Annotated in this window: 181 protein-coding genes and 1 riboswitch; of the genes, 117 read left to right on the top strand and 64 right to left on the bottom strand. The window is 71.1% G+C overall.

Features of this window, described 5'->3' with window-relative positions; translation table 11 throughout:
• Positions 1–88: 88 nt before the first annotated feature.
• On the top strand, positions 89–781 hold the full coding sequence (locus ACFVSU_RS10140; RefSeq protein WP_387141825.1) for a VIT1/CCC1 transporter family protein: 693 nt from the start codon (positions 89–91) through the stop codon (positions 779–781).
• A 102-nt stretch (positions 782–883) separates the two neighbouring features.
• On the opposite strand, the gene ACFVSU_RS10135 is transcribed toward ACFVSU_RS10140, so the two are convergent.
• Entirely contained in the window at positions 884–1519 is a 636-nt protein-coding gene (locus tag ACFVSU_RS10135; protein WP_387141822.1) for a metal-dependent transcriptional regulator, read from the bottom strand.
• A 24-nt stretch (positions 1520–1543) separates the two neighbouring features.
• Positions 1544–2917, bottom strand: coding sequence for an Nramp family divalent metal transporter (locus ACFVSU_RS10130; RefSeq protein ID WP_387141819.1), 1374 nt, complete (start codon positions 2915–2917; stop codon positions 1544–1546).
• Between the two features lie 254 nt (positions 2918–3171).
• Here ACFVSU_RS10130 and ACFVSU_RS10125 point away from each other — a divergent pair, with 254 nt between their 5' ends.
• Positions 3172–3315 (top strand): hypothetical protein, encoded by a 144-nt coding sequence (locus tag ACFVSU_RS10125; protein ID WP_387141816.1) that lies wholly within the window; start codon positions 3172–3174, stop codon positions 3313–3315.
• 44 nt (positions 3316–3359) lie between these two features.
• A complete protein-coding gene (locus ACFVSU_RS10120) occupies positions 3360–4028 on the top strand; it encodes a TrmH family RNA methyltransferase (protein WP_387141813.1) in 669 nt (222 codons plus the stop codon).
• Positions 4029–4050: 22 nt separating this feature from the next.
• Here ACFVSU_RS10120 and ACFVSU_RS10115 read toward each other — a convergent pair whose 3' ends face one another.
• From ACFVSU_RS10115 to ACFVSU_RS10105, 3 genes are all read right to left on the bottom strand, one after another.
• A complete protein-coding gene (locus ACFVSU_RS10115; protein WP_387141810.1) occupies positions 4051–5262 on the bottom strand; it encodes an NAD(P)/FAD-dependent oxidoreductase in 1212 nt (403 codons plus the stop codon).
• Positions 5259–6320: a semialdehyde dehydrogenase gene (locus tag ACFVSU_RS10110; protein WP_387141807.1), complete on the bottom strand. Its 1062-nt coding sequence runs from the start codon at positions 6318–6320 to the stop codon at positions 5259–5261. The genes ACFVSU_RS10115 and ACFVSU_RS10110 overlap by 4 nt, the downstream gene beginning before the upstream one ends.
• A gap of 91 nt (positions 6321–6411) precedes the next feature.
• Positions 6412–7731 (bottom strand): MATE family efflux transporter, encoded by a 1320-nt coding sequence (locus tag ACFVSU_RS10105; RefSeq protein ID WP_387141804.1) that lies wholly within the window; start codon positions 7729–7731, stop codon positions 6412–6414.
• Positions 7732–7949: 218 nt separating this feature from the next.
• On the opposite strand from ACFVSU_RS10105, the gene ACFVSU_RS10100 reads away from it, so the two are divergent.
• The 3 genes from ACFVSU_RS10100 (at position 7950) to ACFVSU_RS10090 (ending at position 12089) form a co-directional block, all read left to right on the top strand.
• Complete coding sequence (locus ACFVSU_RS10100; RefSeq protein WP_387141801.1) at positions 7950–9914, top strand: M13 family metallopeptidase; 1965 nt, start codon at positions 7950–7952, stop codon at positions 9912–9914.
• A 64-nt stretch (positions 9915–9978) separates the two neighbouring features.
• The gene (locus ACFVSU_RS10095) at positions 9979–10890 is read left to right on the top strand and encodes a serine hydrolase (protein ID WP_378904830.1); all 912 of its coding nucleotides are present in this window, start codon (positions 9979–9981) and stop codon (positions 10888–10890) included.
• Between the two features lie 86 nt (positions 10891–10976).
• A complete protein-coding gene (locus ACFVSU_RS10090) occupies positions 10977–12089 on the top strand; it encodes a 5-methyltetrahydropteroyltriglutamate--homocysteine S-methyltransferase (protein WP_310243758.1) in 1113 nt (370 codons plus the stop codon).
• 46 nt (positions 12090–12135) lie between these two features.
• Here ACFVSU_RS10090 and ACFVSU_RS10085 read toward each other — a convergent pair whose 3' ends face one another.
• Genes ACFVSU_RS10085 through ACFVSU_RS10070 form a run of 4 tightly spaced genes read right to left on the bottom strand, consistent with a single transcriptional unit; the run spans position 12136 to position 15681 of the window.
• Positions 12136–13101, bottom strand: a complete 966-nt coding sequence (locus ACFVSU_RS10085) for a VOC family protein (protein ID WP_387141795.1) — start codon at positions 13099–13101, stop codon at positions 12136–12138.
• Positions 13102–13123: 22 nt separating this feature from the next.
• Positions 13124–14203, bottom strand: a complete 1080-nt coding sequence (locus ACFVSU_RS10080; protein WP_387141793.1) for a 4-oxalomesaconate tautomerase — start codon at positions 14201–14203, stop codon at positions 13124–13126.
• Entirely contained in the window at positions 14190–14906 is a 717-nt protein-coding gene (locus tag ACFVSU_RS10075; RefSeq protein ID WP_387143469.1) for a 4-carboxy-4-hydroxy-2-oxoadipate aldolase/oxaloacetate decarboxylase, read from the bottom strand. Before ACFVSU_RS10075 ends, ACFVSU_RS10080 begins: the two co-directional genes overlap by 14 nt.
• 16 nt (positions 14907–14922) lie before the next feature.
• Positions 14923–15681 (bottom strand): PIG-L deacetylase family protein, encoded by a 759-nt coding sequence (locus tag ACFVSU_RS10070; RefSeq protein WP_387141790.1) that lies wholly within the window; start codon positions 15679–15681, stop codon positions 14923–14925.
• Positions 15682–15831: 150 nt separating this feature from the next.
• On the opposite strand from ACFVSU_RS10070, the gene ACFVSU_RS10065 reads away from it, so the two are divergent.
• Positions 15832–17241, top strand: a complete 1410-nt coding sequence (locus tag ACFVSU_RS10065) for an aminomethyl transferase family protein (RefSeq protein ID WP_387141787.1) — start codon at positions 15832–15834, stop codon at positions 17239–17241.
• 212 nt (positions 17242–17453) lie between these two features.
• Here ACFVSU_RS10065 and ACFVSU_RS10060 read toward each other — a convergent pair whose 3' ends face one another.
• The 5 genes from ACFVSU_RS10060 to ACFVSU_RS10040 form a co-directional block, all read right to left on the bottom strand.
• Entirely contained in the window at positions 17454–18233 is a 780-nt protein-coding gene (locus ACFVSU_RS10060) for a DUF1932 domain-containing protein (RefSeq protein WP_387141784.1), read from the bottom strand.
• Positions 18234–18243: 10 nt separating this feature from the next.
• Entirely contained in the window at positions 18244–19140 is an 897-nt protein-coding gene (locus ACFVSU_RS10055; RefSeq protein ID WP_387141781.1) for an IclR family transcriptional regulator, read from the bottom strand.
• 104 nt (positions 19141–19244) lie between these two features.
• A complete protein-coding gene (locus ACFVSU_RS10050; protein ID WP_387141778.1) occupies positions 19245–21455 on the bottom strand; it encodes a hypothetical protein in 2211 nt (736 codons plus the stop codon).
• A 132-nt stretch (positions 21456–21587) separates the two neighbouring features.
• A complete protein-coding gene (locus tag ACFVSU_RS10045) occupies positions 21588–22367 on the bottom strand; it encodes an IclR family transcriptional regulator (RefSeq protein ID WP_387141775.1) in 780 nt (259 codons plus the stop codon).
• Positions 22368–22493: 126 nt separating this feature from the next.
• A complete protein-coding gene (locus ACFVSU_RS10040; protein WP_387141772.1) occupies positions 22494–23885 on the bottom strand; it encodes an aminomethyl transferase family protein in 1392 nt (463 codons plus the stop codon).
• 261 nt (positions 23886–24146) lie between these two features.
• Between ACFVSU_RS10040 and ACFVSU_RS10035 the strand changes: the two genes are divergently transcribed.
• Genes ACFVSU_RS10035 through ACFVSU_RS10015 form a run of 5 tightly spaced genes read left to right on the top strand, consistent with a single transcriptional unit; the run spans position 24147 to position 28892 of the window.
• Positions 24147–24926: an ABC transporter ATP-binding protein gene (locus ACFVSU_RS10035; RefSeq protein WP_387141769.1), complete on the top strand. Its 780-nt coding sequence runs from the start codon at positions 24147–24149 to the stop codon at positions 24924–24926.
• On the top strand, positions 24913–25623 hold the full coding sequence (locus ACFVSU_RS10030) for an ABC transporter ATP-binding protein (RefSeq protein WP_387141766.1): 711 nt from the start codon (positions 24913–24915) through the stop codon (positions 25621–25623). The genes ACFVSU_RS10035 and ACFVSU_RS10030 overlap by 14 nt, the downstream gene beginning before the upstream one ends.
• Before the next feature lie 2 nt (positions 25624–25625).
• A complete protein-coding gene (locus ACFVSU_RS10025; protein ID WP_310286436.1) occupies positions 25626–26507 on the top strand; it encodes a branched-chain amino acid ABC transporter permease in 882 nt (293 codons plus the stop codon).
• Positions 26507–27601, top strand: a complete 1095-nt coding sequence (locus ACFVSU_RS10020; protein ID WP_387141762.1) for a branched-chain amino acid ABC transporter permease — start codon at positions 26507–26509, stop codon at positions 27599–27601. Before ACFVSU_RS10025 ends, ACFVSU_RS10020 begins: the two co-directional genes overlap by 1 nt.
• A 22-nt stretch (positions 27602–27623) precedes the next feature.
• A complete protein-coding gene (locus ACFVSU_RS10015; protein ID WP_387141760.1) occupies positions 27624–28892 on the top strand; it encodes an ABC transporter substrate-binding protein in 1269 nt (422 codons plus the stop codon).
• Between the two features lie 151 nt (positions 28893–29043).
• Here the strand turns inward: ACFVSU_RS10015 and ACFVSU_RS10010 are convergent, their stop codons facing one another.
• Entirely contained in the window at positions 29044–29703 is a 660-nt protein-coding gene (locus ACFVSU_RS10010) for a GntR family transcriptional regulator (protein WP_375870462.1), read from the bottom strand.
• 222 nt (positions 29704–29925) lie between these two features.
• On the opposite strand from ACFVSU_RS10010, the gene ACFVSU_RS10005 reads away from it, so the two are divergent.
• The 3 genes from ACFVSU_RS10005 (at position 29926) to ACFVSU_RS09995 (ending at position 34806) form a co-directional block, all read left to right on the top strand.
• A complete protein-coding gene (locus tag ACFVSU_RS10005; RefSeq protein ID WP_387141756.1) occupies positions 29926–31407 on the top strand; it encodes an aldehyde dehydrogenase family protein in 1482 nt (493 codons plus the stop codon).
• Between the two features lie 46 nt (positions 31408–31453).
• Positions 31454–32338, top strand: coding sequence for a PaaX family transcriptional regulator C-terminal domain-containing protein (locus tag ACFVSU_RS10000; RefSeq protein ID WP_387141753.1), 885 nt, complete (start codon positions 31454–31456; stop codon positions 32336–32338).
• A 95-nt stretch (positions 32339–32433) separates the two neighbouring features.
• Positions 32434–34806, top strand: a complete 2373-nt coding sequence (locus tag ACFVSU_RS09995) for a DUF6351 family protein (protein WP_387141747.1) — start codon at positions 32434–32436, stop codon at positions 34804–34806.
• A gap of 94 nt (positions 34807–34900) precedes the next feature.
• Here ACFVSU_RS09995 and ACFVSU_RS09990 read toward each other — a convergent pair whose 3' ends face one another.
• From ACFVSU_RS09990 to ACFVSU_RS09975, 4 genes are all read right to left on the bottom strand, one after another.
• Positions 34901–35482, bottom strand: a complete 582-nt coding sequence (locus ACFVSU_RS09990; RefSeq protein WP_387141744.1) for a PadR family transcriptional regulator — start codon at positions 35480–35482, stop codon at positions 34901–34903.
• Positions 35483–35614: 132 nt separating this feature from the next.
• Entirely contained in the window at positions 35615–37021 is a 1407-nt protein-coding gene (locus tag ACFVSU_RS09985; RefSeq protein ID WP_387141741.1) for an aminomethyl transferase family protein, read from the bottom strand.
• A 69-nt stretch (positions 37022–37090) separates the two neighbouring features.
• On the bottom strand, positions 37091–37966 hold the full coding sequence (gene purU / locus ACFVSU_RS09980) for a formyltetrahydrofolate deformylase (RefSeq protein ID WP_387141738.1): 876 nt from the start codon (positions 37964–37966) through the stop codon (positions 37091–37093).
• Positions 37963–38784: a methylenetetrahydrofolate reductase gene (locus ACFVSU_RS09975; protein WP_387143466.1), complete on the bottom strand. Its 822-nt coding sequence runs from the start codon at positions 38782–38784 to the stop codon at positions 37963–37965. The genes purU (ACFVSU_RS09980) and ACFVSU_RS09975 overlap by 4 nt, the downstream gene beginning before the upstream one ends.
• Positions 38785–39178: 394 nt before the next feature.
• On the opposite strand from ACFVSU_RS09975, the gene ACFVSU_RS09970 reads away from it, so the two are divergent.
• The 5 genes from ACFVSU_RS09970 (at position 39179) to ACFVSU_RS09950 (ending at position 43562) form a co-directional block, all read left to right on the top strand.
• Entirely contained in the window at positions 39179–40171 is a 993-nt protein-coding gene (locus ACFVSU_RS09970) for an ABC transporter substrate-binding protein (protein ID WP_387141735.1), read from the top strand.
• Between the two features lie 92 nt (positions 40172–40263).
• Complete coding sequence (locus ACFVSU_RS09965) at positions 40264–41103, top strand: ABC transporter permease (RefSeq protein WP_387141732.1); 840 nt, start codon at positions 40264–40266, stop codon at positions 41101–41103.
• Positions 41100–41924, top strand: a complete 825-nt coding sequence (locus ACFVSU_RS09960; RefSeq protein ID WP_387141729.1) for an ABC transporter permease — start codon at positions 41100–41102, stop codon at positions 41922–41924. The genes ACFVSU_RS09965 and ACFVSU_RS09960 overlap by 4 nt, the downstream gene beginning before the upstream one ends.
• Positions 41917–42738 carry an ABC transporter ATP-binding protein gene (locus ACFVSU_RS09955; protein ID WP_387141726.1) on the top strand — a complete coding sequence of 274 codons (822 nt, stop codon included), beginning with the start codon at positions 41917–41919 and terminating at the stop codon, positions 42736–42738. The genes ACFVSU_RS09960 and ACFVSU_RS09955 overlap by 8 nt, the downstream gene beginning before the upstream one ends.
• Positions 42735–43562: a PaaX family transcriptional regulator C-terminal domain-containing protein gene (locus ACFVSU_RS09950; protein WP_387141723.1), complete on the top strand. Its 828-nt coding sequence runs from the start codon at positions 42735–42737 to the stop codon at positions 43560–43562. Before ACFVSU_RS09955 ends, ACFVSU_RS09950 begins: the two co-directional genes overlap by 4 nt.
• Before the next feature lie 241 nt (positions 43563–43803).
• Here the strand turns inward: ACFVSU_RS09950 and ACFVSU_RS09945 are convergent, their stop codons facing one another.
• From ACFVSU_RS09945 to ACFVSU_RS09920, 6 genes are all read right to left on the bottom strand, one after another.
• Positions 43804–44265, bottom strand: coding sequence for a DUF3237 domain-containing protein (locus tag ACFVSU_RS09945; RefSeq protein WP_387141720.1), 462 nt, complete (start codon positions 44263–44265; stop codon positions 43804–43806).
• A complete protein-coding gene (locus tag ACFVSU_RS09940) occupies positions 44262–45785 on the bottom strand; it encodes a long-chain fatty acid--CoA ligase (RefSeq protein WP_387141717.1) in 1524 nt (507 codons plus the stop codon). Before ACFVSU_RS09940 ends, ACFVSU_RS09945 begins: the two co-directional genes overlap by 4 nt.
• Before the next feature lie 45 nt (positions 45786–45830).
• Complete coding sequence (locus ACFVSU_RS09935; protein WP_387141714.1) at positions 45831–46283, bottom strand: MaoC family dehydratase; 453 nt, start codon at positions 46281–46283, stop codon at positions 45831–45833.
• A 20-nt stretch (positions 46284–46303) separates the two neighbouring features.
• Positions 46304–47494 (bottom strand): acyl-CoA dehydrogenase family protein, encoded by a 1191-nt coding sequence (locus ACFVSU_RS09930; protein ID WP_387141710.1) that lies wholly within the window; start codon positions 47492–47494, stop codon positions 46304–46306.
• Position 47495: 1 nt separating this feature from the next.
• Entirely contained in the window at positions 47496–48383 is an 888-nt protein-coding gene (locus ACFVSU_RS09925; protein ID WP_387141707.1) for an amidohydrolase family protein, read from the bottom strand.
• A gap of 77 nt (positions 48384–48460) precedes the next feature.
• Positions 48461–49390, bottom strand: a complete 930-nt coding sequence (locus ACFVSU_RS09920) for an SDR family NAD(P)-dependent oxidoreductase (RefSeq protein WP_387141704.1) — start codon at positions 49388–49390, stop codon at positions 48461–48463.
• A gap of 93 nt (positions 49391–49483) precedes the next feature.
• Here ACFVSU_RS09920 and ACFVSU_RS09915 point away from each other — a divergent pair, with 93 nt between their 5' ends.
• Complete coding sequence (locus tag ACFVSU_RS09915; RefSeq protein WP_387141701.1) at positions 49484–49948, top strand: MarR family winged helix-turn-helix transcriptional regulator; 465 nt, start codon at positions 49484–49486, stop codon at positions 49946–49948.
• 99 nt (positions 49949–50047) lie between these two features.
• On the opposite strand, the gene ACFVSU_RS09910 is transcribed toward ACFVSU_RS09915, so the two are convergent.
• From ACFVSU_RS09910 to ACFVSU_RS09900, 3 genes are all read right to left on the bottom strand, one after another.
• Complete coding sequence (locus tag ACFVSU_RS09910) at positions 50048–51274, bottom strand: MFS transporter (RefSeq protein WP_387141698.1); 1227 nt, start codon at positions 51272–51274, stop codon at positions 50048–50050.
• Positions 51275–51357: 83 nt separating this feature from the next.
• The gene (locus ACFVSU_RS09905) at positions 51358–52542 is read right to left on the bottom strand and encodes a 4-hydroxybenzoate 3-monooxygenase (protein WP_387141695.1); all 1185 of its coding nucleotides are present in this window, start codon (positions 52540–52542) and stop codon (positions 51358–51360) included.
• A gap of 204 nt (positions 52543–52746) precedes the next feature.
• Positions 52747–53499: an IclR family transcriptional regulator gene (locus ACFVSU_RS09900; protein WP_387141692.1), complete on the bottom strand. Its 753-nt coding sequence runs from the start codon at positions 53497–53499 to the stop codon at positions 52747–52749.
• Between the two features lie 51 nt (positions 53500–53550).
• Between ACFVSU_RS09900 and ACFVSU_RS09895 the strand changes: the two genes are divergently transcribed.
• The 10 genes from ACFVSU_RS09895 (at position 53551) to ACFVSU_RS09850 (ending at position 62375) form a co-directional block, all read left to right on the top strand.
• Complete coding sequence (locus ACFVSU_RS09895; protein ID WP_387141689.1) at positions 53551–54309, top strand: IclR family transcriptional regulator; 759 nt, start codon at positions 53551–53553, stop codon at positions 54307–54309.
• 117 nt (positions 54310–54426) lie between these two features.
• Positions 54427–55296, top strand: a complete 870-nt coding sequence (gene pcaH / locus ACFVSU_RS09890) for a protocatechuate 3,4-dioxygenase subunit beta (RefSeq protein ID WP_387141686.1) — start codon at positions 54427–54429, stop codon at positions 55294–55296.
• Positions 55296–55871 carry a protocatechuate 3,4-dioxygenase subunit alpha gene (gene pcaG / locus ACFVSU_RS09885; RefSeq protein ID WP_387141683.1) on the top strand — a complete coding sequence of 192 codons (576 nt, stop codon included), beginning with the start codon at positions 55296–55298 and terminating at the stop codon, positions 55869–55871. The genes pcaH and pcaG overlap by 1 nt, the downstream gene beginning before the upstream one ends.
• Positions 55861–57261, top strand: coding sequence for a lyase family protein (locus tag ACFVSU_RS09880; protein WP_387141680.1), 1401 nt, complete (start codon positions 55861–55863; stop codon positions 57259–57261). Before pcaG ends, ACFVSU_RS09880 begins: the two co-directional genes overlap by 11 nt.
• A complete protein-coding gene (locus ACFVSU_RS09875) occupies positions 57258–58055 on the top strand; it encodes an alpha/beta fold hydrolase (protein WP_387141677.1) in 798 nt (265 codons plus the stop codon). Before ACFVSU_RS09880 ends, ACFVSU_RS09875 begins: the two co-directional genes overlap by 4 nt.
• Complete coding sequence (gene pcaC / locus ACFVSU_RS09870; protein ID WP_387141674.1) at positions 58052–58453, top strand: 4-carboxymuconolactone decarboxylase; 402 nt, start codon at positions 58052–58054, stop codon at positions 58451–58453. Before ACFVSU_RS09875 ends, pcaC begins: the two co-directional genes overlap by 4 nt.
• Positions 58454–58748: 295 nt before the next feature.
• Positions 58749–59519 (top strand): 3-oxoacid CoA-transferase subunit A, encoded by a 771-nt coding sequence (locus ACFVSU_RS09865; protein ID WP_387141671.1) that lies wholly within the window; start codon positions 58749–58751, stop codon positions 59517–59519.
• Positions 59516–60262, top strand: coding sequence for a 3-oxoacid CoA-transferase subunit B (locus ACFVSU_RS09860; protein ID WP_387141668.1), 747 nt, complete (start codon positions 59516–59518; stop codon positions 60260–60262). The genes ACFVSU_RS09865 and ACFVSU_RS09860 overlap by 4 nt, the downstream gene beginning before the upstream one ends.
• Position 60263: 1 nt before the next feature.
• Positions 60264–61436, top strand: coding sequence for a thiolase family protein (locus ACFVSU_RS09855; protein ID WP_387141665.1), 1173 nt, complete (start codon positions 60264–60266; stop codon positions 61434–61436).
• Between the two features lie 135 nt (positions 61437–61571).
• Positions 61572–62375 (top strand): IclR family transcriptional regulator C-terminal domain-containing protein, encoded by an 804-nt coding sequence (locus ACFVSU_RS09850; protein ID WP_387141662.1) that lies wholly within the window; start codon positions 61572–61574, stop codon positions 62373–62375.
• A 33-nt stretch (positions 62376–62408) separates the two neighbouring features.
• Here ACFVSU_RS09850 and purU (ACFVSU_RS09845) read toward each other — a convergent pair whose 3' ends face one another.
• Positions 62409–63284, bottom strand: a complete 876-nt coding sequence (purU, locus tag ACFVSU_RS09845) for a formyltetrahydrofolate deformylase (protein WP_387141659.1) — start codon at positions 63282–63284, stop codon at positions 62409–62411.
• A gap of 98 nt (positions 63285–63382) precedes the next feature.
• Between purU (ACFVSU_RS09845) and ACFVSU_RS09840 the strand changes: the two genes are divergently transcribed.
• Positions 63383–64387, top strand: a complete 1005-nt coding sequence (locus ACFVSU_RS09840) for an acyl-CoA thioesterase (RefSeq protein ID WP_387141655.1) — start codon at positions 63383–63385, stop codon at positions 64385–64387.
• 21 nt (positions 64388–64408) lie between these two features.
• Here the strand turns inward: ACFVSU_RS09840 and ACFVSU_RS09835 are convergent, their stop codons facing one another.
• Positions 64409–64783 (bottom strand): MerR family transcriptional regulator, encoded by a 375-nt coding sequence (locus ACFVSU_RS09835; protein ID WP_045298636.1) that lies wholly within the window; start codon positions 64781–64783, stop codon positions 64409–64411.
• 78 nt (positions 64784–64861) lie between these two features.
• Here ACFVSU_RS09835 and ACFVSU_RS09830 point away from each other — a divergent pair, with 78 nt between their 5' ends.
• Positions 64862–66073 carry an MFS transporter gene (locus ACFVSU_RS09830; RefSeq protein ID WP_387141651.1) on the top strand — a complete coding sequence of 404 codons (1212 nt, stop codon included), beginning with the start codon at positions 64862–64864 and terminating at the stop codon, positions 66071–66073.
• A gap of 22 nt (positions 66074–66095) precedes the next feature.
• Here ACFVSU_RS09830 and ACFVSU_RS09825 read toward each other — a convergent pair whose 3' ends face one another.
• On the bottom strand, positions 66096–67049 hold the full coding sequence (locus tag ACFVSU_RS09825) for a LysR family transcriptional regulator (protein WP_045298634.1): 954 nt from the start codon (positions 67047–67049) through the stop codon (positions 66096–66098).
• Positions 67050–67263: 214 nt separating this feature from the next.
• Here ACFVSU_RS09825 and ACFVSU_RS09820 point away from each other — a divergent pair, with 214 nt between their 5' ends.
• Genes ACFVSU_RS09820 through ACFVSU_RS09790 form a run of 7 tightly spaced genes read left to right on the top strand, consistent with a single transcriptional unit; the run spans position 67264 to position 75966 of the window.
• The gene (locus tag ACFVSU_RS09820; RefSeq protein ID WP_387141647.1) at positions 67264–68565 is read left to right on the top strand and encodes a DUF6379 domain-containing protein; all 1302 of its coding nucleotides are present in this window, start codon (positions 67264–67266) and stop codon (positions 68563–68565) included.
• A 26-nt stretch (positions 68566–68591) separates the two neighbouring features.
• Positions 68592–70073: a DUF6379 domain-containing protein gene (locus tag ACFVSU_RS09815; RefSeq protein WP_387141645.1), complete on the top strand. Its 1482-nt coding sequence runs from the start codon at positions 68592–68594 to the stop codon at positions 70071–70073.
• A complete protein-coding gene (locus tag ACFVSU_RS09810) occupies positions 70066–70974 on the top strand; it encodes an alpha/beta hydrolase (protein ID WP_387141643.1) in 909 nt (302 codons plus the stop codon). Before ACFVSU_RS09815 ends, ACFVSU_RS09810 begins: the two co-directional genes overlap by 8 nt.
• Positions 70971–72599, top strand: a complete 1629-nt coding sequence (locus ACFVSU_RS09805; protein WP_387141640.1) for a DUF5597 domain-containing protein — start codon at positions 70971–70973, stop codon at positions 72597–72599. The genes ACFVSU_RS09810 and ACFVSU_RS09805 overlap by 4 nt, the downstream gene beginning before the upstream one ends.
• Before the next feature lie 7 nt (positions 72600–72606).
• Positions 72607–73524 (top strand): nucleoside hydrolase, encoded by a 918-nt coding sequence (locus ACFVSU_RS09800; protein WP_387141638.1) that lies wholly within the window; start codon positions 72607–72609, stop codon positions 73522–73524.
• Complete coding sequence (locus tag ACFVSU_RS09795) at positions 73521–74507, top strand: NAD-dependent epimerase/dehydratase family protein (RefSeq protein WP_387141635.1); 987 nt, start codon at positions 73521–73523, stop codon at positions 74505–74507. The genes ACFVSU_RS09800 and ACFVSU_RS09795 overlap by 4 nt, the downstream gene beginning before the upstream one ends.
• Positions 74500–75966, top strand: coding sequence for a family 43 glycosylhydrolase (locus ACFVSU_RS09790; protein ID WP_387141632.1), 1467 nt, complete (start codon positions 74500–74502; stop codon positions 75964–75966). Before ACFVSU_RS09795 ends, ACFVSU_RS09790 begins: the two co-directional genes overlap by 8 nt.
• Before the next feature lies 1 nt (position 75967).
• On the opposite strand, the gene ACFVSU_RS09785 is transcribed toward ACFVSU_RS09790, so the two are convergent.
• From ACFVSU_RS09785 to ACFVSU_RS09775, 3 genes are all read right to left on the bottom strand, one after another.
• A complete protein-coding gene (locus ACFVSU_RS09785) occupies positions 75968–78136 on the bottom strand; it encodes a glycoside hydrolase family 3 N-terminal domain-containing protein (protein WP_387141629.1) in 2169 nt (722 codons plus the stop codon).
• A 123-nt stretch (positions 78137–78259) separates the two neighbouring features.
• Positions 78260–79555: an ABC transporter substrate-binding protein gene (locus tag ACFVSU_RS09780; RefSeq protein WP_387141626.1), complete on the bottom strand. Its 1296-nt coding sequence runs from the start codon at positions 79553–79555 to the stop codon at positions 78260–78262.
• Positions 79556–79704: 149 nt separating this feature from the next.
• A complete protein-coding gene (locus tag ACFVSU_RS09775) occupies positions 79705–82911 on the bottom strand; it encodes a glycosyl hydrolase (protein WP_387141623.1) in 3207 nt (1068 codons plus the stop codon).
• Positions 82912–83065: 154 nt separating this feature from the next.
• On the opposite strand from ACFVSU_RS09775, the gene ACFVSU_RS09770 reads away from it, so the two are divergent.
• The 13 genes from ACFVSU_RS09770 (at position 83066) to ACFVSU_RS09710 (ending at position 94628) form a co-directional block, all read left to right on the top strand.
• Positions 83066–84028 (top strand): carbohydrate ABC transporter permease, encoded by a 963-nt coding sequence (locus ACFVSU_RS09770; RefSeq protein WP_376011491.1) that lies wholly within the window; start codon positions 83066–83068, stop codon positions 84026–84028.
• A 1-nt stretch (position 84029) separates the two neighbouring features.
• Positions 84030–84866, top strand: coding sequence for a carbohydrate ABC transporter permease (locus ACFVSU_RS09765; RefSeq protein WP_376011494.1), 837 nt, complete (start codon positions 84030–84032; stop codon positions 84864–84866).
• A 12-nt stretch (positions 84867–84878) separates the two neighbouring features.
• On the top strand, positions 84879–85253 hold the full coding sequence (locus ACFVSU_RS09760; protein ID WP_387141619.1) for a nuclear transport factor 2 family protein: 375 nt from the start codon (positions 84879–84881) through the stop codon (positions 85251–85253).
• 37 nt (positions 85254–85290) lie between these two features.
• A complete protein-coding gene (locus ACFVSU_RS09755; RefSeq protein ID WP_387141617.1) occupies positions 85291–86085 on the top strand; it encodes a TIM barrel protein in 795 nt (264 codons plus the stop codon).
• Positions 86082–87605 (top strand): GMC oxidoreductase, encoded by a 1524-nt coding sequence (locus tag ACFVSU_RS09750; RefSeq protein WP_387141614.1) that lies wholly within the window; start codon positions 86082–86084, stop codon positions 87603–87605. Before ACFVSU_RS09755 ends, ACFVSU_RS09750 begins: the two co-directional genes overlap by 4 nt.
• 106 nt (positions 87606–87711) lie before the next feature.
• The gene (locus ACFVSU_RS09745; protein ID WP_387141611.1) at positions 87712–88116 is read left to right on the top strand and encodes a DUF6379 domain-containing protein; all 405 of its coding nucleotides are present in this window, start codon (positions 87712–87714) and stop codon (positions 88114–88116) included.
• Positions 88113–89219, top strand: coding sequence for a sugar phosphate isomerase/epimerase family protein (locus ACFVSU_RS09740; protein ID WP_387141608.1), 1107 nt, complete (start codon positions 88113–88115; stop codon positions 89217–89219). Before ACFVSU_RS09745 ends, ACFVSU_RS09740 begins: the two co-directional genes overlap by 4 nt.
• Positions 89216–90250 (top strand): sugar phosphate isomerase/epimerase family protein, encoded by a 1035-nt coding sequence (locus tag ACFVSU_RS09735; protein ID WP_387141605.1) that lies wholly within the window; start codon positions 89216–89218, stop codon positions 90248–90250. The genes ACFVSU_RS09740 and ACFVSU_RS09735 overlap by 4 nt, the downstream gene beginning before the upstream one ends.
• Positions 90251–90268: 18 nt before the next feature.
• Positions 90269–91051, top strand: a complete 783-nt coding sequence (locus ACFVSU_RS09730) for a nuclear transport factor 2 family protein (protein ID WP_387141603.1) — start codon at positions 90269–90271, stop codon at positions 91049–91051.
• An 8-nt stretch (positions 91052–91059) separates the two neighbouring features.
• A complete protein-coding gene (locus tag ACFVSU_RS09725) occupies positions 91060–91476 on the top strand; it encodes a DUF6379 domain-containing protein (protein WP_387141601.1) in 417 nt (138 codons plus the stop codon).
• Entirely contained in the window at positions 91473–92669 is a 1197-nt protein-coding gene (locus ACFVSU_RS09720) for a Gfo/Idh/MocA family protein (RefSeq protein ID WP_387141598.1), read from the top strand. Before ACFVSU_RS09725 ends, ACFVSU_RS09720 begins: the two co-directional genes overlap by 4 nt.
• 2 nt (positions 92670–92671) lie before the next feature.
• Positions 92672–93679 carry a sugar phosphate isomerase/epimerase family protein gene (locus ACFVSU_RS09715; protein WP_387141595.1) on the top strand — a complete coding sequence of 336 codons (1008 nt, stop codon included), beginning with the start codon at positions 92672–92674 and terminating at the stop codon, positions 93677–93679.
• A 79-nt stretch (positions 93680–93758) separates the two neighbouring features.
• Positions 93759–94628, top strand: a complete 870-nt coding sequence (locus ACFVSU_RS09710) for a ThuA domain-containing protein (RefSeq protein ID WP_376011523.1) — start codon at positions 93759–93761, stop codon at positions 94626–94628.
• A 67-nt stretch (positions 94629–94695) separates the two neighbouring features.
• On the opposite strand, the gene ACFVSU_RS09705 is transcribed toward ACFVSU_RS09710, so the two are convergent.
• Together ACFVSU_RS09705 and ACFVSU_RS09700 are read right to left on the bottom strand one after the other, a co-directional pair.
• On the bottom strand, positions 94696–96135 hold the full coding sequence (locus ACFVSU_RS09705; RefSeq protein WP_387141592.1) for a hypothetical protein: 1440 nt from the start codon (positions 96133–96135) through the stop codon (positions 94696–94698).
• 103 nt (positions 96136–96238) lie between these two features.
• On the bottom strand, positions 96239–97516 hold the full coding sequence (locus tag ACFVSU_RS09700; protein ID WP_387141589.1) for an ROK family protein: 1278 nt from the start codon (positions 97514–97516) through the stop codon (positions 96239–96241).
• 105 nt (positions 97517–97621) lie between these two features.
• Here ACFVSU_RS09700 and ACFVSU_RS09695 point away from each other — a divergent pair, with 105 nt between their 5' ends.
• The 11 genes from ACFVSU_RS09695 to ACFVSU_RS09645 all read left to right on the top strand — a co-directional run bounded on the left by ACFVSU_RS09695 (position 97622) and on the right by ACFVSU_RS09645 (position 109459).
• Entirely contained in the window at positions 97622–98653 is a 1032-nt protein-coding gene (locus ACFVSU_RS09695; protein ID WP_387141586.1) for a Gfo/Idh/MocA family oxidoreductase, read from the top strand.
• Positions 98650–99426 carry a hypothetical protein gene (locus ACFVSU_RS09690; RefSeq protein ID WP_387141583.1) on the top strand — a complete coding sequence of 259 codons (777 nt, stop codon included), beginning with the start codon at positions 98650–98652 and terminating at the stop codon, positions 99424–99426. Before ACFVSU_RS09695 ends, ACFVSU_RS09690 begins: the two co-directional genes overlap by 4 nt.
• 106 nt (positions 99427–99532) lie before the next feature.
• A complete protein-coding gene (locus tag ACFVSU_RS09685; protein WP_045298584.1) occupies positions 99533–100552 on the top strand; it encodes a VOC family protein in 1020 nt (339 codons plus the stop codon).
• A 74-nt stretch (positions 100553–100626) separates the two neighbouring features.
• Positions 100627–101598, top strand: coding sequence for a fumarylacetoacetate hydrolase family protein (locus tag ACFVSU_RS09680; protein WP_387141579.1), 972 nt, complete (start codon positions 100627–100629; stop codon positions 101596–101598).
• Complete coding sequence (locus ACFVSU_RS09675) at positions 101595–102611, top strand: cyclase family protein (RefSeq protein ID WP_387141576.1); 1017 nt, start codon at positions 101595–101597, stop codon at positions 102609–102611. The genes ACFVSU_RS09680 and ACFVSU_RS09675 overlap by 4 nt, the downstream gene beginning before the upstream one ends.
• Before the next feature lie 34 nt (positions 102612–102645).
• Positions 102646–103779, top strand: coding sequence for an FAD-dependent monooxygenase (locus ACFVSU_RS09670; RefSeq protein ID WP_387141572.1), 1134 nt, complete (start codon positions 102646–102648; stop codon positions 103777–103779).
• Positions 103776–104780: an amidohydrolase family protein gene (locus tag ACFVSU_RS09665; RefSeq protein ID WP_387141569.1), complete on the top strand. Its 1005-nt coding sequence runs from the start codon at positions 103776–103778 to the stop codon at positions 104778–104780. The genes ACFVSU_RS09670 and ACFVSU_RS09665 overlap by 4 nt, the downstream gene beginning before the upstream one ends.
• The gene (locus ACFVSU_RS09660) at positions 104777–105766 is read left to right on the top strand and encodes a fumarylacetoacetate hydrolase family protein (RefSeq protein ID WP_387141566.1); all 990 of its coding nucleotides are present in this window, start codon (positions 104777–104779) and stop codon (positions 105764–105766) included. Before ACFVSU_RS09665 ends, ACFVSU_RS09660 begins: the two co-directional genes overlap by 4 nt.
• Positions 105767–105906: 140 nt before the next feature.
• Entirely contained in the window at positions 105907–107400 is a 1494-nt protein-coding gene (locus ACFVSU_RS09655; protein WP_387141563.1) for an MFS transporter, read from the top strand.
• Positions 107401–107417: 17 nt separating this feature from the next.
• A complete protein-coding gene (locus ACFVSU_RS09650) occupies positions 107418–109013 on the top strand; it encodes a GMC oxidoreductase (RefSeq protein WP_387141560.1) in 1596 nt (531 codons plus the stop codon).
• Complete coding sequence (locus tag ACFVSU_RS09645) at positions 109010–109459, top strand: nuclear transport factor 2 family protein (protein ID WP_387141557.1); 450 nt, start codon at positions 109010–109012, stop codon at positions 109457–109459. The genes ACFVSU_RS09650 and ACFVSU_RS09645 overlap by 4 nt, the downstream gene beginning before the upstream one ends.
• A gap of 143 nt (positions 109460–109602) precedes the next feature.
• On the opposite strand, the gene ACFVSU_RS09640 is transcribed toward ACFVSU_RS09645, so the two are convergent.
• Positions 109603–110370: an SDR family NAD(P)-dependent oxidoreductase gene (locus ACFVSU_RS09640; RefSeq protein ID WP_387141554.1), complete on the bottom strand. Its 768-nt coding sequence runs from the start codon at positions 110368–110370 to the stop codon at positions 109603–109605.
• A gap of 107 nt (positions 110371–110477) precedes the next feature.
• Between ACFVSU_RS09640 and ACFVSU_RS09635 the strand changes: the two genes are divergently transcribed.
• Positions 110478–111260 (top strand): SDR family NAD(P)-dependent oxidoreductase, encoded by a 783-nt coding sequence (locus ACFVSU_RS09635; RefSeq protein WP_387141552.1) that lies wholly within the window; start codon positions 110478–110480, stop codon positions 111258–111260.
• 3 nt (positions 111261–111263) lie between these two features.
• Here ACFVSU_RS09635 and ACFVSU_RS09630 read toward each other — a convergent pair whose 3' ends face one another.
• Positions 111264–112508 (bottom strand): family 1 glycosylhydrolase, encoded by a 1245-nt coding sequence (locus ACFVSU_RS09630; RefSeq protein WP_387141549.1) that lies wholly within the window; start codon positions 112506–112508, stop codon positions 111264–111266.
• Positions 112509–112742: 234 nt separating this feature from the next.
• Between ACFVSU_RS09630 and ACFVSU_RS09625 the strand changes: the two genes are divergently transcribed.
• From ACFVSU_RS09625 to ACFVSU_RS09610, 4 genes are read left to right on the top strand one after another with little or no spacing between them, the layout of a single operon-like run.
• Positions 112743–114308: an ABC transporter substrate-binding protein gene (locus tag ACFVSU_RS09625; protein ID WP_387141546.1), complete on the top strand. Its 1566-nt coding sequence runs from the start codon at positions 112743–112745 to the stop codon at positions 114306–114308.
• A 57-nt stretch (positions 114309–114365) separates the two neighbouring features.
• Positions 114366–115307, top strand: a complete 942-nt coding sequence (locus ACFVSU_RS09620) for an ABC transporter permease (protein WP_387141544.1) — start codon at positions 114366–114368, stop codon at positions 115305–115307.
• The gene (locus ACFVSU_RS09615; protein WP_387141541.1) at positions 115304–117475 is read left to right on the top strand and encodes a dipeptide/oligopeptide/nickel ABC transporter permease/ATP-binding protein; all 2172 of its coding nucleotides are present in this window, start codon (positions 115304–115306) and stop codon (positions 117473–117475) included. The genes ACFVSU_RS09620 and ACFVSU_RS09615 overlap by 4 nt, the downstream gene beginning before the upstream one ends.
• Positions 117472–118341 (top strand): ATP-binding cassette domain-containing protein, encoded by an 870-nt coding sequence (locus ACFVSU_RS09610; RefSeq protein ID WP_387141538.1) that lies wholly within the window; start codon positions 117472–117474, stop codon positions 118339–118341. The genes ACFVSU_RS09615 and ACFVSU_RS09610 overlap by 4 nt, the downstream gene beginning before the upstream one ends.
• A gap of 8 nt (positions 118342–118349) precedes the next feature.
• Here ACFVSU_RS09610 and ACFVSU_RS09605 read toward each other — a convergent pair whose 3' ends face one another.
• On the bottom strand, positions 118350–119261 hold the full coding sequence (locus ACFVSU_RS09605) for a LysR family transcriptional regulator (RefSeq protein ID WP_387141535.1): 912 nt from the start codon (positions 119259–119261) through the stop codon (positions 118350–118352).
• A gap of 155 nt (positions 119262–119416) precedes the next feature.
• Here ACFVSU_RS09605 and ACFVSU_RS09600 point away from each other — a divergent pair, with 155 nt between their 5' ends.
• The 5 genes from ACFVSU_RS09600 to ACFVSU_RS09580 are packed head-to-tail and all read left to right on the top strand — an operon-like array spanning position 119417 to position 124864.
• The gene (locus ACFVSU_RS09600; RefSeq protein ID WP_387141533.1) at positions 119417–119962 is read left to right on the top strand and encodes a quercetin 2,3-dioxygenase; all 546 of its coding nucleotides are present in this window, start codon (positions 119417–119419) and stop codon (positions 119960–119962) included.
• Positions 119963–119970: 8 nt separating this feature from the next.
• Complete coding sequence (locus ACFVSU_RS09595; RefSeq protein WP_387141530.1) at positions 119971–120753, top strand: alpha/beta hydrolase fold domain-containing protein; 783 nt, start codon at positions 119971–119973, stop codon at positions 120751–120753.
• A gap of 1 nt (position 120754) precedes the next feature.
• Positions 120755–121708 (top strand): nucleoside hydrolase, encoded by a 954-nt coding sequence (locus tag ACFVSU_RS09590; RefSeq protein ID WP_387141527.1) that lies wholly within the window; start codon positions 120755–120757, stop codon positions 121706–121708.
• Complete coding sequence (locus ACFVSU_RS09585) at positions 121705–123936, top strand: family 78 glycoside hydrolase catalytic domain (RefSeq protein ID WP_387141524.1); 2232 nt, start codon at positions 121705–121707, stop codon at positions 123934–123936. The genes ACFVSU_RS09590 and ACFVSU_RS09585 overlap by 4 nt, the downstream gene beginning before the upstream one ends.
• A gap of 13 nt (positions 123937–123949) precedes the next feature.
• Complete coding sequence (locus ACFVSU_RS09580) at positions 123950–124864, top strand: alpha/beta hydrolase fold domain-containing protein (RefSeq protein ID WP_387141521.1); 915 nt, start codon at positions 123950–123952, stop codon at positions 124862–124864.
• Positions 124865–124871: 7 nt separating this feature from the next.
• Here ACFVSU_RS09580 and ACFVSU_RS09575 read toward each other — a convergent pair whose 3' ends face one another.
• Together ACFVSU_RS09575 and ACFVSU_RS09570 are read right to left on the bottom strand one after the other, a co-directional pair.
• A complete protein-coding gene (locus tag ACFVSU_RS09575; RefSeq protein ID WP_387141518.1) occupies positions 124872–125681 on the bottom strand; it encodes an IclR family transcriptional regulator in 810 nt (269 codons plus the stop codon).
• 39 nt (positions 125682–125720) lie between these two features.
• A complete protein-coding gene (locus tag ACFVSU_RS09570) occupies positions 125721–126278 on the bottom strand; it encodes a carboxymuconolactone decarboxylase family protein (protein ID WP_387141515.1) in 558 nt (185 codons plus the stop codon).
• Between the two features lie 92 nt (positions 126279–126370).
• Here ACFVSU_RS09570 and ACFVSU_RS09565 point away from each other — a divergent pair, with 92 nt between their 5' ends.
• Genes ACFVSU_RS09565 through ACFVSU_RS09545 form a run of 5 tightly spaced genes read left to right on the top strand, consistent with a single transcriptional unit; the run spans position 126371 to position 132483 of the window.
• Complete coding sequence (locus tag ACFVSU_RS09565) at positions 126371–127153, top strand: SDR family NAD(P)-dependent oxidoreductase (protein ID WP_387141512.1); 783 nt, start codon at positions 126371–126373, stop codon at positions 127151–127153.
• Positions 127154–127178: 25 nt separating this feature from the next.
• Positions 127179–127964, top strand: coding sequence for an SDR family NAD(P)-dependent oxidoreductase (locus ACFVSU_RS09560; RefSeq protein ID WP_387141509.1), 786 nt, complete (start codon positions 127179–127181; stop codon positions 127962–127964).
• Between the two features lie 52 nt (positions 127965–128016).
• A complete protein-coding gene (locus ACFVSU_RS09555) occupies positions 128017–128892 on the top strand; it encodes a fumarylacetoacetate hydrolase family protein (protein WP_387141506.1) in 876 nt (291 codons plus the stop codon).
• Positions 128889–129740 carry a fumarylacetoacetate hydrolase family protein gene (locus ACFVSU_RS09550; RefSeq protein ID WP_387141503.1) on the top strand — a complete coding sequence of 284 codons (852 nt, stop codon included), beginning with the start codon at positions 128889–128891 and terminating at the stop codon, positions 129738–129740. The genes ACFVSU_RS09555 and ACFVSU_RS09550 overlap by 4 nt, the downstream gene beginning before the upstream one ends.
• A 13-nt stretch (positions 129741–129753) precedes the next feature.
• On the top strand, positions 129754–132483 hold the full coding sequence (locus tag ACFVSU_RS09545; protein WP_387141500.1) for a family 78 glycoside hydrolase catalytic domain: 2730 nt from the start codon (positions 129754–129756) through the stop codon (positions 132481–132483).
• Here the strand turns inward: ACFVSU_RS09545 and ACFVSU_RS09540 are convergent.
• Positions 132446–134065: a peptide MFS transporter gene (locus ACFVSU_RS09540; RefSeq protein ID WP_387141497.1), complete on the bottom strand. Its 1620-nt coding sequence runs from the start codon at positions 134063–134065 to the stop codon at positions 132446–132448. The two genes, ACFVSU_RS09545 and ACFVSU_RS09540, sit on opposite strands and share 38 nt — an antisense overlap.
• Positions 134066–134178: 113 nt before the next feature.
• On the opposite strand from ACFVSU_RS09540, the gene ACFVSU_RS09535 reads away from it, so the two are divergent.
• A complete protein-coding gene (locus ACFVSU_RS09535; protein ID WP_387141494.1) occupies positions 134179–135432 on the top strand; it encodes an FAD-dependent oxidoreductase in 1254 nt (417 codons plus the stop codon).
• 156 nt (positions 135433–135588) lie between these two features.
• Here the strand turns inward: ACFVSU_RS09535 and ACFVSU_RS09530 are convergent, their stop codons facing one another.
• Positions 135589–136989 (bottom strand): MFS transporter, encoded by a 1401-nt coding sequence (locus ACFVSU_RS09530; RefSeq protein ID WP_387141491.1) that lies wholly within the window; start codon positions 136987–136989, stop codon positions 135589–135591.
• 79 nt (positions 136990–137068) lie between these two features.
• Here ACFVSU_RS09530 and ACFVSU_RS09525 point away from each other — a divergent pair, with 79 nt between their 5' ends.
• The 5 genes from ACFVSU_RS09525 (at position 137069) to ACFVSU_RS09505 (ending at position 141228) form a co-directional block, all read left to right on the top strand.
• Positions 137069–137782 carry a GNAT family N-acetyltransferase gene (locus ACFVSU_RS09525; RefSeq protein ID WP_387141488.1) on the top strand — a complete coding sequence of 238 codons (714 nt, stop codon included), beginning with the start codon at positions 137069–137071 and terminating at the stop codon, positions 137780–137782.
• A 92-nt stretch (positions 137783–137874) separates the two neighbouring features.
• Complete coding sequence (locus tag ACFVSU_RS09520; protein ID WP_387141485.1) at positions 137875–138792, top strand: cyclase family protein; 918 nt, start codon at positions 137875–137877, stop codon at positions 138790–138792.
• Positions 138793–139004: 212 nt separating this feature from the next.
• Positions 139005–139169, top strand: coding sequence for a hypothetical protein (locus tag ACFVSU_RS09515; RefSeq protein ID WP_387141482.1), 165 nt, complete (start codon positions 139005–139007; stop codon positions 139167–139169).
• Between the two features lie 39 nt (positions 139170–139208).
• On the top strand, positions 139209–140342 hold the full coding sequence (menC, locus tag ACFVSU_RS09510) for an o-succinylbenzoate synthase (RefSeq protein WP_387141480.1): 1134 nt from the start codon (positions 139209–139211) through the stop codon (positions 140340–140342).
• Between the two features lie 4 nt (positions 140343–140346).
• Positions 140347–141228, top strand: a complete 882-nt coding sequence (locus ACFVSU_RS09505; RefSeq protein ID WP_387141477.1) for a hypothetical protein — start codon at positions 140347–140349, stop codon at positions 141226–141228.
• A 72-nt stretch (positions 141229–141300) separates the two neighbouring features.
• Here ACFVSU_RS09505 and ACFVSU_RS09500 read toward each other — a convergent pair whose 3' ends face one another.
• Positions 141301–147612, bottom strand: a complete 6312-nt coding sequence (locus ACFVSU_RS09500; RefSeq protein ID WP_387143463.1) for a fibronectin type III domain-containing protein — start codon at positions 147610–147612, stop codon at positions 141301–141303.
• A 386-nt stretch (positions 147613–147998) separates the two neighbouring features.
• Here ACFVSU_RS09500 and ACFVSU_RS09495 point away from each other — a divergent pair, with 386 nt between their 5' ends.
• On the top strand, positions 147999–149357 hold the full coding sequence (locus ACFVSU_RS09495) for an alpha-hydroxy-acid oxidizing protein (protein ID WP_387141475.1): 1359 nt from the start codon (positions 147999–148001) through the stop codon (positions 149355–149357).
• Between the two features lie 9 nt (positions 149358–149366).
• On the opposite strand, the gene ACFVSU_RS09490 is transcribed toward ACFVSU_RS09495, so the two are convergent.
• A complete protein-coding gene (locus ACFVSU_RS09490; RefSeq protein ID WP_387141472.1) occupies positions 149367–150005 on the bottom strand; it encodes a hypothetical protein in 639 nt (212 codons plus the stop codon).
• 100 nt (positions 150006–150105) lie between these two features.
• Between ACFVSU_RS09490 and ACFVSU_RS09485 the strand changes: the two genes are divergently transcribed.
• From ACFVSU_RS09485 to ACFVSU_RS09465, 5 genes are all read left to right on the top strand, one after another.
• Positions 150106–151965 (top strand): substrate-binding domain-containing protein, encoded by a 1860-nt coding sequence (locus ACFVSU_RS09485; protein WP_387141470.1) that lies wholly within the window; start codon positions 150106–150108, stop codon positions 151963–151965.
• A gap of 10 nt (positions 151966–151975) precedes the next feature.
• A complete protein-coding gene (locus tag ACFVSU_RS09480) occupies positions 151976–153007 on the top strand; it encodes a hypothetical protein (protein ID WP_387141467.1) in 1032 nt (343 codons plus the stop codon).
• Complete coding sequence (locus ACFVSU_RS09475) at positions 153000–153668, top strand: hypothetical protein (protein ID WP_387141464.1); 669 nt, start codon at positions 153000–153002, stop codon at positions 153666–153668. Before ACFVSU_RS09480 ends, ACFVSU_RS09475 begins: the two co-directional genes overlap by 8 nt.
• Before the next feature lie 69 nt (positions 153669–153737).
• Positions 153738–155123, top strand: a complete 1386-nt coding sequence (locus ACFVSU_RS09470) for a glycine--tRNA ligase (RefSeq protein ID WP_387141461.1) — start codon at positions 153738–153740, stop codon at positions 155121–155123.
• Between the two features lie 216 nt (positions 155124–155339).
• Positions 155340–156122 carry an SDR family NAD(P)-dependent oxidoreductase gene (locus ACFVSU_RS09465; protein WP_387141458.1) on the top strand — a complete coding sequence of 261 codons (783 nt, stop codon included), beginning with the start codon at positions 155340–155342 and terminating at the stop codon, positions 156120–156122.
• A gap of 67 nt (positions 156123–156189) precedes the next feature.
• Here ACFVSU_RS09465 and ACFVSU_RS09460 read toward each other — a convergent pair whose 3' ends face one another.
• Entirely contained in the window at positions 156190–157704 is a 1515-nt protein-coding gene (locus ACFVSU_RS09460) for a flotillin family protein (RefSeq protein WP_387141455.1), read from the bottom strand.
• Positions 157705–157765: 61 nt separating this feature from the next.
• The gene (locus ACFVSU_RS09455) at positions 157766–158233 is read right to left on the bottom strand and encodes an NfeD family protein (protein ID WP_310243591.1); all 468 of its coding nucleotides are present in this window, start codon (positions 158231–158233) and stop codon (positions 157766–157768) included.
• A gap of 231 nt (positions 158234–158464) precedes the next feature.
• On the opposite strand from ACFVSU_RS09455, the gene ACFVSU_RS09450 reads away from it, so the two are divergent.
• The 4 genes from ACFVSU_RS09450 (at position 158465) to ACFVSU_RS09435 (ending at position 162754) form a co-directional block, all read left to right on the top strand.
• On the top strand, positions 158465–159481 hold the full coding sequence (locus tag ACFVSU_RS09450) for an ATP-binding cassette domain-containing protein (RefSeq protein ID WP_387141451.1): 1017 nt from the start codon (positions 158465–158467) through the stop codon (positions 159479–159481).
• A complete protein-coding gene (locus ACFVSU_RS09445; RefSeq protein ID WP_387141448.1) occupies positions 159478–160299 on the top strand; it encodes an ABC transporter permease in 822 nt (273 codons plus the stop codon). Before ACFVSU_RS09450 ends, ACFVSU_RS09445 begins: the two co-directional genes overlap by 4 nt.
• 108 nt (positions 160300–160407) lie before the next feature.
• Positions 160408–160866, top strand: coding sequence for a GNAT family N-acetyltransferase (locus ACFVSU_RS09440; RefSeq protein ID WP_387141445.1), 459 nt, complete (start codon positions 160408–160410; stop codon positions 160864–160866).
• Positions 160867–161233: 367 nt separating this feature from the next.
• Complete coding sequence (locus ACFVSU_RS09435) at positions 161234–162754, top strand: DUF222 domain-containing protein (protein WP_387141442.1); 1521 nt, start codon at positions 161234–161236, stop codon at positions 162752–162754.
• Between the two features lie 17 nt (positions 162755–162771).
• On the opposite strand, the gene ACFVSU_RS09430 is transcribed toward ACFVSU_RS09435, so the two are convergent.
• Genes ACFVSU_RS09430 through ACFVSU_RS09420 form a run of 3 tightly spaced genes read right to left on the bottom strand, consistent with a single transcriptional unit; the run spans position 162772 to position 166830 of the window.
• Positions 162772–165756 carry an ATP-binding protein gene (locus ACFVSU_RS09430; RefSeq protein ID WP_387141439.1) on the bottom strand — a complete coding sequence of 995 codons (2985 nt, stop codon included), beginning with the start codon at positions 165754–165756 and terminating at the stop codon, positions 162772–162774.
• A 53-nt stretch (positions 165757–165809) separates the two neighbouring features.
• The gene (locus ACFVSU_RS09425; RefSeq protein WP_387141436.1) at positions 165810–166232 is read right to left on the bottom strand and encodes a DUF1801 domain-containing protein; all 423 of its coding nucleotides are present in this window, start codon (positions 166230–166232) and stop codon (positions 165810–165812) included.
• Positions 166233–166245: 13 nt separating this feature from the next.
• Complete coding sequence (locus ACFVSU_RS09420) at positions 166246–166830, bottom strand: HhH-GPD-type base excision DNA repair protein (RefSeq protein WP_387141433.1); 585 nt, start codon at positions 166828–166830, stop codon at positions 166246–166248.
• A 62-nt stretch (positions 166831–166892) separates the two neighbouring features.
• On the opposite strand from ACFVSU_RS09420, the gene ACFVSU_RS09415 reads away from it, so the two are divergent.
• The 7 genes from ACFVSU_RS09415 to ACFVSU_RS09385 all read left to right on the top strand — a co-directional run bounded on the left by ACFVSU_RS09415 (position 166893) and on the right by ACFVSU_RS09385 (position 172389).
• Positions 166893–168434, top strand: a complete 1542-nt coding sequence (locus tag ACFVSU_RS09415) for a protoporphyrinogen/coproporphyrinogen oxidase (RefSeq protein WP_387141430.1) — start codon at positions 166893–166895, stop codon at positions 168432–168434.
• Positions 168435–168532: 98 nt separating this feature from the next.
• Complete coding sequence (locus tag ACFVSU_RS09410) at positions 168533–168922, top strand: hypothetical protein (RefSeq protein WP_387141427.1); 390 nt, start codon at positions 168533–168535, stop codon at positions 168920–168922.
• Between the two features lie 4 nt (positions 168923–168926).
• On the top strand, positions 168927–169328 hold the full coding sequence (locus ACFVSU_RS09405; RefSeq protein WP_310286232.1) for a phage holin family protein: 402 nt from the start codon (positions 168927–168929) through the stop codon (positions 169326–169328).
• Positions 169318–169617: a hypothetical protein gene (locus ACFVSU_RS09400; RefSeq protein ID WP_310286231.1), complete on the top strand. Its 300-nt coding sequence runs from the start codon at positions 169318–169320 to the stop codon at positions 169615–169617. The genes ACFVSU_RS09405 and ACFVSU_RS09400 overlap by 11 nt, the downstream gene beginning before the upstream one ends.
• A 186-nt stretch (positions 169618–169803) precedes the next feature.
• Positions 169804–170652, top strand: coding sequence for a uroporphyrinogen-III synthase (locus ACFVSU_RS09395; RefSeq protein WP_387141422.1), 849 nt, complete (start codon positions 169804–169806; stop codon positions 170650–170652).
• A gap of 7 nt (positions 170653–170659) precedes the next feature.
• Positions 170660–171643, top strand: coding sequence for a 2-phospho-L-lactate transferase (gene cofD, locus ACFVSU_RS09390; RefSeq protein WP_387141418.1), 984 nt, complete (start codon positions 170660–170662; stop codon positions 171641–171643).
• A 2-nt stretch (positions 171644–171645) separates the two neighbouring features.
• Entirely contained in the window at positions 171646–172389 is a 744-nt protein-coding gene (locus ACFVSU_RS09385) for a sulfite exporter TauE/SafE family protein (protein ID WP_387141415.1), read from the top strand.
• Positions 172390–172399: 10 nt separating this feature from the next.
• Here the strand turns inward: ACFVSU_RS09385 and ACFVSU_RS09380 are convergent, their stop codons facing one another.
• The 5 genes from ACFVSU_RS09380 to cofG are packed head-to-tail and all read right to left on the bottom strand — an operon-like array spanning position 172400 to position 178417.
• The gene (locus ACFVSU_RS09380) at positions 172400–172831 is read right to left on the bottom strand and encodes a cupin domain-containing protein (protein WP_387141412.1); all 432 of its coding nucleotides are present in this window, start codon (positions 172829–172831) and stop codon (positions 172400–172402) included.
• Positions 172832–172840: 9 nt separating this feature from the next.
• A complete protein-coding gene (gene cofC / locus ACFVSU_RS09375) occupies positions 172841–173518 on the bottom strand; it encodes a 2-phospho-L-lactate guanylyltransferase (protein ID WP_387141409.1) in 678 nt (225 codons plus the stop codon).
• Positions 173515–174525: a glucose-6-phosphate dehydrogenase (coenzyme-F420) gene (gene fgd / locus ACFVSU_RS09370; protein WP_387141406.1), complete on the bottom strand. Its 1011-nt coding sequence runs from the start codon at positions 174523–174525 to the stop codon at positions 173515–173517. Before fgd ends, cofC begins: the two co-directional genes overlap by 4 nt.
• Positions 174522–175991 (bottom strand): flavin-containing monooxygenase, encoded by a 1470-nt coding sequence (locus ACFVSU_RS09365; protein WP_387141403.1) that lies wholly within the window; start codon positions 175989–175991, stop codon positions 174522–174524. The genes fgd and ACFVSU_RS09365 overlap by 4 nt, the downstream gene beginning before the upstream one ends.
• Entirely contained in the window at positions 175988–178417 is a 2430-nt protein-coding gene (gene cofG, locus ACFVSU_RS09360; protein WP_387141400.1) for a 7,8-didemethyl-8-hydroxy-5-deazariboflavin synthase CofG, read from the bottom strand. Before cofG ends, ACFVSU_RS09365 begins: the two co-directional genes overlap by 4 nt.
• 103 nt (positions 178418–178520) lie before the next feature.
• On the opposite strand from cofG, the gene ACFVSU_RS09355 reads away from it, so the two are divergent.
• Positions 178521–178985, top strand: coding sequence for a hypothetical protein (locus ACFVSU_RS09355; RefSeq protein WP_310286216.1), 465 nt, complete (start codon positions 178521–178523; stop codon positions 178983–178985).
• 15 nt (positions 178986–179000) lie between these two features.
• On the opposite strand, the gene ACFVSU_RS09350 is transcribed toward ACFVSU_RS09355, so the two are convergent.
• Both ACFVSU_RS09350 and ACFVSU_RS09345 read right to left on the bottom strand, forming a co-directional pair.
• A complete protein-coding gene (locus tag ACFVSU_RS09350) occupies positions 179001–179819 on the bottom strand; it encodes an ABC transporter permease (protein ID WP_387141397.1) in 819 nt (272 codons plus the stop codon).
• Positions 179816–181696: an ABC transporter ATP-binding protein gene (locus ACFVSU_RS09345; protein ID WP_387141394.1), complete on the bottom strand. Its 1881-nt coding sequence runs from the start codon at positions 181694–181696 to the stop codon at positions 179816–179818. The genes ACFVSU_RS09350 and ACFVSU_RS09345 overlap by 4 nt, the downstream gene beginning before the upstream one ends.
• A gap of 149 nt (positions 181697–181845) precedes the next feature.
• Between ACFVSU_RS09345 and ACFVSU_RS09340 the strand changes: the two genes are divergently transcribed.
• From ACFVSU_RS09340 to ACFVSU_RS09325, 4 genes are all read left to right on the top strand, one after another.
• Positions 181846–182919, top strand: a complete 1074-nt coding sequence (locus tag ACFVSU_RS09340) for an enoyl-CoA hydratase/isomerase family protein (RefSeq protein WP_387141391.1) — start codon at positions 181846–181848, stop codon at positions 182917–182919.
• 27 nt (positions 182920–182946) lie between these two features.
• Positions 182947–183801: an LssY C-terminal domain-containing protein gene (locus ACFVSU_RS09335; RefSeq protein WP_387141388.1), complete on the top strand. Its 855-nt coding sequence runs from the start codon at positions 182947–182949 to the stop codon at positions 183799–183801.
• Positions 183798–184337 carry a hypothetical protein gene (locus ACFVSU_RS09330; RefSeq protein ID WP_387141385.1) on the top strand — a complete coding sequence of 180 codons (540 nt, stop codon included), beginning with the start codon at positions 183798–183800 and terminating at the stop codon, positions 184335–184337. Before ACFVSU_RS09335 ends, ACFVSU_RS09330 begins: the two co-directional genes overlap by 4 nt.
• Positions 184338–184404: 67 nt before the next feature.
• The gene (locus ACFVSU_RS09325) at positions 184405–185331 is read left to right on the top strand and encodes a DnaJ domain-containing protein (protein WP_387141382.1); all 927 of its coding nucleotides are present in this window, start codon (positions 184405–184407) and stop codon (positions 185329–185331) included.
• 135 nt (positions 185332–185466) lie between these two features.
• Here the strand turns inward: ACFVSU_RS09325 and ACFVSU_RS09320 are convergent, their stop codons facing one another.
• Entirely contained in the window at positions 185467–186144 is a 678-nt protein-coding gene (locus ACFVSU_RS09320; protein ID WP_375870577.1) for a FadR/GntR family transcriptional regulator, read from the bottom strand.
• Between the two features lie 75 nt (positions 186145–186219).
• On the opposite strand from ACFVSU_RS09320, the gene ACFVSU_RS09315 reads away from it, so the two are divergent.
• Complete coding sequence (locus ACFVSU_RS09315; protein ID WP_387141379.1) at positions 186220–187068, top strand: amidohydrolase family protein; 849 nt, start codon at positions 186220–186222, stop codon at positions 187066–187068.
• Positions 187069–187264: 196 nt separating this feature from the next.
• Here ACFVSU_RS09315 and ACFVSU_RS09310 read toward each other — a convergent pair whose 3' ends face one another.
• Both ACFVSU_RS09310 and ACFVSU_RS09305 read right to left on the bottom strand, forming a co-directional pair.
• Positions 187265–188026 carry an SDR family NAD(P)-dependent oxidoreductase gene (locus ACFVSU_RS09310; protein ID WP_387141376.1) on the bottom strand — a complete coding sequence of 254 codons (762 nt, stop codon included), beginning with the start codon at positions 188024–188026 and terminating at the stop codon, positions 187265–187267.
• The gene (locus tag ACFVSU_RS09305; RefSeq protein WP_387141373.1) at positions 188023–188883 is read right to left on the bottom strand and encodes a fumarylacetoacetate hydrolase family protein; all 861 of its coding nucleotides are present in this window, start codon (positions 188881–188883) and stop codon (positions 188023–188025) included. Before ACFVSU_RS09305 ends, ACFVSU_RS09310 begins: the two co-directional genes overlap by 4 nt.
• A gap of 143 nt (positions 188884–189026) precedes the next feature.
• On the opposite strand from ACFVSU_RS09305, the gene ACFVSU_RS09300 reads away from it, so the two are divergent.
• Both ACFVSU_RS09300 and ACFVSU_RS09295 read left to right on the top strand, forming a co-directional pair.
• Positions 189027–191330 carry an aldo/keto reductase gene (locus ACFVSU_RS09300; RefSeq protein ID WP_387141370.1) on the top strand — a complete coding sequence of 768 codons (2304 nt, stop codon included), beginning with the start codon at positions 189027–189029 and terminating at the stop codon, positions 191328–191330.
• Between the two features lie 13 nt (positions 191331–191343).
• On the top strand, positions 191344–191757 hold the full coding sequence (locus tag ACFVSU_RS09295; RefSeq protein WP_387141367.1) for an RbsD/FucU family protein: 414 nt from the start codon (positions 191344–191346) through the stop codon (positions 191755–191757).
• A gap of 18 nt (positions 191758–191775) precedes the next feature.
• On the opposite strand, the gene ACFVSU_RS09290 is transcribed toward ACFVSU_RS09295, so the two are convergent.
• Positions 191776–193425, bottom strand: a complete 1650-nt coding sequence (locus tag ACFVSU_RS09290; protein WP_387141364.1) for a D-alanyl-D-alanine carboxypeptidase family protein — start codon at positions 193423–193425, stop codon at positions 191776–191778.
• 37 nt (positions 193426–193462) lie between these two features.
• A riboswitch (TPP riboswitch) is annotated at positions 193463–193572 on the top strand.
• On the opposite strand from ACFVSU_RS09290, the gene ACFVSU_RS09285 reads away from it, so the two are divergent.
• From ACFVSU_RS09285 to ACFVSU_RS09275, 3 genes are all read left to right on the top strand, one after another.
• Positions 193565–194209, top strand: a complete 645-nt coding sequence (locus ACFVSU_RS09285; RefSeq protein WP_375870585.1) for an ECF transporter S component — start codon at positions 193565–193567, stop codon at positions 194207–194209. Its footprint overlaps the riboswitch before it by 8 nt.
• A gap of 1 nt (position 194210) precedes the next feature.
• Complete coding sequence (locus ACFVSU_RS09280) at positions 194211–195686, top strand: ABC transporter ATP-binding protein (protein ID WP_387141361.1); 1476 nt, start codon at positions 194211–194213, stop codon at positions 195684–195686.
• Entirely contained in the window at positions 195683–196483 is an 801-nt protein-coding gene (locus ACFVSU_RS09275) for an energy-coupling factor transporter transmembrane component T family protein (RefSeq protein ID WP_387141358.1), read from the top strand. The genes ACFVSU_RS09280 and ACFVSU_RS09275 overlap by 4 nt, the downstream gene beginning before the upstream one ends.
• A gap of 12 nt (positions 196484–196495) precedes the next feature.
• On the opposite strand, the gene ACFVSU_RS09270 is transcribed toward ACFVSU_RS09275, so the two are convergent.
• Genes ACFVSU_RS09270 through ACFVSU_RS09260 form a run of 3 tightly spaced genes read right to left on the bottom strand, consistent with a single transcriptional unit; the run spans position 196496 to position 198094 of the window.
• Positions 196496–197002 carry an SRPBCC domain-containing protein gene (locus tag ACFVSU_RS09270; RefSeq protein WP_387141355.1) on the bottom strand — a complete coding sequence of 169 codons (507 nt, stop codon included), beginning with the start codon at positions 197000–197002 and terminating at the stop codon, positions 196496–196498.
• Entirely contained in the window at positions 196999–197724 is a 726-nt protein-coding gene (locus ACFVSU_RS09265; RefSeq protein WP_387141352.1) for a phosphotransferase, read from the bottom strand. The genes ACFVSU_RS09270 and ACFVSU_RS09265 overlap by 4 nt, the downstream gene beginning before the upstream one ends.
• A 19-nt stretch (positions 197725–197743) precedes the next feature.
• Positions 197744–198094: a DUF488 domain-containing protein gene (locus tag ACFVSU_RS09260; protein WP_387141349.1), complete on the bottom strand. Its 351-nt coding sequence runs from the start codon at positions 198092–198094 to the stop codon at positions 197744–197746.
• A gap of 56 nt (positions 198095–198150) precedes the next feature.
• Between ACFVSU_RS09260 and ACFVSU_RS09255 the strand changes: the two genes are divergently transcribed.
• The 4 genes from ACFVSU_RS09255 (at position 198151) to ACFVSU_RS09240 (ending at position 201199) form a co-directional block, all read left to right on the top strand.
• Positions 198151–198666 carry a hypothetical protein gene (locus ACFVSU_RS09255; RefSeq protein WP_387141346.1) on the top strand — a complete coding sequence of 172 codons (516 nt, stop codon included), beginning with the start codon at positions 198151–198153 and terminating at the stop codon, positions 198664–198666.
• A gap of 121 nt (positions 198667–198787) precedes the next feature.
• Complete coding sequence (locus tag ACFVSU_RS09250; protein WP_387141343.1) at positions 198788–199549, top strand: SDR family NAD(P)-dependent oxidoreductase; 762 nt, start codon at positions 198788–198790, stop codon at positions 199547–199549.
• Positions 199550–199558: 9 nt separating this feature from the next.
• Positions 199559–200335 (top strand): enoyl-CoA hydratase/isomerase family protein, encoded by a 777-nt coding sequence (locus ACFVSU_RS09245; protein ID WP_387141340.1) that lies wholly within the window; start codon positions 199559–199561, stop codon positions 200333–200335.
• Positions 200336–200359: 24 nt separating this feature from the next.
• Entirely contained in the window at positions 200360–201199 is an 840-nt protein-coding gene (locus ACFVSU_RS09240; RefSeq protein WP_387141337.1) for an SDR family oxidoreductase, read from the top strand.
• The last annotated feature ends 91 nt before the right edge of the window (positions 201200–201290 follow it).

The raw sequence follows: 201290 nt of genomic DNA, 5'->3' as shown, positions 1-201290 counted from the left end.
CTCCCCGGCGTGTCGTCGTGAATCTCCGATTCTGTGTCGGGACACGGATGCCGCGACCCCGGCTGTCAGACTGACCGCGGGAGGTCGCATGGCCGAGGTCGCCCCGTCGCTGTGGTCGCACTTCGTCGCGCGCGTGCGCGAGACCTCGTGGGCGATCGACGCGAACGACGGGATCATCGCGACCGCGGGTCTGCTTCAGGGTTTCGCGGGTGCCGGTGCCGGCGACCGCCTGCTGCTGTTCACCGCGATCGCCGCGATGATCGCCGGCGGACTGAGCGCCGGCGGCGCGAAGTGGGCCGAGGTCGCGGCAGAGCGCGAGTCCGAGCTCGAGATCGCCGCGCGGGAGCAGGAGGAGCTCCAGCGGGACCCGGCGGGGGAGCTCGCGACGCTCGCGGCCCACTGGGAGTCGCGCGGGCTCGCGCCTGACCTCGCGCTCGAGGTCGCGCAGCAGCTCACGGCGCGCGACGCGCTCGGCGCCCAGCTCGACGCGGAGCATGGGCTCGAGGAGATCACGCACCGCTCGGCGCCCTGGTGGGCCGGGCTCGAGACCGCCATCGCCTTCATGATCGGCGCGGCGATCCCCGTGCTCATCACCTACTACGCCCCCGTCGCGATCGAGACGTGGGCGATCATCGTCGCGGTCGTCGTGTCGCTCGCGCTGACGTCGCTGGTGGCGGCGGGCGTCGGCCGCCTGTCGGCGCTGCGCATGCTGATCCGCAGCCTCGCGGTCGGCCTCGGCACGATGGGCGTCAGCTACCTCGCAGGTGTGATCTTCTTTTGACCGGCCCCCGCCCGGTCCGGAGTCCTCCCGAGTCGCCACGACACGCCGTGGGCCGGGTTCGCCACCCGGCGTGTTGTGGCGACTCGAGGAAGGGGAAGCGCCTCAGGCGCTGAGCCAGACGGCGTCGCCCGCGGCGTCGGGAAGAGACACCGACGCGGTGCCGATGCGGAGGGCCGCAGCATCCGTCACCGTCACGGTCGTGCCGACGGCCACGCCGGCCGACTCGACGGCCCGGAGCAGTTCGGGGTCACGGTCGCTCACACGGAGCACCCGGCCCACGTGTCCGACGGGCGCTGCGGCGAGCAGCACGAAGGGTTCGCGGTGCACGTGGCCCGCGGCATCCGGGATCGCATCGCCGTGCGGGTCGAAGCGCGGGCGCCCGAGCCGCTCGTCGATGCCCTCGAGCAGCCGGTCGCTGATCGCGTGCTCGAGCACCTCGGCCTCGTCGTGCACCTCGTCCCACGCGTAGCCGAACTCGCTGACGAGCCACGTCTCGATCAGCCGGTGCCGGCGGATGATCGCCGCCGCGCGGCGCTCGCCCTCCTCCGACAGCGCGATCGGACCGTACGGGCGATGCGTGACGAGACCCTGGGCGGCGAGCTTCTGCACCATCTCGGTGACGCTCGACGGCGCGAGGCCGAGCTCGCCGGCCAGCTGCGACGGCGTGATGCGGTCGTCCTGCCACTCGGTGTGGTGGTAGATCGTCTTCAGGTAGTCGTCGATCGCAGGGGAGGCCACGGTTTCAGGGTACCGGGCGGCCTTTCACGCGCCCGTCAGCACCAGGTACAGCAGCACGCCGTTGAGGGCGATGAGGAACACGGATGCTGCGATCCCCGCGATCGTCGTCCACACCCGGTTGCGGTACCCGCCGAGCACCTCGCGGTTCGCGGTGAGCGCGACCAGGGGGATGAGCGCGAACGGGATGCCGAACGACAGCACCACCTGGCTCAGCACGAGGGCGACCGTCGGGTCGAAGCCGATCGCGAGGATCGCGAGTGCCGGGATCAGCGTGACCAGCCGGCGGGCGAGCAGCGGCACGCGGATGTGCAGGAGGCCGTGCATGATCTCGGCGCCGGCGTACGCGCCGACCGACGTGCTGGCGAGGCCGCTGGCGAGCAGTCCCACCGCGAACAGCGTCGCGACGAGCGGCCCGAGCCCCGCGTACAGTGCGGCGTACGCGCCCTCGAGCGAGTCGGTGCCGGGGACGCCGGCCAGATTCGCCGCCGCGAGCAGCAGGATGCAGAGGTTCACCGTGCCCGCGATGAGCATCGCGATCGTGACGTCCCACTTCGTCGCGCGCAGCAGGCGGGGGGTGGGGATGCCGCGCAGCTCGGCCAGCGTCGGGTCTGCCGGGGCGCCGATCGGGGCGTCGGCAGCGCGGGAGCCGCGCGGCATCAGTCGGTCGCCGCCGAGGGCCGCGCCGGCCGTCGCCGGTGTCGGGGCGAAGCGGTCACGGGCCAGGGCGCTGTGCGCGTAGATGGCGTGCGGCATGATCGTGGCGCCGAGGATCGAGGCCGCCAGCAGCACCGAGTCGGTGCCCTCGAAGCGGGGCACGAGGCCTGCCACCACGCTCGCGCCGTCGGGCGGGGCGACGAACACGCCGAACGAGAAGCCGATCGCGATGATGGCGAGCAGGCCGATCACGACGAACTCGAACGTGCGCGGACCCCGCCGCGACTGGATGAGCAGGAGCGCGATCGACACCGCGCCGGTGATCGCGCCACCCCACAGCAGCGGGACGCCGAACAGGAGGTTGAGCGCGACGGCGCCGCCGATCACCTCGGCGATGTCGGTCGCCATCGCGACGAGCTCGGCCTGCAGCCAGTACGCGCGGCGGCCCCAGCGGTTGCCGATGCGGCGGCCGAGGGTCTCGGGCAGGCTGCGGCCGGTGACGATGCCGAGCTTGGCCGACAGGTACTGGATGAGCCAGGCCATCACGTTGCCGAGCACCACGACCCACACCAGCAGGTACCCGTACCGGGCGCCCGCCGTCATGTTGCTCGCGACGTTGCCGGGGTCGAGGTACGCGACCCCCGCGACGAGCGCCGGGCCGATCAGCCACGCGAGGCGCGGCATCGACAGGCGCCGGCTCGGGAGCGGCGTCGGGGCGCTGACGTCCTCGGCAGTTTTCGGCATACCGAAAACGTACCTTGTTTTCGGTATGCCGAAAAGAGCGCGGTCGCGCCGTCGGTCGGCGAGACAAGGGAACTCGGCTGAGACCGGGGACGCGGTCCTGGGTCTCGGCGAGAATCCTCTGTTTCGAGGTGGGGCAGCCGTGGTGCGCAGCCGGACGGCTGTCGGCACGTCCGTGACGGCCTGTCAACCCCCAGTCGCTCCGGGGCGATCGGCGATATGCCTGACTCGACATATCCCGAGAGCAGGCGGTACAGATGACGACGAAGTTGGTCGCGGCGATCCATCGCGCGATGGAAGGCCTGCGGGAGCGCCGGGGCTCGCGCCCGAGCCACCGCGCGTGGCGGGCGTCGCTCGCGGACACGCGCCGCAGCCAGTGGCATCAGACGCCGCACCCCTGATCGCCCGATCGCCGGGTGCGCGTCGCGGCGGATAGCCTGGGCCGGTGAACCCGCCCGACCCGAGCGCCGCCGAGCCCGCCGAGCCCGCCGAGCCGACGCTGCCGGTCGGCGTGGGGCCGTGGCCTGGGGGTCCGGACGCGTGGCCCGACGACCCGCGCTACGACCGCGAGCTGCTCGCGAACGGCGACGCCCGCAACGTCGTCGACCCCTACCGGTACTGGACGATGGACGCCATCGTCGCCGACCTCGACACGCGCCGCCACGCGTTCCACGTCGCGATCGAGAACTGGCAGCACGACATGAACATCGGCTCGATCGTGCGCAGCGCCAACGCGTTCCTCGCCGCCGAGGTGCACATCATCGGCAAGCGCCGCTGGAACCGCCGCGGAGCCATGGTGACCGACCGCTACCAGCACGTGCGTCATCACGAGACCGTCGAGTCGTTCACCGCGTGGGCGGATGCCGCGTCCCTGCCCGTCATCGCGATCGACAACGTCGAGGGCTCGCTGCCCCTGCCGGCCGCCGATCTGCCCGAGGCGTGCGTGCTGCTGTTCGGCCAGGAAGGACCCGGGCTGTCGCCGGAGGCGCTGGCGGCAGCATCCGGAACCGTCCAGATCGAGCAGTACGGCTCGACCCGCTCGATCAACGCGAGCGCCGCCGCGGCCGTCGTCATGTACGAGTGGTGCCGCCGCTGGGCGTCCACCGGTCGTTGAGCGAGCTTGCGAGTCGGAACGGTCAGGCGGGAGACGTCGTCAGCCCGGTGACAGGCTGAGGCGCATTCGAAGCGGCGCGCCGACGCGGCGCGAGCGCGAAGCGCGAGAGGTCCGCCACGACGCCCGCTGCCCGCGAACGCGACGGCATGAAGCGGAGGAAGAATCCGAGGCGCAGGATCCACGCGAGGGTCCCGGTGAACGGCACCCCGTAGAGCTCCGAGATGCCGTGGCCGAAGCCGAACGAGGCCGCGCGTCCGAGCCCGCGGTAGGTGAAGCGCCCTGCCGTCCGTCCGCGCAGTCGCCCTGCGATCGCGCGGCCGATGTGGTCGCCGCCCTTCATAGCCCACAGTGCGTTGGCGGGCACGGGCTCGCCCGTGACCGGATGCTCGACCCGCGCGCCGTCGCCCGCCGCCCACACGCCGTACCGGACCGCGAGCGTCGGCTGCGTGCGCAGGCGACCGCGTTCGTCGCGCCAGGGGTCGAGCCCGGGGATGCGCACGGGACGCTGGCCGGTCGTGGCGACGACCGTCGCCGTCGCGAGCGACGTGCCGTCGGAGAGCTGCGCCGCGGTCGGCGTGACCTCGGTGAGCCGAACGCCGGTCACCACCCGCACCCCGAGCCGTTCGAGTTCCCGCGCGGCGCGGGCCGCCAGTCGTGGCTGATCGGACCACTCGCCGACGAGGTGAGCGCGGGAGTGCACGAGGGTGACGGGGTGTCCGCGATCGGCGATGGCCGCCGCGAGCTCGGCGCCCGCGATCCCGCCGCCGGCGACGACGACCGGCGATCCGGGCACAGTCGCGAGATGGTCCGCGAGGTCGGCGATCTCGTCCGGGCCGCGCAGCGCGTAGCCGTGCTCGGCGAGCCCGGGGACCTCGGCGACCGGCTCCCTCGCTCCGGTGCCGACGACGAGGTGGTCGTAGGTCAGCGTCTCGACGTCGCCGTCGTCGTGGCGTCGGTACGACAACGACCGGCCCGCGGCGTCGATGCGCACCGCGCGACCCTCGATGATGCGCGCGAGCGGCATCGCCTCGGCCAGCGGCGTGGCCACGCGGTCGCGGTCGATCATCCCCGCCAGCAGCTCGCCGGTGAAGCCGTGGAAGCGGTGCGCCGTGTCGGCCGAGATGACCACGATCTCGAGGTCGCCTCGCCGCAGTCGCCGCCCGGCCCGGCGCGCGAGGGTCGCGTAGGTGTGGAGGGTGACATAGCCCCCGCCCAGCAGCACCACGCGGGTCATGCGATCACCTTCGTGCGTCGCTCGAGCACCACCGGTGCGCCGAAGCTCGTCGGGGCGGCCATGCGGAAGCCGAGGTGTGCGAGGTCGGCAGCCCGAGCGCGGATGTCGTCGATCTGCTCGAGGGTGGGGTTGCCGATCGAGAAGTGTCCGCGATGGCCGGTGAGGGCGAGGATCGCCGTCTCGGCGAAGCAGGCGTAGGAGCGGCCGTCGGGCAGCCCGATCTCGCCGCCCGTGAGCCGCAGGCTCGGGATCGAGACGATGCCGCCATCGACGACGAGCACGTCGGGCCGCGCAGTGGCGAGGGCGGGCGACGTGTTGCGCGGCTGGGTCGCGTCGAGCACGACCGCGCCGGGTGCGAGGTGGTCGGGGCCGAGGATCGTGTCGGCCGAGGCCGTGAGGAGCACGACCAGGTCGGCGCCCTGGACGGCATCGATCGACAGCGCGACCGTCACGTCGACGTCGCCGGCGACCGACGCCGCGAGCGCCTCCAGGCGCGGTGCGGTGCGGGCGATCAGCGTCAGCCGTGCCTCGGCGGGGTCGCGGGCGAGCAGCGTGGTGACCGCGCTGCCCACGCTGCCGCTTGCGCCCACGATCGCGATGTGCGGACGTGTGACACGCGCCGAGACGTGGGGGAGCAGCATCCGGATCTGGTCCTCTACGATCGCCGCCGTGAACGCGTTGCCGTTCGTCACCCCGATGTCGGAGCGTCCGCGCAGGGTGGCTCCGCCGGCCGTCACCGTCGCGGTCAGCGCGCCGAGTCCCACGACGTCTGCGCCGAGTGCCGCGGCACGGTCGACCGCGCGGGTCACGCGCCGCCGGCCGCCCTCGATGTCGGAGAGCAGATGGCGCGCGCCGAAGGGGACCAGCACGACGTGACCGACGCGCTCGCCGCCGATCTGCGCGCCGGCCATCGTGATCGGCGGCAGCGGCAGGCGCCGCAGGGCGGCGTCGTAGACGGACTCCGGCACCAGTCTCAGCGGCCGCCATGCGCGAGCGAGGTCCTCGCGCAGACGCGCACGAGGGTGGACGGTGAACGCGAATGTTCCGGTGCCGGACACGGGAGGCTCCTTCCGGCGGCCGCGGATGGACGCCATGTGACTCAGGAGCCGTCGGCGGCGGGGGTGATACCTCGGTGCGCGGAACCTGTCGTCAGGCCTCGACGGACAGCCAGGCCGAACCGCGCACGCGCCAGCCGAGGGTGGCGAGCCGGGCGAGCATGTAGACGCCGAAGAACGCGACGGCGAGCCACGCGAGCCCGGCCGCCCCGACGGGATGCAGCCACGCGACGAGCGCGAGCGCGGGGACGAAGGGCACGAGGTTCAGCACCCCGACGATCGCGAGGTACTTCGCGTCCCCGGCGCCGATGAGCACGCCGTCGAGCACGAACACGACTCCGCACACCGGCTGGGCGATCGCGAGCACGATGAGCGCGGGCTGGACGAGGGTCGCGATGCCGGCGTCGCCGGTGAAGGCCAGCCCGATGACGCCCGACAGCGCCCCGATGATCGCACCCGTGATCACGCCGAACCACGCGCCCCACGCGACGGTGCGGCCGAGCACGCGGCGGACGAGAGGCCTGTCTTCGGCACCGAGGCCCTTGCCGATGAGCGCCTGCGCGGCGATCGCGAGCGCGTCGAGCGCGAAGGCGGCCGTCGAGAAGATCGTGAAGGCGACCTGCCAGCCGGCGAGCTCGACCGTGCCGAGCCCGGTCGCGACGGCGACCGTCGCCAGCAGCGCGAACCGCAGCGACACGGTGCGCAGGAACAGCCAGCCGCCGGAACGTGCGGAGCCGCGCACCCCCTCGCGCTGAGGGCGGATGGATGCCTCGTGCCGCCGCGCGAGCCGTCCGACGACGACCGCGTACGCGGCGACCATGCCCCACTGCGCGACGACGGTGCCGATCGCGGAGCCCGCGATGCCCCACCCGAAGCCGTAGATGAAGAGCCAGTTGAGCAGGGCGTTCGCGGCGAAGCCGAGTCCGGCGATCCACAGTGGCGTGACGGTGTCCTGCATGCCGCGGAGGAGACCGGTCGCGGCGAACACGACGAGCATCGCGGGAAGGCCCCACATCGAGATGCCGAGGTAGATCTCGGCTTGCTGGGCGACCTCGGGCGTCGCGCCGAACAGGCCGACGAGCAGCGGCGTCGCGACGTAGCCGACGAGCGCGAGCACCGCTCCGATGCCGAGCGCGAGCCAGATGCCGTCGATGCCGACCGACACCGCACGGGACGGGTCGCCGGCGCCGAACCGGCGCGCGACGGCGGGCGTCGTCGAGTAGGCGAGGAACACCATGAGCCCGACGATCGTCTGCAGCACGGCGGACGCGATGCCGAGCCCCGCGAGCGGCTCGACGCCGAGATGGCCGACGAGTGCCGAGTCGACGATCAGGAACAGCGGCTCGGCGATCAGGGCGCCGAGCGCCGGCACCGCGAGCCGCAGGATGTCGCGGTTCAGAGTGTCGGTCGTCACCCCAGAAGCCTAGGACCGGGCGCCGACGCCGGGGCGCAGCATCCATCGCTCCTCAGATGAGGAAGAGAGCCGAGACGCGGGCCGATCCCCGCTGTCGCATCCGCAGCTCGGCAACGCTCCTCAACTGAGGATCAGGATGCTTCATCACAATGTCGTCACGAGCGGCGATCCGGCCGCTCCCGAGAGTTGTCCAGGCTTCGGGCGACTACCCTGGACGCATGACCGATGCCCCCCGCTCCGGTCTCGCGCTCGAGGAACTCAGCGCCGAGATCCGCCCCCAGGACGACCTGTTCCGCCACGTCAACGGAAGCTGGCTCGACCGGACCGAGATCCCGGAGGACAAGGCACGGTGGGGCTCGTTCCACCTCATCGCGGAGCAGGCCGAGAAGGACGTGCACGCGATCATCGAGGAGTCGCAGCAGGCCGAGCCCGGCACCGAGGCCCGCAAGATCGGCGACCTCTACACGAGCTTCATGGACACCGAGCGCATCGAGGCGCAGGGCGCCGCGCCCCTCGCGGACTCGCTGGCCCGCGTCGAGGCGATCGAAGACATCCCCGGTTTCCTGCGCACGATCGGCGAGTTCGAGCGCGACGGCATCGCCGCGCTGATCCACCTCTACTTCGAGCCGGATCCGGGCAACCCCGAGCGCTACGTCCCGTTCTTCATCCAGGGCGGCCTGTCGCTCCCGGACGAGAGCTACTACCGCCTCGACAACTTCCAGGAGACGCGCATCGCGTTCCGCACCCACGTGCAGCGCATCCTCGAGCTCGCGGGCGTGGCCGAGGCCGAGGCATCCGCAGATCGCATCGTCGCGATCGAGACGGAACTCGCCACCCACCACTGGGACAACGTCTCGAGCCGCGACGCGGTCAAGACGTACAACCTCAAGACGTGGGACGAGGTCCAGGAGCTCGTCGGCGTCGACCTGACGCCGTGGCGCGAGGGCGCGGCCCCCGACCACGCCGACGCGTTCGCCGAGATCAACGTCTACCAGCCGAGCTTCTTCGAGGGCCTCGGCGCCCTGCTCGTCGAGGACCGTCTCGAGGACTGGAAGGCGTGGCTGCGCTTCGCCGTCGTGCACTCCGGCGCCCCGTTCCTGTCGGAGGAGTTCGTCGCCGAGAACTTCGGGTTCTACGGCACGCAACTGACGGGCGTCCCGGTCAACCGCGAGCGCTGGAAGCGCGGCGTCAGCCTCACCGAGGCCGCCATGGGCGAGGCCATCGGCCGTGTCTACGTCGAGCGCCACTTCCCGCCCGCCGCCAAGGAGGCGATGGACGAGCTGGTGGCCAACCTCATCGAGGCGTACCGCCAGTCGATCGCCGAGCTCGAGTGGATGAGCCCCGAGACCCGTGAGCGCGCGCTCGCGAAGCTCGACGCGTTCACCCCGAAGATCGGGTACCCGGTGAAGTGGAAGGACTACTCCACCCTCGAGATCGCGAGCGACGACCTCATCGGCAACGTCCGCCGCGCCCACGTGTGGGAGCACGACCGCCAGCTCGCCAAGGTGGGCCAGCCGATCGACCGCGACGAGTGGTTCATGACGCCGCAGACCGTCAACGCGTACTACAACCCGCTGATGAACGAGATCGTGTTCCCGGCGGCGATCCTGCAGTACCCGTTCTTCGACGTCGAGCGCGACGCAGCCGCCAACTACGGCGGCATCGGCGCGGTCATCGGCCACGAGATCGGCCACGGCTTCGACGACCAGGGCAGCCGCTTCGACGGCGACGGGTCGCTGCGCGACTGGTGGACCGACGACGACCGCGCCGCCTTCGAGGAGCGCACCAAGAACCTCATCGCCCAGTACGACGCCCTCGTGCCGCAGGGGCTCGCCGACGACAACAACGTCAACGGCGCGCTCACCATCGGCGAGAACATCGGCGACCTGGGCGGACTTGGCATCGCGATCAAGGCCTACGCCCTGTCGCTGGGCGATGCCGAAGCCCCGGAGCTCGACGGCTTCACGGGCATCCAGCGACTGCTGCTGAGCTGGGGACAGATCTGGCAGCAGAAGGGACGGGATGCTGAGACCATCCGTCTGCTCACGATCGACCCGCACTCGCCCAACGAGTTCCGGTGCAACCAGATCGTGCGCAACATCGACGCGTTCTACGATGCGTTCGGTGTGACCGAGTCGGATGCTCTCTGGCTCGACGAGGATCAGCGCGTCACCATCTGGTGACGGCCGGGCCGCGTGCGGCCCGATCACCCCGCAACAACGTCAAGGGGAGGGAAACTCCGTGGGCATGGAGCCCAGAAAGGATGCCGAGTCGCTGCGGGGGGCGCGACGGAGCACCGGTCGGCGGCTGCCGAAGAGGGCAGCGGCCGGTCGTCGTTCGTTCACGTCGACGCTGAAGGCGCTCGACGATCTCGCCGCATCCGGGGCCAAGATCTCGGTGCGCATCACCGACCTCGACCGCGGGACGTCCGTCCTGTCGGGCGACGACTTCGTGACGCTGCCCGTCGCCGGGCTCGGCGTCGTGCCGCTGCTCATCGAGGTCGCCGCCGCGTTCGAGTCGGGGCGCCTCGAGCCGCTCGAGATCATCGATCGCGCGCACATCGAGCCCGTCGGGGTCGGGGGAGTGTGGCAGCACCTCAAGGCGCCCGCACTGCCGCTCGTCGACCTCGCCGTGCTCACCGCCTCGACCGGCGACGCGCTCGCCGCCAACGCGCTGCTGCGCCGAGTGGGCCTGCCCGCCGTGCGCGCCCGCATCGAGGATCTCGGGCTCGCCCGCTCGGCGCTGCTCGACCGGTTCCGCGACGAGCGCGGGCCCGATGACGCCCCGCACTTCGCCCTCGGCTCCGCGCGCGAGCTCGCCGAGGTGTTCGCGGCGCTGGTGAACTCGCAGGTCGTCTCGCCGAGCGTGAGCGCCCAGGTGGCGGAGTGGCTGAGCCTCAACCACGACCTGTCGCTCGTGGCATCCGCCACCGGACTCGACCCGTTCTCGCACGAGAACGACGAGCACGGGCTGCTCTTCATCAACAAGACCGGCCGGGATGCGGGCATCCGTGTCGAGGCCGGCGTGCTGGCGGGCCCCCGCGCGGGAGTGTCGTACGCGCTCATCGTGTGCTTCGACGACCTGTCGATCTCGCACCGCCTGCGCGCGCACGAGGCGTTCCGCATCCTGGGGACCGACCTGATGGAGTACGTGTTCTGACCCGCGCCGTCTCACGGGGTGGGCGGTGATGACGCCGGGTGACGGGAGAGTACCTATGGCGGAAGGCATCCGGTACGCTCGCGAGGGTGTCAACACCGCCGTTCCGCGCCGACATCGTCGGCAGCTTCCTCCGTCCCGCTGAGCTCGCCGAGGCCCGTCGCCGGTTCGCCTCCGGCCAGATCGACGCCGATGCGCTGCGCGTCGCAGAGGAGACGGCGATCGCCGAGCTCGTCGTGCGCGAGGCCGATGCCGGCCTGAAGCTCGCGACGGACGGCGAGTTCCGCCGCTCGTGGTGGCACTTCGACTTCTTCGGCCTGCTCGACGGCGTCGAGATCGTCGAGCTCGACCACGGCATCCAGTTCCAGGGCGTGCAGACCAAGCCGCGCGGCATCGAGATCTCGGGCAAGATCGGCTTCAGCGACACGCACCCGTTCCTCGACCACTTCCGCTCGCTCAAGAGCCTGCTCGAGCGCACCACCGGCGCGGTGCCGAAGTTCAGCATCCCGGCACCCACCGTGCTCGACTTCCGCCTCGAGCCGGGGCACCTCGAGGGCTCGGGCTATGACGGCCGCGACGACATCGTCGACGACCTCGTGCAGGCGTACCGTGACGCCGTCGCCGCGTTCTACGACGCCGGTGCCCGCTACCTGCAGTTCGACGACACCGCATGGGCGTACCTCTGCTCCGAGGTCGAGCTCGAGAAGGCGCGCGAGCGCGGTATCGAGACCGACGGCATCGCCGAGCGCTACTCCGGCATCCTGAACCGCATCCTCGACGGCAAGCCCGACGACCTCACGATCACCACGCACGTGTGCCGCGGCAACTTCCGCTCGACGTGGATCTCGTCGGGCGGGTACGAGCCGGTCGCCGAGCAGCTGCTCGGCAACACCGCGTACGACGGCTACTTCCTCGAGTACGACAGCGAGCGCGCCGGCGGCTTCGAGCCGCTGCGGTTCCTGCCGGAGGGCGACAAGACGGTCGTGCTCGGGCTCATCACGTCGAAGAGCGGCGAGCTGGAGAACGTGGATGCTGTGAAGCACCGCATCGACGAGGCTGCGGCGTTCGCTCCGCTCGAGCAGCTGGCCCTGAGCCCCCAGTGCGGCTTCGCCTCGACCGAGGAGGGCAACGTCCTCACCGAGGACGAGCAGTGGGCCAAGGTGCGCGAGGTCGTCGACATCGCCGCCGACGTCTGGCGCTGACCCGTCGCTCCCAAACCCGAGGGAGCCACCCTGGGTGCGGCCGCGCTCAGTGGGCGGGGGACTCCACCACGGGGGTGCCGTGGGTGTGGAAGGTCTCGATCGTCTTCATGCCCCAGGCCTGGCCCTTGCGGCGCTCGGCCTCGGTCCACTCCACGACGGGCTGGTCGGGGTCCAGCAGCAGGCGGGCGCCCGCGTTCGCGAACTCGATGCGGTTGCCGCCGGGCTCCCAGACGTAGAGGAAGAACGTCTGGTTGATCGCGTGCTTGTGGGGCCCCGACTCGATGTGGATGCCGTTCTCGAGGAAGATGTCGGCGGCCTTGAGGATGTCTTCCCGCGTGTCGGGGGCGAACGCGATGTGGTGCAGGCGGTTGCCGTGCTTGGTCCAGTCGTCGGAGTAGACGACGTCGTACGACTTCAGTGAGAAGTGGAACCACCACGCCGCGAACTTGCCGGTGTCGAGCCGGATGCGCTCGGACTCGCGCATGCCGAGGGCGTCGCGGAGGAACGCGCCGTTCGCCTCGACGTCCTTCGCGAGGTAGTTGATGTGGTCGAGGCGGCGCGCGTTGACGCCCCGGCCGGGGAAGCGGGAGGCCTGGTTCTTCAGCGCCGGCCGGTCGTCGTCGCCGGCCTGGTAGCGCTCGGCCTCGTAGAAGATCGACATCGCGTGACCGTCGGGGTCGGTGAACTCGTACGTCGGTCCGCAGCCGACGTCGCCGTCGGTCCACCCGACGCCGAGCCCGGCCGCCTCGATCGCGGCGGCGCGCCGCTCCAGCGCCTGCGGAGACGATGCCCGGAACGACGTGCGACCCACGCCCGCAGCATCCGATGCCGTCAGCTTGATCGTGTAGAGCTGGTACTCGTCCCACGTGCGCAGGTACACGGAGTCGCCGTCCTCCGCGACGACGCGCATCGCCAGCAGGTCCTCGAAGAACCAGCGGCTCTCGGCGGGGGTGGGCGTCAGCAGCTCGACGTGGGCGAGGTGGGCGACGTCGAACGACGTGTCGGCGGTCATGGGGCGTCCTCTCTGACGGGTTTCACCGGCGCGGCCTCGGAAAGACCGTGCCGTCGAAGAGCTTGCGGGCGGTGCGCAGCGAGAAGGAGGTCGCGCGCCAGGTGCCGGCATCGTCCTGTGTGACGCGCACGCGCGACGGGAAGGTGCCGCTGGGGTGCTCGATCGCGGTGTCCTCCTCGCCGAGGGGGCCCGCGATCTCGTGCCCCACCGCGCCGGGGATCCGGAGGGCGGCGGCGACGGATGCTGCCATCAGCACGCCGATCGCCGTGTGCACGCGCGCCGGGATGAAGGCGCGGGTCGAGATCGCGCCGCCCGCCCGCGGCGGCGAGAGCAGGATCATCTTCGGCACCGTCTGCGCCGTCACGTCGCCGAGGCCCATGAGCGGACCGGCGGCGAGCCGCACCCGCTCGACCCGCGCGGCGAGGTCGGCATCGGCCTCGAGCGCCGTGGGCGACTCGGAGCCGTCGACGCCGAGGTCGGCCGCGCGCAGGAGCACGACCGGCATGCCGTTGTCGATGAGGGTCGCGGTGACGCCGTCCAGGTCGTCGGCGGGATGGCCGGTCGGGAGAAGGGGCTTGTCGTCGTCGCCCCCGACCTCGAGCTCGATGGCGGATGCCGTGCCCGGGACGCCGTCGATGGCGGCATCGCCGTCGTAGTCGGGGCGGCCGTCGGCCGTGGTGAAGACCGCGGTCGCGGTGTCCCCGGTGTTGAGGAGCCGGATGCGCACCGTGGTGCGGGCACCCGTCGCCGCGACGAGGCCGCGCTCGACGGCGAACGGACCGATGCCGGCGAGCAGGTTGCCGCACGTCTGCGCGTCGGCCACCGTCGCCGTGTCGACGCCGACCTGAAGGAACAGGTAGTCGACGTCGATGCCCTCGGCGCCCGACGTCGAGACGACCGCGACCTTGCTGGTGAGCGGATGCGCGCCGCCGATGCCGTCGATCTGGCGGGGGTCGGGCGAGCCCATGATCCGCAGCAGCAGATCGTCCCGCGGCCCAGGATCGGACGGCAGGTCGGAAGCGAGGAAGTACGCGCCCTTCGACGTGCCCCCGCGCATGAGCATGCAGCGGACGCCGTCGCGCACCGGGTCAGGCGCGCTCATGGTCGCGCGCCTCGTATTCAGCCTGCGTGACGTACTCGATGCCGAGCTCGGCGAGGAGGGGACGAAGGCCCTTGCGGTCGAGGCTCAGTTCAGCGCCGGCCCCGTAGGCTTCGCGGTCAGCGGCCTCCTTCGCGACGCGGGCGTCGGCGGCCGACAGGACGTCGGCGGCGCGCTCGCGCGGCACGACGACCACGCCGTCGTCGTCGGCGATGACCACATCGCCCGGCCGCACCGTCGCACCGGCGACGACGATCGGCACGTTGACAGAGCCGGGTGTCGCCTTGACGGTGCCTTGTGCGTGTACCGCGCTCGACCACACCGGGAAGCCCATCTCGCGCAGGTCTGCGGTGTCGCGGACGCCGGTCGTGGTGACGAGTCCCCGCACACCCCGGGCTGTGAGGGCCGTGGCGAAGAGATCGCCGAACGCCCCGTCGCTCGAGGGCGAGGTCGTGGCGACCACCAGCAGGTCCCCGTCGCGGCACTGCTCGATGGCGGCGTGGATCATGAGGTTGTCGCCGGGGTGGCTCAGCACCGTGACGGCGGTTCCGGCGATGCGCACGTCGTGCTGGATGGGACGGATGCCGGGACCCACGAGTCCCGTGCGGCCCATCGCCTCGTGCACCGTCGCGACGCCGTGGGATCCGAGCGCGCGGGTGGTCGCAGCATCCGTCCTCGCGATGTCGGTGACGATGACGGGCTTCATCACGGACGTACCCCGCTCACGACAGCACCGAGGTGACCTGCGGGAAGTGCCGCATGTAGGCCTCGCCCATGGTCTCGTGGTGAAGGCCGAGGTTCGGGCCCGCGTTGCGCTTGAGCTGCACTCCGCGGCGGACCGCGAGGTCGGTGTAGTACGACCACATGTGCTTCTGAGCGGGCAGGCACTCCATCGCGGCGCGCTTGCGCCCGAACGCCTCGGTGATGTCGAGGAGCACGTCGGGGGTGAAGTCGCACTGCTCGGGCTGGTGCGGCTCGAAGAAGAACACCGGCGGGGCGCCGATGATGTCGTCCTTGCCGGGGTAGCTGCCGTCCGAGTTCGCGACGCCGATCGCCTGTGCGAGCACGCGCGCCTCGAGCGCCATGCGCGCCGCCGCCGGGTGGTCGCCGTTGTAGGGATCGCGAAGGGTGTGCGTGAGCACGACGGTGGGCTGCACCCGCCGGTACAGATCGACCAGGCGCGAGACGGCGTCGCGCGACTCGACCAGGGGGTAGTCCCCGAGGTCGAGGAACTCGATCTCTGCACCGAGAGCGGATGCTGCGGCCTCGGCCTCGTCGCGCCGGATGCGCTTGATCTCGTTCAGCGACTTGCCGTTCAACCACTGGCTCGCCGACTCGCCGCGCTCGCCGTACGACAGGCACGCGACCACCGCGCGCTCGCCGCGGAGGGCGGCGGCCGCGATCGCTCCGCCCGCCCGCCACACGAAGTCGCCCGCGTGGGCGCTCACGACGAGGAGGGTGTCGACGGCGGTGTCTGTCATGGGGCCAGCGAACCATACCCGTGGCGAAATGGTCAACAAATTGTCTACAATCGTGGCGACCAAATACCTCTGGACGTAGGTATAGCCGCCACGTAGCATCGCGGTCAGGTCACCCGGAACGAACCACTGGACGAGGAAGTCGAGACAGGCATGGCGAGCAATCTGCAGCAGCTGATGGACGAACGGGGGAGCGTCGTCGAGATGCTCCGCAACTCTCAGCTGGGCACGTACATCTACCCGGTGGTTCCGGCCGAGTTCACCAACTGGCGGCGCGAGCAGAAGGCGTGGCGCGAGACTGCGGTGCTCTACGACCAGACCCACCACATGGTGAATTTCTTCATGACGGGTCCCGATGCGCTCAAGCTCCTGTCGGACACCGGCATCAACTCGTTCGCGAACTTCCCGGTGAACACGGCGAAGCAGTTCGTGCCGACCTCGTCGACGGGCGGCGTGATCGGCGACGGCATCCTCTTCCACCTCTCGGAGGACGAGTACGTCTACGTCGGCCGCGCGCCCGGGGCGAACTGGCTGCAGTTCCACGCCGAGACCGGTGGCTACGACGTCGAGACCCGCTACGACGACCGTTCGCCGTCGCGTCCCTACGGCGAGGCCGTCACGCGCGAGTTCTACCGCTTCCAGATCCAGGGCCCGAACGCGTGGCCCATCATCGAGAAGCTCGCCGGCCACGAGGTCGAGCAGGTGCGGTTCTTCCACATGGGCGAGCTCGAGATCGCGGGTCAGCGGGTGCGCACGCTCCGCCACGGCATGGCCGGAGCGCCGGGCCTCGAGATCTGGGGCCCGTACTCCGAGCACGGGCGCATCCGCGACGCGGTGCTCGAGGCGGGCCGCGAGTTCGGCCTCGAGCCGTGCGGCTCGCGCGCGTACTCGTCGAACACGCTCGAGTCGGGCTGGATCCCCTCGCCGCTGCCCGCGATCTACACCGGCGGCGACATCGAGCGCCGCTACCGCGAGTGGCTGCCGGCGAACAGCTACGAGGCCATCAACGCGCTCGCCGGCTCGTTCGTGTCGGACGACATCGAGGATTACTACCTCAACCCGTGGGACCTCGGCTACGGCTCGTTCGTGAAGTTCGACCACGACTTCATCGGCCGCGAGGCCCTCGAGCAGGTCGACCCCGAGGCACAGCGCAAGAAGGTCACCCTCGCGTGGAACGACGAGGACCTCAGCAAGCTGCTCACGAGCGTGATCGACCGCGAAGGTCCCGGGTACCAGTTCTTCGATCTGCCGAACGCGAACTACGGCTCGTCGAACTACGACGCCGTGATCGACGCCGACGGCGACACCGTCGGCCTGTCGCTGTTCACAGGCGTCACCGCGAACGAGAAGCGCGGCCTGTCGCTCGCGACCGTCGACCGCGACGTGCCGATCGGCGCCGAGGTGCGCGTGGTGTGGGGCGAGCCCGACGGCGGCTCGCGCAAGACCACCGTCGAGCCGCACGAGCAGCTCGCAGTGCGCGCCGTGGTCAGCCCGGTGCCGTACGCCGTGACCGCCCGCCAGGAGTACCACGGCGGCTGGCGCACCGCCGCCGCGGTGGTGTAGCGCAGGCGGCGGCGCCCATTCGGGGGCCGCAACACGCGGGGCTCGCACGTCGATTCCGCGTGTTGCGCCACCTGAAGCCGCAGGCCGGCGTGCATTCGCGCGGGCTTGAGGGCGCAGCATCCATTCGGGTGTCGAGACACGCGGGGTGCGCGCGTCGATTCCGTGTGTTGCGCCACCTGAAGCCCCAGATGGCGGCACCTTCGTGGACGGGCTCAGTCGTGGTCGCGCTCGGCGACGAGCCGCTCGAACCAGGCGAGGGTCGCGCGGGTCATGTCGGCGGGCTGGCCCGACGCCTCGAGCGCGGCGAGGGCCGCGCGCACTTCGTGCTCGCGGCGCACCGCGTGCGTGGTCGAGCCGTCGACGAGGCGGTCGATCAGGGCCGCGCCGTCGGGGCCGAGCTCCTGGGCCATCTGCGCGCGCAGCCAGTCCTCGGCGCCCACGGCGCGCGACGCGCCGAGCCCCTCGAGCACGAGCGCTGCGAGGCCCTTCATGAACACGCTCCGCAGCAGCCGCAGGCGGGCCGCCTCGCCGGCGTCGCCGTCGACCACGTCCACCGGCACTTCGAATGGACCGACCCGGGCGGCGAACTCGCGGGCTCCGGGTCCGCTCGCGAGCAGCGGCGTGCGGTGGCCCGCGCGCACCACGGGCGCCAGCACCGCGACGTCGGCCATCGCGAGCCCGCGGTCGGCCGCGAGTCGCGCGATGCGCTGCTTGAGCTCGGGTGCGGCGGTGTTGAGGTCGGCGTAGACGGCACCCGCGGCCACGTGGGGAAGGGCGTCACGGGCGACGGATGCTGCGGCATGCCCGGTCACGAGGCTCAGGGCGACGTCGGCCCCGGCGAGGGCGTCGGCGAGGGTCGCGAACTGCGGGACGTCGGGGTCGCCGAGGTCGTGTGCGGGGTCGAAGCCGCGCACCTCCGCTCCGGCGTGCGCGAGGCCGTGCGCGTAGCGGCGCCCGGCTTCGCCGAGGCCGAGGACCGCGATCGTCGTCATGCTGCAGACCCTAGGGCACCGGCGCGGGGCCGAGGGCGGGGAGCTCGCCCGAGCCGCGTGGGTCGGCGTCGAGGCTCTCGAGGTATTCGAGCGAGCGCCGCGACCCGCTCACGAGCGAGCGGATGCCGTGGGTCCGCTCATCGACGTCCGGCCGGTACGCGACGGCGAGGTCGCGCGCGATCCCGGCGGCCGCGCGGCGCAGCAGCTCGGCGTACGCGTGCGTCGGGCCGCCGTCGTTGGGCAGGACGACGCCGATCGCCGCGTACACCGTGCCGCCGGGTCCGGTGACGGGTACGGCGATCCCGCGCGATTCGGGATGGATGTGCCCCTCGGTGACGGCGTAGCCCTCCTCCCGCACCCGGCGCAGCACCGCGCGGAGCTCGGGGCCGGTGCGGATGGTGTGGTCGGTGTATCTCCGCAGGCCGCCGGCGATGACGTCGGCGACGAGCGCCGCATCGGCGTGGGCCAGCAGCACCAGCCCGCTCGACGAGGCGTGCAGCGGGATGCGGCCCCCGATCAGCGTCGCGTTGACGACGGCGTCGCGGGTCGACATCCGATCGATGAAGAGCACGTCCCGCCCGCTCAGCACACCCAGCTGCGCGTGCTGCCGCACCCGCTCGTGCACGGCGCCCAGCCACGGCCGGGCGATCTCGCGCAGCCCCACCGCACCGGGCGTCCGGCTCGCGAACTCCCACAGTCGCACTCCCAGGCGGTAGGTGCGATCCGGCAGGCGCTCGAGCAGCCCCTCGTGCTCGAGCTCGGCGATGAGGCGGTGCGCGCTTGACGGGGGAATGCCCGATGCGTCCGCGATCTCCGTCAGGGTGAGGAACGGATGCCACGCATCGAAGCTCTCGAGCACGCGCAGGTGCCGGTGAAGCACCGACTCTCCGGCCGATCCTCGTGCCACAGCATCCTCCTCGACGACGCGGCCATGCTAACCCGCGCCGGAACCCTGTCGGACCGTGCAGAGGGGGAGGCCGGCCCGCGCCGACCTCCCCCTCCGCCGGTGTGTCAGCTCGCGGCCGCGAGCGCCGCGATCGCCTTCACGACGTTCGAATCGGCGGGCAGGCCGGACTTGCGGGAGGCGTTGTCGAGCTGCGCCACGACGGCCCGGCTCGCCGCCGAGCCGGCGGCGAGCTTCTCGGCCTGAGCCAGGTGCTTGCGCACCTCGCTCAGCGCCTTGCCCGCGAGGGTGCCGTCACGCTCGGCCTGGTCCACGTGCCGGAGCACGACCTCGATGCTCGGACCGGGGAGCACGTCGAACAGCGTCTTCGCGATCTCGCGGTTCTCAGCCTGTCGCGCGGCGGTGTTCGGGTTCGTGCTGGCGGTGACGCCGAAGAGCGGCCAGTTCAGCGGATCCATCGCCCAGGACACCTGGTTGAGGTGGCTGTACGGGGCGTCGAGCGCCCCGAAGAGCAGGCCCTCGCCGCCGGCGAACGCCCCGCCCTTGCCGAGCCCGGCCGGCAGGCCCTGCGCGGTCGAGATCGGGGTGCCCTTGGTCCACTGCGACACCCAGTACAGGTACTCGGTGAGGCGGTCCCAGCCGGCGTCGGCGATGGTCACCTCGAAGGCTCCGGTGCTCCCAGTGACGGTGTACCAGTCGAGCGGGAGCCCGGCCCAGGCCGCCGCGCGGTTCGCGTCCTGCTGACGCAGGAACGTGTCGAGCGCCGCCTTCGCCTGCTCCGGCGTGGTCACCGAGGACACGTCGGCCAGCGTCGGCCGGTAGGACTTGTTCTCGTTCACCGTGAGCTCGAGCGAGGTCTCCATCATGTCGAGGAGGGTCCGCTTGACGTGGTCGGGGGTGAGCCCGAGTTCGTACGTGTAGTCGTCGCCCTTCTGCGCGAGGACCGCGGCGCTCAGGTACTGCCACTCCGCCAGGGCCGCGGGGTTGTTGCGCCCGCTCGTGATCCCGGTCTCGGCGGCGTACACGCCGTCACGGATCTTCTGGCGTGTGGGGTTGTACATCCACTCCGCGAGGTGGTCCGCCCGGAAGGAGTCGATGATGGGTGCGCTCGAGAACGTCGCGAAGACGTCGTCGCCGACGGCCGGGTCATCCGCGTACGCGCCGCCCGTCTGCGAGAGGCCGAGCGCGCCGATCTGCGCGAGCGAGTCGTAGTAGTCGGAGCTGTTGCCCCCGGCGGCCACCGCCGTGGTGAGACCGCCGCCACCGCTCATGCCCGTGATGATCACGCGCTCCGGGTCGCCGGGAAGGCTGCCGTAGACCTGGTTGTACTTGACGAACCGGATCGCCGCCTTGGTGTCGGTCATCGTGGCCGGCGAGTGTCCCTGGTACTGGCCGTCGACCGGAGCGTCGTTCATGCTGCGGGCGCCGTACGACACCATGATCATGCCCTGGTCGAGCACCTCGCCGATGACGTTGGGGTTGTTGTTCCCGCCGCCCTGGACGGTGTTGAACGCCAGGTTGCCCGTGGTGTACGCAGCGCCGGGGACCACGGTCGAGATGAAGTTGTTCGACGTCCATCCGCCGTTGTTCGTGCGGAAGTAGGTCGGGCTGTCCGGCCGGACGTTCTGCGGCACGTAGATGCTGACCTTCTGCTTCGGGCTGTTCGGCGTCGCGGCGTACCAGCCCCAGTAGTGCGTCACCGTGAACGGCTGACCGTTCAGCGTGACCGTGATCGTCCTCTTGCCGGTGTCGGACGATGCCGAGACGGCACCGGCGGCGCTCTCGGTGATCGACCCGCCCTCGTAGGTGCTGACGTCCCACCAGCCGGTGGCGGGGTCGACGTCGGCGGGGACCGACGGCCCGGCCTCGGCGAGGATCTGCCGCATCCATGCGTGCGCCTCGGCCGTGTTGACGTTCTCGGAGTGCGGGAGATTCATCACGAGGGTGAAGTTGAAGTCGTCGATCTTGCCGGCGGACTTCAGGTTCTCGAGGTTGGCGTAGAGGATCGCCTCGGGCGCGAGCGTCACGCCGTCGTCGGGCACGCCGTTGCGCACGTACCAGTAGTCCGCCGGGTCGGCCCCGGTCTGGTCCGTGCCGCGTGCCACGTCGGCGAGGTAGACGTTCGGCGTCGCCATCTTGCCCTGCTGTTCGAGAAGGGCGTAGGTGTCGGAGGCGGCGTACTGCGCCCATGCGTCCAGCACGAAGGGCTTGAGGAAGACGTTCTCTTCCGGCTCGGTCGCAGCGGTGGCACCCGTCGCCGTCGATGCGACGAGCGCGGCAGCGGCCACGGTCGCGACCGCGTATCTCATCCTGCGCATTTGCTACTCCTCATTGAGTGGGGATCGGCGACGATCTGGGATTGTCGCCACCTTTGGCGTCAATCTAGGACCGGGCTTGTGGCGGCATCCCGCAGATTCGCACCCAGTGAGAAAGTCCGCTCCCCGCGGGTGTCAGCGGTCGAATCGCTCGCTGAGCAGGGCGTGCAGCTGGTGGGCGGATGCCGCCACCATCGCGCTCAGCTCGCGCTCGCGGAATCGATGGACCTCGGTGACGACCCCGATCGCGGCGGCGGGAAGGTGCGCCACCCGGTCGAAGGCGACCGCGACCGAGGCGGTTCCGAGGCTCATCTCCTCGCGGGTGACCGCGTAGCCGCGAGCCCGTGATCGCTCGAGATCACGGACCAGCTCACTGCCCGTCGTCAGCGAGAACCGGGTCTCCGGTGCGAGCCCGCCGCGGATGTAGTCGGCGAGCCAGTCGGCGTCCTGAGCGGCGAGCAGCGCCTTGCCGACCCCGGTCGTGTGCAGCGGGAACGCCCCGCCGATCCGGGTGAGCGTGGGTGACGACGACACGCCCACGGCGCGGGCGATGTAGAGCGCCCGCCCCGTCTGCGGGGTGCGGCCGTCGAGCACAGCCAGCTGGATGTTCTCGCCCGTCGCCTCGTACAGCCGGAGCATCAGCGGAAGCGCGGCCTCCCGCAGCTCGAGCAGCACCGGGCTCAGCTCTCCGACCTTCCAGAGCCGCAGCCCGACTGCGTACCGCTGGGGATGCACCTTGTCGACGAAGCCCGCCGTGAGCAGCTTCGCGAGCAGCCGGTGCACGGACGACACCGCGAGCCCCGTCCGCTGCGCGATCTCGGCCGCCGAGAGGATCGGCTCGTCGGCCGTGAAGCACTCGAGCAGCTCGAGCGCCCGCTCGAACACCCCGTCACGGCCGACCGGTCTGTCGGTCACGCTCCGCCCCCTCTCGGCGGGATGGCGGGGCGTCAGCCGAGCGAGGTGGCCCCGGTGTAAGGGACCGTACGAAGTCGGGCCGGGATTGTCAACGATTTTGGTGCAAGGATGCCGCGTCCCGGCGCGTCAGGATGCGTTCTGGCGATACACCGTCCGGGCGTAGTCGTGGTACGGCGCGGGGGCGACCGTCGCGCGGATGCGCACCTGGCGGTGATCGGCGTCGACGCCGTCCTTGCGCGAGATCGGGTCCTCGCCCCACACCACTTCGACCTCTTCGCCGTCGCGGATGCCGGCGTCCAGGGTCGCGAGCGACATGTAGAGCTGGTCGTACGCCACGTACCCGGCATCCGTCGAGATCCCCACGCGCTCGCCGTCCTTCAGGATCTCGTCCATCTGGTAGAGCCCGTACCGCGCCTTCGGGAAGTCCAGGTACTTGGCGGGCGTGCCGGGCTCGAGCTGCGAGCGCACGACCGCGGCGACGTCGTCGGCGTTCCAGATCAGTGTGACCTTGCGGCGGCGCTGGTTCTCGGCGTGCTTCTCGAGCGCCTCGCGCCCGTGGAAGTCGTGGTCGAACCGCACCGAGCGGCCGAGGCCGATGTCGAACGGCGTCATGTAGAAGTCGTGGATGTCGGTCGAGTACAGCGAGCCGCCCACCGAGCCGATGCGCGCCGCCGGCAGCCACTCGCGGTACTCGGCGAAGTCGTCGTCGAAGACGGCGGGGAACGGCGTCGGCACCCAGCCGGACTCGAGCGGCGACGACGAGTACGCCTTGGCCCCGACTCGGCGGATGCCGTACTCCTCGCCCGCCTCCATCAGCGCCTCGAGCACGACCTCGCTGTCCTCCCACGGGCCGTAGAACTCGAACCCGGGCTGCCCGGCCATGCCGTGGCGCAGCGCCTTGACCGGCCGGCCGGCGATCCCGACGTCGCCGATGTGGAAGAACTTGATCTCCGGCACCGGTCCGCCGAACACCTTCTCCATCACGAGATCGGCGTGCGGTCCCTGCAGCTCGTAGCGGTAGAACGTCGGCGGCCCCTGACGCATGTGCGAGTTGGCCTCGAGCCGGTAGCGCACGTCCTTGCCGAGCGCCTCCGCCTTCTCGATGTTGAAGCGCACCCAGTCGATGAGGATGTGGTGCCCGATGAGCACCAGGCCCTCAGGACCCTCGGAGTTGTAGAAGAGGATGCCGTCGCCGATGAGGTAGCCGTCCTGGTTGACCGAGATGAGCTGCTTGGCGACCCCTGGCCGGAACGTCGCGAACGTGTTCGGCGAGATCGAGCTCAGCAGCGGGATGAGGTCGGCGCCGTCGAGGAACAGCTGCGTCATGTGGTGCGACTGGTCCATGAGCGCCACTGACGTGTTCCATGCCCGCTGCTCGTCGCGCCAGTTCGTGAACTCCGGCGCCACCGGGAACGTGAACGCGGGCCAGTTCTGGTTGCGCAGCAGCTCCACGGGGCTGCCGGCGCGGTCGATCGCCTGGGCGAGCGACTCGGTCTGGGTGTCCGTCATCGTGGTCATCGTCGACCCTCCTTCGGGGTTGGGGAAGCTGCGGTCAGCGTAAGAGCGCTCCGGACCGCCTCGACAGGGTGATTCCGTTGAATGGAAACGGATGCTGCACTCCTGCGCGCCGGGGGGACAGCATCGTGTCGAAGATCACGGTCGCGGAACTTCGCACCAAAATCGTTGACAATCTCGCCGCGAATCCGTAGTTTCCCAAGCACGGGGAGGACTCGGCTCCTCGAACGACCACGACCACGCGATGATGCGAAAGGTGGGGCCATGGGCGCTCGGCTCGCAGTCCGCGACGTGAGCCTGCAGTTCGGCGGCGTCAAGGTGCTCGAGGACGTGACCTTCACCGTCGAGCCCGGCCAGATCTTCGGCCTCGTCGGTCCGAACGGCGCCGGCAAGACCTCGCTCTTCAACTGCGTGAGCGGCCACTACCGCCCGAGCGCCGGCTCGATCACGATCGACGACGACGAGGTGCTCGGCTCTCCGCCCGCGACCCTCGCGCGGCACGGCCTCGCGCGCACGTTCCAGCACCCCGCCCTGCAGCTGCGCGAGACCGTGCTCGAGAACGTGCTGCTCGGCGCGCACAGCCGACTGCCGGGCGGACCGGCGGAATGGTCGCTGCGCCTGCCCCGCACCACCCGCTCCGAGAAGGCGCTCCGGCAGGAGGCGCTCGACCTCCTCGAGGGCCACGGCCTCGGCTGGGCCGCGCGCACGCGGGCCGACGAGCTGTCGCACGGACTGCACAAGGGCGTCGAGCTGTGCCGCGCCCTGCTCATGAAGCCGCGGCTGCTGCTGCTCGACGAGCCGGCGGCGGGACTCCCGCACTCGGAGGTCGAGCAGCTCATCGAGACCGTGCGGCGCGTCCGCGACGACGACATCACCGTCGTCATCGTCGAGCACAACATGGGCCTCATCTCCGCCCTCACCGACCGCGTCGTCGTGCTCGATCATGGCCGCAAGCTGATGGAGGGCTCGGCCGCCGACGCGCAGTCCGACCCGCGCGTGGTCGAGGCGTACCTCGGAAAGGACGCGGTCGATGACGCTGCTTGAGCTCGCCGACGTGCGCGCGTTCTACGGTCGGGTGCAGGTGCTCGAGGGGGTCTCGCTCACGGTTCCCGACGGCGGTGCCGTCGGCATCCTGGGCGCGAACGGCGCCGGCAAGACCACGACGCTGCGCGCGGTGTCGGGCACCGTTCGCTCGACCGGCACGATCCGGTTCGACGGCAAGGACCTCAAGGGCCTGCGGCCCGACCAGGTCGCCGCGCTCGGGATCGCGCACGTGCCGGAAGGGCGCGGCACGCTGTCCGATCTCACGGTGCGCGAGAACCTCCGCGTGGGCGCGTATCGCCGCAAGGACGCCAAGGCGATCCGGGCCGACGTCGACTACTGCCTCGAGCTGTTCCCGCAGCTCAAGGACCGCATCCGCTCGAACGGGTCGGCGCTGTCGGGTGGCGAGCAGCAGATGCTCGCCATCGCCCGGGCGATCATGGCCCGGCCGCGCCTCCTGCTGCTGGACGAGGCATCCCTCGGTCTCGCACCGGGCACCGCCAAGACCGTCTACCAGGCGATCGGGCGCCTGCGCGCGGAGTCGGGCATCGCGATGCTCGTCGTCGAGCAGAACGCCAACCTCGCCTTCACCCTCGTCGACAGCGCGACCGTGCTGGAGACGGGCCGCAATGTCCTGACCGGCTCGACCGCGGAGCTCAAGGGCATGGACGAGATCCGCCGCGCGTACCTGGGAGGCTGACGGTGGGCACCTTCATCCAGCTCGTGATCGACGGCCTCTCGACCGGATCGATCTACGCCGCGCTCGCGCTCGCGATCGTGCTCGTCAATCAGGCGACCGGACTCATCAACTTCGCGCAGGGCGGCATGGCGGTGCTGTCGGCGTACATCGCGTGGGCCCTCAACGGCTTCGGCGTGCCGATCGTGCTGGCGATCCTCGGTGCGATCGTGGCGTCGTTCTTCCTGGGCGCGCTCATCGAGCGCTACCTCATCCGCCGGTTCGAGCGCGGCGACCCCGACACCGCCGTCGTCGTGACGATCGGCCTGCTGACCTTCATCACCGGCCTGTGCGCCTGGATCTGGACGTACAACAACCGGCTCTTCCCGTCGCTGTTCCCCCTGGAGACGATCAAGATCGGGGGAGCGGTCATCAGCGTCCGCTCGCTCGGCACGATCATCGTCATCGTCGTGATCATGCTGCTGCTGCAGGCGCTGTTCCTCGGCACCAAGCTCGGGCTGGCGCTGCGGGCGGTCGCGATCAATCCCGGCTCGGCCGCGTTCTCGGGCATCAACGTCGGTCGCAACCTCATGGTCGGCTGGGGCCTCGCCGCGGTGCTGGGCGCCGTCGCCGGCGTGCTCGTCGCGCCGCAGCTGACCCTCACCCCCGGGATGATGGACGGCGCCCTCGTCTATGCGCTCGCCGCCTGCATCCTCGGCGGCCTCTCGAGCCCGATCGGCGTCGTCGTCGCGGCGTGGCTCATCGGCGTGCTCGAGAACCTGGCCGCCGTGTACGTCCCCTTCATCGGGCACGACCTCAAGATCGCGGTGCCCTTCATCCTCATCTTCGTCGTGCTCATCGTGCGGCCACAGGGCCTGTTCGGCCGGAAAGCGGTGGTGCGCGTCTGATGCCTTCGACCGCGGAGTTCTGGACGCGCCCCTGGGTGAAGTGGGCGGGGGTCGGCCTCGTCGTCGTGCTGCTCGTCGTCGGGCCGCTGATCCTCCCCGAGTTCGCCAACCAGACGATCGCGCGCATCGGCGTCTTCGCCGTCGCCGTGCTCGGCCTCAACGTCGTGATGGGCTACACCGGCCAGGTGTCGCTCGGCCAGATCTTCTTCGTCGGCGTCGGCGCGTATGTCACGGCGTACGGCGTCAACCAGGACTGGAACATCGTCCTCGTGTTCGTGCTCGCGTGCATCGTGCCGGCCGTGTTCGGGCTCCTCGTCGCGCTCGCCGCGGCGCGCCTCGGCGGCCTCGCGATCGCGATGGTGACGATCGCGCTCCCGCTCGTGGGCCTGCCGCTCGCGAAGCGGCTGTCGGAGTTCACCGGCGGATCCCAGGGCACCTCGGCCCGTTTCTCGAGCGCGCCGGAGTGGACCGGCCTCTACGACGACCAGTGGCAGCTGTACATCGTGATCCTCATCGGGGGCATCACGTTCCTGCTGACGCGCAATCTCGTGCGGGGCAAGTACGGTCGCGCCTTCGCCATCGTGAAGGGCAACGAGGCGGTCGCCGCATCCATGGGCGTCTCGCCCTACCGCTACAAGGTGCTGGCGTTCACGATCGCCTCGCTCATCGGAGGCGTGAGCGGCTTCCTCTATATGGTCGTGATCCAGTACACGTCGCCCGAGACGCTGCACTTCGGCCACTCGATCGAGCTGCTCGCCGCGATGGTCATCGGCGGTGCCGGCAGCATCATCGGCTCGCTCCTCGGCGGTGTCTGGTACGTGCTGCTGCCGCAGATCACGAACCTCATCGACCCCAACATCACCGCCATGCTCCAGGGCGCGATCCTCCTGGTGGTGCTCTTCATCCTCCCCGGCGGCCTGGTGTCGCTGCCGCGGCTGTGGCGGCGCCGGCGCCGCGATGACGGCGCCCCACGAGGCGGCGCGACCGGGCCTTCCGGACGGACGGATGCTGCAGCATCCGTCTCCGCCAAGACCGCCGCCGCAGACACCGCGGCCGTCACGGACCCACCCCCACCTTCACCGACGCAGTCATAACCCACACAGAGAGGCAGGACCCATGAGCACGAACCGCAGGAAGTTGCGCGTCGCCTCGGTCGTCGCCGGGATCGGCATCGTCGCCGTCCTCGCCGCCGGCTGCTCTCGCGGCGGCGGCACGCCCAACGAGACCGGCGACGGAGCGGCGCAGGCGAGCCCCGGCATCACCGACACCTCGATCACACTCGGCATCACGACCCCGCTGTCGGGGCCCACGGCCGGGCCCGGCACGTGCACGGTCGCCGGCATCACGGCCTACTTCGGCGCCAAGAACGCCGACGGCGGCGTCGAGTTCGGCGACGGCAAGACCCGCAAGGTCGAGATCACGGCGCTCGACGACGAGTACGACCCGCAGAAGGCCAAGGCGAACTACGACCAGCTGAAGAGCAGCGTCTTCGCGATGACCGCCGGCCTCGGCACGCCGACCAACCGCGCGTGGCGCGAGGCGGCGATCGCCGACGAGGTGCCGCAGGCGCTGATCATGTCGGGCGACCCGATCTTCAGCGACCAGCAGGAGAGCCCGTGGTCGCTCGGCTTCGTGCCGATCTACCAGAACGAGGGCGAGGCCTTCGGCAAGCTGCTGGCGAGCTCGAGCGACGACCACACGGTCGCGATCCTCTCGCAGAACGACGACTACGGCGAGGGCTACGTCGAGGGCTTCAAGAAGGGCATCGAGGGCGCCGACAACATCGAGATCGTCAAGGAGCTCACGTACGAGGCCACCGACACCTCGGTCGACGCGCAGCTGACCGAGCTCGCCGGCTCGGGCGCCGACGTGTTCTTCAACGCCATGTCGATCACGCCGCTCGTCATCTCGTCGCTGCAGAAGACGCAGGAGCTCGGCTGGCTGCCCAGCTGGTTCCTCCCGTCGAACACATCGAGCCCGTCGGCCATCCTCGAGCCCGGTGGGGCGGCGGCGTTCCCCGGCGTATACACGGTGGCGTTCGCGCAAGCCGCGGCCGCCCCGACCTTCGCCGAGAGCGAGGACGGCGGCGCGTTCCTCAGCGCACTGAAGGAGTACGCGAACTACTCCGACGTGCCCGCGTTCCCGCACTGCGTGTGGTCGTACCAGGTCGGCGCGACGCTGGAGCAGGTCTTCGCGAAGATGACCGAGCCGACGCGCGACGACTTCATGACGCAGCTGCGCAGCATCAAGGACTACGTGGCGCCCCTCATGCTCGAGGGCTCCAGCGTCGACACGACCGAGGACGGCCAGCCCGCCGTCTCGACCGTGCAGGTGCAGAAGTACAACGGCAAGGGCTACGCCCCGGCCGAGTCCTGGGGTCAGTGACCTGAGCCCTCCGAGGGGGCGGGCGGAGGCATCCGTCCGCCCCCTTCGGGTGCCGAGAAACCGCGTTCGCGCTCAGGAACCACGCCTGCCGTGGTGTCTCGGCGCGTTCGTGGTTTCTCGTGTGCGCTGGTGCGCTGAGCGCGGATGGGGCTCACTCCATGCCGTGGAGGACCTCGACGATGCCCGACAGGTGCGCGCGGGTCGCGGCCTCGGCGGCATCGGGGTCCTTCGCGAGGATCGCGTCGATGATCGCGATGTGCTCCGGCGCCGACGTCGCGGCGCGCCCCGGGTGGAAGGCGAGCCGGAACTGGTGCCGCGCGGACTGCGCGCGCAGGCGCTCGAGCAGCTGGGTCGCCGTGCCGTGGTGGCTGAGGTCGCGGATGCGGCGGTCGAGCTCCTGGTTGAGGCGCGAGTACGCCATGAGGTCGCCCGATCCGATCGCGGCCTCGATGTCGGCGCGCAGCGCCCGGAGCTCGTCGGCGTCGGCGGGGGAGAGGTTCTCGGCGGCCTTGCGCGCGCAGAGGGTCTCGAGGCCGATGCGCACCTCGACGATCTCGATCGCCTCGTCGACCGTGATCGCCCGCACCCGTGCGCCGCGGTTGGGCAGGCGCTCGACGAGCCCTTCGCCGGCGAGGTTCAGCAGCGCCGTGCGCACGGAGGCCCGCGAAGCGCCGTAGCGCTCGCTGAGATCGGCCTCGATGAGACGCTGATGCGGTGCGAACTGCGCGTCGAGGATCGCCTCGCGGATCACCTGCGTCAGGTCGGGACGCTCGATCGTCTCGTCGTCGCTCAGCACTGCAGCATCCGTCATCTCGGCCAACCTCCTTCGGCGCCTTCGTCCGTGCACTGACACTATCTCGCGCGAAGCCGTTCAACGCGAAGAATCTCATACGAAATTCGCGCGAAAATCGTCGACAATCTTGATTCACGCGCATGGGAGAGGCACGCTGGGAGAGGTGTCGATCCGCGCCGACCCGAGGCGGATCCACGTTGGGCAACACGGAGAGGTGGGCGTTCCATGGGCGAGACGGCGATGGGGACTTCGGTCCGGACGGGCCTGTTCATCGGAGGTGAGGAGCGGTTCACCGAGGACGTGCTGACGATCCCCGATCCCGGCAAGCCGGGTGCGGTCGTGGGTGAGGCGGCGGCCGCGACGGAGTCGGATGTGAAGGATGCCGTCGCCGCGGCGAAGGCGGCATTCCCGGCGTGGGCGGCGCTCACGCCTCAGGAGCGCGCGGCCGCGATGGCCGAGGCGATCGCCGGGATCGCCGACGACCGCGACGAGGACGCCGCTGTCCTGTCACAGGAGAACGGCAAGATCCGCATGGAGGCGTGGATCGACGCGCTCGTGTTCGAGATCCGCTGGAACCTCGCGCTCATGCTCGCCGACGAGGTCGACGCGTCCAAGACGCTGCCGCCGATCCCCGGGGCGATCCCGGTGTCGACCGACGTCACGTACCAGCCGCTCGGCGTCGTGACCGTGATCGTGCCCTTCAACTGGCCGATCGCGATCCTCGGTGCCGCGCTGCCGCACGCCCTGCTGGCCGGCAACACCGCGATCGTGAAGCCGCCGCCCTCGGCGCCGCTGGCGACGACCCGCGTGGTGCAGCGCGTGGCCGAGAAGCTGCCGCCCGGCGTGCTCAACATCGTGACCGGGCGCGACCAGGACATGGCCGGTCTCATCCAGAGCCCCGACATCGCCAAGGTCTGCTTCACCGGATCGGTCAACGGCGGCAAGCGGATCATGGAGATGGCGTCGAAGACCCTGACCCGCGTCACCCTCGAACTGGGCGGCAACGATGCGGCGGTGTTCCTCGACGACGCGATCCTCGACGACGCCCACCTCGACCGCCTGTACGCGGCGATCTACGACACGACGGGCCAGATCTGCATGAACGCCAAGCGCGTCTTCGTGCACCGGTCGCGTGCCGACGAGCTCGTCGCGGGGCTGTCCGCCCGCCTCGAGGCGGCGAAGCTCGGCTACGGCCTCGACGAGGGCACCACGATGGGGCCGCTGCACCAGCCGGCGCAGAAGGCGTTCGTCGACGAGATCATCCAGGAGGCGAAGGATGCCGGCGCCGACGTCCGCGAGTTCGGCGACCTCCCCGGTGGCGACCTGGCCGGCGGCAACTTCGTCCGACCCGCGATCGTCGTCGACCCGTCGCTCGAGCTGCGCGTGGTGACGCAGGAGCAGTTCGGCCCGGTGATCCCGATCATCCCGTTCGACGACGAGGCCGAGGCCGTGCGCCTCGCCAACGACACATGGGGCGGCCTGTGCGGCTCGGTGTGGACGGCGTCGCCCGACGCGGCGCAGCGCGTCGGCTCGCAGCTGGAGTGCGGCTACGTGTGGGTGAACGACCACGGCGCGACCCGCCTCGACCTGCGCGCCCCGTTCGGCGGCATGAAGCAGTCGGGCTTCGGCCGCGAGCAGGGCATCGAGGGCGTCCGCGCCTTCCAGGACACCCGCTCGATCGCGACCCTCGACCCGGAGGTGCTCGCCTCGATGGCCCACTGACCCGCCGCGACGTCATCCCATCGGCGCCGGTGGGATGATGTCACGCATGACTCTCGCCGAGGACGGTGCCGGCTCGCCCGAGTTCCGCCGGGTATCGCCCGTTCGACAAGTGCTCACCGTCTTCGGCGACTACTGGTGGGGCGTCGAGCCGGCGCTCCCGACGGGGGCGCTGCTGACAGCCCTCACCGACCTCGGCCTCAAAGAGCCGGCGGCGCGCGCGACGCTCTCGCGCATGGTGCGCGGCGAGCTGCTGGAGGCCGAGCGCGCGGGCCGGCGGACCACTCATCGCCTGGCGCCTCGAGCCTTGGCGGTCGTCGATGAGGAGGCCGCCTGGCTGGAGTCGTTCGGACTGGTCGAGCCGGCGTGGGACGGGCTGTGGACCGTGCTCGCGTTCTCGATCCCGGAGTCCGAGCGGTCCTCTCGTCATCTCGCGCGTTCCCGGCTCCGCTGGCTCGGGTTCGCACCGTTGTACGACGGCGTATGGGTCTCGCCGCGTGACCGCGCCGCCGCGGCGATGTCCGAACTGCGCGACCTGGGCGTGAGCGATGTCACGGTCATGCGGGCGACCCTGGAGACGACGGTGGCCGGGGGAGCGCAGTCGGCGTGGAACCTCGATGACATCGCGGCCGAGTACCGACGGTTCGCCGCGGCGATAGGGTCGCCGCCTCCGGACGGGCCCGTCGTGGCGTTCGCCGAGCGCATGCGCCTCATGCTCGGCTGGCAGTCCTTCCGACTCCTCGACACCGGCATGCCGGCCGAACTGGTGCCGGCCGACTGGCCCCGCGTGGCGACCCGGCACGCGTGGGCGCAGCGATACAACGAACTCGGAGATGCGGCAGAAGACCGCTTCCGTGCTGTCGTCGCGGAGATCGACGCCGGGCTCGTCGAGCTCGTGACGCGGCGAAGGATGCCTGTGGAGGCTAATACTTAATCTTTCGTTGACGAGCGTCACGACTACTTCTACTCTGTCGCGTAGGAGGCAGCGCCGATGCTGCCGCCGTGACAACGACGTCGACGGAGGTTGCAATGAAGAGATCCAGAACAGGGCCGCTCGCGATGGGGGTGCTCGCCTCGGCGGGTCTGATCCTCGCCGGCTTGTCCCTGCCGACCGCGGTCAACGCCGCTCAGCCGGTCACGATCCAGATCGAATCGGGTCGCGCGGACAGCGTCTCGGGCGGCGACGCGCTGGTCTCGGTGGCCGGCGCTCGTGATGACTTCCGCGTCGTCTCCGCCGGCGTCGACGTGACCGAGGCATTCCATCCGGTCGACGGGCGCCTGATCGGGCTGGTCGAAGGCCTCCCGCTGGGCGTCAGCGAGATCCAGGTGACCAAGAAGAACGGTCAGGTGCAGGCGGCGCTCGAGGTCGAGAATCACCCCATCACGGGTCCGGTGTTCTCCGGGCCGCAGCATCCGATGTACTGCACGGCTTCCGGGTCGGCGTGGAATCTCGGTCCTGTGGACGAGGACTGCCACGTCGCCTCCACCTCGGTGACCTATCGCTACCGCACGACGGCCGGGCAGTTCGCGAACTACCCGACCGACGGGTCCACCCCGGCGAACCTGGCGACGACGACCGTCGACGGCACCTCGGTCCCGTACATCGTGCGCATCGAGCGCGGCACCATCAACCGCGGCGTGTACGAGACCGCCGTTCTCCACGTGCCGGGCGCCCCCGAGCCGGCGCCGTGGACGACCACCCCCGGCTGGAACGGCAAGCTCGTCTACACCTTCGGCGGTGCGTGCGGCGTCGGCTACTGGCAGGGCACCAGCACCGGCGGAGTGCAGAACGACCTCTTCCTCAGCCGCGGGTACGCCGTCGCATCCGCGACGTTCAACGTCTACGCGCAGAACTGCAACGACGTCACCAGCGCCGAGACCGCGATGATGGTCAAGGAGCACGTGGTCGAGCAGCTCGGCCCCATCGACTACACGATCGGCTCCGGCGGATCGGCGGGCACGATGCAGCAGCTGCTGCTGGCCAACAACTACCCGGGCATCCTCGACGGCCTCCTCGGCGAGATCGGCTACCCGGATGAGCGGTCGACGACGATCGGCGGCCACGACTGCCGCGGCCTGACCAACTACTGGAACTCGCCCACAGGCGCCGGCTGGACCAACGCCCAGAAGATCGCGGTCACGGGACACGCGGTTCCCGGCACGTGCAACGGCTTCACGCTGTTCGACGGCGTCGACGACCCGAACCGCGGCTGCAACGGGGCGATCCCGGTCGCCGACCGGTGGTCGCCGGCGAATCCTGGCGGCCTCCGCTGCACCATCGCGGACATGGTCAAGAACGTCTACGGGACGGATGCCGAGGGCCGTGGCCTGCGCGTGGAGCCCGACAACGTCGGTGTCCAGTACGGCTGGAACGCCGTGCAGAGCGGGGCGATCACCGTCGAGCAGTTCGTCTCGCTCAACGAGCAGGTCGGCGGCATGGGCGTGGACGGCAACCGCACGGCGGCGCGGTCGGAGGCGAGCGTCGAGGCGATCGAGCGCGCGTACGCCACTGGACGCATCAACATGATGACGGGCGGGCTCGCGTGGACCCCGGTGATCGAGATCCGCAACTACACCGACCCGACAGGAGACTTCCACGAACGCTACCGGTCGGCGATCATCCGGGAGCGCATGATCGCGGCCCACGGCGACGCCGGCACGCACGTCAACTGGACGGGCGCGAACATCGGGGCGAACACCAACCAGATGCGCATGGCCGCCCTCGACAAGCTCGAGGACTGGCTGGACGCGATCGAGGCGACGGGCGGCCCGGGTGACCGTGCCCGCACCGTGGCCGCGCGGCCGGCGGACCTCGTCGACGGCTGCTTCGACGCGCAGATGGCGTTCATCGCCGAGCCGCTCGACTACGACGACCCGTCGACGGCGTGCAACACGCTGTACCCCTACCACTCGCAGCCGCGGGCGGAAGCGGGCATGCCGCTGATCGCGGACGGCCTGAAGTGCGCGCTGACGCAGCCGGTGCGCGGGGACTATCCCGCGATGAGCGATGCGCAATGGGCGCGACTGCTCGCCACGTTCCCGTCGGGCGTGTGCGACTGGGATGAGCGGCCCCAGGGCTACACGGAGCTCGCGGGCACGTGGCTCGACTTCGGGACGACCGAGACGGTGACGGCGGCGACGCCGCAGGTGGTCGGAACGCCCCGCGTCGGCGACCAGGTGACCGCTCAGGTCGACGCGCCGGCGGGCGCCGTGGTCGCGTACCAGTGGATCGCGGACGGCTCGCCGATCCCCACGGCCACGCAGGCGTCGTTCGCCCCCACGGCCGATCTCGTCGGTGCGCAGCTCCGGGTGCGGGTGACCGTGTCGGCGGAGGACCGCGTCTCCCAGACGCTGCTGTCCGCCGAGACCCAGAAGGTGAAGAAGGCGCCGGGCAAGCCCTGACCCTCGCGCCGCATCCCCCGGGCCGACTCATCGGCCCGGGGGATGCGGCGTTCACACCGGGCGACCGAGATGGCGGCCCCGCGCAGGCCGCGGGTCAGGGCTCGAGGCGGTCGACGAGCGCGAGCCCGCGGCGGGCCCAGGCGATCTCGCCCTGGGCGCGCTCGACGAGACCCTCGTACGCGAAGCGCTTGTAGGCGATGGTGCGCTCGCGGTCGGCGTCGGCCGTCACCTCGAGGCGCCGGACCAGCATGGGGTTGGCGACCGCGTCGATGCGTTCGAGCTCGCCCTCCCACTGCGCCAGCTCGCCCTGCCACTGGGCGATGTGCCGTTCGAGAAATGTGCGCGCGTCCGCGGGGGAAGCGGCCTCGAGGTAGGCCGCGCGCAGGTGGGCGGGGTCACGCACGCGCTGGTAGTCGAGCGGAGAGCCCATCCAGTCGAGGAAGGCCTGCTCACCGGCATCCGTCACGTGGTACATCCGCCGCGTGCCGCGCTCGCCGCGCGTCTGCTCCTCGCCTTCGATGAGGCCGAGCTCCTCCATCTTGCGCAGTTCGGGATAGATCTGGGAGTCGGGCGCGTGCCATACGTGGCCGACCGACTGGTGGAACTGCTTCTGCAGGTCGTAGCCCGACAGCGGGCCGACCCGCAGGATCGCCAGCAGTGCGTAGCGCAGACTCATCGGATGCTCTCCTTCCTCGCCCGAGGGTAGCGGGCCGAAGACGGTGAGACCCCAGTCGACGGACGAGACCGCGGGGGTTTCACCCACGGTCTCGTCCGCCAGCTGGGGTCTCAGCGGTAGTGCGGTGGTCGGTCAGGCCGGCTGGTACTGCGTGCGCCAGCCGCCGTGATAGGTCTGGCGGGCGACCGTCGAGTACGGCACGGGCGAGACGACCGCGCGGACCTCGAGCTGCTGGTGCGGCTCGACGGAGGCCTTCGTGGTGCCGCCGTTCGGCTCTCCCCACACGACCGTCACCTCGGCGCCCTCGGGCACATCGGGGTTGACCGTCGCCAGCGACAGCGCGCGCTTCTCGTTCGCGCTGTAGCCGGTGAACATCGAGAATCCGACGTTGTTGCCGTCGGCATCGGTCACCGCGTCGTAGTTCGCCGAGCCGTAGTTCGCCAGGGGCAGGTCGAAGAACTTGTAGCTCTCGCCCTCGGTGTCGAAGAGCGAGGTGAAGATCTTCGTGACGTCCTCGGCGTTCCAGGCGAGCGTGACCTTGCGGCGCTGCGTGGCGGGGTCGATCTGCTCCAGGGCGTCGCGGCCGATGAAGTCGTGGTCGAACTTCACGAACGAGCCGTAGCCGAGCTCCCACGGGGTCAGGTAGTAGTCCGAGATGTCATCCGACACGAACGAGCCGGCGAGGGTGCCGGTCGCCTCGTAGCTGTCGACGCCGAGCCATTCGCGGTACCCGCGTTCGGCCTCGCCCGAGTAGATCGCGGGCAGCGGCGACGGGATCCAGCCCGACTCCAGCGTGTTGGACGGATAGGCGCGCGAGCCGACCGGGACGAGCCCGAACTCGGCGCCCGCCTCGACGATCAGGTCGCGCACGCGGTGGTGGTCCTCGTACGGACCCCACACCTCGAGGCCGGGGGCACCGGCCATGCCGTGGCGGAGCGTGCGGACGTTCACGCCGCCGATCTGCATCTCGGACATGCTGAAGAACTTCAGCTGCTCGAGCGGCCCGCCGTTGAGTTTCTCGATGACGTTCCACGCCGCCGGACCCTGGATCTGGAACCGGTAGTAGCGGCGGCTCACCGCGTCGCCGTACGGACGCGAGGGCGAGCGGCGGTCGACGGCGATGTCGAGGTTCGAGTAGCCGCCCGTCTCGCCGTGGTACAGCAGCCAGTTCGACGCGGGTGCCCGACCGACGTAGACGTACTCGTCCTCGGCCTCGTGGAAGAGGATGCCGTCGCCGATGACGTGGCCCGACGCGGTGGTCGGCACATACTGCTTGGCACGGTTCACCGGGAAGGTCGCGACGGAGTTGATGGCCGTGTCGGAGATCAGCCGGATCGCGTCCGAGCCCTTGAGGAACACATTGTCCATGTGGTGCGACTGGTCGTAGAGCACGGCCGTGTCACGCCAGGCGCGCTGCTCCTTGATCCAGTTCTGGAAGTCCGCAGGGACCACCGGGTAGATGTACGAGCCGATCTGCGAGTTGCGCAGCATCTCGACGGCGTTCTGCGCGTCGAGCAGCTCCTGCAGATTCTTCGCCATGGGGAACCTCTCTGTTCGTGGGATGGAGTTCGGGGATGACGGATGCCTCGGCGCGAGGCATCCGTTCGATCAGGTGAAGACGATGGTGTGGTTGCCGTGTCGGATGACGCGGTCTTCGGCGTGCCACTGGACGGCGCGGGAGAGCACCGCGCGCTCGACGTACGCGCCGCGGGCCTGCAGGTCGGCGGCGGTCATCGCGTGGGTGACGCGGGCGACGTCCTGCTCGATGATCGGGCCCTCGTCGAGGTCCTCGGTGACGTAGTGGCTGGTCGCACCGATGAGCTTGACGCCCCGTTCCTTCGCCTTGCGGTAGGGCGCCGCGCCGATGAACGCGGGCAGGAACGAGTGGTGGATGTTGATCACCGGCACCCCGACGTTCTCGAGGAACGAGTCGGAGAGGATCTGCATGTAGCGGGCCAGCACGACGAAGTCGACGTTGCCCTTCAGCAGCTCGACGATCTTCGCCTCGGCGGCGGACTTGTCGGGTCCCTGCGACGGCACGTGGAAGAACGGGATGCCGAAGCTGCGGACGTCTTCCGCGGTGTTGGTGTGATTCGAGATCACCATCGGGATGGTGACGGGGAGCTCTCCGCGGCGGTGGCGCCACAGCAGTTCGAGCAGGCAGTGGTCGCTCGTCGAGGCGAGGATCGCCATGCGCTTGGGGATGGACTGGTCGGTGATCCGCCATTCCATGCCGAGGGGCCCGAGCGTGTCGTCGAGGTCGGCCTCGATAGCCGGCAGGGCGGCCTGCAGGTCGGGGCGGTGGAACACGACGCGCTGGAAGAACTCACCGCCCTCGGGGTTGTCGGAGTACTGGTCGAGCGTCACGATGTTGCCCTCGTTGCGGGCCACCAGCGCCGTCACCGCGGCGACGATGCCCGAGCGGTCGGGGCCGTGCACGATCAGGCACGCATGATCGCGTCGCACATCGAGGTGGGTCGTCATCGGCGCGCCCCGGACGACTGCGCGGCGACGAACTCGCGCGCCCACTGCGAGGTCGCGGCGAGGCCTCCGAACGTGTAGAAGTGCAGCTTCACGTCGCCCGACTTCGGATCCTCGGCCAGCAGAGTGGCGAGGTCCGACACGAAGCGGTCGGGACCGGCGGTGCCCATGAGGTTCGTGAGCGAGAATCCGTACTTCTTCACGATCATGGCGTTCGCGCCGATGCCGAAGCGGCGGGCGAAGCCGAGCAGCCGCTTGATGCCGGCAGGGCCGGGCGTGCCGATGCGGATCTGCGCGTCGATCCCCCGGGCGCGCACCGCGTCGATCCACGTCATCACGGGATCGGTGTCGAACGCGAACTGGGTCAGGATCACGGCATCCATTCCCTGCTGCGCGAGCGCGAGCGCCTTCTCGTCGAGGTGACTCCAGAGCACGTCGTCGGAGATGTCGGGGTGACCCTCGGGGTAGCCGGCGATCGAGACCTCGCGCACCCCGAACTTCTGCAGCACGCCCGAGCGGATCACGGTGAGCGAGTCCGGGTACGGGCCCTCGGGCTCGGCCGGGTCGCCGCCGACGGCGAACACGTGCTCGGTGGCGCCGACCTCCTGCAGCCGGCCGAGGAACTCCTCGAGCTCGTCCTGCGAGCGCAGCCGGCGGGCAGAGAGGTGGGGGACCGGCACGAAGCCCATCTCCTTGACCGCCTTCGCCGCGGCGACGCGCATCTCGAGGTCCTCGTTGCCGAGGAAGGTCACGTTGATCTTCGTCCCCTGCGGGATCATGTCGCGCGCCTCTTCGAGCCCGGCGATGTCCTTGCCGGTCATTTCGAGCGAGAAGCCGTCGACGAGAGCTGCGGCCTGCGGGGAGACGGGAGTCTGGTGTGCCACTGATCGAGGTCCTTTCCTCGGCGCGGGCGCCTTCGCACCGCGGGGAGTGATGTCAGATTACCTATGGCCATAGGTAATGGCAATAGCCAATGGTTGGCGATGCTCTGCCATCCTCCGGCGCTGCGAGTCCCGGCTGCAGGGGTCTTTCCGATGAACGGATGCCGTGGGCCATTGTTCAAGAAAATCGTGACGGGCGTCACAAAACAGTTGACAATGATTCGCGTCTGGCGGACGATGACTTATGTCCGGCACGCCGCGGTGAGGACTCCGACTCCCGTTGGACGGAACCCCGGCCGCCGGCATCCCCCGCACCGTCACGAGAGGCCCGTCAATGAAGAAGAGTCTTGTCACGCTCGGCGTTCTCGCCGCAGCCGCGCTCGCCCTGAGCGGCTGCACCGATTCCGCCGCCGACCCCGAGTCCACCTCCACCTCGACCGGCGACGCCGGCGGCTCGGGCGAGCTCACCGCCGTGCGCGTCGCCGCTCTTCCCATCGCCGAGACAGGCGCGCTGTGGGCGGCCATCGACGAGGGCATCTTCGAGGAGCACGGCCTCGAGATCGAGGTCGTGCCCGCCCAGGGCGGTGCGAACGCGATCCCCGCGCTGCTCAGCGGCGACATCCAGTTCGCCATCGGCCAGCCGTTCGGTCCCATCCGCGCCGACCAGCAGGACCTCGGCGTCGTGATCGTCGGCAATTACGCGAACAGCCTCGCGGACGGGACCGACGTCAACGCGGTGGTCGCGCTAGGCGATTCCGGCATCACCCGGCCGGCGGACCTCGCCGGCAAGAAGGTGTCGGTGAACACCATCGGCGCCGCCGGCGACCTGACGATCCGCAAGGCCGTGCAGGACGACGGCGGAGACCCCTCGACGATCGAGTTCGTCGAGGTCGCCTTCCCGGACGTTCCGGCGCAGCTCGAGGCGGGCACCATGGACGCCGCGTGGGCGCCCGACCCGTTCCGCGCGATGGTCGTCGGTGGTGGGGGCGTGTCGGTCGTGCAGCCGTACCAGGCGACGATCCCGGGACTCTCCGTGCTCACGAACATCACGACGCAGGCGCTCATCGACGAGGATCCCGACCTCGTGAAGGCGTACTCCGAGGCGATGACCGAGGCGCTGGACTGGGCGGCTGACAACGAGGATGCGGTGCGCGCCGCAATCGCGACCAACCTCGACATCCCGGAGGAGGCCGCGGCGGGCATCACGCTCCCGACCTTCACGTGGGACCTCGCCGGCGCCGGCATCGAGGACCTCGGCGCACTCGCCGTCGAGTTCGCCTACATCGATGCCGAGCCCGACTACGACCGCCTGCTCCAGCAGCAGTAGCCACCCGAGCGAGGGGACGGATGCCTCGGCCCGAGGCATCCGGTCCTCCCGCGCCCGTTCGGCCCCTCGCCTCCACCAGATCGGACCCGTCGATGGCCACCGCTGACGCTCCCCTGATCGTCGCCACGCCGCCGCGCCCGCGCAGCGCGCGAAGGTCGCGCACGCTGCGCAAGGTCGCGCTGGGCGTCGCGGGAATCCTCGGGTTCCTGATCACCTGGCAGCTGCTGCCGACGCTGGGGATCGTCGATCCGCGCTACTTCCCGTCGGCGACCACGACGCTCGCCGAGCTCGGCCAGCAGATGCGGGACCTCGAGTTCTGGCGCAACGTGGGGCGCACGATGACCGCGTGGGGCATCGGCCTCGTGATCGCCACCGTGCTGGCGACGGTGCTCGGCACCGTCATCGGGCTCGTTCCATTCCTCCGCCGGGCGACCCACACGACCGTGGAGTTCCTGCGACCGATTCCCTCGGTGGCGCTCATCCCTCTCGCGATCCTCCTGTTCGGCCTGCGGATCGAATCCGCGCTCGTCATCATCGTCTACGCCAGCTTCTGGCAGGTGTTCATCCAGGTCCTCTACGGCGTCGCCGACGTCGACACGGTCGCCCGCGACACGGCGCGCAGCTTCGGGCTGTCGCGCGGGTCGCGCATCGTCAACCTGGTCTTGCCGACGGCGCTGCCCTACCTCATGACGGGCCTCCGCCTCGCGGCCGCGGTCGCGCTGATCCTCGCGATCACCGCCGAGATGTTCATCGGCAATCCCGGGCTCGGTCGCGAGATCGTGTTCGCGCAGTCTGCGGGCGACTGGCCGGCAGTGTACGCCCTCGTCATCGTCACGGGTCTGCTCGGGCTCATCATCAACCTCATCTTCCGCGCGATCGAGCGCCGGTCGCTCGCGTGGCATCAGTCGGTGAGAGGGGAGGAAGTGCTGTGACCCTCTACACGAGCACCGTCGTGACCCCGCGCCGCCGACCGAGCGTCTGGGCGAAGATCGGTGAGAACACGCTCTACGCCATCGGGCTGCCGCTCGTGCTGCTGGTGATCTGGGGCATCTGGGCGACGCTTGCGCCCGCGAAGTTCTTCCCCGCGCCGATGGAGATCCTCGACGCCTTCGTCGACACGTGGGTCGGCCCCGCCTTCGTGACCGATGTGCTGCCGAGCCTCGGCCGGCTCGCCATCGGCATCGTCGTCTCGATCGTGGTCGGCATCGTGGCCGGGACGGTCATCGGCCTCAACCGGTGGCTCCGCGAGCTGCTCGAGCCGATGCTGGAGTTCTTCCGCGCCGTGCCGCCTCCGGTGCTCCTGCCCATCGTGGTGGTGCTGATGGGTCCCACCGACGCCATGAAGATCGTGGTCATCGTCGTGGGCTCGGTATGGCCGATCCTGCTCAACACCATCGAGGGCGTGCGCGCCACCGACTCGGTGATGACGGAGACCGCGCGGTCGTTCGCACTGACCTCGGGGGAGCGCCTGCGCTACCTCGTGCTCCCCGCCGCCAGCCCGCGCATCATGGCGGGCGTGCGGCAGTCGCTCTCGATCGCGCTGATCCTCATGGTGATCTCCGAGCTGGCGTACTCGTCGTCAGGCCTCGGCTATCGAATCGTCTTCTTCCAGCGCAACTACCTCATCGCCGAGATGTGGAGCGGCATCCTGCTGCTCGGTCTCATCGGTGTCCTGCTCGCGACGATCTTCGGTCTCGTCGAACGACGCGTGCTGCGCTGGTATCACGGAATCAAGGAGGTGGAGCGTGCCTGACTCGCTTCGAACAGCACAGACGCTCTTGAACGTCGAGCACCTGCGCAAGGTCTACGAATCGTCGACCGGCAGCGTCGAGGCCATCGGCGACATCGGATTCCAGATGAATGCCGGTGAGCTGGTGTGCATCGTCGGCCCCTCCGGGTGCGGCAAGACGACGCTGCTGAAGTGCATCGCAGGCCTGCTCAAACCGACCTCGGGGGTCGTGGAGCTCGGCGGCCGCCGCGTCACCGCACCGCCGCCGAACATGGCACTCGTGTTCCAGGAGTACGGCCGCAGCCTGTATCCCTGGCTGACCGTGCGCGGAAATGTCGAGCTGCCGCTGAAGCACAAGAAGCTCGCGCGCGGCGAGCGGGACCGGCTGGTCGACGACGCGCTCGCGGCCGTCGGCCTCGATCACGCGAAGGGCAGCTACCCGTGGCAGCTGTCGGGCGGCATGCAGCAGCGCGTGGCGATCGCGCGTGCGGTGGCGTACCAGCCCGAGGTGCTCATCATGGACGAGCCGTTCGCCGCGGTCGACGCGCAGACGCGCGCCGACCTCGAAGACCTCGTGCGAGCTCTGCACCGCGAGCGCGGCATGTCGATCCTGTTCGTCACGCACGACATCGACGAGTCCGTGTACCTCGGCGAGCGGGTCATCGTGCTGTCGAAGTCGCCGACGTGGGTGCAGGAGGATCTCGTGATCGACCTCGCCCCCGAGCGCGACCAGATCACGACACGATCGCTGCCCCGGTTCACGGAGCTGCGCACCCACGTGTACGAGCAGATCCAGCGCGCCAAGCGCGGCGAGGCCGTGCGCCCGGAGGTCGCGTGAGCGTCGTCCCCTCCGCCGACGCGTCGGTCCTCACGCGCAAGCCGCGTCAGCTGCTGCTGGCGTTCTTCGGTGAGTTCGTGTGCGACCGCTACTTCGAGCCGCTCCGCGCGAGCGTGCTGATCGGCGTCCTCGAGAGCGCCGGCGTCGCGGCGTCGGCCGTGCGCACGAACCTCGACCGCATGGTCGAGAGCGGGATGCTGGAGCGGCGACGCCTGGGTCGCGAGATCGGATTCGAACTCACGACGCACGGCAGCGAGGTCCTGCGCGAGGCATCCGGTCGCGTCAACGGTCCGGCTCCGTTCGAGCCCCAGGGCGAGGGGTGGACCCTGGTGACCTTCAGCGTGCCGGAGCACCTGCGCGACCTGCGCCATCGGCTGCGGGCGGCGCTCACCTGGTCCGGCTTCGCCGTGCTGCGCGACGGCCTGTGGATCGCACCGGGAGCGGTGGATCTCGCGGCGGCGCTCGGGGCGATCATCCCCGATCTGCCGGCCGGCTCGGTCAGCGGATTCTCGGCGACGGAGCTCGACGGATTCCCGATGGCCGAGGCCGTCCGCGTCGCCTGGGACATCGAGGGCATCCGCGCGGCCCATGAGGAGTTCATCGCGCACTGGGAGCGTGAGGATGCGGCATCCGACCTCCCCGCCGTCACCGGGCGCACGCTGCTCGTCGCCGACTGGCTGGCCCTGCTGCGCGCCGACCCCCGCCTGCCCCGCCAGTACATGGGCGACGACTGGCCGGCGGACCGTTCGTTCGAGCTCTTCACGCGGCGGCACCGCGAGTTCGCCTTCCCCGCGGTGCGCGACTTCGCCGGCCTCGTGGCCTGAGCGGATGCCCCGCAGCGGGTCGCAGCATCCGTCTCCGCCGCTCGCCCTTCGCCCTTCCACCCCTGCTTCAACAGGTCAACCGGGGTTCTGCAGGATGGCGATGCCCCGGGGCCGCCTGTGGAAGCGCGGTTGACCTGTTGAAGGGGTGCGGTGGTGCGCGCGGAGTTCACCTGGTCGTGGGGTGATGGCTCGCCGGGGCGAGTGGCGGCGAGGACTCGGATCGCGGGGCGCGAAGGCCGCGTCAGGTGACGCGGTACGCCACGTAGCGCACGCGGTTCGCCTCGCGGATGTACGACGCGAGGTACACCGCGCGCTCGAACTCGGGGTGCGCGGCGCACTCGAGGGTGAGCACGGCGCGGAAGTAGTAGTCGCCGGGGTCCACGTCGTCGCCGCGGAGCAGCGCCTCGAGCACGGCTGGATCGCCGCTGCGCACCCCCTGGGCGCGGATGTAGAGGAGGGACCCGTCGTCGCCGAGCGCGCTGTAGCGGCCGTCGATCTCGATCGACCCGTCGGCGCGCACGGTCTGCCAGTCGGCGCCGCCGGAGAGGATCGTGCCGGTGAAGTCGCCGGTGATCGTTCCGCCGACCACCGGGATGATGCGGCGGTGGCCGGCGCGCGTCATGCCGTGGTCCTCGAGCGGGCCGAGGTCGGCGACGACCTCGAAGGCGCGCTCGAGCGACGGCACGGGCGGTTCGTGCGTCATCGGCTCTCTCCGTAGCGGGCGCGGAGGTCGGCCTTGCGGACTTTGCCGGATGCCGTGCGCGGCAGGTCCTCGACGACAACGACGTTCTTGGGCAGCTTGTAGCGGGCGAGCAGGCCGTCGAGGTGCGCGCGGACGATCTCGGTGTCGACCTCGGCGCCTTCGCGGAGCGTGACGACCGCCCACGGCACCTCGCCCCAGCGTTCATCTGGAACGCCCACCACGGCGACGCCCGAGATGCCCTCGATGTCGGCGATGAGGTTCTCGACCTCGGCCGGGTAGATGTTCTCGCCGCCCGAGATGATCATGTCCTTCAGGCGGTCGGAGATGTACAGGTACCCGTCGGCGTCGAGATAGCCGAGGTCGCCCGAGCGGAACCACCCGTCGGGGCTGAACGCGGCAGCTGTCGCCTCCGGCAGCCCGTGGTACCCGAGGAAGACGTTGGGGCCCGCGACCTCGATCTCGCCCACCGTGCCCCGCGGCACGACGTCGCCGTGCTCGTCGGTGATGCGCACCTCGGTGAAGAAGTGCGGCAGGCCCACGCTGCCCTGCTTCTCGCGGGTCATCGTGGGTGGGAGCGACGTCGCGCCGGGCGAGGTCTCGGTCATGCCGTAGCCCTGCGAGAACGACAGCCCGCGCTCCTCGTAGGCGTTGAGGATACGAGTGGGGACGGCGGATCCGCCGCACGTGAGCTTCCGCAGGGTCGACAGGTCGGTGGATGCCCACGACGGGTGGTCGGCCATCAGCTGGTACGTCGTGGGCACGCCGCTCAGCATCGTGATCCCGCGCTCCTGGATGAGGGCGAGGGCGCGGCCCGGCTCGAAGCCCTTCTCGAGCACGAGCGTCGCGCCCTTCAGGAGCACCGGCAGCGCGCCCATGCCGAGCGAGGCGACGTGGAAGAGCGGCGAGATCATGAGCGACACGTCGGTCGAGACGACGTCGTAGTCCACGATGCAGTTGAGCGCGACCCACGTGAGGTTGCCGTGGGTGAGCACAGCTCCCTTCGGGCGCCCGGTGGTGCCGGACGTGTAGATGATGGCCGCCGGATTCTCGAGCGCGACCTCGGCCATGGTGTGCCCGCCCGGCGCCTCTGCGGTGAGCCGCGCGAGGCCGGGGTGCTCGGGCAGGCCTTCACCGGTGACGATGACGTGCGCGATCCGGCCTGCCTCGACGCCCGGCATCGCCCGCTCGAGGAACTCCGGGTCGAGGACGACGGCCCGCGCCCCGGCGTCGACGAGCACGTGCTGCACCTCGGGGGCCGCCAGGCGGGTGTTGACCGGCACGAACACCGCCCCGAGCTGCGCGGCGCCGAACATGACCTGCAGGAACTGCGGGCTGTTCTCGCCGATGTACGCCACGGCGTCGCCGCGGCGGATGCCGCGGTGCCAGAGCGCGGCGGCCACCCGGTCGGCGGCGTCCGCGAGCTCGCGATACGTGAGCTCGGCGTCGCCGAAGACGACGGCGATCTTCTCGGGGTCCTTCAGGCGCCGTTTGGCCAGCCAGAACCCGATCCCCTGGTGCATCGTTGCGGTGTCCTCTCCCTCGAGGATGCGGCCTGCGAGGCCGGGTCAGGCGTAGAAGCGGTACAGGCCGCGGGCGACGACGGCGGGCTTGCCGCCGCCTTCGATCTCGATGGTCTGATCGACGGCGAATTGGTAGCCGCCCGCGACCTCGGTGACCTCGGCGATGACCGCGCCCCCGCGCACACGTGCGCCCACCTTGACCGGCGACACGAAGCGCACCTTGTCGAGGCCGTAGTTGACGCGCGTGCTCACGCCGGTGACGTCGAACAGCTCCGACCAGAACTTCACGGTGAGCGACAGCGACAAGAAGCCGTGCGCGATGGCGCCGCCGAACGGGCCGTCGGCCGCGCGCTCGGGGTCGACGTGGATCCACTGGTGGTCGTCGGTGGCGTCGGCGAAGAGGTTCACGCGCTCCTGTGTGACCTCGAGCCACTCGGTCCAGCCGAGATCGGTGCCGGCGAGGCCGGCGACGTCGGCGTAGTCGACGGTGGTGGTCATGGGTTCTCCTTCGATGGGGTTCAGGCGAATGCCGAGGCGCCCGTGAGGGCGCGGCCGACGATGAGTGCGTTGATCTCGTGCGTGCCCTCGTACGAGTACACGGCTTCCGCGTCGGCGAAGAACCGGGCGACGTCGTGCTCGAGCAGGATCCCGTTTCCGCCGAGCACCTCGCGGCCGAGGGCGACGGTCTCGCGCGCGAGGCGAGCGGTCTGCAGCTTGGCGAGCGCGGAGTTCTCGTCGGCGTACTCGCCCTGGTCTTGCCGGGCCGACAGCTGCACGACGAGTGCCAGCGAAGCCACGGTGTTGCCGAGCATGCGGGCGAGCTTCTCCTGCACGAGCTGGAAGCCGCCGATGGGCCGATCGAACTGATGCCGCTCGCGGACGTACCGCACGGTCGCGTCGAGCGCGCCCGCCTGAAGTCCGGCCGCGATCCACGCCACGTCCGAGCGCATCGCGCGGAGGATCCGCGCCACGTCGCGCCAGCCGTTCACGTTCTCGAGGCGCTCGGCCTCGGTCACGCGCACGCCGTCGAGGGTGATCACCGCGTTCTGCATCGGCCGCAGCGCGACCTTGCCGCCGATCGCCTCGAGCCGTACGCCCGTCGCGTCGGTCGGCACGAGGAAGGCCTTGACGGCGTGGTCGTCGACGTCGCGGGCGAACACGACGAGCACATCGGATGCCGCGGCCCCGCCGATCCACTTCTTGCGGCCATCGATCACCCACGCGTCGCCTTCACGGCGCGCAGTGGTGGCGAGTCCGCCCGCGATGTCGGACCCGTGCTCGGGCTCGGTGAGCGCGAAGACGCCCCTGAGATCGAAGCTGCGCACGCGCGGGTCGAGCTCCGCCGCCTGCGCGGGCGACCCGCCCAGCGCGATCGCGGTGCGGAAGAGCCCCGACTGCGCGTTGTACAGCGTCGCGATCGACACGTCGGTGCGCGCCAGCACATAGTTGCGGAAGCCCGAGTACATGGACGACGCCGCCTCCGCAGCATCCACCCCCTCCGGCCGCATGAGGTCGAGGGGGATGAGTGCGTCGAGCACCTCGGGCGGCATGGTCGCCGTCTCCCACGCCTCGGCGAGGAGGGGACGGATGCTGCTCTCCAGCGTCTGCTGAAGACGCCCGAGCGCTGCCCGCGCGGCGGGGCTCAGATGCGCGGCCGCGATCGCGTACGGGTCGAACCCGAACGTCGCATCCGCCTCGAGTGCGGGCATGTCAGCCTGCCAGCCCGAGCAGCCGCACCGCGTTGTCCTTCAGGATGCCGGGCATGACCCCGGGCTTGAACGAGCCGGCGGTCTCGGCATCCCGCATCCAGCGGTCGGGGGTGAGCAGGGGGAAGTCGGAGCCGAACAGCACCCGGCTCTTGAGATACGAGTTCGCGGCGCGCACGAGCGACTCGGGGAAGTACTTCGGGCTCCAGCCCGACAGGTCGATCCACGTGTTGTGTTTGTGGGTCGCAACCGACAGGGCTTCGTCCTGCCAGGGCACCGACGGGTGGGCCATGATGATCTGCAGCCCAGGGAAGCGGGCAGCGACCGGGTCGAGCAGCATAGGATTCGACAGGCCCAGCAGCAGTCCGCGCCCGCCCGGCAGGCCCGCGCCGATGCCGGTCTGGCCGGTGTGGAAGAGCGCCACGACGCCCGCGTCCTGCAGCGTCTGGTACAGCGGCGAGTAGGCCGGGTCGGACGGGTCGAAGCCCTGCACCGTGGGGTGGAACTTGAAGCCGCGCACGCCGTGGTCCTCGATGAGGCGGCGGGCGTCGTCGACCGCGGTCGGCGAGAGCGGGTCGACGGAGCCGAAGGGGATGAGCACGTCGTTGTTGCGGGCGGCGCCCTCGGCGATGTCGGCGCTAGAGATCGGTGCGTGCCCGAAGTTGGTTCGCGCGTCGACCGTGAACACGACGGCCGCCATCTGCCGCTCGCGGTAGTACGCGGCCACGCCGTCGAGGTCGGGGTTGGGCCCGTCGGTGCTGAAGTAGGTCGCCGCGGCGTCGCGCAGATCGTCGGGCAGCGACGAGTGCCCGTGGTGGTCGACCTCGATGTGCACGTGCACGTCGATCGCGGTGATCGCATCGAGGTCGATCGCGGGTTCATAGCGGGTCATGTCGGGTGTCCTCAGGGGTCAAGGACCGGTCCCTGAGCTCGTCGAAGGGCGCTTCGACACGCTCAGCGACCGGTGGATCACGAGCGCTGCAGCTCCTCGGGGAGCGGCGGGAACTTCTCGCCCACCGACTGGAGCGGCCCTGCGGCGTCGGCGAAACCGGACGCGAGGTCGTCGTACGACCAGCCGCCGTCGCTGTAGGCCGTGGCGACCGCCTCGGGGTGCGACCACAGCTGCAGCCGGTCGCCGCCGATGCCGATGGCCTGACCGGTGACGGCGGCGGCAGCATCCGATGCGAGGTACGCGATGAGTCCCGCGACGTCGTCCGACGTGCCGAACCCGAGGTCGTGTCGGAAGAACGCGGGCATCGGCTCGCCCGCCGCATCGGCCTCGACGGCCGCGGCGAAGTACGGCACGGTCGCCGTCATCGCGGTCGCGGCGACGGGGATGACCGCGTTCGCGGTGATGCCGGCGCGCTTGAGCTCGAGCGCCCACGTGCGCACCATGCCGACGATGCCGGCCTTGGCGGCGGCGTAGTTGGTCTGGCCGAAGTTGCCGCGCTGGCCGGTGGGGGAGCCGATGCAGATGATGCGGCCCGCGACCTCGTTCTCGCGCATCCAGCTCGCGGCCTCGCGCACACAGGTGAAGGTGCCGCGCAGATGCACGTTGATGACGGTGTCGAAGTCGTCGTCGCTCATCTTCCACAGCACCGTGTCGCGCAGCACGCCCGCGTTGGTGACCAGGATGTCGAGGCGCCCGAACGTGTCGACTGCCGTGCGCACCAGCTGCTGCGCGGTCTCGGTGGGACCGACGGGCAGGGCCACCGCGACCGCGCGCCCGCCTTCCGCCTCGATCGTGGCGACGGCCTCGGCGGCCGTGGCCTCGTCGACGTCGTTGATCACGACGGCGGCGCCCTGGCGGGCGAGCTCCTGGGCGTAGGCGAGGCCGAGGCCGCGGCCAGAGCCCGTGACGATGGCGACCTTGCCCTCGAGCGGTGCGTGCGATGACATGCGTGAACTCCTTCGTGTCGGATCCATTGAAGACCCAACTGTTGAGAAAGTCAATCATTCCGTTCATCCATGAATTCGACTAGCATCGTGGGCATGCCGAAGACCGCTGACACCGTCGCCCCTAAGGGGCTGCGGGCGTCGGCGCTCACCGACGACGTGAGCTTTCTGCTCGCGCGCGCGAACGCCATCGCGCTCGCCGCGGGCAACGCCGCCCTGGCCGAACACGGGCTGAAGGCGCGCTCGTACTCCGTGCTGGTGCTGACGTCGGGTGAGGCCCGGCCGTCGCAGCGCGAGCTCGCCGAGTTCCTCCGGCTCGACCCGAGTCAGGTGGTGAGTCTCGTCGACGAGCTGCAGTCGCGCGGCCTCGTCGAACGCAAGCCCGATCCGGCCGATCGGCGCGCCAACGTCGTCGTCGCGACCGATGCCGGCCGCGCGCTCGTCGGGCAGGCGCGCGAGTCGGCCCGGGCGGCCGAGGAGCGCGTGCACGCCGACCTCTCGGAGTCAGACCGCGCGACGCTCGCCACACTGCTGCGTACGGTCGCCTTTCCCGGGGAGTGAGCGCGGGCCGCGGCATCCGTCCCGCGTTCGTGGGTCACAACGCGCGGGGTGGGCGCGTCGATCCCGCGTGTTGCGCCACCCGAACGGCGGCGGCCGAGCTCAGCGGCGGTCGAGGACGAAGCGGTCGCGTCCGGCGAACACCCCGACCGCCGTCAAGGCGACGAGCACGACGAGCACGAGCGCGAGCGATGCCGTCCAGCCGCCGGTGAGGCTGTGCAGGGCGCCGAAGGCGACCGGGCCGAGGGCGGCGATGACATAGCCGACGGACTGCGACATCCCCGACAGGGCCGCCGAGGTGTCGTGGTCGCGGGCGCGCTGGGCCATGAGCGTGAGCGACATCGCGAGCGTCGCGCCGCCGGTGAGGCCGATGAGCGAGCCCCACACCAGCACGCCGTCGGGCGCGATCATGAGGCCCGCGACGCCGACGATCGCGAGCGATGGGATGAGCGCGGGCGCCCACCTCTCGAGGCCGCCGCGCAGTGCGAGCGGCAGCAGCAGGCAGCCGGCGAGCGAGAACAGCTGGTAGACCATGACGTCGATGCCGGCGACGACCTCGGAGCGTCCGATCGACATCGACAGCGGGGCGAGCCAGGTCACGAACATGTAGAACATGGATGCCTGGAGGCCCATGTAGGCGGCGACGAGCCAGGCGATCGGGTCGCGCCAGATGCCCGTGCGTCCGCGCGGTGCCGAGGCGCGATCGTGGGCGCGGGCCGCGCCACGGTGCGCCCACCACCACGCGACGATCGCGAACGGCAGGAGTGCGGCCCCCGTGACCAGGAGCGCGAAGCGCCAGCCTGCCGGATCGCCGCCGAGCTCGATGTGGGAGATCGGCACGACCACGCCCGACGAGACGGCGCCGAGGCCCGCGAGCAGCGCGGTGTAGGCCGCGGTCACCGCAGGGACGTGGCCCGAGAACTCCCGCTTGACCACGGCGGGCATGAGCACGTTGATGATGGCGATCCCGATGCCGATGATCGCCGTGCCGATCCACAGGCTCACCACCGGTCCGGGGATCGAGCGCACGAGGGTGCCGACGAGAAGCACCAGCAGCGACCACAGCAGCACGCGCGGCTGCCCGAACCGGCGGCTCAGGTCGTGCGCGAGCGGCGAGAACAGCGCCCACGCGACGAGCGGCACCGCGGCGAGCAGGCCCAGCGCCGAGACCGACATGCCGGTGTCGGCGCCGATCTGGTCGAGGAGCGGCCCGAGGCCCGTGATCGCAGGCCGCATGTTCATCGCGACCAGGCACACGGCCGCGAGGAGCATCGCCACCGATGCCGTCCGCGACGGCTCGGGCGGTGCAGTCCGCGACGGTGAGGCCATAGGCACCGGACTATAGCCGAGGCGGGAGCCGCAGCATCCGGTCATTCCCGTTCAGCGGCAATGCCGGCGAGTCGGAGTTCCCGTCAGGCGAGGCCCTCGAGCGGCCACCCGGTGTACGCCTCGGCGAGGAAGCGGCGGCCGGCCTCGGACTCCACGACCGACTGCAGCTCGCCGAGCTGGCGCAGGCGGTCGAAGTCCGACGCGTCGGGTGCGACGTGGAGCATGTTCGTCATCCACCACGAGAAGTGCTGGGCCTTCCAGATGCGGTGCAGCGCCTTCTCGGGGAACGCCTCGATGAGGCGCTCGTCGTCGTCGAGGAGGAGGGCGCGCAGCGCGCGCTCGAGCACGAGCACGTCGGCGACCGCGAGGTTCATGCCCTTCGCGCCGGTCGGCGGCACGGTGTGCGCGGCGTCGCCGATGAGAGCGACGCGCCCGTGCAGCAGCTCGTGCGCGACGAAGCTGCGGAACCGCAGCACGTCGCGCTGGAAGATCGGGCCCTCCTTGAGGGTTGTGCCGGGCACGCGCTTCTGCAACTCCTCCCACAGCTGCTCCTCGCTGAGGGCGTTCGGGTCGGCGTTCGGGTCGCACTGGAAGTACATGCGCTGCACCGTGGCGCTGCGCTGGCTGATGAGCGCGAAGCCGTCGGGCGAGTTGCTGTAGATGAGCTCGTCGGCGCTCGGCGGCGCCTCGCACAGGATCCCGAACCACGCGAAGGGGTACTCGCGGAAGTACCCGCCGGTCGACGATCCCGTGACCGCCTCACGGGCGACGCTGCGCGAGCCGTCCGCGCCCACGACGAACTCGGCCTCGATCTCGAGGGGCGCGCCGTCGGCGTCGGTCGCGATGACGCGGGGGCGATCGGATGCCGCGTCCTCGACGCGCAGCGCGGTCACGCCGAAGCGGAGGTCCTGGCCCTTGCCGAGGCGCACTGCGATGAGGTCCTTGAGTGCCTCGTGCTGCGGGTACAGCCAGACGCCCCGGCCGACGAGGTCGGCGAAGTCGATGCGGTGGCCGGCGCCGGCGAAGCGCAGCTCGATGCCGTCGTGGCGGTTGCCGACCGTGCGGACGCGGCTCGACGCGCCCGACGAGTCGAGCACCTCGACGGTGCCCTGCTCGAGGATCCCGGCACGGATCGTCGTCTCGATCTCTTCGCGCGAGCGCTGGTCGATGACGACCGACTCGATGCCGGCGATCCCCAGCAGGTGCGACAGCAGGAGCCCGGCCGGGCCGGCGCCGATGATGGCGACGCGGGTGCGGATCGTGGACATGGACGTCTCCTTCGACGTTCGGGAACGGATGCCTCGGCCCAGTGTGACCCCGTCGTGCGCGGTGTGCGTCGAGATTCCCGTTCATCGGGAGGACGGCGGCATCCTCAGTTGAGGCTCTCGGCCGAGATCAGGAGGGGAGAGCCGGGTTCGCTCCTCATCTCGGCCCTGAGCCTCAAATGAGGAGCGCGGAGGCGCCGGGAAGAGTCAGCGGCGGGCGGCCCGCAGGTCGGCCTCGATCCCGGCGGCGGCCCCGCGCAGCGCCTGGATCGCGGCCGCCGGGTCGGTCTCGCGCGGGAGCACGACCGACAGCGCGGCGACGACCTCGCCCGCGTCGCGGAGCGGCACGGCCACGCCGGTCGACACGGCCTCGATCGAGCCGGGCGCCACCACCACCCCGGCGCGGCGGACCTCGGCGATGATGCGGCGGAGGCGCGCAGCATCCGTCACCGTCTCTGGAGCGAGGGCGCGCAGCGGACCGGCGAGCACCCGCTCGCGCAGAGCCGACGGCGCATGAGCGAGCAGGACGAGGCCCGACGACGAGGCGTGCAGCGGCAGGCGCCCGGCGATGCGCGTGATGTTGGCGCCGGCGTCGGGGTGGGAGAGGCGCTCGAGGAACAGCGCCTCGTCCTGCTCGAGCACGGCGAGCTGCGTGTGCTCGCGGATGCGCGCCTGCACCTCTTCCATGTGGGGGAGCGCGGCCTGGCGGAGCCGCAGCGCCGTCGAGCCGCGGAGGGCCAGCTCCCACAGGCGCATGCCGAGGTGCACGCGGCGGTCCTCGTCGCGTTCGAGGAGGCCCGCGTCGACGAGCTCGTCGACGATCCGGTGCGCGGTCGACGACGGCAGCCCCGCGCGGCGGCCGATCTCTGCCGCCGACTGCATCGAACGCTCGGCGGTGAACGTCTCGAGCACCCGCACGATGCGGTCGGTCATAGAGTCGCCGGAGGGCGAGTTGGCCATGCGCCCACTGTCCCACAGCGTGGGGCGGGTAACGTCGCACGAGGAGGATCCATGGCGGAGGGCGAAGGCGTGCTCGAGCGCACGCTGCGCGTGCTCGGCTGCTTCACCGACGACGAGCCGGCGGTCACGGCGACGACGCTCGCGGCGCGCACGGGTCTCGCGTCGTCGACGCTGCACCGCCTGCTCGCAACGCTGGTAGCCGAGGGGCTCCTCACTCGAGGACCCGGGCACACGTACGCGATCGGCCCGCGGCTGTGGGAGCTCGGCGAACTCTCGCCGCTGTCGCTGCGCCTGCGCGAGACGGCGCTGCCCCACATGGTGCGGCTGTACGAGGCGACCGGCGAGAACGTGCACCTCGCGGTGCTCGACGGCGCGACGCCTGCGACCACGACCGCGCTCTACGTGGGACGCCTCACCGGACGCCAGTCGATCCCGACGCTGAGCCGGATGGGCGGGCGCGGGCCGCTGCACACGACCGGCGTCGGCAAGGCGCTGCTCGCGACGCGCGACGAAGGCTGGCTCCGGCAGTACTTCGAGGCTCCGCTCGAGCGCGAGACCGTCAACTCGATCGCGACGGAGCAGGAGCTCCGCGCCGACATCGCGCGCACGCGGGCTCTCGGCTACGCCACGACCCGCGAGGAGATGACCCTCGGCAACGTCTCGGTCGCCGCCGCGCTGCCGCGCGTCGAGGGCTTGCCGCCGGTCGCGCTCGGGCTCGTCGTGCACCTCGCGCGCGCCGACGAGCGGCGCCTCGGCCCGCTCGTGGTGCAGGCCGCGAAGGACCTCCACCTCGACCTCCGCAGCACCTGACAGGGGACGGATGCCGCGGGCCGCAGCATCCGTGATTCCCGCTGAGTGGGAATCCACGGCGGCGAGTCCGCGCGAGGGTGCGACCCTGGGACGACCCGAGTCGTCGAAGGAGACCTCATGACACAGGCCCAGCCCGGTACCCAGGGCGAGGAGGCGTTCTCGTCGTCGGTGGTGCTCGAGCAGACGGCGGCGGCCCCCGAGTCGCTGCTGGCCTCGCCCGACCAGCTCACCCAGCGCGAGATCACGCAGGAGATCGTCGACTACCACGCCGCCGCCGCACGGCGTGAGGCGGCGGGGGAGCGGCTCAACATGAGCCTGCACGACTTCCCGCCGTACCGATCCAGCCTGCTGCGCCACCCGACCAAGAACCCGAAGCTCGTCGACCCCGAGACGATCGAGCTGTGGTCGCCGGCCTTCGGTCAGCGCGACGTCGCGGCGATCGAGTCCGACCTGACGCTGCAGCACATCGGCGAGCCCCAGGGTGAGCGCATGACCGTCGAGGGCCGCGTACTCGACTCGTGGGGGCGTCCGGTCCCCAACCAGCTGGTCGAGATCTGGCAGGCGAACGCCGCGGGCCGGTACATCCACCAGCGGGATCAGCATCCCGCCCCGCTCGACCCGAACTTCACGGGCGCCGGCCGCATCGTCACCGACGACGACGGGTACTACAAGTTCACGACGATCAAGCCGGGTGCCTACCCGTGGAAGAACCACGTCAACGCCTGGCGGCCGGCGCACATCCACTTCTCGATCTTCGGCTCGGGCTTCACGCAGCGCCTCGTGACGCAGATGTACTTCCCGGGCGACCCGCTGTTCCCGCTCGACCCGATCTACAACACCATCTGGCGCCAGAAGGACCGCGACCGCCTGATCGGCCTGTACGACCACGACCTGTCGGTGCCCGAGTTCTCGATGGGCTACCGCTTCGACATCGTCGTCGACGGCCCCGACGCGACCTGGTTCGAGCCCGAAGAAGGAGAGCACTGATGGCCGGCACCGCCCGCGACCTCGGCCCGAAGACCCACGAGGCCACCGGCGGGCAGACCGTCGGCCCGTTCTTCGCCTTCGGCCTCGACTACGAGAAGAAGCACCAGGTGGTGTTCCCGCACAGCCCGGGCTCGATCGTGCTCGGCGGCACCGTGTTCGACGGCGCCGGCAACCCGATCCCCGATGCGGTCATCGAGATCTGGAGCGCCGACGAGGACGGCCGCATCCCGCGCGCCCACGGCGCCTTCCGCCGCGACGATCACTCGTTCACGGGCTTCGGCCGCGCGGCGACGACCGACGTCGGCCGCTACGAGTTCTGGACCCGCAACCCCGGCCCGATCGACGGCGGCGCACCGTTCTTCTCGGTCATCGTGTTCGCGCGCGGTCTTCCCGACAAGCTCGTGACGCGCGTCTACCTGCCCGAGCACGAGGAGCTCCTCGCGTCCGACGCGCTCCTGTCCTCGCTCGACGCCGACGAGCGCGCTACGCTCATCGCGACGCGCCTGCCGGACGGCAACCTGCACCACGACATCCATCTGCAGGGCGAGAAGGAGACCGTGTTCCTTGCCTTCTGACCGTGACCGGCCCGCACTCGATGGGGGCCTGCTCTCGCCTGTGACCGTCGGTCACGACGAGACGGTGACGGATGCCGCGTACCTCGACGCCCTCGTGACGGCCGAGGTGGCGCTGGCGCGGGCTTGGGTCGAAGCCGGGGTCGCCCCGGCCGAGGCGATCGACGAGATCGAGACGGAGTTCGGCTGGCAGGGCGCCCTCCGCGGATGCCGCGACCACGGCGTCGACGGAACGGCACTCGCCGCCGCGGCCGTCGCGGGCGGAAACCCCGTGATCCCGCTGGTCGGGCGACTCAAGGAGCGCGTCGGGGTCGAGGCGCGGTTCTGGGTGCACCGCGGTGCGACCAGCCAGGACATCGTCGACACCGCGGCGATGGTGGTCGCCCGGGCGGCGACGAGCCGGATCGTCGCGGCGCTCGTGCACGCCGAGGTGTCGCTGCGTTCGCTGGCTCGTTCGCGTCGGGACGAGGTCGCGGCGGCGCGCACGCTGACGCAGCACGCCGTGCCGACGACCGTGGGCCTCCGCGCGGCCGGCTGGCTTCGGGGTGTCGAGCGCGCCAGGGCGCGTGTCGATGACATGCAGCATCGGCTGCCCGCGCAGCTCGGCGGCGCCGCAGGAACGCTGGCGTCGTTCGTCGAGATCGCCGGACCGGAGGCGGCCGCCGCGCTGCCCGCCGCCTTCGCGCACGAGCTCGGACTCGCGGCGCCCGAAGCCCCCTGGCACACGAGCCGCTGGCCCGTCACCGAGCTGGGCGATGCCCTGGTGCAGGCGATCGACGCCGTCGGCAAGATCGCCACCGACGTCGCGACCCTCAGCCGCACCGAGATCGGCGAGCTCGCCGAGGGTGCGGGCGGCGGATCGTCGGCGATGCCGCAGAAGCGCAACCCCGCAGCATCCGTCCTCATCCGCTCGGCCGCGCTCCGCGCACCCCAGCTCGCCGCGACGCTGCATCTCGCGTCGGCCCTCGCCGCCGACGAGCGCCCCGACGGCGCGTGGCACGCGGAGTGGCCGACGCTGCGCGAGCTGCTGCGCCTCGCGCTCGGCGCGACCGCCCACGCGGCCTCACTCGTCGCAGGGCTCCACGTCGACACCGACGCCGTCGCCCGCAACCTCGCCGCCACCGGCGGGCTCATCGTCTCGGAGCGCCTCTCGATCGTGCTCGGGCCCGCACTGGGCGCCGCGCGCGTATCGGAGCTCGTGACCGCGGCCGCCGCGGGCGGCGACCTCGCCAGGCTCCTCGCGGCGTCACCCGATGTCGCCGCCCTCGCCGCAGAGGCCGGAGCGACCCCCGAAGCGTTCGTCGCCGACCTGCTCGACCCCGCCCGCTACACCGGACTCGCCGGCCGCCTCGTCGACGAGGCCGCCGCACGCACCGCAGAGGAGGACGCGTGACCGTCCCCGCCATCTCCCTCACCGACCCCGTCGGCCCTTCGACAAGCTCAGGGACCGGGGCCGCCCCGCTGCTCGTGCTCGGGCCGTCGCTCGGCACGTCGACGCTGCTGTGGGACCGCGTGATCCCGGCGCTCGCCGAGCGCTACCGCGTCGTGGCGTGGGATCTGCCGGGCCACGGTGCCGCGCCGGCGTCGACCGAGGGCTTCACGATCGCTGAGCTCGCCGACGCGGTCGCCGACGCGGTCGACGGGCCGTTCCTCTACGCCGGCGTCTCGCTCGGAGGCGCCGTCGGACTCGAGCTGCTGCTGCGCCACGGCGACCGCATCGACGCCGCGGCGATCCTGTGCTCGGGCGCGAAGATCGGCACACCGGAGGGCTGGAACGAGCGGGCGGCCCAGGTGCGCGTGCAGAGCACCTCGAGCCTCATCATCGGCTCGGCGGAGCGCTGGTTCGCGCCGGGCTCGATCCAGCGCGATCCCGATCTCACCGGGCGGCTCCTCCATGTGCTGCAGAACACGCACGACGAGAGCTACGCCCGCTGCTGCGACGCCCTGGCCGTCTTCGACGTGCGCGACCGGCTGGGCGAGATCGCCGCGCCGGTGCTCGCGGTGTGGGGCGATCACGACGCGGTCACGCCCGAGGCATCCGCTCGCGAGATCGCCGCGGGTGTGCAGAACGGCGAGGCGATCGGGATCCCGGATGCCTCGCATCTGGCGCCCACCGACTCCCCGGCGGCGACGGCGGCGGTGCTGCTCGAGTTCTTCGACACGGTCGCTGCGGAGCGTGCCGCGTGAGCCGGCCGGACGGCGAGGGCCTCACCGACGAGGCGCGGTACGACCAGGGCATGGTCGTGCGCCGCGAGGTGCTGTCGGACGCCCACGTCGATCGCGCGATCGCGGGAACGACCGAGCTGACCGCGGACTTCCAGGACTTCATCACCCGCGTCGCGTGGGGCGACGTCTGGTCGCGCCCCGGCCTCGACCGCCGGTCGCGGTCGGTCGCGGTGCTCACAGCGCTCATCGCACTCGGGCACCACGAGGAGCTCGCGATGCACCTGCGCGCCGCGCTCCGCAACGGACTCACGATCGACGAGATCAAGGAAGTGATCCTCCAGGCCGGGCTGTACTGCGGCGTCCCCGCCGCGAACACCGCGTTCCGCATCGCGAAGGACGTGTTCGCCGAGGAGTCCTGACGGTCCTCGCCTCCGGTGTCCGCGGTTCGGGTGGCGCGACACACGGAGTGTCTCGGGTGATTCCGCGTGTCGTGACACCTGAGCGTGGAAGCCTGCCCGCGCGTTCTGCGTGGAGTGGCGCGACACGCGGAATGCCGCGGGCGATTCCGCGCGTCCTGGCACGCGAATGACGGGGCGGGGAGGGCGGACTGCGACGGATGCTACGGCTCAGGGCTTCCGAAACACCAGAGTCGCGCGTACACTGGACCGCAGAGCGTACACATGTTCGCACAGCGAACAAACAAGGAGGCGGTTCGTGATCGACAAGACCGTGGGCTCCGTCGAGGAGGCCGTGGCCGGCATCCGTGACGGGGCGACCATCATGATCGGCGGCTTCGGGCGTGCCGGGCAGCCCGTCGAGCTCATCGACGCGCTCATCGCGCAGGGCGCGAACGACCTGACGATCATCAACAACAACGCCGGCAACGGCGACGTGGGGCTCGCGGCCCTGCTCGCGAAGAGGCGCGTGCGCAAGATCCTCTGCTCCTTCCCGCGTCAGCACGACTCCTGGGTGTTCGACGGGCTCTACCGTGCCGGCGAGATCGAGCTCGAGCTCGTGCCGCAGGGCAACCTCGCCGAGCGCATCCGCGCGGCAGGTGCGGGCATCGGCGCGTTCTTCTCGCCGACGGGCGTGGGCACGCAGCTCGCCGAGGGCAAGGAGATCCGCGAGATCGACGGCCGCTCCTATGCGCTCGAGTACCCGATCAAGGCCGACTACGCCTTCGTGAGCGCCTACCGCGCCGACCGGTGGGGCAACCTCGTGTACCGCGAGACCGCGCGCAACTTCGGGCCGATCATGGCCGCCGCCGCGACCACCACGATCGTGCAGGTCGACGAACTCGTCCCGCTCGGCTCGCTCGATCCCGAGACCGTCGTGACCCCCGGCATCTTCGTCGACCGCGTGGTCGCCGTGGGCGAGCGCGGGTGGCTCGACGCCGGCGCGTTCGTCGGGGGAGTGGACATCGAAGGCCGCCCGCTCGCGGGCGCTTCGACAGGCTCAGCGACCGGAGAGGGGATCGACCAGTGACCGAGACGACAGCGCAGGCGACGCGCATCTCCCGCGAGAAGCTCGCGGCGCGCATCGCACAGGACATCCCCGAGGGGTCGTACGTCAACCTCGGCATCGGTGCGCCGACCCTCGTCGCCGACTATCTGCCGCAGGACCAGGAGATCATCCTCCACACCGAGAACGGCATGCTCGGCATGGGTCCGTCGCCGGCCGCGGACGAGATCGACCCCGACCTCATCAACGCCGGCAAGCAGCCCGTCACGGCGCTGGCCGGAGCCGCGTACTTCCACCATGCCGACTCGTTCGGCATGATGCGCGGCGGGCACCTCGACGTGTGCGTGCTCGGCGCGTTCCAGGTGTCGCAGGGCGGCGACCTGGCGAACTGGTCCACCGGCGCGCCCGGTGCGATCCCTGCCGTCGGCGGCGCGATGGACCTCGCCATCGGCGCCAAGAACGTCTACGTCATGACCGACCTCCTCACCAAGACCGGTGAGTCGAAGCTCGTCGAGGCGTGCACCTACCCGCTCACCGGCGTCGGCTGCGTCACGCGGGTCTACACCGACCACGCTGTCTTCGACGTCACGCCCGACGGCTTCACCGTGCGCGAGGCCTTCGGCGACAACACCGTCGAGCTCCTCTCCGAGCTCACGGGCCTGGAATTGACGGTCCCCGCTCCCACTCCACGCGCCGCTGGCGCGTCGCGCGGAGCCTCAGGGGGCGGGGGCCCAGCCTCGACCCGCAGCATCCGGGAAGGTGAATGACATGACCACCTACGTGTACGACGCCGTCCGCACGCCGTTCGGCCGCGCCGGCGGCGCCCTGTCGGGCGTGCGCCCCGACGATCTCGCGGCCGTCGTCATGAAGGCGACGCTCGAGCGCACCGGTCTCGACCCCGCGCGCATCGACGACGTGATCTTCGGCGACGCGAACCAGGCCGGGGAAGACAACCGCAACGTCGCTCGCATGGGCGCGCTGCTCGCCGGGTTCCCGACCACGGTGACCGGCGTGACGGTGAACCGGCTGTGCGCGTCGTCGGTCGAGGCTGTCATCCAAGGCTCCCGTGCCATCGAGGCGGGCGACGTGGACGTCGTGCTGGCCGGCGGCGTCGAGTCGATGAGCCGCGCCCCGTACGTCGTCGAGAAGTCGCCGCGGCCGTGGCCCAGCGTCGGCAACCAGACGCTCTGGAACACGGCGATCGGGTGGCGCATGACCAACCCGAAGCTGCCCAAGCACTGGACGATCTCCAACGGCGAATCCGCCGAGCTGATCGCCCGCGAGTGGGGGATCACGCGCGAGCAGCAGGACGAGTTCGCCGTGCGGTCGCACCGGCTCGCCGCCGAGGCGTGGGCCGCGGGCGTCTACGACTCCGAGACCGTCCAGGTGTCGGGCGTCGAGCTCGCCCGCGACGAGGGCATCCGCGACGACACGTCGGTGGAGAAGCTCGCCGGGCTCAAGGCACTGTTCGCCGCGGACGGCGAGGGCAGCGTCACGGCCGGCAACTCGTCGCCCATCAACGACGGCGCCTCGGCGGTGCTGCTCGGCCGCGAGGGCGTGCTGCCCACGGAGCCGCTGGCCCGCGTCACCGGCCGGGCCGCCCACGGCGTCGACCCCGACCAGTTCCCGATCGCGCCGATCGAGGCCGCGAACAAGGCGCTCGCGCGCGCCGGCCGCACGTGGGCCGACGTGGACTTCGTCGAGCTCAACGAGGCGTTCGCATCGCAGTCGCTGGCGTGCCTGGCGGGCTGGCCCGAGCTCGACCCCGACAAGCTCAACATCCACGGCGGCGCGCTCGCGATCGGCCACCCGCTCGGCGCCTCGGGCGGCCGCATCATCGGCCACGCCGCGCACGAGCTCGCCCGCCGCGGCGGCGGGGTCGCGGTCGCGGCGATCTGCATCGGCGTGGGTCAGGGCCTCGCCGTCGTGCTCGAGCGCTGAACCGGAGCTCCCTCGTGACACGACTGCTGCTGCTTCCTGCACCTGCTGCGTCGCGCGACGCAGCAGGTGCAGGGAACTGCAGCAGTTGCGCCACACCCGACGGGGCGCCGGCGGCGCGGCGGATAGGGTGAGCCGGTGACCGACGACGCGGCCCGCACCAACGACACCATCCAGTCCCTCGTGCGCGGGCTCGCGGTCATCCGGGCGTTCGATGCGGAGCACCCGGAGCTGACGCTGAGCGAGGTGGCGCGCCGCGCCGACATCACGCGCGCGGCCGCGGGACGGTTCCTGCGCACGCTCGAGGAGCTCGGCTACGTGCGCCCTTCGACCGGCTCAGGGACCGGCAGCGCCGTCGGCCGGACGTTCGCGCTCACCCCGCGCGTGCTCGAGCTCGGGTTCAGCTACCTCTCCGCCCTCTCGATCCCCGAGATCGTACAGCCGCACCTCGAGCGGCTGTCGCGCGAGGTCGACGAGAGCGTCTCGGCCGCCGTGCTCGACGGCGGCGACATCGTCTACATCGCGCGCGTCCCGACGCGGCGCATCATGAGCGTGCGCATCACGATCGGCACCCGGTTCCCCGCCTTCGCGACGTCGATGGGGCGCGTGCTGCTGGCGGGACTGCCCGATGCCGCGCGCGACGAGCTGCTCGCCGCATCCGTCCTCCCGTCCCTCACCGAGCGCACGGTGACCGACACGACAGAGCTGCGCGCCGAGCTCGACCGCGTGCGGGCACAGGGCTGGTCCCTCGTCGACGGCGAGCTCGAGCAGGGTCTGCGCTCGGTGGCCGTGCCGCTGCGCGATCGCCGCGGCGACGTCGTGGCCGCGGTCAACGTCTCGACCAGCGCCACCCGCGACAGCGTCGAGCACGTCCTCGAGCGGCACCTGCCCGCGCTCTCGCAGACCGCCGCCGCGATCGACGCCGAGCTGCGACTCGTCTGACGGCGACGGATGCCGCGGGCCGCGGCATCCGCGTCAGAAGACGATCGTGTGATTCCCGTGGCGGATGACGCGGTCCTCGGCGTGCCACAGCACGGCGCGGGAGAGCACCTGGCGCTCGACGTCGGCGCCCCGACGGGCGAGCTCGGCGGCGGAGTCCGCGTGGGTCACCCGGACGGTGTCCTGCTCGATGATCGGGCCCTCGTCGAGGTCGTCCGTGACGTAGTGCGAGGTGGCGCCGATGAGCTTGACGCCGCGCTCCTTGGCCTTCTTGTAAGGCTCGGCGCCGATGAAGGCGGGCAGGAACGAGTGGTGGATGTTGATCACCGGCACCCCGAGCTCCTTGAGGAAGTCGCCCGACAGGATCTGCATGTAGCGGGCCAGCACCACGAAATCCACGTTCCCGCGCAGGAGCTCGAGGATCTTCGCCTCGGATGCGGACTTGTCGGGACCGGCGACGCCGGGCACGTGGAAGAACGGCACGCCGAACGAGCGCACGTCCTCGGCGGAGGCGGTGTGGTTCGAGATCACCATCGGCACGGTCACCGGCAGGTCGCCGCGGCGGTGCCGCCACAGCAGGTCGAGGAGGCAGTGGTCCTGCTTCGACGACAGGATCGCCATGCGCTTGGGCACGGACTGGTCGGTGAGCGACCACTCCAGGTCGAAGCCGGCGAGGGTCTCGGCGATCTCGGCCTCGATGTGCGGGCGATCGGCTGCGAAGCCCGGCCGGTGGAACACGACTCGCTGGAAGTACGCGCCGCCCTCGGGGTTGTCGGAGTACTGGTCGAACGCGACGATGTTGCCGCCGATGCGCGTGATCATCGCCGAGACCGCCGCCACGATTCCCGGCTGGTCGCTGCCGTGGACGATGAGGCAGGCGTGGTCGGGATTCAGGTGCGAGGAGGCGGCCATTGTTCGATTCTGCCCTGTGCGAAGGAATGCCGCTTCTTGAGGCCGGCCCGCGCGACATGCACGGGACAGACGGATGCCGCGGCCCGTACCCTGACGGCATGAGCACCGCCTCCGGGGCCCGGGCAGCGGCCCGCGACGACCGCATCACGATGCGGTTCATGGCGGTCCCCGCCGACACCGCCGCGGGAGGCCGCTCGGTCGCGGCGGGCAGCGTCATGGAGTGGATCGACAAGGCCGGCTATGCCTGCGCCGTCGGCTGGGCGGGTGCCTACTGCGTCACCGCGTACGTCGGGAACGTCCGCCATCGCCGGCCGATCGCGCCGGGCAGCCTCATCGAGGTGCAGGCCCGCATCGTCTACACCGGCCGCACGAGCATGCACGTGGTCGTCACCGTCTCGTCGACAGACGTGAACGAGCGCCTCTACACGCCGGCGACGACGTGCATCCTCGTCTTCGTCGCGAAGGGCGCCGACGGGCGGCCCACCGAGGTGCCGGCGTGGACGCCGGTGAGCCGCTCCGACCACAAGCTCGCCGAGGGGGCCCTCGAGCGCATCGAGTCCCGCGCCGAGATCAAGCGCCTCATGCTCGAGGAGGACTACACCGATGCCTCGACCGCCCCGCGCACCACGCTGAAGTTCCTCGCGCCGCCCGGTGTGGTGAACTTCGGCGGCAAGGCGCACGGCGGCACGGTCATGCGCTGGATCGACGAGGCCGGCTACGCCGTCGCCGCAGCGTGGGCGAAGGACGCCGGCGACGCGAGTGCGGCGATCGGCGTCTACTCCGGCGGCATCCACTTCCTCGCCCCGGTCGTGATCGGACACCTCGTCGACGTCGACGCGCGCATCGTCTACACGAGCCGGCACAGCATGCACGTGAGCACACGGGTGTGGACCGCCGACCCGCGCACGCCCGAGGACCGCACGCTCACGACCCAGTGCCTCAGCGTGTTCGTCGTGCCCGGCGCCGACGGCGTCGCGCAGCCGGTGCCGCAGTGGACGCCCGAGCTCTCGGAAGACGAGCGCCTTCAGGAGCACGTGCGCGAGATCATGGCGCTGCGCGAGGAGATCGTGCCGATCGCCGCGTCCCTCACGCTCGAGCCGTAGCCCGGGGTGTGGCGCGGCGGGCTACGCGGCGCCGACCAGATCGCCGTTGCGGGTGAGGGTGAGATACCGCGCGACGGCGTCGCGGCTCTTGGTGAGGCAGGCCAGACGGTCGTCGAGCGCCGAGAGCTCGGTCGCGAGCATCTCGGCCAGTTCGCGCGAGCACGTCGGTTGCGCCAGCGCGCACTGCCGCTCGACGTCGAGCACGACCTTCGCGAGGCGCGTCGACAGCCCCGCCTGAACGAGGCCACGGGCGCGCGTGGCGCGCTCCACGTCGGCCTCGTCGTACGCGCGGTAGCCGTTCGCCGAGCGCTCGGACGCCAGCAGCCCCTGCTCCTCGTAGTACCGCAGCATCCGTGCGGGGATGCCGGTGCGCTGCGACAGTTCGCCGATCTTCATGCCGCGATGCCCTCCGTGTCGATTCGTGTCGCGCGAAAGCTTGACATTGACATTGATGTCAAAGTTTAGCCTCGCTCCATGACCTCGTCCACGGCATCCGTCACCCTCCCCGACACCTCCGTCTCGCGCTTCCCGCTGGGGGCGCTGCTGCTCCTCTCGCTGGGGGTCTTCGTCACCGTTACCGCCGAGTCGCTGCCGGCCGGGCTCATGCCCGAGATGGCCCGCGACTTCGGAGTCGACCCGCTGCGCATCGGGCTGCTCGTCTCGGTGTGGGCGATAGTGGTGATCGCCACGAGCATCCCGCTCACGCGGGCGACGCGGCGCATCGACCGCCGCATCGTGGTCGCCGTCTCGCTCGCGGTGTTCGCGGTGGCCAACGTCGCCACGGCCTTCGCGCCGACGTACGAGTTCGCGTTCGCGACGCGGGCGGTCGCGGCGGTCGCGCACGGCGTGTTCTGGGCGATCGTCATCGTGTACGCGTCGTCGCTGCTGTCGGGTGCGCAGCTCGGGCGCGGGCTCGCGCTCGTCACCGGCGGGGGCACGGCGGCGACGGTGCTGGGCCTTCCCGTCGCGACGGCTCTCGCGCAGCTGACGAGCTGGCGCGTCTCGTTCGCGGTGATGGGGATCGGGATGCTGCTGCTCGCCGCCGTCGTCCTCCGCCGGCTTCCGCGGTCGGTGGTCGAGCCCGTGGCTGCGGGCGAGCGCGCGCCGCTGCGTCGCGATCGATCCCTCCCGCCGCTGGCCGCCTTCGGGATCGCGGGGCTCTTGATCGGCCTCGCGCAGTTCCTCTCGTTCGTCTACATCCGGCCCTACCTCGCCGAGTCGGCCGGCATCGCCGACGGCTGGGCGAGCGCCCTGCTCTTCGTGTTCGGCGCGGCGGGCATGATCGGGGTGGCGGTGGCCGGCAGCCTCGCCGATCGCTTCCCGCGGACGGCGCTCACCGCGACGCTGCTGGTGTTCGTCGGCGCCTTCGCGGCCCTCGCCGCGGCGCCGCACGCGACGTTCGTCGTGGTCGTCGCCCTGGCCCTCTGGGGTGCCGGCACCGGCGCGATGTTCCCGCTGATCCAGACGGCGCTCATGCGCGCAGCATCCGATCGCCTCCGCGACCTCGCGAGCGCGTCCATCGTGGTGCTCTTCAACGTCGGGATCGCGGGCGGCTCGTGGGCCGGTGGCCAGCTCACCGCGACCTACGGGCCGACGGCGAACATGGCGGTGTCGGGCGTGGTCGTGCTGCTCGCCGCCGGCCTCACCGCGGTGGGGGCCGGACTGGCGGCGCGACGGAGCGCGTGAAGCCCCGCGGGCAGCGTGGCGCTCAGGCGGGCTGGCTCACGACGGACGTCGGGCGATTCGACACGGATGCCGCGGCCTGCTCGAAGATGCCGCGCATCCAGGCGTGCTCGGGGTCGCGGCCGTGGACGGGGTGCCACCACAGGGCGTTGACGACGGGCGTCGCGTCGAACGGGGCTTCCAGCGTGCGCACGCCCGGGACGGATTCGGCGACGTGGGCGAGGCCCGCCTGGATCAGGCCGAGGCGGTTGGTGCCGGCGATGAAGTGCGGCAGCGCGAGGAAGCTCTCGACGACCGCCTCGATGTGCGGCTCGATGCCGAGCTGCTGCAGCTGGCGGGCGGCCGACGTGAAGGCCGTGCGCGACTGGTAGGTGAAGACCCACGGCAGTGCGCCCAGCACGTCCATCGTGAGCTCGTCGCCGACCTGCTCGTTCGACTCGGAGGCCACGACCACCCAGCCGTCCCGCCAGAGATCGGCGTAGGGGAGGTCGACGAGGTAGCCGTGCGGGATCACCATGCCGTCAGCGGAGCGCAGCCGGTTGAGGGCGTCGTCGACGATGGCCGGGTTGTGCAGCATGAAACGGAAGCGCACGCCGGGTGCGGCCTCCGCCGCGAGGCGCGACACCTCGCTTCCGATGGTGGCGAAGCCGTAGTCGGAGCCGTAGATCGAGAATTCGCGGGTCGAGTCCCTCGGACTCCACGTCGCCTGGCTCTCGAACACGCGGCGCGCGGCCTCGAGCGCCGTCGTCGTGTGCTCGGTGAGGCGCAGGGCGAGCGGAGTGAGCTCGTAGGTGTTGCCGCGGCGGGCGAGGATCTGGTCGTTGAAGTGGGTTCGGAGCCGGGCGAGCGAGGCGCTGAGCGCGGGCTGGCTCAGGTGCAGCCGCTCGGCCGCGCGCGTCACACTCCGCTCGGTGAGCAGCGCGTCGAGGGCGACCAGGAGGTTCAGATCGAGCCGGGAGAGCAGCGGTTGATCGGACACGACGGTGTGCTCCTCCGGGTTCGGGATGCCTCGGCCCAGTGTATCCGTGCAATCTATGTGGCGGGGAGGTGGCATCGTTCGCAACGATGCGCGGACGGTGTCGCGATTATGCGCGCATCAGACTTACTTATGTCTAAATCACGCCTAACGCTGATACTCTCGAAGGGACTCCCGGCCCGCGACAGTGCGGTCCCGACCCAGAGAGCGAGCATCGATGCTTCTCGAGAGAGATCTCATCCAGTCCGTCGGCTTCCGCAATGTGCGTGAAGGGGGTGAGACCACCGGCTTCCAGTTCCGTCTGCGCATGCCGTCGTACCGCGGCATGGCCGCATCCCTCATCGACGGCGTCGCGGTCCGCGTCGGGAACCTCGTCGACGTCCCCGCCGACGTGCCGCTGTGGACCTTCGCCGGTCGCACCTACTCGCTGCAGGAGCTGTGGGACTCGGAGGGCGTGCGCTGGCCCCTCGAGGAGGCGGCGATCGTCACGGTGCCGTACCCCGGCGGGCTTCCCGAGGGCACGCACGAGGTCTCGATCCAGCTGCGCCTGCGCATGTCGTACATCCCCCAGGAGCACCAGCCCTCGACGTACGAGGTCTCGCGGCACATCACCCTCACCTCCTCGGAGGACGGCGGCCCCTTCAAGTACGGCGTGAGCCTCTACAGCTTCATGACCGACTACGGCACCGTCATGGACCTCGAGACGGCACTGGCCGCCGTGGCCGACGTCGGAGCGACCGGCGTCGAGATCCTCGGCGAGGGCCACATCGAGCGGTACCCCGAGCCCACGACCGAGTGGATCGACCGCTGGTTCGCGCTGCTCGAGAAGTACTCCCTCGAGCCGACGAACTACGGCTCGTGGATCGACACGCGCCTGCACTCGAGCGGCGCGAACGCGCGCGATCTCACCGCCGCCGAGGGAGCCGCGATGCTGCAGCGCGACCTGCGGCTGGCCAAGCGCCTCGGCTTCCGCTTCGTGCGGCCCAAGATCGGCGTCGTGTCGAGCGACCTCATCCCGCACCCCATCTGGACCGAGTCCGTCGAGCGCTCGCTCGACCTCGCGGCCGAGCTCGACGTCGTCATCTGCCCCGAGATCCACTCGCCGACGCCCATCAAGCACGAGGTCGTCGACGACTACATCGGCCTCATCGAGCGCACCGGGACGAAGCACTTCGGGCTGCTGCTCGACACCGGCATCTTCCAGGACCGGCCCATCCCGCTGAAGCCCGGAGAGCTGCCCGGCCGCCGCCCGGCGTTCCTCGACGGCATCGCGGTCGACCCCGCCGACATCGCCGACATCGCGAAGTACGTCGTCTTCATCCAGGCGAAGTTCCACGACATCGACGAGAACCTCGAAGACCAGCAGATCCCGTGGGAGCCGGTGCTCCGCGCCCTGAAGGACGCCGGCTACACGGGCTACCTCTCGAGCGAGTACGAGGGTGACCGCATCCCCTGGCGCTCGATCGAGCAGGTGCGCCGCCAGCACTCCCTCATCCGCTCCATCGCCTCCACCCTCTGACGAACCGCCCGAAACCGGAGAGAACCATGCCCAACGGACTCATCGCTGAAGACAGCCTCCGCCCGCACCCGGACGGCCTCGCACTGAAGCTCACCATCCCCTGGTACCGGAGCCTCTGGCTCTCGTCCGTCTCGACGCTCCGCCTCACCGTCGACGGGGTCGAGATCGCGACGGACGAGCTGGCCTTCGAGATCGACGGCACGCGCTACGCCATCGCCGAGCTGTCGCAGCAGAGCGAGACGCTCTGGTTCCTGCAGCAGCATCCGCTCCTCGTCGCACGTCTCGACCAGCCCGTCGCGCTCGGCGAGCAGCACCGGGTCGAGATCTTCGGCGAGCTGCGCCTGCCGTACATGCAGATCGCACCCGGTCAGGACGGCGGACCCGGCATGTACGTGCCGAACATCGTGCGCCAGTCCTTCACGCTGACAGTGACGGACACGGATGCTGCGCCCCTGGCGACCGCGACCGACATCGCGCCTCCGCCGCCCGCGGCTGAGGACGACCCCTTCAAGCTCGGCCTGACGCTCTACTCCGCGAGCGCGGAGTTCCGCGCGGGCTGGTACGACTTCGACGGGCTGCTGGACCGCGTCGCCGAGCTCGGGATCGGCCCGGGCATCGAGATCGTCGCGTCGCAGGTGCTGCCGACCTACCCGGTCGTGTCGGACGAGTTCGTCGCGCAGTGGCGCGCCGCGTTCGACAAGCACGGCTTCGACGCGAGCTCGTTCGGCGCGAACCTCGACATGGGCCGCCGGCGCGACCGCGACATGACGCCGGACGAGGAGTTCGAGTTCAGCGAGCTCATGTTCCAGGGGGCGAAGAAGCTCGGGTTCCCGCTGGTGCGCATCCAGTCTGCGAAGCCCGAGCTGCTGCGCCGGCTGCTGCCGGTGGCGGAGCACCTCGACCTGCAGCTGGCGTACGAGATCCACGCGCCGATGGGGCCGAACGCCGAGTCGATCCTGAAGGTGCGCGACACCTACGCCGAGCTCGACTCGCCGCTGCTCGGGTTCGTCGCGGACTTCTCGTCGACGATGCACAGCATGTCGCCGACGCTGCTGCGTGCCGTGCAGCGCGCGGGCCTGGATGACGACGCGCTCGCCGAGCTGCAGCGCATCTGGGCCACCGACGCGACCATGCAGGAGCGGCAGCAGGAGTTCATCGGCTACCTGAAGTCCCGCGACTTCGACCCGGGCCGCCTCGGCTCGTTCGCGCACCTCGCCTTCAACATGCACGGCCACGTCGACCCGCGCGAGTGGGCCGACATCATGCCGCAGATCAAGCACGTCCACGCCAAGTTCTACGACATCGACGAGAACGGGCAGGAGCCCGCCATCGACTACCCGGAGCTGGTCCGCGTCTTCGTCGAGGGTGGCTACCGCGGCTACTGGTCGAGCGAGTGGGAGGGGCACGCGTTCGCCGAGCTCGGCGAGGTCGACCCGCTGCTGCTCGTCCGCAGGCAGCACGACCTCATCCGCGCCTCGATGCGCGCCGTGCAGGCGGCCCATGTCTGACACCGAGGTCGACTTCCGCACGCTGCCGCTCTCCGAGGTGCTCCGGATGTTCCGTGAGGAGGGCGAGCCGGCCGACCCGCGCCCCGACATCGACACGGAGTCGCTGAAGCGCCGCTTCCCCCGCCTCGCGAACGTCGAGACGCGCGACGTCTCGATCGACGGGGACGCCCGCGCGGTGCCGGCGCGGCTGTACACGGATGCCTCGGCCGAGGCATCCGGTCGCGCCCTGGTGTGGGTGCACGGCGGCGCGTTCATCGGCGGCCACCTCGACATGCCGGAGTCGCACTGGGTCGCGCTCGAACTCGCGGCCCGCGGCATCCCGGTGCTCGCGGTCGACTACGTCAAGTGCCTCGGAGACGTGCACTTCCCCGATCCCTCGGACGACGTGCTCGCCGCCTGGCGTCACGCCGTCGCGCGCGCGGAGGAGCTGTTCGGCACAGACAGCGTTTACCTCGGTGGAGCCAGCGCGGGCGGCAACCTGACCGCGGGCGCCGTCGCACGGCTGCGGGACTCCGGCGATCGGGTGCCCGACGGGCTCGTGCTCGTCTACCCGGTCGTGCACCCGAACGGCCCGGCGGCTTCGGCGGAACTCGATCCCGACTCCCCGCACGGTGCCCTCGCACTGAACTTCGCGGGGTCCGTCGAGGCGCTCGGCGATCCGCACGCCTTCGCCGCTCTCGGGCCGGTCGACGGCTTCCCGCGGACGTTCGTGCTGGTGTGCGAATCCGACGATCTGCGTCCGTCGGGTGAGGCTTTCGCACGGCAGTTGGATGCTGCGGGGATCGACGTCGCCCTCCGCCTGGAGGCCGGCGCCGATCACGGCCACATCAACGAGCCCGCCGACGCGACGGCCCTGCCGACGGTCGAGGCGATCGCGAACTGGATCGGCGGAGCGGAGTGAGCGCCGGCGAGCGCTCGGCCTGGTCGTTCGGGGAAGACCTGCGTCTGCGCAAGGACGGCGAGCTCCGCCTTCTGCTGGGCGGCCAGGTGCACAACTCGTCGAGCTCGTCGACGGCATCCATCCGCGAGTCCTTCGCCCACGCGCGGGACCTGCACGCGAACACCGTGCTCGCGCCGGTCAGCTGGGCGCTGACCGAGCCGCGCGAGGGCGAGTTCGATTTCGCGCTCGTGGACACGATGATCGAGGAAGCCCGCAGCCGGGGACTGCAGCTCGTGCTGCTGTGGTTCGGCGCGTTCAAGAACGCGACGTCGACGTACGCGCCGCGGTGGGTGCGGGCGGATCACGAGCGGTTCCCGCGAGCCGTCGTGCACGCCACGACCCGAGGGAGCGCGTTCCACTATTCCGGCGTGATGCCCACGCCCGTGCTCTCCGTCTTCAGCGAGGCCCTCCGCGATGCCGATGCGGCGGCGTTCGAAGCTCTCATCGCCCACCTCGCCGAGGTCGATCGGACCGATGTCGTCGCCCTGGTCCAGGTCGAGAACGAGTCGGGGATCCTGCGCGACAGCCGGGACCGGAGCGGCCTCGCCGAGGAGGCCTGGCGTCGCGACGTGCCGGCCGCGCTGATCGCCGCCGCTCGCGAGGGTGACGAGGCGTCGTTGCTGCGCTCACTCTGGGTGCACGGCGGCCGACGTGAGGCGGGTACGTGGAGCGAGGTGTTCGGCGACGGCTCGGGCGCCGACGAGATCTTCATGGCGTGGTCGATCGCGTCGTACGTGCAGCATCTCGCCGAGCGCGGTCAGGCCGTCAAGCAGATCCCGATGTACGCCAACGCGTGGCTGGGCCCGCAGCCCGGGCAGGATGAGCCGGGGGAGTGGCCGAGCGGCGGACCCTCGAGTCGTGTGATCGATGTATGGCGCGCAGCGGCGCCCTCTCTCTCGCTCGTCGGCCCCGACATCTACGTGGACGACGCCGACTCGGCGATGCGTACCTATGCGACCGGATCACAGCCGTTCTTCGTGCCGGAGAGCAGATTGCGCGCCGGAGAGCTCGTGCGGGCCATCGGCACCTATCGCGCGGTCGGCTGGTCGGGATTCGGCTTCGATGGGGCCAACCCCGAGGGCCAGGTCGCCGCGGTGCTCGCGTACCTCACGGCCTTCGAGACGGAGATCGCCCAGGCTCAGCGCTCCCAGCGGATCGGCGCCGTCGTGGTGGAGCCGGGCGCCCCTCCGACCGAGACCACCGTCGGAGACCTCACGGTGAGCGCCCGCGGGCTGAGCGACATCGTCCGCAACTTCCTGCTCGACGTGGGCGTGCAGCTTCCCGACGAGGTCCTGCCGGTCCCCGACGAGACCCTCCCGCGTGAGCCTGTCCCGACGCCTGGCGAGCAACGGCCCTTCGCGCTGATCTTCGCCGTGGCGGACGACGAGCTCGTCGTCGTCGGCCAGGGTGTGAAGCTCGACTTCGCCGCACCACAGGGGGCGGTGGAGGTCGACTCGGTTGTCGAGCTGCTGCGGGACGAGGGCCGGATCCTGCCAGGTCGCGTCCTCAACGGGGACGAGCGTCTCCAGGTCGTCCCTGTGGATCGCGTCGGAGCCGCGAGGATCACCCTGCTCCGAGTGTCGTGAGGAACCGATGAGTCAGACCGAGACTTCGGGGCGCGAGTACCGGCGCATCCCTGTGACGCCGCGGGCGCGCGTGATCGTCGACAACGACTTCGCCGGCGATCCCGATGGACTGCTCGCGCTCGCCCACCACTTCCTCTCCGAGGCGGCGCCGGTCGTCGGCGTGACGTGCTCGTCGATCGCGATGGAAGGGATGCCGTACCCCGACGGCAGCCCGGCGCGCGACGCCGCGCGGGAACTGACCCGCCGCCTGGGCGTCGCCGATCCGCCGCCCGTCTCGGACGACGTGCAGGTGCCGTTCGCCGAGCTCACCGCGCCCACCGACGGCGCCCGTGTCATCCTCGAGGAGTCGCTGCGGGACGATCCGCTGCCGCTCGTGATCGCAGCCGGCGGCCCGCTGACCCACATCGCTTCTGCGCTGCGCGCCGATCCGTCCCTCGCGGACCGGGCCGAGCTCGTCTGGATCGGCGGCGGCGCGCATCCGGACGGCGCGTGGGAGTACAACCTCATGCTCGACGTCGCAGCGGCCCAGTTCGTCTTCAACGAGTCGGGCATCCGCATCTCGCAGGTGCCGCAGCACGTCTACCGCCAATGCCTGATGTCGATCGCGGAGCTGGAGCGCGAACTGCAGGCCGCCGGCGAGTTCGGCGCCTGGCTCTACAGCTGTTTCAACGACCCGCCCGACTTCGCGAAGATCGGGGCGATCTGGCCGATGGGCGACAGCCCGCCGGTGCTGATCAGCACGGGGGCGACGGAGTCGAGCTCGTTCCGCGTCGTGGACGCTCCCTGGATCGCCGCCGACGGCACCTATCGGCTGCACCCGTCGCCCCGGCCGCTGACGCTGTTCGACACCATCGACACCCGGCTGCTGTTCGCGGACTTCTTCGCCCGTCTCGCGCTGCGCTTCGCCCCGGAGGCTCGGTCGTGAGGGTCGTGGTCGTCGGCGGCACCGGCAACATCAGCACGAGCATCGTGCGCCGGCTCCTGGATGAGGGGCACGACGTCACCTGCGTCAACCGCGGCACGACGGCGGCGGCGCCGGAAGGCGTCGAGACGATCGTCGTCGACCGGCACGACGAGGAGCGGTTCGAGTCCGCCGTCCAGGCCGGCGGGTTCGACGCCGCCATCGACGTGATCGCGTTCACTCCCGCCGACGTGCGGTCGAGCATGCGCGCTTTCCGCGACGTGGGGCACGTCGTCCACACCTCGACCGTGACGGTGCTCGGCGAGCGGTTCGACTGGCTGCCCGTGACCGAGGACCACCCGGCGCGGCCGTCCGTGCCCTATGCCGCAGCGAAGGCCGACGCCGAGCGGGTGCTGCTCGAGGCCCACTACGGTTCGGGGTTCCCCGTGACGATCATGCGCCCCTCGACGACGTACGGCCCGCGCCGCGCGCTGCGTCAGATCGGGATCGACAGCACCTGGGTGTCGCGAATGCGCGCCGGCAAGCCCATCATCAAAGTCGGCGACGGGCGTGCGACGCATCACCTCCTCCACGTCGACGACGCCGCGCTCGCGTTCGTCGGGGCGCTGGGCAAGGAGCACTGCGTCGGTCAGACGTACCACCTCGTGCACCCGCAGCACACGACGTGGGAGGAGTTCCACGCCGCCGCGATGCGGGTCGTGGGGCGCGAGGTCGAGCAGGTCGGCGTGCCCGCACAGGTGCTCGAGGCGGTCGACCGGCAGCGGTTCCTCTTCGCGACGAGCGTGTTCGCGCACAACATGCTCTTCAGCGCCGAGAAGGTGCAGCGCGACATCCCCGAGTTCGTCCCGTCGGTGACGGTCGAGCAGGGCCTCACCGCGACCGTCGAGTACATCGACGCCCACGGCCTGGACGAGGAGACCGACGACCTCGAAGACAGGATCATCGCGGCGCAGCGCGATGTGGAGAGGAGTGCGACCCATGGCTGACCGGCCCACCTTCGTCAACCCCGTCCTCGGCGGAGACCGCCCCGACCCCGCCGTCATCAAAGTGGGTGACGAGTACTGGATGACGTACTCGTCGTTCGAGTCGGCGCCGGGCCTCTTGCTCTACCGGTCGCCGGACCTCGTGAACTGGAGCTACGCGGGCTCAGCGCTCGCCGAGCCGCTCGGCAGCACCTTCGCGGTCGACATCGCGGAAGTGGGCGGACGGTTCTTCATCTACATCCCGTTCATCCCCGCGCCGTGGTCGGAACTCGACGCGCCGGCGATCTTCGTCATCCACGCCGACTCGATGGAGGGCCCGTGGTCGGACCCGATCGACTTGGGCATCCGCTGGGCGATCGACCCGGGTCACGTCGTCGGCGAGGACGGCAAGCGGTACCTCTTCGTCAACGGCATCCGCCGCATCGGTCTCACCGACGACGGACTCGCCACCGTCGGCGAGCTGGAGCAGGTCTACGACGGCTGGCGGTACCCCGACGAGTGGATCACCGAGGCGTACGCGCTCGAAGGACCCAAGCTCTTCCGCCGCGGCGAGTGGTTCTATCTCGTGAGCGCCGTCGGCGGCACGGGTGGGCCGCCGACCGGGCACATGGTCATCGTGGCGCGCTCCCGCTCGGTCCACGGGCCCTGGGAGAACAGTCCGCACAACCCCATCGCGCGCACGGAGGACGCCTCCGAGAAGTGGTGGTCGCGCGGGCACGCGACGATCCTCTCCACGGGCGAAGGCAGCTGGTGGATGGTCTCGCACGGGTACGAGAACGGCTATCGCACGCTCGGTCGCCAGATCCTGCTCGAGCCCATCGCGTGGACCGAGGACGGCTGGCCGGCGGCCGCTCTGGATGACATCGGAGGTGAGCTGGATGCCCCGGCCGAGGCATCCGTATCCTCCCCGTCCCGCGGGTTCGACGACGACTTCGCCGATCTGCGTCTCGGTGAGCGGTGGACCTTCCATGCCCCCTCGCCGGGGGAGGCCGCGCGTCTCACGCTCGACGATGGTCTGGTGCTCGCGGGCAAGGGAACGGGGCCGGGCGACACGTCGCCGCTCGCGCTCGTCGTCGGCGACCACTCGTACGAGGTCGAGGTCGACGTCGAGATCGACGGGGCCGAGGGCGGGCTGCTCCTCTTCTTCAACGACCGGCTGTTCTGCGGCATGGGGATCGACGGGGAACGGATGCGGAGCTACTCGGGCGGGCACGTCACGCACTGGCGCGAGCCGGCGCCCGAGGCGCGTCGTCTGCAGCTGCGGATCCGCAACGACGAGCACATCGTCACGGGCTGGTACCGCGAGCCCGGCGGGGAGTGGGTGCGTCACGCGATCCGCTACGAGACATCGGGGTACCACGCCAACACCATGGGCGACCTGCTGAGCCTGCGCCCGGCGCTCTACGCGGCCGGCGCGGGGACGGTGCGGTTCCGCAACGTCCGGTACCGGCCCCTCCGCTGACTCAGACGACCCGCAGCTCGACGGCCTGGGTCGAGGCGAGTGTGGCGCCGATGTGCAGGCGGAAGAGGCCGGGCTCCACGACGAACGCCGGGGGCGCAGCATCCACAGCCCAGAAGCCGAGCTGATCGCGGCCGATCTCGAACTCGAACACCGCGGTGCGGCCGGGCTCGATCGTCCGGCGCTCGAACGCGACGAGGCGGCGGACCGGAGGCGCGACGCTCGCCACGACATCCTCGACGTAGACCTGCAGGACCTCGTCGCCGGCGCGCGCCGACGTGTTGGCGACCTCGACCGACAGCGACAGCGTCGCGCCGGCGTCGAGCTCGGCACCGCTGATCGAGGCCGCGGACAGTGTCGCCGGCGCGTGCGTGAACGCCGCGTAGCCCGAGCCGTGGCCGAAGGGGAACTCCGGGCCGAGCTCGAGATCGAGGTACTTCGAGGTGTACTTGTCCTGCACGTTCGCGGGGCCGTGCAGGCCGATGTCGGCGGTCTCGGTGGTGAGCGATCCGCCGCTCGTCGCCGGGCGGCCGGTGTTCTCGTGCGCGTAGTGGATCGGGATCTGCCCGACCGACCGCGGCCAGGACATCGGCAGGCGTCCGGCGGGATCGGCGTCACCCAGCAGCACGTCGACGATCGCGGCCGCGGCCTCGGTGCCGCCATGCCAGGCGACGACGACCGTCCCCGCGAGGTCGATCCAGTCCGAGACGACCAGCGGGCGTCCCGTCTCGAGGACGACGGCGAACGGAACGCCGGTGGCGGCGATCTCGCGGATCAGCTGCTCCTGGTGGCCCGGCAGGCGCAGGTCGCTGCGGGAGGCGGCCTCGCCCGACAGCGCGCTGGGCTCACCGACGAGCACCACGACGACGTGGCTCGCCCGCGCGGCCGCGACCGCGTCGGCGATGCCGGTTGCGTCCTCGCCGAGGAAGTCGACGCCGGGAACGACCCGCAGATCGACGTCAGGGCGACGGCCCGCGAACTCGTCCGCGACGGAGCCGGCGCCGGCGCCGAAGGACTGCGTCCAGGCGCCGAGGTGATCGGTCGAGTCGGCGTAAGGGCCCGTCAGCAGCACGCGCGCGGGCGCCGAGAGCGGCAGGGTGCCGTCGTTCTTGAGCAGCACCGACGACCGCGCGGCGGCGCGCCGCACGAGCACTCGCCCCGCGCCGGACGGGGCCGTGAGCTCGTCCGGCTCGCTCGCGTACGGAAAGTCGAAGAGACCGAGCGACTCCTTGAGTGCGAGCACGCGGGCGACGGCGTCGTCGAGGCGCGCGGGGTCGATCGCTGAGAGCAGGGCGTCGGCCACCTCCGAAGGGGCACCGCCCATCTCGACGTCGAGCCCCGCGCGGAACGCCTGGGACGCGGCATCCGTCAGATCCTCGGCGATGCCGTGCGGAAGCAGATTGCGCACGCCCTCGGCATCGCCGACGACGACGCCGGGGAACCCCCACTCGTCCTTCAGCACCCCGGTCATCAGCCGCCGGTTGGCGTGCATCGGCACACCGGCGACGGTGTTGAACGACGCCATCACCGAGGCCGCGCCTTCGTCGACGACCGCGCGGAACGGTTCGAGATACGTGTTGCGCAGCCGGTGCTCCGACACGTCGACCGTGTTGTAGTCGCGGCCGCCCTCGGGCTGACCGTAGGCGACGAAGTGCTTCGCGGTCGCGGCGATCGCGTGCGAGGTGGCGAGGTCGTCGCCTTGGTAGCCGCGCACCATCGCGCGGCCCATGACAGCGGTGAGGTGGACGTCCTCGCCGAACCCCTCCACGACGCGGCCCCAGCGCGGATCGTGCGACACGTCCACCATGGGGGAGAAGGTCCACGTGACACCGCCCGAGCGCGCTTCGGCGGCCGCGAGCGCGGCGACCTCCTCGACGAGCGAAGGGTCGAAGCTCGCGGCCTGCGCAAGCGGGACGGGCGCGATCGTGCGCTGGCCGTGGATGACGTCGAGTCCCACGAGCACGGGGATGCCGAGGCGCGTCTCCTCGACCGCGACCCGCTGCAGCGCGTTGGTCGCCGCCGCCGAGCGGGGCCAGAAGATCGAGCCGAGGCCCTCCCGGATGAGCTCCGCGGCATCGTCGTGCCGCGGACGGAACACGATCTGCAGTTGGCCGAGCTTCTCGGCCGGGGTCATCTCGGCGAGCAGCCGCTGCACGCGGGCGGATCGGTTCACGTCGTGCTCCTTCGGGGGTCGCGGCACACGGGGTCGCGTACGGCTGAGATTCGGTCGGGGATCATGACGATGCCGCCCGGGGCGCGGGCCCCGGGCGGCATCGTTCACTGCGGATTCAGCGGGTCAGTTGCCCCACGCCGCGTCCATGTCGGCGAGCACCTGGTCGACCGTCTTCTGGCCGGTCAGGAGGCCCTGCACTCCGACGCCGAGCGCGTCGTAGACGGCGGGGTTCGGCCAGCTGGCGTTCGGCAGGCCCGTGTAGGCGCCCGACTCGAGCAGGTCGCCGATCGGCGCGTAGCTCGGGAGCAGGGCGTCGGCGGTCACGCCCGTGATCGGGACGTAGCCGGCCAGGTTGGCGTAGGCCGTCGCCTGCGTCGGCTGCGCGGCCCAGTCGAGGAAGTCCTGCGCGGACTTCTTCACCGCATCGTCGGACTTGGCGTTGATCGCCCAGGCGTAGTTCGCCGAGGCGAGCGTGAAGGGCTCCTGCCCATCCGCCGGCGGGAATGCCTGGACCGTGATGTCGAGGCCGGTGGCGCCGCCGATCGAGGCCGCGGCCGAACCGGGCGTCGCTGCGGTCAAGGCCGTGCCGCCGCCGATGCCGGCGGTGATGTTGTCGAACGTTCCGCCCGCGGCGCCGTCCTGGAAGCAGCCGGTGTCGTTGAGTTCGACGATGTCGTTGAGCGTCTCCTGCCAGCCCTCGCTGTCGGCGAAGGTGACGTCGCCGGCGGCCCGCTGCTCGTTCCAGTCCGGGGTGCCCTCGTAGACGCGGGTGGCCGAGATGAGCTGGGCGAACAGGCCGGTGTTGAACGGCACGCCGCCGGCGAGGACCGTGAAGGTCTTGCCGCCGTCGCGGGCCGTCTTGCAGGCGGCCAGCAGGTCGTCGTAGGTCGCCGGGTACTCGTCGATGCCGACCTCTTCGGCGCCGGCGGAGTTGTAGATGAGGCCGACCGGGGCGAGCGCGGTGGGCTGGCCGTAGACCTTGTCGTCGACGGTGTACTGCGCTTCGCTCCCCGCGGGGATGATGCCCGCGCTCGTGTCGTCGAGCGGCTCGAGGAAGCCCGCCTCGGCGAGCGTGACCACCGAGATCGGCTGGCCGGTGCCCGGTGCGAGGATCATCATGTCGGCGGCGTTGCCGGCCTGGAGCTGCGTGGTGACCTGCGTGTTGTAGGCGTCCGACGGGTACGGGATCACCTCGACGGGCACACCGGTCTCCGTGGTGTACTGCTGGGTCAGCTGCTCGTAGTAGTTGTCCGCGTCGTTCGCCTCGGCGACCATGAGCGTGAACCCCTTGTCGGCGGAGTCGCCGGAGTCTCCGTCGCTGTCGCCGCCGCCGGAACAGCCGGCGAGGATGAGGACCCCGGCGAGGGGAGCCGCGAGAAGCGACCACCGGAGAGGCCGGGAGGCTGTGTGCTGTGGCATTTCGACCCTTTCGTGACTTCGTTGTCGCCAGCTCGGGTTGCTGGCTCGGCCTCGGGGCCGCACATCAAGCGTCGCACGATATGTAGGTTTCCGACATTAGCGATGCTTATGTGCGGCAATTGCCTCGGTGATCCGCGATTTCGCCCAGGTCAGTGGGTGATCTCGAGAAGTAGGGCCACCGGCCCCGCGAGACCTGCGGCCAGCGGCGCGGCGTCCGTCTCGAACACTTCGGTCATCGGGGCGAAGATCTCGCCGGTGGGGACGGATGCCTCGGCGATGAGCCGATTGCGCCACGGATTCGCGATCTCGACCTCGAGTGTGTTGTCGCCCACCCTCACCGCCGCGGTCACGTCGACGTGGAACGGTGCCGTCCACGCGATTCCGCACTCGACGCCGTTGAGGACCACCCGGGCGATGTCGCCGACGCGCCCGAGCTCGAGCGTGATCCGCCCGTCGTCCGGTTGCCGGGTCAGCGTGAACCGCGTGCGATAGACCGCCGTCCCCGAGAACGCCCGTGCCTCGTCGTCGAGATCGGTCCACAGCCGTGGTCCGTCGGGCAGGGCGACCGGCGGACGGCCGGGAAGCTCCAGCGTCCACGCGCCCTCGATCGTGCGACGGTCGACGGTCCCCCTGGCCGCCGTCGGACCGTGATCGCCCGGCACCACGAACACCGAGCCGAACGGCGCCAGTGCGACCTCGAACGACCGGCGGTCACCGACCGCGCCGACGTCGAGCAGCCTCGAGGTGCGGAGCGCGACAGGGTCCCACGCGCTGAGTGCCGCCACCTCGGCGGGCACGATGATCCGTGCGGTCACGGCCTCCGCGGTCGGATTGGCGAGGAATGTGACGCGCTCCCCGCCGACGACCCGCGCGATGGTGCGGAGCCGGGCGCCGACGACCTCGAGCTGCGGCGAGATGCCCAGCGTGCTCAGGGCCGCGCCGAGATCCGTCGTGGAGATGACACGGCCGCGGGCGCGCGGGTGGACCCAGATCCCGTCGCACAGCCGCGTGAGCTCGTCATCGTCGTCGGCGAGCGACGGCGACTGCTCGGGCCGCACGCCCACAACGGTCGCTCCCGCGTCGAGCAGCGCGGCGATCCGGCGCAGCGTCTCGTTCGTCAGGCACCGGCTCGAGCCGCCGAGGTGGAGCACCCGGTAGCGCGCGCCGCGCGAGACGAGCTCCCCGTCCTCCACCCGCAGCAGCGCCAGCGCGTCCGCGCCGACGTAGTCGAAGTCGAAGCCATCCGGCACGGTCGTGTCGAAGGCGGCGTCGTAGAGGCCCGTCACCGGGGCCTCCTCGCCGACGAAGACGGCGATGTCGACCGCCGGCTCGCCGGACGAGAGCACGGCCGAGCACCGCGCGAGGTAGTCGATCCACGGGCGTGCCATCTGCGCCCAGGTCTCGTTCCGTGTGAACGCCTGCCCGAGGAACGGCGCGAGTGCGATGCCCGGCGGCGGCGCGGCGACCGGCTGGTGCGGCGACGTGTGGATGCAGAAGCGCGTCACACCGAGCGCGAGCTGCAGGTCGGCGACGTGCTTGAGGCTCTGCGGCGACGAGGCCCAGGGGCGGTCGAAGCTCGTGAACGCCTCGGCGCCCGTCCACCGCCTGCCGTGCACATGCGCGACGGATGCTGCGCCCTTGAGGTCCGCGACATACGTCGGCCGCGGACCGGCTTCGGGATCGAACGTCCACATGGCGCCCATCGGCACGTCGGCGTGCGCCCGCATCGCCAGGTCGTCGCCGAGCTGCGGCCGCCCGTCCTCGAGCGCCTCCGCGTAGTACGTCATGCCGCGGCGGTGCGCCTCGGCGGAGAGGGTTCCGTAGTACTCGGTCGCGAGCAGCTCCGACAGCGTCCGACGGTAGTCGTAGAGGAATCGATCGGATGCCTCGGCCCCGCCTACGAGATACCCCGCGAGCGTCGGCAGCCAGGGCGTCGGGTCGTAGCCGCGCAGCTCGCGGAAGCGCTCGAGGATCCCGTCGGTCCAGTTCTGCGCCCCGGCCTCGATGCTGTCGCTGAGCAGGGCGTCGTACCGGCCGGGGGCGAACCGCTCGAGATGCCGCTCGAGGTACGCCGCGACCCGGCGGCCGTCGAGCTTGTCGACCTCCAGCCCGGTGGCGTCGGGCAGCGCAGGTCCGTTGGTCTGGCCGGTGAGGGATGCCCCGATCCGCAGCACGCGCCAGCGCCCGGGCGGAGCGTGCCACGTGAGGCGGTCGCCGTCGACGCGGGCGGTGAGGTCGTGGATCTCGGATGGAGCCGGGGATGCAGCATCCGGCGCGGGAGTCGTGTGGATCGCGTAGTAGTCGGGGGCGACGCCGAAGCCGGCCTTCACCTCGGCCTGGTGCACACGGGCGCCGGAGCGCAGCGCGAACTCGGAGACGAGGAAGGCGTCGCTGCGGCGCAGCACCGGCGGGAGTCGCACACCGTCGGCGACGGGCGGGAGAGCCTCGGCGGCGCTCGCGCCCGACAGCACGAGCCGGAAGCGGCGGCCCGTGATCGGGGCGAACGTCGCAGATCTCGCCGGCACCGTCGTGGCCGGCAGCGCGAGGACATCGCGGTAGGCGTCGCCGTCGTCGCTCACCTGCAGCACCGCCTCGGGCGGTGGCGCGGCGCCGAACCCGCGCGGTCCGGGAAGGCCGAGCGTGACCGAGCAGGCCGTCACGGGCTCGTCGAAGTCGAGCTCGAGCCAGGCCGACGACCACGCGTCGGGATCCCGGGGGAGCGAGACGGCGCCGTCGAACGAGCCGTCGACGAGCCGGTCTATGTCGTCGACGGCGGCGGAGCCGTGCACCCGGTCCGGCCGGAGCGCCTCCTGCGCCGACGTCGCCGGCAGGGCGACGACTCGCCAATCCACCGCCCACGGTTCGCGGGAGTCCGCGCCGGGGCGCGGGGAGTCCTGGAACGTACCGGCGACCGCCGGCAGCGGCGGGAGCTCGACGGTGCGGCGCTCACCGCCGTCGATGACGCACTCCGACCACACCAGCTTCTTCATGGCGTCGCCGGGCCCCACCCACGGACCGCCCGAGGCGCTCCAGCCCGAGGACGTCGCTACCGCGAGCTCGAGGCCGAGGGTGGACGCCGTGCGCGACGTCGTCTGGATCGCCTCGTGCCAGGCGTCCGTTCCCGGCCGTACCGGTTCTGGCACGACGAGGGGAACCCCCATGCCGCCGTCGAAGAGCTGCACACCGCGCACGCCGACGTCGTGCAGCCAGGTCAGATCCCGCACGATGCCGGCGGGATCGATGTTGCCGTCCATCCAGTGCCACCAGGCGCGCGGGCGCGCCTGGTCCGGCGGGTCGACGAAGTCCTGCCACAGGTAGGAGAGGCCCTCGGGCGCGCTCGACGATGACTCGGCCACGTTCCTCATCCTGCGCGAGGAACCGGCTGCGGCGGGGTGCTGAACCACTTATATCCGGTATTGCCAGAACTAATGTGTGCTTCCGACACAAGTGTGTGATAGTGGCTGTGACGCCGCCGGTGAAGGGGCGCATGACGACGAGGTCAGAGAGTAGATGACAGTGACGATCGAGCGAGACGCGACGCGCACCCTCACGGTGCCACCCGAAGCCCGACGCACGCCGCGCCCCCGCGGCGGCCGCCGCCCGCTGATCAGCTACGGGCACTGGTGGTGGGCTCTTCCGGCCATCATCCTCGTCATCGCGGTGCACTATGTCGCCACCCTGACCGGAGGCTTCTTCGCCTTCACGAACTGGACCGGCCTCGGGGACTGGGAGTTCATCGGCCTCGACAACTTCGTGCGGATCTTCAACGACCCGCTCATGGTCGGCGCCGTGATCAACACGCTCTTCCTGGCGTTCGGCTCCGTCATCCTGACGAACATCCTCGGGCTCGGCTTCGCCCTGGCCATCAACCGCACGCTGAAGACCCGCTACATCCTGCGGACGCTGCTCTTCATGCCCGTCGTGCTGAGCCCTCTCGCCGTCGCGTACGTCTGGAAGTTCATCTTCCAGTTCAACGGCCCGCTCAACGGCTTCCTCGCCGCGATCGGCCTCGAGGAGATGCAGAAGGTCTGGCTCGCGGACCCCACCTGGTCGATCTGGGCGATCCTGCTCACGGTCGTCTGGCAGCAGACCGGCTTCGTCATGGTGATCTACCTGGCCGGCCTCGCCTCGGTGCCGGTCGAGCTCGAAGAGGCGGCCGCGCTCGACGGCGCCGGCGTCTTCAAGCGGTTCTGGCACGTGACGGTCCCCGGCATCCGTCCCTCCATCGCGATCGCGACGACGCTCGGCATCATCCAGGGCCTGCGGATCTTCGACCAGATCCTCGCGCTCACGGCCGGCGGTCCGGCCGGCGCCACCGAGACCCTGGCTACCCAGGTGTACAAGCAGGCGTTCTCGCTCGGCCAGTTCGGCTTCGGCTCGGCGCTCGCGCTCGTGCTGACCGTCATCATCCTCGTCTTCGCGATCCTCCAGCAGTACGCGACGCGCGACCGCGACGCCGCTCGAAAGGCCTGACATGTTCCGCTACACCAAGCTCACCGCGGTGCGGGAAGTCCTCATCTGGATCATCACGATCATCGGGCTGCTGCCCTTCTACTTCCTGATCGCCACCGCGTTCAAGACCGACCAGGAGGCGCTGACGACGAGCGCCATGGCGCCGCCGCAGTCGCTCGACTTCAACGCGTTCATCGAGGTCCTGACCACCGGCGGACGCAACAGCATCCCCATGGCGATCCTCAACAGCGCGATCATCACGGCGGGCGCCATCTTCGGGCTGGTGCTGTTCGGCTCGGTCGCCGCCTACGTCATCACCCGTCGCACCCGCGCCTGGACGAACCTGACGTTCTACCTGGTGCTCATCGCGATCATCCTGCCGGCTCAGCTGGGCACCGTGCCGCTCTACATCGGGGCGCGCACCGTCGGCCTCACGGGCAACGCGATCGGCATGATCCTGCTGTGGATCGGCATCCTGCTGCCGTTGTCGGTGTTCCTCTACGCCAGCTTCTTCCGCGGCCTCACGACCGAGTACGAGGAGGCGGCCGTCATCGACGGAGCCTCGCCGACGCAGGCGTTCTTCCGGGTGGTGCTGCCGCTCATGGCACCGGCGACCGGCACGGTCGCGATCCTCGCGGGTCTCATCGTCTGGAACGACTTCTTCAACTCGCTGATCTTCCTGGGCGGCTCGACGACCCAGACGCTGCCCGTCGCGATGTACACGTACGTCGGCGGTCTCGTGTCGGCGTGGAACAAGATCTTCGCCGTCGTGATCATCTCGATGATCCCGATCCTGCTCTTCTACATGTTCGCGCAGAAGAAGTTCATCCAGGGCTTCGCCGGCGGCCTGAAGGGCTGAGAGGCCGAGCCCGTGGGCGCCGACAACCGCGCGGCGTTCGAGACGTTCGTCGACCTCTTCTACACGCAGAAGCGTGTGGCGGATGCGTTCGCCTTCCTCGTCTCGGACGACTACATCCAGCACAACCCCACCATCGGCGACGGCCCCGCGCCGGCGATCGAGATGCTCACCCCGAAGTTCGACGGATCGCCCGATGCGACGTTCGACATCCAGCGCATCCTCGTGGACGGCGACCTCGCCATGGTGCACGTGAAAGCCTCCCGACCCGGCGCTGCGGACGCCGCGGTCGCGGACATCTACCGATTCGAGGACGGCCGGATCGTCGAGCACTGGGACGTGCTGCAGCAGGTCCCCGTGCATGCCGTCCACGACCACCCGATGTTCTGACCCTCGACGCGCTCGGGGACCGAGAGAAGGCTCACCCATGTATCAGCTCGCACCCAACATCGAACTCCTCTTCACGGAGGCCGGCGACTACCACGACCGCGTGCGCGCGGCCGCCGCGGCGGGGTTCGACGCCGTCGAGATGTGGGGCCCCACCGGAGTGGACGCCCCGGCGACGCCCAAGGATCTGCCGGCGCTCAAGGCCGCGCTCGAAGAGACCGGCACGCAGCTGACCGCCCAGCTCGCGGAGCCGCGCACGCAGTTCATGATCCCGCCGTGGGACCACTCGGAGTTCTTCCGCAAGCTCGACGAGGGCGTCGTGATCGCCACCGACCTCGGCTGCCCCCGCATCGTCGTCGGCAGCGGCACGGGCTTCGGCGGCTGGAAGCGTCAGGTGCAGCTCGACAAGCTCATCGAGATCTACCAGAAGGCGATCGCGCAGATCGACGGCTCGGGCCTCACCCTGGTGCTCGAGCCGGTCAACGTGCGCGTCGACCACCCCGGGTCGCTCCTGGACCGCACCGCCGAGGCGGTGTACGTCGCCCGCGGCGTCGCGTCGCCGCAGTTCGGCGTGCTCTACGACATCTACCACTCGGCCGTCGAGGGCGAGGACATGGCCGTCGAACTCGCCAACGCGGGCGACCTCGTGAAGTACGTCCAGCTCGCCGACGCCCCCGGCCGCGGCGAACCGGGCACCGGCGACCTCGACTGGGCGGAGCGCTTCGGCATCCTCCGCGCCAACGGCTACGACGGGCCGGTCGGCCTCGAGTACTACCCGACCGTCGAGTCCGCAGCATCCGTCGCCCTCATCCGTGAGCTGGCGGTCACGGCATGAGCCGCTACCCCGCCTCGGTCGACGTCGCGATCGTCGGCAGCGGTCCCGCCGGTGCGACGTACGCGCGCATCCTGAGCGAGGAGGCGCCGGATGCCGCGATCGCGATGTTCGAGGTCGGGCCCACGGTCTCCGACCCGCCGGGTGCGCACGTGAAGAACATCGAAGACGCGGGGCTCCGCGCCCGCGCGCAGGAGCGCTCGGAGGGCCCCGGGGCGGGCGCGGCGACGGTGAACTCGCCCGGAGCGGTGAAGTCGGGTGAGCGGCGCGCGCGCCCCGGCACTTACCTCCTCGCCGACGGCTACCAGATCGACGGGGAGGACGGGCTTCCGGTCGCGGCGTTCTCGAGCAACGTCGGCGGCATGGCCGCCCACTGGACCGGCGCGTGCCCGCGGCCCGGCGGCAGCGAGCGCATCGCGTTCCTCGACGACCTCGACGAGCTGCTCACCGACGGCGATCGGCTCCTGGGCGTGACGACGGATGCCTTCGACGCGGCGCCGTTCACCGCGCTCGTGCGCGACAGGCTCGCCGCCGTCGTCGACGACGGCCGCAACGAGGCCGCACGCGTGCAGCGCATGCCGCTCGCGGTGCACCGGCGCGACGACGGCCGGCTGGTGTGGTCGGGCTCGGACGTCGTGCTCGGCGACGCCACGCGTGCGAACCCACGGTTCTCGCTGTTCGACGAGTCGCTCGTGACGCGCGTGCTCGTCGAGGACGGACGCGCGGCGGGCGTGGAGGTCCGGGATCTCCGCACCGGTGAGGTGCACGAGGTGCGCGCCCGCGCCGTCGTGGTCGCCGCGGACGCGCTGCGCACCCCGCAGGTGCTGTGGGCGTCGGGCGTGCGCCCCGCCGCGCTCGGCCGCATGCTCAATGACCAGACGCAGGTGGTCTACGCCTCGCGACTGCGCGACGTCGAGCCGCCCGCCGAGGACGGGATCGCAGCATCCGGGGCCCTCTCCGAGCAGAGCGGCGTCAGCTGGGTGCCGTTCACGGACGAGATGCCGTTCCACGGGCAGATCATGCAGCTCGACGCCTCACCGGTGCCGCTCGCGGACGACGACCCCGTGATCCCGGGATCGATCGTCGGGCTCGGGCTTTTCTGCGCCAAAGATCTGCAGTGGGAGGACCGCGTCGAGTTCTCGGACACCGAGCAGGATTCGTACGGGATGCCCGCGATGCGGTTGCACTACACGCTCACCGACCGTGATCACGCCGTGCTCGATCGCGCGCGGGCGGAGATCGTCGAGCTCGCGAAGGCCGTCGGCGAGCCGATCGGCGACCGGCCGTTCACGATGCCGCTCGGTGCGTCGCTGCACTACCAGGGCACGACCCGCATGGGCGAGACCGACGACGGCCAGAGCGTCTGCGGCCCCGACAGCGAGGTGTGGGGCGTGCCCGGGCTGTTCGTCGCCGGCAACGGCGTCATCCCGACCGCGACGGCGTGCAACCCCACGCTGACGTCGGTCGCGCTCGGGGTGCGCGGAGCGCGTCACATCGCTCGCACCCTCACCCCCGGTCGTTGAGCGAGCGAAGCAGGACGAAACGCCTCGAATCGAGGGCGAAGTCTTGCTTATGTCTATTTTCGACATTAGAGTGTAGAAACAAGAAGTAAGTGTCAAGGAGGACTCTGTGATCCCCGATCGCATCATCGAGCAGGGAACGCTCACGATCGACGGCGCCCGCGTCTCGGTCGAGGTTCGCTTGCCGTGGTACCGCGCGCTGCCCGCCTCGTGCATCGGCCGCGCCACGCTGACCGTCGGCGGCGTCGAGGTGCCGGCCGATTCCCTCCGCTGGGGGATGAACGGCCAGACCTTCACGTTCGACGAGCTCGTGCCGAACACCCAGGACTGGTGGTTCCCGACCGACTCCGCCGTGCTCTCGGGCGACCTCGAGCTCGCCGGCGACGCCGAGCACAAGGTCGAGGTCGGCCTCACCCTCTACATCCCGTACATCGTCATCGGCGAGAACGAGGTGCTCCACATCGAGGAGCACGACGCCAAGACCATGACCGCACGAAAGGCGGTGGCGGCATGACCGGCCTCGGCTCGCCCATCCAGGGTGTCACGCTCTACAGCTTCACGCGCGCCTTCCACGGCCGCGAGTACGACCTCGAGGGCCTCATCCGCAAGGTCGCCGCCGACGGCTACGGCCCCGGCCTCGAGATCATCGGCTTCTCGAGCTTCCGCGGCTTCCCCGAGATCGACGATCGCTTCGCCGGCTGGTTCCGCGACCTCGTCGACGAGACCGGCCTCGTCACCACCTCGCTCGCCGTGAACGCCGACATCGGCATCCACCGCGACCGCCTGCTCACGCAGGACGAGTTGCTCGAGTACATGCGCCGCCAGATCGCGGCAGCCGCCAAGCTCGGCTTCCCGATCGCACGCGTGCAGATCTCGATCGAGCCCGACTCGATGGAGGCGCTCGCGCCGATCGCCGAGGAGTACGGCGTCACGCTCGCCCTCGAGGTGCACGCCGACCAGTACGCGTCGCACCCGCGCATCCTCGCCCTCCGCGACCGCTACGAGAAGGTCGGCTCGCCGTTCCTCGGCTTCACGATGGACTGGGGCGCCACGGTGACCGGCTTCGCGCCGTCGCTGCTCGAGGCCTACCGCCGCCGCGGCGCGTCGGAGGAGCTCCTCGGCAAGGTCGTCCAGCTGTGGGACGAGTTCTACGAGCAGGGCCCGCCCGCCGACCAGGCCGACCACGGCCAGCGCTTCGGCCGCTTCATCGGCCTCGCCGCGCAGAACGGCCGCCCCGACCTCGGCATCGACTTCGCGATCAACGGCACCGGCCTGTTCGGCCCGGCGCGCGTGGACGACTGGCTCGAGATCATGCCGTGGATCAAGCACGTGCACGGCAAGTTCTTCGGCATCGATGAGAGGGGCGAAGAGCCCTCGGTGCCGGTGCGCGACCTCGTGACCCTGCTCGTCGAGAACGGCTACAACGGCGCCATCTCGAGCGAGTACGAGGGCTGGCACTGGAACCACTGGCAGTCGCCTTTCGACATCATCGCCGGTGAGCAGGCTGTGCAGCGCTCGGCTGCGCAGGCGGCCGGCTCGCGCATGGTGACGGATGCCGCGGCCGCACGTCTGCAGCTGGCCCAGTGGCTGCCCAGCACCGAGGGAGCGAAGGCATGAGCGCCGACGTCGCCGGCACCGGCATCCGCCTCGGCACGACGCTGTACTCGATGACGAGCGAGTTCGCCGCGGGCCTCTACACGCCCGAGACGCTCATCGCCGCCGTCGCCGAGAACGGCATCGGGCCCGGCGTCGAGTTCAACATCGCGCAGCTGCTGCGCACCTACCCCGACGTCGACGACGCCTTCGTCAAGCTGTGGTTCGATTCGCTCGAGAAGTACGAGCTCGAGCCCAGCGCCGTCGGCACGAACCTCGACATGGGGCGCCGCAAAGACCGCGACATGACGCCCGGCGAGGAGCACGACTTCCTCGCGCGGCAGCTGAAGACCGCGCACACGCTCGGCTTCAAGCGCGTCGTCATCCGCTCGGCGGGCAAGGAGCTGCTGCGCAGCCTCCTGCCGCTCGCGGAGAAGTACGACCAGCGGCTCGGCTACGAGATCCACGCGCCCGAGGGGCCGAACAGCCCCAAGGTGCTGCAGATCCGCGAGCTGTACGAAGAGCTCGACAGCGACCGGCTGGGCTTCACCGCCGACTTCTCGTCGACGATGCACAGCCTCTCGCCGCGCCTGCTGGGCACGCTCCGCCAGATGGACATGCCGGAGGAGTACTTCCCGGTGATGGACGAGATCTGGCACAAGCCGCTGCCGATGCACGTGCGCAACCAGGAGTTCGAGGACTACCTCACGGCACAGGGCTGGGACTTCCTCAAGGCCGGTCCGTTCACGCGCCTCGCGTTCAACATGCACGGGCTCGTGCCGCCGGAGGAGTGGCTCGACATCATGCCGCAGATCTTCCACGTGCACGCGAAGTTCTACGACATCGGCGCCGACGGCGAAGAGCCGGCGATGGACATCCCGCGCATCGTGCGGCAGTTCGTCGAGGGCGGCTACCAGGGCTACCTCTCGAGCGAGTGGGAGGGCCACGCGTTCTCCGACCTCGGCGAGGCCGACCCCATCGGCCTCGTGAAGAAGCAGCACGCGCTGATGCGTCGTGCCATCGAAGAGACCGTCGCCGCGCGCCAGCCGGCCTGAGCGGACACAGGAGCAGAAATGACCGACACTGTCGCCGAAGCCACTGTCGCCGAACTCGCCGCCGAGGTCGCGCGCCTGCGCGAGCAGGTCGAGGGCGCCCAGCGCCTCGCCCAGCGGGCCGAGGACCGCGGGCAGGTGGAGAACCTCTTCAACCGCTACATGTACCTGCACAACGCCTTCCAGGACGAGCAGATCATCCCCCTGTGGGTGAAGGAGGGCACGGAGGGCATCCGCGCGCGCTACACGAACGCGGGCCAGTACACCACGTGGGAGAGCGTCACGCGCTACCACCGCGACCGGCCCACCCCGGTCGGCAAGCTGATCCTCCACGCCACCACGACCCCGGTGATCGAGGTCGCCGGAGACGGGCAGACCGCCAAGGGCGTCTGGCTGATGGCCGGCACCGAGTCGGGACTCACCGACCCGAAGGTGGCCGAGGCGTTCCCCGACATGTACTCCCCGGAGGAGGTGCTCGGCCAGAAGGTCTGGGCGCACTGGGTGTGGTGCAAGTACGCGATCGACTTCCTCAAGCAGGACGGCGAGTGGCGGTTCTGGAAGTTCCGCTGCTATGAGCTCGCGCGCGCGCCGTTCGAGGAGAACTGGATCAGCTTCGGGCTGAAGAACCAGGGCGCCTTCGACCTCGACCTCATGTACTTCGGGGACGACGGCAAGCCGGTGTTCATGCCACCGGCCGACGAGCCGGTCGCCTCGAAGAACCACCCGTACAGCCCGGAGACGGTGCAGAAGCTCGAGCCCGCGCCGCCGGTCGCGCACGATCACTTCACCGACACCTTCGCCTAGGAGACACCATGGCCACCCACAACTCGCTCTTCTCCGAGAAGGACGTCCGCCGCACCGACGACGGCATCGCGGTCTCGGTGCAGCTGCCCTGGTACCGCAGCCTCTGGCTCTCGGCGGTCGACGATGTCGCAGCATCCGTCAACGGCGTCGCCGTGCCGAGTGAGGACCTGCGTTTCGTGCTGCAGGGGCGCTCGTACACGATCGACGAGCTGCCCGAGCAGTCCGAGACGCTCTGGTTCGTCGCCGACCGGCCCGACGTCGAGATCGCCCTCGCGTCGCCGCCGGCCGCGGGCGAGAAGCTCACCGTCGAGATCGTCCTCACGATGCGCCTGCTCTACATGCAGATCATGCCGGGCGCCGACGGCGGCCCCGGCCGCTACGTCACCAACCGCGTGCCCGTCGAGCGTGAGGTCGTGCTCGCATGACGCTCCGCGTGGCCATGATCGGCTACGGCTTCATGGGCGCCGCGCACTCGGTGGGCTGGCGGCAGGCGCCGCACGTGTTCTCGCTGCCCGACGACGTCGAGATGGCCGTGATCGTCGGCCGCAACGCGAAGGCGGTGGCGGATGCTGCGGCCCAGTGGGGCTGGGCGGAGTCGGCGACCGATTGGCGCGAGGTGATCGCGCGCGACGACATCGACATCGTCGACATCGTTACGCCGGGCGACTCGCACGCCGAGATCGCGATCGCGGCGCTCGACGCCGGCAAGCACGTGCTGTGCGAGAAGCCGTTGGCCAACACCGTCGAGGAGGCCGAGGCGATGGCCGAGGCCGCGTCCCGCGCCGCCGCGCGTGGCGTGCGGTCGATGGTCGGCTTCACCTATCGCCGCGTGCCCGCCGTGACCTTCCTCCGGGACCTCATCGCGCAGGGCGCCGTCGGTAAGATCGCGCATGTGCGCGCGGCGTATCGCCAGGACTGGCTGGTCGATCCCGAGATGCCGCTTGCCTGGCGCCTGCAGAAGGAGCACGCCGGCTCCGGTGCGCTGGGCGACATCGGCGCGCACATCATCGACATGACGCAGTTCGTGACCGGACTCGACGTGGCCGCCGTCTCCGGCGTCGTCGACACCATCGTGAAGCAGCGTCCGCTCGAGGGTGAGAACCGGTCCCTGAGCCTGTCGAAGGGGTCGGGCACCGCGGCCGAAGGCTACGGCGAGGTCACCGTGGACGACGTCGCGATGTTCACCGGGCGCCTCGAGTCGGGGGCTCTGGTGTCGTTCGAGGCGTCGCGGTTCGCGACCGGGCGCAAGAATGACCTGTCGATCGAGGTGTCGGGAGACAAGGGCGCGCTGCGCTTCGACCTCGAAGACCTCAACACGCTCTGGTTCTACGACCGGACGGCGCCGGAGTCGACGCAGGGCTTCACGCGGATCCTCGTGACGGAAGCATCGCATCCGTATGTCGCGGCGTGGTGGCCGGCCGGACACATGCTGGGCTATGAGCACGGATTCAGTCACCAGGTCGTGGACTTGGTGACGGCGATCGCCGAGGGCACCGACCCGCACCCGTCATTCGACGAGGGGCTGTCGGTGCAGCGCGTGCTCGCCGCCGTCGAGGAGAGCTCGGCCCACGACTCCGTCTGGGTCTCCGTCAATGCCGACGTCACCGTGAAGGGATAGCAATGCCTCGTCCGATCACCCTGTTCACCGGCCAGTGGGCCGATCTGCCGTTCGAGGAGGTGGCCCGGCTCGCGGGCGAGTGGGGCTACGACGGTCTCGAGATCGCGTGCTGGGGCGACCACATCGACGTGTCGCGGTGGGACGACGCCGACTACGTGCAGTCGCGCCTCGACATCCTCGAGCGCAACGGCCTGAAGGTGTGGACGATCTCGAACCACCTCGCCGGACAGGCGGTGTGCGACGACCCGATCGACCAGCGGCACCGCGACATCCTGAACGACCGGGTGTGGGGCGACGGCGAACCGGAGGGCGTGCGGCAGCGCGCCGCCGAAGAGCTGAAGATGACGGCGCGGTTCGCGGCGAAGCTCGGCGTGAAGACGGTGACCGGGTTCACGGGCTCGTCGATCTGGAAGGCCGTGGCGATGTTCCCGCCGGCGTCCGACGAATGGATCGCCGCCGGCTACCAGGACTTCGCCGACCGGTTCCACCCGATCCTCGACGTGTTCGAAGAGGTCGGTGTGCGGTTCGCGCTCGAGGTGCACCCGTCCGAGATCGCCTACGACTACTGGACGACGAAGGCGACGCTCGACGCGATCGGGCACCGCGAGAGCTTCGGGATCAACTTCGACCCCTCGCACTTCATGTGGCAGCAGCTGGACCCGGTGGCGTTCGTGCTCGACTACGCGGAGCACATCTTCCACGTGCACGTGAAGGAGTCGATCACCAACCTCGACGGACGCAACGGGGTGCTCGGCTCGCACCTGCCGTGGGCCAACCCGCGCCGCGGCTGGACGTTCGTGTCGACCGCGCACGGCCAGGTGCCGTGGGAGCCGCTGTTCCGCGCGCTCAACGCGATCGGCTACGACGGCCCCACCTCCGTGGAGTGGGAGGACGCCGGCATGGACCGCCTGCAGGGCGCCCCGGAGGCCATCGCGTTCGTCCGCAAGCTCAACGCCATCACCCCGCCCGCGGCCGCCTTCGACGCCGCGTTCTCCACCAAGGCCGACTAGGCCTCGACCGAAGCGCCCCGGATCCGCCGGGGTGCCCTTCGGCGTGCCTTCGCACGCCCTGCACGAAGGAGTGTTCCGCATGACCGATGTCCTGAACGCGCTCATCCTGTCGGGTCACATGACCCGCGAGCACGACAACGAGTTCCGCAGCTTCCGCCAGCACAACCAGTGGCTCACGACCCTGCTCGAAGACACCGGGCGCTTCCGGGTCCGCATCGTCGAGGATCCACGCGGACTCGGCGCCGACATCATCGACAAGTACGACGTCGTCATCGTCGTCTTCGAAGGTCGCGACGGCTACCACGAGAAGGCGGTGGGCTTCGGAGCGGAGACGGATGCTGCGCTCCTGAAGTTCGTCCATGACGACGGCAAGGGCATCGTGTGGTTCCACGGGTCCGCCGCGCAGGAGGACGACTGGGGCTACCCCGACGAGTACAACGTCATGCGCGGCTCCCGCCTCACCGTCGCCGGGGGACTGCGGCCCCGGCCGTGGGGCGAGGCGCAGCTCGACACGGTCGAGCCGCGGCATGCGATCACCGAGGGCATCAGCGCCCGGTGGACGGTCACCGGCGACGACATCCTCACCGGCGTGGAGATCGCCGAGGGCGCGCAGGTGCTCCTCACGACGTACGACGACCTCGAGTCGTACGAGAAGGCCCCGATGTGGCCGATGTCGCACTACCCGGTGGCGATCCCGCCGGAGGGCATCGCTGCGCTTCCGGGCATGAACACGGATCAGCCGATCGCCTGGATCAACGAGTACGGCGCCGGCCGGTCGTTCACCATCACGATCGGCCACGACATCGACACGTTCCGCCGCATCGAGTTCATCCGCATGTTCCCGCGGGGCGTCGAGTGGGCGGCGATCGGCGAGATCACGCTCGATGGCCCGGATCGTCGTGGTGAGCGGCGCTTCCTGCCGTGGCCGTACTACAACCACGAGGGCTGAGTCGCGGGACGACGAAGGGGCCGGACGCGTCGCGTCCGGCCCCTTCGAGTCGTCGAGCGACCCGCGGTCAGCGGGCCGTGCCCACGGCCGACAGTGCGCGCTGCGCGAGCGCGAGGTGCGCGCGGGTCGTCGCCGCCGGATCGGCGTCCAGCCACTCGTGGCCGCCCCACTCGCTGGTGAGGGTGCCGGTGAAGCCGGTGCGACGCAGGGCCGCCCCGATGTCGGCGATCGGCGCGGAGACGCGGCCGTCGGCGTCGTCGAGATCCCAGAACTTGAGGTGCACGCCGGCGGTGAGCGGCAGCAGCGGCTCGAGGTCGGCGACGTCCGACCGACCGAACCGTACGAGCAGGTTCATGAAGAGCGTGTGGACGGCGGGCGGCACGCGTCCCTCCCGGAGGGTGGCGATCACCGCCTGGTGGGTCTCGGGCGCGCGCCATTCGGTCTCGAGGCGGTGCACCAGCTCGTCGTCGACGCCGCCCCGGCGGAGCTCGTCGAGGTACGACGGCGGCAGCGAGGGCATAAGCAGGCTGATGTCGACCAGCACGCGGATGCGGGGGTCGTCGAGTCTCTGCAGCAGCTCGAGGTGGGCCGCGACCGCGGGCAGGTCGAGCGTCTGCTGCCCTTGGATCTCCTCGTAGAGCACGATGTCCAGCTCGTGCAGCACCGGCTGGGCGAGGCGCAGGAGCTCGGGCCCCGTCTGACCGAACGGCACGCGCACGCCGCGTGCGCCGAGTCGCGCGGCCGCTCGCAGCTGCGGCACGAGGAACGCGAGCCGCTCCCGCTCGGTGCGCCGGCGCGTCGGCGAGATCCAGTCGTCGAGGCTCGCTCCGACGATCGTCACGGCGCCGCCCTCCGCGGCCAGACGCTCGCGGAACGCATCCACCTCCGCGTCGGACGGCTCGGGGAACGAGCGCCACACCTGACCCGCCTCGATCTCGATGATCGATGCGACGCCGTCCGCGACGACGCCGATCGCGATGTCGTCGGCTGTCCGTTCGGCGCGGATCACCTCGGGCGTCCAGTTGAACGCACTGGCCGAGACGGCCCACTCGCCGGGAACGTCGTCGCGCGGAGCGTCAGCCCGGTCCTCGACGGTCACGATGTCCGCGGTCGAGTGCGGGCGAGTGGATGCTGCGTCCCTGAGCTCCAGCGCGCGCTCGGCGCGGAACGGCAGGGAGAGCGGCCCTGACGGCCCGGCCTGGAGATACGGCACCACGAGCACGAACGACACCGAGATGTCGTGGGCGCCGGGAGGCAGCATCCGTTCGCCGCGCAGTTCGAGCCGGTCCTGGATGAACCACCAGCCCTGCTCGGCCTGGAGGGCGTCGGGTTCGACCTCGCGCTCATCGAGCCGGACCGTGACGGAGACGCTGACCCCGTCGACCTGCACCGCGACGTCGGTCACGGCGGCGAGGGGCATCGACCGGATCCACGGCAGGCTCACGTGCAGGGCGAAGCCCGAATCCGTCGCGACGAGCGCATCGTCCAGCAGCAGCGGCAACGCCATCGTGTTCACTCCCTTGTGTCGGCGCCGGCAGAGCCGGCTTTAGACAGGAAGCTACACGCTTTTGTTGATTTCTGTAAGAAGTTGTCGGCGAATGACGAGAGTCCTACGCCACCGCTTCGAGGGCGCCGCGGATCGCCACGACCGTGGGCCGCCCGTCGCCGAACCAGCGGGGGAAGGTGACCTCGAAGAGCTGCTCGCGCACCATCTCCACACCGCCGCGCAGCGGCTCGCGCCGGTCGTTGACGGACTGCGCGATCGTCAGATCTCGCGTGGCGAGGGGGAGCGACAGCTCGTAGACGCGCTGACGCACCTCGGCCAGCAGCAGCTCTCCGGCGCCGGCCATCGCGCCGCCGATCACGATGACCGACGGGTTGAACATGTTGACGAGCGCGGCGATCGACTCGCCGACGACGCGGGCCGAGCGCTGCACGAGCCGGATCGCGAGGGCGTCGCCGTTCTCGGCCGCGATCGAGATGAGCTCGGGCGTGAGCTCCTCGCCGTCGGCGACGGCGGTGGCGAGCACACCCGTAGCGCCGGCCTCGATCTCGGCGAGGGCGTCGCGGATCATCGCCCATCCGCCGGCGACGGCTTCGAGGCATCCGATCTTGCCGCAGCGGCAGAGGGCATCCGATTCCCGCACCCGCACGTGGCCGATGTCGCCGGCCGCGCCGTTGACGCCGCGATGGATGCGCCCGTGCGAGAGGAGCCCGGCGCCGATGCCGGAGCCCATCTTGCAGTAGATCAGATCGAGGCGGTCGTCGTCGCGGCGGGCGCGCTCCCCGAAGGTGAGCAGGTTCACATCGTTGTCGACCCACACGGGGGCGTCGTAGCGCTGCTCGAAGCGGCGCCGCACGTCGAAGCCGTTCCAGCCGGGCATGATCGGCGGTGCGACCGGGCGACCGCTGTCGAAGTCCACCGGGCCGGGCACGCCCACGCCGATGCCCCAGACCGGCACGTCCGGGGTGCGCGCGAGCACCTCGTCGATCATGCTCAGGGCCTTGTCGAGCGTCTCCGCGGGACCGCGGGCGATGTCCCACGGCGAATGCTCCTGATCGATGACGTCGCCGTCGAGGAGTGCGACGCCGACGTGGATGTGGAGCGCGCCGAGGGCGCAGACGACGATGCGTCCGGCGTCGCCGCGGAAGCGGAGGGTGCGCGGTGCGCGGCCGCCCGACGAGGGCCCGAACTCGCCGTCGGCGAGATAGCCCATCTCGATCGCGTGGTCGACGCGCTGCGTCACGACGCCGCGGCCCAGACCGGTCACCCGGCCGATCTCGGGACGGGTCGCGGCTTCGCCGGTGCGAACCATGTTGACGATGCGGAGAAGGCTCGTCATCTCGTCGGTCTGTGCGCCGAACCGCAGGGTGGACTCTCTGGCCATGGTCGATTCTTACATAACACCGCGCACGAGACACGGAAATCGTGACATCTATAGTCAAACGACTTCACACTTAGGTACGCTTCCAGCCGAAGTAAGGAGGCGTCCATGGCTCGTGGTGTGGGCATCATCGGTGCGGGTCCCGGAGTGGCGGCACTGCATCTTCCGACCCTCGCGCGCCTGAGCGACGCCTTCCGCGTCGTGCACGTCGCCGACGGGGGCAGCGGCCGGGCGGCCGCACTCGCGGCGCGCGGGGGTGCCCGATCGTCGACGGGCGCCGAGGCCATCATGGCGGATCCCGAGGCGGAGGTCGTCGCGATCTGCAGCCCGCCCGCCCAGCATGCGGCGCAGATCATCGCGGCCGTCGCCGCGGGCAAGCGCGCGGTGTTCTGCGAGAAGCCGATCGGCACGACCGTCGCCGAGGCGGAAGAGGCCGTCGAGGCGTGCCGCCGCGCCGGCGTGCCACTCATCGTCGGCACGAACCACTACTTCGACCCGGCGTGGGGCCGGGCCAAGCATCACCTCACGGCGTCTGGCGGGCCGGTCATCTCGATCTCCGTCACGCTCGCGCTGGCGCCCAACACGCGGTATCACCAGCTCGTCACCGAGCTGCCCGTCGCGGCGGGCGGGCGGGGCGGGCCCGACCTCACCTGCCCAGAGGTGGCGGCGGGCGTCGTGCGTCAGCTTCTCACCGGACTCGCGATCCACGATCTGCCGCTCGTGCGCGATCTCGTCCCGCGCTTCGAGCGCGTCGTCTTCGCGCGGGCGCTGCCCCCGCTCGGGTACGCGGTCGGCTTCGTGGCCGGCGGGGTCCCAGTCCAGCTCACGACGGTGATGCTCCCGGAGGGCGCCGACACGCTCTGGCGCATCGCCGTCGCGACGGCTTCCGATCGGCTCGACGTCAGCTTCCCGCCCCCGTTCGTGCACGCCGGCGGAGCGCGGGTGCGCGTGCGCGCGGCGGACGGCCGCGACACGATCTACGCACACGATCCCGCCGACGGATACGTCGCGGAGTGGCGCGCCCTCGCGGAGCTGCTCGACGCCGGCCTGCCGGTGGAGTACGACGAACTGCTCGACGACGCCCGCTACGCCCTGGGGCTGGCGGACGCCGCGGCAGAGCTGATCGGAGCCGCAGCATGACGACGCCCGTTCGCACCGACCTCGACGCCTACCGCGTCGCGGTGGCCGAGCTGCCGGTGAGCGCGATCGCGAGCCCTGACGTGAAGGGCGCCATCGCCGTCGTGCCCGGGGGCGACGCGTGGTGGGTGGCGGCTTCGGACGCGATCGCCGCCGGCGCGGCGGCGATCGTCGTCGCGCAACCTGCCGTCGGCCCGATCGAGGCGCTCGATGCCCTCGCCTCGCTCGCCGGTGCCACCCCCCTGATCGTGGAGCGCCCGCTGCTCCGCGCCGACATGGTCGCCGCAGCGGGCGCGTCGATCGAGGAGCTCCCGGCTCCCGGCGCGCTCGTCGTCGAGTGCCATGCGCCCGCGCGCACGCTCGGTCCGGCGTTGCGCGACGCGATCGGGTGGGCGCGGGTCATCGCCGGCACACCGCTCGCACCACGGACGACGGAGTCGTGGGGCGGCCGCGTGCTCGCTCTCCTCGAGTGCGAGCATGGCTCCGCCGTGTCGATCGCCGCCGCCGTGCAGCCGGGCGCACCGTCCGCCGGCCGCGTGCGGATCACCTCGATCGCCCCGACGCGCGTCGAGATCGACGCCGATCTCGACATCGTCGTGGTCGTCACGGATGCCACGGGTCGACGCATCCTTCCCGCGCGCTTCGAGAACTCCGAGCGCGTCGCGCTGCGCCGCGCGATCTCGGCGATCCGCACGGCCGAGCAGCCCTCCGATCTCGCGGATCTGCGCCATGACACGGGTCTTGCCGCGGCGCTGCTTTCTGCACGTCCCGCATAAACGCCGGTGATCCGAGGGATAGCCGATATGGGATTCCTCGATATGCCCGAGTTCGGCGAAAGTGGTTGACGGGATCACCCCGATGACTCACCGAAAGGGATCGAAGATGATCAAGCTTCTGTCGCATCTGTCGTATGTGGCCATCACGTCGCCGGACGTCGAGGCATCCGTCGACTTCTACGTCAAGCAGGTCGGCCTCACCGTCGTCGACCGCGTCGACGGCGCCGTCTACCTCCGCTGCTGGGGCGACTACTACGCCTACTCGGTCGTGGTCGTGCCGGGCGACGAGCCGGGTCTCGTCACCGCTGCGTGGCGCACGTCGAGCCCCGAGGCGCTGGAGGAGGCCGCCAAGCGCGTCGAGGCCGCCGGCATCCAGGGCGAGTGGATCGACGTCCACAAGATCGGCCGTGCCTACCAGTTCACCGGCCCGTGGGGCCACACGCTGACCCTGCACTGGGACGTCACGCGCCACCACGACACCGAGGGCGACGCCGCGTCGATCTACCCCGACCGCCCCTCGCGTCGCAGCAAGGTCGCGGGCGCCCCGCGCCAGCTCGACCACGTCACGATCGCGACCAGCGACGTCGATGCGTTCGTCCAGTGGTACGTCGACGTGCTCGGGTTCCGCTTCATGGCGCGCACGCAGCTCGACGAGGCGCCGATCTCGGTGTTCTCGGTGCTCACGACCAACGAGAAGTCGCACGACCTCGGCGTCGTCCTCGACGGCTCGACCCGCGCCGGCCGCGTGAACCACTACGCCTTCTGGGTGGATACCCGCGAGGAGCTGCTCATCGCGGCCGACGTCCTCGGCGAGAACGGCTACCCGATCGAGTACGGCCCGTCGATCCACGGCATCGGCGAGCAGAACTTCCTCTACTACCGTGAGCCCTCGAGCCTGCGCATCGAGCTCAACACCGGCGGCTACCGCAACTACGTGCCCGACTGGGAGGCCAACACGTGGAAGCCGTCGCAGGGGTCGAACAACTTCTACCGCAACAGCGCCATGCCGATGTCGATGACGGAGTCCTTCCCGCCTGCGGACGGCCCGTCGGCGACGGAGGAGGGCGTTCCGGACGAGATCAAGGACGCCCTGCTGAACCCGTACGCCAAGCACGGCCAGGGCTGACAGGCTCGAGGGTGGGGATGCCGCAGGCGTCCCCACCCTCGCACCACGTTCCGAACCACGGATCTGGAGAGAACATGACGACGTCGTCACACGGACTGACCGCCCCCTTCGCCCTCGCGCGCTACCGCGACGGCGATTCCGTGCGTCTCGGGCTCGTCGCCGGCGACCGCATCCGCGCGGTCTCCGACGACGAGCTCGGCGCCGCCGGCCTCAACGCCTTCCTGGCGCACCCCGACTGGGACCGCCTCGGTGCCCTCGCCACGAAGGACGGGGAGTGGATGCTGCTGGCCGACGTCGTGCTCACCGCCCCAGTGGAGCCGCGACAGGTGGTGCAGGCGGGCGCGAACTATCGCGAGCACGTCATCGAGCTGGTCGTGGCGGGCCTCACGCAGGACCCGTCCCGCTCGCCCGAGGAGGCACGCGAGTTCGCGGCCAAGATGATGGACGACCGCCGTGCGAACGGCGAGCCGTACTTCTTCCTCGGACTGCCGACCGTCGTCGTCGGCGACGACGTGCCGCTCGTGCTGCCCGGCTACAGCGAGGTGCACGACTGGGAGCTCGAGCTCGCCGTCGTGATCGGCACCGAGGCGTTCCGCGTCTCCCGCGAGGACGCGCTGCACCACGTCGCCGGCTACACGATCGTCAACGACGTCACGACGCGCGACCTCGTCTTCCGCAAGGACATGAAGGAGATCGGCACCGACTGGTTCCGCTCCAAGAACGCCCCCGGCTTCCTCCCGACCGGCCCCTTCCTGGTGCCGGCGCCTTTCGTGGCGGGGGAGGACCTCACGGTGCGACTCGAGCTCAACGGCGACACGATGCAGAACGGATCGACGAGCGACCTGCTCTTCGACATCCCGGCGCTCATCTCCACCGCGTCGCAGACGACGACCCTCCTGCCCGGCGACCTGCTCCTCACGGGGAGCCCTCCCGGGAACGGCCAGCACTGGAAGCGGTTCCTGCGGGACGGCGACGTCATGACGGGGTCCATCTCGGGCCTCGGCACGCAGGTGGTCCGCTGCCTCGCGGAAGGACCGGCGGTATGACCCTTCGACAGGCTCAGGGGCCAGTGTCCGAGAACCCCGGCGACCTCGACCGCACCGACCCCGCGTCCGAGATCGCGGCGCGCGCCGCGGCCTTCCGCAACTGGGGCCGGTGGGGCGAGGACGACGTGCTCGGCACGCTCAACTTCATCGACGCCGCCAAGCGCGTCGAGGCCGCCGCCCTCGTGCAGGACGGCGAGGTCGTCTCGCTCGCGCAGGCGTTCGACACGAACGGCCCGCAGAAGGGGTGGCGCCGGCGCACCAACCCGGTGCACACGATGACCGACACCGGCACCGACGCCGAGCGCGGCAATCAGGGCTTCCCGCACGGCATCGGCGGCGCCGACGACGTGATCGCGATGCCGCTGCAGTGCTCCACCCAGTGGGACGGACTCGGCCACATCTTCGACCACGGCAACGCCTGGAACGGCCGGCGCGCGGGCGACGTCGTCACGAGCGACGGCGACCTCGTCACGGGCATCGAGCACGCGGCATCCGTCATCGTCTCGCGAGGTGTCCTCCTCGACGTCGGCCGCCACCTGCGACCCGAGACCGGCGAACTCGAGGACGGCTACGCCATCACCGTCGCCGACCTCGAGGCGACCATCGCCGCGCAGGGCGCATCGAGCCGGGTCGGCCGCGGCGACATCGTGCTGGTGCGCACCGGCCAGTACGCCCGCACCCGCCGCGACGGCTGGGGCGAATACGCCGGCGGACCCGCGCCTGGGCTCTCGCTCACCACGGCCGGGTGGCTGCACCGCACCGAGATCGCCGCGATCGCCACCGACACGTGGGGCTTCGAGGTGAGGCCCAACGAGTTCGACGCCCCGGCCTTCCAGCCGCTGCACCAGGTCGTGATCCCGAACATGGGACTCACGATCGGCGAGATGTGGAATCTCGACGCCCTCGCCGACGCGTGCGCGGCGCGCGGGCGCTGGGACTTCCTGCTGTCGGCGGCACCGCTGCCGATCACGGGGGCGGTCGGCTCGCCGATCAACCCCGTCGCGATTCTGTAATCCCCCCGAAGACAAAGAACAGAGAGGTTCTGACATGACCGCAGTGAACAAGGTCGCGATCGCCGGAAGCGGCGTGAGCGGACTCGCCGCCGCCATCCAGCTCGCCAAGGCCGGCGTCGAGGTCGACGTCTTCGAGGCGAAGCCCGAGCTCAGCGCGCTCGGGTCCGGCATCTCGCTGCAGGGCAACGCCCTGCGTGTGTTCGACGCGCTCGGCGCGTGGGACGAGATCCGCGCCGCCGGCTACCCCTTCGAGGGGCTCAACCTGCGCGCTCCCGGGCCGGGGGCGCCGATCGTCGCCGAGCTTCCGGACGTCAAGACCGGCGGACCCGACTACCCGGCGGCGATGGGGATGCCGCGGCCCGCACTGGCCCGCATCCTCCTCGACCACGCGCAGAAGGCCGGGGCGAACGTCCGCTTCGGAACCAAGGTCACAGGTCTCGAGCAGAGCGGCGACGGGGTCGAGGTCTTCGTCGACGGCGCCCCTGTCGGCACGTACGACCTGCTGATCGGCGCCGACGGCCTGAACTCCGCCGTCCGCGGGCTCATCGGCATCGAGACCAAGCCCGAGCCGACCGGCATGGGCATCTGGCGCTCGTTCGTCTCGCGGCCCGCCGAGGTCGTCCGCAGCGAGCTGTACTACGGCGGTCCGGTCTACATCGCCGGCTACACCCCGACGGGCGACGACACGATGTACGCGTTCCTCGTAGAAAAGGCGCAGGACCGCTTCGACGTCTCCGACGAGGACGCGACCCGCATCATGCTCGAGGAGTCGCGTGCCTACGACGGCCCGTGGAACTCGATCCGCGCCGACCTCGAGGGCGGCGCGCACGCGAACTACACGTGGTTCACGAAGCACATCGTCGAGGGATCGTGGAACCGCGGCCGCGTCGTGCTCATCGGCGACGCCGCGCACTCGTGCCCTCCGACGATCGCGCAGGGCGCGGCGCAGGGCCTCGAGGACGCGCTCGTGCTCACCGAGCTGCTGGCCGGACGCGACGCCGTCGACGCGGCGCTGTGGGACGAGTTCCACGCGCGCCGGCTGCCGCGCGCGAAGGCCGTGGTCGAGGCATCCGTGCAGCTCGGTCAGTGGCAGCTCGACGGCGTGCGGGACGCCGACGTCGCCGGTCTCATGTTCGGCGTCGCCCACCAGATGGCGGTGCCCGCATGATCACCGACGTCCACGCGCACCTGCTGCTGCCCGCGCTGCACGCCGAGGTCGAGCGCCGCGCGCCGGAGGAAGTCGCCGCGGCTGCCGATCTCGAGCGCCGGCGCAACGGCGTCGAGAGCATGCAGGCGTCGGGCGCCATGATCGGCGCCCGGATCCCGAAGCTCACCGACGTCAACGCGCGACTGGCGGCGATGGACGAGCAGGGCGTGGACCGGCAGTGGGTCAGCGTGTCGCCGAACCACTTCTACCCGTGGGCGAACGAGGGGCTGTCGGGCTGGATCGCGGGGGAGACGAACCGGCTCATCGCCGAGCACGTCGCCCAGGCGCCCGACCGCCTCGTCGGCCTCGGCGTCGTGCCGCTGCAGCATCCGGCGCACCTCGTCGAGTACCTCGACGACGCCGTGCTCGGCCGGGGCCTCGCGGGCGTCGAGATCTCGTCGTTCGCCGGCGACGTGGAGCTGTCGGACGAGCGGCTCGAGCCGTTCTGGGCGCGTGCCGCCGAGCTCGGCTGCGTGATCTTCCTGCACCCGTTCGGCTGCAGCCTCGACGAGCGTCTCGACCGGTTCTACCTCTCGAACACGGTCGGGCAGCCGACCGAGAACGCCGTCGCGCTGTCGCACCTCATCTTCGCGGGCGTGCTCGACCGGCACCCGGGGCTCAAGATCGTCGTCGCCCACGGCGGCGGCTACCTGCCGTTCGCGATCGGCCGCTCCGACCGCGCGTGGCGGGTGCGGCCGGAGGCGCGACGCTGCGCGCACGAGCCGTCGAGCTATCTGAAGAAGCTGTGGTTCGACACGGTCGTGCACGACCCCATCGCCGTGCGCCATCTCGTCGAGGTCGCCGGGGGTTCCCGGGTCGTGCTGGGCAGCGACTTCCCATTCGACATGGGACTTGACGACCCGGTGACGTTCGTGCGTTCGGCCGACCTCCCGGCCGAGATCACCGCGCGCATCCTCGCCGGCAACGCCGAGGAGCTGCTGCGCACGAAGGTGTCCGCATGAGGATCGCGCGCTGGATCGACGGCGCCTCGGCCGGCTCCGCGGTCCCCGAGCCTGTCGAGGGGTTCGTCATCGGCGATCGCGTCATCCCGTTCCCCGACGGCCAGACCGTCGCCGACATCCTCGCCGGGGGGTTGGATGCTGCGCACGCCGCGTTCGGCCGGGTGAAGGGTGAGCCCGGCACGGCGCTCGCCGACGTGCGCCTGCTGGCGCCGGTGGTGCCGGCGTCCGTCCGTGACTTCGTCGCGTTCGAGGAGCACGTCGAGGGCGTGAGCGCTTCGGTCGACGGCAAGAGTGAGGTCGTGCCCCAGTGGTACCAGGCGCCGACGTTCTACTTCACGAATCCGCACACGATCCTCGGCCCGGACGAGCCCGTCGCCCCGCCGGTCACCGAGCGCCTCGACTTCGAGCTCGAGGTCGCGGTCGTCGTCGGCAACGCCCCCGGGGTCGGCGAGGCGAACCTGACCGCGGCGGACGCCGCCCCGCGCATCTTCGGCTACACGATCATGAACGACTGGTCGGCGCGCGACATCCAGTCACGCGAGATGAAGGTGCGCCTCGGGCCGGCGAAGGGCAAGGACTTCGGCACCAGTCTCGGTCCGTGGATCGTGACGGCCGACGAACTGGAGCAGTACGTCGACGCCGACGGCTTCCTCGCGATCCGCGCCGAGGTGCGCATCAACGGCGAGCTCGTCGGCGAGGACCTCGTGTCGAACATGGGCTGGCCGTTCGCCGAGCTCGTCGCGTACGCCTCGCGCAACTCCCGGGTCGTCCCGGGGGACGTGCTCGGCAGCGGCACGGTCGGCAACGGCGGATGCCTCGGCGAACTGTGGGGCAGGGGCTCGACGATCCCCGCTCTGCGCGAGGGCGACGAGGTGCGCATGACCGTCGAGGGCATCGGCGAGCTCGTCGGCACCGTGGGCGCGGCGGTGCCCGCGCCCGCACTCCCCGCGGCGCGCCCCCGCACGCGCGCAAGGCAGCGTTCCTGATTCTTTAGTTGTTTTTCGACTAAAGCATGGCTAGAATCGACAGTGACGTCGGGGCCTCCGCTGGCCCGTTCCCTGTGGCGAGGCCGCCCAGGGGCACACCCCGTCGCGTCGATCGCCCGGTCGTACGGGCCAGAACGCGTATGAGCATGTCACCGTGGAGGCTTCGCCTCCTGATCGTCTCCCTTCTGACGGTCGCGATCCTCGGAGCCCTCGACCACACGATCGTGTCGACCTCCCTCGCGACCGTCGCAGGAGAACTCGGAGCCCTCGCCCAGATGGGGTGGGTCGTCGTCGGCTACACCCTGGCGAGCACCGTCCTCCTGCCGGTGCTCGGGAAGCTCGGCGACGCGGTGGGACCGCGCGCCGTGTTCCTGGTGTCCCTGGTGCTGTTCCTCGTCGCGTCGCTCGCGTGCGGCTTCGCGCAGGACATGCCGCAGCTCATCGGAGCGCGCGTCGTGCAGGGCATGAGCTCGGCGGGCCTGCACCTGATGTCGCAGACGATCGTCGCCCGCGTCACCACCCCGCGCGAGCGGCCGAGGTATCTCGCGCTCATCGGCGCCGCCTTCCCCGTCGCGATCCTCGTCGGCCCCGTGCTCGGCGGCCTCATCACGGACTACTGGGGGTGGTCCTGGGTGTTCTGGATCAACATCCCGTTCGGCGTCGCCGCGCTCCTGCTCGCCCTCGTCGCCGTGCCGCATCTGCCCGGCTTCGGCCGGCGCCGGTTCGATGTCGGCGGCTCCGTGTCGTTCGCGATCGCGATGGTCGCTCTGGTGCTCGCGGTGACCTGGATCGGCGATCCCGCGCTGGCTGCAGCATCCGTCGTCTCCTTCGCCGTCGCGGGCATGGCGTTCGCCGCGTTCTTCCTCATCGAGCTGCGGGCGCCCGAACCGCTGGTTCCGCTGCGACTCTTCGCCGACCGGACCATCGCGGTCGGCACAGTGCTGTCGGCCATCATCGGCATCGGCCTGTTCTCGATCACGGCGTATCTGCCCACGTACATCCAGATGGCCTACCGCACGAGCGCGACGGTGTCGGGTCTCGTGCCCATCGCGACCGTGTTCGGGATGCTGGTGAGCAATCTCGCGACCGGGTGGCTCGTCAGCCGCACCGGCCACTATCGGGTCTACTGCATCGTGGGCACCGCGCTGAGCGCCGCCGGGCTGTTCGCCATGTCGGTCCTCCCGGTGGGCCTGCCGCTGTGGGTGCCGATGATCCTCATGGCCGTCGTCGGGGTCGGGACCGGCGCGTTCATGAGTCTCGTCGTCGCGGTCGTGCAGAGCGCGGCGCCGCGTCGCGACACCGGCAGCATGACGGCCACCGTGAACCTGGTGCGCCAGGTCGGCTCGACCGTCGCGACCGCGATCATCGGCGGTGTGATCGGCTTCGGCGTCGCGGCGCTGCTCCCGTCGTCGCTCGATGCCGCGACCCTGACGCCGCAGTTCGTCCACGACGCGTCCGCCGCGGTGCAGAACCAGGTCGCCGGGATCTACAGCGGCGTCTTCGCTCCCGTGTTCGCGGCGCTCGCCGTCACCTACGCCGCCGGCGTCGTCGCCGCCGTGCTCCTTCCTGCCGGTCGCCTCTCGGACGAGTCCGAGCCCGCACCGGCACCCAGTTCCGAACCCCTCACCGCGTGACCAGAAGAGGTACTCCCATGTCTTCCACCCCCACCGTCGCCATCGTCGGCTCCGGCCCGATCGGCTCCGCGTACGCCCGCGTCATCCTCGAGACCAGCCCCGACGCGCGCGTCGTGATGTACGAGGCGGGTCCGCAGCTCACCGCGATCCCCGGGGAGAGCGTCCGCAACATCGCCGACCCCGACGAGAAGGCCCGTGCCCGCAAGATGTCGCAGGGGCCGCAGTCCGGCGCGTTCCGCGAGAGCCTCGGCATCCCCGCCGGTGTCGTCGTCGAGGGCATGTTCACGGCCCGGCAGGGGACGCACCTCCTCGACTTCGGCGGGCCGGGATCCGCGCACGCCGCCACTTTCCCCGCGGCGGCCGCCGCGACGAACGTCGGCGGCCAGGGCGCGCACTGGACCTGTGCGATCCCGCGGCCGGCCTTCAGCGAGAAGGTCGACTTCATCGACGACACCGAGTGGGAGGATCTGATCTCGACGGCCGAGGGACTGCTGCACGCGCAGCAGGCGGCGTTCGCGGATTCGGCCATCGGAACGGCGATCCGGTCGCTCCTGACCGACGAGTTCGGCGCCGAGCTGCCCGCCGGCTACGGCGTGGGCACCCTGCCGGTCGCCGGAGACCCGCAGCCCAACGGGTCCATGGTGTGGGCGGGCGCGAACACGGTCCTCGGCCCCCTCATCGAGTCAGGCACCCCGGAGTCGGCGCGGTTCGAGCTGCGCGACCTCACGCTGGTGCGGCGGGTCGAGACCGAGGACGGCGTGGCCACCGGAGTCACGATCGAGGATCTCCGCACGAAGGAGGTCTCGTTCTTCCCGGCCGATGTCGTCGTCGTGGCCGCCGACGCGTTCCGCTCTCCGCAGCTGCTCTGGGCCAGCGGCATCCGTCCCCGCGCCCTCGGGCGATACCTCACCGAGCACCACGTCGTCATCACGACGGTGGCCCTCGACGAGGAGCGCATGAGCGCCCTGATCACGGACGGCGAGTTCGAGGCCGAGCTCGCGCGTCGCGCCCAGAACGCGGCCGACCCGGTCGCGGCCGTCAACCGGATCCCGTTCTCGGAGCCGGGGCACCCCTTCTCGCTCCAGGTGATGTACGCCGAGAACCCGCCGTTCCAGCTCGACCCCTCGCACCCCGCCGCGGGCAACCGCTGGGGCTACGTGAACATGGGCTACGGCGTGCGCAAGCACCCGCGCGTCGAGGACGGCGTCACCTTCGACGACAGCGAGCTCGACTACCGCGGCTTCCCGAACATGACGATCGAGTACGCGCTGACGGATGCCGAGCAGCCCGAGCTCGACGAGGCCACCGCGCGCGTCCGCCGGGCCGGCGCCGCCCTCGGCGCCTTCGTCGCCGAGCCGCGGCTGCTGCCGAACGGCTCGAGCCTGCACTACATGGGCACCCTGCGGATGGGGTCGGCCGACGACGGCACGTCGGTCGCGGACCCGTACTCGCGCGTCTGGGGCTACGACAACCTCGTCGTCGGCGGGAACGCCCTGATCCCGACCGCCAACACGATGAACCCGACGCTCATGAGCGTCGCGATCGCCGTCCGCGGCGCCCGCAAGCTCGTCGAGCAGCTGGACGCCGCGCGGGTCGAGCAGGTCGCCCGATGACGGATGCTGCGGCCCGCGCCGCGAACCGCGCGGTGGTCGAGGCGTTCTTCACCTCGAACCTCGGCAACCCGGCCGAGCGGATCGCCCTGTGGCACCCGGACGGCGTGAAGGAGCTGCCGTTCGCCCCGTCCGAGCTGCCGAAGACGCGGTGGGAGGGCCGCGACGACATCGTCGCCAACACCCACGCAAACGCCGGCATGTTCGAGAGCGTCGTGCACACCGACCTCGTGATCCACGACTGCGTCGACCCCGGGCTGTTCTTCGTGACGAGCCGCATGGTCGACGAGGCGCGGTTCCTCGGGGAGCCCTACCCGCAGTCCTTCGTGCACCTGATCCGCGTGCAGGACGGCGCGGTGATTCTGCAGCAGGAGTTCTTCAACTCCGAGATCCTCGCGGGCGCCGAGCGCGCCGCCCGGGCGAAGGGCCGCACTCCGCTCGGCTCCTGACCCGCGTCCGAACTCCTCACTCTCGGCCCTCCACCCCGGCGCGCTGCCGTTCCGGGGCCCCGACGTGCGCCGATTCTGAGGAGTTGCGGCATCGGGTGCGGCATCCCGACGCTGCTGGTCCGGTCGGGACGCGCCGGCTCGGGTCAGCGGCCGGCGATGCGGTCGGCCATGAACTTGGCCCCGGCCGACGACGTCGCACCGCCGTCGACGGGGATCTCCGCTCCGGTGAGATACGACGCGGCGTCCGACAGCAGGAACGCGACCGCCTCGGCGACCTCGTCCGCCTGCCCGAGGCGGTCGAGCGGGGTCAGGGCGAGCTGTGCAGCGCGCATCGCCTCGGGTGCGTTCGCGGTCATCGGCGTCTCGATGAAGCCGGGGTGCACGACGTTGACACGGATGCCGCGGGGACCGAGTTCGGTCGCCGCGACATGGGTGAGGCCGCGCAGCCCCCACTTCGACGTCGTGTACGCGACGGGGTAGTGGGCATTGAGCGCCGCCGACGAGCCGATGTTGACGATCGACGAGCCGCGCCCCATGAGCGGCGCGAGCGCCTGAATGCCGAGCATTGGCCCGGTGAGGTTGACCGCGAGCACCCGGTCCCAGTCCGCACGCTCGACGGCGCCGAGCCGCGCACGATGCGTGATGCCGGCGTTGTTCACGAGGCCGCGGAGGGGTTCGCCGTCGAGGAGTTCCGTCAGGGAGGCGGCGAGCGCGGCCCAGTCGCGCTCGTCCGACACGTCGAGGCGCCGGTACTCGACGCCCGAAGTAACGGCGGTGGCGGCATCCATCACATCCGTGGCGAAGACGCGTGCTCCCGCCTCTGCGAGCACGCGCGCCTCGGCCGCACCCTGGCCGCCTCCCGCCCCGGTGACGACGATCGTGCATCCTTCGAGCCCCGGATACCTGGTCATGGACGCGACGCTAGCCCGCCGTGCCGCCGGCGGGAACCGGCATCCACTGATGCCGCGCATCGGAATCCCCGAACCCGCGCCGGCGCCTCGCGCGCGAGGATGAGCACATGGAATCCTCGCCGCTCGCACCCGCGCGGCTCTTCTCGTGCGCGGGCCAGGTCGCCGTGGTCACGGGGGCCGCGACCGGCATCGGGCGCGCGGCTGCCGAGGCGCTCGCCGCAGCGGGTGCGCGCGTGGTCCTCGCGGGCCTGGCCTCGTCGGAGCCCGAGCGCGCCGCGGCGGACCTCGTCGGCCAGGGCGCCGATGCGATCGGCGTCGCGTGCGATGTGACGGATGCCGCGGCCCTCACCGATCTCGTCGACACCGCGGTGCGGCGATTCGGGCGACTCGACACCGTCGTCGCGAACGCCGGCGCCGCGCTCGACGACCCGGACGCCGACGCCATCGAGCGGCTCGACCGCATGTTCGACCTCCACGTGCGCTCGGTCGCACGGCTGGCCGACCTCGCGGTGCCCGTCATGGCCGAGGGCGGCGGGGGAGCCTTCATCGTGATGTCGAGCCTCTCGGGCCTGCGCGGCAACCGGCTGCTGTCGGGCTACGGCGTCACGAAGGCCGCCAATGCCCAGCTCGCCCGCAATCTGGCCGTGCAGTGGGGCTCACGCGGCATCCGCGCGAACGCGATCTCGCCCGGCGTCATCGCGACCGATTTCGCCCGCCCGATCACCGACGACCCGTCCGCCGCCTCCATGCGCCTGGCGAAGACACCGCTCGGTCGCTTCGGGACGCCGGCGGAGGTCGCCGGTGCCGTCGTATGGCTGGCGTCGCCCGCCGGCGCGTTCGTGAGCGGTCAGAACATCGTGATCGACGGCGGCACCCTCATCTCGGACTGAGGATCACGCCTCCGGGCGATAGCGACCCACCAGCTGTCGGTAGACGTCGGCGCTCGGCTTCTCGGTGCGCGCGAAGGTCTCGGGATCCACCTCGTGAAGACCGAGCCTCGGGCCGTAGCCGAAGATCCACTCGAAGTTGTCCATGAGCGTCCAGTGGCAGTACCCCAGCACGGGGACGCCGTCGGCGATCGCCAGGGCGAGGCCCTCGAGTGACGGCTCGATGAAGTCGGCACGGATGCGGTCATCCGGCGTGCTCACGCCGTGCTCGCTGACGAGGATCGGGACGCCGGCCACAGCGTAGGCGTACTCGACGGCGCCGCGCAGCGAGTCGGGGTCGACCGTCGTGCCCATGCCGTTGAGCACGGCGCCCTCCGGCGCGGGCAGCAGTCCGTCTGGTCCGTAGACCAGGCGCTCGTAGTTCTGCACGCCGACGAAGTCGTCGTCGGCGGCCAGTCGCAGCCAGTAGTCGTAGACCTCCGCCCGCTTGCGGTCGCGCACCCCTTCGCCGCCGGGGACGGCGACGTCGTCGCACATCGCGAGCGAGAGACCGACCGGCAGATCGGCACGGCGCTGTTTGATGGCGGCCTTCGCGGCGGTGTGCGCCGCCGTCATGCCGGCACGCATCCCGGCGAAGTCCTCGCGGGTCATGACGTTCCCGGCCCGGTAGCGCTCCACTCCCGCGGCCTCGGAGGCGGCCGCGAGCGTCGCCCGTTCGAGCTCGGCGACGAACGGGGGGAGGTCCGCCCACGTCAGCATCTCGGGCAGATCCGGCTCGTTGAAGGTCACGCCGAGCTCGATGCGGTCGCCGAAGCGGTCCATCACGACCGCGCAGTAGCGGGCGAACAGCTCCGGCGCCTCAGGGTCCAGCCACGCCCCGCGGCCCGCGAACCAATGCGGCGACGTGAAGTGGTTGAACGTCACGATCGGAGCGAGGCCGCGGGCGCGGCATCCGTCCACGATCGCCTCGTAGTGATCGAGCGCCTCGGACGAGAACTCGCCCTCGACCGGCTCGACGCGTGCCCATTCGACCGAGAAGCGATACGCGTTGAGCCCCAGGCCGGCGACGATGTCGAGGTCGGACTCCCACAGCTCCCAGCCGTTGGTCGCCTTGCCCGAGCGCGCCTGGAAGACGGTCGGCGTGACGTTCTCGAGGAACCACGTGTCGCTGGTGACGTTGTCGCCCTCGTTCTGGTGGCCGGCGGTGGCGACTCCCCAGAGGAAGTCGGCGGGGAAGGATGCTGCGGGCATGAGTGGTCCTCTCTGAGCTCTCGTCCATCATGCACGAGTTGTTCATTCTACGAAAGCTTGTTTCATCTGACACAGCGTGGAAGAGAGGCCGCGTTAGGCCGCGGCTAACGAATCGCAGAGGAATCCGAATGGCCAAACCGCCCGCCGATCGTCACTGTTGACCGAAAGATCGCATCCCGAATCGCGATCACGACACCGAAGTCCGCAACAGCACACCGATCACAGGAGATCAGGATGTCCCGACTCACCACAGCACGTGGCGCCGCCGTCATTGCGGCCGTCGCCGTATCAGCCCTCGCACTGGCGGGCTGCAGCGGCGCCGGCGATCCCAGCCAGACCGGCGGTGCGGCCGACACGTCGAAGCTCGTCATCGGCCTCGACTCCGACCAGGCCGCGCTCGGGTACGACCCCGTCCGCTATGGCAGCGGGCAGCGCTTCTTCTTCGAGGGGATCTACGACTCGCTGTTCCTGCTCGACGAGGACGGTCAGGTCGTCCCCGATCTCGTCACCTCGTTCGAGTACAACGAAGACAACACCCAGCTCACGCTGGACCTCGACACCAGTGCGACCTTCGACGACGGCACGGCGTTGAGCGCCGATCTCGTGAAGGAGAACCTCGACGCGCGCGGCAACCCGGATCTGTCGGCGTACAACGGGTTCGCCACCGGCGGGCAGAACGAGATCTCGGACGTGACCGTCGTCGACGACGACACCGTGACGCTCACGTTCGCGGCGCCGCAGCCGGGCTTCGAGGCGAACCTCGTGCTGCCGGCAGGCGCGATCGTCGGGCCGACGGGCGCCGCCGACCGCTCCACGCTTGACACGACCCCGGACGGCTCGGGACCCCTCACCGTCGACGAGGAAGCCACGGTCAAGGGCAACTCGTACCTGCTCGTGAAGAAGGAAGGCAGCGACGCAGCCGCCGACTACCCCTTCGACTCGTACGAGTTCCGTCCGATCCTCGACCCGCAGGCCCGCGTCAACGCGGTGATCTCGGGCGAAGTCGACCTGGCGAACATCACTTCCGACACGCAGACTCAGGTGGAGTCCGCGGGCGTAGGGCTCGTCGCCAACGGCGGCACGGTGCAGAACATCATCGCGTTCGACAAGACGGGTGCGCTCGGTCCCCAGTGGGCCGACCCCCGTGTCTACCAGGCGCTCTCGATGGCGATCGACCGCGAGGCGTTCGTCAAGGCGATCCACCCGGGCGAGCTGCCCACGGCGAACGCGCTGCCCGCCGACAACCCGGGCTACCTGCCCGAGCTCGACGAGGAGTACGCCTACGACCCGGAGGCCGCCAAGGACCTCCTCGCCGAGGCGGGCTACCCGGACGGCTTCGACTTCACGTTCACGATCTCGGCACAGAGCCAGCGTGACCTCGAGGCGCTCCAGCCGTACTGGGAGGAGATCGGCGTCAACATGACGCTCAAGAACGCCGCCTCCACGGAGGAAGTGTTCGCCGTCGTGCAGACCGAGCCGCTCGGTGGACCGATTCCGCTGACGTGGACCAACCCGCTCGGCAACGTGTTCGGGGTGCTGTTCGGCTTCGCGAACTTCCACGGCGCGGACAACCCCGAGATCAAGGCCGCCGCCGGCGCGTACGGCGCGGCGGCGGGCGACGAAGCGGCGCAGACCGCGGCTCTCAAGGACCTCAACCGCGCGATCGTCGACTCGGGTTGGCTCATCCCGCTGTTCGAGCAGCTGGCGCCGTGGGCGTACAACGCGAAGAAGGTCGCCGAGCCGACGTTCCCCGGCGCCGAGGCCTTCCCGATCCTGGCCTCCATCCAGCCCGCATCCTGATCCGACGGCGGTGCCGGCGACCCGCGTCGCCGGCACCGCCCGTCAGGGAGAGTTCTGATGCTCATCTTCATCCTGAAGCGCGTCGCCTGGGGCATCGCGACGCTGCTGATCGCATCGTGGATCGCGTTCATGCTCGTCCACCTCTCGGGATCGACGCCCGGCGGCGTAGCCCTCGGGCAGTCGGCCACGCCTGAGCAGGTGACCGCGTACAACGAGTCGATCGGCTGGTACGACCCCTGGATCCAGCAGTACTTCGCCTGGGTCGCGCAGGTGCTGCAGGGCAACCTCGGCACATCCCTCATCGACGGGCGTCCCATCGGCCCCGACATCGCCAAGCGGCTCCCCGTGACCGCCGCGCTCGCCGTCTTCGGCACCCTCGTCGCCGCCCTCATCGGCGTCGTGATGGGCGTCATCGCGGCGGTGCGCCGCGGAGCGGTCGACAAAGCCATCACGGCGACCTCCGGCATCCTGCTCTCCGTCCCGGCCTTCTGGGTCGGAGTCCTGCTCGTCTACGTCTTCGCCGTCCAGCTGCGGCTGCTCCCCGCGACCGGGTTCGTGCCGTTCGCGAACGACCCTGCCGCCTGGGCGCGCTCCCTCGTGCTGCCCGTCCTCACGATCGCGATCACCTCGGCCGCCGGCATCGCCCGGCAGACGCGGGCCTCGATGTCGGAGTCGCTCGCGCAGGAGCACATCCGCACCCTCCGCGCCGTCGGCACGCCGACGAACCGCATCATCTACGTCCACGCGCTGCGCGGAGCGAGCCTCCCGATCCTCGCAAGCGTGGCCGTCATGTTCATCGTCCTGTTCAGCGGCTCTGTGGTCATCGAGGTGCTCTTCGCCCTGCCGGGCATCGGTCAGGCAATGCAGAGCGCCGTCGGCTCCGCCGACCTCCCGTTCGTGCAGGCGCTCGTGCTCGTCGCGACCCTCGTGGTCGTGATCGTGAACGTGGCGCTGGAACTCCTCAACCGGACCCTCGACCCGAAGCTGCGTGCCTCATGACCGTCTCGACGACTTCGATCGTCCGCCCCCGCCGCTCGGAGCGGAAGCTGCGCCTGCGCGTGCTGCGCTCGCCGGCCGCCGTCATCTCGATCATCTGGCTCGTCGGGCTCGTTCTCGCGTCGCTCACCTCGCCGCTGTGGCTACGCTACGGCCCGCTCGAGCAGGACCTCTCCGTAGTGCTGCAGGGGCCCTCGCTCGCGCACCTCCTCGGCACGGACGAGCTGGGCCGCGACATCCTCTCGCGTCTGGTGACCGCCGCCGCCCCGACGATCTTCATCGGACTCGTGGTGCCGATCGTCGCGGTGCTGGTCACCATCCCCATCACCCTGTGGGCGGCTCGGAGCCGGCGCGGCGAAGGGGCGATGAACCAGGTCAGCGAGATCGTCCTGTCTCTGCCCGGAACCGTCATCATCCTGGCCTTCATCGCGGCGGTCGGCACCAACATGCCGCTCGTGATGGCGGCGTTCGGTCTGCTGCTGTTCGGCGCGATGTACAAGATCTTCTTCGGCCAGGCGAAGTCGCTGCACACGCAGCTCTACGTCGAGGCCGCCGCGATCGACGGCGTCCGGCCGATGCGCGCCAGCATCCGCCACGTGCTGCCGAACATGTCGACGACCGTCATCGTGCAGTTCGTCCTGCTCTTCGGCGTCGGCATCGGGATGCAGGCCGCGCTCGCGTTCATCGGACTCGGGCCCCAGCCGCCCGAGCCGACCTGGGGCGGCATGATCCAGACCGCGTCGCGCTTCATCTTCCAGCAGCCTTGGATGATGGTGCCGACCGGCGGCATCCTCGCGCTCACGCTCATCGCCGCCAACTCCCTCGCGGACGTGCTCGCGGGCGGCACGGCCGTTCCGCCACCGCTCGTCGCCCTCCGTCGCCGCCTGCGACGCGCGCCGGCGACCGAGGTCGCCGTGTCCGCCGTCGCCGACGATCTGCCCGCCGTGGGGCGGACCGACGACACGGCCCCCGAATCCCTCGACATGATGGCGGATGCCTCGTACCCAGGGTCGAACGCCGACCCGCTGCGCGACGCGGAAGCGCAGGTCGACGTCATCGCCCTCGACGATCTGCCGTCCGACGCGGTGTCGGGGCCCACCTCCGGGCCGGCGTCGCCGGGCGCCTCGACGAGCCACGAGCGGCTCGCGAACGACGATCACGGGCTGGTCGTCGAGGATCTCGTGATCGGCGTCGACGGCGGCCCCGCCCTCGTGACCGGCGTCTCGATGCGGGTCCGCCCGGGCACCGTCATGGGGCTCGTCGGCGAATCGGGCTGCGGCAAGAGCGTGACGTCCTACGCGCTGCTGGGTCTGCTCGCACCGGGACTCTCGGTGCGCTCGGGGCGCATCGGCTGGCGCGGCGCGGATCTCGCCGGGGCCGGTGAGAAGACCCTCCAGAGGGTGCGCGGCCACGAGATCGCCTTCATCTCGCAGGAGCCGACGCGAGCGCTCGATCCCATGTTCACGGTCGGCGCGCAGCTCGCAGCGGCGATCCGGCGCCTGCGCGGCGTCGGACGGGGCGAGGCCAAGGGGATCGCCGCCCAGCTGCTCACCGACGTCGGCATCGTCGATCCGCCGCGCGTGCTGAAGAGCTACCCGCACCAGATCTCGGGCGGCATGGCCCAGCGCGTCGCGATCGCCCTCGCCCTGAGCGGCACGCCGAGCCTGCTCGTCGCCGACGAGCCCACGACAGCCCTCGATGTCACGATCCAGGCAGAGATCCTGGCGCTGCTGCGCGGACTCATCGCGGAACGCGGGATGTCGATCATCATCGTGACCCACGACCTCGGTGTCGTCGCCGACCTCTGCGACGACGTGTCGGTCATGTACGCGGGCGAGATCGTCGAGACCGGCACCGTGCGCGATGTGCTGCTGCGGCCCGAGCACCCGTACACCATGGCGCTGCTGGCGGCCGATCCGCACGCGATCCTCGATCTCGAAGGGACCGCGCGTCTCGCGTCGATCCCCGGTCAGGTGCCGCTGCCGGGTTCGTGGACGACCGGGTGCCGCTTCGCCCAGCGCTGCCGCTTCGCGCGCGACGAGTGCCTCGTGACGGTGCCGCTCGACCCGCGCGCCCAGGGTGAAGGCGGAGTCCGCTGTGTCCGCAGAGACGAGGTGCAGGGCCGCCAGGACGAATGGCGACTGCCCATGACGACAGGAGCAGGACGATGAGCGCCCCACACACGGTCTCCGTCGGCGTGCGAGCCGCGGATGCGCCGCTGCTCGAGGTGCGCAACCTCGTCGTGCGCTACGGCAAGAACGGCCCGGCCGCGGTCGACGACGTCTCATTCACCATCGCCCGCGGTGAGACGCTGGGGCTCGTCGGCGAGTCCGGTTCGGGAAAGACGACGATCGGCCGCGCGATCCTCGGCCTGCAGCCGGTGAGCGGCGGGCAGATCCTCTTCGAGGGGCGCGACATCACGCGCGCGAGCGTCGCCGAGCGTCGCGCGCTGCAGGGCGACCTGCGCGCGGTGTTCCAGGACCCGTTCTCGTCGCTCAACCCGCGCCGGGTGATCGGCGACGCCCTCACGGAGCCGCTCCGGGTGGCCGGCGTCGGGCGCGAGGAGCGCGTGCGACGCGCGAACGAGGCGCTGGCATCGGTGGGACTTCCCGCCGGCTCGTACGACCGGTACCCGCGGCAGTTCTCCGGCGGGCAGCGGCAGCGGATCGCGATCGCGCGAGCGCTCGTCACTGACCCCCGTCTTGTCGTGTGCGACGAGGCGGTGAGCGCGCTCGACCTGTCGACGCAGGCGCAGGTGCTGAACCTCCTCGCCGAACTGCGTACCGGCGCCGATCTCGGCTACCTCTTCATCGCTCACGACATGGCGGTCGTCGAGTTCCTCGCACAGCGGGTCGTCGTGCTCTATCGCGGCAAGGTCATGGAGCAGGGAGCCACGGCCGATGTCATCCGCAACCCGCAGAGCGACTACACGCGCGTGCTGATGGCCGCCTCGCCGGTGCCCGATCCCGACGAGCAGGCGCGTCGCCGTGAGGTCTGGCAGAAGCTGCGGGCAGATGCGAAAGCGGCGGTCGGCTGACCGGCGGCCTAGTGAAGTGTCGCGTCGACGAGGGGCGAGAGTTCCTGCGCCGTCTCGCGGAACGTCCTGACCATGGGGTTGGGCGAATCGCTGAGGCTGCACAGCACGATGGTCGCCGGCTCGATGTCGGAGATCGGCACGAACGCGAGCTCGTCGCGGCGGTACTGGCGTGACGCGGACTGTCCCGCGATGTTCACCCCCGCCCCCGCTGCGACGAGCTCGAAGAGCCCGTCGACGCTGTCGGCGGTCGGGCCGCGTCGGGGCCGCGTCCCGTCCGGGCGCGGGTCGACGATCCACCAGTTCACGACTTCGGGAACGCCGCCCGCGACCGCGACGAACACCTCGTCGTTGGTCTCGACGATGGTGACCGACTCCCGTTCGGCGAGGGCGTGATCGGCGGGGACGACGAGTACCCGCGGCTCGCGCCACAGCGGCTCGACGCGGATCCGCGGGGGCAGCACCATCGGCGACGGCGCGAACACGACATCGACCCGCCCGGCTTCGAGCTCGGAGGCGACGTCGAAGAATCCGAGCCGCCGCATCTCGATCCGCGCCTGGGGGATCGCCTGCATCGTCGCGGTGATCGCCGCCGTCGTCAGGGCGCCGGCGCCCGCGGCCACCACACCGACGCGCAGGAGCGGGGTGCGCTGATCACGGCGCACCGACTGCGCCCAGGCGAGGAGCTGGTCGTGGTCGTCCTGCACGCGGCGGGCGAGTGGAAGCAGGTCGCGCCCGTAGCCGGTGAGCTCCACTTTGCGGGGGCTTCGATCGAACAGTTTGACGCCGACCTGCTGCTCGAGCCGGCTGATCTGCTGGCTCAGCGACGGCGGGGTGATGCTGAGCCGTTCGGCCGCACGGCCGAAGTGCAGCTCCTCGGCGAGCACGCAGAAATACCGGATCACGTGGATAGGCACGTCCATGCTCGAATCTTAGTCTCAGGCTAACGCCGGGTAGGGATGTCGAACTTCCTCAGGGTGCGGAACCTCGTGAGACTTGAGGCATCTGGAACGGTCGATCGGAATGACCCGATGTTCCCGTCTGCCTAACGGCACCGCTGTCTTACATGGAGGTAAGCATGACCACTTTCGCCGCTGACGACCCCGACAAGGTCGCGTTCGCCGGAATCCTGCCCGCGGCCCCGAAGCCCTACGTGATCGGCAACGGGCAGGGTGAGAAGTCGCTCGTCTTCGACCAGCTCTTCGAGATCCTGGTCTCGGGAGACGAGACGGACGACCAGTACGGCGCGTGGACGATGAAGGCGCGTCAGGGGGACCGCATCCCCGCCCACACGCACCTCCAGACGCACGAGTTCTTCTACGTCGTCGACGGCGAGATCTCGGTGTGGATGGACGATCAGGCGGACTACCACTCCAAGACCACGCTCACCACGGGCGACTTCGCCTTCGTGCCGGCGAACATCGTCCACGCGTTCAAGATCGAGAACACCACGACGGTGTTCGGCGCCGGCACGGCGGGCTTCGAGCGGTTCTTCCACGCGATCGGCCAGAAGACCGACCTCGACGAGCCGCAGGGCGTCTACGTGCCGGACTTCTCGATCATGCGCGCCGCCGGCGAGAAGTACGCCACGGTCTTCATGCCCGAGTTCCGCTTCCGCGACTGACCTCCCGCGTGTCATCGCTGCTCGAGGTCGACTTCGCCCAGCCGGAGGGCTTCCGGCCGCTGTCGCTCGACCTGCGTACGCCGGAGTCCGCCGGGGCGCCCCTCATCGTGTTCCTGCACGGTGGGGGGTGGCAGCGCGGCAGCCGCAAGGTCTTCACACCGGGGATCGGCGTCAGCCAGTCCTTCGATCGCATCGTCGCGGCCGGCTTCGCGATCGCGTCGTGCGAGTACCGGCTGAGCGGAGAAGCACGGTTCCCCGCGCAGTTGGACGACGTCGATGCCGCGATCCAGTGGCTGGGGACTCACGCGGCCGATTACGGAGTGGATGCCTCGCGCCCGGTGCTGTGGGGAGTCTCGGCGGGCGCGACGCTCGCTGCGCTCACGGGGCTCCGTCGCCCTGATGTGCGCGGCGTCGTGGACTGGTTCGGTCCCGCCGATCTCTTCTCGATGGCGGAACACGACATGGGCGATCCGCCCGCTGACACCCGCGAGGCCCGGTGGATCGGCGGCCCCGCGGCGCAGCATCCCGTGATCGCCCGTGCAGCGAGTCCCGCCCACCAGGTGCACGCCGGCGCTCCGCCGTTCCACATCGCGCACGGCACCGCCGACGAGCACGTGCCGTTCGCGCAGAGCGAGGCGCTCGCTGAGGCGCTCCGAGGCGTCGGAGCGGACGTCGAGCTCCACACCGTCGCGGGCGGAAAGCACTTCTGGCAGGGGCTCGACGACCCGTCCGCGGTGTTCGACGCCGCGATCGACTTCTGCTCGCGCGTCACACGTTCACAAGGAGACTGAAGTGACAGACCCCACCCGAACGGGCGATGCCGGCGCTCCGCGCGCTCGCGTCATCCTCGACAACGACTTCGGAGGAGATCCCGACGGACTCTTCCAGCTCGCGCATCACCTGCTGAGCCCTTCGGTGCACGTCGCCCTGATCGTCGCATCGAAGATCCCTGACTCGTTCGCCGAATTCGACCCGGGCGTGGTGGAGCGCGGGGTGATCGCAGCCGATCGCATCGTCGAGATGCTCGGTCGCCCCGAACGCGCTCTCGCCGGCGCCGAGACCGGCTTGCGCGCCGGGGTCACGCCGCCGCTCACCGACGCGGCGCGGGCGATCATCGCGGAGGCGCTCCGCGATGATCCGCTGCCGCTCTTCTACTGTGCGGGCGGAGGGCTGACGGACCTCGCCACGGCGTATCTCCACGAACCCGGCATCGCGGATCGAGTGACGCTCGTCTGGATCGGCGGCCCGGGCTATGACCCCGCGCATGCGGAGGAGTCCCGCCCGGCGGAGTTCAACACGACCATCGACCCTGTCGCCGCGGGTGTGGTCTTCGCGTCTTCGATGGCCATCTGGCAGGTCCCCGAGACGACGTACGAGCAGTGCCTCATCACCTGGGCCGAGCTCCACCGCCACGTCGCGCCGCTCGGACCTCTCGCGGCACATCTCGTCGAATGCCTCGATACCTTCACGGCGACGATGTCCGAGATGCTCGGGTTCAACCGGGGCGAGACGGTCGTCCTCGGCGACAGCCCACTCGTCCTGCTGACTGCCCTCCGCGGGCCCTTCCGCGTCGAGCCGTCGTCGTCGCCGTCGTCTCTGCAGCCACGGCGTGCGATCAGAGAAGACGCCGCCTACGGCGACCTGCTCGTCGGTGCGCCGCCCGTTCGCGTCTTCACCGCCCTCGACACCCGGCTCATGTTCGGCGACCTGGTCGCGAAGCTCACAGAAGTGGGAGAGAACGCATGACGAACGCCATGATGATCGCGCCCGATCATCCGACCGAGGCGGCGCCCCTCCTGCGTCGCGAGTTCGCACTCGACGCCGGACACGGGACGGTGGAACATGCGACACTGCGCACGTCGGCCCAGGGGATCGTCGAGGCGTGGGTCAACGGCATCCCGTCCTCCGACGAACTGCTCGCACCGGGATGGACGAGCTACGAGTGGCGCACCCGACTCGTCGAGCACGATGTCACGACGGCGGTCGCCGAGCAGATCGTCGTCGCTCTGCGGCTCGGGAACGGCTGGTACCGCGGCTGGCTCGGCTTCACCGGTCAGCGGGCGGTGTACGGAGACGAGCGCGCGGGGTACGCCGAGCTCGAGATCCGCTTCGCCGACGGTCACGTTCAGCGCGTCGGCACCGACCAGTCGTGGCGCGCCGGAACCGGCGAGGTTCTCGCCGACGACCTCTACAACGGCGAGACGATCGACGCCCGCCTGCGGGACGACTCCTGGCAGCGTCCGGGATTCGACGACGCGCAGTGGGATGCCGTGCACGCGGTCGATGTCGACCCGGGCCGCCTCGTCCCCCGAACCTCACCGCCCGTCCGGCGGCTGGGTGAGCGGGCCGTGGAACGGGTCTGGACCTCGCCGTCGGGCCGGACCCTCGTCGACTTCGGTCAGAACCTCGTCGGGTTCGTGCGGGTGCGGGTCTCGGGTCCGGCCGGCAGCGAGATCGTCCTTCGTCATGCGGAGGTGCTCGAAGGCGACGAGCTCGGCACACGCCCGCTGCGGCGCGCAGAGGCGACGGACCGATTCGTCCTCAGCGGCGGCGACGACGTGTTCGAGCCGACGCTCACCTTTCACGGGTTCCGCTACGCGGAGATCACCGGCTGGCCGGGCGAGCTCGACCCCGAGGCGCTGACCGCCGTCGTCGTCGGATCCGACATCCGCCCCATCGGGACGTTCGCGTGCTCCGACGCACTCCTGAATCAGCTGCACAGCAACGTGGCGTGGGGGATGAAGGGCAACTTTCTGAGCGTGCCGACGGACTGCCCGCAGCGCGACGAGCGCCTCGGCTGGACGGGTGACCTCGCGGTCTTCGCACCGACGGCGGCATTCCTCGGCGATGTCGAGAGCTTCCTCGCGGACTGGCTCATCGACACCGAGCTCGAGCGGCAGGCGACGCCGTTGAAGACCGTGCCCGTCGTGGTGCCGAACGTCATGAAGCACCTCGAGACGGGATTCCCCGAACCCGGCGCCACCGCCGTCTGGGGAGACGCCGCGGTGTGGGTGCCCTGGTCGCTGTGGACCGCGTACGGCCACGAGCAGACGCTCCGCGACGCCTACCCCCTCATGGCCGCTCACGTGCGCAGCGTCGAGGCGGTGCTCGCACCCGACGGTGCGTGGGACTCGGGGTTCCAGTTCGGGGACTGGCTGGACCCGGACGCGCCCGCCGATGACCCGGGCAAGTCCAAGGCGCCGGCAGAGGTCGTCGCCACCGCGAGCGCGTTCCGCAGCGCCGCGCTGGCCGCCGACGCGGCCACGGTGCTCGGCGAGGAGGCGGACGCGGCGGAGTTCCGCGCGCTGCGCGATCGCATCGGTGCGGGCTTCCGCGCTCGGTACGTTCACGACGGGCGCGTCGAGAGCGACAGCGCGACGGCCTATGCGCTCGCGATCGTGTTCGGCATCCTCGACGATGCCGACGTGCCCCGCGCCGGCGATCGGCTGGCGGCGCTCGCGCGCGAGGCGGGGCACCGCATCAGCACCGGATTCGCGGGGACCCCGTTCATCCTCGACGCGCTGACCGCGACCGGCCACCTCGACGATGCGTACGCGCTGCTGCTGCAGCGTGAGGTGCCGTCGTGGCTCTACCCCGTGACGATGGGCGCCACCACGATCTGGGAGCGCTGGGATTCGATGCTGCCCGACGGCAGCGTCAACCCGGGCGAGATGACGAGCTTCAACCACTACGCGTTCGGAGCCGTCGCCGACTGGATGCACCGGTCGATCGGGGGCATCGCGCCGCTCGAGGCGGGCTACCGCCGCATCCTGGTCGCACCGCAGCCGGGCGGCGGGCTCACGTGGGCTCAGGCGAGCCTCGAGACGCCGCACGGCCACGTCGCCGTTCGCTGGGACGCGGATGCCGAGCACGGGCTTCGCGTGCGCCTCGAGGTGCCGGCGGGCACCGAGGCCGTGCTGCGGATCCCCGGTCGCGCCGACGAGACACTGGCCCCCGGCATCCACACCCGATGAGAGGAACATGCAGATGACCGAGATCCACGACGTCGCCCTCACGGGCGGCGGGCACGACTTCCGCGTGCGCGTGTACCCCGCGGCCGAGCCGAACGGCGCGCTGCTGGTCTGGCTGCACGGCGGAGCCTTCATGTTCGGCGATCTCGAGATGCCGGAGGCCGACCACGTCGGTCGCCGTCTCAGCGACGGCGGCATCACCGTCGTCTCGGTCGAGTACACGCTCGCGCCACTCGATGCGCTGGAGTCGCTCGGCCCGCCCGAGCCAGGCCTCGACATCCCGTCGCCCGACGAGATCCGCGCCGCAGCAGAGGCCGCGGGGCCGCGGGCGAGGTTCCCCGTCGCGTCGCTGCAGATCGTCGCGGCCTTCGACTGGGCCGTCGCGAACGCGGGTGAGTACCGTGCGGACCCGGGTCGCGTGTCGCTCGGCGGGGCGAGCGCGGGCGGCAACCTGGCCACAGGCGCTGCGATGCGGCTTCGCGACCGAGCGACCTCGGTGCCCGCTCTTCTGGCCCTCGTCTACCCGGTGCTGCATGCACCGCTGCCGGCGGCGGGAGCGGAGCTCGAGTCGCTGCTCGAAGGGCTGCCGCCGTTCCTGACGTTCCCGCCCGAGTCCACCCAGGCGATCAACGCGAATTATCTCGGGGGCGCGACCGACGACGAGGGCTACGCATTCCCCGGAGGACACGACCTCGCCGGCCTGCCGTCGACGCTCATCGTGAACGCCGACCGCGACCGCTTGCGGGCATCGGGTGAGGCGTTCGCCGCGGAGCTCGCACTCGCCGGTGCCGACGTCAGGCTCGTCCGTGAGCGCGGCGCGATGCACGGCTTCCTCAACGAGGTCGGCGACACGGCCGCCGACAGGACGCTCGGGCTGCTCGCGGGCGCCGTCGCCCACGCGCGACCCGTTGCCGTCGCGCGGGCGGTGTGACGGGCGATCAGGTGGCGCGGAGGAGCCGCGAGATGTCGTCCGCCGTCGCCCGCAGGCGATCGAGGATCGGTCCGCGCAGCGAGGCGAGGTCATGACGCTGCGTCGACACCGCGATGTTGATCGCGGCGGCGGGCTTCGCAGCGTCCCGTCCGAACACGGGCACCGAGACCGAGCGCAGACCGGCCGCGACCTCCTGATCCTGCAGCGAATAGCCCTGTTCGCGGATGACGGCCAGGCGCTCGCGCAGCTCGTCGAGCGACGTCGCGGCGTTGGGCCCGGCATCCGTCCCGAACTCGTGAGCGGCAAGCGCCGCGGCGAGCTCCGCGTCGCTCAGGTAGGCCAGCAGGAGCTTGCCCATCGAGGTGTAGGCGGCGGGCAGGGTCGACCCGACCTGGATGTTCGCGGTCACGAGGTCCGAGTTGCGCAGGCGCGCGAGGTACAGCACCTGGTCGCCGACGAGCACGCCGAGGTTGACGGTCTCACCGGACTCCTCGGCGAGGTGGCGCAGCGGCTGCTCGCTGAGCTGGACGAGGCTCGACCCGCGCAGTGCGGCCGAGCCCAGCAGCAGCACGGCGACGCCCGGACGGATGGCGCCGTCGGCCAGGCGCTCGAGGTAGCCGCCCTCTTCGAGGGTCGCGACCACCCGGAAGGCGGTCGGCATCGGGATGCCCGTGCGCTCGCTGATGTCGCGGAGCTTGAGCGACGTGACGGACTCGTCGAAGAGCCGCAGGACGTCGAGTCCTTTCGCGAGCGCCTCGATGCGATAGCGGCTCGGCGACTTCTCGGCGGACTCGCTCGGGGTCTCTTCGGCTTTCATCGTGTGAAACCGTATCTCTCGGTCCGGAGGCGTGCAATCTCAGCCAGCGACGCGGAACACGCGCAGCTGCAGGGCGAGGGTGGCGTAGTAGCCGACGAGCGTCGTGAGCTCGAACACGACGGCTGCGCCGAGGGCGGCGGATGCCGCGTCCCAGAGTCCGTCGTCGAGATCGCCGCCGACCAGCTGGAGGGTGACGGCGGCGACGAGGCCTTCGTCGCCGTCGAAAGGCGTGATGTCGCCCGCACGGAGCGCGGTCAGCTCGGCGTCGCCGAGCCCCGCAGCGGCGCCCACCGCCTCGTGGGCTTCGCGCTCGAAGGCGCTGTCCCAGTGGGCCGCCACGAGCAGGATCGCGATCTCGCGCGCGCGATCGGTGAGCGCACCCCGGTAACGGATGGCGGAGCCGACCTGCTGGAGCGCACCGCCCAGGTCGGGGGCGAGCAGGAGGGCGTTGAAGGGGCCGCGGAGCGAACCGTCGGGCCTCGTCAGCGCGAAGTGCTGCGTCCCCTGGGCGCGCGGCCCACCGGCGATCGCGCCGTACAGATCGGCCTGCGCGGGCGAGAACTCCTCGGGGCGGAGCGGGGGAACGCGGGGCGGCATGTGTCTCCTCCATTTGACGAATCGCTGGGATCAGCCTACATTCAATCAACGAAAGTCGCTTTCACCCAATGAACTCGATTGCGAGAGACGTCATGGCAGACACCCTCCACGCCGCCAAAGCCGCATGGCTCGGACTCGATGGCGCGCGCGTGCTCGTCGCCGGAGCCGGCGGGATCGGCGGCGCGTGCGCCCTGGCGTACGCCGAGGCCGGGGCATCCGTCGCCGTCGTCGACCGCGATCAGCGCGCGCTGGATGCGATCGGCGCCGACCTCGACGCGACGGGGGCGCGGTACGCGCTGATCCAGGCCGACCTCACCGAGCACGGCGCGGGGGAGCGGGTCGTGGCCGACGTCGTCGAAGAGTTGGGCGGCCTCGACGTGCTGCTCCATGCCGTCGGCATCAACGACCGGCGTCCGATCCTCGAGTTCACCGAGGACGAGTGGGACCACATCCTGCGGGTCAACCTGTCGTCCCTCTTCGGGCTGGCGCAGGCAGCCGGCCGCCACATGGTCGCGCAGGGCCACGGCCGCGTGCTCGCGCTGTCGAGCGTCTCCGGACTGCTGGCCCACCACTCCCACGGCCCTTACGCGGCTTCGAAGGGCGGGATCAACCAGCTCCTGCGGGTCATGGCGCGCGAGTGGGCCGCGTCGGGGGTCACGGTGAACGCCCTGGCGCCGGGCTACATCGAGACGCCGCTCACCGCGGGCGAGCTCGCCAAACCCGGCAAGCGCAAGGATCTCGAGAGCCTCGTCCCGGCCGGCCGTCTCGGCACGCCCGACGAGCTCACCGGCCCGGCGCTCTTCCTGTCCTCACGGCATGCCGGGTTCGTCACCGGTCATGTCATGTACATCGACGGCGGACGCACGCTCGTCTGAGCGCGCTCGACGAATGGAGAACCCGATGACCGACCCCCAGATCTTCCCCCGCTTCGCCGGAAAGACCGTGCTCGTCACCGGTGCCGGCACCGGTTTCGGCGCCGAGATCGCCGTCCGCGCCGCACAGGAGGGCGCGAAGGTCGCCGTTCACTACCGCTCGTCGAAGGCGGGTGCCGAAGCGACCCTCGAGCGCATCCGCGAGGCCGGCAGCGACGGCATCCTGGTGCAGGCCGACATCGGCTCGTGGGATCGGATCAAGCGCATGGCCGACGAGGTGTGGGCCGCATTCGGCACCCTCGACGTGCTCGTCAACAACGTCGGCGACGTCTCGAGCGAGCAGATGAACTGGGACGAGCTCACGCAGGAGGCCCTCGACGCCGTCATCGACATCGACGTCAAGGGCACGCTGCTCATGACGCACGAGTTCGGCGAGCGGATGCTGGCGCAGGGCCACGGCAACATCGTGCAGGTCGGTTCGACGGTGATCGTGCGCGGCTCCGCGCGGGCGCCCCAGTACGCCGCGGCGAAGTACGCGATCCTCGGCATCACGAAGTCCTACGCCAAGGCCTTCGCCCCGGCGGTGCGCGTCAACACGTTCGCGCCCGGGTTCATGGAGACCGAGCGTCTGCTGAATCGCGAGGACTGGAAGAACGGACGCCGCGAGGTGCTGCTGTCGCAGACGCCGATGGGCGTCATCCCGCCCCCCGAGTTCGTGACCGGCGCGTGCCTCTGGCTCGCCACCGACGAGGCGGCGCACCTGACCGGCGGATACATGCTCGCCGACGGCGGCTTCAACATGGTCGGCGCCTGATCCTTCGACAGGCTCAGGAACCGTCCTTCGACACATCTAGGAGACAGAACACATGAAGCTCATCACCTTCGACGGCGGACGCGTCGGCCGGCTGGAACTCGAGGAGGGCGTCGTCATCGAGCTCGACGTCCCCTCGACCCGTGAGTACTTCGAGCGCGGCGGCGACGTGCGCGAGACCGGCGAGCGCCTGGCGTACGCCGACGTGAAGCTCGAGGCGCCGATCCGCCCCAAGAAGTTCTTCCACACGGCGGGCAACTTCGCCGACCACCACAACGAGCTCGAGGCCGTCAACTGGTCGCACCCCGTGCACAAGGGCATCGTGTTCTTCCAGAACGTCGACGCGATCATCGGCCCCGACGACGACATCGTCTACCCCGACCACCTCACGAAGGAGATGGACTACGAGCTCGAGCTCGCCATCATCATCGGCAAGTCCGGCAAGTTCTTCGGGCCCGACGAGGCGGACGACTACATCGCGGGCTTCACCGTGTTCAACGACATCTCGGCGCGCGACATCCAGCGCAAGGAGATGGAGTCGGGCGTCTTCTCGTTCTCGAAGGCGATCGACACGTTCTGCCCGATCGGCCCGTGGATCGTCACGCGCGACGAGGTGCCCGACATGCACGAGCTGCCGATGCAGCTGCGCGTGAACGGCGAGGTGCGCCAGCAGGGCAACACGAACCAGACCCGCATCAGGTTCCCGCACCTGGTGGCCTACCACTCACCGCAGATGTACAGCGCCGGCGACATCATCACGACCGGCACGATCGCGGGCGTCGCGGCGATCCAGGAGAACCCGTTCGACTTCTACCTGAAGCCCGGCGACCAGATCGAGGCCGAGATCACCGGCATCGGCACGCTCCGCAACAAGGTCATCAGCTGGGAGGACCGCTACGGCGAGCCGGCCCCGCAGCGGGTCGACTGGTGAGGCTCGCCAACCTCGCTGGTCGCGCGGTCGTCGTCACCGGCGACCGCGCGGTCGACGTCGAGCAGGCATCGGGCGGGCGCTTCGGCGCCGATCCGCAGGCGCTGTTCGACGACTGGCAGGCGTTCGCGGAATGGGCGTCGGCGGTTCCGGATGCTGCGGCCGCAGCATCCGTCGCCTTCGAGGCGACCGAACTCGGCGCACCCGTTCCTCGTCCGCGGCAGGTGTTCGCGATCGGGTTGAACTACGCCGAGCACGCCGCGGAGGCCGGATACCCGCCGGACTCCATGCCCGTGACCTTCACGAAGTTCCCGTCGTCGATCGTCGGCCCGGACGCCGTCGTGGAGCTTCCCGACGGCCACGTCGACTGGGAGGTCGAGCTCGTCGTGGTGATCGGCCGTGAGGCGCACCGTGTCGACCGGGAGCACGCGTGGGACCACGTCGCGGGGCTCACCATCGGCCAGGACCTGTCGGAGCGGGTCACGCAGCTGCAGGGCTCGGCCCCGCAGTTCAGCCTCGGCAAGTCCTTCCCCGGCTTCGGCCCGACCGGGCCGTGGCTCGTCACCCCCGACGAGTTCGCCGATCGCGACGACCTCGCCATCTCGTGCACGCTGTCGGGCGAGGGCATGCAGGCCTCGCGCACGTCGATGATGCTGTACGACGTCCCCGAGCTGCTGATGCGGCTGTCGGCGGTCTGCCCGCTGCTGCCGGGCGACATCATCTTCTCGGGCACCCCGTCGGGCATCGGCAACCGGCGCACTCCGCCGCGGTTCATCGGCCCTGCCGACGTGCTCGTGAGCGAGATCGAGGGCATCGGCACCCTGACCACGCGGTTCACCTCCGCCCACTGACGTCGGATCGACCATGACAGCGGCACCCCACGACCTCCGGGTCGAGTACCTCCGTGCCCCGATCGGCGTCGGCACGCGCAGCCCGCGCTTCTCGTGGCTCGTCGACCACGTTCGGGCCGCGTACGAACTCGAGGTGTCTACCGCGGGCAAGGTCGTGTGGGCGAGCGGCGAGATCGATACCGCGGATGCCGCACCCGTCGTCTACGCCGGCGAATCGCTGATCTCGAACGCGGCGTATGCCTGGCGGGTGCGCAGCCGTGGCCTCGGGGGCGAGTGGTCGGACTGGACCGGTTCGACGTTCGAGACCTCTCTGCTGGACGCCTCCGACTGGGTCGCGCCCTGGATCGAACCCGTTCAGCAGGATGCCGTGGTCGAGCGGTGGAGCATCGTCGACTGGATCCGCGGACTCGGTCCCGACTCGCCGCCCGAGGAGCGACTGCGTCCCGCGCAGCTGCTGCGCCAGCGGTTCGAGGTCGGTCCGGGTGCCGTGCGGGCGCGGCTGTTCGCCACCGCCCGGGGCGTGTACTCCGCGTACGTCAACGGTGAGCGCTCCGACGACCACGTCCTCGCACCGGGCTTCGACAGCTACGAGCATCGCGTGTCATTCTCGACGGCGGACGTGACGGCGGCTCTCGTCGAGGGGGAGAACGTCCTCGGCGTCGCGCTGGCCGACGGCTGGTGGGCGGGCAGGATCGGCCTGACCGGCTCGAGCGCGCAATTCGGCACGCGCACGTCGGTGATCTGGCAGCTCCACATCGACTACGCCGACGGCAGGACGCAGATCGTCGCGTCGGGCGCCGATGTGCGCAGCGCCACCGGCCCGTGGGCGTACGCCGACCTGTTCGTGGGCGAGCGATTCGACCGGCGCGCCGTGCCCACAGGTTGGAGCCTGCCCGGCTTCGACGACGGCGGATGGATGCCGGCGGCCGACGCCGGCCGCGACCACGCCGCTCTCGTGCCCCTGCGTGGGGAGCCGGTCCGCCGCGTGCTCGAAGTGTCGCCGGTCGCGGTCGTCGAGACCGCCGAGGGGGCCATCGTCGACTTCGGGCAGGTGCTCGTCGGCCGCGTGCGGCTCCGCCTGCGCGACACGGCCCCCGGTCAGCGCGTGGCGATCGAGCACACCGAGACGCTCGCCGCGGACGGCTCGTGGTTCGCGAACATCGCCGGGATCAACAAGGAGCAGACCGACGTCTTCATCGCCGCCGGCGGACCCGATGAGTGGGAGCCGGAGTTCACGTTCCACGGCTTCCGCTACGCGCGCGTGAGCGGCCTGACGACGGACCTGTCGGCCGACGATGTCGTCGCCGTCGTGCTGGCGAGCGATCTGGAAGAGAGCGGCTCGTTCGAGGCATCCGATCCCCGTCTCGACCGGCTTCATCAGAACGTCGTCTGGAGTCAGCGCGGCAACTTCCTGTCGGTGCCCACCGACTGCCCGCAGCGCGAGCGCGCGGGCTGGACCGGCGACATCCAGGCGTTCGTCGCAGCGGCGACGAACAACGCGCAGGTAGTGCCGTTCCTCGAGCGGTGGCTCGACAACCTGCGCGCTGATCAGCTGCCGGACGGCCGCATCCCGATCTTCTCGCCGCGCTCGCCGTTCGACGCCGAGGCAGCGGCGAAGGCGCAGGGGATCGGCGCGATCGTCGCGGCCGCCGGCTGGAGCGACGCGATCGCCATCGTGCCGTGGACCCTCTACGAGCGCACCGGTGACCGCCGCGTGCTCGAGGAGAACTTCGGGGCGATGCTCCGGTGGATCGACTACCAGACGGCGACCGCGCGCGCCGAGCTGCCGGCGTCCCTCGCCGGAGTCGCGCTCGATGAGGTGCGTGCGGACGCGCAGGCGCTGCTCTACAACACCGGCGCGCAGTTCGGCGACTGGCTGACCCCGAGCACGATGGAAGGGCGCCCGATGCACGAGGCGATCGGCATCGCCCCGGCGCTCACGGGGGAGTATCTCGCGCCGATGTTCCAGGCGAACACGCTCACGATCGCCGCCCGTGCCGCTGCGGTCCTCGGGCGGGAGACGGATGCTGCGCACCTCGCCGATCGGGCCGCTCGGGTGCGCGCGGCCTTCGCCGCGGAGTACGTCGACGCCCACGGTGACCTGCCGGTGCGGCTGCAGGGCGTGTACGTCGTCGCGCTCGCGTTCGACATGATTCCCACGGAGCTGCGCGCTCGCACCGCGGCGCGCCTCGTGGAGCTCATCCGCGCACGCGGCAACCGCCTCGACACCGGATTCCTGTCGACGCCGTACCTGCTCGACGTGCTGTGCGACTCCGGCCACCCCGACGTCGCCCGCACGCTGCTGTGGCAGTCCGAGATGCCGTCCTGGCTCTACCAGGTCGATCGTGGCGCCACCACGATCTGGGAGGCGTGGGACGCGATCTCACCCGATGGCGAGATCCGCCCGATGTCCTTCAACCACTATGCGCCGGGCAGCGTCGACGACTTCCTCTACCGCCGGGTCGCCGGCATCCGCCCCACCGCACCCGGCTATCGCACCGCGGTCATCGCGCCCGACTTCCGGGCCGGGATGAGTGAGGTGCGCGCGCACGTCGGAACGCCATACGGACGGCTCGCGGTGGAGTGGTCGGTCGCCGGGGACGCGGCATCCGTGACCGTCGATGTGCCGTACGGAGTGACCGCCCGGCTGGTCGCGCCCCACGGAGAGCTCGCGCTGGAGTCCGGGCGCTCGCGCCACTCGATGGCTATCGGACCCCGCGCATCAGCTTCAGCACCGGCTTGACCGCGGCGAGAAGCGCGAGGCCCAGCACGATGGCGATGCCGCCGAGGAGCGTGAAGTACGGGATCTCGTTCGTCGGGTCGTAGAACTGGGCCAGCCAGCCGGCGATCGCGGTGCCGAGCGCGATCGAGAGGAAGTACAGCGCGACCATCTGCGTGTGGAAGCGCTCGGGTGCGAGCTTCGTGGTCACCGAGAGTCCCGGCGGGGAGATGAACAGCTCGGCGATCGTGAACACGAAGAGGATCATCACGATGGCCAGGAGCGGCGTCGAGTTCGGGGCGCCGTTCGCCCACGGCAGGAAGAGCAGGAACGCGACGCCCATGATCATCGCGCCGAGCGAGAACTTCACGGGTGCCGACGGGGCGCGGTTGCCGAGCTTCGTCCAGATCGCGGCGAAGACGCCCGACAGGATGATGACGAAGATGGGATTGATCGAGTTCACCCACGACACCGGCATCTCCCAGCCGAAGATCGTGCGGTCCAGCTGCTTGTCGGAGTAGATCGTCAGCACCGTGAACTGCTGCTGGTACAGCGACCAGAAGCCGACGTTGACGATGAAGAGCGGGATGAACCCGATGACGCGCGAGCGGTCGTCGCCGCTGATCGCGCGCGACGAGATGATCACGCAGAAGTAGGCGATGGCAGCGCCAAGGGTGACGAGGATCACGACGCCGGCGAGGTTGTCGGCGCGGATGACCCCGGTGAGCACGAGCACGACGATGAGCAGCAGCCCCGCGATGCCGATGCCGATCATCATGCCCCGGCGGTTCGAGGGGAGCGGGTTCGCGACCACCCGTGACGACGCCGGCAGCTGCTTGCGTCCGAACGAGTACTGGATGAGGCCGATCGCCATGCCGATCGCCGCGACCCCGAACCCCCAGTGGAACCCGACGTTGCTCTGCAGGAACCCGGTCACGAGCGGGCCGAGGAACGCGCCGAGGTTGATGCCGAGATAGAAGAGGGAGAACCCGGCGTCGCGGCGCGGATCCTTCGGGGAGTACAGCGTGCCGACGACGGCGGTCGCGTTGGCCTTCAGCCCGCCCGAGCCGACGGCGACGAGGATGAGGCCGACGCCGAGCCCCCACACGCTCGGGAGCAGCGCGAGGGCGATGTGGCCCGCCATGATGACCCACGCGCTGAAGAACAGGACGCGTTCCGAGCCGAGCAGGCGGTCGGCCACCCAGGCGCCCAGGATCGTCGAGAGGTACACGGTGCCGCCGTAGGCACCGACGATGCCGGTCGCCGTCGCCTCCGGGATGCCCAGGCCCCCGTCGGCGACGGAGTAGTACATGTAGATGAGCAGGATGCCCTGCATGCCGTAGAAGCTGAAGCGCTCCCACATCTCCACGCCGAAGATGTGCGCGAGGGCCCACGGCTGCCCGAAGAACCGGGTGTCGTGGTCGGCGCCGTCCTCAGTCGCCGTCGTGCCGGCGGCATCCGTTCCGCTCGCGGCGGCTACGGTGCCGGTTCGGGTGCCATCCGCGGCGGCCGTGGCCCCGTCGGGCGGCCCGACCGGTACCTGTTCGGGCTTGCGTTCTCCCCGCGTCGCGTCGTCCCCCTCGAAGCCCTGATCTCGCCCGTCCATCGCCCGCTCCCGTCGCCCCCGGTTGACGTCAGGCTAGCGACGGGGCGCACCGGCGCGATAGCCCCTGGTGCGGACGCCCTAGTCTGAGCGGGGGCTCACAGAACGGCGCGCACATGCGGATCGGCATCATCGGCGGTGGCGCCGCGGGACTCGCGGCCGCATGGCTGCTCGAGCAGGACCACGACGTCACGCTGTTCGAGAAGGACGACCGTCTCGGCGGTCACGCGCACACGGTCGACGTCGAGGTCGACGGGCACGTGCTCGCCGTCGACGCCGGGTTCCAGTTCTTCGCGTGCAGCGCCGCGTACGCGACGTTCAACCGGCTGCTCGACGAGCTCGAGGTGCCGCGCACGACGTATCCGGCGACGCTGACGGTCTCGCGCATCGACGGCACGCGGCCGGTCGCGATGCCGCCGTTCCGGCGCGGCCGGCCGGTGTGGGCGTCGCTCACGCCGCGCGCGATCGTCCACCTGGTGCGCTTCCGGGCGTTCCTGTCGCGCCTGCCCGCGTTCCTCGCCGAGCACGACACGACCGTGACGATCGCCGAGTACGTCGAGCGCGAGCGGCTGCCGAAGGCGTTCGTCGACGACTTCCTCTTCCCGCTGCTGCTCGCGTTCTGGTGCGTCGACCTCTCCGACTTCCGCCGGTTCGCCGCGTACAACGCGCTGTACTACCTGGGTGCGAACCTCCCGCGCGGGCTGACGCCGCCCGAGCAGAGCGAGATCCCCGGCGGGCTCCGCGTCTACGTCGACGCCCTCGTCGCCTCGCTCGAGCGCGCGAGCCTGCGCACGGGCGCGCTGGTCGATTCCGTCACGCGGGATGCCGACGGCACGCTGCTCGTCGAGCTCGCCGGGGCGCAGCATCCGTTCGACCATCTCGTGTTCGCGTGCGACGCGCGCACGGCGCACGACCTGCTCGCGCCGCTGCCGGAGTTCGCCGAGGTGACCTCGCAGCTGGCGCGGTTCGGGTACTTCGACACGACGATCGCGATCCACGGCGACCGGCGGCTGATGCCGCGCGACGAGCGCGCGTGGTCGGTCGTGAACGTGCGGACGGATGCTGCGCACAGCTCGCTGTCGATCTGGAGCCCCTCGCGCGGGGTCGATGTCTTCAAGAGCTGGGTGACGTACGACGCTGAGCTGCCCCAGCCGCTCTACGCGACCGCGACCTACCGGCACGGTCTCATCGACACCGAGTACTTCGACGCGCAGAGTCGGCTGCGCCCGCTGCAGGGGCGGCACGGGGTGTCGCTCGCGGGGCTCTACACCGCCGACGCCGACTCCCACGAGAGCGCGATCCTCTCGGCGGTCGCCGTCGCCGAGAGGCTCGCGCCGGGCTCTCCGAGGCTCGCGCGGCTGCGCGGCTGACCCGTGCCCGCTCGCCCCGGTCGCCGAGACGTCGGTCCTCAGTTGAGGACCTGCGCTGAGTTGAGGAGCGTTCGACGGGGTTCGCTCCGCATTTCGGCTCAGGTCCTCATTTGAGGACGAGGTGCTGCTCCTCAGCTGAGGTGCAGCGCTCGGGAGTCACTCCGGGAGGGACGGATGCCGCTCCTGGGGCGCGTGGTGGCGCGGGATGAACAGCGCGACCAGCAGCGCGACGAGCGCGGCCCCGCCGCCGAGCAGGAACGAGATGTGGAACGCCGCCGGATCGGGCACCGGGACGCCGTCGACCTCGACCGCGAACGTCGCGAGCACCGCGCCGATCACGGCGGCGGCGGTGCTGGTGCCGAGCGAGCGGAACAGCGCGTTGAGGCCGTTCGACGCGCCTGTCTCGGACTGCGGAACCGATCGCATGATGAGCATCGGCATCGCCGCGTACCCGAAGCCGATGCCGAAGCCGATGCCGATGTTCGCCACGAGGATCTGCCACACCTCGCTCGCGAACAGCAGGGTGAAACCGTAGGTGATGACGAGCGAGATGGCGCCGACGACGAGGAGAAGCTTCGGGCCGACCGTGCGCGCGAGTTGTCCCGAGAAGGGCGAGAGCACCATCATCACGAGACCGGCCGGCATCACGATGAGGCTCGCTGCCACGAGCGACAGGCCGAACCCGCCTGCCGCGGTCGGCAGCTCGAGCATCTGCGGATAGATCACGTTCGACGCGAACAGCGAGAAGCCGAACGCGATCGAGGCGAGGTTGGTGAGCAGCACGGGGCGCCGCGCCGCGACGCGGAGGTCGAGCAGCGGGTCCGTGATGCGCAGTTCGTACCAGCCCCACAGCAGCAGCGCGGCGAGGCCGCCGAGGCCGCAGGCGAGCACCACGGGGGAGGTCCAGCCCCACTCGTTGCCCCGCGACACCGCGAGCAGCACGCCGACGAGGCCGATCGCGAGACCGGCCGCGCCGAGGTAGTCGAACTTCCCGCCCGTGCGCAGGGCGCTCACCGGCACGATCCACAGCACGAGGGCGAACACGATCGCGCCGAGGCCGGCCGCGACCCAGAACAGCACGTGCCAGTCGCTGCGCTCGGTGATGAAGGCGCTGATCGGCAAGCCCAGCGCACCGCCCACGCCGAGCGTCGCACTGATGAGGGCGATGGCCGAGTCCACACGGTCCTCATGCAGCACGTCGCGCAGGATCGAGATGCCGAGCGGGATCACGCCGGTCACGGCGCCCTGGAGGGTGCGGCCGATGATCACGCCGACGATGCCGGGGGAGGCGGCGGCGATCACCGATCCGGCGACCAGCAGCGCCAGCAGCACGAGCACGATGCGGCGCTTGCCGTACATGTCGCCGAGACGTCCGGCGATCGGGGTCATCACCGCGGCAGCGAGAAGGGTCGAGGTCACGACCCACGCGGTGTCGTCGCGGCTCGCGTTCAGCAGCTCGGGCAGCTTCGACTGGATGGGCACGACGAGCGTGAACATGAAGGAGGACGCGAGCCCCGCGATCGCCAGGACCGCCACGATGGCGCCCTGGCGAGGCATCCGGGTGAGTCTTCTTCTCGCGTCCTCGTCACCCGTGCCCATCCCTCCAGGCTATGCCCGGCCGGAGTACCGTGAGCACATGGCCGAGACCGCGACGCCGCCCGGCATCGACATCCGCTTCCTCGACACCGTCGAAGAGGTCCACCGCGCGTCGGCCGTGCTCGCCGAGGTGTGGGGCGGCGACCGGGGCGGGATGCCGCCGAACCTGCTGCGCGCGCTCGCCCACGCCGGCAACTACGCCGTCGGCCTGTACGACGAGGAGCGCATGGTCGGGGCATCCGTCGCCTTCTTCGCGGAGCCCGCCGCGCGCTCGATGCACAGCCACATCACCGGCGTCCTCCCCGACCACCAGGCGCAGGGGCTCGGCCGCGTGCTGAAACGGCATCAGCAGGAGTGGGCGCTCGCGCGCGGGGTCGGTCACATCACCTGGACCTTCGACCCCCTCGTCGCCCGCAATGCCCACTTCAACCTCCGGGTGCTCGGCACGCGGGTCACCGAATACCTCGTGAACCACTACGGACCGATGGACGACGGCGTCAACCGCGGCGACGAGACCGACCGCATCATGGTCTCGTGGGCGCTCGCCGCGCCGCCGGTGCCCACCCCCGAGGATGAGCGCGTGGTCGCGTCGGTCGAGATCCCGCACGACATCGAGACCCTCCGCCGCGAGACGCCGGTGGATGCCGCGGTCTGGCGCGCTCACGTGCGCGACCAGCTCGTCGGGCACCTGGCCGAGGGCCTCGTCATCGGCGGCTTCGACGACGCGCGCGGGTACCTGCTCGTCCGTCCCTGAGGGCCGGAGCATTCCTGCCGTCTGACGGGAGTCGCCTGCCATTCTCCGGATCCAGTCGTGGGAGACGGATGCTGCGCCCCTACGCTGACCGCATGCCCGAGTACCGCGCCCACTTCGACTTCGACATCCGCTTCGCCAACGGCGGTGGCCTCGCCGGCACGGGGTTCCGGCTCGACCTTCCGAGCGCGGATGCCACGGAGGGCGAGATCGCGCGACTCCTGATCGCGCACCTCGGGCTGGCCCTCGTCGACGAGGTGGAGCTGCGGGGCCTGCGCATCGTCGAGGAGCCGCACCGCGGCAGCAGGGGAGTGGATGCCGCGTCCCCGGCCGCCGGCGGAACGCGTGTGGTGGATCTCAGCCACCCGATCCGCGCCGGGCTGGTGACCTACCCCGGCCTTCCCGCGCCCACGATCACGCCCCACCTCACCCGCGAGGACTCGCGCGCCCGCTACGCGCCGGGCACGGAGTTCGCGATGGACGTCATCCACATGATCGGCAACACCGGCACCTACCTCGACTCGCCGTTCCACCGCTACGCCCACGGCAGCGACCTGGCGGGTCTCGACCTGTCGTCGCTGGTGGGCCTGCGCGCCGAGGTGTTCCACCTCGAGGACGCGTGGGATGGCTCGCGCCGAGGCATCCGCTCCGCCACGCTCGCCGATCGCGACGTGCGTGGCGCGGCCGTCCTGCTGCACACCGGCTGGGACCGCTGGTTCGGGCAGCCGGAGTACGGAGGCGGGGCGCCGTTCCTCACGGGCGAGGCCGCCCAGTGGCTCATCGACGCCGGGGCGGTGCTCGTCGGCATCGACTCGGTGAACATCGACGACACCGAGTCGGGCGGCGAGCGGCCTGCGCACTCGCTGCTGCTCGGCGCCGGCGTGCACGTCGTCGAGCACCTCACGAACCTCGGGGCGCTGCCGCCTCGCGGCGCGCGGTTCACCGCGGCGCCGCCCGCCGTCGAGGGCTTCGGCACCTTCCCCGTGCGCGCCTTCGCCGAGCTCCCCGCCTGACCTGGGACTGATCGCCGAGCCGTCGGCGCGCCCGCGAGATCATCACCGATGTCGGAACCCCCTCGTACCGTGGGGTCATGGACGGGTACGCAGGTGTACCGATCAGTTCGTTCGCCGATCAGTTGGCCAACGATGAGCTGGCCCTCGCGACCCGACGGGTGTTGTATCAGCACCGCCCCGAGCATCTCCTCTCCTACGAACGAGGAGGAATCATGCGCGAGCACATCGAGACCCTGATCGTCGCTGTGAGCGACGCGCTGCGGAGAACGGCGCACCACACGGCGCCGGCAGAACCGCGTCGCCGGCGGCCGCGGGTCGCCCGGTCCACGTACGTCCCGGTCCTCCGAGACGCCCAGGCCGCGCGCTTCGCGCACTGACCGCCTCGCTCCGTCGCCGGCCGGGCGTACGCTGAGCGCATGCCCATCGCCCGGCCGGCGGCATCCGTCACCCTCGAAGGATTCGAGCTGCGGGTGCTGCACCTGCCGCTCGTCGCTCCGTTCACCACGTCGTTCGGCACCGAGACGGTGCGTGAAGTCATCGTGGTGCGGGCGCTCACCGCTGACGGCGACGGCTGGGGCGAAGTCGTCACGCAGGCCGATCCGCTGTACTCGAGCGAGTACACGCAGGGCGCGTGGGACGTCGCGCTGCGCTTCCTCGCGCCGGCACTCCTCGACCGAAAGCGCCTCGCACCGGAGGAGGTCGCGAGCGTGCTCGAGCCTTTCAAGGGCCACCGCATGGCCAAGGCCGGACTCGAGCTCGCCGTGCTCGACGCGGCGCTTCGTGCCGAGGGGCGCAGCTTCGCCGAGTACGCCGGGGCGGTGCGCGACCGTGTGCCGAGCGGGGTGTCGGTCGGCATCCAGCGCGATCCCGCGGCGCTCGTCGAGACCGTACGCGGCTACCTCGACGAGGGCTACGTGCGCATCAAGATCAAGATCAAACCCGGCCGCGATGTCGGCGACACGGCCGCCGTGCGCGATGCGTTCGGCGCGATCCCGCTGCAGGTCGACGCGAACTCCGCCTTCACGATGGCGGATGCCGACACCCTCGCCGAACTCGACCGCTTCGACCTGCTCCTCATCGAGCAGCCGCTGCAGGAGGACGACCTCGTCGACCACGCGACGCTGGCTCGCCGTCTCCGCACCCCCGTCTGCCTCGACGAGTCCATCGTGTCCGACAAGGCCGCGGCCGACGCGCTCGCGCTGGGCTCGGCATCGGTCATCAACATCAAGGCCGGCCGGGTCGGCGGGTACGTCGAAGCGGTGAAGATCCACGACCGCTGCCTGGCGGCCGGCGTGCCGGTGTGGTGCGGCGGCATGCTCGAGACCGGCATCGGCCGTGCCGCCAACGCGGCCCTCGCCGCGCTTCCGGGCTTCACGCTGCCGGGCGACGTCTCGGCGTCGAGCCGCTTCTACACGCGCGACATCGTCACCGAGCCCGCTGTGCTCGAAGACGGTCACGTGCGCGTGCCGATCGGCCACGGGCTCGGCGTCGACATCGACCTGGTGGCGCTCGAGGACTTCACCGTCGCGCGCGAGACGCTGACGCGGTAGGCCGATGCGGACCCCGGCGCGACCGCGTCCCCGCCTCGGGGTGTTCGCGCTCGCGGGTGCGCTGGCGCTGACCGGGTGCGCCGCGACGCCCCCGAGCTCCGAGCCCGCGCCGACGCTGCCCGCCGGGGTCGTCGTCGAGCTCCAGCAGCTGCGCTCGGACGTCGCCGGCCGCCAGGCCCAGGTGCATCTCGAGAACGGCGGCGATGCGCCGCTCACGGTCGGAGAGGTCCGTGTCGAAGACGCGCGATTCGACGGCCCCGCGAGCCGCGTGATCGCCGGTCGCGTCAGCACCGTGGCGCCCGGGGGCACCGTCGACATCCGCGTGCAGCTGCCGCCCGTCGACTGCACCGCGCCCGACGACGGCGAGGCCCACGTCGTGCTCGAGCTGACCGGTGACGCCGCGTCGACCGAGGTGACGACATCCGCTCCCGATCCCCTCGGATTCCTCGCGGAGCTCCACGCCCGCGAGTGCCTGCTCGAGAGGGTGACGGATGCTGCCGCCCTCGCCTTCACCGACTTCGAGCCCTCCGCACCGGGCGCGCCTGCGGCGCTCGAGCTCACGGTCAGCCCGACCGGGGACGGGGCGGTGACGATCGAGGGCATCGGACGCACGAACCTGATCGACTTCGCCGGGGCGACCTCCGAGGAGGTCCACGCACTCGACATCGAGGTCGCCGAGGGGGACGCGGCGCCGATCGTGGTGCAGATCCCGATCGTGCCCTTCCGCTGCGACCCGCACGCCGTCCAGGAGGACAAGCGCGGCACGATCTTCGGCCTGGCCGTCGAGCTCGAGGGCGAGTCCGGTTCGGTCGAGCTGTTCGTCGGCGAGGAGATGCGCGGCCGCATCCTGACGTGGGTCGCCGCCTGGTGCGGCTTCGGCGGCTGACTCCGGGTCACGCGGCCGGGAACGCGAAGCGGCCGGCCGCCCGAAGGCGACCGGCCGCATTCCCGGTGTCCGCTATTTCACGGTGACCGTGATCGCTTGGGAGTTGGTGGTTCCGGCGGCGTTGGCGAATTCGGCGACGTAGGTGTACGTGCCGGGTGCGCGGCCCGCCACCGCCGTCTGGGCCTTCTGCGCGTTCGGGGAGGCGGCGGTGAGCGACTGCTGGTCGATCACGGTGCCGTTCTCGAACAGGCGGTAGGTGGTGGCGTTGGTGCCCCACCACAGGTTGGCGGTGAGGGTGTAATTGCCGTCCTTGTCCCAGTTGTCGTGGGAGAGGACGGGTGCCGCGGGTGCGGCGTCCTTCACCTTCACCGTGACCGAGGTGGTCGCGGTGGTGCCCTTCGCGTTGCTCAGCTCGCCGGTGTACACGTAGGTGCCGTTGGGTTTGCCCGACACGTCGACGGTCGACAGCTGCGCCTTCGGCGAGTTCGCGTCCAGCAGCTTGGTGGCGATGAGCGTGCCGTTCTCGTACAGCTTGTACACCGCGCCGTTGACCCCCGACCAGAGGTTCATCGACACCGTGAACGTGCCGTCGTGCAGGCCGTCCTCCCAGCCGGAGTTGGTCGACAGTGCACCGCGGCCGGGCTTGGCCGTGGCGCCTTCGTCGTCGAACACCAGCAGCTTTACCGCCGCGGCGGTGACGAGGCCGTCGTGGTTGACCGCGTTGACCGTGAGCGTGTGCACGCCCACCTTGTCGGCCAGGGCGATGACCTGGCCGGGTGCGACAGGCTCGCCGTCGAACGCGATGTCGAGGTTGCGCACGCCCGACTCCGGGTCGTCCGCGCTCACCCCCACCGTGAACGTGCCCGTGCTCGGCAACAGCGTGCCGTCCGCGGGCAGCCCCGACAGCACCGGTGCGGTGGTGTCCGTCGCCCCCGACGGGTCGCCGGTGACCGAGATGCGCGGCGCCGGCGGGGTGCTCATACCGTCGCCGAGGAAGAACGACGTCTGCGGCGGCTGGTTGTAGCCGGTGTTCTGCCACGCGACCGACAGGCGGTAGACCGGGTCGTGCATCAGCGTGCGCAGACGCAGGTCGGTCTCGGCGGTGGTCGAGTAGATCCGCAGCTCGCTCGAGTCGGCCGAGCGCCACGCGATCTCTTCGCGCCAGTCGCCGAACAGGTCGGCCTGCAAGTTGGGCGTTCCCTTCGTCGAGTTGTTCGAGCGGGCGCCGTCGGCCTTCACGATCACGTCGGCGGACTCGGTCTCCCAGTTCCACTTGGCGATCGTCGGCACGCCCTGGGACGTGGTCGCATTCCAGTCGTGGTCGACGATCTCGCGCAGCGGGTCGCCGTCGAACCACGCGAGGAAGTTCGCCGCGGGGATCTTCTCGCCGATGAGCTCGCCCGTGGACGACTTCAGCTGGCCGACGGGGGAGTTCCACGCGGCGTCGCCGCCGATGGCCCATCCCTCGGCACCGTCGTAGCGGGGATCGATGTCGCCCGATGCCGCGCGGCCGGTGTCCTTCACCGCGGGGATCGACCACAGCACCTCGCCGGTGCGGGCGTCGCGCATCGTGGCGCCGACGTTGCCGGAGTTGGCCATGTCCTCGTGGGCCGCGAAGACCTCCAGGCCCGGGTTCGAGGGCACGAGGTCCGACACGTGGATCGCATCGCCGTGGCCGAGGCCGGTCGAGTAGAGCAGCTGCCCGTCGTCGTCGACCGTCGCCGAGCCGTAGACGATCTCGTCCTTCGAGTCGCCGTCGACGTCGGCCACCGACAGGTTGTGGTTGCCCATCCCGTAGAAGCCCTCGTTGCCGTCCTCGTTCGAGTCGAGCACCCACCGCTGGGTGAGCTTCGAGCCGTCGAAGTCGTACGCCGCCATCACCGCGCGGGTGTAGTACCCGCGGCTGAAGACCGCGCTCGGGTGCTCGCCGTCGAGGTACGCCGTCGCCGCGAGGAACCGGTCCACCCGGTTGCCATAGGCGTCACCCCAGGCTCCGACGTCGCCGCGGGCAGGCACGTAGTCCACGGTGTCGATCGCGGCGCCGGTCAGGCCGTTGAACACCGTGAGGTACTCGGGGCCCGTGAGCACGTAGCCCGAGCTGTTGCGGTAGTCGGCGCTGGCGTTGCCGATCGGCTGGCCGACGCCGTCGATCGTGCCGTCGCCGGTCTTCATGATGACCTCGGCACGCCCGTCGCCGTCGTAGTCGTACACCTGGAACTGCGTGTAGTGCGCGCCGGCCCGGATGTTCACGCCCAGATCGATGCGCCACAGCCGCGTCCCGTCGAGCCGGTAGGCGTCGAGGTACACGTTGCCGGTGTACCCGGCCTGCGAGTTGTCCTTCGCGTTGGACGGATCCCACTTCACCAGCAGCTCGTACTGGCCGTCGCCGTCCACGTCACCCACGCCCGTGTCGTTGGCGGAGTAGGTGTACGGCTGGCCGTCCTTGCCGTAGGCGTCGGCCGGCTTGTCGAGCGGCACCGACCGGTACGCACCGGCCTGCACGCCGAACGAGTCCGTCTCGGTGGTCTCGACGCCGTCCAGCACCTTGGTGATGAAGTAGACGGATGCTGCGCCCCCGGCCTCGTCGAGATAATTCGTCGAGTCCGTGATCGGCGTCGAGGTGACCCGCTTCCCGTCACGGTAGACGTGGAAGGCCACGCTGTCGGGATCGGTGCCGAGCATGCGCCACGACACCAGGTTCCCGGCATCCGTCGACACCGCCGCCGGGGCGCGGTCGAGGTACTCGGCCTGGCGCTGCAGCACCGTCACCGCCTCGGTGCCGAGCTGCGCGGACGCAGCACCGGCGCCGCCCGCGTTCACCGCGACCACCGTGTAGAAGTACGGGATCGTGGTGAGCACGTCGGTGTCGGTGTAGCGGCTCGCGTCGGCCACGCCGATCAGCTCGCCGCGCTCGCCCTCGACCTCGGAGCGGAACACCAGGTAGTACAGCGCACCCAGCGGCTGCGCCCACGAGAACTCCACCGAGCGCTTCTCGATGCTCTCGACCGCGAGCCCCGACGGTGCCGCGGGCGGCGTCACGTCGGCGTCGACGAACGAGACCTCGACCGTGGCCGACGGCACCGACTCGAGCTTCGTCTGGTCGACCGCGGTCACGTGGTACGCGTAGTCGAGCCCGACGCGAGCCGTCGTGTCGACGAATGCGGGCTCGCTCACCGCCGCGACGAGGACCGGCTTGGCGTCGAACGGCGACTTCCGGTAGACGTTCCAGGTGAGGTCGGGCTCGGCATCCCACGCCAGCGAGACGCTGGGCGCTGCCGGGTCGGCGTTCACATCGACGACCTCGAGGCCCACCGGCCCGAGGAGGATCGGCGTGATCTCCAGGCCGTTGAGGCGCGTGCCCGCGGCGGCGCCGTACGCCTCGACGTTGAGCTGCCCGTCGGTGACGAGGTACGGTCCGCGCAGGGTCGAGTTGACGCTGCCCGTGCCGGCGTTGCCGGTGCCCGCCTCCTTGCCTTCGATGCGGAAGCTCGTGCGCGTCGATCCGATCCAGTCGCCCGAGTAGGTCTTCACCGAGTAGGTGCCGTTCGGGACGTCCAGGGCGAAGGTCGAGCTGTCGCCCGGGAGCACGAAGTCGCGCACGAGGTCGTTCGAGCCCGTCGCGGCGCCGCGGTCACGGCCGGCGTTCGCGGCCAGGGTGTTGAGGAAGCCGTACCCGCGCTCGGCCGTGTACGCCGTGTTCGGGTTCACTTCGGTGTACCCCGCCATCAGGGGGTTGCCCGCCAGCTGGAAGTCGTACTTGTACACCGCCTGCTTCGTCGTGAAGGTCACGGCGGTGCTCGGCGCGGACTCGCCGCGGCCGTTCACCGCGACGACGCGGTACCGGTAGCCGGTGCCCTCGGCGAGCCCCTGCACGATCGAGCTCGTCTGCGTCACCATGCCCACGAGCGTCCACTCGGGGGCCGTGTCGGCCACCGCCTGACGGTAGATCTTGTAGATGTCGGCCGTCGGCGAGGCATCCCACTGGAGCGTCGCGCCGCCGTTGCTGATCGCGCCGGCCACGACGTTCTGCGGAGCCGCGGGAACGTCGGCGGGCGGTGCGATGTCGGAGACCTTCGCCGCGAGCGGCGAGTCCAGTCCCGCGACATCCTGCGCGATGAGCCGGGCCATCTGGATCGCGCCGTACTCCTGGAAGTGCGTGTCGTCGACGATGCCGGCGGGCCGGTTCGCGAAGATGCCCGGATCGACGTGCAGGAACACGGCCTTCGCCGCCTCCGGCCCGATCTCGTTCAAGTACGCGCGGCTGGATGCCGACAGGTCGACCAGCAGCACGTCCTCCTCGGCGGCGAGCTCCTTCATCTTGTCGACGTACTCGGGGAAGCTCACGTTGAAGATGCCGGTGGCCGCGTCGAAGCTCCGCCGCGAGACCGGCGTGACGAGGATCGGGGTCGCCCCGCGCTGGCGCGCGCCGTCGACGTAGACCCGCAGGTACTCCTTGTAGTCCGCGGGGCTCGCGTAGCGGTCGTCGACACCCTGGGTGGCGTCGTTGTGCCCGAACTGCACGAAGAGGTAGTCGCCGGGACGGATGCTGCGCAGCACCTCGTCGAGACGGCCCTGCGTGATGAAGTTCTTGGACGAGCGGCCGCCGATGGCGTTGTTCTGGAAGGCGATGTCGTCGGCGAAGAACCGGTCGATCATCTGACCCCAGCCGGCCTGCGGCGCATACGCGATCGGGTCGTAGGTCTGCACGGTCGAGTCGCCGGTGAGGAACGCCGTCGAGATGGCGCCGGCGACACGTGCCGGCAGGCGCGTGATCGTCAGCGCGTTGACGGCAGGCGCGTCGCCTGCGAACTGCAGCGCCAGCGTGCCGTCGACGAGGGCGATCGTGAACGACATGTCGAGGAACGCGCCCGCGGCCTGCGGGTTCGCCAGCACCTTCGCGATGCTCTCGGCCGTGACGGTGGTCGTGGTCGCCGCCTGGGCGTCGCCCGAGACCAGGCGCACGGAGTAGTCGCCGGCGCCGAGGTCGACCTCGAAGGTCGAGCCGGCCGCGGCGACGAAGTCGCCGCGCAGCGCGTCGGAGCCGCCGCGGTCGACATCGGGCGTTGCCGAGGTGGGCGCAGTCGAGAAGCCGTAGCCCCACTCCGGGTTGTACGCCGTCGCCGACGTCACCGACAGCGCGCCGTCGGCCACCTGGCCCGGGCCGAAGTCGAACGTCACGACATCGCCGGCGGGAAGCGGTGCGGGAGCGGTGTACACGTTCGAGGTGACGGCGGCCGAGGCCGGCGAGGAGCCCGCCTGGTTGCGGGCGGTGACGCGGTAGGTCCACTGCTGCGCCGTGTCGGCAGCATCCGTGTATCCCGGCGTCGTGACGGTCGCGAGCGCGGAGAAGACGCCATCGGCGCCCGCGCGCTCGACGACGTACTCGTCGCCGTTCGCGACGGCCGACCACGAGAGCACGACCGCGTCACGCGTGACCTGCGCCACAGCGAGGTCGGCCGGGGCGGCCGGCGCGACGAGCTCGGGGATGACGCCCGACCGCACCTCGGCCGACGAGGCGGAGGCCACGCCGTCGTCGTCCACGGCGACGACCGCGTAGGCGTACGAAGCGCCCTCGGCGACGGAGGTGTCGCTGTAGGAGGGGTCGGTGGTCTCGGCGATCTGCGCGAACTCGCCGGTGGTGTCGTTCGCGACGGGCGCGCGCAGCACCTGGTACGTCGTCGCGCCGTCGACGGCGGTCCATGCGAGGTCGACGCCGTTCCAGGCGACGCGGGTCGTGGCGAGGCCCGTCGGCGCGTCGGGAACGATCGGCGCGACGACCAGGCCGTTGATGTAGGCACCGAGACCTGAGCCGGTGAAGCCCACCGTGAGCTGGCCGTCGGTGACGGAAGTGGTGAAGGTCGCGGTCGTGTTGAGGCCGCGCGCCGAGGTCATGCGGGTCTGCGCGACACCCTCGAGGGTCACGGTGGCGTTGGTGCCGGATGCGGTGCTCAGGCCGTCGCCGATGGTCACGGTGACCTCGTAGTCGCCCTCGGGCAGGCCGTCGAGCTGGAAGCCCCAGTTCGTGCCGGCGACGAAGTCGTCCTCCATCGGGCCGGTGGGAGAGCCGTCGGTGCTGCGGTCGCGGTCGAAGAGCGTCACGCCCTCGGGCACGGTGATGCCCCAGCCGGTGTCGGCGGTGTACAGCGATGTCGTGCGCACCTGCTGCCAGCCCTCGGCGACGGCGCTCGTCGCGGTGCCGAAGTCGAAGCGCCAGGCGCCGTCGTCGGCCGGGGGGAGCAGCGCCGCGGCGGGGGTCGCGGTGATGAGAGCCGCGACCACGGCGGTGGCGCCGGCGATCGCGGTGAGTCGAAGCCCGCGGCGGGGTGCGCGGGCCGCGGGGGCGTGTTCTGCGGGTCGCGTCGCGCCGTCGGCGCGTGCGGACACGTGGGGCACGGTTCCTCCTGTTGTCAGCATCGGCAAAGGATGACGGCGCACGCCGCGGCATCGCGGCATCCGTCGTCGTGAACCGGGCGCGTACGGACTCGAGCCCTGTCCGGTGTGGACCGCGCTGGTGCCGCGGTCCGGTTTTGTTGTCCCGACCGCGGAAAGCGTTTCCCGCACTCGGTCGCTCGCAGTCTGGCACGGCGTCGTGCCGAGAGGCAAGAACTGCGTGAAACGTTTTTACGAGTTGACCTGCACACCTTGCGCCGCCGGCGCCCGGTGCCCTAGGGTTCCCGGCGAGCGCTTTCCCAGACCCCCGCCGCCGATGCGTATACGGACCGTGTCGGCGGCGGGCTCGGCGCGCCGCCGTTCTGCGTAGGCTGGCGGGCATGGCCCAGAGCAGCGTTGCTCCCGACGACCCCGCCGCCGCGTCGCGCGGCATCTCGCGTCGGGCCCAGTCCGACATCTACCGCGCCGGCATCAGCGGCACCCGGCCTCGCGTGCCGGTCGACACCGATGCCCTCGAGGCCGCGGCACGCAAGGCGCTGAGCGCCGAGGCGTTCGCGTACATCGCCGGGGGAGCGGGCGCCGAGCGCACCGTCGCCGCGAACCGCGCCGCCTTCGGCCGCTGGCAGGTGTGGCCGCGGCCGCTGCGGGACGTGTCGTCGCGCGACCTGTCGATCGACCTGTTCGGCGTGCGGCGGCCCACGCCGCTCCTGCTCGCCCCGCTCGGGGTCATGGAGATGGCCCACGCCGACGCCGACCTTGCGGTGGCGCGGGCGGCGGCCTCGCTCGGCGTCCCGTACACGCTGTCGAACCAGGCCTCCTTCCCGATGGAGGCGGTGGCCGATGCCGCGCCCGACGGCGCGCGGCTGTTTCAGCTGTACTGGTCGGCGTCCGACGAGCTCAACGCGTCGTTGCTGCGCCGGGCCGAGGCATCCGGATGCGAAGCGGTCGTCGTGACGCTCGACACCCACCTCCTCGGATGGCGCACGCGCGATCTCGACCTGGCGTACCTGCCGTTCACGCGGGCGATGGGCATCGCGCAGTACACGAGCGACCCCGTCTTCCAGCAGCTGGTGCGCGATCGCGCTTCGGCAGGCTCAGCGACCGGAACGGCGATGGATGCTGCCGCCCCGCCTCCGCCGCCGGTCAAGGTCACCCCGAAAGCGGTGGCGGCGGGGGTGCGGATCGCGCGCAAGGGCGCGGCCCTCACGGGCACGAGCAGCGTGCGCGAGAACCTGCGCTCGCCGCTGCCGCGCGCCGCGGTGGAGACGTTCCTCGATGTGTTCTCGACGCCGGCGCTCACGTGGGACGACCTGTCGAAGGCCCGGCAGTGGACGTCGCTGCCGATCATCCTGAAAGGCATCGTGCATCCCGACGACGCGATCCGGGCGCTCGATGCCGGCGTCGACGGCATCTGGATCTCGAACCACGGCGGGCGTCAGATCGACCAGTCCGTGCCGACCCTCGAGGTGCTGCCCACGATCGCCGAGCGCGTCGCCGGACGTGTGCCCATCGTCTTCGACTCCGGCGTGCGGCAGGGCTCCGACGTGTTCATCGCGCTCGCTCTCGGCGCGACGGCGGTCGCGCTCGGGCGTCCCTACTCCTACGGCCTCGGCGTTGCGGGCGAGGCCGGCGTGCGCGAGGTGGTGCGCAACGTGCTGGCCGAGCTCGACATCACCCTCGGGCTTTCGGGGCACACCTCCGTCGCCGAGATCGGACGCGACGCGCTGCGGGAGGTGTGACCCCCGACGTCACCGCGGCTCACCATCCTCGGTGAAGCCGAAGATCGGCGTCGCCCCGGCGAGCTCGCCGACGGGCAGCGGCTCGTGCGCGACGGGATGGTCGGGCCACCCGGGGTAGAGGATCGCGGTCAGCTCCGCGGGATCGCCGTCGAAGCAGGTGCTCGTGGCGCCCACGCCGATCGCGTCCGCCCTGCCCGCGCCGCCGCGGATCTCGATCGTGAGCGTCGCGACGTCCAGCGAGGGATCGGACGCCTCGACCACGACCTCACCGTCGGCGTGCTGCGCGGGTGGCCTCGTCGTCCAGCCTCGGGCGATCAGCCATTCGCCGAGGCGATCCGCCGTCGTCGGCGCGTCGGCGTCGGTCGTCCAGCCCTCGTACGTGGTGCGGTGCAGCGAGAAGGCATAGCCGTCCCGGCAGTCGACGGGGATGTCCCCGTACTCCTGCACCTGCCAGGTGCCGTCCGAGACGTGGACGAGCAGCGCGGCGACGGCCTCCTTGAACAGCAGGTTCGCCTGTCGCGCGGACGCGTACAGCTCGTCCCCGTGCGGAGCCATGGCGGTGCACCCGGGCAGTGCGAGAAGCGCGAGCAGGGCGACCGCGAGCCACCGCGAGAGGCGAGCGGGACGTCTCGGAGCGGGCTCGGTCATCGCGACCTCCGATCCACGCGACCAGCGTATGCCGCGTGTGCGCGGCCGGGGAGGTGCCGCTCGTCTGTGCGCCTGCGGCCGGGAGCCTTAGGCTTCTGCCATGCCCGCACGAAGCCGGCGCTCGCCCGCCGACAGCTCGCCCCTCGCCTGGATCCGACCGCGTCTGCTCGCGGGCGCGGCAGTGCTGATCGCCTCGGCCATCGCGCTGACCGGCTGCTTCGGCGCCGATCCCGTGGTCGAGGAGTCGGGCGGCGGCGACTTCGCCGATGACGGCTGCACGAGCGTCGTCGTGGCGACGTCGTCCGAGAAGGTCAACATGCTCGACGCGCTGGCCGACGCGTTCAAGGAGTCGTCGCAGCACGAGCAGCTCGCCGAATGCGCGACCGTGCATCCGATCAACGTCTCGTCGGGCGACGCGACCCGTTTCCTCACGGCGGGCGGCGACTGGCCCGACGACGACACGCGCCGCTGGCCCACGATGTGGTCGCCCGCGTCGACGGTGTGGACCGATCGGGTCGCGGCCGCAGCATCCGCCTCCCTCGTCGGCGAGCCCGAATCGTTCACGCACACGCCGGTCGTGTTCGGCGTTCCCGAGACGATGGCGAAGGCGCTCGGCTACCCGGCGTCGCCGATCGGCATCGCGGACTTCGAGGCGCTCTGCCAGGACCCCGCGGGCTGGGCGAGCGTCGGCAAGCCGCTGTGGGGCTCTTTCAAGATCTCGAAGACGAATCCCAACACGTCGACGACCGGGCTCTCGGCGATCCTGATGCAGTCGTACGAGGCCTCCGGCAAGAACGCCGACCTCACCGCTGCAGACGTGGCCGCCGCGGCCGAGTTCTCGCGCGTGTTCGAGGAGTGCGTCATCCACTACGGCGACACCACCGGCAAGGTGCTGACGCGGCTCTACGACGAGACCCAGAACGGCGCCGGCGGCTCGGGCTACGTCTCGGCGGTGGCGCTCGAAGAGACCTCGCTGCTCAACTACAACCAGGGCAACCCCGACTCGCACACGGTCCAGCCGGGTGAGACGCTGACGCCTCCGAAGGAGAAGCTGGTCGCGGTGTACCCGTCGGGCGGCTCGATGTGGTCCGACAACCCGATCACCGTGCTCGGCGCCGACTGGGTGACGCCCGAGCAGGCCGAGGCGGGCGCGGCGTTCGCGGCCTTCCTGCAGACGGATGCGGCGCAGAAGATCCTGCCCGAGTACGGATTCCGCCCGCTGGATGCCTCGGCGCCGCTGGGCGACCTCTTCACGGCCGAGTACGGCGTCGACCCTGCCGGCCCTGCGGTCACGCTGCCGAAGCCCGCCGTCGACGTGGTGTCGGCCGCGATCGACCAGTGGACGCAGATCCGCAAGCCGTCGTCGGTGCTCGAGGTGATCGACATCTCGGGCTCGATGGACGAGGCGATCGGCGACGGCCGCTCGAAGCTCGACGGCGCGATCGAGGGCGCGCAGGCGACCCTCGGCCACTTCCGCTCGTCCGACGAGGTCGGCGTGTGGGCGTTCACCACCGGCGTCGAGTCGGAGGCCGGGAAGAACATCGTCGTGCTGCGCGACGTGTCTCCGCTCGCGAGCGACCGGGAGTCCGTGGACTCGTCGCTCGACGACCTGCGCTTCGCGCACCGCGACGGCACGCCGTTGTACGACGCAATCGCCGCGGCGTACGACGAGATGGTCGCGCGGGCGCAGCCCGGGCGCATCAACGCGATCGTGCTGCTGTCGGACGGCCAGGACACCGACTCCGAGATCTCGCTGGACTCGCTCGTCGCGAAGATCGGCGCCGCGTCCAAGGAGGGCGGCGACGAGGCGCCGGTGCGCATCTTCCCGATCGCGTACGGCGAAGGGGCCGACACCGGCGCGCTGCAGCGCATCGCCGAGGCGACCGGCGGCCAGTGGTTCGACGCGTCCGACGCCGCGAAGATCGACCTCGTCTTCGCGTCCGTGATCAACAACTTCTGAACGGCGCAGGATGCCCCACGATCTCGGCCTGAACGCGGCGGACGTCTACCTCGACGACGCCGTCGACGCGCTCGCGAGCAGCAACGTGTACGTCTCGAGCGACGTGTCCGGTGGGACGCAGCTGCAGCAGACGCTGGACCAGCAGGTCACCGACGAGTCGATCGCGGTCGTCGTGTTCCCCGACAACCAGGCGTTCGACATGAGCGGCCGGGAGATGGTGGCGTCGCTCGCCGGCCGAACCGACTACGACACGATCATCGTCGCGGTCGGTAACGACCTCTGGGCGGGATCACATGTGCTGCCGTCCGGCGAGGCGATGCGGATCGCCAACGAGGCGGAGGGTTCCCCCGACGGCCTCGACGCCTCCATCGTGCAGACGGTCGAGGGGGTTGTCGCCGCGTATCCCGATGACTACGTCCCTGATTCCGGCGGCGTCGACGGCGGCCTCATCGTCGGCGGCGCACTGGGCCTCGTCGTGCTCGTCGCGGCGGGCGGCGCGCTCTGGGCGGTGCTCCGCCGGCGCGGTCGCCGCGGCACCCCTGGCCACCACGCGCCGCTTCCCGACACCGTGCGCCCCCTCGTCGGGCGCTTGCGGGCGCTGAGCGGCGAGTACGCGGCGGCCGGGGCATCCGGAAATCGCGATGCGACCGAGGTGGCGAGCGAGATCGTGACCGTCGCGAACAACACGACGGAGCTCTTCGAACGCCTCGACCGCAAGGGGGACGAGGGCCAGCGGGCCACGGCTGCCGTCGAGTACGGCGAGACGCTGCGCAAGCTCACGGCGGCCCTCGACCGCGACTATCTGCTCGACATCCTGCAGCACCCCGACCTGTGGGACGACCCGGTCGACCGCGTCCGTGAGGTGCGCGCCGCGCTGACCTCGTTCTCGACCGAGCTCGTCGAGAACATCAAGCAGGTCAACGCCCGCCGGGGGCTGCATTTCCAGGTGTCGCTCGACGGACTCATCGGCCGCCGCAAGGAGCTGCAGGAGTGGGACCGCGCGTTCGAGCAGGCCAAGGACGAGGGGAAGCCCAGTGAGTGACGCTCTGCCCGACCGAGTCCCGTGGGGCAGGCCGGCGGTGGACGGCATCCCGCTGCCACCGTTCGCGACGGATCAGGAGGCGGCCCGGTATCGGCGGCTGCTTCAGCTGCACCTCGCCCTCATCGACGACGGTGGTCCGTCGGCCGCCGTCACCGCGCTGCTCGAGACCCTCGACGCCCGCAGCGGCTGGCGGGTCGAAGCGGGCAGGGATCTCAGCGGCGCCGAGCTGCGGCTGAGCCTGGCGACGTACTTCCCGGCCCCCTGGACGCCGGAGCGGCTCGCACCGCTGCTCGCCGAGCACGTCACCTGGGGAGCGCCGGTCAAGGGCGGCGCGTCCTGGCGGTGGCTCGGAGACCCCGACTTCGGAGCCATCCCTGACTCCGGCGGCGGATGGCGCATCACGCGGCACGAGCGCGGATCCTTCACGTACGACAGCATCGGGCACGACGACCTCGTGCTGCTGTGGATGGAGCACTTCTGCTCGAGGTTCCCCTTCCCCTTCGGCCACCGTGCGTCCGACGAAGACCTCGATGCCCTCGCGCCTGCTGCGGCAGCGGTGCGCGCAGCGCACGCCGGTAATGTGGCCGCTCCCTATCTGGTCGGCTGGCGCGCCGAGCGCGACGAGGCGCTCGCCGCCGGGTCCTCTTCCCGCGACGACTAGAATCGACGGATGCCGCGGTCAGCGGCTTCTCGCACTCTCGTGCATCCCCTCCCGACCATTGGAGCCACCGTGGCCGAGCAGTCTCGCCTCGACAAAGTCATCGCCCTCGCCCGTCACCGCGGGTTCGTGTTCCAAGCGGGTGAGATCTACGGCGGATCCCGGTCGGCATGGGACTACGGCCCCCTCGGCACGGAGCTCAAGGAGAACATCCGCCGCCAGTGGTGGCAGACGTTCGTGCGCGGCCGCGGCGACATGGTCGGCCTCGACTCGTCGATCATCCTGCCCAAGCGCGTGTGGGAGGCATCCGGTCACGTCGCGACCTTCACCGACCCGCTGGTCGAGTGCCTGCAGTGCCACAAGCGATTCCGCGCCGACAACCTCCTCGAGGACTTCGAGGCGCGCAAGGGCCGCCCGGCCGAGAACGGCCTCGCCGACATCCCCTGCCCCAACTGCGGCACGAAGGGCCAGTACACCGAGCCCAAGGCGTTCTCGGGACTCGTGAAGACCTACCTCGGCGTCGTCGACGACGAGTCGGGCCTGCACTTCCTGCGCCCCGAGACGGCGCAGGGCATCTTCGTGAACTTCTCGAACGTGCTCACCGCCAGCCGCAAGAAGCCGCCGTTCGGCATCGGCCAGGTCGGCAAGGCGTTCCGCAACGAGATCACCCCCGGTAACTTCATCTTCCGCACGCGCGAGTTCGAGCAGATGGAGATCGAGTACTTCGTGCCGCCCGCCGACGCGCAGGAGTGGTTCGAGCACTGGGTCGACGAGTGCTGGGACTGGTTCGTCGGCCTCGGTATCGACCCCGACAACATGCGCCGGTTCGACGTGCCCGCAGAGGACCGTGCACACTACTCCGACGGCACCATCGACGTCGAGTACCGCTTCGGCTTCGCCGGCAAGGAGTGGGGCGAGCTCATGGGCGTCGCCAACCGCACCGACTACGACCTGACCTCGCACTCGGAGGCGTCGGGCCAGTCGCTGACCTACTTCGACCAGGCCTCGGGCGAGAAGTACATCCCGTACGTCATCGAGCCCTCGTTCGGTCTCACCCGCGCGATGATGGCCTTCCTCGTCGACGCGTACCACGAGGAGGAGGCGCCGAACGCGAAGGGCGGCACCGACACCCGCACCGTGCTCAAGCTCGACCCGCGCCTGGCTCCCGTGAAGGTCGCGGTGCTCCCGCTGTCGCGCAACGAGCAGCTCTCGCCGATCGCCCGTGAGGTGGCCGAGCAGCTGCGCGGCGACTGGAACATCGACTTCGACGACGCCGGCGCCATCGGCCGCCGCTACCGCCGCCAGGACGAGATCGGCACGCCCTTCTGCGTCACGGTCGACTTCGACTCGCTCGACGACCGCGCCGTCACCGTGCGCGACCGCGACACGATGGGCCAGGAGCGCGTCCCGCTCGACGCCCTGCACGACTACCTCGCGGAGCGCCTGAAGGGCGCGTGACCCGCAGGACCCTGGATGCCTCGACCCGCCGGGTCGAGGCATCCGTCGTCTGCGGGCGGGGTGGGGCGTCTCGCGTCATGCGGGGGCGCGAGCTTCGCGCGGTCGATTCCTGCAATGCGCGGTCGTTCGGGACGGGCGCGGACGCCGATTCCGGCAGCGCGAGCGGATCACGCCGGCGGTCTATCCGCGAGCGCGGTCGGTGCCTAACCTGCTGACATGACCAGGGACTATCGCGGAACCACCGCGCTCATCACCGGCGCGAGCTCGGGCCTGGGGGCCGAATACGCGACGCAGTTCGCCGCGCGCGGCGCGGACGTCGTGCTCGTCGCCCGCCGTGAGGACCGATTGCGCGAGCTCGCCGATCGCCTCGCCCGTGATCACGGCGTGCGGGCGACGCCGATCGCCCTCGACCTCACGCGGCCGGACGCCGCCGCGGTGCTTCGGCGCGAGCTCGACGAACGGGGCATCCGCGTGCAGAGCCTCGTCAACAACGCCGGGTTCGGCATGAAGGGGTCGTTCGCACAGGCGGATGCCGTGCGTATCGGCGAGATGGTGCAGGTCAACGTCTCGGCGCTCGTGGCCATCACGCGCGAGGTGCTTCCCGAGATGGTCGCCGACGGCCGCGGTGCGCTCATCGGCATCGCGAGCACCGGCGCCTACCAGCCCTGCCCGAACATGGCGGTCTACGGTGCGACGAAGGCCTTCGTGCTGAGCTTCACCGAAGCCCTCGCATACGAGACGAAGGGGTCGGGGCTGGGCGTGATCGCGATGAGCCCTGGCGCGACGCGCACCGAGTTCTTCGACGTCACCGGCGCCGATGCCGCGGTCGGCCGGTTCAAGACGCCGGCGCAGGTCGTCGAGCTGACCCTCCGCAAGCTCGACCGTGACGTCGTGCCGCCGAGCGCGGTCTCCGGCCGCGCCAATGCGGTCAGCGCGTGGGCGGCCGGGGTGATGCCGCGCCGCCTGACGCTGGCGGTGAGCGGCCGGGTCCTGAAGTAGCCCGAACCGCAGGGGAACGGCACAGCGCCCGGCCCCTCGCGGGGCCGGGCGCTGTGCGACAGAAGGGTCAGCCGCCGATCGCGGTGGCGGCATCCTTCGCGGCGTTCTTCGCAGCGGTGCCCGCGTCGCCGGCTGCGGACAGCGCGTCGGCCCCCGCGGTCTTCAGCGCGAAGGCCTGCAGCAGTGTGGTGAGGTCGAGGCCGGTGAGGCCCTTCACGACCTCGGTGCCCTCGCCGAGCACGCGTCCGACGGTCTTCGTCATCTCGGATGCGCCGTCGGTCGAGACGACGGTGAGCTTGTCGATCGAGGCGATCGGCTCGGCCGCGGCCCGGACGATGTCGGGCAGGCGCGAGATGATCTCCTGCGCGAGCGCGGCCTCGCCGTACTTCTGCAGCGCGAGCGCCTTCGCGTCGGTCGAGGCGGCCTCGGCGAGACCCTCGGCCTGGATCGCCGAGGCGCGGGCCTCACCCTCGGCCTTGATACCGGCGGCGAGGGCGACCTGCTTGTCGCGCTCGGCCTCACCCGAGAAGCGCACCGCGGTCGCGGCGGCTTCGGCGTCCTGCACGGCGGCGACCTTGTTCGCCTCGGCGATCTTGGTGCGCTTGTAGGCGTCGGCCTCGGTCGCGGCGTTGGCCGCGTCGCGGAGGGCCGTCGCGCGCTGCACCTCGGCGTAGGCCTGCGCCTCGGCGGGCTTGCGGATCTCGATGTCGAGACGCTCCTGCGTCACGAGCGCCTGCTCGGTGAGGGCCTCGCGCTCCTGCACGGCGACGAGCTTGTCCTGCTCGGCCGTGGCGAGCTGGCCGGAAGCCTGTGCTTCGGCGTTCGCGCGGTCGGTCTCGGCCTTGATCGTGGCCTGCTTGAGGGCGAGCGCCTTCTGGCGCTCCGCGATCTGCTCCGACGCCTCGATGCGCGCGAACTCGCTGGCGCGGGATGCCTCGGCCTCGCTGATCTCGGCGACCTGACGTGCGCGGGCGGCCTCGGCGCGGCCGAGGTTGGCGAGGTAGTCGCTGCCGGGCGTGGAGATGTCGCTGATGTTGAGGAGGTCGACCTGCAGACCCTGCTCGACGAGGTCGGCCTTGGTCTCGGCGACGACGCGGTCGGAGAGGCTCTTGCGGTCGGAGATGATCTGCTCGATGGTCATGTCGCCGACGATCGAGCGGAGCGACCCTTCGAGCGACTCCTTGATGATCTCGGTGAGGAGGTCCTGCTGCGAGAGGAAGCGCTGTGCGGCGCGGCGCACGCCGTCCTCCGTGCCGGAGACCTTGAAGTTGATCGAGGCCTTGATCGCGATCTTGATGCGGTTCTTGTCGACGCCCTCGACGGTGATGCCGATCTGACGCTGCTCGAGCGAGATCGAGAAGCCCTGCTGCAGGATCGGCCACACGAACGTGCGACCGCCGATCACGACGCGCTGGCCGCTGCCGGTCTCGCCGGGTGCCGGGCGGCCGGCCCCGCGTCCGACGATCACCAGCGCCTCGTTCGGAGGGACGCGGCGGATGCGCCGCGCGATGAAGGTGATCAGTCCGAGCACCGCCACGATGAGGGCGACGACCGCGATGATCTGGATGAGTTCGTTCGTCATGGACGACCTTTCTCGTGGGATGCCGTGACCCGGGGTTCCCGACCCGGACCGCGGTGGGGATCTACTCCGCGACGACCTTGACGCGGGTGCCGGCGTGCTCGATGACGCGCACGCGCACGCCCTCGGCGATGGTGTCGTCCGCGTAGGCGAGGCGTCGCTCGACCTCGTGTGGACCGTCGAGGCTGACCTCGCCGCCGGCAGGGGAGACCGTCGAGCGCGTGACGCCCGACAGGCCGAGCGCCGACGCCGGCACGCCGTCCGAGCTCTTGGTCAGCCGCTTCACGAAGAGCACCGCGATGACGTAGGCGATGATCGCCAGCACCGCGGCGAGCACGTACGCCCAGAGCGTGTCGAGCCCGTTCGTGGTGGTGAGGGCGCCGGATGCCCCGAACACCACGGCCGCGATGCCCAGGGCGGTGCCCGAGATGGCGCCGTCGCCGATGTCGAAGTGGTCGAAGATGTCGCCGACGATGAGCGAGATCAGCAGCACGGCGAGGCCGACGCCTCCGACGATCAGGAAGGGCAGCACGGTGTCTCCTGCAAGGGTGCGGGGCGGGCGGGTCCTTCCACCCTAGCCAGGGGTTGGGACCCGGTGTCCAATCCTGGACCGGATGTGGAAAACGCGCTCCGCAGGCGTGCTGTCGAGGCATCCGTCCCTCTCGACAGCACGATGACAACGGCGTGACAGCGGGACGCCGCGGGCGACAGCGGGGTGACAGCGCCCCGGGCGCACTCTGGGGGACGTCGAAAGGCGAATCCCATGACCATCACCAGTTCCGCATCCCGCACCCCCGCGGTCCGCGCCGAAGGCCTCGTCAAGAGCTTCGGCGCCAACCGCGCGGTCGACGGCGTCGATCTGACCGTCGAAGCCGGCACCGTCTACGGCGTGCTCGGCCCCAACGGCGCGGGCAAGACCACCACCATCAGCATGCTGGCCACCCTGCTGCGCCCCGACGCCGGGAAGGCCGAGATCTTCGGCTACGACGTCGTGCGCCACCCGCAGATCGTGCGCCAGCTCATCGGCCTCACCGGCCAGTTCGCGTCCGTCGACGAGACGCTCTCGGCCACCGAGAACCTCGTGATCTTCGGCCGCCTCCTCGGGCTCTCGCGCATCGACGCGAAACGCAAGGCCGCAGAGCTCCTCGAGGAGTTCTCCCTCACCGAGGCCGCCACCCGGCCCCTGGCGAAGTTCTCCGGCGGCATGCGCCGCCGCCTCGACCTCGCAGCATCCCTCATCGCCCAGCCCCCGCTGATCTTCCTCGACGAGCCGACCACGGGCCTGGACCCCCGCACCCGCGGGCAGATGTGGGACACCATCCGCCGGCTCGTGGCGACCGGGTCGACGGTGCTCCTGACCACCCAGTACCTCGACGAAGCCGACCAGCTCGCCGACCGCATCGCCGTCATCGACCGCGGCACCGTCGTCGCCGAGGGCACGGCGCTCGAGCTCAAGGCCTCGGTCGGCCAGTCCTCGCTGCTGCTGCGGCTGCGCACGGGATCCGACATCATCGAGGCGCAGCGCGAGATCTCGCGCGTGCTCGGTGTGACGGCCATCGTCTCGCCCGAGGCCGCACGTCTCACCGTGCCGATGAGCGATCCCGATCGCGTCGCCGACCTGCTCGTGGCGTTCCGCGACGCCGATCTGCACCTCGAGGAGCTCAGCGTGCAGCAGCCGTCGCTCGACGAGGTCTTCCTCACCCTCACCGGCAAGGGCGTGCCGGAGGACGACGAGGCCGCCCATGCGACGGCCGACGAACTCGAAGGAGCCCGCGCATGACCGCCATCGCGACCCCCATCACCCCGGTCGCCGACCGCGACCTCTCGAACCGCTCGACGCTCGGCCTGACGGTGCGCAACACCCTCACCATGGCGTGGCGCGGCATCCTCAAGATCCGGCGCACCCCCGAGCAGCTCATCGACGTGACGGTGCAGCCGATCATCTTCACGCTGATGTTCACCTACATCTTCGGCGGCGCGATCGCCGGCGATGTGCAGAACTACCTGCCGATCATCATCCCGGGGATCCTCGTGCAGACCGTGATCACGACCTCCGTCGTCACCGGAGTGCAGCTGCGCGAAGACATGGACAAGGGCGTGTTCGACCGCTTCCGCTCGCTCCCGATCGCGCGCATCGCGCCGTTGTCGGGCGCGCTGCTGGCCGACACCCTGCGCTACACGATCGCCACGACGCTCACGTTCACGATGGGCTTCATCATGGGCTTCCGCCCCGGCGGCGGACTGGCGGGCGTGATCGCGGCCGGGCTCCTCGTCATCGCCTGCTCGTGGGCGATGAGCTGGATCTTCGCCTTCTTCGGCGTGATCGCGCGCACCGCCTCGAGCGTGCAGGGCATCTCGATGCTCATCCTCTTCCCGCTGACGTTCCTCTCGAACGCGTTCGTGCCGGCGGACACGATGCCCGACTGGCTGCAGTGGTTCGTCGAGGCGAACCCCGTCTCGCACCTGGTGACCGCCGTGCGCGGACTCGTCAACGAGGGCACGGTGACGGCCGACGTCTTCACCGCGCTGCTGGGCGCGGCCGTGATCGTGGCGGTGTTCGCACCTCTCACGGTGCGCGCGTACATGCGGAAAGCGTGAGTGGATGCCGCGGCCCGCGGCTCTGACGACGGGCCGGGGTAGGAAGGGTCGGGGTGGCGGAAGCCGCCCCGGCCCTTCGGCGTCGTGCGCGGATGGTTGACTGGTGGGGTGCCGCTGGAGGAGTGCCGCGCAGGCGACGTCGAGGCGCTGACGGCGTTCCTGCGCGAGGTCGACCTGACGCTGAGCGGCCTCGACGCGCCGAGCGTCCGGCTGTGGCTGGACCGCGACCAGCACGGCGCGATCGTCGGCAGCACGGGCTACGAGATCAGTGCGGACGGCCGGCACGCGCTGATCCGCAGCGTGGCGGTGAGCCCCGCCTGGCGGTCGCGGGGGAGCGGTACGACGCTGGCTCGATTCGCGCTGGATCGCGCGGCAGACGAGGGTGCGAGCACCGCGTGGCTGTTCAGCCGTCGTTCCGGCCCGTTCTGGCAGGGGCTGGGGTTCTCGCCGGCGGATCGTGACGAGCTCGCGCAGGCGCTGGCCGACACCCATCAGGTGCAGCTGTTCCGGCGGACCGGCCAGCTCGACCGCGAGGTGGCCTGGTCGAGACCGCTGAGTCAGGTCTGACGGTCCTCGCGACGGGCCGGCCGTGCGCTTCATGTGCTCTCGCCGAGTGCACCCGTCGTGCGCGCGAGGATCGTGTGCGCTCGGCGAGATCACGTGTTCTCAACGGATGCCTCGGGCTGGCGCCGCTCCGCCCCGCGGGGTCGGTCAGGCTCAGCCGAGCGGCGCGACGAGAGCGGCGACGTCGTCGTCACCGTCTGATTCGCCCCGCGCCGTCGGAGCAGCGGCATCCGGCAGCAGCACCTCGTTCCCGAGACGCTCGCGGTGAATGTCGGAGGTTGCTTCTAGTCTCTGGCTAAGAGATCGAGCTCGTGCCCACTTCGTTCGGTCTTCCGTCGCACCCGTCTGGGTGCTGTGCAGCGGGAGCATCATGGGCCAGCGAGTCGGCAGTGACGACGCGACGTGGGGTGCGCTGGACCGGGTGGTGACCGAGGTGCAGGCGACCCGCGCGGCGATCGCGCAGTTGCAGGCGGCAGAGGTGCGGTTGCTCACGGATGCAGCCGAGATCGTGCGTGCTCGGGAGCAGTCCCGACGCGCGGCGGGTCGCAAGAGTCCGCACGACCTGCCGTTGCGGGAGATCTCCGCCGAGCTCGGCGCGGCGATGCGGCTGAGTGACCGGGCGGTGCAGGCGCGGATGTCGGCGGCGAGCACGCTCCGCGAGTCGTTCGCGGCGACGTTCGCGGCGCTCGCGGACGGGCGCATCGACCTGGCGCACGCGTCGGCGATCGTCGACGCCGGCGCGGTGATCGCCGACGCGGGGATGCGGGAGCAGTACGAACGCATCGTGCTGGACGCCGCTGGGTTCGAGACCCCGCACCGGCTCCGCGCGATCGCCCGGGTCGTCGCCGGCCGCATCGACCCCGACCTGGCCGAAGAACTCCGGCGCCGCGCCGCCGGGCAACGGCGGATCCGGGTCGTCGACCTGGACGACGGCATGTCACGGCTGCTCGCCGACCTGCCGGCGGTGCTCGCCCACGCGATCTACGACAGGCTCACCCGGATGGCCGAGACTGAACGTGACGCCGAACGCGCCCAAGCCGACGCAGCCGCCACTGCGGCCGAATCTGCAGCGGCGGCGGCTGAATCTGAAGCGGCGGCCGCCGAGGAGACCGGAGAGCCGGAAAGCCCCGCCGATGTGGGCGGGCCGGACGACGTCACGGACGCCACCGATACGGCCAACCTGACGGAGCCCGCCCCCGCAGACCGTTCGTTCGTCGCCCCGCCGGACTCACCCGCGCTGACCACCGGGCCGCAGCGCGATGAGCGATCCCTCGACGAACTACGCGCCGACCTCTTCGCCGACATCATCCTCACCGGCGCGCCCACCGGGCACGGCGACGGCGACACGCTCGCCGCGATCCGCGCCGAAGTGCAGATCACCATCCCGGTGCTCACCGCCGCCGGCGCGAGCAACGAACCCGCGCTGCTGGCCGGCTACGGTCCGATCGACCGCGACACCGCGTGCGTGCTCGCAGCCGCCGCACCCGGGTGGGACCGGGTGATGTACCACCCGCACAGCGGCCTCCCCTTGACCGTAGACAGATACCGGCCCACCGCCGCGTTGCGAAGATTCCTCCGCGCCCGCGACGAACGCTGCCGGTTCCCCGGCTGCCCGCACCGCCCTACACGATCCGACATCGACCACACCATCGACCGCGCCCTCGGCGGCGAAACCGCAGACGACAACCTCGCCCACCTCTGCCGCCGACATCACACCCTGAAGCACGCCACCACCTGGCGCGTCCGGCAGACCGGGAATGGCACCCTCGAGTGGACCAGCCCCGCGCAGCGCCGCTACCCCGACAAACCGCTCTCCACCGTGCAGTTCGTCCCCTCCCGCGTCTTCGACCGGCTCCTCTCCGCTCCCTACGACGGCGAAGCACCCTTCTGATGACGCGTCGTGGAGAGTCAAGCGACGAACGCAGTGAGGACGGCGATGTCGTCGTCACCGTCTAATCCGCCCCGCACCGTCGGAGGAGCGGCATCCGGCAGCAGCACGTCGTTCCCGAGGCGCTCGCGCATCACACGAAGGAACGGGTCGGACGCGTCGACCCCGCCCCGCAGGCGCGCTGCGGCGACGAGGGCGCGCCGGGCGTCGACATCCCGTCCCGTCGTCGCGAGCCAACCGGCGATCGACACGGCGACGTCCGCGACGATGGGGTGGTCGCCGCTGCGGGCGGCAGCCGGGAGCGCCTCGGCAAGGGCGGCGTGCGCCTCATCGACCCGCCCTTCCAGGAGGAGGGCCTGCGCGCGGCGCGAGCGCGACCACGCGATCAGCTGATCCGGGAACGACGGCAGCATCTCGGCGGCGACGATGTCGAGGTGGCGCAGAGCCGCCGCCCCGTCGCCGACCGCGATCTCGATGGCCGCCGCGTCCATGTCGGTCTGCGCGATCGCGCGCGGCGAGTCTTTCGTCCGTGCGAGCTCCTGCGACTCGTGCAGTCGTGCGCGTGCCTCGTCGAGTCGGCCGAGCCTGAGCAGCAGGCCGATGCTCTGCGACCGCTGCTGGACGAGATCGGTCACCGACGTGAGGCCGAGGAGGCCGGCCGACGAGGCATCGGCGACGGCGAGTGCCTCGTCGAGCCGGCCCGCCAGCTGCAGCCACTCCGACCGCATCTGGCTCGCGAACGCGGTGCCCCAGACGTCCCCGAGCTCGCGGAAGGTCGACACCGCCTTCTCGCTCTCGATGCCGAGGGTCTGGTTGTCGCCGCCATTCTGCGCGATGGCCGATCGCAGCATGCTGATCAGGGCGAGGGTCCACGTGGGGGCGTCCTCGAGTCCTTCGTCGCCGATGGTGACGTTCCGCGACCACGGCGCGCCGGGTCGGTGGTTCTGCGCGGCGGCGAGGATGGCTCGCAGGAGCGGACCCAGGGCTGCCGACAGTTCGCTGCGGTGCTCAGCGGCGGCCTCGATCACCGCCGGCACCTCGCGCTCGAAACGAGCCAGGCCCGCGACGGTCGGCTCGCCCGGACGCGCGGCGGTGCTCCCCGCCGCGGGAGCGCCGGTCGCCGCCGCCGGGTCGAGCCGCGAGGGACCCTCGACCGCGTCCTCGAGATCGCGCGCGAAGGCCGTGCCCAGCAGGGCGATCGCGCGCACCACCACGGCCGCTTCCGAGTCGAGGCTCGCGGCGGCCTCGCCGAACCGCATGACTCCGGACTGCAGCTCCTCGAAGCGCTCGCGCATCAGCCACGTCCACAGGCACGCGCGCACCAGGCGCACCCCCACGTCCTCCATGCCCGGCTGGTCGGCGCAGACGCGCAGCGCCGCGCTGAGGTTCTCGTCGTCGGCATCGAACCAGGCGAGCGCCTCGCGCACCTCGGGTCCGCGCAGGCGCGCATCCTCGCGTGCCGCGAGCCCGGCCATCGCCCGGGCCTGCACCGCGCGGAACTCGGCCTCGCGTCCCTCCGTGCGCAGACGATCGATGCCGTACTCGCGGACCGTCTCGAGCATCCGCAGCCGCCGGTCGGACCGCCGCAGCAGCGACTTGTCGACGAGCCCGTCGAAGGCGTCGGCATCCACGTAGAACGCGTCGCCGATCGCCGGCACATCGCGCACATCCACCCCGTCGGGGAACACCGCGGCGGCCCGCAGTGCGGTGCGCTCGGCATCCGTCAGCGTCTCCCAGCTCCAGTCGATCAGCGCCCCGAGCGTCTGATGCCGCGCCTCGATCGCCTTCGGCCCGGTCGCCAGCAGTGCGAAGCGGTCGTCGAGGCCGCTGTCGATCTCGGCGATCGTCAGCGTGCGGGACTTCGCCGCGGCGAGCTCGAGCGCCAGCGGCAGACCGTCCAGGCGCGTCACGATGCGCTCGACAGCGGCTTCCTCGTCCGGCGTCGGAGCGGAGCCGCGCGCGGCTCGCACCCGGCGCGAGAACAGTTCGCGGGCATCGCGGTCGGGGAGCGGGCCGAGGTCGACGAACGCCTCGCCGGCGAGTCCCAGCGGTTCGCGGCTGGTGGCGAGGATCCGCGACCCGGGAGCGCTGCGCAGCACCTCGAGCGCGACCGCGGCGGCCTCCGCCGACACGTGCTCGCAGTTGTCGAGCACCACGAGCAGGGTGCGTCCCGCCAGCGCCTCCGCGACGCGGTCGCGCGCGCTCGTCGAGACGAGTTCGCCGACACGGATGCTGCGCCCCACCGCTCCCGCGACGGCCGCCCACACCTCGCCCGGCGCCGCCGGCGCGAGCTCGACCACCACCGCACCGGGAGCGCGCCGTGCGGTCTCGAACGCGAGGGTCGTCTTGCCCGCGCCGCCCGGTCCGATCAGGGTCACGAGCCGCTCGTCGCGCAGCTGCTCCCCGATGAGTTCGAGCTCGCGCCGCCGCCCGATCAGCGGAGTCAGCGCCGCGGGCACCGACGCATCGACACCCTGACTGGAGGAGTCCTCGGCGTCGCGCGGCGTGCCCGGATCCGCGGCATCCGTTCCCGTCGCCGCAAGGATGCGCTCGGCGTGCGCGCGGTCCTCGAGGAGGTCGCGCACGACCCAGTCGAAGCCGTCGCCCGGGGTCCAGGGGTCGCCGCGCCAGAGGTCCAGCGCCGCGCGCGCGTCGCCCGCCGCCGCAGCGGGATCCGTCGAGCGGCGGGCGCGGGCCACGAGGTCCTGGAACCGGGCGAGATCCACTTCTTCGCGGGCGACCGCGAGCCGGTACCCGCCGGGCACGGCCTCGAGCGTGCCCGCGGGCAGACCGCGGCGCAGGCGCGACGCGAGGGACTGCAGCGCAGCGCGGGGGTCTTCGGGCAGGTCGTCGGGCCAGACGTCCTCGGCGAGCGAACGGTACGCGACCGTCGTTCCGGCGTCGAGAGCGAGGCGGAAGAGCAGTGCCTCCTGGCCGCGGCCGCGGATCTCGAGCGGAGCGCCGTCCGCCTCCGCCGCGAGTCCTCCGAAGAACCTCAGCCGCACGTCGTCCACCTTAGGACTCGCGACCCGGGCAGCCGGGGAGGCCGATCGGGTGGTCAGTCCGTGACGGTGTAAGTCGTGTCGCCGGTCTCGCCGGCGAGCACGCGGCGGTAGTCCTCGGCGACGATCTCGCGGAGCACGCCGGCATCGACCGCGTCGAGGTCCTTGATGTAGAGGCAGCTGACGCCGGTCTCGTGCGGCCCCAGGTTCGCGAGCCGCTCGCCGTGCGCGGCGGTGCGCAGCGTGTACACCGTCGTGGATTCGCGGCGCGGCGAGAACGCCGCGATCGGGGCGTCGCCCTCGCTGCCGGCCGCCGAGCGGTAGTGGCACGAGCCGAAGCCGATGATGGTGCCCCAGAGTTCCGGCTCGCGACCGGTGACCTCCCGCAGAAGATCGATCATCGCGACGGCATCGCGTTGCCGCTTCGCGGGCCGCACCGCGGCGACGAACTCGTCGACGTCCCCTCCGGTCTTCTTCATCGCCGCCTCCGTGTCAGCCCTTGGCCGCGGCCTTCATCGCGCGCTTGTGCTCGCGCACCTTCGTCAACGACTCCGGCGAGACGATGTCGGCGACGCTGCGGAACGACCCCTCGTCGCCGTACGAGCCGGCCGCCTCGCGCCAGCCGGCGCCGGTGAAGCCGTACTGCTTGCCGAGGAGGGCCAGGAAGATCTTCGCCTTCTGCTCACCGAAGCCCGGCAGGGCCTTCAGCCGCTTCAGCACGGTCGGCCCGTCCGGTGCTTCGGCGTGCTCCGCGGCCGGGCGGGTCCAGATCGCCGACGCGTCGCCGCCCCAGTCCTGCTCGACCGCCGCGCAGAGCGCCTGCACGCGTGCTGCCATCGAGCCCGGGAACCGGTGGACCGCGGGCGTCGCCTTGAAGAGCTCCGTGAACGCCTCGGGCTCGAAGCTCGCGATCGCCGCGGCATCCAGCGTCCCGGCCCGCTCCGAGATCTTGAGCGGTCCGGCGAACGCCGTCTCCATCGCGACCTGCTGGTCGAGCAGCATGCCGATCAGCAGGGCGAGCGGGTCGTCGGTGAGCAGGCGGTCGGCGGCGTCGTCGCCCGTGATGTGGAGCGTCATGCGGCCCAGTCTCCCACCGCCCGCCCCTGCCGGCACAGTTCGCGGATGGGAGGATGGATCCCGTGACCATCCCCACGCCCGCTCCCGACGCCGGCAGGTCGCCTGGGCCCTCCGGGCCTGCGGGCCCCGCCCCCGAGCCGTTCCACGACCTCGTCGAGCACGCCCGCGAGACGCACGTGGTCGTCATCGGCGGCGGCATCGCCGGGCTCGTCGCGGCGTGGGAGTGCGCCAAGGTCGGCATGGCGGTGACGCTGGTCGAGGCATCCGATCGCCTCGGCGGCACCATCGGGTCCGCCCGCATCGCGGGGCTCGAGCTCGAGACCGGCGTGACCTGCTGGTCGACCCGCGGCGGCACGGTGCGCGGGCTCGTCGACGAAGTGCTGCCGGATGCCGCGATCGTGCGCCCCCGCGACGACCGCGAGTGGATCGCGGGCCTGCCGAAGGGCGCGGCGGCGCCGCTGCCCGCCGAGCAGGTGCTCGGAATCCCCGCCAACCCGTGGGACGAGAGCGTGCGCCGGATCATCGGCTGGGGCGGCACGTGGCGTGCGTACGTCGATCGCCTGCGTCCCCCGCTCACGATCGGCGCCCAGCGCAGCCTCGGACGGCTCGTGCACGGCCGCATGGGCGACAAGGTCCTGGATCGCCTGGTGGCGCCGCTCACCATCGACCGCTTCGGCCTCGACCCCGTCGATGTCGACGTCGAGGTCGCCGCCCCCGGCCTCAGCAACGCGCTCACCCGCACCGGGTGGCTCGGCGGTGCGGTCGCCGACGTGCGCGTCGATGCCCCGAGCGCCACGATCGAGGGGCTGGACGGTGGGATGCCGCAGCTCGCCGCCGCGCTCGCCGACAGGCTCGCCGAGCGCGAGGTGGCGATCCACACCGGAGCGCTGGCGACCGGTCTCGTCCGCAGCGACCGACGCTGGACGGTCGAACTCGCGACGATCGCGCCCGAGGGCGCGGCGCCCGCACCGGACCGGCTGGACGCCGACGCGGTCATCGTGGCGACCGACGAGACCACGGCGCGCGCGCTCCTCGCCGCCGCGCTCGGCACCCCCGCGTTCGCCGACGTCGCCGCCGCAGGCATCGCCCGCGACGTCGTGACGCTCGTGGTGGACGCCCCCGAACTCGATGGGGCGCCGCGAGGCGCCCATGTCCACGCCGTTCCCGGCGCTTCCCGCGCGACCGGCCTCGTCCACGAGACCGCGCGGTGGGAGTGGCTGGCGCGGGACGCGGGCGCGGGGCGCCACGTCGTGCGCGTCGCCTTCGGTGCCCCCGGGATCGCTCCGGCGACCGAGGGACTGTCCGACGCCGACGCGGCGGTGATGGCCGTGGCCGAGGCATCTGTCCTCCTCGGTGTGCAGCTCGACGAGGGCCGGATCGCCGGCGCGCACCGCGACGCGTACACCCTCGTCCCTCCCGCGTCGACCCTCGGGCGGCGTGAGCGCACCGACGCCGCCCGCGCCGCGATCGTACGCGCACCGGGGCTCGCCGCCATCGGCGCGTGGCTGTCGGGAAGCGGACTCGCGCAGGTCGTCGCCGACGCTCAGGAAGAGGCCGACCGCCTCCGCCACAAGGCGCTGTGGGGTGCGAAGGCGGCAGAGTGAACCCTCCGCCCGAGCCCCTGTCAAGGGTGGATGCCGGAATCGGCATACAGGGCTACCCTGGGATGGTCGTCAGGTCACACCGAGCGTGAGGAGACCTCATGAAGGGCAAGGCTGGACTCGTCATCGGACTCGCGATCGGGTACGTGCTCGGTACGCGCGCGGGTCGTGAACGCTACGAGCAGATCAAGACGCAGTGGCTGAAGGTGTGGAACACCGAGCCCGTGCAGAGCCAGGTCGGCAAGGTGAAGGACTTCGCCAAGTCCCAGGCGATGGCGCTGCCGTCCACGCTGTGGGAGTCGGCCGTCAAGGTCACGCAGGCCGCCGGCTCGAAGGGCACGGCCGGGCAGAAGCTCGACGCCGCCATCAAGGTCGGCAAGGACTCGGCCGACGACGTCGGCAAGGCGGCGCAGACCTCGGCCAAGGCCGTGAAGGACGCCGTCGAGGACGCCGTCGACGACGCTTCCCAGAACGGTCGCGGCGGGGCTTGACGTGATGACCACCCCCCGCGGCTTCCGCGACCGCGCGGACGATAGCCTGCTCACCCTCCTGGGTGAGATCCCGGAGCTCGTCCGCAACCTCGTCATCGCGGAGATCGACGCCGCGAAGGCCTGGCTCGCCAAGACCGCGAAAGACGGCGGATGGGGAGCACTCTGGGTCTTCGCCGCGCTGTTCGTCCTGTTCTGGTCGGTCCCGGTGTTCGGCACGTTCGTGATCGCGGGACTGTCATCGTGGTGGCCCGTCTGGCTGTCGGCGCTCGTCGTGTTCTTCGCGATGCTGATCGTCACCGCCGTGTTCGCGTTCATCGGCGTGCTCTACTTCCGCCGGATCGGCGAGCGCCGCAACCCGGTCCAATCGATCGCCCTGGATGTGAAGGAAGTGCGCGATGAGCTCTGACGCCCCCGTGCCGCTGTCGAAGAATTCCGTCGCGCTGCCTCGCACCGCAGTGCCCCTCGGGATCGGCGACCCTGTCGAGCAGGCGCGGACCGAGCTCAAGGCGGCGCTCGCCGCCATCGAGGAGAAGGCGAACGTCCCCCGCCGGGTCGAGCGCGCCCTCGACGAGCGGGTCGAGCAGGCCCGGGCGTTCAACCGCCGCAACCCCGCGCTCACCGCGGTCGCGGTCGTCGTGGGCGCCGCCGCGATCGGCGCGGCGGTCTGGGGCTTCGTCCGCCTCTATACGCGCTGATCCCGGGCGGAATCCCGCTCTCCACAGCGCCGAGGCAACGCCTCGCGCGATCGGGGGTATGCTCGGGAGGCAAGGCAGTGCAATGATGCGTTAGCTGCCGATCGCGCGAACCCGATTCGAATCGCGCATCGGCTGCCTCGATCTTCTTGGGCGGCCGACTGAGCATCATCGAGAGTCGACCCCCCTATGAACACCGCCGCAGCACAGCACCAGTCCGTCAAACCCCTGACCGGCTGGCGCGTTCTCGTGCCCCGCGGCGGCCCCTGGGGCGACGGCGTCGCAGCGACTCTCCGCCGTCAGGGCGCGATCCCCGTGATCGCCCCGCTCATCAACTTCGCCCCCACGAACGACCAGGCGTCGCTCGACCAGGCTCTCGCCGACCTCGCCGCCGGCAAGTTCGAGTGGCTCACGGTCACGAGCGCGACGACGGTCGACGTCCTCTACGCCTACCGCGCGGTCGTCCCGGCGACGACGAAGGTCGCCGCCGTCGGCGAGACCACGGCTGCCGCGCTCCTCGCCGTCGGCTATCGCGTCGACCTCGTCCCCGAGCGCGACAACTCGGCGGCCGGCATGGCGGAGCAGCTCATCGCCCTCGAGCCTGAGGCCCGCGACATCCTCACCCTCCGCAGCGAGATCGCGAAGCCGGTCCTCACGCGCATGCTCACCGAGGCGGGGCACCGCGTCCGCAGCGTCGTCGCCTACCGCACGGTCGGGGTTCCCGTCACCGAGCGCATCGCCGAGGACGTCCGCTCCGGCCGCATCAACGCCATCCTCGTGACCAGCGGCTCGGTCGCGCAGCAGGTGCACGAGCAGTTCCCCGAGATCCCCGACACCACGCTGATCGCCGCGATCGGCCCGCGCACCGCCAAGGACGCGCGCCGCGCAGGCCTCGACGTGGACGTCGTGGCCGACGCGCAGACCGTCGACGCCCTCATCGACGCCGTCGGCAAGTTCTCCCTCCCTCACGCGGCCGACGAGTTCGCCCCCAAGACCGGCATGATCCCGCGTCTCGGTGGCATCGACACCCGGAACTGACGCGCCCGTGACCGGCACGCCCCGCATCGTCGTGCTCGCGGGCGGCGTCGGCGGCTCCCGCTTCGTCCTCGGGGTGCGTGGCGCGCTGCGCGCCCGCGGCATCGACGACACCGCCGCCGCGCTGACCGTCGTCGTCAACACCGGCGACGACATCTGGCTCTCCGGCGTCCGGCTGCAGCCCGACGTCGACTCCATCACCTATGCCCTCGCCGGCGTCAACGACGCTGAGCGCGGCTGGGGGCGGCAGGGCGACAGCGAGCGCGTCAACCACGAATTGCAGGAGTGGGGTGCGGGCTGGCCGTGGTTCACCCTCGGCGACTTCGACCTCGGCACGCATCTCGCCCGCACCGGCTGGCTGCGCGAGGGGCTCACGCCCACCGGCGTGCTGGAGCGCATGTCGCACCGCTGGGACCTCGGCGCACGTCTGCTGCCGATGACCGACAGCGAGGTCGACACCGTCGTGGTGCTCGACGACGGCACGCGTCTGCACTTCCAGGAGTGGTGGACGCGGTACCGCGCGACCCTCGCGCCCGAGCGGTTCGAGAACCCCGGCATCGACGAGGCTGCCGCCGCCCCCGGGGTCGCCGAGGCGATCGCCCAGGCGGACGCCGTACTGCTGGCCCCCTCGAACCCGGTCGTGTCCACCGGCCCGATCCTCGCCGTGCCGGGCGTGCGCGAGGCGCTGCGCGCAACCCCGGCCCTCGTCGTCGGTGTCTCGCCGATCATCGGCGGCAAGGTCGTCCGCGGTATGGCCGACGTGTGCCTGGCCGCGATCGGCGTGGAGACCTCCGCTCCTGCCGTAGCGGGACTGTACGGCGCCCGCGCGAACGGCGGACTGCTCGACACGTGGCTGCTCGCCGAAGAGGACGAGGCCGCCGCCGACGAGGTCGCCGAGCTCGGCATCCGTCCGCTCGTCCGGCCGCTCTGGATGACGGATGCTGCGCGCCAGACCGCTCTCGGCGAGGCGGCGCTCGCCGCCGCCGGAGTGTGAGCGTGCCCGAACTCGCGTGGTGGGCGTGGGCCCTGCTCGGCCTCGGCGCCGTCGTCGTGGGCCTGTCGAAGACCGCCGTGCCCGGCGCGGGGACGATCGCCGTCGCCATCTTCGCGGCCGTGCTCCCGGCGAAGCAGTCGACCGGCGTCCTGCTCCTGCTGCTGATCGTCGCGGACATCTTCGCCGTGACCATGTATCGCCGGCACGCGGACTGGCGCACCCTGATCAAGCTCGCCCCCGCGGTCGTGGTGGGCGTGCTGCTGGGCGTCGTCTTCCTGTGGTTCGCCGACGACGTGTGGGTGAAGAAGTCGATCGGCGTGATCCTGCTGGCGGTGATCGCCATCACGCTGCTGCGTCGTCGGTTCGCCTCGGGCGTCGATGCGGGCGGCTCGCACCGCGTCGCCGCGGCGACCTACGGCACCCTGGGCGGCTTCACCACGATGGTCGCGAACGCCGCCGGACCCGTGATGTCGATGTACTTCCTGGCGGCCCGCTTCGAGGTGAAGGCGTTCCTCGGCACGGCGGCCTGGTTCTTCGCGATCGTGAACCTGTTCAAGGTGCCGTTCTCGATCGGCATCGGCATCATCACGGTGCCGGGGATCCTCATCGACCTCGTGCTCGTGCCGCTCGTCGTCGCCGCCGCGTTCCTCGGCCGGTGGCTCGCCGACCGCATGCCGCAGTCCGTCTTCGAGAAGCTCGTGATCGCCTTCACGATCGTGGGTGCGGTCTATCTGCTGATCGTCTGACGCGCCGCGCTCATCCCCAAGGGGAGGGGCGGTCGTTGTCGCGGGTGCTGTCGTCGGGCAGGTGCGGCAGCTCGGTGCCGCCGGCGCGGATGCACAGCCACCGCAGCTGCTCGGGGCTGTCGGGCGTCGCCCGCCACGTGCGCCACACGCCCTGCCCGACCCGCACGACTGTCCCCGGGCCCACGTCGACGATGTCGTCGTCGAGCCCCATCTGTCCGCGGCCGGCGAGGAAGACGTACAGCTCCTCGACGTTCGCGTGCGAGTGCCAGTAGCCTGCCTGCTCACCCGGTTCGAACGCGTTCGCCGTCATGCCGATGTACTGCATCGTCATGTCGTGGTCGACGACGCGGCGCCCGTCGCGCGAGCGGTCGGGTGTGAACCCGCCGTAGTGCGCCCGCCACTCGTCGAGCCCGCCCATCTCCAGCACCTGGTAGTCGCTCATCGGGCCAGGCTATCCGGGGGAGGAGGTGAGGAGGGCAGCGGTGCGCGGGCCCAGGCCGAGGGCCCGGGCGGCGTCGAGCTGGTCGGCGGTGTCGACGTCGCGGCGCAGGGTCGAGGCATCCGGAATCGCAAGCGGCTCGCACCCCAGCGCGACGTGCCGCGCGAACGAGCCGTCGCCGAACGACGACTCCCACGGGGTGCCGGGCCCTGCGGTGACCAGCGTCGAGCCGGTGCCTTCCGCGTCAGGAACGACGGCGCGGGGGACGGATGCTGCGGCCCGCAGCGCGTCCGCGAGGTCGGCGGGCTGCAGCGCCGGAAGGTCTCCGAGGAGGGCGGCGCGCGGCATCCGTCCGTTCGGATCGACCGCCGCGACGCCCGCCGCCACCGCGGCGTCGAGTCCGCGCGCGTCGCCTTCGGGGACGAATCGCAGCGCCGGGATCATCGCTGCGTCACGCGCGAGGGCGGCGTCGTCGGTCACCACCACGACCTGCGCGACGAGATCGCACGCGGTCGCCGCAGCGAGCGTGTCGAGCGCGATCGCGCGGGCGAGATCCGCGCGACCCACGCCGTCGACGTCGAGCCGCGACTTCGCGCGCGCCGACGGCTTCACCGGCACCACGACGACCCAGCGGTGCGTCGGTGCGGACGGTTCCACGGCGCGCTTGCGCCGGCCGAACAGCGGGGTCACGTGTACTTCGCGCGCAGGCGCGGAAGGATCTCTTCGCCGTACATTCGGAGGAACGCGCCCTGGTCGTGGCCGGGGTCGTGGAAGACGAGGTGACGGAAGCCGAGGCCGATGTACCAGCCGATGCGCTCGACGTGCTCGTCGGGGTCGTCTGACACGATGAACCGCGACGCGGCGCGCTCGATCGGCAGCGCCTCGCCGAGCCGCTGCATCTCGATGGGGTCGTCGATGCCCATCTTCTCCTCGGGCGTGAGCGCCAGCGGCGCCCAGAAGCGGGTCTTCTCCTTCGCGGCCTCGATGGTCTCGTCGAGCGACACCTTGATCTCCATCAGCGTGTCGATCGCGTCGGCCGGGCGGCCGGCCTTCTCGAGGCCCTCGTGCAGTGCGGGAAGGAGGGTGTCGGTGTACAGCTCGCGCTTCTTGCCCGACGTGGTGATGAAGCCGTCGGCGATGCGGCCGGCGAGGCGCGTCGCGGCGGGACCGGCGGCGCCGATGTAGATCGGCACGGGCTCGGGGAGCTTGTCGTAGATCGTGATGTTGCGGGCCGTGTAGTACGTGCCGTCGAAGTTGACGCGGTCCTCCGACCAGAGTCGGCGGATGAGCCCGATGGCCTCCTTGAGCCGCTGGAACCGCTCCGGCGGATCGGGCCACGTGATGCCGAGGTTCGCCTCGTTGAGCGCCTCGCCCGTGCCGACGCCGAGGATCACGCGGCCGGGGTACATCACGCCGAGCGTCGCGAAGTCCTGGGCGACGACGGTCGGGTTGTAGCGGAACGTCGGCGTCAGCACCGACGTGCCGATGAGCACGCGCGAGGTCTTCGCGCCGAGCGCGCCGAGCCAGGGCACGGATGCCGGGGCATGCCCGCCGTCGTGCAGCCACGGCTGCAGGTGGTCGGAGATGAACACCGAGTCGAACCCGGCCTCCTCGGCCTGGATCGCGTAGTCGAGGAGCTCGGCGGGGCCGAACTGCTCGGCGGACGCCTTGTAGCCGAAGCGCAGCGGAACGGTCATGCGGGTATCCCTTCGATGGCGGGTTCAGGCAGGAACTCGGAGCCGTCGGCGCGGGCGAGCCGCTCGCGGAACGCGTCGACCGTGCCCGGCCACAGCAGGGCGAGCCTGCCCGAGCGCTCGTCGACGTACCAGTTGCGGCAGCCGCCGGTCATCCAGCGGGTGGATGCCGCGGCCCGCGCGATCTCGTCGGTGTAGGTGCGCTCGGCGTCGGGGTCGACCCGCAGCGCGCGGCCGCCGCGGGCGTCGAGGACGCGCGTGACGTAGCCCGCCTGCTCCTCGAGCATGAGGACCGAGGACGAGTGGCCGAGCGAGGCATTCGGCCCGTTGAGAACGAAGAGGTTCGGGAAGCCGGCGACGACCGTCGAGGCGAACGCCGTCATCCCGCCCGACCAGTGCTCGGCGAGCGTCACGCCGCCCTCACCGCTGATCAGCTCGGCGTACGGCTGGCGCGTCGAGGCGAAACCCGTCGCGAGGACGAGGGCGTCGACCTCGTGGCGGGTGCCGTCGGAGGCGACGAGCGTCGAGCCGTCCACCGCGACGAGCGCCTCGGGCACGAGTGTCACGGCGTCGGAGGAGACAGCGGGGTAGAAGTCGTCCGACAGCAGTACGCGCTTGCACCCGAACGCGTAGTCGGGGGTGAGCGCGGCGCGCAGCGCGGGATCGGCGACCTGGCTCTCCAGGTGCGCGCGCGCCACGGCTTCCGCCTCGGCGGCCGCGGCGGAGTCGCCCGAGCGCGACGCGAAGCGCGCCTCGCCCTCGGCGTAGAGGTCGGCCCGCAGTGCTTCCAGCTCCTGCGGCGTCGCGGCGAACCGGGCGCGGTCGGCGTCGGAGTAGGCGTCACCGCCGCGCGGCACGATCCACGCGGGTGTGCGCTGGAAGAGGGTGACGTGCGCCGCCGTGCGCGCGAGCTCGGGGACGATCTGCACCGCGCTCGCACCGGTGCCGACGACACCGACGCGGGCGCCCGCGAGATCGGCCGAGTGGTCCCAGCGCGCGGAGTGGAAGAGCGGCCCCGGGAAGTGCTCGAGGCCCGCGATCCGCGGGATCGCCGGCTCGGTGAGGCGCCCGCACGCGAGCACGAGCACGTCGGCCGTGATGACGCCGGACGGCGTGATGAGCCGCCACGCGTCGTGCGCAGCATCCCATTCGGCCCCGCGCATCGGCGTGCGCAGGCGCACCCGGTCCCGCAGACCCTCGACGTCGACGACGTGCTCGAGGTACGCGTGGATCTCCGCGCCCTTCGCGTACGTGCCCGACCACGTGGGGTTCGGGTGGGCCGCGAAGCCGTACAGGTGCGAGGGCACATCGCACGCGATGCCGGGATACGTGTTGTCGCGCCACGTGCCGCCGACGGATGCTGCCCGCTCCAGCACGACGAAGTCCTCGCGGCCCGCGCGGCGCAGCGCCGACGCCACCCCGATGCCGGCGAACCCGGCACCGACGATGGCGACCTCGACGCGGGTCACCGCGGGCCCACCTGACCGTAGGTCGTGGTCCGCAGGCGGAACGGCCGGAACAGCCGCGCGACCATTGCCGAGGCATCCGTCACGGGCAGTTCGAGGCCATGCTCGATGCCGGCCTCGGGCTTCACGCGGCCGTCGAGCAGGGTGCCGCCGAGGTCGTCGCCGCCGGACCGCAGCAGGACGACGGATGCCTCGCGCCCGACGCGCGTCCACGGGATCTGGATGTGCGGGATGCTGCCCGACAGCAGCAGCCGCGAGACGGCGACCATGGCCCGGTGCTCGTCGAGCGGTGCGCGGCCGGGAACGAGCGAGACGCCGCCGGCGGGTCCGGGAAGCGGGATCGGCACGAACTCGCTGAACCCGCCCCCGGTCCCTGAGCCTGTCGAGGCGTCCTGAATGGCCCGGAGCTGCCGCAGGTGCGCGATGCGCTCGGCGGCGGTCTCGGCGTGACCGTAGAAGATGACGCTCGTCGACCGGAATCCGGCGCGGTGCGCGGCCGTGATGCCCTCGACCCAGCGGTCGATCTCGAGGTCGGTCGGCGCGACCAGCCCGCGCACGCGCTCGCTGAGCACCTTGACGCCCGTGCCCGGCACGGTGTCGACGCCCGCCTCGCGCATCGCGGCGAGGGCCGCGTCGAGCGAGAGGCCGGAGCGGTCGGCGAGGTCGCGAACGTCCTGAGGGCGGTAGGCGTGGAGATGGATGCCGGGCGCCCCGGCCTTCACCGCGCGCGCGATGTCGAGATAGCCCGAGGGGTCTTCCGACGCGGGGAGGAGCCCCTGCACGCAGAGTTCGGAGGCGCCGAGGTCCCACGCGTCCGCCGCGATCGCCTCGACGTCGTCGAGTATGAAGGTCGTCGGGTCGTCCGTCGCGGTGGCGCGGAGGCCCGTCGAGGTGAGGTTGCGGTTCACCACGAGCGTGACGGCCTCGCCTACGGTGTAGCGGCGCACGTCGTCGGCGGTCGCCGCGAGCACGTCGAGGTCGTCCCCGGTCGCCTGGAGGAGTGCGACCCACTCCGCGTCGTCGAGCGCGAGCGGGTCCGCCGCCGCGGCCTCGGCGAGCCGGCGGATGTGGCTCGACGAGCGGGGCGAAGGAGCGGGGATGGCACCCCCCGGTCGTTGAGCGAAGGGCGCTCTGGCGCCCGAAGACGAAACGCCCTGAGCGTCCGCGAAGGCGGCGAGCCCGGTCTCGGGGTCCGCGAGCGCCCCGACCGCGGGGCGCAGAGCGGGGTCGATCCACGTACCGGCATCGAGCACGAACTCGGGCTGCGCGGTCAGTCGCTCGCGCAACTCGAAGCCGAGCTCCGACGTCATGCGGGCGAGGTCGTCGAGGTGCGGCCACGGGCGCTCGGGATTCACGTGATCGGCTGTGAGCGGCGAGACGCCGCCCCAGTCGTCGGCGCCGGCGCGCACGAGCAGGCCGAACTCCGTGGCATCCGAGAGGTTCGGGGGCACCTGGATGCGCATCCGAGCACCCATCACGAGGCGGGCCACGGCCACTGCCGCGACGTACTCGAGCAGCTCCGCGTCGGGCGCGCCCTGCATCGCGGTGCGGGGCTTCGCGCGGAAGTTCTGCACGATGACCTCCTGCACGTGGCCCTGCCCGTCGACCTGGTGACGTTCGTGGGCCTCGCGGATCGCGACCAGCGACTCGGCGCGGTCGCGCACGGTCTCGCCGATCCCGACGAGGATGCCGGTGGTGAACGGCACCCGCTCGCGTCCGGCGGCGTCGATCACCTCGAGCCGCAGCTCCGGGTCCTTGTCGGGCGAGCCGAAGTGCACCTGCCCGGGCTCTTCGAAGAGGCGACGCGAGGTCGTCTCGAGCATCATGCCCATCGACGGCGCGGTGGGCCGCAGCATCCGCAGCTCTTCGGCGCTCATGACTCCCGGGTTGGCGTGGGCGAGCAGCCCCGTCTCGGCGGTCACCAGGCGGGCGATGTGCGCGACGTACTCGATGGTCGAGGCGAACCCGTGCTCGTCGAGCCACGCACGGGCGTCGGGCCAGCGGTCCTCCGGACGGTCGCCGAGGGTCAGCAGCACCTCTTTGCAGCCCATCGCCTGGCCCTGCCGCACGACGGCCAGCACCTGCTCGGGCGACATGTACGCGGGCTTGTGCTTCTTCAGGAGCTGCGCGGGGGTGTCGACGAAGACGCAGTAGTGGCAGCGGTCGCGGCACAGGGTCGTGAGCGGCACGAACACCTTGCGCGAGTACGTGATCACCCCAGGACGACCGGATGCTGCGAGCCCGGCATCGCGCACTTCCCCGGCGATCTCCAGCAGACGCTCGAACCGTTCGCCCGTCGCGCCGAGCAGCGTCTCGGCATCGGCGGCGTCGAGACGTCCGCCGGCCGCGGCGCGCGCGAGCGCGGCGTCGACGGCGGTGGGCGAGGCCGCTCCGGGGGACGCGGTGACGGAGGGGGACACGACGGTCACCGATCCAGTCTTGCACCGCCTGCGGACCCCGGGGCGCTGGATCGTTGCCCTCCCGTAAGCAAATCAGTCCGGTTCCGGGCGCCCGCGCTGGCAGACTGGGCACATGGTGACGCTGCTGCTCGACTCGACGCAGCTCGAGGTCGTGCTGTCGGTGTCCGAGCGCGCCCTGTCATTCCGCAAGGGGAATGTCGTCATCGAGCGGTCGACCATCACCAAGGTGCAGCTCACCGACGACGCCTGGACGTGGCTGCGCGGCATCCCGAGCCCCGGAACCCACGTGCGCGGAATCATCGCCGCGGGCACCTGGCGCTCCGCGGGCGGCGACGACTTCGCGATCATCCGCCGTCACCGGCCCAGTGTCGTGATCGACCTCGAGGGCCACCCCGAGTTCCAGCGGGTCATCCTGACCACGCGCCACGGTCTCGCGCTCGTGCAGGCCCTGCGGGTCGAGGTCGCGGCCGAGCCGACCGATGTCGTCGACATCGCGGCCGAGACGGGCACGATCCCGGTCGTCGCCGAGCGCAAGCCGCGGGGGCGCAAGACGCCGGCGCCGGCTCCCGCCGTCTGACCTTTCGGGGGCCGGTCAGCTGACGTCGCGACGCCAGCTCACCAAGTGGCCGAGCACGACGAACACGATCGCATAGCCGAGCAGCACGAGGCCGCCCACCCACCACTCGAGCGGGTCGGCCGAGCCCTGCGGGATCGTCGCCGCATAGACGCTCGCACCGACCAGTGCATCGCTCGCCGCTCCCGGCAGGAACCGCGTGACGTCCGACAAGCCCTCCACGAACGCGGCGGCGGTGCGTCCGATCGGCTCGATGAACTGGGTGAACACGAGGACGCCGACGATCGCGCCCACCTGATTGCGCACGAGGGCGCCGACGCCCACGCCGATGAGCGTCCAGAGGACGTAGGCGAGCAGCATCCGTCCCAGCATCGCCCAGGTGTCGGGCGAGGCGATGTCGGTCTCGAGACCGAAGCCCGCGAGGAACGCCGCGGACGTGCCGACCGCCGCGACGATGCCGATCAGGCCGAGCACGACGCCGATGAGCACGCCGACGGCGAGCTTCGCCACGAGCACGCGGCCGCGGCGCGGCGTCGCGAGGAACGTGGGGGTGAGGGTCTTGTGGCGGAACTCCGCCGTCACCATCAGGGTGCCGACGAGCAGCGGGAAGACGTAGCCGACGGTGGTCGCGGTGCTGTACAGGGTCGCCGCGAGGCCCTCCTCGGGAATCGGCGGCGCGTTGCCGGGGAGCGACCCGGTGGCGGCCGCCGCGTAGACGAAGCCGAGGGCCGCCGCGGTGAACGCGACGTACGCGAACAGGACGATCGCGAGGATCCACCAGATGCTCGTGGAGAACAGCTTCGTGCTCTCGGCGCGAGTCGCGGCGGTGAGGCTCATCGGTCGCCCCCTTCCTCGTCGGCGGGTGCGGTGACGGCGTCGGCCGCCGGGTCGCTTTCGGAGGAGATGGATGCCTCCGCACCTGGCTCGGGCTCGGGTTCGGCGGTCCCGGCGGGCGGGGTGTGGCCGACGGCGTCCTCGAAGGCCTCGGCCTCGGGCGGCACCCAGGCCTCGGGCTCGGGCTCGGGCTCGGGCTCCGACTCTCGCTCGGCGGCGGTGTGGTCGAAGGCGGCGAAGAACGCGTCGGCCTCGATGTCGGAGTCGGTCTTGACGTAGTGCTCCCACGGGCGGTCGTCGTCGGCGTCCGGCGGCTCGGGCGTCGAGAGCTCGTCGTCGATCTCGCCGATGGCTTCGACGTCGGGATCCGCGTCCTCGGGTGCCCACGGGTCGGCGGGCTCCGAGGCCGGCTCGGGCTCGGGTTCGGGCTCCGGCTCGGTCTCCGATGCGGGCTCAGTCTCCGATGCGGGTTCGGGCTCCTGCTCGGGCTCGGCGTCAGGCTCGGGCTCCGGCTGGGACTCGAGCTCCGGCTCGCCCAACGCGCCGGACTCAAGCCGCTTGTTCAACGCGCTGGGGGAGGGGTCGGCGTCCTCCGCGGCCGCGGACGGCACGATGTCGATCACGCCCGTGCTCGCGACCGCGTAGGCGACGGGCGCCGGTGCGTCGGTCGCCTCGGGCTCGCTGCCCCCGCCGGGCTCGGCGCGTTTCGTCTCGCTCGTTCCTCGCTCGCTCAACGACCGGGGGTCGGCGGGGGCTTCGGGCGCTTCGGGCTCGCTGTCTTCGCGGGGCTCGTCGCGCTCGGAGACCCAGGCGGCACCGGCCGCGGCGGCGAGGGCTGTCGCAGCTCCGGGTGCGCTGGTGGCTTCAGCATCGAGCGCGGCCGCGGTGAGCGCCGACTCGGCCGCCTCGTCGGCTTCGGAGGCCGTCTCCCCGACGGGCGGCGCCGGGGGCGCAGCATCCACGCCTCCGGCCGCGCTCGGATGCACGCGCGTGCCGTTGACGAGATCGAGGAAGACCTCCTCGAGCGCGGGGCCGCGGCGGTGCAGCGCCGAGAGCGCGACGCCGCCGGCGGCGGCCGCTGCGCCGACCGCGGTCGGGTCGACGCCGCGCACGGTGAGCCCGGAGCGCAGCACCTCGAAGGGCACGCCGGCGGCTTTCAGCGCGGCGCCGAGCGCCGCCCGGTCGGGAGCGTCGACGACGGTGGCGAACTCGCGCGGGTCCGTCAGCTCGTCGACGCCGCCCTGGAACACGAGGCGTCCGCGCGAGATGATCAGCAGCGCGTCGACGGTCTGCTGCACCTCGGCGAGCAGGTGCGACGAGACGAGCACGGTCCGGCCCTCGCTCGCGAGCTGGCGGAGGAAGCCGCGCATCCAGCGGATGCCCTCGGGGTCGAGGCCGTTCGCCGGCTCGTCGAGCACCAGCACGCCCGGGTCGCCGAGCAGCGCGTACGCGAGGCCGAGGCGCTGGCGCATGCCCAGCGAGTATCCGCCGACCTTGCGGTTCGCAGCATCCGTCAGCCCCACGAGGTCCAGCACCTCGCCGACCCGCGACTTCGCGATGCCGGCGGCCTGCGCGTAGATCGTGAGGTGCGCGGTGGCGGTGCGGCCGGGATGGAAGCTGGATGCCTCGAGCACCGCGCCGACGGTCTGCAGCGGCTTGTCGAGCTCGGCGTAGCGCTTGCCGCCGATCGTGGCGTGGCCGTCCGTCGCCTTGACGAGCCCGAGGAGGATCCGCAGTGTCGTGGTCTTGCCTGCGCCGTTCGGGCCGAGGAATCCGGTGACCATTCCGGGTTCGACCCGAGCTGTGAGGCCTGCGACCGCCGTGACGGCGCCGAAGCGCTTGGTGACACCTGAGAACTCCAGCGACTGGCCGTCGGGCATGCCGAACCCTCTCGTTGGTCGTGGGCGACAACCCGCGGGGCAATGTACGGGGCCGCTCCATTGCGGACTCACAGCAGAACTCCGTCCCATCCTGGCGGAAATCCGGTCTCAGCGTGGGAGAAGTTCGCCCTGCCGGTAACGTTGCGCTCGTGACCGACCTCGCCGAAGCAGCCGCGGAGCCCACCGTCCTCGTGAGCACGAGCGGAGGGCTCGGGCGCCTCACCCTCAACCGGCCCCGCGCGATCAACGCGCTCAACCTGGGGATGGTCGAGCAGCTGCACGCGGCCCTCGACGCATGGGAGCACGACACCGAGGTCGACGTGGTGCTGCTCGACGGCGCCGGCGAGCGCGGACTGTGCGCCGGCGGCGATGTGCGCGGCCTCGCCGAGCAGGTCACGAGCGGCCGCGCCGACGACGCGGCGGTGTTCTTCCGCGCCGAGTACGCGATCAACGCGCGCATCGCCGAATACCCGAAGCCCTTCGTCGCCTTCGCCGACGGCATCACGATGGGCGGCGGCATCGGGGTCGCCGGTCACGCCGCGATCCGCATCGTGACCGAGCGCTCGCAGCTGGCGATGCCCGAGACCCGCATCGGCTTCACCCCCGACGTCGGCGGCACGTGGCTGCTCGCCCACGCGCCGGGCCGCCTGGGCGAATACCTCGGGCTGACGGGGGCGGTGATGGATGCCTCGGACGCCATCTACGCCGGATTCGCCGACCATTACGTGCCCCACGAGAACCTCGACGCTGTCCGCGATGCGCTCGAGACGCGGGCGGACCCGTCCAGCCCGACCGAGCTCGTGCTCCTGTTCGACGAGACCCCGGCGCCCTCGAAGCTCATCTCCGCGCGGGAGTGGATCGACGACGCGTTCGCGGCCGACACCGTCGCCGGGATCGTCGAGAGGCTGCGGGCGCGCCCCGAGCCCGCGGCATCCGCCACCGCCGATCTGCTCGGCGAACTGTCGCCGACCGGTCTCGCCGTGACTCTCGCCGCGATCCGGCGCGCGCGGGAGCTGCCGGGGCTCAGGGACGCGCTCGACCAGGAGTACGGGCTGGTGATGTGGTTCGCGACGACCCAGCCCGACCTGCCGGAGGGCATCAGGGCGCAGGTGATCGACAAGGACCGCACGCCGAAGTGGCAGCCGGCGACCCTCGCCGACCTGCCGGACGACGTCGCCGAGACCGCGCTGGGCCACCGGCCCGACGTTCCGCTCTGGGACTGACGCGGGCGTCGGCGGCGAGGAGGGATCGTGAGCACCCGGCGGCGGAGGAGCTACTCGATCGGCGTCGCGATCGACTGGTTCTTCTTCGTCTTCGCAGGGCTCGCCGCCCTCTGGCTCGCGTATCTCAGCCTCACCGAGACGTTCCACGTCGGGTGGTGGGGCATCCCGTTCTTCCTCGCGTTCTGGGTGCTGCTCGCGTATCTGGTGCTGCCGCGGCTGCACCGCATCCTCACCACGATCTACGTGCCGGACTACTTCATCGGCCGCACCCGGACGAGTGACGGACTCCTCGGCGACCCCGTGAACCTCGCGTTCCACGGCACCGGTGACCAGATCCGCGCATCGCTCGAGGCCGCAGGCTGGACCGAGGCCGACCCGGTGACGCTCGGCTCGTCGTGGCGCATCATCACGTCGACGCTCACGCGTCGCAGCTACGACGAAGCGCCGGTCAGCCCGCTCTTCCTCTTCGGACGCCAGCAGGACTTCGCCTACCAGCAGGAGGTCGACGGGAACCCCGCCCAGCGCCACCACGTGCGATTCTGGCGCTGTCCCGACGACTGGCTGCTCCCGGGCGGGCGCCGCGTCGACTGGCTCGCCGCCGGCACGTTCGACACCAGCGTCGGGCTGTCGCTGTTCACACTGCAGGTCACCCACCGCATCGACGCCGACACCGACGTCGAGCGCGACCACATCGTCCAGACGGTGACGGATGCCGATTCCCGCGTCACCGTGGACGTCATCCCCGACTTCGCCACCGGCTATCACGCCCGCAACGGCGGCGGCGACAGCATCCGCACCGACGGCGACCTGCCCATTGTGGACGTGCGCGCGGTCGAGCCGAGCGACGAGAGCGCGGAGAGCGCGGGGGAGGTGCCGGCATGACCGCCGAGCTGCCCGCGCCGCACAAGCGGCCCGCATACGAACCGGCCAAGCGACTCCTCAAGCCGCCGCGCTTCGACCCGGAGATGAAGCGCCCGATCTCGACGGTGGCAGGCGTTCTGCTCATCGTGCTGCGGGTGCTCGCCGGCGTCGTGGTGCTCGTCAGCATCGCGACCGGATGGGACGCGATCCTCTCCGATCCCGACTCCGTGCTCGAGGGCTTCGACCCGACGCCGGAAGGGAAGCAGGCCGCGCTGTGGCTCGTGATCGGCACCGGGGCGACCGTGCTCCTCATCGACCTCGCGCTCGCGTTCTTCGTCTTCCGCGGCTACAACTGGGCGCGCGTGTTCGTCATGTTCATCGCCGTGCTGTCGATCAGCACGTCGTTCACCGCGTGGTGGGCGCAGGGCCAGGAGATCGAGATCCAAGGGACGTTCCTGTCGCTGAGCATCGACATCCTGCTGTTGCTCGCCCTGTCGAGCCGCAGCGCCGCCGCGTATGCGCGCCGCAACGAGCGGCGCCCGGATACCCCGGCGTGACGTAACCTGAGTCCCGCCGCAGGCAGCGGCGCGCAGCATCCGTCATCGCAGTCCCGGGGGAGGGCACGTGTTCGACAGTCCGCTCTCGGCGTCGGCGTACGAGGTGCTCGCGGTCGCCCCCGAGGTCGACGAGGAGACCCTCCGCAAGGCCTATCGCCTGCGGCTTCGGCAGACGCACCCCGACACCGGCGGCGACGCGGCGGTGTTCATCCAGGTGCAGCGGGCGTGGGAGCTCGTCGGCACACCGGAGGCCCGCGCGGCCTACGACCGCGGGCACGGCTTCGGCGAGGCGGCGGCTCCGGAGTGGTCGGGCTGGCGACCTCCCGCGGCGCGCACCGACACGCGGCCGCGCGCCCGCTCCTACGGACACCCCGGCGGCTGGCGCCGCGAGCGCTACCTCACGCTGATCCGCGAGTGGGCCGGCCGCGGCGTCACGCTCGAGGACCCGTACGACCCGGCGCTCGTGCGCTCGGCCCCGGTGGCGCTGCGTCGCCTCCTGGCCGACGCGCTCGCCGAGGAGGCGACGGCCCGCATCGTGGCCGACCTCGGCATGGGGTACACCGTGTGGCACGACGTGGCCGCGGCCGGGCGCGGGACCGACCCCGACGCGAAGATCGACCACATCGTGCTCGGCCCGAGCGGCCTGTACGGCGTGCTGTCGGAGGATTTCGGCGGCCCGGTGCGCATCCGCCGCGGCGAGTTCGTCGGGGACGGCGTTCCCGGCGCCCCGCTCGCCGAGCTGCTCTCGCGCATGCGGGTGATCGCGCGCGCCGCCGGCGTGCGGTTCAGCGGCGCGATCGTCGTCCTCCCCGACGAGGACGTCCTCACCCCGATCGACGAGATCGGCCGCGTGCGCGGCGTGCGCGTCGCGGTCGTCTCGCGCAGCGCCCTGGCCACGGTGCTGCGTCGCGGCATCACCGGCGCCCGCGACGTCGGCGGCAACGAGGTGTTCGACTACCGCACGCGCCTGCAGCAGACCGTGCGCTTCGCGTAGAGCCCGCGGCCGGCGTCGCGGCCGTTCACATCGTGTGCTCTCACCGAGCGCACCCGTCGTGCGCGTGCACAACGGGTGATCTCGGTGACATCACGTGCAGTGGACGGATGCTGCCGCCCGGCGTCGCGTCGGGGCTCAGGCGTCGCGTGCCTGGCGCAGCCAGCGCTCGATGCCCGAGATGTGCACCTGGGCCACCGAGGTGGCGAGCTCGATGTCGTGGTCGGCGATCGCGTCGAGGATCGCGCGGTGCTCGGCGAGCGTGCGCTCGACCGCGCCCGCCTGGGTGAGCCCTCGCCACACGCGGGCACGCACGGTCTGGCTGGTGAGGCTCTCGAGCAGGCTCGCCAGGTAGTCGTTGCCCGCGAGCCGCGCGATCGCGCTGTGGAAGCGCACGTCGTGCTCGACCAGGGTCTCGATGTCGGTGTCGGTCGCGACACCGCGGATCTCGGCATCCAATCCCGCCACGTCGTCGTCGTCCGCACGCTGGGCCGCGAGCCCTGTCGCGTGGGACTCGAGGACGCGACGAACCGCGAAGATCTCGAGCAGCGAGTCGTCGTCGTGCAGGTCGACGACGAACGAGATCGCCTCGAGCAGCAGCTTCGGCTCGAGGCTCGTGACGTACGTGCCGTCGCCGCGCCGCACGTCGAGCACGCGGATGACCTCGAGCGCCTTGACGGCCTCGCGCATCGAGTTGCGCGAGAGGCCCAGGCGCTCGGCGAGGTCCTTCTCGGGAGGCAGGCGCGATCCCGGCGCCAGCTCGCCGCGGACGATCATGTCCTTGATCTTCTCGATCGCTTCGTCGGTGACGGCCACGGGCCCATCCTAGACATCCGATGTCACGAACGAATGGATGCTGTGACCACCGCGCGTCGACGGCATGATGGTGGCATGCGAGTCGTGGACGGACACCTGCATCTCTGGGACCGGGAGGTCCTGACCTACGAGTGGCTCGAAGGGCCTCTGCTCCGATCTTTCGGACCGGACGAGCTCGACGTCGCCCTGCAGGAGGCTCCCGAGGCGGACTGCGGGTTCGTGTTCGTGCAGGCGGAGTGCGCTCCGGAGCAGTCGATCGCCGAGGTCGACTGGGTCGCATCGCTCACGCACCGTGTACCGGTGCGGGGCATCGTGGCGCGCGCGCCCCTCGAGGATCCCGGCGCCACCGAAGAGCATCTCGCGGCGTTCGCGGAGCGTCCGCTCGTGGTCGGGGTGCGGCGGCTGCTGCAGTCCGAGCCGGACGGATTCGGGCTGCGGCCCGGGTTCCTCCGCGGCGCGCAGGCCGTGGCAGCCGCCGGGCTCACCTTCGATGCCGGCGTGCGCTGGACGCAGCTGCCCGATCTCGTGGCCTTCGCCGACGCGCTGCCCGACCTCGCCATCGTGCTCGACCACCTCGGCAAGCCCGAGGTGGGGTCGCCGGACGACGCCGACCCCGCCGACGGCACGCCGTGGGCGGAGTCGCTGCGCGACCTGGCCCGGCGCCCGAACGTGGTGTGCAAGCTCTCGGGCCTGCCGGCGGAGTCTCCCGGTGAGTGGACCGAGGCCCAGATGCGGCCGTTCCTCGACGTGGCGCTCGATGCCTTCGGCCCTGACCGCCTGCTGTTCGGCAGCGACTGGCCGGTATCGGGTCAGTACGGGCGCTGGCTCGACACGGTGACGTCGTGGCTGGAGGACCGCGTCGGCGAGCGCCACCGGAAGGCGGTGCTCGCCGAGAACGCGGAGCGGTTCTACCGCCTCGGGTAGCAGCATCCATCCATCGCGCTCCCGTCTTCACCGACGCGGGTGCGAGGCCTCCCGCGCCGCCCGCCCCCTCGAGCAACAGGTCAACCGGGGTTCTGCAGGAGCTTCAGCGTGGAATCGGTCCTGTGGAAGCCCGGTTGACCTGTTGGACGGCTGCCGGGGTGGGGGAGACGCCCCGACGCCCCGGAGCGGGACCGCGTCAGGAGCCGGCCGGGCGGAGCCGGAGCGGCGACATGCCGCCGTCGACCTCGATGTAGGTGCCGGTCGTCGAGCCCGACGACGGGCTCACCAGGTACAGCACGGCGCCGGCGACCTCGGCGGCCGACACCAGACGGCCGTGGGGCTGGCGGGCCTCCAGCGCGGCGCGCTCGGCGACGGGGTCGGGAGCGCTCGCGAGCAGACGGCCGATCCACGGGGTGTCGGCGGTGCCGGGATTGACGGCGTTGACGCGGATGCCCTCGCGCAGGTGGTCGGCGGCCATCGCACGGGTGAGCGAGAGGACGGCGCCCTTCGAGGCGCTGTACAGCGCGCGCTGCGGCAGGCCGGCGGTCGCCGCGATCGACGACGTGTTGCAGATCGCGGCGGACGGCGAGGTCCGCAGCCACGGCAGCGCCGCCGCCGTGACGCGCGCGATGCCGGTGACGTTGATGGAGAGCACGCGCGCCCACTCGGCGTCGTCGTTCGCCGCGATGTCGCCCTGGGCGCCGATCCCCGCGTTGTTCACGAGGATGTCGATGCGCCCGAACCGCTCGCCGACCCCGGCGATCGCCCGGTCGACCGCGGCGCGGTCCGACACGTCCGCGGCGAACGCCGCGAACCGCGGGTCTGCGCCGGACGGATCGAGGTCGAGCACCGCGACCTCGGCGCCCTCGTCCGCGAGTGCGGTCGCGATCGCGGCGCCGATGCCCGACGCACCTCCGGTGACGACGGCGACGAGGCCGTCCAGCTGCTGCCCGCTCATCGCGCGGCCTCCCATGCCACGAACTCCTGGCGCTGCGCACCGAGACCGTCGATCTCGATGTCGACGACGTCGCCGGCCTTCAGATACGGGAACTTCCCGCCGAACGCCACGCCCTGCGGCGTGCCGGTGAGGATCAGGTCGCCGGGCTCGAGGGTGACGAACTGCGAGAGGTGGTGCACGATGGCCCGCACGTCGAAGATCATGTCGCTCGTGTTCGAGTCCTGGCGGGGCTCGCCGTTGACGAAGCTCCTCAGGCCGAGGTTCTGGGCGTCGACCTCGTCGGCCGTGACCAGCCACGGGCCCGTCGGGTTGAAGCCGTGCGCGATCTTGCCCTTCGACCACTGCCCGCCCGAGATCTCCATCTGGAAGGTGCGCTCCGAGACGTCGTTGGCGACGACGTAGCCGGCGATGTGCGCGTCGGCCTCGTCGGGGCTGTCGAGGTACGCGGTGCGGCGGCCGATCACGACGCCGAGCTCGACCTCCCAGTCGGTCTTCTCGCTGCCGCGGGGGATCGTCACGGCGTCGTTCGGTCCGACGACGGTGTTCGGCGTCTTGAGGAAGATGATCGGCACGGTCGGCGGCTCCGCACCGGACTCGCGCGCGTGCGCGGCATAGTTCTGGCCGATGCAGATGACCGCGCTCGGACGGGCGATCGGGGCGCCGATGCGCAGATCGGCGGCGCCCTCGAGCTCCGGGAGGAGCCCTTCGGCGATCGCGGCGGAGGTGCGGCCGACGGGGTCCTCGGCGAGGAATCGCCCGTCGACATCGGATGTGAGCGGACGCAGATCGAGGTGACGGTCGCCGTCGATGACGACGGGGATCTCGCTGCCGGACTCGCCGAGGCGCGCGAACTTCATGGTTCTCCTGGATTTCTCGATGCGGGGCGGCGTCGGTGCCGCCGCGGCCCGCGGGCGTGATTGACAGTATAGACATCCGATGTTTACACTTCGAGCGGTTCGACTCCCCGAACCGCGAACCGCGAACCGCTGGAGAACGCCCCGTGAGCCGCATCGTCGCCTTCGAGACGACAGACATCCGATTCCCCACGTCGCTGAGCCTCGACGGCTCGGACGCGATGAACCCCGATCCCGACTACTCGGCTGCCTACCTCCGTATCGTGACGGATGCTGCGGACCGAGTCTCGGGACACGCCTTCGTGTTCACGATCGGACGTGGCAATGACGTCCAGGTCGCCGCGCTCGACGCGCTCGCCGCGCACCTCGTGGGTCGCGAGCTCGAGCCCCTTCTCGACGACATGGGTGCGATCAACCGCGAGCTGATCGGCGACTCGCAGCTGCGCTGGCTCGGCCCCGAGAAGGGCGTCATGCACATGGCGATCGGCGCGGTCGTCAACGCGCTGTGGGACATCAAGGCCAAGCGCGCCGGACTCCCGCTGTGGCAGCTGCTGTCGCGCATGAGCCCCGAGGAGCTCGTCGCGCTTGTCGACTTCCGCTACCTCACGAACGCCCTCACGCCCGAGGACGCGCTGCAGATCCTCCGCGACGCCGAGCCCGGTCGGGCCGAGCGCGAGCAGGAGCTGCTCGCCACCGGATACCCCGCGTACACGACGAGCCCCGGCTGGCTGGGCTACTCGGACGAGAAGCTCGCGCGCCTGTGCCGGGAGGCGATCGCCGACGGCTTCGGCCAGATCAAGCTCAAGGTCGGCGCCGACCTCGATGACGACATCCGTCGCCTCCGCGTCGCGCGGGAGGTCTGCGGCGAGGGCTTCCCGATCGCGATCGACGCCAACCAGCGCTGGGAGGTGTCCGAGGCGATCGTATGGGTGAATGCGCTCGCCGAGTTCGAGCCCGCGTGGATCGAAGAGCCCACGAGCCCCGATGACGTGCTCGGTCACGCCGAGATCGCACGCGGCATCGCGCCGGTGCGCGTGGCGACGGGGGAGCACGCGCAGAACCGCGTGATCTTCAAGCAGCTGCTGCAGGCCGGCGCGATCTCGGTCATGCAGATCGACGCGGCGCGTGTCGGCGGCGTCAACGAGAACATCGCCAACCTGCTGCTGGCCGCCAAGTTCGGCATTCCGGTGTGCCCGCACGCGGGCGGCGTCGGTCTCTGCGAGGCCGTGCAGCACCTCTCGATGTTCGACTTCGTGGCCGTCACCGGCACCCGCGAAGGTCGCATGATCGAGTACGTCGACCACCTCCACGAGCACTTCGTCGTGCCGACCGAGGTCCGCGGCGGTGTGTACGTGGCACCGACGGCACCCGGCACCGGTATGGAGATGAAGGCGGCCAGCCGCGCCGAGTACGAGTTCGGGACGACGGTCCCCACGCCTCCTCCAACCGCCGCTGGCGCGTCGGTCGGAGCCTCTGGCGCGTGGGCCCAGCCGCGGCCTGAACTCCCCGCGCTGACGCGGCTCGGGTACGGCGCGGCGAACGTCGGCAACCTCTTCCGTGAGCTCAGCGACGACCAGGCCTGGGCCATCCTCGACGCGGCGTGGGAGAGCGGCATCCGCTACTACGACACCGCTCCCCACTACGGACTGGGGCTCTCCGAGCGGCGCCTGGGCGCGTTCCTACAGACCAAGCCGCGCGACGAGTTCGTGATCTCGACGAAGGCCGGGCGTCTGCTCCGCCCCAACCCCGATGACGACGGGGGTCTCGACCTCGCCGCCGACTTCCATGTGCCGACGACGCTGCGTCGCGAGTGGGCCTTCTCCGAGGCGGGCGTCCGCGCGAGCCTCGAGGAATCCCTGGAGCGCCTCGGTCTCGATCGCGTCGACGTGCTCTACCTGCACGATCCCGAGCGCCACGATCTCGACCTCGCGCTGCGCGAGGGGTTCCCGGCCCTCGAGCAGATGCGCGCCGAGGGTGCGGTCGACGCGATCGGCATCGGCTCCATGGTGAGCGACGCGCTCGCCGCCGCCGTCGAGAGCGCCGATCTCGACCTCATCATGATCGCCGGGCGCTACACGCTGCTCGAGCAGCCCGCAGCGGACGCCGTGCTGCCCGCGTGTCACGAGCGCGGGACCGGGGTGGTGGCGGCATCCGTCTTCAACTCGGGACTTCTCGCGAAGGACGAGCCGGAGCGCTCCGACCGGTACGAGTACGGACGGATGCCGGAGCCGCTGTGGGAGCGTCTGCGGGCGATCCTCGCCGTGTGCCGCGCGCACGACGTGCCGCTGCCCGCCGCGGCGGTGCAGTTCGCACTGCGCGACACCGCGGTGCGCTCGGTCGTCGTGGGCGGCAGCCGTCCCGAGCAGCTGCGCCGGAACGCCGAGCTCATGGCGATCGACATCCCCGCCGCTCTGTGGGACGATCTGGCCGCCGACGGCCTCATCCGCTGACGAAGGGATCCTCATGCTCGAGGGCATCAACCCCCTGCTGACCGGGGAGCTGCTGCTCCACCTGGACCGCATGGGCCACTCCGACGCGGTCGTGATCGCCGACGCGCACTTCCCGGCGTGGGCCATCGGTGCACGCGTCATCGATCTGCCGGGAACGACGACGCCCGAGGTGCTGGCGGCCGTGCGCAGCGTGGTGCCGCTCGACGACGCACCCGCGCTGGATCTCATGGCGTCGGCCGACGGCGAGGTGCTCCACGTGCAGCGCGAGCTCGCCGCCGCGGCGGGCGTCGACGATCCGCGTTACGTCGACCGGTTCGAGTACTACGAGCTCGCGAAGACCGCGTACGTCATCGTGCGCACCGGCGAGACGCGCAAATACGGCAACGCGCTGCTGCGCAAGGGCGTCGTCGGGCACCCGTCCGCCTGAGCGGGTCTCTGTGGCGGCTCAGCCGTTGAGGCCGAAGAGGTCCAGCGGGTGCGTGAGGCGCCACCACGGCGACGGATCGGTGATCTCGGCAGCGAGCTTCAGGTCGACGGTGGTGGCGTCGAGCGGTCCGGTCACGCTGAGCGAGCCGACGACATCGCCGGCGTCGCGGCTGTCCCCGAGGTCGTAGGTGGTCGCGACGGTGCCGCTGCCGCCGTTCCAGAGGATCACCGAGGCGTCTCCGGACGTGACGATGTCGACCTTGTCGCCCCACAGCGTCTCGACCTGGCCGGCCACGGTGCTCGCCGTCACGGAGGGCTTGGGCTGCAGCTCCGCCTCCATCTGCGCATACAGCGCGCGGGACGCGGCGAGTCGGGCCTCGTCGTTCGGCTGACCCAGCACCGACGCGTAGAGGCGCACGGTCTTGTCGCCGATCGTGACGTCCTTCGCCGAGAGCAGGTTCCAGGCGTCCAGCGTGCCGGTCTTGAGGCCCACCACGCCCGGATCGGCGAGGAGGCCGTTCGTGTTCTCGACGTGCCCGGCCCCCGGGAGGTCGACGGACTGCTTCGCGACGATCTCGGCGATGACCGGGTTGGCGAGCGCCTTCTGCGCGAGCGTCACGAGGGCCTCGGGACTCGCGGCGTTGCGCGGGTCCATGCCGGTGGGTTCGCGGACGGTGATCCCGGGGACACCGTGGGCGGTGAGCCAGGAGTTGGCGGCGGAGGCGTAGACGGCGTCGGAGGGCCAGATGCCCTGGGCCAGCCGGTCGGCGTAGTTGTTCGCCGAGCCGATGAGCATGCCCTCGAGCATCTGGTACTCGGTGAGGGAGCCTCCCACGGGGACGTCGAGCGCGGACTCGCCGCCTGCGCGGTACTGCCAGTAGCGCGAGCGGTCCGCCGACGTGAAGCGGTACTCCGGCCCCTGCTCGCCCACGGCGAGCGGCATCTCCTCGAGCACGACCAGCGCGGTCACGATCTTGGTGATGCTGGCGATCGCGTCGGGGTCGGCCGTGGAGGCGAGCGTTCCGGGGATGCCGGCGACCGCCTCGGCCGCGCTGCCCTCGGCAGGCCACGCGGGCGCGGCGGCGGGCGCCGCGATCGGCTGCACCTCCATCGCGGTGACGGTGGGCGCGACGGCGTGGAGCGGCCACAGCAGGGTCGTCGCCGCGTACGCGCCGACGACCGCCGCGATCGCGAGCGTGGGCACCACGACGGCGGCGCGGAACGGGGAGCGGCGCGGGGCGTCGGAGAGGAGGTCGGTCTCGACCGCCACGTACGGGGTCGCGGCCGCGGTCAGATCGGCGGGGGCGGCGCCGTGCTCGACGACCGTTTCGTCGACCCAGGCCAGCGCGGTGTGTTCGCCGGCGACCTCGGTGGGTGTCGGCGCGGTGGTGATCGTCCGAAGCGCGAAGTCCGACGGCTCGACGAGCTCCGCGGGGTTCCACGTCGCAACCGACGGCACGTCGGCGACGGGCACCGTCGCGATCGTCGGAGCGACCGCGGTCACGTCCACCGGAGCGGTGCTCGACGGCGGGTAGACAGCATCCGTCTCACCTGTCTGGATCGTGAGGATGCCGCCGTCGGGCGCGTCTTCGGAACCTGAAACCGGGACGGCACCGGTCTGCGCGCGTCGCGCGCGACGCGTGCGTGCAGGGGTGTCGTCCGAAGTCACCCCCCCAAAATACCTGCTGAACCGGCGGTATACTCGTCGCCAACACCACGGGAGTCCGGTGAGCCGGGCTGAGAGGAAGCGATCCACGCTTCGACCGTCGAACCTGATCCGGATCATGCCGGCGCAGGGAGGAGCAAATATGCACGCGTCCACGTCCGCATCCACCCCCGTTGCGGCTCACTCGAAGGCCCCGCGGAGCCTGCGTTGGCGGGTCGTCGACATCGTCGTCGCCGCGGTGCTCGGCGTCGCGATCGGCCTGGTCTTCTGGGCCTGGAACACCATCGGCGGCACCTGGTTCGTCGCCATGGACGGCCTCACCCCCGGCCTCGGCGGCATCGCCGTCGGCATCTGGCTCATCGGCGGCGTCATCGGCGGCCTCGTCATCCGCAAGCCGGGCGCCGCGCTGCTCGTCGAGGTGATCGCCGCGCTCGTGTCGATGCTCATCGGCAACGTGTGGGGCGTCTCGACGCTCTTCTCGGGCATCGTGCAGGGCCTCGGCGCCGAGCTCGTGTTCGCGATCTTCCTCTACCGCCGCTTCACGCTGCCCGTCGCGATGCTCGCCGGTGTCGGCGCCGCGGTGGGCGCGTGGGTGTTCGAGCTGTTCTACGGCAGCTCGCCGAACATCCTGAAGACCCTCGAGTTCAACGTGATCTACCTGGTGTCGCTGGCGGTCTCGGGCGCGCTGCTCGCGGGCCTCGTCGGCTGGATCGCGGTGCGCGGGCTGGCCGCGACCGGTGCCCTCAACCGCTTCGCCGTCGGACGCGAAGCGCGCCGCGAGGTCTGACGTGACGGCGACCCGCCCCGCCCGCATCACCGCGGCGGGCTGGGGGTGGCGCTACGGCGGCCGCCGGGCCGCTGCCGTCCACGACGTCTCGTTCACGATCGAGCCCGGGGAGCGCGTGCTCCTGCTCGGCGCATCCGGCGCGGGCAAGTCGACGCTCCTCGCCGGCATGGCAGGTCTCCTCGGCGGCGCCGACGAGGGGGACGAGACCGGCACGCTCCTCATCGACGGCGAGCGCGCCGAGGCTCACCGCGGTCGCGTCGGGCTCGTGTTGCAGGACCCCGACGCCGGCGTCGTGCTCTCGAAGGTGGGCGACGACGTGGCGTTCGGCTGCGAGAACCTCGGTGTTCCGGCCGCCCGGATCCCCGCTCGGGTCGTAGAGGCGCTGGATGCCGTCGGGCTCGACGTTCCGCTGACCCGGCCGACCAAGGCGCTCTCCGGGGGACAGAAGCAGCGCCTCGCCCTCGCCGGGGTGCTGGCGATGCGGCCCGGGGTGCTCCTGCTCGACGAGCCCACCGCCAACCTCGACCCGGACGGCGTCCGCGAGGTGCGCGACGCGGTCGAGCGTGTGGTGCGCGACACCGGCGCGACGCTCGTCGTGATCGAGCATCGCACCGCGGTGTGGGCCGATCTCATGGACCGCGTCATCGTGGTCGGGGCCGACGGCGGCCTCCTCGCCGACGGCACGCCCGCCGAGGTGTTCGCGCGCCACGGCGCCACGCTCGCAGCGGCCGGCGTGTGGGTGCCGGGCCACCCGGTCGATCTGCCGGTCCTCGCTTCCACCCGGGCCGACGCGCCGACGGCGGTCGCGGCATCCGCTCTCTCGATCTCCCGTGACGGCCGCACGATCGTGCGCGCGGGGCTCGACCTCGCCGTGCCGCGCGCGGCCGCGACCGTGATCACCGGGCCGAACGGCGCCGGCAAGTCGACGCTCGCCCTGACGCTCGCGGGGCTGCTGCCTGAGGCGGCGGGCCGCGTCGAGTCCGCGCCGGAACTCGCGGGCCGCTCCGGCCGGCGCCCCTCGAAGTGGACGTCGCGCGAGCTGCTCACGCGCATCGGCACGGTGTTCCAGGAGCCCGAGCACCAGTTCCTCGCCTCGACCGTGCGTGACGAGCTCGCGATCGGGCCGCGTTCGCGCGGCGTCGCCCCTGCCGCCGTCGACCAGATCGTCGACGAGCTGCTCGAGCGGCTGCACCTCGCGCCGCTCGCCGCCGCGAACCCGTTCACGCTGTCGGGCGGGCAGAAGCGCCGGCTCTCGGTCGCGACCGTGCTCGCCGACGCGCCCCCGGTGATCGTGCTCGACGAACCGACCTTCGGCCAGGACCGCCGCGGCTGGATCGAGCTCGTTCAGCTGCTGCAGTCCGAGATCGCCGCCGGCACGACGGTCGTCGCCGTCACCCACGACGAGGACGTGCTGCGGCACCTCGGCGGCCACCGCATCGAGCTCGGCGCGCCTGTTCCGGCGGGGGTGGGATCGTGACCGCCGTCGACGCGCGCACCGCCGACGTCGAGGCAGCGCCCCGCGCCTGGCTCGACGGGGTGAATCCGGTGACCAAGATCGTGCTCGCGCTGCTGCTGTCGGTGCCCCTCTTCGCGTCCATCGACGCCACCAGCGCCCTCGTCGCGATCGTGCTCCAGCTCGGGTGCGTCCCGCTGACGGGGCTGGCCGCCTCGACGGTGCTGAAACGGATGCTGCCCATCCTCGTCTTCGCGCCGGTCGCGGGCCTCAGCATGCTGCTGTACGCGGAGCCCGGCGGCACCGTCTACTGGTCGTTCTGGTACGCGACGATCAGCGACGACTCCATCGCCCTGGCGATCGCGGTGTGCGTGCGCGTGCTCGCCCTCGCCCTGCCGACGATCCTGCTGTTCGGCCGCACCGACCCGACCGAGCTCGCCGACGCGCTCGCCCAGGTCGCGAAGCTGCCGTCGCGCTTCGTGCTCGGCGTGCTCGCCGGCACCCGTACGCTCGGGCTCTTCCTCGACGACTGGCGCAGCATGGGCCTCGCCCGCCGGGCGCGGGGCGTCGGCGACAGCGGAGCCGTCCGCCGCTTCTTCTCGATGGCCTTCGTGCTGCTCGTGTTCGCGGTGCGCCGCGGCACGAAGCTCGCGATGGCGATGGAGGCGCGCGGCTTCGGCTCGGGCATCCCGCGCACGTGGGCGCGGCCGTCGCGCCTGCACCCCCGTGACGCCGTGGCGCTGCTGGGCGGCACCGTGATCATGGCGCTCGCGATCGGCGCCGCCGTGGCGGCGGGCACGTTCCGGTTCGTCTGGTCCTGAGCGCCGCCAGGATCAGCCGCCGGCGACCAGCCGCTCGTAGCCGGGCTGCAGCGCGGGGAAGTAGTCGTCCCAGTTCACGGTGTCGACGGCGACGCCTGCCTGCGCCGCGACCAGCCGGTCGAGGTAGTACTCCCAGCCCGGGCCGATCGAGCCGACCTCGTCCTCGGGGTTGAGGCGCTGGCCGAACGTGAGCACGGTGTCGCCGTGCTCGTCCGGGGCCAGCTCGAACCACAGGTGCCACGCACCCGACCCGGCCGACGTGTCGCCGGCGAACCGCCGCGGGCGGTCGCACTCGAGGATCGTGTACTCCTCGCCCGAGGCATCCGGATCCTCCGCCGTCATGAAGAACGTGATGTGCCCGGTCGCGGGATCGCCCTCCCAGCGGCCGATCCACCGCTCGAGCCGTGCGGACTCGGTGAGCTCGCGCCACACCTCGTCGGCCGACGCTCGGAAGCGCCGGAGGATCACGAGGTTCGGCTTGCCGTCGATGTCACACACGTTCCCGGTGATCTCGGTCATGTCGCGTTCCACAGCTCCCGGTAGTACGACAGGCGCTCGCGATCGGGCTCGATCCCGTACGCCTCGATGAGGGCGTCCTCCCATCCCTCGCCATAGTTCCACGCCGTCGACATCGACGCCACGGCGATGTCGGCCCAGCGGTCGGCGACACCCAGCGCCCCGAGGTCGACGTGCCCGCTCCAGCGGCCGTCGTCGCCGATCAGCGTGTTCGGGCAGCACGCGTCGCCATGGCACACGACGAGCCGGTCGATCGGCGGCGCATCGCGGAACTCATCGGGAACACGGATGCCGCGCCCCCGCGCGTTCGCGATCCGCTCGGGCACGCCCCAGTCGAAGGGGCAGCCGTCGACAGGCAGAGCGTCGTGGAGCGCGCGCAGACCCTCGCCGACCGCACGGACGGCGGTCGCAGGATCAGGGATCCATCGCGGGTCCACCGCCGACAGGCCCGGGAGCGCCGCCGTCACGATCCATTCGTGGGAGCCGTCGCCTCCGGCCTCGAGCACTCGCGGGACGGCGGTGTACCGCGCTGCCCACCGCAGCCGCTCCGCCTCGCCCGCGAACGACGTCTCGGCGTTGCGCGGGCCGTACTTGAGGTACCTGCCGTCGTCAGTCCGGAACGTCGTGCCGCCGAGCTCGTTGAGCCAGACGGGCGTGAGCTCCGCGCCGCGCGCGAGCACCCGCACGCGTTCGGGGACTTCGATGTCTTCGGCGGGGATCGACACGCTCCCATCCTGCCGGGGATCAGCCTTCGAGCTCCTCACGGAGGATGAGCGCGTGGTTGTGGGTGTCGTCGTGGACGGCGTGCAGCAGCGTCACGACGGGGTGCGGAGCGAGCTCCTCCCGCAGCGAGGCGACGGCGGTGCGGGTCGGTCCGTCGAGCTCGGCACGGTATGCGGCCTCGAAGTCAGGCCACGACATGTCGTCGTGGTGGAAGGCCTTGCGCAGCTCGGTGGAGGGCGCGACCTCCTTCGCCCACAGGTCGAGCGCCGCGCGCTCCTTCGAGAGGCCACGCGGCCACAGACGGTCGACCAGCACGCGGAAGCCGTCGCCCTGGGCGGGGTCGTCATAGACGCGCTTCAGCCGGATCTCCATGCGCCCATCCAACCCGCCTGCCTCGCGGTGCGCCACCGGCATGGTGGGATGGGAGCATGCCCACCACGCGCGCCACCCGCCGCCGAGGACCTCTCACGGCGCTCGAGGGCGACGAGCCCGCGGTCGCGATCGGCGACACCGCGGCGCGGCACGTGCGGCTCTCGCCCGACGGGCTCTCGCGCCACGTCGGCGATCCGCGGTCGCAGTTCGTGCCGTGGGCCCAGGTGCACTCGGTGACGGTGGATCCGCCGGCGACCTGGTGGCCGTATCCCGCCGTCTCCGACATGGCGGCGGCGCTGCTCGGCGGCGTGGCGGGCGGCCTGGAGGCCGGCGACGCGGCCGAGACCCCCACCTTCCTCGTCGTGATCACCACTCTCGACGGGCAGCGCCTCGAATGGCGCGCCACCCAGCACTACCTCTCGGGCTACCGCCGAGGCGACGCGCAGGCGACCACCCGGCTGGTCGAGTACCTGACCGCCCGTGGTGAAGCGCGTCTGCTCCTGGCGCGGCCCGCCGAGCTCATCGATCGCATCTCGGCGCTGACGCGCATCGGCCCGCAGATCGGACCGTGACGGTCTTCACGACGGCCCGTTAGCCTGGGTTCCGTCGCGTCGCCGGCCGGTGAGCGATGGGACTCAGTCCCGCGTATGCTGATACGCGGTTCCGCAGAATCCGGACTTCGAAGGAGAATCCATGGACCTCACGGGCACCGCCGCACTCGTCACCGGTGGCGCGAGCGGACTCGGCCTCGCCACGGCCCGGCGGCTCACCGCCGCGGGTGCGACCGTCACGATCGTCGACCTGCCGACCTCGGCGGGCGCCGACCTCGCCGCAGAGCTCGGGGGATCGTTCGCGCCGGCCGACGTCACGAGCCCGGAGCAGGTGGCGGCCGCCGTCACCACAGCCGCAGCATCCGGTCCCCTCCGCGTCGTCGTGAACTGCGCAGGGATCGCCCCGCCCGCCAAGGTGCTCGACCGCGAGGGCGACCCGTCGCCGCTGGAGGGCTTCGAGCGCATCATCCGCGTGAACCTCATCGGCACGTACAACGTCATCTCGCAGGCCTCCGCCGTCATCGCGAAGACCGAGCCCACCGCCGACGGCGACCGTGGCGTCATCGTCAACACGGCCAGCGTCGCCGCGTTCGACGGCCAGATCGGCCAGCCCGCGTACTCGGCGTCGAAGGGCGGCGTGCACGCCATGACCCTGCCGATCGCCCGTGAGCTCGCGCGCTACGGCATCCGCGTCGTGACGATCGCGCCCGGCATCATGGAGACCCCCATGCTGATGGGCCTGCCGCAGGCCGCGCAGGACTCCCTCGGCGAGCAGGTGCCGTACCCGCAGCGCCTCGGAAAGCCCGACGAGTACGCCCGCCTGGTGATGTCGATCGTCGACAACGGCTACCTCAACGGCGAGACCATCCGCCTCGACGGCGCCATTCGCATGGCCCCGAAGTAAGGAGACCGCATGAGCGACTCGATCCTCGTCACGCGCGACGGCGCCCTCGCGCGCGTGACCCTCAACCGGCCGGCGTTCCTCAACGCCATGGGCTTCGAGATGGGCGCGCGCTGGCGCGACGTCGCGCACGAGCTCACCTCCGACGCGTCGGTGGGGGCCATCATCCTGGATGCTGCGGGCCCGGCCTTCTGCGCCGGCGGCGACGTCATCGAGATGGCGACCTCCGGAGCCTCCGGCGCCGACGTGACCGGAGCGGCCCACACGATCCACGACGGCATCCGCACGTTCGTCGAGTCCGACACGCCCATCGTCGCCGCTGTGCAGGGCGCCGTGGCCGGCGGAGGTCTGGGCTTGATGCTCGCCGCCGACTACATCGTCGCGTCGGAGCACTCGAAGTTCGTCAGCAAGTACGCCAACATCGGGCTCACCCCCGACCTCGGCGTCTCGACGCTGCTGCCGGCTGCGGTCGGGCAGCGGCGAGCGCTGCAGCTCCTGCTGCAGGACCTCACCATCGACGCCCCGACCGCCCTCGACTGGGGCCTCGTGACCGAGGTCGTCCCGGCCGCCGACGTCGCGGCGCGCGCCGAAGCGGTGGCGCGGTTCTGGCTCGACAACGCCGCCGGTGCCTTCGGGCAGGCCAAGCGCCTCGTCCGCACCGGAGCCGGGCGCTCGTTCGCCGAGAACCTCGACGACGAAGCCCGGTCCATCGGCGCCCGCTTCGACACCGACGAGGCCAAGGCGCGCGTCGCGGCCTTCGCCGCGGCATCCGCCAAGTCCCGTTCCTGACTTCCAGACCGAGGAGATCCCGAGATGAGCGACAAGCCCCTCGCCGGCAAGACCATCCTGATGTCGGGCGGCAGCCGCGGCATCGGCCTCGCGATCGCGCTGCGCGCGGCGCGCGACGGTGCGAACATCGCCCTGCTGGCGAAGACCGACACCCCTCACCCGAAGCTCGAGGGCACCGTCCACTCGGCGGCCGACGAGATCCGCGCCGCCGGTGGCAACGCGCTGCCGATCGTCGGCGACGTGCGCAACGACGACGACGTCACCGAGGCCGTGCTCAAGACGCAGGGCGAGTTCGGCGGCATCGACATCGTCGTGAACAACGCGTCGGTCATCGACCTGTCGCGCTCGCTCGACCTCGACGCCAAGAAGTACGACCTCATGCAGGACGTCAACGTGCGCGGCACGTTCATGCTCTCGCGAGCCGCGGTGCCGATCCTGAAGGATGCTGCGAACCCGCACATCCTGTCGCTCTCGCCGCCGCTCAACCTGTCGCCGAAGTGGCTCGGCGGGCACACCGGCTACACGCTCGCGAAGTACGGCATGACGATGGTCACACTGGGGATGGCGGCGGAGTTCGCCGAAGCGGGGATCGCCGCGAACACGCTGTGGCCGCGCACCACGATCGCCACGGCGGCCGTGAAGTTCGCACTCGGCGGCGACCGCATGATGAAGGTCAGCCGCACCCCCGAGATCTACGCCGACGCCGCGTACGAGGTCTTCACCCGGCCTTCGCGTGAGTACACCGGGCAGACGCTCATCGTCGAGGACGTGCTCGAGGCCTCCGGCGTCACCGACTTCTCCGGCTACGCCGCGGTTCCCGGTACCCCCGACGAGGCGCTGTTCCCCGACATCTTCCTGGACTGATATGTAGGGGTTTCTGTCAAGTGGGCAGGGTGTAGCGCCGCCGGGCTGGCTGCTCGGCGGCGCTTCTTCGTCCTCGCGGGTGGGGGTTCGG

Origin of the sequence: Microbacterium sp. NPDC058062, assembly GCF_042885375.1 — a bacterium.
GTDB lineage: Bacteria > Actinomycetota > Actinomycetes > Actinomycetales > Microbacteriaceae > Microbacterium > Microbacterium trichothecenolyticum_C.
The sequence above is the reverse complement of the archived record's forward strand: the minus strand, read 5'-3'. Positions and strand labels throughout refer to the sequence as shown.

Coding starts and splice junctions, on each gene's coding strand:
- ACFVSU_RS10140 (WP_387141825.1), top strand. CDS start 89: ATGGCCGAGGTCGCCCCGTCGCTGTGGTCGCACTTCGTCGCGCGCGTG.
- ACFVSU_RS10130 (WP_387141819.1), bottom strand. CDS start 2,917: ATGCCGAAAACTGCCGAGGACGTCAGCGCCCCGACGCCGCTCCCGAGC.
- ACFVSU_RS10125 (WP_387141816.1), top strand. CDS start 3,172: ATGACGACGAAGTTGGTCGCGGCGATCCATCGCGCGATGGAAGGCCTG.
- ACFVSU_RS10115 (WP_387141810.1), bottom strand. CDS start 5,262: ATGACCCGCGTGGTGCTGCTGGGCGGGGGCTATGTCACCCTCCACACC.
- ACFVSU_RS10100 (WP_387141801.1), top strand. CDS start 7,950: ATGACCGATGCCCCCCGCTCCGGTCTCGCGCTCGAGGAACTCAGCGCC.
- ACFVSU_RS10095 (WP_378904830.1), top strand. CDS start 9,979: ATGGAGCCCAGAAAGGATGCCGAGTCGCTGCGGGGGGCGCGACGGAGC.
- ACFVSU_RS10085 (WP_387141795.1), bottom strand. CDS start 13,101: ATGACCGCCGACACGTCGTTCGACGTCGCCCACCTCGCCCACGTCGAG.
- ACFVSU_RS10080 (WP_387141793.1), bottom strand. CDS start 14,203: ATGAGCGCGCCTGACCCGGTGCGCGACGGCGTCCGCTGCATGCTCATG.
- ACFVSU_RS10075 (WP_387143469.1), bottom strand. CDS start 14,906: ATGAAGCCCGTCATCGTCACCGACATCGCGAGGACGGATGCTGCGACC.
- ACFVSU_RS10070 (WP_387141790.1), bottom strand. CDS start 15,681: ATGACAGACACCGCCGTCGACACCCTCCTCGTCGTGAGCGCCCACGCG.
- ACFVSU_RS10065 (WP_387141787.1), top strand. CDS start 15,832: ATGGCGAGCAATCTGCAGCAGCTGATGGACGAACGGGGGAGCGTCGTC.
- ACFVSU_RS10060 (WP_387141784.1), bottom strand. CDS start 18,233: ATGACGACGATCGCGGTCCTCGGCCTCGGCGAAGCCGGGCGCCGCTAC.
- ACFVSU_RS10050 (WP_387141778.1), bottom strand. CDS start 21,455: ATGCGCAGGATGAGATACGCGGTCGCGACCGTGGCCGCTGCCGCGCTC.
- ACFVSU_RS10040 (WP_387141772.1), bottom strand. CDS start 23,885: ATGACCACGATGACGGACACCCAGACCGAGTCGCTCGCCCAGGCGATC.
- ACFVSU_RS10035 (WP_387141769.1), top strand. CDS start 24,147: ATGGGCGCTCGGCTCGCAGTCCGCGACGTGAGCCTGCAGTTCGGCGGC.
- ACFVSU_RS10030 (WP_387141766.1), top strand. CDS start 24,913: ATGACGCTGCTTGAGCTCGCCGACGTGCGCGCGTTCTACGGTCGGGTG.
- ACFVSU_RS10020 (WP_387141762.1), top strand. CDS start 26,507: ATGCCTTCGACCGCGGAGTTCTGGACGCGCCCCTGGGTGAAGTGGGCG.
- ACFVSU_RS10015 (WP_387141760.1), top strand. CDS start 27,624: ATGAGCACGAACCGCAGGAAGTTGCGCGTCGCCTCGGTCGTCGCCGGG.
- ACFVSU_RS10010 (WP_375870462.1), bottom strand. CDS start 29,703: ATGACGGATGCTGCAGTGCTGAGCGACGACGAGACGATCGAGCGTCCC.
- ACFVSU_RS10005 (WP_387141756.1), top strand. CDS start 29,926: ATGGGGACTTCGGTCCGGACGGGCCTGTTCATCGGAGGTGAGGAGCGG.
- ACFVSU_RS10000 (WP_387141753.1), top strand. CDS start 31,454: ATGACTCTCGCCGAGGACGGTGCCGGCTCGCCCGAGTTCCGCCGGGTA.
- ACFVSU_RS09995 (WP_387141747.1), top strand. CDS start 32,434: ATGAAGAGATCCAGAACAGGGCCGCTCGCGATGGGGGTGCTCGCCTCG.
- ACFVSU_RS09990 (WP_387141744.1), bottom strand. CDS start 35,482: ATGAGTCTGCGCTACGCACTGCTGGCGATCCTGCGGGTCGGCCCGCTG.
- ACFVSU_RS09985 (WP_387141741.1), bottom strand. CDS start 37,021: ATGGCGAAGAATCTGCAGGAGCTGCTCGACGCGCAGAACGCCGTCGAG.
- purU (WP_387141738.1), bottom strand. CDS start 37,966: ATGACGACCCACCTCGATGTGCGACGCGATCATGCGTGCCTGATCGTG.
- ACFVSU_RS09975 (WP_387143466.1), bottom strand. CDS start 38,784: ATGACCGGCAAGGACATCGCCGGGCTCGAAGAGGCGCGCGACATGATC.
- ACFVSU_RS09970 (WP_387141735.1), top strand. CDS start 39,179: ATGAAGAAGAGTCTTGTCACGCTCGGCGTTCTCGCCGCAGCCGCGCTC.
- ACFVSU_RS09965 (WP_387141732.1), top strand. CDS start 40,264: ATGGCCACCGCTGACGCTCCCCTGATCGTCGCCACGCCGCCGCGCCCG.
- ACFVSU_RS09945 (WP_387141720.1), bottom strand. CDS start 44,265: ATGACGCACGAACCGCCCGTGCCGTCGCTCGAGCGCGCCTTCGAGGTC.
- ACFVSU_RS09940 (WP_387141717.1), bottom strand. CDS start 45,785: ATGCACCAGGGGATCGGGTTCTGGCTGGCCAAACGGCGCCTGAAGGAC.
- ACFVSU_RS09935 (WP_387141714.1), bottom strand. CDS start 46,283: ATGACCACCACCGTCGACTACGCCGACGTCGCCGGCCTCGCCGGCACC.
- ACFVSU_RS09930 (WP_387141710.1), bottom strand. CDS start 47,494: ATGCCCGCACTCGAGGCGGATGCGACGTTCGGGTTCGACCCGTACGCG.
- ACFVSU_RS09925 (WP_387141707.1), bottom strand. CDS start 48,383: ATGACCCGCTATGAACCCGCGATCGACCTCGATGCGATCACCGCGATC.
- ACFVSU_RS09920 (WP_387141704.1), bottom strand. CDS start 49,390: ATGTCATCGCACGCACCGCTCGAGGGCAAGGTCGCCATCGTCACGGGC.
- ACFVSU_RS09915 (WP_387141701.1), top strand. CDS start 49,484: ATGCCGAAGACCGCTGACACCGTCGCCCCTAAGGGGCTGCGGGCGTCG.
- ACFVSU_RS09910 (WP_387141698.1), bottom strand. CDS start 51,274: ATGGCCTCACCGTCGCGGACTGCACCGCCCGAGCCGTCGCGGACGGCA.
- ACFVSU_RS09905 (WP_387141695.1), bottom strand. CDS start 52,542: ATGTCCACGATCCGCACCCGCGTCGCCATCATCGGCGCCGGCCCGGCC.
- ACFVSU_RS09900 (WP_387141692.1), bottom strand. CDS start 53,499: ATGGCCAACTCGCCCTCCGGCGACTCTATGACCGACCGCATCGTGCGG.
- ACFVSU_RS09895 (WP_387141689.1), top strand. CDS start 53,551: ATGGCGGAGGGCGAAGGCGTGCTCGAGCGCACGCTGCGCGTGCTCGGC.
- pcaH (WP_387141686.1), top strand. CDS start 54,427: ATGACACAGGCCCAGCCCGGTACCCAGGGCGAGGAGGCGTTCTCGTCG.
- pcaG (WP_387141683.1), top strand. CDS start 55,296: ATGGCCGGCACCGCCCGCGACCTCGGCCCGAAGACCCACGAGGCCACC.
- ACFVSU_RS09855 (WP_387141665.1), top strand. CDS start 60,264: ATGACCACCTACGTGTACGACGCCGTCCGCACGCCGTTCGGCCGCGCC.
- purU (WP_387141659.1), bottom strand. CDS start 63,284: ATGGCCGCCTCCTCGCACCTGAATCCCGACCACGCCTGCCTCATCGTC.
- ACFVSU_RS09840 (WP_387141655.1), top strand. CDS start 63,383: ATGAGCACCGCCTCCGGGGCCCGGGCAGCGGCCCGCGACGACCGCATC.
- ACFVSU_RS09835 (WP_045298636.1), bottom strand. CDS start 64,783: ATGAAGATCGGCGAACTGTCGCAGCGCACCGGCATCCCCGCACGGATG.
- ACFVSU_RS09830 (WP_387141651.1), top strand. CDS start 64,862: ATGACCTCGTCCACGGCATCCGTCACCCTCCCCGACACCTCCGTCTCG.
- ACFVSU_RS09820 (WP_387141647.1), top strand. CDS start 67,264: ATGCTTCTCGAGAGAGATCTCATCCAGTCCGTCGGCTTCCGCAATGTG.
- ACFVSU_RS09815 (WP_387141645.1), top strand. CDS start 68,592: ATGCCCAACGGACTCATCGCTGAAGACAGCCTCCGCCCGCACCCGGAC.
- ACFVSU_RS09810 (WP_387141643.1), top strand. CDS start 70,066: ATGTCTGACACCGAGGTCGACTTCCGCACGCTGCCGCTCTCCGAGGTG.
- ACFVSU_RS09800 (WP_387141638.1), top strand. CDS start 72,607: ATGAGTCAGACCGAGACTTCGGGGCGCGAGTACCGGCGCATCCCTGTG.
- ACFVSU_RS09790 (WP_387141632.1), top strand. CDS start 74,500: ATGGCTGACCGGCCCACCTTCGTCAACCCCGTCCTCGGCGGAGACCGC.
- ACFVSU_RS09780 (WP_387141626.1), bottom strand. CDS start 79,555: ATGCCACAGCACACAGCCTCCCGGCCTCTCCGGTGGTCGCTTCTCGCG.
- ACFVSU_RS09770 (WP_376011491.1), top strand. CDS start 83,066: ATGACAGTGACGATCGAGCGAGACGCGACGCGCACCCTCACGGTGCCA.
- ACFVSU_RS09765 (WP_376011494.1), top strand. CDS start 84,030: ATGTTCCGCTACACCAAGCTCACCGCGGTGCGGGAAGTCCTCATCTGG.
- ACFVSU_RS09755 (WP_387141617.1), top strand. CDS start 85,291: ATGTATCAGCTCGCACCCAACATCGAACTCCTCTTCACGGAGGCCGGC.
- ACFVSU_RS09750 (WP_387141614.1), top strand. CDS start 86,082: ATGAGCCGCTACCCCGCCTCGGTCGACGTCGCGATCGTCGGCAGCGGT.
- ACFVSU_RS09740 (WP_387141608.1), top strand. CDS start 88,113: ATGACCGGCCTCGGCTCGCCCATCCAGGGTGTCACGCTCTACAGCTTC.
- ACFVSU_RS09735 (WP_387141605.1), top strand. CDS start 89,216: ATGAGCGCCGACGTCGCCGGCACCGGCATCCGCCTCGGCACGACGCTG.
- ACFVSU_RS09730 (WP_387141603.1), top strand. CDS start 90,269: ATGACCGACACTGTCGCCGAAGCCACTGTCGCCGAACTCGCCGCCGAG.
- ACFVSU_RS09725 (WP_387141601.1), top strand. CDS start 91,060: ATGGCCACCCACAACTCGCTCTTCTCCGAGAAGGACGTCCGCCGCACC.
- ACFVSU_RS09720 (WP_387141598.1), top strand. CDS start 91,473: ATGACGCTCCGCGTGGCCATGATCGGCTACGGCTTCATGGGCGCCGCG.
- ACFVSU_RS09715 (WP_387141595.1), top strand. CDS start 92,672: ATGCCTCGTCCGATCACCCTGTTCACCGGCCAGTGGGCCGATCTGCCG.
- ACFVSU_RS09710 (WP_376011523.1), top strand. CDS start 93,759: ATGACCGATGTCCTGAACGCGCTCATCCTGTCGGGTCACATGACCCGC.
- ACFVSU_RS09705 (WP_387141592.1), bottom strand. CDS start 96,135: ATGGCGTTGCCGCTGCTGCTGGACGATGCGCTCGTCGCGACGGATTCG.
- ACFVSU_RS09700 (WP_387141589.1), bottom strand. CDS start 97,516: ATGGCCAGAGAGTCCACCCTGCGGTTCGGCGCACAGACCGACGAGATG.
- ACFVSU_RS09695 (WP_387141586.1), top strand. CDS start 97,622: ATGGCTCGTGGTGTGGGCATCATCGGTGCGGGTCCCGGAGTGGCGGCA.
- ACFVSU_RS09690 (WP_387141583.1), top strand. CDS start 98,650: ATGACGACGCCCGTTCGCACCGACCTCGACGCCTACCGCGTCGCGGTG.
- ACFVSU_RS09685 (WP_045298584.1), top strand. CDS start 99,533: ATGATCAAGCTTCTGTCGCATCTGTCGTATGTGGCCATCACGTCGCCG.
- ACFVSU_RS09680 (WP_387141579.1), top strand. CDS start 100,627: ATGACGACGTCGTCACACGGACTGACCGCCCCCTTCGCCCTCGCGCGC.
- ACFVSU_RS09675 (WP_387141576.1), top strand. CDS start 101,595: ATGACCCTTCGACAGGCTCAGGGGCCAGTGTCCGAGAACCCCGGCGAC.
- ACFVSU_RS09670 (WP_387141572.1), top strand. CDS start 102,646: ATGACCGCAGTGAACAAGGTCGCGATCGCCGGAAGCGGCGTGAGCGGA.
- ACFVSU_RS09665 (WP_387141569.1), top strand. CDS start 103,776: ATGATCACCGACGTCCACGCGCACCTGCTGCTGCCCGCGCTGCACGCC.
- ACFVSU_RS09660 (WP_387141566.1), top strand. CDS start 104,777: ATGAGGATCGCGCGCTGGATCGACGGCGCCTCGGCCGGCTCCGCGGTC.
- ACFVSU_RS09655 (WP_387141563.1), top strand. CDS start 105,907: ATGAGCATGTCACCGTGGAGGCTTCGCCTCCTGATCGTCTCCCTTCTG.
- ACFVSU_RS09650 (WP_387141560.1), top strand. CDS start 107,418: ATGTCTTCCACCCCCACCGTCGCCATCGTCGGCTCCGGCCCGATCGGC.
- ACFVSU_RS09645 (WP_387141557.1), top strand. CDS start 109,010: ATGACGGATGCTGCGGCCCGCGCCGCGAACCGCGCGGTGGTCGAGGCG.
- ACFVSU_RS09640 (WP_387141554.1), bottom strand. CDS start 110,370: ATGACCAGGTATCCGGGGCTCGAAGGATGCACGATCGTCGTCACCGGG.
- ACFVSU_RS09635 (WP_387141552.1), top strand. CDS start 110,478: ATGGAATCCTCGCCGCTCGCACCCGCGCGGCTCTTCTCGTGCGCGGGC.
- ACFVSU_RS09630 (WP_387141549.1), bottom strand. CDS start 112,508: ATGCCCGCAGCATCCTTCCCCGCCGACTTCCTCTGGGGAGTCGCCACC.
- ACFVSU_RS09625 (WP_387141546.1), top strand. CDS start 112,743: ATGTCCCGACTCACCACAGCACGTGGCGCCGCCGTCATTGCGGCCGTC.
- ACFVSU_RS09620 (WP_387141544.1), top strand. CDS start 114,366: ATGCTCATCTTCATCCTGAAGCGCGTCGCCTGGGGCATCGCGACGCTG.
- ACFVSU_RS09615 (WP_387141541.1), top strand. CDS start 115,304: ATGACCGTCTCGACGACTTCGATCGTCCGCCCCCGCCGCTCGGAGCGG.
- ACFVSU_RS09610 (WP_387141538.1), top strand. CDS start 117,472: ATGAGCGCCCCACACACGGTCTCCGTCGGCGTGCGAGCCGCGGATGCG.
- ACFVSU_RS09605 (WP_387141535.1), bottom strand. CDS start 119,261: ATGGACGTGCCTATCCACGTGATCCGGTATTTCTGCGTGCTCGCCGAG.
- ACFVSU_RS09600 (WP_387141533.1), top strand. CDS start 119,417: ATGACCACTTTCGCCGCTGACGACCCCGACAAGGTCGCGTTCGCCGGA.
- ACFVSU_RS09585 (WP_387141524.1), top strand. CDS start 121,705: ATGACGAACGCCATGATGATCGCGCCCGATCATCCGACCGAGGCGGCG.
- ACFVSU_RS09580 (WP_387141521.1), top strand. CDS start 123,950: ATGACCGAGATCCACGACGTCGCCCTCACGGGCGGCGGGCACGACTTC.
- ACFVSU_RS09575 (WP_387141518.1), bottom strand. CDS start 125,681: ATGAAAGCCGAAGAGACCCCGAGCGAGTCCGCCGAGAAGTCGCCGAGC.
- ACFVSU_RS09570 (WP_387141515.1), bottom strand. CDS start 126,278: ATGCCGCCCCGCGTTCCCCCGCTCCGCCCCGAGGAGTTCTCGCCCGCG.
- ACFVSU_RS09565 (WP_387141512.1), top strand. CDS start 126,371: ATGGCAGACACCCTCCACGCCGCCAAAGCCGCATGGCTCGGACTCGAT.
- ACFVSU_RS09560 (WP_387141509.1), top strand. CDS start 127,179: ATGACCGACCCCCAGATCTTCCCCCGCTTCGCCGGAAAGACCGTGCTC.
- ACFVSU_RS09555 (WP_387141506.1), top strand. CDS start 128,017: ATGAAGCTCATCACCTTCGACGGCGGACGCGTCGGCCGGCTGGAACTC.
- ACFVSU_RS09545 (WP_387141500.1), top strand. CDS start 129,754: ATGACAGCGGCACCCCACGACCTCCGGGTCGAGTACCTCCGTGCCCCG.
- ACFVSU_RS09540 (WP_387141497.1), bottom strand. CDS start 134,065: ATGGACGGGCGAGATCAGGGCTTCGAGGGGGACGACGCGACGCGGGGA.
- ACFVSU_RS09535 (WP_387141494.1), top strand. CDS start 134,179: ATGCGGATCGGCATCATCGGCGGTGGCGCCGCGGGACTCGCGGCCGCA.
- ACFVSU_RS09530 (WP_387141491.1), bottom strand. CDS start 136,989: ATGCCTCGCCAGGGCGCCATCGTGGCGGTCCTGGCGATCGCGGGGCTC.
- ACFVSU_RS09525 (WP_387141488.1), top strand. CDS start 137,069: ATGGCCGAGACCGCGACGCCGCCCGGCATCGACATCCGCTTCCTCGAC.
- ACFVSU_RS09520 (WP_387141485.1), top strand. CDS start 137,875: ATGCCCGAGTACCGCGCCCACTTCGACTTCGACATCCGCTTCGCCAAC.
- ACFVSU_RS09515 (WP_387141482.1), top strand. CDS start 139,005: ATGCGCGAGCACATCGAGACCCTGATCGTCGCTGTGAGCGACGCGCTG.
- menC (WP_387141480.1), top strand. CDS start 139,209: ATGCCCATCGCCCGGCCGGCGGCATCCGTCACCCTCGAAGGATTCGAG.
- ACFVSU_RS09505 (WP_387141477.1), top strand. CDS start 140,347: ATGCGGACCCCGGCGCGACCGCGTCCCCGCCTCGGGGTGTTCGCGCTC.
- ACFVSU_RS09495 (WP_387141475.1), top strand. CDS start 147,999: ATGGCCCAGAGCAGCGTTGCTCCCGACGACCCCGCCGCCGCGTCGCGC.
- ACFVSU_RS09490 (WP_387141472.1), bottom strand. CDS start 150,005: ATGACCGAGCCCGCTCCGAGACGTCCCGCTCGCCTCTCGCGGTGGCTC.
- ACFVSU_RS09485 (WP_387141470.1), top strand. CDS start 150,106: ATGCCCGCACGAAGCCGGCGCTCGCCCGCCGACAGCTCGCCCCTCGCC.
- ACFVSU_RS09480 (WP_387141467.1), top strand. CDS start 151,976: ATGCCCCACGATCTCGGCCTGAACGCGGCGGACGTCTACCTCGACGAC.
- ACFVSU_RS09465 (WP_387141458.1), top strand. CDS start 155,340: ATGACCAGGGACTATCGCGGAACCACCGCGCTCATCACCGGCGCGAGC.
- ACFVSU_RS09460 (WP_387141455.1), bottom strand. CDS start 157,704: ATGACGAACGAACTCATCCAGATCATCGCGGTCGTCGCCCTCATCGTG.
- ACFVSU_RS09450 (WP_387141451.1), top strand. CDS start 158,465: ATGACCATCACCAGTTCCGCATCCCGCACCCCCGCGGTCCGCGCCGAA.
- ACFVSU_RS09445 (WP_387141448.1), top strand. CDS start 159,478: ATGACCGCCATCGCGACCCCCATCACCCCGGTCGCCGACCGCGACCTC.
- ACFVSU_RS09435 (WP_387141442.1), top strand. CDS start 161,234: ATGGGCCAGCGAGTCGGCAGTGACGACGCGACGTGGGGTGCGCTGGAC.
- ACFVSU_RS09425 (WP_387141436.1), bottom strand. CDS start 166,232: ATGAAGAAGACCGGAGGGGACGTCGACGAGTTCGTCGCCGCGGTGCGG.
- ACFVSU_RS09420 (WP_387141433.1), bottom strand. CDS start 166,830: ATGACGCTCCACATCACGGGCGACGACGCCGCCGACCGCCTGCTCACC.
- ACFVSU_RS09410 (WP_387141427.1), top strand. CDS start 168,533: ATGAAGGGCAAGGCTGGACTCGTCATCGGACTCGCGATCGGGTACGTG.
- ACFVSU_RS09405 (WP_310286232.1), top strand. CDS start 168,927: ATGACCACCCCCCGCGGCTTCCGCGACCGCGCGGACGATAGCCTGCTC.
- ACFVSU_RS09400 (WP_310286231.1), top strand. CDS start 169,318: ATGAGCTCTGACGCCCCCGTGCCGCTGTCGAAGAATTCCGTCGCGCTG.
- ACFVSU_RS09395 (WP_387141422.1), top strand. CDS start 169,804: ATGAACACCGCCGCAGCACAGCACCAGTCCGTCAAACCCCTGACCGGC.
- ACFVSU_RS09380 (WP_387141412.1), bottom strand. CDS start 172,831: ATGAGCGACTACCAGGTGCTGGAGATGGGCGGGCTCGACGAGTGGCGG.
- fgd (WP_387141406.1), bottom strand. CDS start 174,525: ATGACCGTTCCGCTGCGCTTCGGCTACAAGGCGTCCGCCGAGCAGTTC.
- ACFVSU_RS09355 (WP_310286216.1), top strand. CDS start 178,521: ATGGTGACGCTGCTGCTCGACTCGACGCAGCTCGAGGTCGTGCTGTCG.
- ACFVSU_RS09350 (WP_387141397.1), bottom strand. CDS start 179,819: ATGAGCCTCACCGCCGCGACTCGCGCCGAGAGCACGAAGCTGTTCTCC.
- ACFVSU_RS09345 (WP_387141394.1), bottom strand. CDS start 181,696: ATGCCCGACGGCCAGTCGCTGGAGTTCTCAGGTGTCACCAAGCGCTTC.
- ACFVSU_RS09330 (WP_387141385.1), top strand. CDS start 183,798: ATGACCGCCGAGCTGCCCGCGCCGCACAAGCGGCCCGCATACGAACCG.
- ACFVSU_RS09315 (WP_387141379.1), top strand. CDS start 186,220: ATGCGAGTCGTGGACGGACACCTGCATCTCTGGGACCGGGAGGTCCTG.
- ACFVSU_RS09310 (WP_387141376.1), bottom strand. CDS start 188,026: ATGAGCGGGCAGCAGCTGGACGGCCTCGTCGCCGTCGTCACCGGAGGT.
- ACFVSU_RS09305 (WP_387141373.1), bottom strand. CDS start 188,883: ATGAAGTTCGCGCGCCTCGGCGAGTCCGGCAGCGAGATCCCCGTCGTC.
- ACFVSU_RS09295 (WP_387141367.1), top strand. CDS start 191,344: ATGCTCGAGGGCATCAACCCCCTGCTGACCGGGGAGCTGCTGCTCCAC.
- ACFVSU_RS09285 (WP_375870585.1), top strand. CDS start 193,565: ATGCACGCGTCCACGTCCGCATCCACCCCCGTTGCGGCTCACTCGAAG.
- ACFVSU_RS09270 (WP_387141355.1), bottom strand. CDS start 197,002: ATGACCGAGATCACCGGGAACGTGTGTGACATCGACGGCAAGCCGAAC.
- ACFVSU_RS09260 (WP_387141349.1), bottom strand. CDS start 198,094: ATGGAGATCCGGCTGAAGCGCGTCTATGACGACCCCGCCCAGGGCGAC.
- ACFVSU_RS09255 (WP_387141346.1), top strand. CDS start 198,151: ATGCCCACCACGCGCGCCACCCGCCGCCGAGGACCTCTCACGGCGCTC.
- ACFVSU_RS09250 (WP_387141343.1), top strand. CDS start 198,788: ATGGACCTCACGGGCACCGCCGCACTCGTCACCGGTGGCGCGAGCGGA.
- ACFVSU_RS09245 (WP_387141340.1), top strand. CDS start 199,559: ATGAGCGACTCGATCCTCGTCACGCGCGACGGCGCCCTCGCGCGCGTG.
- ACFVSU_RS09240 (WP_387141337.1), top strand. CDS start 200,360: ATGAGCGACAAGCCCCTCGCCGGCAAGACCATCCTGATGTCGGGCGGC.